The sequence below is a fragment of the Kurthia sp. YJT4 genome (assembly GCF_030219945.1).
Classification (GTDB): Bacteria; Bacillota; Bacilli; order Bacillales_A; family Planococcaceae; genus Kurthia; species Kurthia gibsonii.
Genome location: NZ_CP126689.1, coordinates 97501 through 328186 on the forward strand (window position 1 = coordinate 97501; position 230686 = coordinate 328186).

Consider the following 230686-nt stretch of genomic DNA (forward strand, 5'->3'; position numbering starts at 1 on the left):
AGTGTATCAAGAGAAAAAATAATAATATAGGACATATGTCCAGAAAAAGAGGTTTTGTATGAAATTAATTGAAGACCCTCAAATTTTAGAACAATACATTCGATTACATCGATTTGAACAAATATTTACGAACATTGAGAATGTACCATTTAAAATATTTGAAGTAGCAGAAGGAGAAAATTTAATGAGTGAAGGAGAGGAACTAACCTCTTTGTATTATCTTGTAGCAGGACGTGTAAAGGTCACTTCTAGTTTACATACGGGGAAGTTCCTTTTACTTCGTTTTAACCATCCTTTGACCGTTTTAGGTGACTTAGAATTAATTCGTCAGGTTCCAGTACAGTCACAAGTTACAGCTGTTATTGACAGTATTATTATGACATTGCCTTTTGACTATATAAAACAGTATGAAATGCAAAATCCTTTATTTTTACAACAGTTATTGCAGCATATTAGTTATAAGTTACAAACGAATACAGTTGCGACACGTGTGAATTTATTAGAGTCTGTCGAAAGTCGTTTTGCAAGCTTTCTATTGTCGACTGTTAGCTCAGATCCGGATAATAACTTCGGACAGGAACTACAGACCATGCGGATTGCAGAGATTGCAGATTTATTAGGTACTTCACACCGACATTTGAATCGAGTTGTTAAAAAATTGGTTGAAGAAGGTGTTATTAAACGTGAAAAACGACATCTTATTATTTTAGATGAGCGTCGATTAAGTGATTTATCACAAGGTATTCGATTTGAATAAATAAAAAGAGGAAACACATATCAGTGTCGCCTCTTTTAAAATTATTGAACTACTTTTACCATATGGTCGAACTCTTCACCAATAATCATCCAAGGTTCTGAATACACATAACCTATTTTTTCATATAAGTGACGTGCACGTTTTTTCTGTAACTCGACACTTAACGATAATTTTGGGTAACCCTGTTCTTTACATAACGTTTCCGCATATTTTAATAAGATTGTGCCAATTCCTTGACCTCTAAATTGAGGGTCGACACAAACAGTATCAATATAAAATTCATCTGGGTTTGCTTCTACTTCGATTGTCTGAACAGGTGCGTTTTTAGCAGCTAACCACTTTTCAAGTTGCGCATCGAGTGATACGGCTTGATCACCACCATACACGACCATCATACCTGCCACTTCACCATTACACTCGGCAACGTATGTGTTGAGGTAAGAGTTTCGGTTATCCTCACGCTCAAACAGTTCAATCAGCCCTTCAATGACTGCTTCAGGTGTCTCCTCTCCTGTGATACGATTAGCAATCTCGCCAATAGCATCTACAATAAGTGGCGCAACCTTTGAACCATCTTTTATCTGCGCTTGTCTAACTTTGATCTCCATTGTTATCAAACTCCTTTATACACTCGCCATTATAACAGATTTGTTTCATAAAGTATAAAAAAAGGGTATTTCGAAATAAATAAGTCTTAAAAGATACTTTTGTGTTGTCAGACTTCATGGTACGATAGAAGGAAGATATTTTATGAAGGAGCTTAATACATGTTACAACCAACTAGAGATTTCGTCTTGATTTACGGGGATGCTTTTGTAGATTACATTGCAGATGATGTAACGAATACAACGTTTACAAAATATTTAGGAGGCACAACGATTAATGTCGCAGCTGGAGTTAGTCGAATTGGTGCACCTTCTGCAATTATTACAGTAACAGGGGACGATGAAACTTCTCAATTTGTACGCAATGAGTTAAAAAATGAAGGGGTTAACACAGAGTATGCGCAAATTATTCCAGAAAAGCGTGTAACAGGTGTAGAAGTACATCTGACAGAAGATTATGATCGTATTTTTACGAATTATTCAGATGAGACACCAGACATTCAAGTCGATTCAACTCATTTAGATGATCGTGCTTTTGAACGTGCTTCAGTTTTTAGTTTTTGCTCAAATACGATGTTTCAAGAGACAGCGCTTGAAACGACACGTGCAGCAGTAAAAAAGGCAATCGAAAAAAATTGTTTAATTGCGATGGATGCGAATATTCGTCCATTACGTTGGGAAAGTCCTGAAAAGTGTTTACAAGCGATTAGTGAGTTTTTACCGTATGTAAATGTAATGAAATTAGCAGACGAAGAATTATTTTTCATTACACAAACTAAAACGATTGAAGACGGAATTAAAGCATTAGCAAAATATGATTTAAAGATGTTAATGATTACAGTTGGTGAAAAAGGAACATATGTTGTATTCAATGGAAATGTACAACATGTACCTTCAATTGAAATTAATTGTGTAGATACGACTGGTGCAGGTGATGCTTTCATGTCAGGTATTTTACGTTCGATTCACTTATACGGTTTACCGAAAACGGAAAAAGAAGCATATGATTATGTTTTCTTTTCAAATCAATTAGGTGCTTTAACTGCTACAAGAGCAGGTGCAATTACTGCAATTCCGCACTTACATGAAATTGATCGATTAATTAAGCCATAAATAATGAAGGAGGGAGCTCAATATGGGCTTCCTCCTTTATTACTTACATATTTAATTCTTTAATAATACGTTCATCATGTATATAACCATCATCTACTTCAATTTCATACGTTTTACCTTTGTACATAAATTTAAAGCGACCGTTATCAAAATCTGTACTTAGCTCTTTATAAAAAAGTCCTTCACAGATGAACTTATCAGGTAAATCGAAATAAATACGATAGACACCTTCATCATCCACTAGATAAGCGCGAATCGCTTTCTCATAAAGGTGATCTTCTACGTGGATTTGTCGATCAACAGATACAACATGGATGTCAACGAAAGGTAATGCTTTTAGCAATTGATTAATAAATGAGCCTTTCGTAATTTCTTCCCAGCGACTTTGTGCAGTTTGTCCGATAATTACTTGTGTAATATTCAGGTCATTACAAACTTCTGCAATGACTTGTTGAATGGGGCGATCTTCATTTGTTTTTAAAATTAAATCATCAATCTCAAATTCTACAGCTAGATTTTGCCAATGTAAAAGGTCAGCTTCTTGTGATGAGTCAAATTCTTCTCGAGATTGACGACTGATGTTCAGTACATATAAAGGGCAATCAAGCATTGTAGCAATTTTATGTCCACGACGAATTAAACGTTCGCCATTTGGTCCGTAATATACACATACTAGTATGCTTTCGTCCATACGTCCATGGAATTTCAAATAAAATCACCTGTCCTTTTAAGTCATAAATTTTCAGTAGTAGATAACGCTTCATACATGAAAGAAATGCTTATTTCATGTATAATTTACATATAAATGTGTTTAAAATAGAATTTTTCCTTACTATTTCATGTATAACACATTATACAGTTAATTCCAAAAAGACGAAACGTTTTTATTTGCTGATTCAACTCCTTATTATGGTGAATCTGCAACCAATAATCAAGTAATTCAAAAAAACAGCATAGCATTAGCGATGGAGGGATATTTATTTGATTACAAAATGGGCTATTTTATTACCCTTCTTCATGGCAATCCTCATTCCTATTTTCCACACAAGAATTCGTAAGTTTCATTTAGGGTGGGTTGCTTTAGCAGTACCTTTTATACTTTTTATTGCGTTACTACGCTTTCTTCCACAAATCGCATCAGGCGATACAATCTCTCATTCATGGCGATGGATTCCGTCTTACAATTTGACGTTTACTACATATTTAGACGGTTTGAGTATGCTTTTTGCATTACTCATCACAGGGATTGGTGCACTCGTTATTTTATACTCCATATTTTATCTTTCAAAAAAAGAAGCATTACACAAGTTTTATTGCTACTTACTATTATTTATGACCGCCATGTTAGGCGTTGTCTTTTCAGATCATCTTATTATGTTGTACTTCTTTTGGGAGCTTACAAGCATTGCCTCATTCTTACTAATCGCTTTTTGGCATCATCGAAAAGCTTCACGTCGTGGCGCACAAAAATCCATGTTGATTACAGTCACAGGCGGCATTATCATGCTGATGGGTTTTTTAATTCTCGCACATGAAATGGACAGCTATAGTATCCGCACAATCATCTCTACGATTTCAATCGAAAATTTAAATAGATCACTATACTTAGCCATGCTTTTTGTATTACTTGGCGCATTTACAAAATCTGCTCAGTTTCCATTCCACATTTGGTTACCTGATGCGATGGAAGCACCTACGCCTGTTAGTGCTTATCTACATTCAGCTACGATGGTGAAAGCCGGTATTTATATTGTGGCGCGCTTTACACCAATTTTTGCATACAATCTTTCATGGTTTTGGATTGTGAGTATTGTTGGACTTATTACATTATTCTGGGGTTCTTTTAATGCGGTTAAACAGAACGATTTAAAAGCACTTCTCGCTTTTTCAACGGTTAGCCAACTTGGGTTAATTATGAGTTTGCTTGGAATGGGTTCCGTTGTATATGCCACAACAGGAGAAATAACGGACGTTATTTATACACAAGCAACGTTTGCTGCACTCTTTCATCTAGTTAACCATTCCACATTTAAGGGTGCTTTATTTATGATGGTTGGTATTTTAGATCATGAGGTCGGAACACGTGATTTAAGACGATTAGGTGGTCTCATAACGATTATGCCCATTACGTTTTCAATTGCTTTAATTGGTGGGTTCTCAATGGCAGGTTTACCATTATTTAATGGTTTCCTCAGTAAAGAGATGTTTTTTGAAGCGACACTCGCTATTCAAGAGATGAATGTGCATAGTTGGATTGTTTTATTCCCTGTAATCGCTTGGGTTGCAAGTGTTTTCACATTTGTTTATTGCTTTATTTTAGTCTTTAAAACATTCTTCGGTTCAGCAGACAAGCTACCGACAGATCGTAAAATTCATGAAGCGCCGATTGGCATGCTGATTTCACCTATTATTTTAGCTGTATCGATTATCTTCATCTTCTTCTTCCCAAATATTCTTGGGAAATTCGTAATTGGTAGTGCGATGCAAAGTGTTTACCCAACAGTACAACCATTTGAGCAGATGACGCCTACAATTGCGGCATGGCATGGATTCAATACAGCGCTTTTTATGACAATAGGTGTTATTGTATTCGGGATTATCTTGTATCTGGCATGGCCAAAATGGAAGCGCCTATATAATCGTCTTCCTGAAAAATGGACACTTAATTATTTATATAATCAGTTGCTTGAAGAAGCTGAGATTGTCGGAAAATTCGTAACAGATTTATATATGACGGGGTCAGTTCGTCACTATTTAATGTATATTTATGTATTTTTTATTCTCATTGTAGGTGGTTACTTTATTCAAAGTCATATTTTCGCAATTGATTTAGAAGATCAAGCACCTGTGGAATGGTTTGAGATTTTATTGATGATTGTTATGGCAGGAGCAGCTATCTTCTTGCTATTCGCGAAATCAAGACTGACAGCAGTTGTATCAAATGGTGTTCTTGGTTTAGGTGTCGCGATGTTATTTGTTGTCTTTAGAGCACCTGATTTGGCACTTACACAACTCGTTGTTGAATCAGTGACAACGGTATTGTTTTTATTAAGTTTTGCTTATTTACCTGAATGGTCGAAGGAACAAAAGCCAAAAGCAACAAAGTCGATGAATTTGCTGATTTCTCTTGCAGCTGGTGCGCTTGTTATGGCCATCTCATTTACTGTATTGAATTATAGTGAGTTCAAAACCATTTCAGGATTTTTTGAAAATGCCTATGAATTAGCTGGTGGTGCAAATATTGTTAATACAATTTTAGGTGACTTCCGAGCTTTTGATACGATGTTAGAGGTTGTCGTGCTTCTCATTGCAGGCTTAGGTGTGTATACACTCATTAAGTTTAGAGCAAGAAAGGGGCAGAAGAAATATGAAGATTAATGATGTTATTTTAAAAACGGTTGTACAATTTGTTGTCTTTATTATTTTAACAATTGCTATCTATCTATTCTTTGCAGGTCACTATACACCAGGCGGCGGCTTTGTAGCAGGTTTAGTATTAGCTTCTGCTGCCATACTACTGTATATCACGTATGATACTGAAAAAGTTAAGAATGGGTTGCCGATTGATTTTAAAATCGTTGCAGCAATTGGTGTGGCGTTAGCGATAACAACTGGGATCGTGCCAACTTTATTTGGGAAACCCTTTTTGAATATGAGTTCGATGTCAGTACATTTCCCCTTAATTGGAGAAAAGGAAATTGCGACAGTCATGTTGTTTGAACTCGGTGTTGCACTAACAGTCGTAGGTGTTGTTATGACAATTATTTTAAGTATTAGTGAAGGGAGAGATGATTAATTTATGGAGACACTCATGGTTTGTTTAATCGGTATTTTTGTAGCAGTGGCCACTTATCTTCTCCTTTCAAAAAATCTAATCCGTATTATTTTAGGAACGGCCTTATTATCACACGCTGTTCATTTATTAATTTTAACAATTGGAGAAGTGAAGAAGGGGGACGTTCCTTTACTAAAAGAAAAGCCAGGACCCTATACAGATGCACTACCCCAAGCGTTAATTCTAACCGCAATTGTGATTAGCTTTGCTGTAACTGCATTCTTATTAGTACTAGCTTACCGTGTTTATGCGACGAATAAGACAGATAATGTAGAAAAGTTAAGGGGCGATGAATATGAATAATTTAGTTGTCATGCCCATGCTTATTCCGTTATGTGTAGCAGTCATTTTAATTTTTTTCCGTACGTATATTAAATTACAAAAAATTGGTGTCTTATTTGCGATGCTGCTGCTCATTGTTACGAATATTTTTCTTCTCGTGACGGTAAAAGAACAAGGTATTCAAACATTATACTTTGGTGGTTGGGAAGCACCCTTTGGTATCACATTCGTGGCGGATTCATTTGCGATGTTGCTCGTTTTAACCGCAAGTATTGTGGCATTATGTTGCTTTCTATACGCTTTTTCAACTTTAACAGAGGATTATGCGAAAAACTTTGCTTATCCATTAATGCTGTTCATGATTGCCGGAGTGAATGGTTCATTTTTAACAGGGGATTTATTTAACTTATTTGTCTGTTTTGAAGTAATGTTATTAGCTTCATATGTATTGATTACACTTGGTGGTGGGAAAGAGCGTTTAAGAGAGTCCTTAAAGTATGTCATCATTAATATTTTTGCTTCATGGCTCTTTTTAGTAGGACTTGCGATGATCTACGGTACGCTTGGTACATTGAATATGGCACATCTAGCTGAGCGTGTACATCAAATCCATCAAGGACCTGTTTTAACAACGGTTGCACTTATTTTCTTAATTGTATTTGCATTAAAAGCAGGGCTCTTTCTATTTTATTGGTTACCAGGTTCGTATCGCGTTCCTGAAACAGCCATTGCAGCATTGTTCGGTGCCTTATTAACTAAGGTAGGCATCTACGCATTATTCCGCACATTCACATTAATTTTTACTGTACAAGAAAATATTACGCACACATTAATCGGTATATTAGCTTGTGCAACCATCATACTTGGAAGCTTTGGTGCGATAGGTTACCGCGATTTACGTCAAATTGTTGGCTATAACGTGGTCATCGGTGTAGGTTTTGTCTTACTCGGTTTGTATGCAAATCAGACAGAGGTACTTGAGGGCGCTATTTATTATTTTATGCATGATTTTATTGTGAAAGCTCTCTTATTTTTAATGATTGGGACGATGATTTATATAACAGGACGTATTCGTTTTGATGAAATTAAAGGATTGATTCATCACTTTCCACTCTTTGGTTGGCTCTTCTTCCTGATGATGTTATCACTTGCTGGAATTCCTCCATTCAGTGGTTTTATCGGTAAGATGTTACTAGGTATTGGATTAGTGGATGAAGGTATGTATATTACATTGTTGCTTGGTTTTTTATCAAGTATTGTGGTGTTGTACTCACTACTACGCGTCTTTTTAAAATCAATTTTTGGTGAGTCTATGGCAAGTCATCAAATGAAAAAGCGTATCCCATTTAGTATGATGTTGGCGATGATGTTGCTGATGATTTGCACCATTGGTTTAGGGGTAGGTGCAGAAGTAGCAGCACCATTTGTGAAAGATGCTGCACATGTATTAACAAATCCATCGGTTTATATTCAAGCCGTCTTATATCCAGAGGGGGGCTAACATGTTATTTCAATTATTTTTAAACATGGTGATAGCGGTCCTATGGATGCTTTTAAAAGATGAGGATCGTGTGAATTTAACAACATTTTTTACAGGGTATTTGATTGGAATACTCGTGATGTATTTAATGCATCGATTTTTTGGACAGCCTTTTTACATAAAAAAAGTCTGGTCTATTATAAAATTATTATTCTTATTTTTAAAAGAACTGATTGTTTCAAGTGCGGTTGTTTTAAAGCAAATTTGTAGTCCTAAAATGAATATTACACCGGGGATTTTCACTTATGAAACAGCGCTTCAAAGCGATTTAGAGATTACAGCACTTGCTTTGTTGTTAACACTAACACCTGGCTCTGTCGTCATGGAAATTACAGAAGATGGACATACTTTTTATATTCATGCGATGGATATAGAACAATCAAAAGTAGATGTACTTCGTTCTATGAGTCGATTTGAACAGGCAATTATGGAGGTGACACGTACGTGATTACACTCATTTTGAAAGTGGCGCTCGTCTTTTTTGCGCTAACTATCGTTATTTCGTTTTATCGTGTAGTAAAAGGGCCTTCGATGCCAGACCGCATTGTTGCCTTAGATACTATTGGTGTTAATTTATTATCAATGGTAGCTATCGTCTCCATTGTATTTGAAACGAAAGCTTATTTAGAAGTAATCTTAATCTTAGGAATCCTTTCTTTCATTGGCACGATTGCTTTTAGTAAGTTTTTAGAGAGGGGAGTCATCATTGAACATAAATCAGATCGGTGAATGGATTGCTGCTGTCGTCCTTTTATTTGCTAGTATGATGAGCTTGGTGAGTGCTTTTGGTTTAATTCGAATGCCTGATGTTTATACACGTTCACATGCGGCAACAAAGAGTTCAACACTTGCCGTTATGTTAGCTCTTGTAGGAGCCTTCCTTTACTTTTTTGCACATGAAGGTGAAGTGAGCGTTCGTTTATTACTTGGAATTGTCTTTGTCTTTTTAACAGCGCCTGTAGCAGGACATCTCATTTGTCGTGCTGCTTATCGTTCAGGTGTACCGCTTGCAGAACAGTCAGGTGAAGATGCTTTAAAAAAATTCATACCAAAACAGCAGGAGGAGAAAAAATGAAAATAGCTATATTCGGTGCGACAGGGCGAGTAGGTTCTATTTTTATGCAACATGCCTTAGATGAAGGATATGAAATACAAGCGCTCATTCGTAAAGGGCGAGATGTAACACCTCATGAAAATTTAACAATTATACGTGGGGATGTAACAAATATAGAGGATGTAAATCAAACAATTGATGGTTGTGATGCGGTATTCTCGGGCTTAAATACAGACGGTACAACAACGCTTTCACAATCCATTGCACATATTATTGAGGTAATGGAGAACAAAAAGATTGATCGTATCGTCACTATAGGGACGGCTGGTATTGTAGAAAGTCGAGTGGAACCAGGGAAACTACGCTATTTATCAAGTGAATCACGCCAGCGAGTTAAGTTCGCTGCAGGTGAACATGAGAAAGTGTATCGTGCTTTGGCAGAAAGTGGGCTTGATTGGACGATTATTTGTCCGACTGCATTAGTGAGTGAGCCGCGTGTAGGTGTATATCGATATGAAAAAGATTATTTGCCGCTTGATGGACGTCGAATTTCTATTTATGACACAGCAGACTTAGCTTTTGAAGCTTTACGTGAACATTTATTCACACATAAACGAGTAGGAATTGCTTATTAGTAAGGGGGCGTGATGCAAATGGACAAGCAAGGATTTGTATCATTTATTAAACAGTCAATTAGCGGTGCTTTTATGAGTGCAAGTGCAAAAGAACCGCAGCCAGAAACAGAAAAAGAACGTTGGTTTCGTGCAGTACAAGAAAGTGACATCTATGCATTAAAGCACTTATTGAAATTAGAGTTCCCAATTAATCAAGTGAATGAACGTGGGCGTACAGCGCTCATGATTGCCACATACAATCGAGATGAAAAAACAGCTGCTTTTTTAATTGAACAAGGGGCAGATGTGAACAAGCGAGACGATCGTTTAAATTCACCTTTTCTTTACGCCGCGGCAGAAGGCTATTTAGAAATTTTAAAGCTGATGGGTTCAAAAGGCGATGTGAAAGTCGTGAATCGTTATGGTGGTATTGGGATTATTCCTGCGAGTGAGAGAGCACACTTGGAAACATTGGAATGGTTATTAAAAAATACAGCGAGCGATGTGAACCATGTGAATAATCTTGGTTGGACAGCTCTTTTAGAAGCAATTATTTTAGGGGATGGCACAGATAAATATGTCAAAACAGTACAATTACTTTTACGTTACGGTGCAAGTCCGGATATTGCAGATCGTGATGGTGTAACCCCGATTGAACATGCTGAAAAATTAGGTTACACGAAAATTTTAAAACTGTTAGAAGCATAAAAACACCCTATACAAGAGGAAAGGGTATACCTTTTGTATAGGGTGTTTTTTGCGTCATGCTATAATTTTAGACGAAGATGAAAAAGAAGGGTGATACGATGAAAAAAAGAAAATTTGGTTCATGCACAACGATGCTAGTTGGGAAAAAAGCGAGTATAGATGGTTCTACGATGATTGCACGTAATGAAGATAGTGGGACAGCTAATAAAAATCCACAACGATTTATTGTCATGAATCCAGAGGACCAACCGACGTACTATACATCGGTTCAAAGTGCATTTGAAATGCAATTACCAGAAAATCCGTTACGTTATACTGCAACACCTGATGCGATGGAAGGGTTCGGTATTTGGGGAGAGTCAGGTATTAATAGCGAGAATGTTGCGATGACAGCGACAGAAACCATTACAACGAATTCACGTGTATTAGGAGCCGACCCACTTGTTGAAGATGGAATTGGTGAAGAAGATATGCTGACAATTGTATTGCCTTATATTTATTCTGCAAGAGAAGGTGTCGAACGTTTAGGTGCTATTTTAGAAGAATATGGCACATATGAATCGAATGGGATTGCTTTTTCAGATGCAGATGAGATTTGGTATATGGAGACAATTGGAGGACATCACTGGGCAGCTATTCGTATTCCAGATGATGCCTATGTTATCGCTCCAAACCGTTTTAATATTACGCATTTTGACTTTGCGTCAGATGATACACTTTGTTCAACAGGATTGAAGGAATTCATTGAAAAACATCATTTGAATCCTGATTTTGAAGGAACGAATTTACGTCATATTTTTGGAAGTGCGACTGTAAAAGACACGCGCTACAATAATCCGCGTGCTTGGTATATTCAAAAACAATTTAATCCTGAACTAGAATATGAACCAATGGAACAAAATTTATCATTTATCTGTTATGCAAATCGTAAAATTTCAGTTGAAGATGTGAAGTGGGCGTTAAGTTCGCATTTTGAAAATACACCGTATGACCCGTATGGTGAGGGAGAAGCGAAAGACCGCGAATTATTCCGTACAATCGGTTTGAATCGTAATCAAGAGAGTCATATTCTGCAAATTCGTAATGATGTACCAGCGCATATCGCAGGAATTCACTGGCTGGCATTTGGTCCAAATACATTCAATGCGATGGTGCCATTCTATGCGAATGTGACGGATACACCTGCTTGCTATCGTGATACAGAGGAAGATTTTGATATTACGAAGATGCACTGGTTAAGTCATACAATCGCGTTACTAGGTGATACGAATTTCGGATTGTACCATGACATGCACAGTGCATATGAACAAAAAGTAGTCGCTGCTTGTCGTAATTTACAACAAAATGCAGATGAAGAAGTAAAATTACAAGATGATTTACACAGCTATTTAGAAGCAGTGAATGAGCGCTATGCAAAAATCGCTTTTGATGAGACGAATAAATTACTTGGTAATATGGTGCTGGCAGGAACGAAGAAGATGAAATTGAGCTATAGTTTATCTGATTAACACGAGCATAAAATAGAAAAGAGACTGAGACAAAAGTATTTTCAACATGGCAAATCCCTTATGATTTTTCAAAATCATAAGGGATTTGTTCATTCAGATCAATTTCCGCTTCGAAAAACGAATAGAAGTAGGCAAGAAAAGAACGCAACGTCCTATTGTAAATCTTGCTCCACTACTTAAAGTAATTTATGATTTAATCTTTGAATAAAAAATCGAGTCTTTTTAATAATAAGGCTGATGGGATGAATGGAAATACAAAATCACGACTTTTCGTAAGTAATGGATTCTCCCACTGAGCTGCCCAGCCAATCTTACGAGATAAAGTTGTTACTTTTTTTGTTTTAGCGTGTCGTTTTTGATTGTAGTACGTAGCGGCTTGTTGAAAATCTTTAAAGTCGTGTAGTGCTTGTGAGAATACGAGTGCATCTTCAATCGCCTGTCCAGCACCTTGTCCCATATTTGGCGTAGTCGCATGTGCAGCATCTCCAAGTAAAATACAGCGATTAAAGTGATAGGTCTGAATCGGTTTTAAATCATATAAATCATGCGTTAGAATGAGCTCTTGGTCCGTTTGACGAATGAGTTCAGCTACAGGCTGTGGAAAGTCTTTGAATAAATAAGCAATCTGTTCTTTTTCGAGATGGTGTAAAAAAGGATCTTGCTCACGCGCATTGACGCACGCAAACCAATATACCTGTCCATCTTTAATTGGCGCATAGCCAAATCGTCCGATTGAATCCCATATCTCCACAGATGTATGTGGTTGTACAAGATCACCTGCTTTTGCGACACCACGCCAGCACATATAACCGGCATAACGTGGTTTACTATTTGGTACATATTGTTGACGAATGGGCGAATGAAGTCCATCTGCTGCAATGACATAATCGCATGTAACAGTTGTTCCATCTTCAAAATGAACGATACAACCATCTTCTAACTGCTCTACTTGAATGCAACGTTTGTGCAGATGAAGTGTATGTGGAAGCAATTGATCATAGAGTGCTTGATGTAAGTCGGCACGTTGGATTGTGATATTCGATTGTCCAAAACGTTTTTGGAATGAACTAAAGTCGATGGAATTTAAAATGGTTCCTTTTTTATTTAAAAATAATTGTGTTTTTAAAATCGTTCCATTTTGTTGAATGGCTTCACCAATACCTAATTTAACAAGAGCTTGCATCGCATTTGAACCAATCCCAATTCCAGCACCAATCGGTTTAAAAGATGAAGCTGCATCATATACGTGAACATCTAAGCCTTGTTGTTGAAGTGCGTAGGCAGTACATAAACCACCAATTCCTCCACCAATAACGATGAGATTCATAGAAAAAGCCACCTTTTTAAAGTAATATAGTTAGTATAAAGGGAAAAATAGAAACTTGCTTGTACGATGCTTTAGTTTCTTTATGGGAGGAAGGACAATGATATGGAAGATCAACATGCACAAGTTTGTCAGATAAAAAGTGAAAAGATTGAACAGATGAAAGCGCACTACATACAAGATGCAAAGAATCGATTACCACAGTATTTCTCACCTGAAAAAAGAATGTCTACGAGTCAAGGTTCGATTGAACAGCTCCAACAAAATGGCTTACCAAAAGAAATATTTTGGAAGATGGTTGAATACAATGTGAGTGCAAAAGAAGGATTATCTTTATCAAATTTGGATGAAATTTCAGAATATATTGATTTTCTAGCTTCTGAATATGTTGTGTATCATGAACGTGTGAAGCGTGATTATGTAGGTGAAGAACGCACACAGCAAATTGAAGAACTAGAAACGATTTTTAGACGTTGTTTTGAGCGTATGGCAGCGGTTTATACGCGCTCAGTTGGTAAATTTTTTGAGCGTAATGATATACCGAATGAATCACAAGTTATGCAAAAATCGATTGCAGAATTATTTTTACGTAAAGTACATCAATATAATGAGTTTATTCAAATGGAACCAGATTACGCGGAAATTCAAGGTACGAATGAAGAATGGTTACTACGCGATTCCTATTTTATGGGGGATGTTCTTCGGTTAATGGTGTCTAAGCTCTATACACAATGTACAATCATGCCAGCTGATTTATATAGTGAAGCAGATTTGCGTGTAGCAGCGACGATTTATCAATCTGCTCAAAAATGGCTCATTCCACAAAAATCAACAGCTGTTAGTGAGGAACAGTTAGGAATAGAACTCGGTTTATTTGCGATTAAATTTCAAGTGGCACTGACAAAAGAAGATTTATCGCTCCATTTTAAAGAAAAGCTCGCAACAATTTTTGATTCTTTTTATGCGTACAAAATAGAAGATTTAAATCAACGACATAAAGAGGCACAAGAGCATCTATATAACCGTGAACAGGCACGGTATGCACCGTTAGATGAAGAAGTTGTGCGTTATTGGACGCGTACGATGTGTGAAACGCTCGATCATAAAGGCATTTCAGCTATTTTTGAAGAAGTGATTCCATATGCTTTTGAAGAATTTAAAAAGAAAGTTCAACAAGGAAGTAAATTAGAACGTTATCAAAAGAATAATGAATGGGATCATTTTTACGCAGGTTCAGAACAAGTAAACTACCGACAATCAGCCGCGTTCACTTATAAATTACGTTTAAATGACTGGCATTATTGTTTGGATAAAATGAATATGGATTCTAATTGGTATTACTTAAAATAATATGTAAATATAATGTCGAAAGAGGTTTAAAACATTATAATGTGGGTAATTGTATAAATGGCTGTTAATAAATGTAAAAAAGTTTATTACTGATATAGATGTCAAAAAGTAATGCATTTGTTAATGGGGAAATCACTGCTTATGTAACTCCAATGCTGTGTGCGGTGATCGCTCGACTATATTGAGAGCACCCTCCCATAATATTGGTCTTGTTCAGCCAATTGGTGCTTTCAAACTCTATATATTGTTTGTTAGAGTCATACCTAAAAAATGCTTGGCTATATATTAACTGAGCATTAGTAGGAATCGTTTCATTGAACGATTCCTACTTTTCTTTAGCGCGTGACTTTACTAATTGAAAAATTGCGCTATCATTAACATAGATGAAACATTGAAGGAGCGAACTAGATTGAATATTTTATCTTATATGATGGAAGAAATTTTAGACCCAACCAATATTATTGAAGGTGAACGTTACGAATTTCTATTAGAGTTAGATATTGATGAAGAAGATGAATTATTCCAAGAAGGCGGAATTGATGCACGCGTCATCGTTTCTAAAAAAGAGGATGCATATGCGATTGTGACGTACTTTTTAATTGCTAAACGTGATCAAAGCTACTTAGAGTTTGCGCTTGAAGAAGATGAAGAAGAAGAAATTTTAGCATTTTGTAAAGAGCATATTCTAGCAGGAGAATAATAAATTAGACTATATAAGAAACAGTAGAATTCAGCTGTTTCTTATTTTTATTCGAATAGATTTGATTTTTTCTAAATAAAAAAGGGAAAAGCAACTTCAGAGAAGAAGAAAGCGTTTGAAAGAAAGGGGAGGGATGTCAAATGATGGCGTATTCTATGCCCATCTTAACAGCAGCGATTGTTTTTGGAATTGTAGCAGTAGCAATCTGGATTCCGTGGTTAATCTATACATATCGAAAATATGGATATTTACCACTATCTGTTCTAGTTATTTCGTTCTCATTTATATTTTATAGTTTAGCTGCATTTTTTTTAGTGATTTTACCACTACCAGCAACACGCGATACTTGTGCGATGCAAGCACCTAATACACAACATTATTCATTGGTTCCTTTTAAATTTATAGAGGATACACTTAAGGGGAATTGGTTAGATATTAAAAATCCAGCAACGTATGTCTTATTATTTAAACAACCCGCATTTTATCAAACCTTCTTCAATTTCTTATTGTTGTTACCTTTAGGTGTGTATTTGCGTTATTACTTAGTTGAAAAAGCATACTGGTGGAAAGCAACAATCGTCTTATTTTGTACAACACTATTCTTTGAAATCACGCAATTAACAGGTATTTATGGTATTTATAATTGTGCGTATCGTTTATTTGATGTGGATGATTTAATGATGAATACATTTGGTGGTGTGATTGGTTACTTTATCGCGCCAGCTGTTCTTGCTGTATTCCCATCGAAGAAAACAATTGAGGAAAGAGCCGCTTATTTAGTTGAAAAAGATGAAGTGAAACCAATGTCTGTGCTACTTGCCATCTTGATTGATTTATTCTTAGTAGATTTATCACGTCAGTGGATTATGGTGTTCACAAAGCATAATGAAGTAACGAGCTTTATCGTGACGACACTATTACTCATTGTATTCCTCGTATTGATTCCAATTATTTGGAATGGTCGAACATTGGGAACGGCTGTTATGCGCTTCCGTTATTCAAGTAAGTTATCGAAAAAGACGACGATTTCACGCTTAATTAAGCGTTTTATTGCCATCTATGTTGCTTATTTTGTAGGCGTGATCGCAGGAACACTTGATAATATTCATGTGACGATGAACTCGCCATACTATGAGGCATCTGTGTTTTTAGCACTTGGTTCTACAATAATCTTCTTCATTTTGACGATTGTAATCTTCATTCATATCATGCTTGTGATTTTTGGAAAAGGAAAACGTCGTTTCTTCTTTGATGAAGCGGCAAATCTATTTACGACAAGAAAATAAGGAGGAAGCAGTTGGTTTTATACCAACTGTTTTTTTTATTGTAAGGATTTCGTAAGGTTGTGCTTCATTTATTGTAAGGATGGGAAGGTATAGTGAAAGTAAGAAAAAGAAAGAGGTGTAAGACATGAATCCAATCTTGCAAATTCAAGATGTACAAAAGACATTTGGAAAAGGAGCGAATCAGTTTACAGCACTACGGGATATTAATTTTACAATCCAACAAGGTGAAATGGTTGGTATTATGGGACCAAGTGGTGCTGGTAAATCAACCCTTTTAAATATATTAGCAACAATTGATACACCAACAAATGGAAAAATATTTATGAATAATCGAAAGCTGCATGAGTTAAAAGAGAAGCAGTTAGCTGATTTTCGTCGCGAAAATTTAGGCTTTATCTTTCAAGACTATAATTTACTTGATTCTCTAACAGTTCGTGAAAATATTTTATTACCTTTAGCGATTTCAAAAGTACCAGCCGCTGAGATTCGAAAGCGTGTGGATGAGATAGCACGTGTATTTGGTATTGAGACTCTATTTGAAAAGTACCCATATCAAATCTCAGGTGGGCAAAAACAACGTACAGCAGCAGCTCGTGCATTGATTACGCAACCAACGATGATTTTGGCAGATGAACCAACGGGTGCGCTTGATTCGAAATCAGCAATCGATTTACTTGAAAGTTTAAGTCGCCTTAATCAAGAGAAAAATTCAACCATTATGATGGTAACGCATGATGCATTCGCAGCTAGTTTTTGTCAGCGTATTCTATTTATTAAAGATGGTCGATTATCACATGAGTTACATCGTGATGAACAAACACGTAAACAATTTTTCCAGCAGATTTTAGCATCCGTTGGCAGTATGGGCGGTGAGATGGATGACATTATTTAGTCTCGCACGTAAAAATATTCGTCGTAATCTATCACAATATAGTTTATACATTGCTTCAATGGTTTTTAGTATTGCTATTTATTTTACATTTGTCACGATGAAGTATAACGAGACGATTACGGGGGAAGTAGAAGCTTCTAAAAAAATTGCATCCATCATGTCGAGTTCATCCGTCGTACTACTCGTGTTTGTGACAATTTTTATATTCTATTCAAATGCTTTTTTTATGAAAAAGAGAAAAAAAGAAGTAGGGTTATATGCACTCCTCGGTGTACGTAAAAGACAGATTGGCTTTTTACTCTTCTTCGAAAATTTATTATTAGGAATCATATCCCTTATTTTCGGTATTTTCTTTGGATTTTTAGCTTCTAAGTTATTTTTATGGGTGTTATTAAAAATGATGGATTATCAAGCTGTAGCGCATTTTACATTATCTATTGATGCAGTGATTAATACAGTTTGTGTTTTTCTTATCTTATTTTTAATTACATCTATTCAAGGCTATCGTGTGGTATATCTATTCCAATTGATTGAATTATTTCATGCAGAAAAACAGGGAGAAAAAGTACCTAAGCCGAATGTTTGGTTGGCATTACTTGGAGCTAGTTTAGTAGGTGTTGGTTATTATATCGCACTAGCTAATATGATGACATCACCAGTGTGGAAGTATCTGAGTGCTGCAGCACCGCTTATTATTTTAGCGTGTGTCATTATCGGAACATACTTAATTTTCCATTCATTCATTGGATATTGCTTAAAATTAATTAAAAAATCAGAAGGGCTCATCTGGCAAAATTTAAGGCTTTTAACAGTTTCACAATTACTTTATCGTATCCGAGGAAATGCCCAAACATTAACGATTATTGCGGTATTAAGTGCTACAACGATTACAGCAGGAGGAGCAGTTTTTGGATTATATTACAATACAAAATCAACAGTTCAACAAGCAGATCCCTTCACGTATATGTATGTTGAAACAAAAAATACACCAAAACTCAATCAAAAAGGTAAGTCATTTGACATTCTCTATACAGAATTCAATGCAAAAGAGCTATCAGATGCTTTTGGTCCTTATGGCAAAAGAAATTACACAGTGATGACGACGAACACGTACAATCAATTGGCGCGTTTAATAGATAAGCCAACTATTGAAGTGGCAGGAAAAGAAGCAGTTATCATTGATCCAAGTTATGATGAGCGTTATTCACCTGACTATAAAGGGAAAGAGTTAGATGTTGTAAAAGTGAAGAAATCACTACGTTTAAAAGATGTAACAAAAGAAAATGTATTAAATAGTTCCATTGCTTATACAACGTTAATTGTTACACCAGATGTATTTAAACAGTTAGAACGTACAAGTGAAAAAATGATAGTTCATGCAGTGAACAATACAAGTTTAACTGTAAACGAAGCGAAGAAAATTCAGCAAAAGATGCCAGAAGATGCACGCTTTTCAAGTTATCCAATTGATGTAAAACAAAGTATGGAGAATATTGGGATTGTTTTATTCGTAGGTAGTTTCTTAGGGTTTGTATTTTTACTCGCAACAGGAAGTATTATTTATTTTAAAATTTTAACAGAAGCAGAAGCAGATAAAGGGCAGTTTATGATTCTACACAAGATGGGTATCAGTATGAAGAATATGAAATATTCGATTGCCGCACAAGTTGGTGTGATTTTCAGTGTCCCATTAATTGTTGGTATGATTCATAGTGCAGTCGCTTTAAAAGCAATTTCAAGTGTGCTTAATATGAATATTTTTGTACCAGTATGTATTTGGATGGGGATTTATAGTGTAATTTATGCGATTTACTATATATTCACTGTAAGAGCCTATACAAATATTATAAAAAGAACAATTAGAAATGAGGGATAGATATGAAAAAAGGTTTATTTATCTTTTTAGGAATTATTGTTATATTAGCAGGTGCTAGTTATGCGGTGTTAACACTAGATTTCAATCGATTTAATAAAGAGAGTTACTATATTCAAATTACGCAAGATGGTGAGAAATTAGAAGATCGTCTCGATAATGGTGAAACGATGGTTCGTTATGGTTATAAGGTAGATGCTATAAATGAAGATGGAAAACATAAAGAACTAGAATTTTCAGCAAATAAACAACTACGAAAAGGTGCGTATTTAATGCTCTATGTAAATAAAGAGGGTGAAGTTACCTCTTACGATGAAGTGAGTAAAAAAGATATGCCAAAAGATGCTTCTTAATTTTAGCAACATCATTCCATAAGAAATGAGGGATAGCTATGTTAATTACAGCAGTAATTTTTATCACATCCGCCTTAATTTTTTATACAGTAGGTGTATGGTCCGAAAAAATTCAAAAGACTTTAAAACCTTGGCATGTAATTGTTTTTTGGCTTGGTTTAGTATGTGACACGGTAGGTACTACGTTAATGGGACGTATGGCATCAAGTGGCTTCATCTTTAGCTTCCATGGTATTACAGGTACAATTGCGATTTTGTTAATGTTATTCCATGCGATTTGGGCGACAGTCGTTCTTGTTAAGAAAAATGAAGACATGATGGCGAAATTCCATAAATTTAGTATCGTTGTGTGGGTTATTTGGTTAATCCCTTATATTTCAGGTATGATTTATGGAATGACAACAGAATTATAAGAAGAAGAGTGAGGATACCAATTCTCACTCTTTTTTATATGGAGGTATTTTTATGGATGAAGAAACATGGCTAGAAGTACAACAAGCAATTGATGAAGGACAGGAATTGAGTTTTGATTATAGAGGAGAGGAATGGTGGATTAGTCGAATAGATGATGAAAGAAGTTTTCTATTAACACGTTCTTCAGATGGTCTTACGCAATATTTTAAAACTGCAGAGGAACTATATGAAAAAGGAATGATTGATGGAAGACCATTCATTGAACGCATTGCAGAATTATAAAGAGGAATTAAAAAACACCGAAGCATAAGTTTCGGTGTTTTTTATGTTATTGAAGCGGGAGGATAATTGAAATCGTCGTACCTTCGCCTTCTTTACTCTTAATATAGACGACACCATCATGTGCTTGAATAATATCTTGAGCAATTGCCATGCCGAGACCAGAACCTTGTGTATCTTTTGTGTTCGTTCCGCGATAATAGCGATTGAATAAAAATGGCTGCTCATCTACAGGAATACCTTTTCCAAAATCAATAATCTGAATTGTTGCAAAATCTGTGGATAACTTTTCAGAAAAATAGTTTTCGTGTTCTTGTGGATAACCTGTGGATAAGTTGATTTGAATATCTGTATTTTCTGAATTGTGGATAAGTGCATTATAGATAAAATTTAATAATGCACGTTTAAATAAATTCGAATCCAAGGTTGCAGATAATGTTTCAGATTCAGCTTCAAATATAATAGAACGTGTTTGATAAATCGGATCGTTTAAGACATCAATTACACATTCACGAACGAAAGAAGAGAGTAAGACTTTTTCTTTCTGAAGTGGGAATGTACCGCTCTGTAGCTTAGTTGTGAGGTTTAAATCATTTAGTAAATCGCGCATGTAAAGTGATTTTTGCTCAATAATTTGTGTATAGGTCAGGCGTTCCTCATCTGTTACATCTTCTTGTAATAATTCTGCGTAACCTTGAATCGAAGCGAGCGGTGTTTTTAAATCATGTGATACATTTCCAATCCATTCATTTCGCATTTGATCGAGCTTTTTTCGTTCCGTTTCAACACTCTTTAGCGTTGTGGATAAATCATTCATATTCTCAAAAACTTCTCGATAAGGTCCGCCTTTAACGGAAATTTTTTCATAGTCTTGATGTTTTAAACGATGAATTCCTTCGATGAGTTTATACATTGGTTTTGTTAGTCGACTTCCGAATAAAAAACCGACTAGTGTAGCGATTAATAAATCGGCAACTAAGAATACTAAAAAGAGTTTGGTAAAAATATACGAGATTTGATCAAAATTAAAGTTGTAAACAACCCGCATTAATTTCGGATCTTCTATCCCAAAAAAATAACTCAAATTTTCGGCTTCGCCGACAAAAACAGTTGTTTTCCCATTCACTTCTTTATACTTATACATCTGAACAATTTCCACAGGACTATAACTAGTAGGTAAAGAAGCAGGTGTTTGATAGGCAGCGACCTCTTTTCCTTCCTTATTTAAAATTTGGACCCATGCATGATTTTCTTCTAATATTTTTTGCCCGCGATTCGTAATAGTCGGTTTCCCGTTCTTCACGATAATTTCATCTGAAAAACGTGTTGCAGTCACCTCTACAGCTTCAGGTGAAGTCGCAGTCTTTTTATAAGACTGAATAAATAAAAGTGCAATTAGTAAAAGTGTGTTCATTACAACAATCAAACCGACAATTAATACGATGGATACGAGAAAACGTCTAGTTAAGCGCCATTTCATGATTGCACCAACTTATAGCCTAAACCCTTAACTGTTATTAAGTAAGTTGGCTTGGAAGGTGTATCTTCAATTTTTTCACGCAGGCGACGAATATGAACCATAACGGTATTGTCTGAACCGTAAAAATCTTCACCCCAAACACGTTTAAAAAGTGTCTCTTTACTTAAGATTTGGTTCGGATGATGCATAAATTCACGCATTAACCCAACCTCTTTTGCAGTAAGCGGAAGCACTTCGCCATTTTTAACAATCTCAGATTCCTCAGATTGAAATGAAAAAGGACCCACTTGTATTTTAGGAAGTTGTTGCTCTGCATAACTTGATCTTCGAAGCTGTGCTTTGACGCGATAAGCGACTTCTTTTGGTGAAAAAGGTTTTGTAATATAGTCATCTCCACCAATTGCGAGCCCAAGTAATTTATCAATTTCTTCATCTTTTGCTGAAATAAATAAAATTGGAATGGTTGAAATCTCTCTGATTTTTTTACAAAAATCATATCCGTCACCGTCCGGTAACATGAGATCTAATAAAATTAAATCGGGCTGGAATTCCTGAAAAACCGTCCAAGCATCTTGTAAAGTATGTGCTTTTTGAATCGCTGAAAATCCCTCTTTTACGAGGACATGCTCTATTAATTGTGCTAAATCTTCTTCATCATCAATAATTAAAATTTTATCGTGTACCATTTGGACACCTCCACTCAATATAATAACAGTAAAAAAAGTATAAAAATAAAATTGTTTCAAAGGAAATTTTGCGTTAAAGTATTCAATAGTAAATTTAGGAGGAAGGAAATGAATTATTTTAAAAAAATGAAGGGCGACGCAAAAAGCCCACTACAAGTAAATGGAAAAGACTTATTTACAGCATTCGTCGGCAGCTTCTTGACTATTATTTTATTATTAGAATTAACAGAGATGACGGATACACCGTGGTTTATGGCATCATTCGGTTCAAGCTGTATTTTAGTATTTGCGAGTTGGAATGCACCACTTGCACAACCAAGAAATATCGTCGGTGGACATGTCATATCTGGTTTTGTCGGTTGGGCAGTAGCAGGATTAGTTGGCACAACACCTATGACGCTTGCACTAGCAGTAGCGGTTGCAGTTGTCTTTACAATGGCATTACGTGTAACACATCCACCAGCGATTGCGAATGCACTCATTGTTATGATTGGTGGTTATCACTTTGAATATCTCTTTACCCCCATTCTACTTGGTTCATCTCTTGTAGTAGTAATGGGTTTACTTATTAATAACATGCGTAGAACACGCAGATATCCTGTATTTTGGTAACTATTCTACAATCATTGCATTAATATCTGTAAAATGTAGTACCAGTATTTGATGTAGTGCATAGACTTGTTGTTTCATATTTTGAAGCGTAGAATCATCTAAACTTATAGGCTCCATTCTAAGTAAGTCATAGAGATAACGTTCATAAGCATGAAAAAAGCTATGTGCAAAATCATCTATTGGACAAGAAAAGATTAAATCTTGCTCATCTAAAATGATGAGTGTTTTTTGTATAATCATACAATGATAGGCTGTTTGTTCTGTAGATATGTCAAAGTGGTGTACATCATTTTTGTAATAATTTAATAAACCATCACCCAGTGATAGTAAAAGAGAATAGTCATCTTTTGCATGTAAAATAATTTTATGTTGACCATCTTGTAGATATGAAATCGCAAAATTATTGTGTAAATCATTAAATAAATGGAATTCTAATCGTAATTTCATCTAAAAACTCCTTTACTGAAATTTATTACGTATAACAATAACAGGTGTTGGTAAAAAATAACATCGTACTTTGTCACTAGATGACATGAATTTCGCATATGTTATGCTACGAAGTAAGAAACTTTTATGTAAGTCATACGTTTAAAAATAGACTTTAAAATTAAGGAGGGGAATATGAATTTAGTTAAGCAAAAAAAACCTGCCAAATCAATTCAAAAGGGAGCTTTGGCTGTATTACTTATATTGTCAGTAATCAGTTCGCTCTTTTTTGTGAATCATAATGCCTCATTCTATGACGAAACAATTGCAGAAGTGACACAGACGAAACTCCTTCAAAAAGAGCAAGTAACGGATGAGTTTCAAAATCGCGATACTATTTATCATCAAGAACTGACAGCGAAAATTTTAAATGGTAATGAAAAAGGAAGAATCATTCAGTTACAACATACATATACTGCTTCAGGTGGCTTCGATGATGCCTACCATGAAGGAAATAAGCTTTTCGTGAAGAAGAATGTAGAGAATCAATTTGATATTACAAGTATGAAACGCGACCATCTCCTTCTAGGAGTGGTCTGGTTACTCATCTTGATACTCATCTTTGTTGGACGAAAACAGGGTGTTCTTTCATTGCTTAGTTTAGTCATTAATATGGGGATCATCGCATGGATTATTCAAAGCTATACAAATTGGGACGATTATTTAATCCCACTTTGCATGCTTGGTTGTGTTCTATTTACAGTGATTTCATTAACGCTTGTCAATGGATGGAATGAGAAGACATTTACAGCGATTCTCGCTACGCTCGTCGGTACATTTATATCTTTTGGTATTGCCGTATTCGTATTATGGCTCACAAAAGAAAATGGCATGCGTTATGAGGAACTACAATTCATTACAAGACCTTATAAAACATTGTTCTTTGCAGGACTTCTTGTCGCATCACTCGGTGCAGTCATGGATATTGCGATTACGATGTCGTCTTCTTTATTTGGACTGTATGAAAAAAATCCGCATATCTCAATCAAACAGTTAGCAAAATCAGGAAGAGAGATTGGGAAAGATATTATGGGACCTATGACGAATATTCTATTCTTTGTCTATGTGAGCGGTTCTATTCCAATGATGATGTTGTTCTTTAAAAATCATGCAACATTTACCTATACACTTTCAACCAACCTCACATTGGAGATTGTTCGAGCACTTGTGGGCGGCCTCGGGATTGTTTTAACGATTCCCATCTCTTTATTCATCGTTCTATTCTTCATTAAGAGAAAGCAGGTGAAGCAATGAACAGTTTAGTCGTCCTCGCGATGTTACTCGCGATTCTAATGATTGGGCTTGGGGGTAAAAAAGGACTGCGCTCATTCATCACGCTGTTTATAAATTTTGCTTTGTTCATTGTCTTACTATTCTTTATGAATATTCCAGAAGTGAATCCAGTCATTTTAACGATGATTATCTGTATCATCATTAGTTTTATTAATTTATTTTATATTAACGGAACGAATACAATGACAAAAACAGCATTTGCTTCAACGGTTTTCACGACACTCCTTTTATCTGGGCTCATTCTTTACTTTGCCAATGCAACATTCATTCAAGGGTTTGGTAAAGAGGAGACGGAAGAGTTAAGCATGGCTTCTTTACGAATTGGTATTGATTTTTCAAAAGTAGCTGTCGCAGTTATTATGATGAGTACGATTGGAGCGATTACAGACGCTTCGATTGCCATTGCTTCACCAATGAAAGAGATGCATCAACTTAAGCCTGATATTGATCGTAAAAACCTCTTTATTTTTGGTTTATCCATCGGTAAAGATATTATTGGAACAAGTATGAATACATTATTTTTTGCTTTTGTTGGGAGCTACTTAGCACTACTTATCCTATTTAGTGATTTATCGTATTCATGGAGTGAGATGATTAATTCAAAAATATTTAGTGGGGAAGTTGTAACGATTGCTTGTTCAGCGATTGGTTTAATTGCGGTCATTCCAATCACTGCTTTTTGTACGTCGTATGTACTAACGAAAAAAACGCCACCTTCTCAGCAAGAGAATTAGCGTTTTAAAGCACCTTTGAGTTCACGAATGCCATAAAAAAGCATGAGAAGAGATGCAGGTATAAAGCCGATTAAAAAAATAACATCGGATAGCTGATTCATGACAAATAATATGAACCAAATGAATGTGAATAATACGATATAAGAAACGGTATTCATATTTTTCCTCCTGTATCATCATTTGCTCAAAAAGGACTTCGGCTTTTATGTCGAGGTCCTTTTAGTATGAGCAAAATCTAGTTAGTCATTTTTAGGTTCTTCAATAATCGTTGTTGTCGTCAGTGCAGATGTAATTAAGTAAATGACAGCGACGGTAATACCTGAACCGAGCCAAGTAAATTCAATTCGATTGAATAAGTTAACCAAAATTTGATGGAAAATAAATAAACAGATGCCGTATTGAATTAATGTACTAATAATACTAACGCCCATATTGTAATCCATATTCATCGATGCCATCGTAAATAAACCGAGCAAGTCGATGACGAAAACAACTGCTAAGACTAATAACAAAAACCAGCCGAAATATAGTGCGTTGCGATACCAATGATCATATAAATCTAAATGTGCAAGTTCGTATTTGGCAAGTAGAATCGATAAACCAAAGAATCCGAATAGTGGCACAGTTAGTAATAAGGCAATGATACATAAAAGCAATAAACCAAGAAAAATAAAACCTGAACAACCTGATACTTTAATTTTAAATTGACGATTTTTAAACATAGAATCCCTTCTCTACCACAAAGGTTTGTAAATGATATTACAGTGCGTATTGTCCCATTATAATGCACTTTTTCCCACAATGCACCTGAACTGCAAATTTGGAAAAAAAGCTTATTATTGGTTAAATATTAAAAAAGTGAGTAAAATATATGTATTCGGGTAACTAAATGGAACTTACAGAAGGAAGGAGAAGTTGTATTATGTTAAAACTAGAAAACCTTTCGAAAGTCTATCGAGGAGGAAAAAAAGCCGTAGATGATTTGAATATTGAAATCAAAAAAGGCGAATTTGTCGCATTTATCGGTACATCTGGTAGTGGTAAGACGACCGCTCTTCGCATGATTAATCGAATGATTGAACCAACTAGCGGTAAAATTCTTATTAATGACGAAGATGTCCGAAAGAAAAACCCTGTTACATTAAGACGTAGTATTGGTTATGTAATTCAACAAATTGGCTTAATGCCACATATGACCATTCGAGAAAATATCACTTTAGTACCTAGATTACTAAAGTGGGATAAAGAAAAAAAGGAAAAAGCAGCAGAAGAACTGATTAAACTTGTGAATCTGCCTGAAAGTTACTTAGATTTATATCCAACACAGTTATCTGGAGGTCAGCAACAACGTATCGGTGTATTACGTGCGTTAGCAGCGAACCAAGATTTAATTTTAATGGATGAACCATTTGGCGCGTTAGACCCGATTACGCGTGATACCTTACAAGATTTAATGAAAGATTTACAACAACGTTTAGGCAAAACCGTCGTTTTTGTAACACATGATATGGATGAAGCAATCAAACTAGCAGACCGAATCTGTATTATGCATGACGGAAAAGTCGTTCAATATGATACCCCAGATAATATTTTATCCAATCCCGCAAATCAATTCGTAAAAGATTTCATTGGCTCACACCGCCTTGTACAAGAAAAACCAAGTGCAAAAGTCGTGGATGATGTCATGATTACACCAATTACAATCTCACTAGAAAAAAGCTTAGACGACGCGATTCACAAGATGGTGAAAAGTCGTGTAGATACACTATTTGTCGTTGACGGCAATAACATTTTAAAAGGCTATTTAAGCGTTGAAAATATTACATCTGAAAGACACCGAACATCGAGTGTGGCAGATGCAATGGATAAGGACGTCTTTTTTGTATATAACAATTCCCGTTTACAAGATTCTGTACGTCGAATTTTACGTCGAAATTTAAAAAATATTCCTGTTGTAGATAGTGACCATCGATTAGTTGGTCTAATTACACGTGCGCATATTGTAGATATTGTATATGACACAATTTGGGGCGATGAGGCCGCTGAAGAAGTCCGTAATGAAGCATCAAATGAATGATGAAATAAAGGATGTGAAACAGATATGGGTGAATTTTTTACAGCAGCAGGAGATTTTTTAGTAAATAATAAGCAAGAAATTTTAGTTAAAACATGGGAACAATTTTATATCTCTATGTCAGCATTATTATTAGGTATTATCGTCGCTGTTCCAGTAGGCGTTCTATTATCTAAAACTGAAAAAGTCGCAAAAGTGGTCATGGGAATTACAAGTGTGCTTCAAACTTTACCATCTCTAGCGATTTTAGCACTGATGATTCCAATTTTAGGAGTTGGGAAAATTCCAGCGATTGTTGCGCTATTTATTTATACATTATTACCAATTTTAAATAACACATTTATTGGCATGCAGTCAGTCAATAAAGATTTACGTGGTGCTGGTATGAGTATGGGAATGACCAAGTTCCAAAGTATTTATTTAGTAGAGTTCCCTCTTGCAATTCCTGTTATTATGGCAGGTATTCGTCTATCTGCAGTTTATGCAGTATCATGGGCAACTTTAGCTTCGTACATAGGAGCTGGAGGTCTTGGGGATTTCATCTTTAACGGATTAAATTTATATCAACCTGAATTCATTATTGGCGGTGCTGTATTTGTAACGATTTTAGCATTATTAATTGATTTTATTTTATCGAAAGTAGAAAAAATAGCGACGCCAAAAGGCTTACGAGTAGAACGATAGGAGGGGTAATTTATGCGGAGACTGAAATGGATTGTTTTCATTTGTAGCATAATGCTCATCTTATCTGCTTGTTCATCTGGAAAAGATGAAACGATTAAGATTGCTACAGTGACTACAACAGAGAGTGCTATTATGGGGAATATGGTTAAACTCATGATTGAGCATTATACAGATGAAAATGTACAAATGATTAATAACTTAGGTTCGAGTGTTGTCGTACATCAAGCTATGTTAAATGGTGATGCAAATATTTCAGCGACACGTTATACAGGAACAGATTTAACAGGTGCTTTAGGGCAAGAAGCAATTAAAGACCCAGAAGAAGCAATGAAAAAAGTACAGGAATTATTCCAAAAAGATTATGATCAAACGTTTTTCGACTCATATGGCTTCGCAAATACCTATGCATTCATGGTAAGTAAGGAAACAGCGAAAAAATATAATTTGAAAAAAGTAAGTGACTTACGAAAAGTTGCAGACAAAATGCAAGCTGGTGTGGATACATCGTGGATGAATCGTCCAGGAGATGGTTATAAAGCATTCGTAAAGGAATATGGTTTTGACTTTAACAAAGTCTACCCAATGCAAATTGGTCTTGTATATGATGCGGTTGAAGCTGGAAAGATGGACGTTGTATTAGGTTATACGACAGATGGACGTATTTCGAGTTATGACCTTGTTGTATTAGAAGATGATTTAAAATTCTTCCCACCATATGATTGTAGTCCACTTGCAACGAATGAATTACTAAAAACACATCCAGAAGTGAAAAAAATTCTAGAAAAACTTGTCGACAAAGTATCTACAGAAGAAATGCAGAAATTAAATTATGAATCAGATAATAATTTATTAGAACCAGCTGTTGTCGCACAACGTTTTTTAGAAAAACATAATTACTTTGATGATAAAGGGGGAGAATAGGCATGGAAAATATGAATACCTTCCAGCAATTCTTTTACTACTTTGATGAAAATGGTAGTTATGTATTTATGCAATTTGTTCAACACTTTTTAATCTCAATCTATGGTGTATTAATTGCAGCCGTTGTCGGTATTCCTATCGGCATCCTGATTTCAAAATATGGTCGACTTTCAACATATGTCATTACCATTGCAAATATTATTCAAACGATTCCTGGTTTAGCGATGTTAGCCATTTTAATGTTAGCTATCGGTTTAGGTCAAACAACCGTTGTTGTAGCAGTATTCCTATACTCACTATTACCGATTATTAAAAATACCTATACAGGAATCAATAATATTAATAAAGATCTTACCGATTCAGGTAAAGGAATGGGTATGACAAAACTACAAGTCCTGTATATGATTGAGTTACCACTGTCGCTATCCGTTATTATTGCAGGTATTCGCATTGCGCTTGTTGTCGCAATTGGAATTACAGCGATTGGTGCATTCATCGGAGCAGGCGGTTTAGGAGATATTATTATTCGAGGTACGAATGCTACAGATGGTACAGCGATTATTTTAGCAGGTGCGATTCCAACAGCTCTAATGGCAGTTTTAGCAGACTTAATTTTAAGTTTTATTGAACGAAAGATTGACCCTGTGAAAAAGAATCGTAAATTAATTGAACCAAAAATTGAATCATTAGAAGAGTAACAAAAGGAGAAATCGTCAAATGGCGGTTTCTCTTTTTAAATACATTGAAATCTATGTAGAAAGGGGATAGCATACAAAAGAGAAGTTCAAAAGGAGAGACAGAGATGACGGAACATAAAGAAGAACGCATTCCAATTGTCGGTATGCGTAAAAAAATCTATAAAAATTTAGTGCAATCTGCTTTTACGATTCCACATGCAACAGGTATGGAAGAAGTGCAAGTAGATGCGCTCATTACGTATAAGAAACAGCTAGCTGAGCAATCAAATGTACATATCACCTATTTACCAATCATCATGAAAATAGTGGCACAAATGCTTCAAAAGTATCCAATTTTTAATGCGACCATTGATGAAAAAGCAAATGAGATTGTATTGAAAAAAGCGATTAATTTAGGTGTAGCAACTGCAACAGCTGAAGGGTTAATCGTTCCTGTTATTAAAGAAGTGGAAGAGAAAACAATAGAAGAAATCGCTATAGAACTGCAAGATGTGACAGAACGTGCGCGACAAGGTACGCTGAAAATTACCGATATTGCTGGCGGCACATTTACGATTTCAAATACAGGAGTAAAAGGTGGCACATATGCTACGCCGATTATTAATTTCCCCCAAGTTGCAATTTTAGGAGTTCATGCAATGAAAGAGCGCCCTGTGATTCTACCAGACCGCACGATTGGCATTGGTACGATGATGGGTATGAGTCTATCATTTGATCATCGAATCATAGATGGAGACCTTGTTGGGTTATTTATGAATGATTTAAAAGAAGCTATTGAGAATATACATTAGATAAAAAAACGCACCGACCCGTTAAGTCAGTGCGTTTTTATTAGTTTAATTTTTGAATGAAGCAAACTTTTAAGTAGTTGAATTCAGGGAAGTCGCGGTTTGCGCGGAAATCTTTTGGTAATCCGAATTGCTCTACAATTTTATATTTTGTATTTGTTTCTTTACATGCTTGGTCGATAAATGTTTTGAATTTTTTCATACCGAAGCTGGCATTGTTTGTTGAAGCAACGATGATTCCTTTTTTTGCTGTAATTGAAAGTGCATCAGCTAATAATTTTGGATAATCTTTGGCTGTTGAGAAAGTCATCTTCTTCGTACGTGCAAAACTTGGCGGGTCTAATACAACTAAATCAAATTTTAATTGATGGCGTTGTGCATATTTGAAGTAGTGGAATACATCCATTACTTTGATGTCCTGTGCCTCAAAATCAATACCATTCACACTGAATTGTTCAATTGTTTTTGAAAGTGAGCGTTTTGCTAAATCGACAGAAGTTGTTTCTCTAGCGCCACCAAGAGCAGCAGCTACAGAAAATGCACCTGTATAAGAGAAGGTATTTAACATATTTGTACCTTCTGCATATTGATCGCGAATTGTGCGACGTACATCACGTTGGTCAAGGAAGATACCTGTCATAGCACCGTCATTTAAATCAATCGCAAAGTTCATGCCATTCTCTTTAATGATAATCGGGAACTCACCCGGTGTACCTTTTACAAAGTCATCTTCTTGTTCAATATACATACCTTTTGTATCGAAGCGTTTTTTCTCATAAATAGCTTTGTAATTTGTTAATTCATCAAGTGCTTGAATAACAAAGTCTTGATAACGATAAATACCATCGCTATACCAATTGATTAAGAAGTAACCATCATAATAATCAATTGAGATTCCACCAATACCGTCACCTTCGCCATTAAAGACGCGGAAAGCAGTTGTGTCTGCATCATTGAAGAAGTTTTCACGTAGTTGTAGTGCGGCACTGATTTTCTTTGTAAAAAAAGCTTGGTCGATTTCTTCGTGTTCCTTCGTTGTTAACACCCAACCAATACCTTTATTTTGAATACCGTAATAAGCCTTTCCTAAAAAACGATTATGGACATCCACTAATTCAAAAAGTTCGCCTTCATTTTCTAAAAGGTCTTTATTCGATACAGCATCGCGATGGACAAGTGAGTAGCCTCTTTTTAAGTCAGCGATAAAATCGGGTTTTACGCGTAATGTTTTCATAAATAGTATAGTTCATCCTTTATTTTCATAGTTTCCTCTATTATCGCACTTTTCTCTCAGAAAAGCGAAACCGTTCTTTTGTTACATACCGTAATATTCTTTAATGTTTTTGTAATCGAAATGTCGTTGTTTATGTTTAAGTATTTCTATAGACTAGGTTACGTGGTAATGATAAAAAAATATGATTTGTGAAGAAAATACGTTTATATATATCAATTTAATGAAAAAACCGGGGGAACATATACAATGAAGAAGCAATTAATCGCAGTAACAACAGCAAGTGCCATCGCATTATCAGCAGGTTTAGCAGCGACACCAATGACAGAAGCATCAGCAAAAAGTAGTGTATCTGTTACTAAAAAAGCATCTGGAACATACGTTGTAAAAACAAAAAAGAATGTATATTATCAAGCGAATAAGAAAAAAATTGGTACTGTATCAAAAAATGCAGTTGTTACATTAACACATAAACGTGTAGTAAACGGTAAAACATGGTACAAAATTAAATATGGTAAGAAAACAGGTTGGGTATTATCAACAAACTTATCAAAATTAACACTTTCAAAAACATCAAAAGTATCAAAAAGCTTTAAAACATCTGCAACAAAAAATGTATACTCAGCAGCAGGTGGTCACAATAAAAAAGTTGGTACTGTGAAGAAAAATACAGTTGTAAAAGCAACGTATAAGCGTACAGTAAACGGAAAAACATGGTATAAAATTAGCTATGGTAAAAAAGCAGGTTGGGTTGTCGGCTCAAACCTAAAAAAATATGTAAAGAAAACTTCTACAAGCGGTAGTAAATTAATCTCAACAGGCGCACAATACTTAGGTGTACCTTATGTTTGGGGCGGAACTTCTCCAAGAGGATTTGACTGCTCTGGTTTTACACAATATGTTTATAAAAAAGCAAATGGTAAGTCAATTCCACGTACAAGTGGGGCACAATACGCAGCTTCTAAGAAAGTATCAAAATCACAATTAAAACAAGGTGATTTAGTATTCTTCTCAGTAGGAAGTAGCCGTATTACCCATGTTGCAATGTATGCAGGTAATGGTAAATTGTTACATGCTGCTGGAAATAAAGTTCAATATCAATCATTAGCAGGTTACTGGGATCGTTATGTAGTAGGTTATGGTACATTCCAATAAAATATATAAAAGATATGAATTCTGTAAGTGGGTTCATATCTTTTTTTATTTAATAAAATACAAAATTTTCTAAAATTTCAAATGAAATCACATGATTTTCATGTTTTTTTGAAAACTCCTTGTAAATACGACCTTATTAGTGGGAATTTTGCGTATTTATTTCTAAAATAAGAGTATAAAGTAAAAAGAGGAGAGTTTGATGAAAAGAGAAGCAAAGAAAAGAAAAATACAAAGAATTTTATGGCGAGTATTCGCTGTTATGTCTGGTGCGCTAATTGCGGCATATGGATTAGAAGCAATTTTAATTCCAAACAGTGTATCAGATGGAGGCGTAACAGGTATTAGTATCGTCTTATCAGAATTAATTGGCCTACCTTTAGGGGTATGGATTGCGATTTTAAATATTCCATTTGTTTGGCTAGGGTATAAACAGATTGGTAAAAGTTTTGCGATGTATTCGACGTTAGGGATTGCGACATTAGCTGCGGGTACTGTCGCAATGCATGATGTTCGAACAATTATTGAAGGTGACACATTACTGATTACCGTAGTAGGTGGGATTATTATCGGTTTTGGTATGGGTCTTGCACTTCGTAATGGTGGTGCCCTAGATGGAATCGATATGTTTGCCGTGTTACTATCACGTAAATTACCATTTGGTACAAGTGATTTGATTTTATTCTTGAATATGTTCGTTTTCATTTTAGTATCATTCGTGTTTGGATTCAAAGGAGCGATTTTATCGGGTCTTGCTTACTTTATCGCTTCAAAAGTAATTCATATTGTCGAAGAAGGCTTAAGTGGTGCGAAAACATTTAAAATTATTACGAAAGATCCGGATACATTGGTTGAAACAATTCGTGATCGTTTAGGCCGTAGTGCAACATTAACAGATGTGTATGGCGGCTATTCACATGAAAAATTTAAAGAAGTTACATGTGTGATTAACCGATTAGAAGACACAAAAATTAAATCAATTATTTTTGAAATTGACCCTGAAGCTTTTGTTACGGTGTATGACATGGCAGAAGTAAAAGGCGGAAACTTTAAGAAACGTAATATTCACTAATCTAGGTGGATACATATATGAAAATCCCGTATGATTTCCGAATCATACGGGATTTTCTATGCTTTAAATAGTACTATTTTTTTTAGCCTTTATTTAGGAAGGCTAAAAGAGATAAAGTAGCTTGTATTTTACGCTTCTGTTGATGTCACGATTTCTGAAATGACAATTTGGCTACCTAACATTGGTGATTCTTTCGGTGCTTCGCCTTCTTTTGGTTCAGGGCGTTTGTGAGATTCTTTAAATGCATCGCTATTACGCCATTCGTGGAATCCATCCAGTGATTCCCAAAACATATTGACACTCATTTCATCATAATCTTCAAAGTCGCGTGCAATCGCCACTTCTGTTTTGATGAAGCCAGGGAATTGTTTTAACGTGTCGCCACCTTTTGTAAAGTTTGGAGCCATTTTTTCAGCAAAGCCTTTTTTTACTTTAATACGGTTTGTTACGATAAACATATGCAAAACTCCTCTATTCGATAATGTGTAACTTACTAAAAGAGTACTCCACTTATTAAAAAAAATGCAAACGGTAAGAATATAAAAATAAAAAAGACTACCTCATGCAGATAGTCTTTTTCCATATATTAAGGAGAGTTCTACATAGTCGTGCGATATTTAGAAGGATTACAGCACTACTTGGGGAATAGTTCTGATCTAAATACGTAGAACATGCACTTGAAAACTAGCAACTAGATAATGCTAGTCTGTTGAATAGAATAAAAGGGGGACTAAATCCTAGTATTCTACTCCACATTTGAATTATAGGATGAAAAAGGAAATTCTTCAACATAAATTTACTAAAAATAGTAAAAAAGAACATAAATTACAATATAATAGTATAAATAAGTTTTAAATTGTTTTCAATTATAATTGGAATATTTTATAATTAAAGGAAATAGTAAAAAAGAAGTGAGACGATGAAATGAAAAATAATAAAATAAAACTACAGTATCTTATCATCGGTGTGGCTTTACTAGCATTTATTTTGACAAGTATCGTATCAATTTGGAGCGGTTATAAATTGAATAAAGCGAACTTGGGTGAAAGTGCGATGGTTACAAATCGAGTCTATGCTCAAAAAGTAGCAGAGACGGCTAATAATTATTTAGCAGAGCAACAGAAAATTTTAAAGGTTAATGCGAAGTATATTGCAGAACGTATAGATGACCAATCAGATTTAGAAAAACATGCAGATTTTATACGAAATCAGACGAGTGCATTCAACTCGATTGCAATTGTTAATAAGAAAGCAGTTGTTCTCGCAACGTCTCCACAATCGTTAGATTTAGTTGGTGTAAAATTAACAGCTGAAGCAACGAAAAAAGCGATTAAAGAACAAAAGCCCATGATCTCTCAACCTTATACGAGTGTGAGTGGTCGGTTGATCGTTTTTGTAACGACACCTATCTTTTCAGAGAAAAATGAATATCTTGGTTTAATTGGTGGCACGATTTATTTAAAAGAAAAAAATATTTTATATAAATTATTAGGTGCACATCCATATGATGGTCAATCAACTGTCTATGTTGTCGATCGAGATGGTACGATTATTTATGATGAGCGAAAGAAAAATATTGCGCGTGATTTACCTGATAATGACATTATAAATATGGCGATTCATAAAAAAACAACAGGTGTTGTTAAAGGAGAAAATACAGAGAATCAAATTGCTTTTGCAGGATATGCACATGTTAAAAATGCAGATTGGATGGTTATTGCACAACGACCTGCTTCCGCAGTTGAAGCGCCGGCTAAACAATTATTCAAGCAGATGTTTTTAATTGCACTACCGTTCTTAGCTATTTCTTTAATTATTGTTATTTTCCTATCATACCGAATTGCAAAACCGCTTCAACGGTTAGCTCAGTTGACAGAGAGCAGTAAATTGAATGATGAGGAAAATAATTTCCGTTCTGTTCAGGCTTGGTACTATGAAGTGATTCAATTGAAAGAAGCGCTTATTCAAAGTTTTAGTCATTTACATGAACAAGTATTGGAGTTAACAGGTAAGTCAGAACGCGATGGATTAACAGGTTTATATAATAGACGAACACTGGATGATCGTTTAATGTCTTGGACGAAGGAACAAAAAAGTTATGCAGTCATTATGTTTGATGTCGATCATTTTAAAAATGTAAATGACACATATGGACATGATGTGGGTGATGAAGTTCTTCGTTTTATCGCAGCAGCTATGTTACAACATGTAAGAACGACCGATTCATGCTATCGTTTCGGTGGTGAAGAATTTGTTATTTTATTACCGGGTGCTTCGGTTGATGTAGCCTATGAACGAGCAGAAGAATTGCGACAATACTTTGAACAAACAAATAGCCCAACATCACTACCAATTCATATTTCAGCAGGTGTGGCAGAATGTCCAAGTGATGGAGTAGAAGGAAATGGTGTTTTAAAGAAAGCAGATCAACTTTTATATGAAGCGAAACAAAATGGACGTAATCAAGTAAGAAAATCGAACTAAGACAATAGCAGTGAACAAAGGGTAAAAATTAGATGAAGTATATAAAATAGATGTCTTTTCTGCTTTTCCTATACGAATGATTGGACTTTCAAAAAAGAGTTCGATAAAATGATGTTTCAGTGTAAAGTTACACACTATAGAAAAGGTGAGAGTATGAAACGTGAAGAAATGATTACGATTGTTTCCCAAAAGATGAAATTAATTCGAACAGAATACAATTACACCCAAGAGCAGATGGCAGATATTTTAGGAATCTCTAAAAAAACACTGGTTCAAATTGAAAAACAACGCATTGAATGTGGTTGGACAGTAGCTGTCGCTGTATGTACACTTTTTCGAAACAGCATGATTTTACAAACAGCGCTAGGTGGCAACCCACTTATGTTTATTTCATTAATTGCGAATGAAGGATTGATTCACGTAGATAAAAATGAAGTGAATGATAAGTTATGGTGGCGTACAATTGAGAATAAGACGAATTGGCGCATCCAACAAAACCTTGTGCACACATGTTTTCGTATTTTAAATCCAGAGGGTCGTATTATTTTTTATACATTCTCTAAAGATATTGCATTAGAAGAATTCCAAAAGCATATTTTTTAAATTTAAGCCTTTCTTTTTCAAACATCCGTTGAAAAAGAGAGGTTTTTATTTATTTAATGGGTAAAGAATTGAAAGGGGGACAAATAAAATGAAGAAAAGGATCATCATAACGATTAGTGTGATATTAATAGTGGGTGTATCAATTTATTTTTTGGTCTCCTTTTTAGAACATAAAAATAAACAGCAACAACCAGTTCAAAAGGAAACAAAAGAAATCGACTATGAACACATGATAAAAAATCCAAAAAACTATGTCGGTCATTCAATTGAAGCTGAGGGTTTAGTAGATGATTCAAAATATATTAATGGAAAAGGTGTTTACTCAGTCATTTTATTAAAAAAGGGTGAATATACAACAAGTGTAGTTATTGTTGAGACAGATAAAAAAGAAGCATTAGCGCAACAGTCCTACATTCGTTTTGAAGGAGAAATTACAGGTATCTATAAAGGAAATTTGGACTTAGGTGTACAAGGGGATTTGGTAGAGATTCGGACGAAAGAAGTCATTATCGAAGAAAGTGAAAAGAGTCCGAATATGGTCAATGTTGAAATAAACGAACAAGGTAATTTTGGAAATGTACATGTTGAAGTAGATAAGGTGCGCATGTATCCAAAAAGTACACGCATTTATTTATTTTTATACAATAAAAATAATACTCGTATTTATTTGAATGATTCATCTATTAAACTCTATGCAGATGGGAAAGAAATACCATCCAAGTATGAAGTACTCGATCAATCTATTCGTCTTGCCCGTTCACTAGAACCAAATAAAGGAACGAGAGGCGTGATGTCATTTGAAGCAGCCCCGAAAGATACAAAAAAGCTCGATTTAACTTTTGAAATGACGATGGTCAATCAGAAAAAACCAATTCAGTTCTCACATGAGATGAATATGGAGGTCATAAAAAAATAATAAGCTAAAAGTCTATGTGATTTTTATCAGATAGGCTTTTTTTCTTTTCTTAAGAAAATCTTCATTTTTATCCTCCTTAATTATTAAGATTTATTTCCTATACTGAAGATAACAAAGAAAAGAAGGAGCTATGAACATGATTACATTAACGAATATATGCCATACATTTTCGATTGGTAAAAAAGGTCAAGAGCGACAAGTACCTGTTTTAAAAGATGTAAATCTTCAAGTCGAATCGGGTGAAATCGTCGCAATTGTCGGAAAGAGCGGTTCAGGGAAGTCGACTTTATTAAATACGATTGCTGGGTTTTTAAAACCAGATGAAGGCAAGATAGTTTTAAATCATAAAGATACAACGCATTTATCAGAAGCAGAGCATGCAAAATTTCGCCTGAAAAATGTAGGTTTCATCTTTCAAAATTTTCAATTGATGCCAGGGTTAACGGCTTTTGAAAATATTGAATTACCTCTTAAAATTCAAGGAATGGGAAAGAACGCTCGTTTTCAAACTGTACGAAAAATAATGGAGCGCGTGGGTTTGAATGAAGTACTTGATCACTACCCCAATGAATTATCTGGTGGACAGCAACAACGTATATGTATTGCGCGTGCACTCGTAACGAATCCATCGATTATTTTGGCAGATGAACCAACAGGGAGTTTAGATTCAGAAACAGAAAAAGAGATTCTAGAGCTTATTCAATCATTGAATCAATCACTCGATTTAACTTTTGTCATCATTACACATGATGAAGAAGTAGCGAATAGTGCACATAAAAAATACCGTATGCATGACGGGCAATTACAGGAGGCGATTTACAGTGCAGTTTAAAGATCAATTAGATTTTGTGAGACAACATGTAAAAAAGAATCGTATGCGTATTTTCACGACAATTTTAGCGACTACAATGGGCTGTGCGTTCTTAATCGTACTTGCTTCCGTCGCATTTGGTTTACAAAATTCATTGAAAAAAGAAGTATTATCAGATGATACACTAACACGCATCGAAGTATATAATGATGGCAATAAGGAAATTGAACCAACTGAAATTAAAAAGATGAAAAATGTGAATGCGGTGACGATGAACACGCTCATTCAAACGGGTAATTTAGAAGCAAATATTGATGCGTATAAAGGAAGTCCGGAAGTCATCTTAACGGATTTTAAAGAAAATGAAAAAGCCAATTTAAAATTATCAAAAGGTACATATCCAGAAAAAGCAAATGGTGTAGTCGTTGGTTATAATGTTGCACAAATCTTGCTGTCAAAAGAAGATGAGAAAAAGTTAGAGAAAGAGAAAGATGCATCAAAAATTAATATAGGGATTCAAGAAAGTATGATTGGAAAGAAAATCACACTTAATTGGAAAAATGAAGAAATGAAGAAAAAAGTAACACGCACATTTACAATTGAAGGTGTGGGACCGAAGCCTAAAAAAGAGTGGGAACAAGATGGAACAATTCGAATTAGTAAAGAAAACGAAGAAGCACTTGTACAAGATTTAAAAACACTTTATGGTAAAAAGCTTAAAGCGGAAGAGATGATTTATCGTACAACGGCTGTTTATGCGACGGATCTTGAAGCGGTGACGGCGATTAATAAAGCCTTGCAAGACGAAGGTTACGCAACTTATACAGTTTCACAACAATTAGAAGAAATGAACTTATTATTCTTAGCGCTAAAAGCAGGATTAATCTTTGTTGGAACGATTGCAATTTTGATTGCATCTATTGGGATTTTTAATACGATGACGATGGCTGTGACAGAACGAACACGTGAGATTGGTGTTATGAAGGCAATTGGTGCTAGTCCAAAGCTAATTCAGCGTCTGTTCGTGATGGAGAGTGCTTACATTGGTGTGATTGGAACAGTCATTGCGGTTATTATTTCATATATTGTTAGTTTTGCGGCGAACTATGCGATTCCGAAAATCTTGTATATGGCAACAAATGAAAAAGAATTCTTAACAACAGAGATTCAATTTTCAGCGATTCCATGGCAGTTAGTCGTGATTGCGGCTGCAATTAGTATTGGTGTAGCCATTCTATCTGGTTGGAGACCTGCAAGAAAAGCAACAAAAATTGATGTTATCCAAGCTTTACGTCAAGATTAAAAATGAAGAGACTTGACACATAAGTATAAGAAAAACCAGAATCGCACTGTAGCGTGGTTCTGGTTTTTTGTTGTGAACTTTAAAAAGGAAAATAAAGTATTTAGTCCTATCCTCGAGATGTTCTCTGTTGAAAATACTTCTGTCTCAATTGTTTACTTTCTTCATATGAAAACTATGGTTCTAAATTCAAACTTTTTTATTGCTAAAAGGGTAGAATATTTGTTATGAGGTAATCCATATGTTCAGGTCAAATTACTAGACAAATGATGACGACTTATTTAAATTAAATCACAGACACTGATTAAAAAATAAAATTGTAATGAGGTAATTCATATGACAATCAACAATAAAATTTTAAATAAAATCCAATTCACAGAACGTAATGAAAATGAAAAATTAAGCGTTGTAGGCCCTATTCGCTTACCAATCAAACAGGGTGATTTTGAAGCGACATTTCAGTGGTATTGTTGGAAAGATGTTCCAGCATCTGTATCAAAAGAAGAAATGATTGAACTACTACCATCTATGAATCTAGCTTTCGGACAACAGTCATCGGTACTGGTGTACGGTGATTTTGCGAACTCTGAAGATGCGATTATTCGTATGCATAGTATTTGTCATACTGGGGACATCTTTGGTAGTCAACGTTGTGACTGTGGCTATCAATTACATGAATCGATGAAAATGATTGTCGAACATGGTTGTGGTGCGATTTTCTATTTAGCTGACCATGAAGGGCGTGGAATCGGTCTATTCTCTAAATCCCTTGCTTATTTATTACAAGATGATGGTCTTGATACGGTAGAGGCGAATCATGAACTAGGTTTTGAAGATGATATACGTTCTTATGAGGATGCGATTAAAGTACTTGAAGTGTTACGCCAAAAACCTGTAACACTGATTACGAATAATCCGAAAAAATTAGAAGCGTTAAAATCACATGGTTTATCTGCGAAAGGGCATATTCCTTTATGGGGTGGAGTAACAGATAGCAACCGTTACTATTTAGAAACAAAAGTGAAAAAAGCAGGTCATATCTTAGGTGAGGGTGGTGTCGATAATGCAGAACGATCAGTATTACATGAATCTCGCGATTGAGCTGGCAGCGAGCGCAAAAGGTAACACAAACCCGAACCCACTTGTTGGGGCTGTTGTTGTAAAAGGTGGTGTCATCGTTGGTACAGGGTTACATCGAAAAGCAGGAGAACCACATGCAGAGGTGCATGCTTTTCGTATGGCAGGAGATCATGCGAAAGGCGCAACATTGTATGTAACACTTGAACCTTGTTCGCATTACGGTAAAACACCACCTTGTGCAAATTTAGTAAAAGAATCAGGCGTGAAACGTGTTGTTGTAGCGATGCAAGATCCGAATCCAGAAGTAGCTGGTCGCGGTATTCGCTTACTTCGTGATGCCGGAATCGAAGTAGAAGTCGGTTTACTAGAAGAAGAATCACGTCGTTTAAATGAACGCTTTATTCATAATATGCTGACAGGACTTCCTTTTGTGCGCTCAAAATTTGCGATGACATTAGATGGTAAAATCGCGACTTATAATGGACATTCACAGTGGATTACGGGTGAAGCAGCACGTGCTAATGTGCACGAATTGCGTCATGAAGTAGATGGAATTCTTGTTGGTAGTCAGACAGTTTTAAATGATAATCCAGCATTAACAACGCGTCTAGCAGACGGACGTGAAGGACGAAATCCTGTACGTGTTGTATTAGATGGTCAATTACGTACACCAACAGATGCACAAATTGTTGATACTACTGTTGCACGTACAATTATTGTGACATCTAAAGAACATGAAGCGCGTACGAAAGAATATCCAGGTGTAGAGTTCATCTATGTATCTATAAAGAATGACAAACTAAACTTACAAGAAGTTTTACCGGCACTTTATGAAAAAGGAATTACAGATTTACTTGTTGAAGGTGGAGGCACAATTAATGCGTCATTCTTACGTGAAGGCTTGATTGACCAAATGATTGTCTATATTGCACCGAAAGTATTGGGTGGTCGTCATTCGATTACACCATTTACAGGTGATGATGTTAAGACAATTGATGAAGCGATGCCATTATCATTTGACCAAGTGGAGCAAATTGGAGAAGATTTACGTATTATTGCGTATCCAAAGAAGGATTGAGCAACGAATGTATAAAGAAGTAGATATAAGTATTGTAGGCGGTGGCCCTGGTGGGATGTTACTCGCCTACTTACTTGCGAAAAAAGGGATTCATGTACTCTTATTAGAGCGTACAAATGAATTAGCGCGTGCCTTTCGTGGTGAACATATTAATGAAGATGGTGAAGCAATTTTAAAGTCATATGGACTTTATGAAGCTGTTGAAAAACGTGGTTTATTAAAGATGGAAGCGGTAGAGTATTGGCAAAAAGGTGAGAAAATTAAAACGATTTTACCTGATGCATCTGTAGGGCATTTAGGTATTCATGTGCCACAAGCACATCTACTTGAAGCGATTTTAGAGCAAGCAGAGGCGTATCCAACATTTGAATATCAGCTCAATACACGCGTAACAGAATTACTGCAAAATGAAGAAGGACGTTATATTGGTGTGAAAGCAAAACAAGGTGATATGGAACTGACGGTCATGAGTCATTTAGTAATTGGAGCGGATGGACGCTATTCAACTGTACGAAAAAAAGCACAGATTCATCCGACAATTCGTAAACATGGTTTTGATTTATTGTGGGCGCGTATTCCAGCACCAATAAATTATGAACCCGTTATAAAAATGGCTCTTGTTGACGGTATGCAAATTGCGTTATTTGCACAAACGAATGGTTATGTACAAATCGGATGGCATATCGAAGAAGGTAGTTACGGGGAACTAAGAAAACAACCGTTTGAACCATTTATTACGAAGTTAGTAGAGGCTTTTCCAGATTTGCGTGAAGCAGTACAGTCCCATATACAGTCTTGGCAGGATTTTGTCGTGCTTGACGTATTTAGTAGTCAAACAGAGTGTTGGGGAGCAGAAGGGCTCGCTCTAATGGGGGATGCTGCACATACGATGACACCAACAGGCGCATATGGTCTAAATGAAGCATTAAAGGACGCTGTGACATTAGCTGAGTTGATTGATGAACAAACAATTCAACGACTTGAGTTACTTACATGTGAGCGTCAACGCAAGGATGAAGTAACCAAATTACAGGCGCTACAAAGAGAGAAAGAACAACAATTTGCAGCGCAGTTTTTAGTACATGTATAAAGGGGGAAGTTCGATGCGATTTGGTTTTGATATTGACGATACATTAATTGATTTACGTCGACATGCCTTTTATTTATATGAAGAAAAGTTAGGGCGAAAAGCTTCGATTGAAGCGTTTGAGCAATTGAAAACCGTAGCGATTCATTCTTTATTTGATTTAACGAATGAAGAAGGTAAGAAGATGTGGCAAGCTACAATGGAAGACATCTATTTCACAAACTGTCCCTCTTTTGATATGGCAAAAGAAGTAGTGAATGGTTTAGTAGCTGCCGGGCATGAAGTATTTTATGTGACAGCACGTCCAAAACACTATTGTGAAAAAACACGTGAATGGATGAAGGCGCAAGGATTTCCGGTAGTAGATACCAGGTTCTTCTGTGGTATGGAAGACCACGAAAAGATTGATACAATTCGTAATCTACATCTCGACTACTATATTGATGATAAACCAGCTGTACTCGATACATTAGTTGGCATTGATACAATGTTATTAATTAAAGATCAATCATATAATCAAGATGCGACGCGTTATCCACGTTTATATCAGTGGAATGAATTTAAAGATTTGGTGAAATAGCAAAAAGTGCTTTAGCATAGGAAAATGCTAAAGCACTTTTTATTTATTAATAAATTGTACGGAACTCGATTTCATCGCTATGTTTTCTAAATAACTCCTCAATGGTTATACCATTAATTTTGGCTATTTGCACAAATTGATGGTTATCATGTGTATAATCGCATATTGCTTCTGAATCTACGATTAATGATCGGCCCTCTTGGAAATTTGAAATGAACTATTCTTTATTCTTATAAGTAAATTCAATTTCATGACCGATTTCAAGCAATTGCATGAGTGTCTCAAATGTGGCGTTTTCTAAATGATTATATGGTGTTTCGCTCAATTCATGTCACCCCGTAAAAATTTGTTTCCATTATTTTATCATTTAAAATAAATAATCCAATAGAAAAAGAGAGCTTGAACATTAATCCAAGCTCTCTTTTTAACTTTATTAGAAGTATTTAATCTCTTTATTCAAGTCGATTTTTGAAATATCCATACCCAATGCTTTGGCTACACCTTCACCATAAGCAGGGTCTGCTTTGTAGCAGTGGATAATATGGCGTTCTTTGATGAAATCTTCAACAGGAGCCATATCTTCAGCAGTATTATTGAATAATTGTTGTTTTTGATCGTCATTCATCAGACGGAATAACTTACCTGGTTGCTCGAAGTAGTTATCATCATCTTCACGGAAGTCATAAATATCTGCTGGTCCATCTAATTCAAGTGCAGGGTCTTTATATTCTGGTTGTGGATGTAACGCACCATAGCTGTTAGGGAAGTATGTGATTGCAGAACCACCGTTACCATCTGCACGACCTTGACCATCACGGTGATACACCATGAATGGGCATTTTGGTGTATTAACAGGGATTTGGTGATGGTTTACACCTAAACGATAACGTGCTGCATCTTGATACCCGAATAAACGAGCTTGTAACATACGGTCAGGTGAGAATGAGATACCTGGTACAACATTTGATGGTGCAAATGCTGCTTGTTCTACATCCGCAAAGTAGTTTTCAGGGTTACGATTTAATTCGAATTCTCCAACCTCAATTAATGGATAGTCTGCTTTATACCAAACTTTTGTTAAGTCGAATGGATTGTCAGGATGATTACGTGCTTGTTCTTCAGTCATCACTTGGATGTACATTTTCCATTTCGGGAAATCACCTTTTTCAATCGCGTTAAATAAGTCACGTTGAGATGATTCACGGTCTTGTCCTACTACTTCAGCAGCTTCTGCATTTGTGTAGTTTTCAATTCCTTGTTGTGTGCGGAAATGGAATTTTACATACACACGTTCATTATCTGCATTAATCATTGAATATGTGTGCGAACCGAAACCATGCATGTTACGGTAACCTTTTGGAATACCACGGTCAGACATAACAATTGTTACTTGGTGTAAAGCTTCAGGTAACATTGTCCAGAAATCCCAGTTAGAATTTGCATTATGCATATTCGTTTTAGGATCACGTTTTACAACGTGGTTTAAGTCTGGGAAGTGTAATGGGTCACGGAAGAAGAATACAGGCGTGTTGTTACCAACCATATCCCAGTTACCTTCTTCAGTGTAGAACTTTAATGCGAAACCGCGGATATCACGTTCAGCATCAGCAGCCCCACGTTCACCAGCTACTGTAGAGAAACGCGCGAACATCTCTGTTTGTTTACCTACTTCAGAGAAGATTTTTGCTTTTGTATATTTTGTAATATCATTTGTAACAGTAAATGTACCGAATGCACCAGAACCTTTTGCGTGCATTCGGCGCTCAGGAATTACTTCACGATTGAAGTTTGCTAATTTTTCAATTAAAAATACATCTTGTAAAAGAATGGGACCGCGTTTACCAGCAGTCATACTGTTTGAGTGACTTACAACAGGCGTACCTGTCGCAGTTGTTAAGCGTTGATGGTCTGTATTTTTGTTTTCTGTCATAAAATAATACCTCCTGAAAATTTATAAGATTTCTACAGCGAACTGTAGACAATAACAAGCTATAAATATACTGTAACATACATTATAATTAAAAGTAAATAATAATCATTCTATTTAAGGAATTCCTATAAATAAAACATCACTTCGAGTAGTATTCCCTATTTACAACATAAATAAACATTTATTTAAAAGAAAAATGTGTTTTTGCGAATTATAATATAAGTAGTTTTGTAAATGATTTATTTATCATTCTCAATTAAATGAGAAAAAAGATGTAATTGAAAATATGAACAAATGTTTACAAGTATTTAAAGTACATCTTTCGAATTAGTTAAATTAGTCTTTTATCTCACAGTAGATTATTTTATGATAGGTAAAGTATGAAATGAGGTGTTCTATATGTTGGAAAAAGCACGTGCTTTTATAAAACAATTCGGAAAAGAAATGAAGAAACCAATTGAGCAACGCTTAAAAGAGATAGAAGAAGAAATTATAAGCACAGGTACATATACTCATACAGAAGAAGAACTAGTTTATGGCGCAAAAGTTGCGTGGCGCAACAGCAATAAGTGTATTGGTCGCTTATTTTGGAATAGTCTACATGTGTTCGATCATAGACGTTTAGAAGATGAAGAAGAGATTTTTGAAGCACTAGTCGAGCATATTCGCTATGCAACAAATGGTGGGAAAATTCGTCCAACGATTTCTATTTTTGCACCTGGACGTGTGCGTATTTGGAACGATCAATTAATTCGATATGCAGGTTATGAAAAAGACGGACAGGTGATTGGTGATACGGTATCACTTGATGTAACTAAAAAATTTCATGAACTGGGCTTTCCTATGGGAGATCAGCCATATGATATTCTACCACTTGTTATTCAAGTGGACGATAGACCTCCTAAAATGTTCTCGATTCCGAAAGATGCTATTTTAGAAGTTCCAATCACACATAGTCAGTATCCTAAAGTAGAACAAATTGGTATGCGCTGGTATGCAGTTCCGATTATTTCAAATATGGGGTATGAAGTTGGTGGTATTACATATGAAGCGGCGCCATTTAATGGTTGGTATATGGGAACAGAGATTGGCGCGCGTAATTTAGCAGATGAAGATCGTTATAACTTTTTACCACAAGTAGCAGAAGCGATTGGTATTGAAGCCAAAAGAGCGCATACGCTATGGAAAGATCGCGCGCTAGTTGAGTTGAATTATGCAGTGCTAGAATCTTATAAACAAGCGGGTGTGAGCATTGTTGATCACCACACAGCAGCACAGCAGTTTCAATTATTTGAACAACAAGAAGAAAAAGAAGGGCGTGATGTGACAGGGAACTGGACATGGCTAATTCCACCTTTGTCACCTGCAACTACACACATCTTTCATCGTCCTTATAATAATACAAAAAAATCACCAAACTATATCTATCAACAGAAGCCATTTCACCTAGAAAAATAGTTTTCGAAAGGAACAGAAACATGATTTACAGTAAAGAACGAATTATTACTTTGATGCGTGGGAGTATTCAAAGAGTAATTCGTTATATTGATTTATCAGATAATCTACTACGCATACCGATGGAAGTAGATAAGTGGAGTATATTTGAAACAATAGGTCATCTAACTGCTTGGGACCAGTTTATTTTGAAAAAACGATTACCTCATTTAATTCAAGGTATTCCAGTCTCTCCTATTTATAATATTGATGTACACATTGAAAAGTATATGAAGGATATTTGTCAAATTCCAACATATGAAATATTACGTTATTTTATTCAAGTAAGAAAAATGTTAATTACACAGATTATGCAGATTTCTGATAAAAGCTGGTGCAGAGTTGTGAAAATCGGTCAAAAAGAACAAACGATGGCGCAATACTTTCAACAATTAATTGAGCATGATGAAAAACATTTTCGACAAATTGATGGATATTTAGAAAAGCATTGAGATAGAATGAAGAGCTTCCACATATTATAGGTGTGGAAGCTCTTTTGTATTTGAAATTATTTATTTTAGTTAGCCTTTTAAACTAGCATATCTTTTCTATTGAAAACGGTAAATGCAATACTAAGCGCAATTACCGTAGTCACAATCATGACGATAATTGAAAGAGAAAACGAAGTATTTTGAAGTGCAAACTCATTTGTTAAATGAGCAGCTGAGTCTAAATTAAGAATAAAAAAGTACTTCAATGCATCCACTTTGCCTTGTAAGTTAGCTAAAAGACCACCGATTACAATTAAAGAAATGGATAAAATAATTGAATTTGAAATAGATTCTAATAGCACAGATATTAAAATAAACACACTCACTAATGTTGCGATTGTTAAAATATTTAATATAAGACCATATATCATATATTCCCACATAGGAATCGCTCGGAAATCTTCTGTGCCAATCACAACCATGTCATGCCAACTTCCTAAACCATAAAAAGGAATGGCGGATAAATAGGTGAGCAAATCCGATAAAATCATCACACTAATTGATATGATGAGTGCAGCAAGAATTTTTGAAGATAGAATAATCGTTCGTCCAGCAGGGCTAACTAACATCGATTTCATCGTCCCATTTGAAGATTCTCCCGTAATCATATCTGCTGCAATTATTACAATTAAAATAGGAAGAATTATTTTAATAAACATACCGGATATGCTTGAAGTTGCAAGACTTGCAGCTCCTTTTGGTTCCGGATTAATATCATGTTTAAGTTGATATTGCATTTTGTCACGCTGTTCTTTTAGTTGTTGGTATTCACTAGACTGAGGTTTTACAAGTTCCATTTGACGATCTATTTGAATAATCTGTTGCTCATATTCTTTTTTCCAATCTACTTTTGTTAGATCTTCTTTGTCAAAGTAACTAATTGCCATCATCATGACTGTAAAAAATACAATTACACCTATTAATACATAAATTCTCTTTTTCCAATAGAGTTTTTCAAGCTCATTTTTAATTGCACCAAGCAACATTTTAGATGACCTCCTTTGTTACAGAAATGAAGTAATCTTCTAGAGAGTTTTCTGATTTAGTCATTTCATATACAAAAATTTGATATTCATATAAGTAATGAACAAGGTGTGGGATCTCATTTTTTGTTGTATGTAGAGTGATATGATCTTCGTGCTGAATCGTATGAATGTTTTTTTCTTTTAATAGTTTCTCTGCATAACTTATTTTTTCAGAATCTAGATATAGATTGAACTCAGGTTGATTTTGTTCGAGTAGAGAACGAACACTGCCACTTACGACTTGCATTCCTTTATTAATAATTAAGACATGATCACATAAATTCTCAATTTCGCTAAGAAGATGTGAAGAAATAAAAATTGTCATATCATGTTCTATTGCAAGTTTTTTAATTAAAGTTCGCATATCTTTAATTCCAGAAGGGTCCATGCCATTTGTTGGTTCATCTAGTATGAGTATTTGAGGTGAAGAAATAAGCGACTGAGCGATTGCTAAACGTTGTTTCATACCAAGTGAATAACTTTTCACTTTATCATGAATACGGTCAGAAAGTTCAACAGTCTCTACACACCAATTCAGATAATTTTCATCAATTTTTTACCTGTTAATCGTCTGCTTTGAATTAAGTTTTTCCATCCGGATAAATAATCAAAAAGTGCAGGGTGTTCAACAATAGCTCCCATATTTTTCATGGCATGATGAAAGTCTGTTTGAATATCATATCCCATGATTTTGACACTGCCAGATGTAGGTTTAATCATACCTGTCATCATACGTATAGTAGTAGTCTTACCAGAACCATTTGGACCAAGAAAACCAAAAATTTGACCTTTTTCTACTGAAAAAGATAAATTATTTATGATTTTTCTGCCTTTTATATCTTTACATAAATTTTTTACATCTAAAATACTCGGCTGTTTCACTATTTTCACTCCAATTTTAAAATTATACCTTCTATATATTACCATGTAAAATTATTAAATAATGTTATAAAATTACATTGTTTTCACGTAAAAATATTTTGTCAGTCGAAATAATGATAGATTTTCATTTTATTCCTTTATATACTATTGAAATAATAGAGGAGGGGATATTTTGAAAGTCATACAATATTTTCACCCCGTCGTTTGGAATATCTTATTAGGAACAATCTTCACCCGTATCGCAAGTTTTATGACAATTCCATTTCTTGCGCTTTACTTACATAGTGAGTTACATGCAGAACCTGTGACAATTGGTATAATCATCGGTCTTGCGCCATTACTTGCAACGGTTGGAGGTTTTTTGGGAGGTTATTTAACCGATCGATTTGGTCGAAAACTTATTATTTTATTATCTGTTTTTTGCTGGACACTTATTTTTTTAGGCTTTGCACTTTCAACATCTATCGTGATTTTTGGATTTTTGAGTGCATTGAATGGACTTTGTCGTTCATTTTTTGAACCTGCAACACAGGCATTGATGGTGGATTATACGACACCCGAAAAACGCCGTCGCTTATTTTCTGTTCGTTATACAGCGATTAATATCGCAGCAGTAATCGGACCATTAGTAGGTGTTTGGTTAGCAGCGCTATCCAATCCACAAATTCCATTCATTATTACAGCGATTATGTACGCGTTGTATGGTTTTGCACTAGTATTTATTTTGAAGAAATATGCGACACAAGCGACAATCAAAACAATGAAAAGTATTACGGCTGTATTTCAAGTGGTTTTCGCCGATCGAAAATTACTATTATTACTTGCAGGAGGTATTTTAGTTTCGGTGGGTTACTCACAGTTTGATTCGACACTCCCACAGTTTGTCAATGCGACATTAGATGATGGTGTAAAATTGTATTCGGTATTAATTGCAATAAATGCGATTGCTGTACTTATTCTCCAGTTACCACTGAGTATGATTAGCGAGCGAATTTCAACGATTCGAACATTAATTTTAGGGATTGTATTTTTTGCGATAGGTTTTGTACTATTTAATATTTCAGAAAGCTGGACGATGTTTATTATTGCGATGATTCTCTTTACAATAGGTGAGATTTTCGCATTCCCGATGATGAATGCCGTCATTGAGGAGATTGCATCAGAGGACCGGAAAGCGACGTATCTCGGTGCGTCACAGCTTAAAAATATTGGTGGCTTTGTAGGACCAATTCTCGGTGGATGGCTATTAATTCAATTTCAAATGGGTGTATTTCATATTATTGCGGCGATTACGCTATGTAGTATTCCATTCTATTACTGGACGTTTGTTAAAAAAGAAGCTTAAATATAAAAAGGCTAGGAGCAATGGTGTTACAAAGGCTGTGTATAATGCCGATGTTGAAGGCAATAATGCCGTAATGATTTGGTAATTGGAGTGGACTAATTGAAGAAAAAAATATTATTTCTAAGTATTATTGTATTACTAATTATTATTGTTATCTTTTTAACAATACTTTCAAAAGAAGAAAAAAATAAAACAAAACATATAACAAAAAACCCTACAAATTATTTAACTATACAAGATGAAGAAAAAAACAAAACAATCAAATTACCTTATACAGAACCAACAAGCTATGTTACAACAGAAGAATTTATTTACGCTACTGTAGATGATCCAAATTCAGATTCTATTTCTAATCAAGTTATTCAAATAAACCGAGAAAACGGAAAGTACAAAACAATCTTTCACTCGAAATATCCAGTTGCAGCTACACAAGGTCTAAAAGCTGATAAAGAATGGATTATTTGGGTAGATGGTGATGACTTTGGAGAAAACAATACATTATATGCCTTTAACGAATTAACACAACAAACAATTTCATTTGGCTCTACAGATGATAAAATCAGTAAAGAATTCCCTGAAATCTCAGGAAAATATGTTACGTGGACAGAACATATTAAAGATACTGAAAAAACTTCAATGATTTTATATGATTTAGAACAACAAAAAGAAATAAAAGTTCAAAATATCAAAAATTATGAGTGGTTAAATTCAGACTATTTCATTAAAAATGACAACATGGTATATGTTGAAAAAGAATCAAAAACAGCTGTCCTTAAAACATATGATATTAAGAAAAATAAACTGAAATCATATCCTATTCCAACAACAGCAGCCGGATGGCCAACTCTAGTTAATCAGAATTTTATTGCCTATGTAGAATATCTAGATGACGAAGATTTAGATTTAAATAAATTAATGATTTATGATTTAAAAAATAAAAAAAATATCAATGCTTTTCCAAATAAAAATAAAGTAAATATAGGTTATCTAAAATATTATGATGAAAATTCATTTATAACATTGGAAAATAATAAATTCTATATTTTCACACTAGACAATAATCAATTTAAGAAACAAATTCTAGAATCTAAATACAATGTAAATCCAGAAAAAGAAGATATAACATATTCAAATAATGAATTTTTCATTTTACAGCATGAAGTTGATTCTGAGCAGTATAAATTAATAATTGATAGTGGCTTATAAATAATTTAAAATGAAAAAACTAAAAATGGTGTTTAATATCATCATTTCTAGTTTTTTTCGTTTTTAGATAAATAATTAATTTAGGTCAGTTCCATGTATATTTCATACATAAATCCTAGCTTTTTTTAGTTAGTCATTTGTCACGTAACGATCTTTCGCTGCAATGAAGCTTGCAGTTAAAGAGATTGCAACAACGAAAATATACATAATATTTGCTGCATCGTAACTGTGGTAAATATCGTGAATGAAACCATAGAGTACAGGCCCAATAGCGGCGATTAGATAACCAAGTGATTGGGCGAAACCAGATAAGTCTGCTGCTTCGAATGAGTCGCGTGAACGAAGTGAGAAGAACATCATACACATACTAAATGAAGCACCGCCTGCAGCACCTAATAGAATCATCCAGATAACAGAATAATCTGTCCAGCCCATAATTAATCCAGCAAATCCAACGATGTAAAAGACTGCAAACATCGCAACAACAGGACGCTGGTCTTTTAGACGGCCCGCTAAAATCGGTGTAATGAATGTCATTGGAATTTGAGATACTTGCATAATGGAGAACATTAATCCAGCTTGAGCAGCTGTCATACCTTGTTCTTTAAACATCTCTGGGACCCATGCTGCAGTTGTATAGAAAATCATCGATTGGAAACCCATCGAAATCATAATGACCCATGCGAGCGGATAGCGCCACATTTGTTTCTTTTCTTTTTGAGCAGTAGTCGGTGCAATTTCTTCTTTAGAGATATTTCGTGTTTGCGGAAGCCAGATGAAAACAGCGGCAATCGCTAAAATAATCCACACACCTAAAGAACCTTGCCAACCGAATGACAATGTTGATAATGGATAACTTACACCAGCTGCAATACTGGCTGATGAGTTCATTGAGACTGTATAGATTGCTGTAAGTAAACCTACTTGGAATGGAAATTTAAGTTTGATTAGACTAGGTAATAGTACATTGCCAAATGCAATTCCGATTCCGATTAAGGTAGTACCGATAAATAATAACGATGTCACGCCACTTGAACGAAGTGCCATACCCACGACTAAGATAATCATAGATAAGAATAGAGAGCGTTCAACCGTAATTCTACGCGATATTTTCGGTACGATTGGTGACACGATAGCAAATGCAAGTAGAGGAATGGTTGTAATAAAGCCAGCTACTACATTTGAAATATGTAATGAGTTTCGAATATCCTCGATTACGGGACCAACAGATGTTAGGGGGGAACGAAGAGTTAATGCAATGAAGACGATTCCAAGTACAAGAAGCCACGTTGTCGAAGTCCATTTAAGTTTTTTTGAAGCAACATTTTCTGTAGGCGACATAACTTTCCTCCTATATGTAATATTTGATTTATCGTAACATTATGCCCCTACCTATTCAATAACAAATTCGTTTCACGAAAGTCTTAATTGTATAATAGTTGAGAGTTTTTATGTCTTGAATTCGTCTGTAGAATATATTAAGATAATAGTAGAAATAATATAAATATTGCAATGCCTCATCCGTTCGATGAGGTAGAGGTCGCAAAAAATAAAAGTAATATAGTCGAGATGTAAAAGCATTGGTGACATTATATGAAAGGATTTTTTGCCGAAGTGGTGGATTGCTTTTACAATCAACTGCTGGGGCTGTCGCTTAATAGGTGCAGAACTGTCACATCTGTGAGGGTGTGTTGAGCTATCTTTTTCAAGGTTGATGAGTGTCATTGTGTGATTACAACCATCCAAGATTGCTTGAGATGGTATTTTTATTTTCCAGGAAATAATCACTTACGAACACCTCAACTAACATATTCCCTGCAATAAAAGGAAAGAGGAAATGAAATGAGTCGTACAAAAGTAAGTCAAGAAGCGCCTACAACTCTAAAAAGAGGACTAAAAAGTCGTCATATTATGATGATTTCACTCGGCGGTACGATTGGGACAGGTTTACTACTTGCAAGTGGTAACTCAATCGCACAGGCTGGACCAGGTGGAGCGCTATTAGCATATGGTTTAATCGGTATTATGGTATTTTTCTTAATGACAAGTTTAGGAGAGATGGCAGCGTATATGCCTGTTTCAGGTTCATTCAGTACGTATGCAACGAAGTTTATCGATCCAGCACTTGGATTTGCATTAGGATGGAACTATTGGTATAACTGGGCAATTACAATTGCAGCTGAAATTGCAGCTGTTTCAATTGTTATGAAATATTGGTTCCCTGATACAGCTTCATGGATTTGGAGTGTATCATTCTTAGCTATTATTTTCTTATTAAACTACTTATCGGTGAAGAGTTTTGGTGAAAGTGAATATTGGTTCGCATTCATTAAAGTAGCTACAATTATCATCTTCCTAATCGTTAGTATTTTAATGATTTTTGGTATTTTAGGAGGTAAAGCACCTGTAGGTTTTACGAACTTCTTTGCAGGTGATGGTCCATTCCACGGTGGATTCTTTGCGACACTCGGTATTTTCTTAGCAGCAGGATTCTCATTCCAAGGAACAGAGTTAATCGGTATTACAGCTGGTGAAACAAAAGATCCTGGTAAATCGATTCCAAAAGCAGTGAAGCAAATCTTTTGGCGTATTTTATTATTCTATATCTTAGCCATTTTAGCGATTGGCTTATTAATTCCTTATACAGATAGTCGTCTAATCAATGATGGAGAGACGGTTACGACAAGTCCGTTTACGCTTGTATTCGAAAATGCAGGTATTGCTTTTGCAGCTTCGATTATGAATGCAGTTGTTTTAACAGCGATTTTATCTGCTGGTAACTCTGGTTTATATGCTTCATCACGTATGCTTTGGGATTTAGCGATGGAAGGTAAAGCACCAAAAATCTTTAAAAAGTTAAATCGTCGCGGTGTACCGTTTGCAGCTTTAATCGCAACGGTCATTGTCGCAAGTTTATCATTCTTAACATCTATTTTCGGTGAACAAGTATATATTTGGTTATTAAGTGCTTCGGGTATGTGTGGTTTTATCGCATGGTTAGGTATTGCAGCCAGTCACTATCGTTTCCGAAAAGCACTGATTGCGCAAGGGAAGAACTTAGATGAAGTATTACCATATAAATCGAGATTTTTCCCATTTGGTCCATTATTCGCATTCATCCTATGTGCATTAGTTGTCTTCGGACAAAGTTATTTTGCATTTGAAGATGGGCAGTTTAGTTGGTATGAACTACTTGTTTCTTATATTGGTTTACCAATTTTCTTCTTACTATGGTTCGGTTATAAAATCAAAAACAAAACGAAAATGGTTAAATTAACAGAGGCAGATGTGGAACCGACTAAAAATCTTTATACAGAAGAATAGCAAAAAGCACTCGGGATTTCCGAGTGCTTTTTTATGTAGAAATAATGGATTTTGAATTATTTCCTAAAAAGAAAATCATGAATGATAGAGAAAATTACGCAAAAAATATAAACAACATCAAAACGTTATTTATATTTATTTATTTCCTTTTTTATCCATTTTTACGTCTAATCACGAACGAAAAATTAAATAACTAATATAAATGTTCATAATAAGGCTCTATTTCCTTATTTTCAGCTTAAATATGCTCGATTCGTGTCAGAATATTTTTAATTTAAGAAATCTAGTTGTAAAAAGTATTTCCCGTGATATAATTTGTACATTCTTTAAAAAACATACACACGCATTCACTCATATAATAGTGGGAATATGGCCCACGAGTCTCTACCGATTTGCCGTAAACGAATTGACTATGAGGAAGCATGATTTATTGTCTATTTCGTATATATATGAAAAAGCTCAAAGTCATTGCTCCACTCGTAGAAGAATTGGGGCAATGACTTTGAGCTTTTCTTTATATGAGGAGATTGCATCTATTAAAAAAGGTAATTTGAATTTGAAGGGAGATCCTCATAGTGAAAGCACTTCAGGACAAAATCATTAAAGACGGTAAAGTATTATCAGCAGAAGTTTTAAAAGTAGATTCATTTTTAAACCACCAAATTGACCCAGAGTTAATGCAACAAATTGGTCAAGAATTTGCTGATTTATATAAAGATGCAGGTTTAACAAAAATCGTAACAATCGAATCTTCAGGTATTGCACCAGCAGTTATGGCTGGCTTAATCTTAGGAATCCCTGTTGTGTTTGCACGCAAACGTAAATCTGTCACATTAACAGACAATTTCTACTCAGCAGAAGTGTATTCATTCACGAAGCAAGTATCAAGCGACATTTCAGTTTCTAAAGACTTTTTAAATAAAGATGATGTGGTATTAATTATCGACGATTTCTTAGCAAACGGTGAAGCAGCAAAAGGTTTACTAAGTATCGTAGAACAAGCAGGCGCAACAACAAGCGGTATTGGAATTGTAATCGAAAAAGGATTCCAACCAGGTGGACAAGCACTTCGTGATCAAGGTCACCGTGTAGATTCATTAGCCATCATCTCTTCATTAGAAAACGGGAAAGTACAATTTGCTTAGGAGGCAACCTTTCAGATGAACAAGCTTAAACTAACGACTCTTGCGTTTCAACATCTATTAGCAATGTATGCAGGTGCAATCCTCGTACCATTAATTATTGGTGGTTCACTTGGTATGACACCTGAACAATTAACGTACTTAGTTTCAATCGATATTTTAATGTGTGGTATTGCAACATTACTTCAAGTAATGCGCGGTAAAGTATTCGGTATTGGTTTACCACTTGTATTAGGCTGTACATTCACAGCTGTGACACCAATCATTACAATCGGTAAAGAATACGGTTTAGGTTCAATTTACGGAGCAGTTATCGCTTCGGGTGCAATTGTTGTATTGATCGGTGGTATCTTCGGTTTATTAGTTAAGTTATTCCCACCAATCGTTACAGGTTCAGTTGTAACAATTATCGGTATTACACTAATTCCAGTAGCATTCAATAACGCAGCTGGTGGCGATGCAAATAGTCCAGACTACGCATCATCAGAAAATGTATTATTAGCATTTTTAACACTTGCGATTATTATTTTATTCTATCGTTTCTCAAAAGGTTTCATGCGCTCAATTGCGATTCTAATCGGTTTATTAGTTGGTACAGTTGTTGCATCATTCATGGGATTCGTAAGCTTTGATAATGTACGTAATGCAGATATGGTACACATGGTTAAACCATTCTTCTTTGCGACACCAGAATTCAATCTTGTACCGATTGTGACAATGACAATTGTTGCGATTGTATCGTTAGTTGAATCAACAGGTTCTTACTTTGCATTAGGTGAGATGACAAAAACACCTGTAAATAGTAAAAATTTAGCACGTGGTTATCGTTCAGAAGGTTTAGCATCTGTTATCGGTGGTATTTTCAATGCCTTCCCTTATACTGCATTCTCTCAAAATGTTGGTTTAATGCAATTAACAGGCGTTAAAAACCGCGCTGTAATCGGAATTATGGCTGTTATGTTAATCGCTCTTGGTTTCTTACCAAAAGTAGCTGCATTAACAACAATCATTCCAACACCAGTTCTTGGCGGTGCAATGATTGCGATGTTCGGTATGGTTATCTCTCAAGGTATTAAAATGTTAGGACGTGCAGTAGTAGAATCAGAAGGTAATGCGATGATTATTGCTTGTTCAGTTGGTATGGGTTTAGGTGTAACAGTTCAACCAGACATCTTTAATTTCTTACCAGGTTCACTAAGCATCTTAACAAGTAATGGGATTGTAGCAGGTTCATTAACAGCGATTGTTTTAAATATAATCTTCAATATGATTCCTTGGAGACGTGATGAAAAAGCACCAATCGAAGAGTCGGCTCCTGTTCAAATGAAAGAAGAAGTTGTTTCTACAACAGAAAAACATGCTTAAGCGATGAAATACCTTAAAGTGCTACTCGCATTTTAAGGTATTTTTTATTATCATTAAGAGAAGGTTAAAGAGATTTGGGGTGTTTTAAAAGTGGAGTTGGGGCAAGTATTAAAAGAGATTCGCTTGAATCGTGGACATAGCCAGTTAAATGTCGCGCATAAGATCATTTCACAGGGGGTTTATTCAAAAGTAGAAGCAGGTACAAGGGACTTAGACGCAGTTGGTTTTTTGAAAATTGCGAACCGTTTGAATGTCACACCAGATGAAATTGAATTTATAAGCAATGGCTATAATTATAATGAAAAACAACAAATTTTAAATGAGTTCTTTCAACTGAATTATAATGACCCAGAGAGATTAAAAAAGATTAAAACAAAAGCAATGGACTATTTAAAACAAGGTGATGACTTAGAATTACGTGAGATTCATCTTCTTTGTGATGCCTTATTAGTCGTATCAGATTCAGAAGATTTCGATCGTGCGCGCGAACTCATTGAACCAATTTGGAGAAGGTTAAAAAAGTATGATCAATGGTATTTATACGATATTCGTTTAATTAATACGATTCTCTTTATGTATCCTCTTGATACGACGATTGCGTTTTCGCAGCGTGTACTTGAAAGGCTAAAAGATTATGAGAAGCACGAAAAGGTAGATCAGTTAAAAGATATTTATAATATCAACTTATCACTATTATTAATTAAGGCTGAACGCTATGAAGAAGCGCTTGAAGTAGTGGAGGAACGTCTTGAAAATCGCAAACGTATGAATTATACAATGTTGGCATTGCATCTTGGAAGACGCGCACTGTGTAAGAAGCTACTGCATATCCCTGGATATGAAGAAGATCAAGTATTGATGCGCTATGTTTTAGAAGCATATGAAGCGCATGATTTATTAAAACGTTTAGAAGAAGAGTTTGAACAATACACAATAGAAGGAACACAGGTTTAATCAAAAGAGGCATTTCGCTATGATGAAATGCCTCTTTGTCTGTTTAAAAATCACGTTGATTGTCCCATTCCTTCATTTGAATTTCTTCAGCAATCATTTGCAAGTCGTAAGCATCAATTTTGATACATTCATAAGCGTGATTTTCCATATACTTTTGTGCGAGTTCATACATATATTTAGGAGAACCTTCATTTTCATCATCATACACAATTAATAGTGCGTCGGAATGTGTTAAAAACCATTTGTTTTTTTCAATGAATTGCCACGGTGCTTCATAAGGTCTATTTGTAATGCTGCTTGTAAAGTTGGCGTGTTGCATGATTTCTTGATATTTCTCTTTTTTAGCATCATTCCAATTTTTCTCTTGTTCTAAAAATGGTGTAACGATGGCGAAATGTAGTTGTGGAAATTCTTTTTGTAGCGAAATGACAACATCTGCTGCCCATGTTTCGACACCTAATTGGCCACTCAACAACACCCATTCTAAACCTTGTTCGATTAAAGAACGTAGCTTTTCCTCCAAGGCCTGTTGAATGACTCGAACGCCAGGGTGCTCTTCTTGAAAAATGCCGAGTTCCTGCGCTTTATATCCTGTAAGTGCGATTTTTTTAATGACCATATACAACACCTCTTTCTTTTATTGTGCCACAATTTAATTTAAAAAAAACATTTAAACAGCAAACATAATTCTAAATATTTGTTTTTTTTCTTCTTGTTGCTTTACAATAACAATGTAAGGCAATCATTTTGTAGGAGGTAGGATAGTATGAAAGCAGCAGTATGGTATGGTGTGAAAGATATTCGTGTAGAAGAAAAAGAACTAAGAGAATTACGTGACCATGAAGTAACGGTTCGCGTTGCATGGGCAGGTATTTGTGGTTCAGATTTACATGAGTATGAAGAAGGCCCTGTTTTTGTTCCTGTTGATGCACCAAATGATTTAACTGGTGAAGTCGCTCCAATTACGATGGGACATGAATTTTCAGGTGTAGTAGAAGCAGTCGGAAAACATGTAACGAAGTATAAAGTCGGTGATCGTGTTGTTGTGAATCCTACTTTAACATATGGTAAAAAACATGAAGAATTAGATATTTATGATGGTTTTAGCTTTATTGGATTAAGTGGTGATGGTGGATTTGCACATTTTGCAAATGTACCAGAAGCAAATGTATATGCCTTACCTGAGTCATTAACTTTACAAGATGGTGCATTGGTTGAACCGATGGCTGTTGCTGTACAAGCTGTAAAAGAAGCTGATATGCGTTTTGGTGATACAGTCGCTGTATTTGGTGTAGGTCCAATCGGTTTATTAACAATCATTGCAGCAAAAGCAGCTGGCGCAAGTAAAATTTTAGCTTTTGATTTATCAGATGAAAGACTAAATAAAGCAAAAGAATTAGGTGCAACCCATATCTTTAATTCAGGTAAAGTAAAGCCAGCTGAAGCTGTTCGAAAAGAAGTGCCAGATGGTGTTGATGTAACATTTGAAGTAGCAGGTGTAGGACCAACATTCCAGTCGGCTATTGAAGTAACAAGAGCGCGTGGTACGATGGTTATTGTATCGATTTTTGCTCGTCCAATTGAATGGAACCCAATGATGTTGACAAATACAGGTGTAAAAGTAACTTCTACAATTGCTTATTCACCAACTTCGTTCCAACAAACAATTGATTTAATGGGAACGGGACAAATTAAACCTCAAGGGATTATTACGTCACAAATTCATTTAGAAGAAATTGTTGCTTCTGGATTTGAAGCATTAACAAATGATAAAACGCAGGCTAAAATTCTTGTAGAATTAAGTGGAGAATTTTAAAATATTATTTGAGGAGAGAGCGTTTAGGCATCTATGTCTAAGCGCTCTTTTTTCTATTTTCTATGATTTTTTAGCAGTTTATTACCTGGGAAATAATGATATAATAATGAAAAAATACACTTTAATTTATGAGAATTTTAATAAATTTTTGAAAGAAGGGTGATGGAATATGCATGATGAAGAACCAGAATGAGAAATGGAAGAAAAACAAAAGAACGACATACAAGATGTAGCAGAAAAAGTTGAAAATTACTGTATAACACGCACAAAAAACTCAGAAGAAGCACTTGAAAGAGCTGTGTCTAATTTGATTGAAAAACACAGTCATTACAAGGAATGATCGTAGATGAATAAGCCAATACAAATAAAAGGATTAACCCGTAACTAGAACGGATTAATCCTTTTTTTATGCGAATGTATGAACTGCTTCTTCGACATACTTAGGTAGTTCACGATAAATACGGCGCTCTTTAAATGTGCATTTTTCACCATTAATAAATAGTGTAGGTACACTCTTTACACCACGCTTAATGGCTTCTGCTGTAACAGCTAAACTGATTTCTGTATTTTCTTCGATTTCTTCTTGTTCCAAATCATATTTAGAAACAAGTAAATCTTTTAATTCGTGCTGTGTTAAGTGTAGCCATTCTTCTTGTGTTTCAAATAAATCATCAATGATTCTAAGTGATTTTTCGGGCTGGTCGTATTGGAGACTAAGATGTACGAGGGTACCTAATAATAGTTCTTCACGCGGCTTATCATAAAAGTATAAAATGACTTTTGCTTTTCCCTCTTGTACTAAAGGTGGCAATAATTTTTTAGCACCTTTATAAAAGATCGCGCTTCCAGGGCAAGACATATTGTAGAAAATTTCAAATGTAACTGGTGCATCTTCTGGACCAATTAAAAAATAAGGTTGTGTCATGAATGTTTTACCTCCTGTCCTTCTTTTAATGCATTTTGTGCGAGTTTTGTAATCGTCATATCATCCATTGGTGGATTGTGTAGTCCAGCACGAACATCACGATAATAACGGTTTAATGGGTTTTGACTTTGTAAACTTTTTGCGCCAACAATACGCATCGCTAAGTCAACAATCTCAATTGCATTGTTTACGACAACATGTTTTGCTAGACCTAAATCTTGTGCAGCCGCATCATGTGTTGTAGGTTGTTCAAAATGGTCTGCAACGCTATAAAGAATGTGACGAGCTGTTTTTAACTTCACTTCGATTTGACCTAATTTATCTTGTACATGTGGTAATTCACCAATAACAGTTGGTAAGCTGTTCGGTTGATATGTGCGTGCAAAATGTAGTGCATAATCACGTGCAGCCTGTGCAATTCCTAAATAAACAGCAGGAATGTGAAGCGCCCAACCATTGATATTATTACTTCTAGGGCCATTATTCACTTCTACAAGTGCATCTGCTGGAACGATTACCTCTTCTAGAATTAAGTCATGACTTGCAGTGCCTCGCATCGCGACCATATCCCATGTTTCTTCAATTGTTAATCCGTCTAATGTACTTGGAATTAAGAAGAAACCAATTGCTTGTTTTTCTTCAATCCATGCTGATGTTAAAAAATGAGTTAAGGCATAAGAGAGAGTTGTAAAACTTTTTCTTCCTGAAATATGCCAATTTCCATCAATGAACACTGCATTTGTACCAGGACGTCCTCCGCGAGTAGGACTTCCTGTTACGGCTTCACTCGCAATACGATTTACAAGTGCGCGATGTTGTGTAATTTCTTGTGCAAAATGTTGTAGCTGTTCTTCAGACCATTTCTTCTTTTCATAAATTTCACCGACAACACCAAGTTGCCATCCAATCGCAAGAGCTGTTGCACCATCGAAACTAGCTAATGTTTCTTGAAAAGAAATCATTTCTGAAATACCGAATCCATCTCCACCATACTCTTTCGGTAATGTAAGTTTGTTATAACCAATTTTCAGTAGTTCTTGAAAACTTTCGGATGGAAAACTATTCTCACGATCAGCCTCTGCACCGCGTGCTTGAATTCCCTCTTTTAATGTGTGTAATTTTTCAATGACTTCTTTTTGTGCATCATTTTTTATAAACATCGTTAATGAATTCAATTCAATCGCTCCTTTAAATTTATTATTAAAACTATCATACTACAAAATGAAAATTAAAAACATACTTTACAGGTAGGATTAATTATGTTAAATTGTCGTTATATTCTAAAAAAAGCAGTTTTATTTTAAGGTAGGTGATTTGGTGATTAAGTTGAGTGGTATTTATAAAAAGTTCCAACAGCATGAAGTGTTAAAAGGAATTGATTTAGAAGTGAAAAAGGGTGATGTTTTAACAATCATCGGGCCTTCGGGATCAGGGAAGACGACTTTTTTACGCTGTATCAATTTCTTAGAGAAGCCAGATGAAGGAACAATTGAGATTGGTTCCACTTTAAAAGTGAATGCGATAAAACCAAGTAAGAAAGATATTTTAGCGTTACGACAAAAAACAGCGATGGTTTTCCAAAACTATAATCTGTTTCAAAATAAAACAGTACTTGAAAATATAATGGAAGGTTTGACTGTCGTACAGAAAAAGTCGAAACAAGAAGCACGTGAAGTTGCAGAGCGTTTATTACATAAAATTGGTCTTGAAGAAAAGCGAGATGCTTATCCTTCTAGCTTATCTGGAGGGCAGCAACAACGTGTCGGTATTGCGCGAGCTCTAGCACTTAATCCTGAGGTCATCTTATTTGATGAACCTACTTCAGCACTCGACCCCGAAATGGTAGGGGAAGTGCTTCAATTGATGAAACAAATTGCGGCAGAAGGTATTACGATGATTGTTGTGACACATGAGATTGACTTTGCACATGAAGTATCCAATCATGTGATATTTATGGATGGTGGTCACATTGTAGAAGAAGGAACACCAGAGGAAGTCATCGTACATCCACAAAAAGAACGAACACAACAATTTTTAAAACGATTACGAAAAAATCCAGAATACATTATTTAATAGAGGAGAATGAACATGAAATTTAAAAAATTAACAGCACTAGTGGCAACGATTGGTATTGCAGGTGGATTACTTGCTGCATGTGGTACATCAGATGAAAAAGCAAAGTCTGCAAATGGCGCGCAAATTGTAAAAGTAGCACTTAGTGATGATGTAAACCCACCATTCCTATATACAGACAAAGAAAACAATCCTGTAGGTTATGATATTGATTATTTAAACGCAGTAGAGAAGAAGTTGGATGGGAAATATGATTTTCAATATCGTTTTGGAGCAGAGGAAAGTAACTTAATCGGATTGAGTACAAAGAAATCAGATTTTGCGATTAACTGGTTTTTTAAAAATCCAGAACGTGAAGCGAAGTTCTTATATGGTAATCCAGAGTATGGCTATTCAATGACAGCATTAATCGTAAGAAAAGATGAAAAAAATATTGAGAAGTTAGAAGATTTAAAAGGAAAAAAACTAGCACCAATGGCTCCAAGTGGTGGCTTACGCACGATTTTAAATAACTATAACGAGCAAAATCCAAAAACAGCAGTTGAGATTGAAACAATCGATCAGCCATCTAATGCGGATAACTTAAAAGGATTAGCAGATGGCAAATATGATGCAGTATTTTTAAATGTTTCAACATTTAAGGCTGTACAAAAAGAATTAAAGTTAGAAGATTTAAAAGTGGGGGGCATTGTATCAAAAGAGCCAGTCTTTATCGTGTATAACAAACAAAATGAAGCAATTCAAAAAGATATTAATGAAGCGACAAAAGAATTAACAGAAGATGGTACATTATCGAAATTAGCTGAGAAATGGTTCGAAGTCGATTTCTTCAAAGATGTTGATTATATCAACCAAAAACAATACCAGTTTAACAAATAATAGAGACATCGTGACGGAAGTGTAGCGCATTTCCGTTTTTTTATTCGTATGATTGGAGGAGAAATCGAATGGGATCACAACAATGGGGAATACTATTTGCTCAAATTATGGAACGATTACCGATTACAATTGCGATGCTTATTGCCGCACTAATACTCGGTTTAATACTTGGAACAATAATCGCGATTATTCAAATTAAGCGTATTCCCTTCTTACATCAATGTATGACACTTTTCATCTCATTTTCAAGATGTACACCACTATTAGTCCAACTATTTTTAGTGTATTTTGGTGTGCCTCAACTATTGTCAGCTTTCGGTATTTATATTAATGACCTTACGCCATTTATTTTTGCAGTAGTCACATTTGCTTTACATATTTCAGCATATTTAGCCGAAGTAATTCGCTCTGCTTATTTAGCTGTCGGAGAAGCACAATTAGAAGCTTGTTATAGTATCGGTATGACGTATACACAAGCGTTACGTCGCGTTATTTTACCGCAAGCTTTCGTATTGGCACTTCCAAACCTCGGAAATACCATTATTGATTTATTCAAAGATACGTCACTCGCCTTCACAATTGGCGTAGTCGATATTATGGGACAAGCGCGTCTTATTATTGGGAATAATTATGGTTTAGGTATGTTTAAAGTGTACATTATCATTTCCCTTATTTATTGGGGCGTATGTATCATTATTGAAATTATCATCCATCAAATTGAACAGCGCTTTAAAAAAGGGCGCGTGAATGTAGCGAAAACGTAGAGGGGGGAGCATATGACAGTTTTTGATTGGGAGTTTGTCATTGATCACATACCAGAAGTATTAAAGGGTGTACCCATCACTTTATTAATTGCAGTAGTATCGATTGTGATTGGTTCATTCGTCGGTCTGTTTATGGCACTTATACGTGTATACCGTGTGCCTGTTTTAAATCAAATGACATTAGTATTTATCTCGTTCATTCGTGGAACACCATTATTAGTGCAATTATATGTATTTTTCTATGGTATTCCTGCTCTTGTAGAAGCACAGGAATGGCAAGTGAATCCAGATAAAATTTCACCTTTATGGTATGCATTCATCGTCTATTCAATGAACGCTGCTGCCTATACAGCGGAGATTTTTAGAGCTTCATTAAATTCCATTGCAGCAGGGCAACTAGAAGCGTGTCATAGTGTAGGTATGACAACATGGCAAGGATTAAGACGCGTTGTCTTCCCTCAGATGATGATTATGGCATTACCGAATATGGGGAATATTTTTGTAAATTTAATTAAATCGACTTCGCTAGCCTTCGCGGTAAAAGTAGTTGAGATTATGGCGATTGCGAAAATGTTAGCGAACCAAGGATATAACTTCTTAGAGATGTATCTTGTCGCGGCAGTAATCTACTGGGTGATTTGTTTATTACTAGAAGTAATTTTCCACTATACTGAAAAACGTCTAAGTATCTTTAAAAGAGCTGTGACAGTTTAAAAATACTTTTGAAGGTGTTGAAACCTTCAAAAGTATTTTCTTTTATAATAAAAGAAAAGGAGGAAGTAATATGAAATCAATTGCTGTTTTTTGCGGTTCACGCTTTGGTAATAACCCAGTTTATGAAGTATATGCGAAAGAGGTTGGCACCTATTTAGCAAATGCAGGTATTCAGCTCGTGTATGGTGGTGCAAAAGTAGGGATTATGGGAACAATTGCAGATGCCACACTAGCAGCTGGTGGAGAAGTCATTGGGGTCATGCCAAAATCATTAGAAGAAAAAGAAATTTCACATGAAGGATTGACCGAACTTCATATTGTGGAGAGTATGCATGAGCGTAAAAAGATGATGATGGATTTAGCAGATGGTTTTATTGTATTTCCAGGTGGGATTGGCACAATGGAAGAATTTTTCGAAGTGTTTACATGGAATATGATTGGTATTTTACATAAGCCATGTGCTTTGTTGAATGTAGCAGGTTATTATGAAGGACTCATTCAAATGCTAAAGCATATGGTGGACGAAGGATTTTTACAGCAGCAAACCAATCAAACGCTTATTGTAGAAGAAACAGTAGAAGCTGTGGTAGAAAAAATGGTCGAACAAAGTGCAACATTAAAATAATACAAAAAAAGACACATCGTTATATGAACGTGTGTCTGTTACTGTAATAAGTAACTATATTTATACCATAATGGTTTGACAACATATAAATAAACCGGAATGGCAATAATTAGATAAAGAAATAGTTTGAAAATCACTTTGAAAAAAATCTTGAAAAAGAGCACAAATAATAAAATCGCAACGATTACCGCGATCATAAATGACATAATGAAGACTCCTTTCTCTTCATTTACTAAGACTACATTGAGCAGTAGAAGTTGCGTCATTTTCACACATTAATTGTGAACAATTTATGTGTGTGGAAATCAAACAATATGAGAAAAGGAGAAATTCCATATGCAATGGCATTCCTCCTTTTTCTCTATAACTATACTTTAAATTGACGTACGTGATTTTGTAATTCTTCTGCCATACGTGATAAGTTTGAAGCAGAAGATGAGATTTCTTCCATTGAAGCAAGTTGTTCTTCAGAAGCAGAAGCCACATTTTGAATATTTGCTGCTGAAGCTTGTGCGATATGAGCGATTTCTTCGATTGAAGCATCGACTTCTTCCACACTTGCAGACATTTCTTCTGATACTGCTGATGCTTCTTGCGTTTGAACGGTTACTTCTTCAATTAATTGACGGATTTTTTCGAAGCCTTCTTTTGCTTCTAATACAACTGCTAAACCTTCTTTTACTTCATCTGTCCCTTTTTCCATTACGTTCACTGCATGATCAGTTGAGCTTTGAATACGTTGAATTAGTTTTATGATTTGGTCTGCGGACTCTTTTGATTGCTCAGCGAGTTTACGAACCTCTTCTGCTACAACGGCAAAACCTTTACCATGCTCACCTGCACGAGCTGCTTCAATCGCAGCATTTAATGCAAGTAAGTTCGTTTGATCTGCAATGGATGTAATCACTTCAATAATTTTGCCAATCTCTTTTGAATGTTCACCTAAATCTTTAATGACTGTTGCAGAATTATCTACAGCCGAACTAATTGAGTTCATTTGCGTATTCACTTTTTGAATCGATTGATTACCGCGTGACGCTTCATGACTTGTTTCAACAGCCAATTCGGATACAGCTGAAGTTGTTTCCGCCACACGTTGAATTCCGATTGCCATTTCGCGCATCGCAAGTGAGCTTTCGTTTGCGCTTTGACCTTGTTCTTCAGCACCATTTGCAACATCTTGGATGGATGCTGTAATTTGCTCTGTCGCACGTTTTGTTTGTTCTGCACCTGCAGTTAATTGTTCAGAAGCAGAAGCTACTTGTTGAGAATTCATGTTTACCTGCTCAATTAAACGACGTAAGTTGCCTTTCATCGTATTGAATGAAGTAGCTAGCTCACCAATCTCATCGTTATTTTTGATTTCAATATTTTGACCGTTTAAGTCACCTTCAGCAATACGTTTTGAAGCACTTGCGATATATGTAATTGGACGTGCAATTAGTCGACCGATGAATAGCGCAATACCAATGCCTAAAAGAATCGCAATAACACCTAAAATGATTAATTGTGTTGAGATTGTTTTTACTTTTGATGTAGTTGTTTTATTGTCCATTTGTAACAATTTATTTTGATGGTCCATTAATTTACTTACTTGATCATCAAATTTAAGTGCAATATCACGACCTGTAGTTGCGACAAGTTGTGTATATTCTTTTGTTTTGTTTTCTGCTTTTAATGCAAATGCATCAGCAGTAAAATCACGAAATTCTTTCTCAGTTGTACCTAAGTCTGTTAATAATTTTCTTCCTTCAGGATTTTTAAAGTTGCTTTCTAAATTATTATAAAGTGCTTGGAAGCTATCTTGTGCTTTTTGATTTGTATTTAATTGTTGTTGATCGCCAGTTAAAAGATAGCCACGCATAGATGTTATTTCTTGTTTTACGTTGATTTGTAAATCTTTAACGTCCATTGTTTTTTGAACTTTATCACTTAAAAGTTCCGTGTATTGTTTATTAATGTTATTTAGTTCGTAAAAGCTAAGCGTTGTGATAGCGACAAGGATGGCTAATACTACGATAAAGCCACCAAAAAGCTTCCTATTGATTGTCCACTTCATATGAAGTTCCTCCTAGTAAGTTGTAGTGTCATCGAATAACTTTAAAATTGTTCGTCATCTGTTTGCTATGTATCCTTAAATATCTAAAAAGAAAAATGTTTTTTTAATAGAAATTTAAGTAGTTTTAATAAATTCCCTTGATGTAATTTATTAAAGAAAACAAACGAATATTGGTTCACATCGTGTAAATAAAAGCTTGCATAGATAAATCATCTTCTAAAATAAACGCTATAGAAGTTATATGTAAGTTCAAAATTAATATTTATAAAACTTGTATATAACTTTATACCTAAAACAATAAGTGGAATTCATCCTATTTTTGCAATGCTTTTTTACCTTGAATATCATACAATATACTGTGACGTAAATCTATTTATAGTCACTGGAAAATGAAAAAAATTTGGTATTAAAGTCTTGGTGATAGATAAAGTCTAATAAAATACACAATTTACCATTACATTTAACCCTTAATTTGTTATTTGTGTGAAAATAATTAACTTGTAGTTATAGTTTTTTATTATAAAACTATTGAATGACAAAAAGTTACATAAAAAAGACACTGATAAAAAATTTAACTAAAGAAAACAGACTGAGACAAAAGTATTTTAGCAGAGCAAATCCCGTGTGATTTTTAGGGTGCACTTCAATCATACGGGATTCTTCATTTACATTCATTTTCGCTTCGAAAAACGCTTTCCGCGGGCACGGCTTCAAACTCCTCGTCACTTCATTCCTGCGGGGTTTTCAGCTCATGCTATTCCCGCAGGAGTCGTTTTCTGTGCGTTCAATGTGTTTAATTATTTTATTTCATATATTGTTATTTGTAAGTTTTTTCAATTGTGTTTTTGAGTTTCCAGAATTAATGCGGCTAGTTGTCCTATAATATTAGTTAATTCTATTTCGAACTCTATTGTTTTATCATCTGTATTAGTATATGCATGTATTAACTCATGAATAAGTGTACCAGTAAAAGATTCCATGTTTTTTAATTGGTCACGTCTTATAATAATTTGTTTACTAGATGGAATCCAAACGCCAAGTGTATCACCATGTGTAAACATATCGGGACGCATCGTATTTGAAATTAAAATATCATTAAATACATTAATATTTTTGGGGAACCAATTTAATATTTGATTTTTAGTTTGGAAAATTTTTTTTTCTTTATTTGTTAAGCTTTCAATGTCTACAAATTCAAATTTAAAGTTTTTATTCCATTCAACTATATAGCAATCTAGGTTTCTAAAATTATCTCCAGCTAAATCTTTATTATCGGCTAATTTATTTGCAAGAGAGTCGGGTACAGTAACTATTAGCATATCATCTTCTTTAGCGTAACTAAGGTATTTGTCACTATTCATTAAATCGTTCGAAGTTAAAAATAACACTTTTTCCTGACTATTAGGTATTTTACAAGCATGTAATTGAACATCAATCCATTGTAGCTCATCATGAGAAAGACCTGTTTGAATTTTTTGTAAGTCATTAACTAATTTTTTAGCAAATACGTTACTAGTACAGTTTAAAAGTATAGATTTTAATCGATCAGCATAAGCGCTTCTCCCTACGTTAGTACGTTCCCTATTTAAAGATTGTCTTAATTTCTTTGTTGTTGAAGTTATATTGTAAGAAAATAATAAATTATTTTCTTTTGCTACACAAATACCATTAACGTAAATTCTAGAATGTTCTTTTGAGTTTTCAATTAATTGTCCATATTTATTTTTTTCAATTATTTTTTCTTGAGAATAAAGTAAAAAATAATCTTTTGCTTCTTTAATATGATTGTCGTTAATATTTTTAAAAATAAATTCTGTACCTATCATATTAGGGTTACTAGGACTATTAACGATAGCATGAAGTGTTGAAATATCATCGAATCCATCTTTTGGCAATTTATCTATGCGTATATCACTATACTTAGATTTTATAAAAACATCGACATTGTTTCTATAAAAAGTAGCTAAAGCATCTTTTAAACCCACTCCAAATTTCCCGATTACTTTATCTGGATTATTAATTTTTTCAACATTTTCATTTTGTGTAAAATGTTCATAATTTAAACCTCTCCCGAAGTCTTTTATGCGCCAATTACCTTCTGTATCTTTAAAAATAATAGGATCTGCTGTATTAGTGAGAATGTGCTCATCCAGAGCATTTGAAATTACTTCTCTTAAAGCATGAGGAATACTCCAGTGTTCTAATACCTTTTCGATATTTAAATCAAATTTTTTCATATTTATAATCACCTTTCACTTCCACATTCAATATTACTATATTATGAATTTATAGTAAATATTACCTTTTATAATGAATATATATGCATTGAAAAAGTACGTTATAAGTATGATAATATTAATTCGTTTAAAATTCAGTAAGAATAGCTTAAAAGGGATAAAAGATCAAGAGTAGTAAGTTTATTAAATCTGCGAAGCATGATGGAGAAATATACACAAAAAAGCATCCACCTCTTAGTGGATGCTGAAACATTATAAACGTTGAAATGTAAAATAGAGAAGCCGCCTTTGCCGTAAGTTGATCATATTGAAAGTTTTAAACCACCACTCCTAAAAGTGGGTGTTCGCAGAGTCGCTCATGTATGTCCTCCTAGCTAAGAGGCTTGCCAGTCCTTACTCAATCTAAAACTCCCTATTACAGCTTAAAGGTTAAAACTTAATACTATTACGAACAATGCAGCTTGTATTAATAATATACGCTAGAATCACGATTCATGCAAACATCTTGTTCGAGTTAAGGTGCTTCTTGAATCGCTTGTTCTGTCAGCTTTATAATATCGATGGTTGTATCTTCTTTCATGACATCTTTTAGCATCGTATTTTTAAAATAGTCTACACTATTAGGTAATGGAAGATTTAAAATCTTCTTGAGTGCAATTTGATACATCTTCACAAATTCAATATCTTTATTCCCGCGTTTTAATTCCGCAAAAGATTCATAGAATTGATCGAGTTTATCGCTTAATTCAAGTAAGCGACCTTCAATGGTTTCGTCCTTACCTTCCTTCATGCGATGTTTAAATGTCGCTTGAAATTCTTCTGGAATTTCTTCCTCTATATAATGTTCCACCATTTTTTCTTCAACTAGTGCAATCATATTTTTTAATTCAGGTGAAGAATGTTTTACGGGTGTTTTAATATCACCGATGAAAATCTCACCATAGTCATGGTTGATCGTTTTTTCGTAAAGTGATTTCCAATCAATCGTTGCACCATGCATTTCTTCTAATGTAGCAAAGAACATCGCATATTGAGATACTTTCCAAGAGTGCGCCGCCACGTTATGTTCTTCAAATTTGAAGCGTCCAGGCGCGCGAATAATACGTTCTAAATCATTTAAGCTTGTAAAAAATTTATGAATACCCATTGTGACTTCGCTCCCTTCCTTTCATTTCACTATACCGTATTTTCTTCTAAAAGAATATTGATTTGCAGAACCTTTACACAAGCTTTAGAAATTGAGAAAATAAAGTGGAATGACAGAAGACAAGAGGAGGGCAGAATTGTTTCGGCAATTCTTCAGTGAATGCTCTATCTAACAATTATTTATATACATGTATTAAGCGCTATTTTATCGATTGGTCCATTCTTTGTGCTATTTCCTGTATTAAAAAAGATGGAGAAAACATCAAATATGGATATGTTTCGTGCCTATGCACACGCTTTTCAATCAGGAATCACTGTTGTGAAACATGCAGGTCACGTACTAATCGTTTTTGGCTTACTTGCGATGTGGTTAGGTCCTTATAATTGGGATACACCGTGGATTTTAACAACGATGATTTTATTAGTGGCATCAGTTGTTTATTTAGCGCGTGCTTTTAAGCCAACGATGCGTACGCTAGACACACCGCAATTTCAAAAAGAAAAGTTCGTACGCAATTTACGACGAGGCGCGATCAACTATACTATCTTACTCTGTATTATGCTGTGGTTAATGGTTACAAAGCCAATCTTATGGTAATAAAAAGAGGATGGGACATAAGTGTAAAAACACCATCCTACATGAGCATAAGAAAAACTGGAATCGCGCTATTGTGCGGTTCCAGTTTTTCGTTGTGAACTCTAAAAAAGGAAAATGAGATGTTCTGTCCCATCCTCTTTATAATTATTTTGTGTGAATTGCTAAAATCTGTTCTTTTGCTTCTTCAATTGTTGATAGAATAATTACTTCTTCTGGAAAATGCCCTGATGACGTTAAGTCATTTGGAACAACGATACAAGGAATTTTTGCAGCTACAGCTGATTTTGCACCATTCTCAGAGTCTTCAATCGCAATGCATTGTTCAGGCTCTAAATTGAGTGCAAAGAGTGCTTCTTCATAAATTTCTGGATGTGGTTTAACATGAACAACATCATCAGCACATCGAATCGCTTCAAAATAATGGGCAATGCTATGTTTATTAATAAATTCTGCAATAAACTTTAATTGGCTACCTGATGCAATTGCCATACGTACACCCTGTTCGTGAAGTGTGCGAAGTAAATCTGTAATACCATCTTTCACAGGTAAATCAACTAAACGTTCATTTACACGTTTTTCGGCAAAAGGTGATAATTCGTCACGTGTAATATGAGCATCTACATGTGTTGTTAAGTAATCATAAAGTGATGTATCTTGTGTACCAATACATGCTTGAAAAACTTCTAAAGGTACTTCATATTCATATCGTTCTTGAATAAGTTCTTGGTAAACGTCAATCCATAATGCTTCTGTATCGACAATTGTTCCATCAAAATCAAAAATGACTGCTTCCATTTTTAATTCCTCCTTTATAAAAAGTGAAAAAACTTTTCAAATAATACTTTTCGAAATATACTGTTAGAAATAGCATAACATAGAATAGTTTCGAACTGTAAAGGAAAGGGGTGCCATCTAATTGGAAAATAAAAAGAAAATGAAACGCTTATCAATCATGAGTATCGTATGTGTATCAATTGTAATGTGTTGTGAGATCGTATTCCACTTAGAGAAGGCACTGGATTTATCAACAACTAAGTATTTTTCATATTTACAAGTAGCTACATATTTCATTGCAGCAATTCCCTTTACATATGCGCTGTTCTTATATATACAAATAAAAAAGCAACAAAACGTGAAATAAAATTTTAGATTGAGTGGTTTTGTTTAGATAATACTACAAAAATCCCTATAAGATCGACCGTTGAAAAAGTCATCTTATAGGGATTTTTTATTATGGGTTCAAACCATAAATGCCTTGCAAATGTTTTAAAAGACCAAGTTCGTTATTCGTATATTCGGTTACTTCTGTTGCTTGCTCTTGTACCCAGAGAGGCGCATTTTTCATTGCTACAGAGCGACCTGCTTTATGGAATAGTGGTAAATCATTTCCGCCGTCTCCAAAAGCAATTACATCTGCGAAAGATAGGTGATTTTCTTCTAGAATTTTTGCAACACCAGTAGCTTTTGTAATATGGCGACCACTAATATCAATTAAATCAATTGCGGAAAAAGCCGCAGTAAAAGGTAGGATTTTTTCTAAAATACGTAGTTCACCTAAAAAGTCAGCTAATATATCATGATTTTCTTTAAAGAATAGAATCTTTTCAACATCTTTTGTATCAACATCTTTTGTCCATTCGGGTGATGTATAGCCATGTACGGTTAATTCATGTGCGCGATCACGCATAGGCGAAATTTTCGCGGTTGTACGTCCATCGTGATGGTGAATTTCATGATGGATTTCGTGTACGAGTGATAAATCAACGAGTGTTTCTACAGCTTTTGCTTCAATGGATTCGCGATAGATTTCTTTTCCACCAAAGTGTACGTTCATTCCATTTGAATTAATAATGCCGTCAACTTCAAAATCAATTGGAATTGCTAAGCGCATTTCATACATCGTTCTCCCTGTCGCAATACATACTAGAATGCCTTTTTTTCGAAGAGCTTGTAAGTAATCTGAGAGTTCAGGATCTACTTTACGGGCATTGTTCAATGTTGTGCCATCTAAATCAAGTACTATCATTTTAGGTTCCATGTTCATCGACTCCTTACTTTTTTGTTTCAATTGACTTTTCAACTTCAGGAACGAGGTCTTTAATCAATTGTGTCGCAGTTTTCCCACTTTTTTTATGATTTTCTACGAGTGATACAATTAAATAATTCTTTTTTTCGGCATTGAATACAAATACGAAACTATTCTCTATACCCTCTGTACCTTGTTCAAGCTTTAATTCAGCAGTTCCTGTTTTAGCTGCTAATGGTAATTTTAGTGAAGCTAGGTTATGAGCTGTACCATTCGGATCTTTCACTACTTGTAAAAGAGCTGCATTTACTTGGTCGACTGCTTTTTTGGATACTGCTTCAGAGGTTTTAGATTTTTCATTCACTCGAATATGTGGTTGTACAATTTTTCCGTCATTTGCAAAAGCACTGTATGCGACTGCCTGTTGGATAGGTGACATGAGTAGTTGTCCTTGTCCATAAGCTGTATCAGCTAATAAAATATCACTCTTGAATTGTTTATCCGTTGAAATTTGGGCAGGTGTCATAGCAAAAGGTAGATTGAAATCTTGTCCAAAACCAAATTTTTTTAAACCAGCACGTAATCGATCCTCTCCAAGCTCTAGACATTCTTGAGCAAAGAAAATATTATCGGAATAAATGAGCGCTTTTTTATAATCTACTTTTTGATTCTCTGTAACGCGTGTAATTTTATAATTCCCCCAAGAACCATCTTTTTGCCATTGTAGCCCATCAATTGTACGTACGCGATTAGCTTTTAATGTTCCCGCATCAAATCCAATTGCTGCTGTAATAGCTTTCATTGTTGAGCCAGGCGCATAACGCTGTGTAAATCGATTTGTGAACGGTCTTTCAGGGTCATTCGCATATTGGTCATACGTTTTTTGCGATAAGCCACGTACCATCTGATTCGGATCAAATGATGGCTTCGAAACTAGCGCCATTAACGCACCGTTTTGTGGCTCCATAATGACAGTAGAACCTGTAGCTTTTTCTAAATCTTCGTATGCACGTTTTTGCATTAAGGCATCGATTGTTAAACGAATTTTTTCACCATTCTTTACCTTACTCTCAAGTAATACCTCTTTTACTTTCCCATCTTTATTCACTAAAGAGATACTTCCTCCATCTGTACCACGAAGTTCCTTATCATAAGCTCGTTCTAGCCCTGTTTTTCCAATAATTGCGTCAGAAGAAAGAGCTGGATTCTTTTTAATATCCTCTGCTGTAACCGTTCCTGTGTAACCAATTAAATGAGCTGCCGCTGCACCAAGAGGGTAGTAGCGTGTAGTTGTTGCGGCATATTGTAATCCATCCATCTTTTGAACATCTTCATCAGCTACTATTTTAATAGGAACAAATAAATCATCTTTTACCCATCCTTGCGCTAATTTTTGTTCGACACTCTCTGTTGAAACATCTAAAAATTTCGCGATTTTTTCGATTCTTTTTGTGCGTGTCGAATCATTTCCTAATTCTTTTGGAATGATACCAGCGCGAAATGCTTTTTTATTTGTGGCTAAATCAAAACCATTTACATCTACTAAATCACCACGTATCGCAGTAGTTGTTTGAAATGAGATGCGATCAGTTGGCTTCATATTCGGAAAGATTAAAGATGTTTTCCAATCAATCTGATATGTACCATCTTGTTTGATTAGTTTTGTTGAATATGAAAAAGACGTTGTTTTTCCAATAGCCGTTTCAAATACAGCTTGATAACTCAACTTTTGATCAGATACTTTCATATTTGAAATTTGAATTTTACTTACACCAATTCCTCCAAAAACATTCGTATATTTCTTCACAAAGTCATCTTTTGTATAACCTTGTTGTTTTAAAGAGTCTGTTGTTACCTGTTTTACAAGCTCTGTATATTTCTTCTTTTCGAAGTTTTGAGTCCATTGTGTTGCTGCTTTTTCCTGTGCTTTTTGATCTTTTTGTTGTATGAAAACATAGATTCCGACAATTGCAAGAATTATAACAGCAAGTACGCTGATGATCATTACTATTTTTTTGTTCATTTTCCCGCCTCCTTCTATTTATTATGAAGGATTCATGCAAAGTTTGCAAAAAGAAAGACTACCGTTTTTTAACAAATTGTAAAAAAATAAAAAAATTTATCGAAAAATGCGTGATTTTCTCAAAAAATATATTATAATTCTATTTAAGGAAGAAAAATTGTTTAGTTTAAGAGAATTTCTGTTAAGGATAGATAGGGCAATCATTTTTTAAGTAAAGAGAGCGGACATTCATTATCAAATAATTGAAGTCGTAGCCTCTATTCTGCAACGTCTATTTCTAAAAATAGAAACTCTGGAAAGAGAGGGGAGTAATGATGTTTGATCAATATGCTTTTGGTGAGCAGCTAAAGTTACTAAGGGAGCTTAGCAATCACTCAATGTTGTCTTTGGCAAAAGAAATCGGCACGTCAGCGAGTCGTATTAAAAGTTGGGAGGTTGGTGAGAGCATTCCTTCAGCGAAATGGATTGTTCGATTGAGCCAAGCTTTAAAAATTTCTGCAGACGATTTATTATTAAATATTATGAGTGATGTACCAACACCGCAAAATGATATTGAATATAGCAGAAGAAAGAATGTGTTACTTCGTGATTTGAGTTCCATTTTACCAGAGCTGACGAAGCAGGATTTACTAGAACTTTATACGTTAGCTGAAATGAAAGTAACGGTAAAAAAAGAGATGCCAATTGAAGAAGCCATTCGTGCATAATGAATGATTAAAAAGAGAGGTTACGAGCAAGCGTAATGTCTCTTTTTCTTCGTTTCACGTCTTACATATAAAGGGTATGATATACATAATGTATGTTACCTCGAAAGAAATGGCTGAAAATACTTATAAAATAAAGCACTTTATATTAAAAGATTCGTTATAATTAATAGGATGATAAAAAATATGTAAATGGGGGAGACGGGTGAAAATAAATCGTTCAAAAATCTTTCAATGGATTAAAGTTATTTTACCGATTCTCTTAATGCTTTTTGCGATTCACGAATTGACCAAAATTGTAAGAGAAGCAAATGGAGCTCAAATTGCGCGGCAACTTGGTTCAATTGATGTTCGGACGCTAGCATTAATCGCAGTTGTGCCGCTTTTTTTAGCTTTTCCAATGTTTTTTTATGATTTTTTTATTATGAAAAAACTGAAGTTAAAAATGCCAATCAAAAGGCTTATGAAAGAATCTTTAATAATTAATTCATTTTCAAACTTAATCGGATTTGGTGGCTTAGTAGGTGTACTTTTGCGTACACATTACTTTAAAAAGCCAGACATGGATAATACGACATTCTTTAAAATGATTGCCTCTGTAACGCTCTTTTATTTAGCAGGGATTTCACTATTTGCGGATTTATTATTAATTTTCTTCCGTGATATTCGAATTTTTACAGAGCATCCTTTCTTACTATATGTAGCTGCATTTATCGGTTTATATACACCGTTTTTAATTGTGCGCGCGATTGTTCAGCTACTGCGTAAAAAAATGACGAGACATCAATTGCTAGGCGATGTTGCACTAACATTTGTATCTATTTGTGAGTGGCTAGGTGCTTTCACAATGCTCGTTATTTTAACAAAATTACTTAATATTGATGTGCCTTTAATCGATTTATGGCCGATGTTTGTTATTGCTTCAGCAGCCGGTATTGTCAGTATGATTCCTGGAGGATTAGGCTCTTTTGACTTAGTTTTCATTTGGGGAGCTACAAGTTTAAATATTCCTTCAGAATCTGTATTAGTATTATTACTATTCTATCGTGTTGGATATTATGCAATTCCGTTCTTAGCTGGGTTGGTTCTCTTTATTCGTGATATTTGGCGTTCATTCAATAGAGGTTATAATAGCATTCCAAACTTACTATTAGAACGTACGATGCATATTATTGCGACAGCACTCGTATTTTTAGCTGGTTTAAGTTTATTAATCTCAAGTGTTGCACCGGGTGCGATCGAAAAAATAAAGTATGTGAGAGAACTTACATCATTACCTTTTATTAATGTATCGCATCAAGTATCGGTTATGACAGGCTTTCTACTATTAGCCTTATCAAACGGAATCTCTTATAAGGATCGCCGCACATTTAAAGTAACACTGTTCGTCTTATTATTTGCGGCTGCGCTTTTCATTGTAAAAGGTATTCAATATCGACAAGCACTCTTTATGATTTTTGTAGCGCTATTACTGTACTTTGCACGCAATCGTTTCTATCGTACGAGTTATGTAGAGACATGGGGACGCAGTATTTTCAATACATTCGTTATTACGGTTGTATTACTAAGTTATTTAGTGATTGGTATTATTGTGAAGTCGGATTTACGTCACCACCTTTCCGAACATGTACAAGGGATTATTATTCGTAACCCTGATGACTTATTTAAAAGTGCATTAATTGGATTGATTGTTATTGGGGCAGTAGTTCTGTTTGAACGATGGCAGCGCAATCGAACCCAATTCAAGCGTGTCTATCTAGTTGAAAATCAAGATGAAGTAGCAAAGCATATCGCAAAATATGGTGTGACAGAAGCGCATCATTTTGAACAGCATATGCATCAATGTATTTTTTGGAATAAACAGCGTAATGTTCTGTTCTCTTACCGTATTACTGCAGATAAATTTATTGTGCAAGGCGATTTGATTGGTGATCAAAAGCACTTTAAATCATCGATTGAGGAATTTATTGCCTTTGCAGATTACTATGGTTATACACCTGTATTTTATGAAGTCAGTGATTCATTCATTCCGTATTTATACGGATACGGCTATAACTTTTTTAAACTAGGTGAAGAAGGAAATGTAGAGATTTCAGAAGTTGTTTTAACGCATGAAGAAAAAGAGCAATATAAACAGTTACAAAAAGAAATGCAAGAAGTTGGTTATACATTTGAATGGTTAGAACCGAAATTTTCTGAAACATTTATACGAGAGTTAGCAGAACTTTCAGCTATATGGCAAGGCGATAAAGAACAAATTGGTGAACATTATGTATTTAATGAGAGCTATTTAAATAATGGTCCAATCGTTTTATTACGAAACAAACAACAAGAAATTGTCGCATTTGCAAATTTAACAGAATTAGATGGTCCAAAGCATACGATTGCGATTAGTTTATTGCGTTCGACACAAACAGACATGCCAGCACATGCACTTGATTATTTGTTAGTCTGCTCGTTAATTGCAACGAAGGAAAAAGGTTATCGATATATTAATATTGGAATGGTTTATTTAAAACATGTTGGTGTATCTAAATATGCGGGAATTTCAGAGAAAATTGCAGCTCAGATTTTAGTGAATGCACAAGAATCTGGGAATAAAAAAGACTTACGTTATTTGAAAGAGCAATATGCGAATGAGTGGCGACCAAAATATATTGCCTATCGTAAACGACGCTCGTTACCATTTACGATGCTACAAATTTTAATGTTAATTGGTGATAATAAAATTGCGAGTAAGCGAAATCAACTTATCGCAATGCGAAATTTAAAGAAAAAACAACGAAATTAAGTTTAATGAGGTGCGGTTATGACAGAATTGACAGTAGAACAACAGATTTACGATTGGTTTCGTCATTTTCATGAACATCCAGAAGTAAGTTGGAAAGAGTATGAAACAACAAAAACATTAGCTTCGATTATGGAAGAACTACAAGTGGAGTATCGTTTATTCGGTGATATTCCAGGTTTAGTTGCAGAAATTGGTACAGGAGATGAAATTATCGCTGTTCGTGCAGATATCGATGCCTTGTGGCAAGAAGTAGATGGTGTATGGCGCGCGAATCATTCATGTGGGCACGATGCGAATATCACAATGGTGTTAGGAGCATTAATTCGTTTGCGAAATGAACCATTAACACATCGTGTTCGTTTCATTTTCCAACCTGCAGAGGAACTAGGAAATGGGGCTGTTGCAGCTTATGAACATGGGGCTGTTGACGGTGTATCTCATTTATTCGGTGTTCATCTACGTCCAATTGAAGAATTACCACTTGGTAAAATTGCGCCAGCGATTCACCATGGAGCAGCGTATTTCTTAGAGGGAAGCATCAAAGGTGTGGATGCACATGGTGCTAGACCGCATCAAGGCCAAAATGCACTGGATGTTGTCATGGCTGTTCATCAAATGCTAAATAGTTTGCACTTTTCACCGTTCGAACCACATTCAGTGAAATTAACCAAAGTAGTTGCTGATGGTGGAAGTACGAATATCATTCCAGGGAGTGCGACGTTTGCGATGGATCTGCGTGCGCAAAGTAATGCTTTATTAGATGATATGAAAACAGCTATCCATAAAGGACTACAAGCTATTCAACAACAGTTTGACATCGATTTAGAGTGGCGCTTTTATGATTATACGCCAGGAGCAGAAGTTTCTGAAGAAGCGGCACAGATGGCAAAAGAAGCAATTGTTGAAACGCTAGGTGAAGAATTTTGCACAGAAGCGATCCATACACCGGGAGCGGATGATTTTCATTTTTATACAGTGAAGAAGCCAGAGCTAAAGGCTGCGATGTTAGGTGTAGGAGCGGATTTAGCACCTGGTTTACATCACCCACATATGACATTTGACCAACAGGCTCTAGTAGATGCGTCAAAAGTATTGGCTACATTATTAAAGAAAACACCACGAAAATAAAATACATTTCGACCACTTAATCAAATTGATTAAGTGGTTTTTTATACATTTCAATAAATTTTTATTCGTTTTATTGTATTTGTATTGTTTAGCTATTACAAATAAAAATACTGTCTATGTAATCGTTTTCTTTCTGCTTTGGTGCAAAAATTTTGCATTGACCTCTTTCCACTCAACGGATATTCTTAATTCTAGTGAATGTTTTCATTTTTCAGACAGATAAAGGGGATGAGATGGATGAAAAGAGAAATTAAAGCAAGATGGACGATTTTAACGTTCTTTGTCATGATTACATCGATGGCTGTAGCGGTTGCTGTTTTGGGGACAAGCCCGCACGTACCACTTGTTATTGGTACAGTAACAGCAGCGATTGTGGCGATTGCTCATGGTTTTAAATGGTTAGAAGTAGAAGAAATGATGTATAAGGGGATTAAATTAGCACTTCCAGCGGTTGTCATCATCATGCTTGTTGGTTTTACAATTGGCGCATGGGTTGGTGGCGGTGTCGTTGCGACGATGATTTTTTACGGTTTGAAATTAATCTCACCTGCATGGTTCTTAGTAACAATTCTATTATTATGTGCGATTGTAGCATTAGCAATCGGTAGTTCATGGTCTACAATGGCAACTGTGGGGGTTGCTGGTATGGGTATTGGACTAAGTATGGGTATTCCTGCACCAATGATTGCAGGAGCAGTTATTTCAGGCGCTTATTTCGGTGATAAGATGTCACCATTATCAGATACAACAAATTTAGCTTCTGGTTTAACAGGTACACAATTATTCGATCATATTCGTCACATGCTCTATACGACGATTCCAGGATTAATTATTTCATTAATTGTTTTCGGTATTTTAGGTCGTAAGTTTGCAGATGTGAATATGAACTCTGAAAGTATTTTAACGACATTACGTGTCTTACAAGAGACGTTTTATATCTCACCATGGTTATTAATTGTGCCTGTAGCAGTTATTTTCATGGTAGCCAAGAAAATTCCGGCTATTCCGGCATTACTTGCAGGGATTGTGATGGGTTTCTTATTACAAATTACGGTTCAAGGCGGTTCAACAAAATTTGCACTTGAAACATTACAAAGTGGTTTTGTTTTAGAATCAGGTAATGAATTAGTTGATAAACTATTCAATCAAGGCGGATTAGATGGCATGATGGGTACGGTATCAATGACGATTATCGCGATGACATTTGGTGGTATTTTAGAGTACTCAGGTATGTTGAAATCATTAATTCAAGTCATTATGAAATGGGCAAAATCAACAGGTAGTCTAGTAGCATCTACGATTACAGCTTGTATTTTTACAAATGCGACTTGTTCTGAACAATATATCTCAATTGTCGTACCATCGCGTATGTTTGTAAAAGCTTACCGAGATCGAGGATTACATTCTAAAAACTTATCACGCGCGTTAGAAGATGGTGGTACTTTAACGTCTGTATTCTTCCCGTGGAATACATGTGGTGTATTCATTTTTGCAACGTTAGGTGTAAGTGCATTTGAATATGCGCCATATGCTATTTTAAACTTTGTTGTACCAATTATTTCGATTATTTATGCTTATGTAGGTTTTGCGATTGTTAAATTAACACCTGAAGAATTAGAAGAAGCAAAACAAAAAGAAATCGAAGAAGAAAAAGCATTAGAACCAAGTGCATTATAAATGTAAAAAAGCAAATCGTCTCTTATTGGCGATTTGCTTTTCCAGCATTAAGAGCCAATCCAAGTGTAAACTGCACGTGGCCTACCTTTTTTGTATGTCATTTCAGAAGAAATAATTGCTAAATAACCATGTTCTAATAGTTTTTTAATCATGCGCTCAGCGGTGCGTCTTGTTACATGTAGGTGATCTGCAACATCTTGTGCAGTAAAGTGCTTTGTATGGCGTTCCTCAATGAATGAACTCATTTTTGAAAGACTGAGTACACTTAATTTTGTACGTTCAGCCATTTCTTTTTGCTTCTCACTATCAAATTTGAGTGGCAAAATCGTTTGATGAGTTGGGTAAGGACCTAATAAACGACTATATTCATCAAGAATGTAGATTTCGTCGGTTTTTGTAAATTGAAGAGCATCTTGTGCATGTTGAAGTGCTTCTGAAATCGACTCACCATAGCCGAAACCCATTTGATACGGTTTTTTAAAATAGGCGAGACAGGCTTTTAACTGTTTTTCATTGTGTAGTAGTTGTTCTAAGTGACCAATTGTTGTGTATAATTCCATACGATGTGTATTTTGCCTTGTATAATTTGCATGGATGGCTTGCGTAAAATGAATGAAAGCAGCCTCATCTTCTGGATGAATTTTTAAGACACCTGCTGTCATACGGTTGGCATTTGATTTTTGCAAAAGAACAGAATCACGCATTTTTTCTAACTTTTGAATGGTTGCAGAAGTCGATTCTTGCATACGCATAACAGGATAACCATTTGCTTTTAACTTTTCATATAATTGGTGTACGCTAGTAATAATCAGTTGTATATGCCCTTCATCGTATAATGTTCGATGACGTTGTTCCACGTCTACTTGTGTTGCATCATGAATATATGGAGGAGTATCAAGCTGATGAATGTCTTGTAAAATAGACGTAACGAATGTTGGTTCAATCACATCAATGGAGATTTTATTGAGCGGAATATGATATTTGGTTATAGCAGCTAATAATGTAGTAGAGATGGTAGCCTCATCTTGTATAAAATGTGTATAAGGAATACGAAGTGAAGGCAACAAAGGTTTCACTTCTAAATACGGTAAAAAGCCACCAATAATAAGTGCATCACATGGTTGTAATTCATGTAGTAATTGTGTTGCTTGTTCCGGTTCTTCATACACATAAAAATCTAGTTGGATATCCGCTATTTTTTGTGCGATACTAGAAATGTATTTTTGATAAGCTTGTGAGCTGATTAATGCCATTCGAATGTGCATGGTCATCTTCCTTTGCTTTTTATTTTCGTTATTTAACGACAACTAAACGACATCTATTATAAAGGAGTTTTTTATCTATGAAAATTAAAGAAATTGAGCTATTTGCTATTAACTTACCATTAATCGATCCATTTATCATCAGCTATGCGACATATGATTCAATCCAATCGATTATCGTGAAAATGACGACAGATGATGGAATTGTTGGATATGGTGAAGCAGTTCCAGATGAACATATTACAGGGGAAACGTGGGAAAGTACATTCCAAGTTTTAAAAAATCATTTAGCACCAGCCGTAATTGGTTTAGATCCACGTCAATTTGAGAAGTTACATGATGTGATGAATCATGTTGTAAAACCAGCACTAGCAGCCAAAGCAGCAATTGATATCGCTTGTTTCGATATTGCAGGAAAGTCGATGAATGTACCTGTGTATCAATTATTAGGTGGCCGTTATCATGAGAAATTCCCGATTACACATGTATTATCAATCGGAGAACCAGAAAAAATGGCTGAAGAAGCAGCTCAGAAGATGGAACTTGGTTATACATCGTTTAAAATGAAGGTCGGAACAGAAGTAGCAAAAGATGTAGCACGTATCAAAGCAGTACGTGAACGCGTAGGACAAGATATCGCAATTCGTGTTGACGTTAACCAAGGATGGGGTAATGCAGCAACGACCTTAAAAGCGCTTCGTGGTATGAAGGATTTAAATATCGATTGGTTAGAACAGCCTGTAGAAGATAATGATATTGACGGTCTAGTTGAGATTAAGGCGAAATCAGATATTACATTGATGATTGATGAAGGTTTACGTAGCGAGCGTGATATGCGTGAAGTCATCGCAAAACGTGCAGCAGATAAAGCGAATATTAAACTAATGAAATGTGGTGGTATTTACCCAGCCATGAAGTTAGCTGTAATGGCTGAAATGGCGGGGATCGAATGTCAAATCGGTTCGATGGTTGAATCATCAGTTGGTTCAGCTGCTGGATTCCACGTAGCTTTCTCGAAAAAAATTATGGGTAGTGTTGAATTAACAGGACCAATTAAATTTTCAAAGGATATCGGAAACTTGAAGTATGATATTCCATTCATTCAATTGAATGAAAAACCTGGACTTGGTGTAGATGTTGACGAAGCAGTTCTTCACGAATTAACAGCATTTTCAGAGAAGATTACAGGGTAAGGGGTAACAGATATGACATATTTTTTAACAGGTCACTTAGGAGAAACACCTTTTGCTGTTCGTTATTTAACAATGGATGACTTACAGGCAATCGAAGCACTTCAGCAACGTGTATATGAAGCATTGCCTGTTCGAAGTGTCCTTCAACCATTAACGACAGAAGAATTTGAAGCGATTCTACAAGATGAAAAGATGATGATTGGTGTTTTCGTAGAGGAGGAAATGATTGGCTTCCGCGCACTATTAAATCCACCAATAGAAGAAGAACATCTAGGATATGATTGTGGTGTTCCAGAAGATCAATTCCATCGCGTACTTTATCAAGAGATTTCAAATGTAGCACCAGAATATAGAGGATATGGTCTACAAAAGAAAATGGCGCAATGGTCGATGGAACGAATCGATCAAACACGTTATGACTATGTATGTTCAACAGTTCAACCATACAATATTCCAAGTTTAAAAGATAAATTTTCTCAAGGTCTAGTTGTAAAAGCCTTGAAAATTAAATATGTAGATAAATTACGCTATGTATTTTTCAAAGATTTACGCACTCCAAATCCAACATATGTAAAAAAAGAGACCATTGTCATGCGTGATACAGAAGGTCAACAAAAATTATTGAAAAATGGCTTTGTAGGGACAAAAATGTACGAAGAAAATGATGAATGGTATGTAGTGTATGAGAAATAAAAAGTATATAATAAGATAACTATTATATAAGGAGTGTTATCTACACATGAACAAAATCCCTGTAATCATCGACTGTGACCCAGGTATCGACGACACAATGATGCTGACATTAGCATATGCGCGTCCAGAACTAGATATTAAATTAGTAACAGTTGAGGCTGGTAACTTAACAATTGATAAAACAACTTATAACACATTAAGTTTCCTAACATACATTCAAAAAGAAGTAGAAGTTGCAAAAGGAATCGAGCAACCAATGTTCCGTAAACAAGAGGTAGCAGAAGATATCCATGGTGAAGGTGGACTTGGTAATGTAAAATGGGCAGACCCTGTTTTACAAGCAAGTGACCGTACAGCGATTCAAGCGATGTGCGATGTTTTAATGAACGCTGAAGAGCCAATTACGATTGTTGCAACAGGCCCATTAACGAATGTGGCTGCTTTATTATTTGCACATCCAGAAGTGAAACCATTCATTAAACAGATTTCTTGGATGGGCGGAGCAGCAGTTGGTGGTAACATGTCAACAGTAGCTGAATTCAATGCATATGTTGATCCGCACGCAGTGGAATTAGTATTCCGTTCGGGTGTTCCAATTATTATGAGCGGTTTAGATGTAACGCATAAAGCCTACATTACACGCGATGAAATGACACGCTTACGCAATTTAGGTACACCATTCGCTGAAAAAGTAGCAGATATGATGAACTTCTATACATTCACACAATCTCAAACACCATTTAACCCACCTGGATTTGAAGAACAAATTCGTGTGCATGATGTGTGTGCAGTTGCGTGTCTAGTTGAACCAGAGTTATTTAAAGGTGATGATTACTTTGTCGAAGTTGAGTTGAATGGCTCACTAACACAAGGAGCAACATTGGTTGATTTCGCAAAGAAAACAGGAAAAGAACCAAATGTTCATGTATTACACACAGTAAATCGTGACGGCTTTATCGATTTATTCTTTAATGCAGTCACAACAGTAGGTAAAACACTTTAACAAATTGTTCCATGTGAAACAATTATAAAAAATAAAAAATGAGGACAGGTTATGTAATTCATAAACCTTGTCCTCATTCTATTTTGTGTGCTTTTCTTTTCATTTGAAATGCCACCTATTTTAATTTAATATTCTCAGCAATTGAATTAATGTAATAACTAAAGCAATCGTCACAACAATACCAAGTACGAATAATACGACTAAACGACGTGGTGCTTTTTCCATACGACGACGACCATAATGCACTAGCTCTCTCCAAGCGAAACCCCATACAATTAAATCGATGACTGCTAAAATAAGAATCCATATAATCATCTCATCACCTCTTACTATTAATTGTAACATAAAGTAAAAAAAATGAAGCATAAATTTTCAGATTTCTTTCGATTTATACCCATATTGATTCCCTAAAGTGATGAAGAATAATCAAATCATCTGTTTTAGGTATAAAATGACGGAATAATCTAGAATTTTGAAATGAAAAAGATCTTTCACTCTATTAGAGAAAAAGATCTTTTTTACATATTAAGATTGAATTAATTCAACAATCGAACTGTAAATTAAGAATAGATTAAGTGCAACCGTAATAGCCGCAATTACCCAACTTGTATAGGTCACCCATTTTCGATTCACTAAACCACCCATGATTTTAGGGTTACTCGTGAAAATAATGAGTGGTATTAAAGCGAATGCGATACCAAATGATAGGATTACCTGACTCCATACTAAAGCAACAGTGGCATTTAAACCGAGTGCGATAATGAGAATAGGTGGAGCCATCGTAATCGCACGACGTAAGTAGAGTGGAATTCGTCGATTAATAAACCCTTGCATAACGACATCACCAGACATCGTACCAACAGCTGAACTTGCTAAACCAGCAATTAATAATCCTAGACCGAATGATACTGCAGCTGTAGGACCGATTAATGAGCCGAGTTCATGGTAGGCAACATCTAAATCGCTGACATCCATTCCACGTTTATGGAATAAAGCAGCCGCAATGACTAACATCGATATATTAATTGCACCTGCAATAACCATTGCGATGACAATATCGAAAAACTCAAATTTGAAAATCTTTTTCTTTTCTGCTTCAGAACGTCCAATTACTCGACTTTGCGTTAGAGAAGAATGGAGGTAGATGGCATGTGGCATAACCGTCGCCCCTAAAATCCCTGTAGCAAGTAAGATGGAACCAACACCATCAAAAGAGGGGAACAGTCCAGATAATACTTCCGTTGGCTTAGGGTCAGCTAAAAATGTTTGGAAGGCAAAAGCCATCACAACCATCATAACCATACCGGATACAATGGCTTCAAATGTACGAACACCACGTCTTTGAAGCTCTAAAATACCAAAAGCAGCCACCGCGGTTATAAGAGCAGCTGGTAACATAGGGATTTTAAATACTAGGTAAAGTCCAAGAGCTGCACCGATAAATTCGGCTAAATCGGTTGCGATGATGACAATTTCTGCTTGAATCCAGAGCATAATCGATGTTTTTTTCGAAAAATTATCACGTGCGACTTCAGGTAGGTTACGCCCTGTCGCAATGCCAAGTTTAGCTGATAAAGATTGAATCAATACCGCCATTAAGTTAGAAACGACAATGACCCATAAGAGTAGATAGCCATATTCAGAACCTGCGGTAATATTCGTCGCAAAGTTACCAGGGTCAATATAGGCAACTGCTGCAATGAATGCAGGACCTAAAAAGGGAAGAATCTGTCTGAAACCTTTAATCTCACCGCGTAAGACAGCATTTGCGGATAAAGGTGTTTTTTGTTTGTTTTTCATAGTCTGCGCTCCTTAATCTGTGTGAACGACAAAAAGTTGTTTTAGGGAAACTTTATGTTGCAAGTGTATAATAGAATCTCATAATTTGTAAAGTATGAACTCACTGTAGTATTCCCGTTTTAAACTAAAATAAAAAAAGAAATCAATGGAATAAATGATTTCTTCTTTCGTGTATTATTTTAATGGACAAAAACCACAAGCTAGTAAACCCGGAACGTCTTTTGAAAAACAGCAACTCTTTCTAACAGGTAAGTGAATGAGTGTGGAAGGGGGTTGTCCGCCTGTATAAGTGTGAAAACGTGAATGTTCACTAATTCCTTCCCATACAACATCTCCTTCAAGAAAATCTAAATATATTCTGGCCTCTTCTTCTGTCGCATGACTTGAAAGAAGTGTATGGTAATGCCATAAAAGATAACCAAATACATTCTCCCAGTGCGTTAAGACGGATACGCCGCCTAGCTTTTTTAGTTGTGAGAAAATCTGATGACATTGCTCAAGTAGAATGGTATGTACAGCTTGTTCGCGCTCATCTTCATCAATCATGTCCCAATCTTCGCTACGTGTGAACATACAAATAGAAGGACGACCGAATTCTTCTCGTACGCCAAATTGTAAGTTTTCGAACTTCCCCATCCACATTTCGTCATAGACGGTGAGCATATAAAACTGCATGGAGATGAACATACCGTAGCGTCTTGTGAAGTACGAAATTGCAACTGCATCTTGGTCACTTTGACTAACTGCTTTCCATATATTTTTAGCATCTTCTAAAAAGTCATCCTCTAATAATTGTTGTAAATTAAATAAAAAAGGTTGTTCTACATCTACATAATTACTATATGCATGTAGCTGTTGTAATTGATCTTGTGATAAACGTGTCATATTTCTCCCCCTTATACCAACTATACACGAAAAAAGTTCAATAAATCTATTGACTATTTAATTGATAACGATTATCATTATCATATAAACAAATTACTTCTCCTCGAAAACAGAAATACAGAGGACATTAGCCACTTTTCTCCAAAAAGAGCTGATGAAGAATAACAGAGTATTCATAACCCCCCTCAAAACGTTATGGAATAGCTCGGTATAGCATAGAACCAACAGGGATTCGCCACTCTGTTGGTTTTTTTATTGTTCTCATAAAAAAAGAGGTCGCTAGGATGAGCAACCTCTTTGTATCGCTAAATAGCATTTTTGTTCATGAGCATCGTGTGATAACTGTGAAGTAGCATACCGAAAATAATAACGAGTAAACCAACAAGTGCAAGTGGAGCAGGAAGTGGGATACCGAGTAGAATCATTTCACCGATAATAACGAAAATAATTTCAGCAGATTGAGTTGCTTCAACTGCCGCAAGCTTTCCTTGATTATCTCGTACGCGGTCTGTTGCAACGAAGAATAGAATAGTCGCAATAATACCCGAACTAATCCCCACGATGAATGATTGGAATACTTGTGAGCTACTTGGTGCACCTACAGTGAAGCTGGCATAGATAGCGAGTATAATCCATGCAGGCATCGACATAATCGTCATACCGAGTACACGTTGAAATGTATCGAGTCGACCATCACAGACTTCCATCATTTTGCGATTACCAAGTGGATAGGCAAAGGCAGCGATAATGACAGGTAACGTACTAAGTAAGAGTGCCTTTTTTGAAACAGTTGCAGCACTTGGAATTTGAATTAAGATGATCCCAACTAATATAATGCATGAAATAAGGAGTGATTTAAACGGAATTTTCTGACGAATTTTTTTCTGTTCAATATGTATAAAAAACAGTGGAGCGAGTAATACGCCCGCAATAATAGTGAATTGCCATGTCCCTGATACAAGCCAACCTGGTCCATATGCAGCAGCATAAGTCAGTGGTGCATAAAATAGTACGAAACCTACAAAACTCCAAAGTAGCCAAGCACCTGTATTTTGTTTAATTTCTTTTGTCATCTTAGGCAGCCCACGACGAGCTGCCACGATGATCAAAAGAAAAGGGAGCATGAAGAAATAACGCAGAGACGAACTCCATAACCAACTACCACCCTCTAATTCCATCGCACGATTCAAAATGAATGTGACGGCGAAGAAGAGGGCAGCAAAAATACCGATTACAATTTCTTTCATACCCAAACCCCTTTCAAACGCGATTAACCGCGTTGTTCGTATAACTTCACGATTTCTAAAATAACCTCTGTTGCTTTTTCCATTGTTTCAGCTGAGACATATTCATATTTACCATGCATATTTTCGCCACCAGCAAAAATATTTGGCGTTGGTAAGCCCATGAATGATAGTTGAGAACCATCTGTACCGCCGCGAATCGCTTTTTTAATCGGTGTAATACCTAAATTTAACATTGCTTCTTCTGCAAGGTCAACGATGAATTTTACAGGCTCAATTTTTTCAGCCATATTGTAATATTGGTCATTCATCTCTAATTGAACGGCATCTTCACCATATTCTTTTTGAAGTGCTTCAAAAGCTTGTTGTACAAGTGCTTTTTTCGCTTCAAATTTTGCACGGTCATGGTCACGAACGATGTAGTGTAATGTTGTTTTTTCAATTGAACCGTTAAATTCCATTAAATGAATGAAGCCTTCACGACCTTCTGTTAATTCAGGTACTTCGTCTTTTGGCATCATCTCTTGGAATTTAATTGCGGCTGTCATTGAGTTAACCATTTTATTTTTGGCGCTACCTGGGTGTACGTTTGTACCGAAAGTTGTTAATTTGACACCAGCTGCATTAAAGCTTTCGTATTCTAATTCACCTAGTGGACCACCATCCATTGTATAAGCATAGTCTGCATTGAAGCGCTCAACGTCAAATGCGTGTGGACCGCGACCGATTTCTTCGTCTGGTGTGAATGCAACACGTAATTCACCATGTTTAATCTCTGGATGTTCGATTAAGTATTCCATTGCAGTCATAATTTCGGCAATCCCTGCTTTATCATCTGCACCTAGAAGTGTTGTACCATCTGTAGTAATCAATGTTTGACCTACATAATTCGCCAGTTCAGGTGAATTTTCTGGTGATAGAACGACTTCTTCATTTAATTGAATCGCTTTTCCATCATAGTTGTCATGACGGATCGGATTCACATTTGTCCCTGTGTAATCAGTTGTTGTATCAACATGTGCTAAAAAGCCGATTGTTGGAATTTTTTTATCTGTGTTGGCAGGTAGTGAAGCGAATAGGTAACCATTCTCATCCACCATTACATCTGACATACCAATTGCTTTTAGCTCTTCTTCTAATACATGAAGTAAATCCCATTGTTTAGATGTTGAAGGTGTTGTCTCACTTGTTTCACAAGATTGTGTATCAATTTTCGCATAGCGAATTAAGCGTTCGATTAATTTTTCTTTCATTTGTAGCATCCTCCTTAATTGTTGAAGCATTGCTACTATTCTAACACTTTCTTACGGATTTCGAAATGTTCAGGAAAATGAAAAATAAATAAAAATTGTGCAAATAAATAAGTCCCCAATATCCACTGTGTTGCACCGTCAATGGTTGTCACAAACATATTAATCATAAAAATAGAATCCGACACAATAAGAAGGAAGGCGCTGAATAATAGAATCCATTTGCGCGTTTGAATCGCCGCCCACCCAATTGTGAGCATAACGGCGATATAGAAAAGGACAACAAGACCTAAAAGAATAGCTCCACTTTTAAAAATATTCCCACCCACCCATGCAGCAAGCAGAATTCCATAAAATAATAAACAGAGCGTCGCAATTTTAGATGGTGCTGTTTGACGGAGTGTTAAGCATGCACGAATATAAAAAAGGTGACCGATCAAGAAGAAGAATAAACCGATGATAAACCAAGGGTGTGTGAGTTGACCGACAATGAAGAATAGCAAACCAAATAGGATAAAACGATCATAGGGAGCTGTTTCCAGCGTTTTTGAAGTGAAGACAATAAGTAAGAGGCAAATTGTTGGGATTGTTGGTATGAGGATATCGTAGAAGTATGAAACTTCTTTTGGTAAGAAGAATAAATAAAGAATACTAAATATGAATGCAGTAATCCAAAGTGTACGTTCTTTCATAGATCAACCTCCTCGTATGAAGTCATATTTGAATATACCCCGAATTTGTGAATTCAAGAGGTTTTGAAACTTTTTCCTTCGCTTCACGTAAATAATGCAAGAAGAAAGGGAGGTTTTTTACAAAATGACGATGACTTTTATCATTGCAGTCGCATTAGCCGCTGTAATCGGCATATTAATTGTTCCGATTTCTAGTCGAATGAAGGACGGTAGTTTCAATTTTAAATTTAAAGCATTATTTTTCATTGGTATTTTACTTGTAGCATCCATTGCGACCATGATTACGCTATACATAACGATGATGGATTTAAACTGGACAGCAGTATGGCCTGTTGTAGCGATTGTCGCATTTGCGGGTGCTTACCTATCAACAGGGTTCGAGCGAAAGATTAAAGGGTTAATTGGCTTAGCTGGTATTGGTGTCGCAGCTTATATGCTCTCTGCACCGATGATGAATGCAGATGAAAAATATGAATCAGCTAAGATGAAAACAGAGGTCGAGTTAAAAGCATTCGACGAAACAAAAACACCAGCGAGCGTACCGCCAAAATATGCACGCAACAAGATGAAAAAAGCATTTGGTCAAGTACCAAATACAAGTTACTATGAGCTTGGGAATTTACAAATTCAAAAAATTAACGACGACTACGTTTATGTTGCACCTGTTGAATTCTCAGATGCTTTCAAATGGTTTAAAGGGAAAACAACACCGGGTTACTTCGTATTAAGCGCGACGGATTCATCAGCGAATCCAAAATTTGTTGAAAAAGAGATGAAATATGTTCCGTCTGCTTATTTAAATAATCATGTTGCGCGTTATATGCGTCTACACAACCCGTTAACTATTTTCAACGGAGATGTTCAACTTGAAATCGACAATGATGGTACACCGTATTATATTCGTACGTATGGTGACTTCATTTCGGCACGTAACGGTTTTAAACCACAAGGGATTGTCATGGTGAATGCACAAAATGGTGACATCAAAAAATATAAATTAAAAGATGTTCCGAGCTTTGTAGATGGAGCAGTTTCACCAGAGGCTGTGAGCTTACAAAATAGTTATTTCGGTAATTATGTACATGGTTATTGGAACACGATTTTCGGTAAAAAAGACATTAAAATTCCTTCAGATGAAGGTGTAGAAGCAAATGTTAGCCCTGTATTTGATGAGAATGGCGAGATGTATTACTTCACTGACTTTACAAGTCCAAAAGAAGGCGTGGACTCCATGCTTGGTTATTCATTAACGAATGCACGTACAGGTCAAGGAACGTATTACACAGGTAATAGTGATGAATCGTATATGGATTCAGAAGGGGCACTGCAAGTAGTTGAAAAGAAATTCGTTGAGAAAAAATGGTCGGGTTCTATGCCATTACTTTATAACTTCTATGGTGAAACAAGTTGGCTAGTACCTGTATTAGATTCAAATGGTTTCTTACAAAATTACTACATCGTTTCAGCAGCCAATCCTGAAATTGCTGTGACAGCGACGACACCAAATGAAGCACTTCGCCAATATAAAAACGTTCTAAGTCGATCAGGTACGAGTACAGTAAACGGTAACTCGACGAAAGAAGAAAAACAGGGTGAAGGAACTGTACTACGCGTATATAAAGAAACAGCAGGAGACTTCACGAATGTTACATTCCTTTTAGATGATGAGACGAACTATACAGTGAGTTCGGAAGTAGCTCCACTTGCAGTCTATTTACAAGAAGGTGATAAAGTGAAATTCACGTACTTGGCGACATCGGAAGTATTCCAACAAGTAAAAGAATTAACAATCACGACATTAAAGCCAAAAGAAAAGAAAACGAAAGAGTAACGTAAAGTACTAAATGAACAGAGGAATCGCATACGATGTGGTTCCTCTCTTTTTAACTGAATGATGCTATACTAAAGCTATAGGTTAAAAAAGGAGTATTTAGTATGCAAAGTAAAAATAAAACAGTTGTACGCTCAATGGAAATACTTAATTTATTTATAAATCATGCGAAATTAACATTTAATGAAATTATCGAATTATCAGGAATACCGAAAACATCTGTCTATCGTATGCTGCAATCGTTAGAGGAGATGGGTCTGTTAGATAAAGATGCGAACGGGAAATATAGTTTAGGCATTCTTTTTTTACGCTTCGGTCATCTTGTTTCTGAACGAATTGATTTGCGCCAAGTGGCATTACTAGCGATGGAGAAGTTACATCAGGATTTAGGAGAGGCCATTAACCTCATTATTCGTGACGGTGATGAAGCAGTTTATATTGAAAAGTTACAGTCGATTCAACCGGTACGCCTATATACAACAATTGGTCGCCGTACACCGCTTTATGCAGGAGCGTGTGCAAGAGCCATTCTGTCGTTTTTACCACCAACGGAACGAGAAGACTATTTGAAGCGAGTAGAATTAACAGCTTATGCAAAGGGAACCATCACGTCAGAAGAAGCACTTCGTCATTCGATTTCTGAAACGAGAAATAAAGGATATACGGTGAGTTTTTCAGAGCTAGAAGATTTTACGGCAGCAGTTGGCGTTCCAATTTTTAATCATTTAGGAGAGGTTGTTGCAGCGATTAGTATTGCAGGAATTGAAACGAATTACACAGAAGAACATCTTGCAGTATTTATTCCAAAAGCAAAGGAAGCCGCACTCGACATCTCTTTAAAATTAGGTTATCGCCCAGAAGTGTAACGCGTTAGGAAGGTAGGTGATGTTCATGAAAAAACATTAATCTATGTAACACTATTCGTTTTAATCGTGCTGATTGGTTGGATGATTTATGATACGATGAAAATCCCTACGTAGGGAAAAATTTAAATAATTTAGGAGATATAAGATGATGGATCAACAAGGACAAGAAAAGTTTTTACAGTTCATTTTAGAACGAGTACAAGAAGGAAAAGAAGAGGAAGCACGCGCAATACTTCTAGAAAACTTTAAAAAGCAAGATGAAGGTACATTCTCACAACAAGACATTCAAGAATTCGTTCCTAAAATGCTCCTTTTATTAAAACCAGAAAAATTACAAGAAGTTCAAATGATTGCACAACAATTTGCTGGTAAGTTTGGCTACTAATAACATACGAGTTTGAAATAGAAGATGAGATATCAGTGTAGAAACACCATCTCATATGAGCATAAGAAAAATCGGAATCGCGCCATAATGCGGTTCCGATTTTTTGTTTAGAACCCTAAAGAAGGAAGAGGAGTGTTATGTCTCATTCTGCACTTTTTATATGTATCAAGTATAATAAATAGGAAAGGAGTGGAAATAGTGGATTTTAGAGAAAAGTTAGCAAAATATCTGACAATTTTTGCACAAGTGGGTTTCCTACTATCATTTGCTTGTAACGTATTCATTGGCGTACAAGGAATACAATCGACAGTTGTGACAAGTGAACGGACATCAATCGCATGCTTTTTATTTATTTTCTTGTACGTTATAACAAAATTCATTATTAAACCAAAAACTAAAAATGATGTATTTGATTCAATACATTAAACATATATTTTAATTAATAAGTAAAGGGTGATTAAGTGTTCCATTATATTTTGAGGTAGAATAATTTTTTTAAAAGTTTAGTTTCTAGTGGAACAAGAAATAATATGATAGGGAATGGATAGGAAGAATAATTCACTTATAGCTATGTTATCTATTTACTATATAGATGATAAAGTCATAAAAATATATAGAAAGGACGGTGTGCTAATGGATATTGTGATTAAAGTGTTAAGTACATTAGTAGCTATTGAGTTTCTATTTATTATGTACCTAGAAACATTAGCAACTAGTTCAGATCGAACATCTAAAACATTTAATTTTACGAAGAAAGAATTAAGCAGCGATAAAATTAAGCTACTTATGAAAAATCAAGGTATTTATAACGGTCTTATTGGTTTAGTTATTTTATATGCAGCTTTTATCTCAGATAATGGACAGGAATTACTTATAATTAATATGATTTACATTGTTTTAGTGGCGTTATATGGTGCATATTCTAGTTCAAATATAAGCATATTTTTTAAACAAGGAACCTTAGCTTTGATTACGTTACTGGTTTTAGTTTTTTCTTAAAGTTTTTGATTGAATTTCATTCTAAAAAAGGGCTTCGACATATACAATGTCGAAGCTCTTTGGCTTTTAAATTGAATTTTATAGAATCCCTAAATGCTCGTCACGAATATCCGTTACAAACATATGTCCAGGTGCATGTGTAATCATTAAATCGGGTTTTACGTGCATAGCAATTGCTTGAGGCGTAACACCACAAGCCCAAAATACAGGTACTTCGCCTTCTTTAATGGTTACTGCATCACCGAAGTCGGGTTTTGAAAGATCTTGAATACCGATTGTTTCAGGATTACCAATATGAAGCGGCGCACCATGAACAGAAGGGAAGCGTGAAGTTACTTGAACTGCACGTACTACGTCTGCTTCAGGAATTGGACGCATCGAGACAACGGTCGGACCTTCGAAAAGTCCAGCAGGTGTCGTAGCGATATTTGTTTTATACATCGGTACATTACAGCCCTCTGAAATATGACGTACATCAATCTCATTATTCAGTAGTGCATTTTCAAAAGAGAAACTACAACCGATTAAGAAGCAGACAAAATCATCTGACCAGTAATCATATAAATCCGTTACTTCTTCAACGAATACACCTTGTTTATAGACGCGATATTTTGGAATATCTGTACGAATATCTGCATCTTTAGCGATTCCTTTTGGTGCGACTTCACCAGGTTCGATTACATCTAAAATTGGACAGGCTTTTGGATTTCGTTGTGCAAATAAGAGAAAATCAAAAGCGTGTTCCTTTTTTAAAATAGCTAAATTTGCCTGTGCATAGCCAAGTGCATGACCAGCTGTTGGACCTGTAATTTGCTTTTCGCGAATTAACTTGCGAATTTCAGCAGGTGATAAATTTGCGTAATCCATTCTCGTTCACTCCTTATTTCATTAGTAATTGAATTTGTTCAACCAATGTCATGTAGCCAAGTGTCCCCATTGATACGACAACAAGAATTCCTGTAATCGTTAGCCATTTTGGATGTTTATAATTGCCCACGATTGATTTTTTATGAACAGCAATTAATAATGTGCCAAGTGCGATTGGTAAGATTAGACCGTTTAATGCACCAGCTAATACAAGTACATTGACAGGTTTACCAACTGAGATGAAGACAAGAGCTGAAATCGCAATAAACGCAATAATAATCCAGTTTTCATACTTAGCAATATTTTTATGGAATGTTTTAATGAATGATACAGATGTGTAAGCAGCGCCGACAACTGAAGTAACAGCTGCAGCCCACATAATCACACCGAAAATACGGAAACCAGCAGTACCTAAAGCACTTTCGAATACAGAAGCAGCAGGGTTATCTGCAGCTAATTTAACACCTTGTGATACAACACCTAATACAGCTAGGAATAGAAGAACACGCATAACACCTGTTACAGCAATCCCTGTAATCGAACTTTTATTCACTTCTGGAATTGCGCTTGTGCCTTTTAATCCAGCATCTAGTAAACGGTGCCCACCTGCGAATGTAATATAACCACCGACAGTACCACCAACTAATGTGACAATCGCAAAAATACTTAATTCCGTTGGTACGAATGTACGAATCACAGCCTCACCAACAGGCGGTGCTGTTGAAATCGCTACGTACATCATCAGAAGAATCATAATACCACCAGCTACTTGTGCAGCGCGGTCCATAATTTTACTTGCCTCTTTGAATAAGAAAATAACAATCGCAAAAATCGCACTTAGTGCAGCGCCAGTTGTTACATCAAGTCCAAGCATTGCGTTCAGACCAAGACCAGCACCGGCGACGTTCCCGATATTAAAAGCAAGTCCACCAAAAACAATTAAGATGGCTAGAACGAATCCTAGACCAGGCAGTACTTTATTCGCAATCTCTTGTCCACGTAAACCCGATACGACAATAATACGCCAAACGTTCATTTGTGCAAAAACATCGAGTAAGAGAGAGATTAAAATAACGAAACCAAAACTCGCGCGTAGTTGATCTGTGAAAATCGTTGTTTGTGTTAAAAATCCAGGACCGATTGATGATGTGGCCATTAAGAAGGCGGCACCTAATAGGACACTAGCGCCAGCTTTCTTCTTTGTCGATGACTGTGTATGTAAGTCGACTTTTTCCATATGAAACTCCCCTTTGTTCTAACGGAACGGTGTAACTTGAATCCCACTATCCGTTAATCGTTGATGAATGAATTGTGCAAATTGTAATGCGTGTACGCCATCCCCATGGATACAAACGGTATTTGCGACAATTGGATAACTTGTTTGTTGAACGGTTTGAACTGTTCCTTTTGTAATCATGTTCAATACTTGTTCAACAGCTTGATGGTCATCTGTAATAAGTGCATTTGGTAATGTACGAGATGTTAACGAGCCATCAGCTTGATAGGTACGGTCCGAAAATACTTCACTCGCTGTTTTGAGACCGATTTTTTCACCTGCTTTAATGAGTTCACTACCTGACAGTCCATATAAGACAAACTCAGGATTCACTGCATAAATCGCTTCTGCAATAGCAGTGGAAAGGCTTTCATCTTTTGCTGCTAAATTATACAGTGCGCCATGTGGTTTGACATGTTCTAATTTTCCACCGAAAGCAGTCGTCAAAGCTTGTAATGCCCCGATTTGGTACGTGACAATGTTGAAAACTTCGTGTGGTGATAGATGCATCGCATTGCGACCGAAACCTACTAAGTCTGGAAACCCAGGATGTGCCCCAATTTTGACGTTCTTTTCAAGTGCTAGCTCTACTGTTTTTCGCATGACATGTGGATCACCAGCGTGGAAACCACAGGCGATATTGGCTGACGTGACATAATCTAAGATTAATTCGTCATTGCCCATTTTGTATGCGCCAAAGCTTTCACCTAAATCGCAGTTCAAGTCGACTTGAAACATGAAATCAACTCCTTTATCCCCATTTTAGTCCGTAATTCAGTTTATTAGTTCCGTTTTAAGAAACTTATGTTTCGAATAATACCATAAAATAAAAAGTGTGTATAGCTTGAATAGTCCGATATTTTAAAAAATAATTGCGAAAATAATTGAATAATTCTATAATTATTCCTATATTCAGAATTAAAATTCCGAAATTCGGGAAAAGGGGTGGCGACATGCGATTTAGTGAATACACAACAATATCGCCAATGGGAGACGCTGCAATTCGTATTGAATTTAACGAAGCGATGAGCGTTCAACAGTATCATATGATGCAATTATTGATTCAACATATAGAGGATGCGGAGTTACCGTATGAAGAAATCGTACCATCATTTCAAGTGATTACGATTTTGTTTAACCCACTAGATGTGAAGAAGAAAATACACAATCGACAAAATCCATATCAGTGGTTAGAAGAAAAAATCTGTATTATTCTACAGCAAGAAATAATTGTTACAGAACAGATGGAAGAGGTAGTTGAAATTCCTGTTTGCTATGGTGGTGAATTTGGACCTGATTTAGAAGAAGTCGCAAACTATCATGGCATCACGCCAGGAGAAGTGATTCAAAAACATACAGGACGTGATTATTTTGTTTATATGTTAGGGTTCGCACCAGGGTTCCCGTATTTAGGCGGACTAGACGAATCATTAGCAACACCAAGAAAACAAACACCACGTTTGAAAATTGAAGCAGGATCTGTTGGGATTGCAGGTTCACAAACAGGGGTGTATTCAATTGAAACACCGGGTGGTTGGCAAATCATCGGACGTACACCAACAGCTTTATTTACACCAGAAGCAGAAAATCCTACCTTATTACGAGCAGGTGTCTGGATTCGATTCTATCCTATTTCAATTGAAGAATATCATGCGCTGAAAGGAGAAAGTCTATGTCAATCACTTGCTTAAAAGCTGGCACACTTGCAACAATCCAAGATATTGGACGAATCGGCTATCAAAATATTGGCGTTATTGTAAGCGGGGCGATGGATTCTTTTGCACTTAAAATTGCTAATCGTTTATTGGGAAATCATCAGCACGAAGCGTGTATCGAAGTAACGATGCGCGGTACGGCATTTCATTTTTCAGAAGATACGTATATTGCGATTACAGGTGGTGACTTAACACCGACAATTCAGGGGATGGATGTACCACAGTGGCGACCTGTACTCGTTCGCGCTAATCAGACACTCCGCTTTAAAGGTGCAAAAAAAGGGTTGAGAAGTTATCTTGCTGTGCAACATGGTTTTTTAATAGAAGAAAAGCTCGGAAGTAAAAGTACATACTTGCGCGCAAATATGGGGGGTCTAAATGGACGTGCGCTTCAAGAACAAGATGAAATACAATTAATGAATACAAATTGGGATACACCTGTATTACCGATTGAAAACGAACATTTTAGTACAGTTTCGTGGCATGTCCGACCTGATTTTTATAAAAAAGCACGTAAAAGACATCGTATTCGTTTCGTCGAAGGGAACGAATATCAATGGTTCACAACAGCTACACAACAAAATTTTGAACGTGTTCATTTTGATGTTGCTATGTCATCTGACCGTATGGGGTATCGTTTAAAAGGGTTTAAGCTTCAAAAAGATGTGCAACAAGAGATGGTTTCAGAAGCAGTAACGAATGGAACGATTCAAGTAGCGAATGATGGACAACCCATCATTTTATTAGCAGATCGTCAAACAACAGGTGGTTATCCTCGAATTGGGCAGGTGATTTCAGCTGACTTACATCGTTTCGGGCAAATGAAGCCAGGTGACCAAATTCGTTTTGAACGCGTGACACTTGATGAAGCATATGAAGCTTTATATGATTTAGAACAACAGCTAAATCATATTGAAGTATCGATTCAATTGAAAAAATAAAAAGAAAGAATCGCACAATCATAAGTGTGATTCTTTCTTGTATTTAGACTATTTCCACGTGAAACCTTGTGAAGCAAGGAAATCTTTAATGAACGGACGTTGTTGGTTTACTAAGTAATCCGCCATTTGTTTCGTCCAGTTCGTTACTTTTTGATTAGCATTACGGTTTAAGTAGTACTCGCCAAGTTCTTTATCATATTGTGTTAATAGTGCGTCATATTTTTCTACATCATAACCATTTTCATGTACAATTGCTTCCACTGGTAAACGTGGTTTTGTATCATTTGTTTTCGTTGGTTTGCCGATTGTCATCGCAAACATCGGGAAGACGTATTCAGGTAGGTTGAATAATTCGCTAATTTCTTTTGGATTATTACGTGCGCCGCCAATATAGCAAATACCGTAGCCTTCAGCTTCAGCTGCGATGACGAAGTTTTGAGCAAATAAGCTAACATCTGCTACACCGACTAAGACATTTTCAGCTGAATCAGCTGTAATATCAATATCGTATTTTTGACCAGCAATTTGAAGGCGCTTGAAGTCTACACAGAATAGGAAAGAAGCGCCAGCTGTTTTGAATTGGAAATCATTATTCGATAATTCGCCAAGTTTCGCTTTTTTCTCAGGATCTGTCACATGAATCACACTATATGCTTGTACAAAGTGTGATGTTGCAGCCATCTGTGCAGTTTCGATTAAATCATATACCACTTCTTTTGGAATTTCTTCGCCTGTATATTTACGGACAGAAGTATGACTACGTAATAATTCTTTTACTTGATTCATGATTCATTCAACTCCTATTGTCATTTGTATTCAAAGACTATGCTACCATAAATGCTCATCTTATTCGAAAACCTTTGATTCATTTTTTAATTTTTTTCTTCTATGTTACTTTTAAATAATTTTTGCATTTTAAAAGAATTAAATCAGTATAATAAAAATTTTCAGAAAAAAGATTGACGAATGAAAAATAGATGACTATACTAGATAGAAATTGATGGAAACATTATATGTTTAAAACCTTTATCAAGAGTGGCGGAGGGATAGGCCCTGCGATGCCCAGCAACCAGTTTCTTTTTTGAAACCAAGGTGCTAATTCCTACAGATTTTTTATCGGATCTGACAGATAAGGGGAGGACCATGTTCGATACAGCCCTCTTCTTACCTAAGAAGAGGGCTTTTTTATAAAATCCTTCTCCTATAATTCCTTATTCCGATGTCCATCATCATAATTCATTTTAGGAGGAATCATATATGACAGAATTCAAAAAAGAAACATTAGCCGTACATGGCGGACAATCACCAGACCCCGTAACAGGAGCGATTGCAGTACCTATTTACCGTACAACTGCATATCAATTTAATGATTCAGAACATGCTCGTAAATTATTCGCACTAGAAGAAGCAGGCAATATTTATTCACGCATTATGAATCCAACAGTGGATGTGTTTGAAAAACGTGTTGCCTTATTAGAGGGTGGAACAGCAGCAGTTGCCCTATCTTCAGGTATGGCTGCTATCTCATTTAGTATTTTAAATATTGCACGTGCAGGAGATCATATTGTAGCTGCGAATAGTCTATATGGTGGCACGTACAATTTATTTGCGAATACACTTCCACGTTACGGTATTACAACAACTTTCGTTGATGAGCGCGAACCTGAGAAGTTTGCAGAAGCGATTCAAGAGAACACAAAAGCGCTATATGTTGAAACAATCGGAAATCCAAGTTTATCAGTAGTTGACTTAGAAGCATTTGCAAAAATTGCACATGAACATCAAATTCCACTCATCGTCGATAATACATTTGCTTCACCAGTTGGATGTAACCCGATTGAACATGGTGCAGATATTGTGATTCACTCGGCAACAAAGTGGATTGGTGGACATGGTACAACAATAGGTGGAATCGTAGTGGATGCAGGGAAGTTCGACTGGACGCAGGGTAAATTCCCAGACTATACAGAACCAGATGCTTCTTATCATGGTATTCGCTATGGTGTGGATGCACCGAATGCAGCGTTTGCAACACGTTTACGCGTTCAATTATTACGTGACTTCGGTCCGACATTGAGTGCAGATGCAGCCTTTAACTTCTTACAAGGTTTAGAGACACTTCATTTACGTGTGCTACGTCATAATGAAAATGCACATAAAGTAGCGACATTCTTACGCAATCATGAACAAGTGGAATGGGTACACTATAATGGATTTGAAGATAGTGAGTATGCGCCACTCATAGAAAAATATTTAAAAAATGGTGCAGGTTCTGTTTTAACATTTGGCATTAAAGGTGGGCGTGAAGCAGGTCGCAAGTTTATTGATGCGATTGAACTATTCTCACATGTAGCCAATGTAGGCGATGCGCGTTCATTAATTATTCATCCAGCTTCAACAACACATCAACAATTAAATGAAGAAGAACTTATTCAATCAGGTGTGCCAGAAGAACTCATTCGTTTATCAATCGGCCTTGAAAATGCAGAAGATCTAACTCATGCGTTAGAGCAAGCATTCCAACAAGTAACAGTGGTCGCAAAATAGGTTCTAAAATCAGTTATATATAATAGAAGGAACTGACTCAATCCGTTGTAGGCAGTTCCTTTTATTTTCTAAAATTCAGTATTTAGTGACCTCTTAGAAAAAACAATTGTCCTTCTGAAAAAGAATTTTCTTGAAATATGTCTTTAAATACGTTAGAATTTTCATTAAGTTGTGAAATGAACGTTCAAAATAAACAAATTAAATTTAATCATTGGAGGCGAACAATATGACAGCAGTGAAGGTGGCAATCCTAGGGTTCGGAACGGTAGGAGAAGGCATTTTTAACATTTTGAAAGAAAAGCGAAAGCAATTGAAAGAAACACTGGGTGTGGACATCGAAGTAGCAAAAATTTTAGTCCATAATGTTTCAAAAGAGCGCGAAGGTGTAGATGCGTCTTTATTAACGAATCGTTTTGAAGATATTTTAGCATTGCCACAATTAGACGTTGTCTTTGAAGCAATTGTTGGAGAAGAACCAGCATATGGTTATTTAGATGCAGCAATTGAAAAAGGAGCGCACGTTATTACTGCAAATAAAGTCATGTTTGCTAAATTTGGTCAAGCGCTACAAGAGAAGGCGAAAAAATACGGTGTACAAGTAGGTTTTGAAGCAACTACTGCAGGTGGTGTACCGGTAATTAAAACAATGGAGACAATCTTACGTGTGAATGATGTATTACACATTCAAGGTATTTTAAATGGCACATCGAATTATATCTTAACGCAAATGCGTACAGAAGGTATTTCATTCGAAACAGCTTTAAAAAATGCACAAGATTTAGGATATGCAGAAGCAGATCCATATAATGATATTTCAGGACAAGATGCTTTCAAAAAGCTAATGATTTTAAGTGCGCTCGCATTCGGTAAACAACCGAACTGGGAAGATGTAAAAGTGGTAGGTATTTCTGAAATTACATTGGAACAAGTACAACAAGCAGATGCAAGTGGCCAACGCTATCGCCATATTGCAGAAGTTTCTATTGATGAAAACGGTAAAATTCATGCAGAAATTGGACCGCAACTTGTTGATGCAGCACATCCGTTATATGCAATTGATGGCGTCGATAATGCAGTCGCACTTGATACGAACTATATCGGTAAGATTACATTAGTAGGTCCTGGTGCAGGTATGTATCCAACTGCTTCTGTAATGGTAGAAGATTACGCGAGTATGCTCTCGAAACAATCGGTTGTTGTACCCGTTTGAAAGTCATAGCAAAATATAAGAAAAGCCAGAATTACGCTTTATCACGCGATTCTGGCTTTTTGTTGTGCACTTGATTTAGTTAGCAGTTACTTCATTTATTAATGCTCTCACAAATTTTTCAAGTAAAGTAAGAGCTTCTAATAATGTGCCATCTTCTTTAAATCCTTCAATAGCAGTAAGTGCAATATTAATCTCCCACAGTCCTTCATTACCTGAAAAGCTAGCTGAAGAAGCACCGAAAATCGAACGTAAATGAGTGTGTAAATATTCTTTAATCGCAGTAGCATATTTTTTCTGTAAACGTAAACCAAATAAAGCAGTATATGCATCGAACATCTCATCATATTCAAATACAACAGCATCCATCTTTAATTCTTCAAAAAGTGGTGATTCCATATATAAAAACTCTTGATCATGTTCTTTTAGAAAGTGAATAGGTGAAGATAAAAAATCTGCACCTTCTGTAGCAATTAAATCATCTGTTTGTTTATGACAGCGTTCAATTTGTGTAATTTCCATGTAAAACACTCCGTTTCTCTGTTTGTTCTTTTTGTATTATAGCATGAAAGAGAGTAGACCGTTTTTTTCTGAAAAGAAGAGAAGTTAAAATTTTTTGAAAAAAAGATTGTTTTTTCTGATATTTTGAATATATAATCTTAATTAGGTCATCTGATGACCTAATGTTATATTGAATTTTTTTAAAATATCAAAAATTCAATACGTAACGATGTACATAAGGGGGAGAAAAAATGACATTCACGCAAAATTTCACCGCTGTAGGGGACAGCTTATGGTGGACGGCGCTTGTAGCTATTATTCCAATACTTTATTTTTTCTGGGCACTTGCCATTAAAAAGATGAAGGGGCATATCGCAGGTCTTACCACGTTATTAATCGCACTTATTCTAGCCGTTGTGGCATTTGACATGCCTGTTAAAACAGCCGTTATGTCAGCAAGTCAAGGTGCAGTCTATGGACTTGTGCCAATCGCTTGGATTATTGTCACATCTGTATTTTTATATAACATCACAGTAAGAGTAGGACAATTTGATATTATTCGTTCATCTGTACTTTCAATTACAGAAGACCGTCGTATTCAAGCATTATTGGTAGCGTTTTCTTTTGGTGCGTTTTTAGAAGGAGCAGCAGGATTTGGTGCGCCCGTAGCAATATCAGCTGCATTACTAGTCGGTTTAGGGTTTAATCCATTATATGCAGCAGGTTTATGTTTAATCGCAAATACGGCACCCGTAGCATTCGGAGCAATTGGGATTCCAATTATTGCGATGGAAGGACCAACAGGTATTCCAGCATTAGAAATTTCAAAAATGGTTGGACGACAGTTACCAATCTTATCAATCTTCATTCCATTCTTCCTTGTATTTATTATGACGGGATGGAAAAAAACAATCGAAGTATTACCAGCAGTTCTTGTATCAGGTATTACATTCGCAGTAACGCAATTTTTATCTTCCAACTTCTTAGGACCTGAGTTACCAGACGTACTTTCTGCATTAGTGTCACTTGTAGCATTAGCAGTATTCATGAAGTTCTGGCAACCAAAAACAATTTATCGTTTTAAAAGTGAAGAGCAAACAGCAACATTACAAGTTGAAAAATATTCAGCAGGTAAAATCTTTAAAGCATGGTCACCATTTATCTTATTAACAGCTTTAATCTCGTTATGGGGTATTCCAACAATCAAAACGGCTTTAACAGGACATTATGAAGGAAGTAATGCGATTTTAAGCGCTGTTAATTCACTTGGTAAATTCCTAACATTCACACCTGAAGTACCTTTTGTGAATAATCAAATTATCGATGGGATGACGGAATTACCGATTGCAGCTGTTTATAAATTAGAGCTACTAGGAGCAGCAGGTACAGCCATCTTTATTGCGTGCTTCATTACAAAATTCATCTTTGGTATGAGCTTTAAAGCATGGGGGCAAACATTATTTTCAACATTAAATGAAATCAAGTTCCCAATCGTTACAATTTGTGCGGTAGTTGCTTATGCTTATGTAACGAATGCAGCAGGTATGATGACGACACTTGCACTTGTGTTAGCAAAAACAGGCGCATTATTCCCATTCTTCTCACCTGTACTTGGTTGGTTAGGCGTATTTATCACAGGTTCAGATACATCAGCGAACGTAATGTTTGCGAAGTTACAACAAGTAACAGCAGGTCATGTAGGAATGGATCCAGTATTAGCACTTGCAGCGAACTCATCTGGTGGTGTAACAGGTAAGATGATTTCACCACAATCCATTGCAGTTGCAGCAGCAGCTGTTGGATTAGTCGGACGTGAATCAGAGTTACTTCGTTTCACATTAAAATATAGTATTATTCTATTACTATGTATTTGTATCATTACGTTTTTACAAAGTAATGTATTAGGTTGGATGGTTCCTTAATAGTTAAACAATAAAAAAAGAGAAATCGTCGTGTGATTTGGCATGACGGTTTCTCTTTTTTGTATTAGTCTTCATCTTTTACATCGATATCTTCAGGAATCGGCGTATTTTTCCATACTTCAATCTCGTGTTTTACTTGTTCAAGTTGTTCAAAATATGTGTCAAATTGTTGTGTATTAATTAAAAAATCCTGTCCGTCATGAACCGAGTGAATGCGTCCTTCTAACACATAGCGCATGACTTGTGATTCGGGCATATTAATCTCTTTTGCAGTTTCGGCAATTGTTTTATACATTGAAACACCTACCTTCTATTGTAGTATAATGCAAAACATACCTTGCCTCAATAAAACTTCAATTGGTATATTTAAGTAGAATAGGGGATTGGAGGAATACATAATGAAGGCGATACCATACATACTCGTGTTGTGTGCAGCTGTTTTATGGGGAACAGTTGGTACAACACAGACTTATTTAACAGAGGGAATTCATCCTGTTCCGATTGCGATGATGCGTTCATTAATTGGTGGAGGAATCTTATTAATCATCGCGATTCTTTTGAAAAAGATAGCATTTCGAACGTGGTCTTGGAAACAAACTTTTTTCGCTGCATTGTCGATGGCTTTGTTCCAACCACTTTTTTTTACATCTGTACATTTAACAGGTGTCGCAGTAGGAACAGTTGTGACAATTGGTAGTTCACCGATTTTTGCGGGCTTAATTGAATGGCTCTTTTTAAAAACAAGACCAACTAGAACATGGGCATTTGCGACATGCTTTGCGATTATCGGTTGTGTACTGTTATTTACAAGTAAAGGCGAAACAACAATTGTCCCAAGTGGCATTCTATGCGCTCTTTGTGCAGGAGTTGCCTTTGCTACCTATACAAATTTTAGTAAAGTATTGTTAGAAAAAGAAGCAGCATTACCTTCTGTTGCGATGACATTTACGATGTGTGGCGTCATCTTGTTACCATTTTCACTCTTTTTAGGCGTCGAGTGGATTGGGATTCCGAGTAATTGGCTACCACTCTTTGTGATGGGTGTAGCAGGCACAAGTATTGCCTACTTATTATTTTTACGCGGGTTACATGCGATTTCATCTTCTGCAGCAGTTACACTATCACTGGGGGAACCATTAACTGCGGCATTATTAGGCGTCTTTTTAGTAGGTGAAAATTTAAGTCTTACCGCATGGGTTGGCGTAGCCTTTTTATTAGGTGGTATACTTGTTGTGACGTTAAAAGGAAAGCAGCCAGTGGAATCTTAAGAAAATCTTCATATATTTCCTAAGTAGATGTTAAGAAATAAACGATATAGTAAGAGTAAGCAAAAGAGCAGGAGGAATACAGATGGAATACACAATTTTAGTAGCAGATGATGATCAAGCCATTCGAGATGGTATTGAGATTTACTTAAAAAATGAAGGTTATCATGTACAAAAAGCAGCTGATGGTCAAGAAGCATTAGAGATTTTAAAACAACATGAAATTCATTTGATTATCATGGATGTGATGATGCCAAATTTAGATGGTATTGCTGCTACGTTTAAAATACGTGAAGACCAAAATATTCCGATTATTATGCTCAGTGCGAAAGTAGAGGAAACAGATAAAATACTTGGTTTATCTATGGGAGCAGACGACTATATCGGCAAGCCTTTTCATCCTTTAGAATTATTAGCACGTGTGAAGTCACAATTACGTCGTTACATGCGTTTTGGGTCATACGAACAAAAAGAGCAACGTTCAAACGAAATTGTTGTGGATGGTCTCGTATTAAATAATGACACTAAAACGATAACGGTCGATGGGGATGAGGTCAAACTCACACCAATCGAATTTAAAATTACACAACTATTAATGGAGCATGTAGGGCGTGTTTTTTCCATTGATGAAATTTATGAGCGAGTTTGGAAAGAAGCCGCTTATAATGCAGATAATATTGTGGCGGTACATATTCGAAAAATTCGAGAGAAAATAGAAGTCAATCCCAAAAACCCGAAATATGTGAAGGTGGTGTGGGGAGTTGGATACAAGATCGACAAGTCTTAAATCAGTGATTGCCTCTTTAGCGGCACTTAGTTTAGCGATTATTTGTTTGATTTATTGTTCTCAAATTTTCTTCCATGAATGGGGTAACCCGAATGTACTACTCGCGAAATTAAAAATGTTGGGAGAGAATGTGAATGGCTAAATGGATGAAACCGTTCATTTCATTAAGTATGGCACTTGCGATGGTTTCAATTTTCTTAATTGTCATCTTGCAGTCTACGTTATTTAAAAGTTATTTTGAATCGAATACATTCCAAGAGAAACTATCGAATTATAAGACGAGTCTGGCTTATTTTGAACTCGACTCGATGACAAAAGAACAGGCGATTAAAGATATTAATATTACGAATGAACAGATTGAAAATTATCGTACAGAGAACGGAACATTGAGCGATCAAATTCTGAGTATTCGTGATGAATATGTAGCGCGAATTCAAGAAGCAGAAGATATGGAGGCAACATCACTTTCTGATAAGTTGAAAAAAGAACGCGATGCAAAAATCAAAGAAGTGACGCGTGTATTTGAAGATCGTAATTATGTAAAAGAAAAATTAATTCAACAGCAGAAAAAAGAAATTACGCTTTATTATGAAAAACGTGACAAATATCGCGAATTACTTAAAAAACAATATCCTTACTTCTCATATGATTTAGAAAATGTTGATACAGGTGAAACATTTAAAAATGCAACAGAGGAAAAAAATCCACTATTTAAAATTGCTTTTCGCTCAACAGAATATGGTGCTTTTTACGATATTAAATCACTAGAAGATTTATCATATGTATCAGGATTTGAAGATCTACAAGAAACAAATGGTTTCATGATGACAGATATCCCAGTTTATACAGGGCAAATCTTTATTAATCAAGATGCGACAGGTGTTGCAGAATTACTGAAAGAAAAAGACAAATACGAAATCATGCAGTATGCCTTTTATATTTTCTTTGGTATTTCAGGACTTTTCTTCATCATTGCGTGTATTTTATTAATTAAAAAACGCCATATGTATCGTGTATATCAAGCGCCTGCTGAAATTCAAATGCTTGCAGCGATTGCTTTCTTTATCATTGCGATGGGTCTATCCATTGAGATTGCTAATAACGCTAATAACTATTTGAATTATCAAGGGTACACTTCTATATTCGAAATGCTTGTGATGTGTATCTTAATCGGTTTAGTAATTTGGGTGTTAATGGACGTAACGATTAAATTCATTCTATCCGTATTCTATGCTTTTGCGGATAAGAAAAAATTATGGGAAACATCTGCGACGAAATGGGTCATTCATATTTTTAAGAATGGATTATTAAAGAGTCCCATCTTTATTAAAGTAACGCTGTATCTCATTATCATTTTTTTAGCTGGATTCGGCTTTATGGTTATGATTTCAAACTTTAATAGTGGATTTATTGTCTTGTTTTATGTTTTCCTCTATATTTTATTTGTTGTTCCGACTACGATTTACTTCTATAAGCAGATTGGGGATTTAAACAAAGTCATTACAACGACGGAGCGAATTGTAGAGCGTGGCAGTGATGAAAAAATTGAGCTAACACGCTACTCAGACTTCAAGGAACTTGCGGAATTGATTAATCAAATGCAAGTAGGTGTAGAAACATCACAGCAACAACAATATAAGAGTGAACGCTTAAAAACGGAGTTAATCACGAATGTTAGTCACGATTTACGAACACCACTAACATCGATTATTACGTACACAGAGTTATTGAAAAAAGAAAATCTTTCAACAGAAGAACGACTACAATATATTGATGTCGTCGACAAAAAATCACAACGTTTAAAAACATTAATTGATGACTTATTTGAAGTATCGAAGATGAGTTCAGGCAATATCGAATTGCATAAACAAGACGTTGATTTAGCACAGCTTGTCCAACAAGCGATTGGTGAACATGAAACGGACATTGAACAGTCTGGCTTACGTTTCCAAGTACAAATTCCAGACCATGCAGTGACGACACATATTGATGGTCAGCGTTACTGGCGTGTCATTGATAATTTAGTCGGGAATGCGATTAAGTACTCAATGGATGGAACGCGTGTATTTGTGACATTAGAAGACAATGACAAACAAACGGTACTAACTGTGAAGAACATCTCGAAATATGAAATTAGCGAAGATGTCGAAGAACTGTATGAACGCTTCAAACGAGCAGATGCTTCTCGACATACAGAAGGATCAGGTCTTGGATTAGCCATTGCACAATCCATTGTTGATTTACATGAAGGACGTATGGAGATTACGATTGACGGCGACTTATTCAAAGTAACCGTTACGCAACCGAAGAATGTATAAAAAATTAGCCAGTATGACAACTTGTCATACTGGCTTTTTCATTATAAGTCTTGCCAATAGTTTCTTCTTTGAATCGTGAGAGCAACTTCATTAGCTTTTTTATAGAGTTTAGCAGCGTCTTCAAACGACTGTTGTTCATAAAAGATATGACCGAAAGCAATGGCGTATTTTTGGACGAGAATTAATTCCTCACATTCTTCAAAGTATGTAATTGCTTCTTCAATGACATCAGGCTTTAGTGATTCGATATGATGCAACATTTGATAGAACCTAAATTGGAAATAGAAGGTTCGATAAAAAGGTGCGTTTAGATGTTCAGATACGAGTTGAATGCCTTTTTTACACCAATATTGAATGAATGTCGGTTGTTGGAGTTTGGAGTACTCTTTCACCATGTTATGAATTGCGGCTAATTTTGGCTCTACCGAAACTGTATGTTCCAAACTTTCACGATAATATTGAATGGCTTCTTTTGATTCACCTGTCAGAGCAGCGTGCTGACCTAATTGTTGAAGAATGGTACCATACAATTCTTTCTTTTCTAATTGAACAGCAAGGTGATAAGCTGTTTGAAGTGCTTTTTTTGCATATTCAAATAAGCCGCTCCGATTATTACAAATGCCAATTTGGATATAACAATTAATAATAGGTGTTTGTAAATTTAGTTTTTCAAAAATCGTGAGCGCGAGATGTGCATGAGAGAAGGCAGCTGAATAGTGATGAATCGTGTACGTTAATTGACTTGAAATAAAATGAAAATTACCAATGAGCCACTCTGGAATCTCAGGTTCATAATCCTGGATGACTTTTTCAGCTTTACTCATAAACTTCATTGCATCCTTATATAATCGATTCTCTAAGCAATAATGGCATGAATTTACGTAGAAAATAAAAAGTTGTTCAGGATTTAAATTATTTAAAACAGAGGCGAATGCTGCTGAAATTTCATCTAAATCGAGAATGGGTTGTTTCGCAATAATGGCGATGCGTTGTAAATATAAATTACATTGATAAAAATTTTCACGTGTTGAAAACTCAATGTTGAATTCATTAAAGTGGTTCCAAACGATTTGTGCGTGTTCAGCGCTATTTAAATGGATAGCATATTGAAATGCACGATGTAGTTCACGAAGGAATTCTTCTTCTTGTGACATTTTTAAATAATGCGTATTTAGATTTAGTTTTTTTAAGAGTGCTTCACGAATGTGATCGCGTGGAATAACATGTTCTTTTTCGATTTTGCTTAAATAAGAAGTAGAGCAAATCCCTTTTGCCAAAGCCTGTTGCGTCATGTTCTGTTTAATACGTTCATTTTTAATAATTTGACTATAATTTAGCATGATGACCTTTCTAAAATAAAATTCTTATATTTATTATAGTATAAAATAAATGAAAAACGTCGAACAATTGTGAGCAATTGTTCGACATTTGTTTATTTTGGTACAAGATTATGTGAAAAGGCATAAACGACTGCTTGTGTACGGTCTTGAACATCTAACTTGGAAAGAATATTACTAACATGTGTTTTCACTGTCTTTAAGGCAATGAATAATGTGTCCGCAATTTGCTGGTTGGTCATCCCTTTTGCCATTAATAGTAATACTTCTTGTTCGCGTTCTGTTAAATCTTCATGTAAGGCACGATCTTGATTTGAACGCATGCGTTGCATCATTTTGTTTGTGACTTCAGGCTCTAAAACGGATGTTCCGCTGTATGTTTTACGAATTGCATCGGCAATTTGCTTCGCATTCGTCGTTTTTAAAAGGTAGCTAATCGCACCAGCCTCTAGCGCAGGATATACTTTATCATCTTCTAAAAAACTCGTCACAATCATAATTTTCGCTTCGGGCCATTGTTTTATAATTTCTGCTGTTGCTTCTGCACCTGTCATAATCGGCATAACCATGTCCATTAAAATAATATCAGGGCGATATTCTAAACTGCGCTCAACGGCTTGTTGACCATTCTCAGCTTCAGCTACGACTTCCATATCGGGTTGTGCCTGTAAGTATGCAGAGACACCGATTCGCACCATCTCATGGTCATCTGCTAATAATATACGAATCACTTTGTTTCCTCCTGTTCTACAGGGATTTGTACTTCGATAATTGTTCCTTGCTCTGGAATCGATACGACTTTACATGTTCCACCAATTTCAACAGCGCGTTCTTCTACATTGCGTAAACCATAAGAGCCAGCATGATCATCATCTTGAATAGAGAAACCAACACCGTTATCTTGAAGACGGAATATGACAAGACCATTGCGTTCTACTAGAAGTAGTTGGACTTCAGTTGCTTTTGCATGGCGCAATGTATTCGATAATGTTTCCTGTGCAATTCTAAAGACATGATCTTCAGCACCTTTTGGGAGCGATACTTCTTCTAGTCTCTCTTGAATGTTAAAGTAAACTTTTTGACGTAGCTCATCGAGTAAATCTTGTAAACCTTGTGCTAGTGATTTATTTTTCAGTGCAATTGGTCGTAAATGAAGCAGTAATGCGCGCATCTCTAATTGTGCTTGTTGGACAATTTTTTCAGTTTGTTGAAGTTGTTTTTGATTTGCCTCAGGCAGTGTTTCACCAATTGTTTCATTCGTAGCCGATAGAAGCATAGACGCTGCGAATAATTGTTGTGATACGGAATCATGTAATTCGCGTGCGAGACGTTGGCGTTCCTGAATGAGACGCTCTTGTACTTCTTTTTCTTGAATATTTGCATGGTCATTCGTTAGACGTTGCAAGCTTTTCTTTTGTGTTTGAACTAAGTCATCAATCGCCTGTAACTTTTTGAAATTCTTTTTAGAGACAGGACGCTTTTTCGTTGTTTGAAATTGACCTTCTAAAATAAGATTTAATTGTTTGGTTAGTTGATTCTCTTTTTGAATGGTTAGGGAATTTGACCACATGGCGATTAATAGACTAAATCCACCGAAGAAAATTAACATCCAAGCGCCATAGGGTAAGTTTGCATAGTTTTTTTCATAGAGCATTTCCCATTGTGTCGAATTTTCGCCCCACAACATATATAAAATCATCGCGAGTAAGGCGAAGGAGATGGTCGCTAAAAAAAGCGTTCGTAAAATTACTTTTGTCATTTTCTAAGCACCTCCAAATCGCCTGAGAAAGAAGAGGCAGCGATAATTAATTCACGTTCAGGGAGTTCATGTTCACGATAACCATCTTTGACAGCGAGTGATTCGTTCCAGAGGCGTGGGTATTTATGTTGCATGATAGTTGCCTCGCCCATTAAAGCATTGTAGTAAATACGTACAGGTATTTCATAAGGAACGACGACGGTTATTTTACCAATCCCTTGACGAATCGAGATAAGAGAAGCCCCTTTCGGTAAGATGGTATCGGTTGTATCAATCGTAATTTGTCCAACGAAATTTTGAACGTGGACATCTTCCCAAACATAAGAAGTGTTAAGTGTATCGTCAAATTGGAAGAAATTATTTTTCTTTTTTCGTTCAAGCGGACGTTCTTCTGTAGAAGAAGTATTCACATGAACAGTAGCGGGTGTGTCTTCACGCATTTTAAGGAGTATATAAATAATGGTTACAAACAATAGAATGCGTAAACTCCACATGGAGAGAACGGAAAGAATGAGTAAACCCAAACCGAGCCAAAAGAATAATTTTCGTTGTTTTTTCATGGATACATAAATGAGTCCAATACCAATCAGTGCAAAAATCATCATGTCACTTCCAAAAAGTATTCCCTCAGCAACGATGCAAAGTAGTGCAGCAAATAGCAAAGTTGTCATCGTATTTGTTTGAATGTGTTTCATCGCCGCTACCTCCATTTCTCGTCGTTCTTTTTTAATACAAAAGAACTGTCCTTCACATCATTTATTATACAGGAAGGACAGTCTATTTTCTTAATTGTACAATAAGCTACAAAGTTTTTTAAGCTTGTTTCTTTTCAAGTGCTTGTAAACGTTGTTCCATTGAAGTAACTTCATGCTCTTGTTCAATTTTTTGACCTAAACGTTCGATATATTGTTCCATTGTTTCGAATTTATCTAGACGTTGATTTTGTTGCCCAGTTGATTCAGGGTCTAATACGCGGTCCATTTGATGATGCGCACGTACAACATTTTCTTTGCCCATTAGTTGTAATTGACGTACACGCATGTCTTTGATTTTGTGTTTCATTTCTTCGAATTTACGCTCTAAGCCGAATAATTCGTTTGTTACTTGTTCAATACTTTGATCAAGTGCTGCGATACGATTTGCGTATGCATTTTTTTCTTGTTCAGCGAATTCAATTAAATCAACTTCGCCACTTGCTTGTGCTAATTCTAGTTGTGCTTGACGTTTTTCGAACATTTCAATTGCTTGAACACGTTCTTTCTCAAGCTTTTCTTTTAATTGACCTTGTCTTTCTAAATACTTACCTGTTTGTTCTGTTTGCTTTTCAGCTTCGCGAATATATTGATTTAACATCGCGATTGGATTTTTTTCCTCTTTTTTATCGAAAAATTGATGTAAGTCTGCCTCGATTGAATATTTTAAACGTTGTAGTAAACCCATTGTTCACTACCTCCTTTTGTCATTATTATTTTTGTAATTCGTTCCACTGTTTTTCAAAGTTTGTGAATGGATCATCTGATTTTTGTGTAAATACAGGTTGAGCTTCTTTTTGATTCCACTTCTTGTAGATGAAGTAACCGCCTGCTACTGCAACAAGTGCCACTAAACCAGGAATATTTGAGATACCTGATGTTAAACCGATGATTCCAACGATTACCCAGACAACTTTTGCAAATGTTGAGCGAGCCTTCAAATAGAAGTGAATACCTGCGTATAAAACAGCAGCAGATATTAATAAACCTGTTAGTGGTCCGAATAAACTCACCACTGTAATACCGATTACGATTCCTAAAAGTGTTAGCCATACTTTTCTCATGTGAAAAGCGCCTCCCTTCTGTTGATACCTTTATGATACGTGGATTTTTAAAGCTTTTTAACCGTCCTCAAAAGGATTTTCGACTAGGACTAGAGACCGAGAACCTATGCGACTTATAGATAGGAATTGTATTTCGCTGTTTAATTATGGCAAAATATAGACACTGAGGAGGAACAACATGAAAAAATATAGTGTATCTATTTTAGCTTTTCTACTATATAGTGCTGTCGTGTTTTATTTAGGTTGGAATGTTTATACATTCTTATATGATTGGTTTGGAGTTACATGGAAAATACCGTTCTATGTAATTTGGTATGTGATTGGATTTAGTATGTTAATCGGACGACTATCACATAAGTTAGATGTTTTCACAATTATTGGCTATTATTGGTTAGCATTTTTTCAATATGGTATATTGCTTTTCCCAATTACGAATCTCATTATTTGGTTAGCGCCAAATAGCTCGAGAGATCTTATTGAATTTTTTGTATGTCAGCTATTCATTCTTATTTTCTTATTTGGTAGTTATTATGCTTATACGCCTGTTACACGTATTAAAGAAATTATCATTAAGAATGACTTATTAGCAGATCAAACACTTCGTATTGTTTTAGGAAGTGATTTTCATTTAGGTCTTGTGATGCCAAAACGTCAATTGAAAAAATTTGTTCGTTTATCAAATGCAGAAGAACCGGACCTTGTTTTTTTAGCAGGAGATTTAGTAGATGATTTACCGTATTGGTATGAAAAGAATAATATGATGGAAGAAATGAAGAAATTAGAAGCAACACATGGAGTGTACGGCATTTTAGGAAACCATGAGTATTATGGTAATCAAATTGAAAAAACCGTTCAGTTAATGGAAGAATCACAAGTGAAAATGTTACTAGACGAGACGATTGAAATACAAGATGTCTGTGTTTTAACAGGACGAGAAGATGTAACGAATAAAAATCGTAAACCACTTGAATCGTTGAAAATGGATTCACCACTCCCATGGTTCATTATGGAACACACACCAAAAGACATCGAAACACCCGCAAAGCTAGGTGCGGACTTACAAGTTTCTGGACATACACATCGCGGTCAAATGTGGCCTAATCAATTACTTACGCGTTTATCATTTCCGTTAGATTATGGCTATAAAAAGGTCGAGCAGTTGCACGCAATTACTACATCTGGATTTGGCTTTTGGGGACCACCTATCCGTACAAATAGTCGAGCAGAATTATGGAGAATCGATATAAAATTTACAAAGTCGTAAAAAAAATAAAGGGTATGTCTGTGCTATCATTTGGGTAATAGTGCAAAGGATACCAAACTTTGCGGTAAAAGGAGCATACGCATGTGAGTGAAATTTTAAAAGCCATTATACTAGGCCTTGTAGAAGGTCTAACGGAGTTTGCACCCGTATCATCTACAGGGCATATGATTATTGTCGATGATATGTGGCTCAAGACAAAAGATTTTTTAGGTAGTTCTTCAGCGAATACATTTAAAATTGTGATTCAATTAGGATCCATACTTGCTGTTGTTGTCGTCATGTGGAAGAGACTACTAAGTTTGATTGGTCTTTATCATATTGAAGGACAAACGAAACACCATCGTTTTAACTTATTACATGTTATTGTAGGGATTATTCCTGCTGGTGTACTAGGTGTGCTTGTTGAGGATTACATAGATGCGCATCTATTTAGTATTAAGACGGTTATTATCGGCTTATTCATTGGAGCCATCTTTATGATGATTGCTGACCGTTTTGCATGGAAGAAACCGCGTGTCATGTCGCTTGATGATTTAACGTATAAACAAGCTTTCCAAGTTGGCTTAGTCCAATGTCTCTCACTATGGCCAGGATTTTCTCGTTCAGGCGCTACCATATCAGGTGGTGTACTTCTAGGGCTAGATTATCGTGTAGCAGCTGATTTTACGTTTATTATGGCTGTACCAATCATGGCGGGTGCAAGTGGTCTATCACTTATCAAGCACTGGAACGAAATTAATCCAGCTGATATGGGCTTTTATGCAGTCGGTTTTATTAGTGCCTTCATATTTGCATTATTATCAATCAAATTCTTCCTGAAATTGATTGACCGCGTTAAACTTGTGCCGTTTGCCATCTACCGTATTGTGGTGGCGATTATTTTAGCGATTATTGTTTTCTTATAATAGAAGAAACTATAAAGAGGTTCGGATGTCCGAACCTCTTTTTTTATGCTTTTTCTCATCGTGTTCTAAGAAATACCTGTTAAAATGAAGAAAAAACACAAGGGGTCGTGAGTCGATGGGTGAGCGTATTTTAATTATTGAGGACGAACAAAAAATTGCACGTGTACTTGAGCTAGAGCTTCAATTTGAAGGCTATGAAACGGGTGTCGCGCATACAGGAACGGATGGCTTAATTTTGTATCGCGAGCAGTCATGGGATTTAATTTTATTAGATATTATGCTGCCAGAGATGAATGGCTTAGATGTATTAAAGCGTATTCGTGCAACGGAATATGACACGCCGGTGTTACTATTGACCGCAAAGGATGCAGTGAGCGATAAAGTGGCAGGGCTTGACCTCGGTGCTAACGATTATATTACAAAGCCCTTTGAAATGGAGGAGCTCCTTGCGAGAATTCGTGTGACGTTACGTTTTCGTAAAAAGGAGGCGCTTGAAGAAGCCGACCCGTATTTATTCACGGCTGGCCAGTTGCGTCTACATACACAAATGCGTGAGGTGACGTGGCAAGGGGAGCCAGTTGAGCTGACAAAGCGTGAATTTGAACTACTAGCCTATTTTATTGCACATCCGAAGCAGGTTTTAACGCGTGAGCAAATTTTAGATGCGGTATGGGGCTATGATTATTACGGGGATACGAATGTGGTCGATGTCTATGTGCGTTATTTACGCCAGAAACTAGAATCCCAACTAATTCAGACCGTACGTGGTGTCGGCTATGTATTGAAGGAGGGGTAGCTTGAAGCTAAGAACAAAAATTCATACGTATACAACAGCCCTCATGCTACTCATGCTCATTTGTACGGATTTAGCTGTTTACTACGTTTATGAAAAGATGACCTATGACAGCGAGGCATCACATGTAATTAAGCGTGGCGAGGATTTGATTACGCTTTTACAAGGAACGGATAATCGCGATGAGGCGACGGAAATGCTACGGGCATATGTGCCGTCAGATGGTGTCGTATCGATTGTACAGCCAGGTAAAAAAAGCTTAACAGTGCAGACAACCTCTGATTTAGAAGATTTTAAACCTACATTTGAAAAAGGTGCTACCTATGCGATTCATTTGGCGGATGATACGCCGTTTATGAGTACGAGCACACCATTTATTTGGGAGAACGGAGAAATTGCGGAGCTTCAAATGTCACAATCATTAGAGGAGACGGAGCGTAATTTATATATGCTGCGACTTGTGTTAACAATTGTGACCGTACTTGCAATGTTGCCAATTTTATTATCGAATATGGCGCTTGCTCGCGTTATTACACAGCCGATTGAGCGTTTGATTCAGACGATGCGCCGAAACAAGCAAACAGGTGAGTTTGAAACATTACCAATCACTTCTAAAGGGCGTGATGAACTATATGAAATGGGTCATACATTCAATGGCATGATTGCACAAATTGAAGAGAATTATCGCAAGCAGGAGCAATTTTTATCTAATGCATCGCATGAACTACGCACGCCGCTGACGATTATAGAAAGCTATGCAAGCCTATTAAAACGACGTGGTACAGCGAATGAGGAAATTACACAGGAAGCCATTGAGGCCATTGCTGGCGAATCAAAACGCATGAAGGCGATGATGGAACAAATGCTTGCGCTCGCAAAAAATAATGAGCAATCAATTGTCTTTGAAGACGTTGATATAAAGAAAATGCTTGAGGAGATGGCAGATCAGCTGACGCAGGTATATGGTGCGCGCTATAGCGTAAGTGCGGACGAGGCATCATGCATTACAGATGAGACGAAGCTCAAGCAACTCGTATTTATTTTCTTAGATAATGCAAGGCGCTATAGCGAAGGCATGATTGAATTGACGGCGACGCGTGAGCCTACGCATGTGCATATTCAAGTACGTGATTACGGCGAAGGGATTCCGGAAGATAAATTGAAGCAAGTTTTTGAGCGCTTTTATCGTGTGAGCGAGGACCGTAATCGCAAGTCTGGTGGTACAGGACTTGGGCTTGCGATTGCGAAAGAATTAGCAACGCGATTACATGTGAAGCTTGAAATTGAGAGCACAGTAGGACAAGGAACAACATTACATTGCTATGTGCCATATGAGTAGGAGGGATTGAATGCGTAAAACACTTATGCTAGTTATTTTAGTGTTAGTTGTGGTGAGTGGGAGCGCTTATTTCGTGTGGGCAGAGACCATTAAGCCAGAGCCTTTATCCCATGAGGAGCTAATTGAGCGTATTCAATTAACATATGATGTGAAGCCGAAGTATGTCGCGCAGGAGGATGACCAGGTTATTTTCCGTTTTAAGAAAGATGGCGTGACCTATAACATGACCGTTGATGAGCTTGATGGACATGTGAATAAGCTAGTGAAAATTGCAGGAAGCTATAGCGCCCCTGAAAAAGAACAGAAGACACCGACAACAAAAGTACTAACAGATGAAGAGGCAATTGCGATTGCAAACAAAGAGTTAAAAGGAGAAGTAGATGCATTATCGTATCGTAGCACATCAGATGGCGGCTATTATTTAATTGAAATTGATGGCGACGAAGCGGAAGCAGTATTCCAAATTCATGCATTATCGGGTGAAATTTTATCGATTACATGGGATGAATGATTTTCTCATCAAATTCTAATGTTTCTCACCAAGCACTCTCATTTTTAACCTTTATAGTAAAAAGTAGCAAGAGGCACAACAAACTAGGAGGATGAAAAATGAAAAAAATATTCACAACGACTGTTTTAGCAACAACAATTGGATTATCAGGTATTGTCGGCTATGCCGCAGCAGGACAAGGTGATGCAACGCCAACGACTGCATCAGCGAAAAGTGTTAGCTTTGCAGAAGCAAAGAAAATTGCACTAAAAAAAGTGAATGGTAAAATCATCGAAGCAGACCGTGACGCAGATGATGGTGAATATGAGTTTGATATCCGAAAAGGGAATTATGTCTATGAGGTCGAAGTAAAAAAACGTACCGGCAAAGCCTATATCACTGATAAAGACTATGAGCCAGTGAAAAAAGCGAACATTTCACGTGCAGAAGCGAAAAAAATTGCGCTGAAAAAAGTACCAAATGCGAAAGTCGTAAAAATCGAATTAGATGATGGCAAATATGAAGTAGAACTTGTAAAAGGAAACTACGAGTATGAGCTAGAAATTAGCGCAAAAACAGGAAAAATTTTAGATTATGAGCGTGACGATCGCGATTAATTGCAACCTTCAAAAACAAGCAAAAAAGCTGTGCCGACGAGGTGCGGCTTTTTTTGTGCAATGTATGTCATTTTCTCATGAATGGAAGAATCACAAGTGAAAATGTTACTAGACGAGACGATTGTAATACAAGATGTCTGTGTTTTAACAGGACGAGAAGATGTAACGAAACAAAAGATTTTTTAGGTAGTTCTTCAGCGAATACATTTAAAATTGTGATTCAATTAGGATCCATACTTGCTGTTGTTGTCGTCATGTGGAAGAGACTACTAAGTTTGATTGGTCTTTATCATATTGAAGGACAAACGAAACACCATCGTTTTAACTTATTACATGTTATTGTAGGGATTATTCCTGCTGGTGTACTAGGTGTGCTTGTTGAGGATTACATAGATGCGCATCTATTTAGTATTAAGACGGTTATTATCGGCTTATTCATTGGAGCCATCTTTATGATGATTGCTGACCGTTTTGCATGGAAGAAACCGCGTGTCATGTCGCTTGATGATTTAACGTATAAACAAGCTTTCCAAGTTGGCTTAGTCCAATGTCTCTCACTATGGCCAGGATTTTCTCGTTCAGGCGCTACTATATCAGGTGGTGTACTTCTAGGGCTAGATTATCGTGTAGCAGCTGACTTTACGTTTATTATGGCTGTGCCGATTATGGCGGGTGCAAGTGGTCTGTCTCTATTTAAACATTATCAAGATATTAATCCGGATGATTTGAATTTCTATATTGTTGGTTTTATTAGCGCATTCATCTTTGCATTGCTATCGATTAAATTCTTCTTAAAGCTAATCTCACGCATCAAGTTAATGCCATTTGCAATCTATCGTATTGTATTAGCAGCAGTATTAGCTTGGATTGTTTTCTTTTAGGAGAAGTGGCTTCGACATATGTTATATGTCGAGGCTTTTTTATATGAAAAAGGCTTGAATACAAAAAGTATCCAAGCCTTATTATAAATAAAGATTAGCCTTGTTCAGAGGCTTTTTTCGCTTCAAGTACTTTTTTTCTTTGCACGAAAGATAAAATAATGAGTGTGAAGGCGATCAATGAACCAATTAAAACAACGTATAATTTTCCAACAATCAAAGATGTGACGAATGTGATTAAAAAAATCATAATCGCAACAAATTGTATTCCGTAAAACGATGGCATTCTTTTTCACCTCAATTAGTTATATAGGATTAATAATAGTACAGCTTTTCCTCATGTGCAATTGAATGAACCAATTTATCGAAAAATGTTCACGATTATCGAAGCTTTCTTAAAAAGATAAAAAAGACGTAAAATGTATATTTTATAAGGAATGATAAAGATATGAGAAGAAGAAAAGTCAAGTAACTTTTCATTGTCGAATCCGTAACAAAAATGAAATTTCATCGATTCCTAAATGTATAGACTAGTTTAGCACGCTTAAATACTCTATAATAAGAAAGTTAGTCTTTGAATCAAATTTATTTTTTTGAAATAAATTTATTTCATATAAAAAAATAGTATAAATAACAAATAAAGTGTTTTTTTACAATAAAACGCTTTAAACAATTGAAAATATAGGTGAAATAAAAAAAGATTATTTTTTTAACAAAATAGTTCAAAATGCAAGTGTTTTTTATAGTGGATTTTCGACATATCAAAAAAGCGATATGAAAAAAAATGAAAATCCGTCTAAAGAATTTGTTTCTTTTGAGGGGACGAATTTTTGTAGGCCTTTTGCTATGATTTTCTTCAATTTCGACTTTAATCTTGAATCAACCTTTTCGATTATGTTAGATTAGATAAAGAAGAAAACACAAGATATTTGAAAAAAAAGTTGAGGGAACACAATATATTGTGTTGACAACGTTTTGGGCACATATTCACTAATAATCGCTCATTTATATTATTTTTTTTTGTTTAACTTCGTAAATTACAGGATAAAAAGAATTTTAATCATACATGTAATCAACACAACATGACGATTTTTCAGATGAAGAATGGATGCATGTCAAAATGGAACAGTGAATCATATTCTGCTGGATATGTCGTTTACTGTTATTTTATTTGCAGCTGTTTTGAGGAGTTCAATGGGAAAATAGTCAAAAAATAGAAGGAGTCGTGGTCTTATGGTACAAATGATGACACAAGGTAGAGAAGCTTTATTAAAAAAATTAGAAGAACAATATGGTCGTGAAGAAATTAGTCCACTACTACGCAAGCATGAGCGTTTCATGTCAAAACATCCAGATGCAGATGATGCAGAATGGACAAAAGCGTTAAGCTTAGATGCTTTAGGTATGTTGGATGAAGACGAGTCATTTTGGACATTTGTAGCTGCACGTCTCCTATTAGTAGAAACGTATAAAGAAGCGGCGGATAAACGTGGTGTTGCGAATATTGATGAGGTTTATACAGCATTCCCAGAACAAATCGAAAAATTAGTAGAACGTGGTTTATATCATTCGTTCCTAATCGAAAAATACACAGCAGAAGAGCGCCAAGCAATTGCGAACTTACTTAACCCAGAAAAAGATGAATTATTCACATATATTGGTTTAAAAACATTATTAGATCGTTATGTTGCACGTGATTTCGATAAAACACCTTTAGAACTTCCACAAGAGCGTTGGTTAGTCATTGCAATGACATTAATGCAAGATGAGAAAGTAGACCGTTTAAAGAAGATTGAAGAAGCTTACTGGGCTATGAGTAGCCTATACATGACAACTGCAACACCTACATTATCAAATGCGGGTAAAACACATGGTCAACTATCTTCTTGTTTCATTGATACAGTAGACGATTCGCTACAAGGTATCTACGATTCAAACACAGATGTTGCAACACTTTCTAAATTTGGTGGTGGTATTGGTATTTACATGGGTAAAGTACGTAGCCGTGGGTCATCAATTCGTGGATTCAAAGGGGCATCATCAGGTGTTATTCCTTGGATCAAACAATTAAACAACACAGCAGTATCAGTTGATCAATTAGGTCAACGTCAAGGTGCAATCGCTGTTTACTTAGATGTATGGCATAAAGATATCTTCCCATTCTTAGATTTAAAACTAAACAATGGTGACGAGCGTATGCGTGCACACGATATTTTCACTGGCGTATGTTTACCAGATATCTTCATGGAAGCTGTAGAAGCGCGTGAAGAATGGTACTTATTCGATCCACATGAAGTACGTACAGTAATGGGCTTTGATTTAGAAGATTCATACGATGAAAAACGTGGCGAAGGTTCATTCCGCGAAAAATACTTACAATGTGTAAACAACCCAATTCTTTCACGTGATACAGTGCAAGCAATTGATATTATGAAACGTATTATGCGTTCACAACTAGAGACAGGTGTACCATTCATGTTCTACCGTGATGAAGTAAACCGTCAAAATGCAAACAACCATGAAGGTATGATTTACTCGTCTAACTTATGTACAGAAATCATGCAAAACATGAGTGCAACAACATTTGAATCTGTAACATTAGAAGACGATGTGATTGTGACACGTCGTAAACCTGGAGATTTCGTTGTATGTAACTTATCTTCAATCAACTTAGGTCGTGCTGTACCAGAGGATGTTTTAGAGCGTCTGATTCCAATCCAAGTACGTATGCTAGATAACGTAATTGAGTTAAATACAATCCCTGTAGCACAAGCAGAGCGTACAAACTCTCGCTACCGTGGTATTGGCTTAGGAACATTCGGTTGGCATCACCTATTAGCGAAAAAAGGTATCGCTTGGGAGTCAGATGAATCAGTTGAATATGCGGATTCACTATATGAGCAAATTGCTTACTTAACAATTAAAGCATCACATGAATTAGCAAAAGAAAAAGGTTCATATCCTTTATTTGAAGGTTCTGACTGGGCAACAGGTGCTTACTTCGATAAGCATGGTTATGATAGCGAACAATGGAACGAATTACGTACGAATATCGGTGAATTCGGTATGCGTAATGGTTATGTGATGGCAGTTGCACCAAACTCATCAACATCAATCATTGCAGGTTCAACAGCAAGTATCGATCCAATCTTCCAAAAGTCATACTCTGAAGAGAAGAAAGATTATAAGATTCCTGTAACGGTTCCGGATTTAGATGAAAAAACAACTTGGTACTACAAATCAGCATACTTCATCGACCAAAACTGGACGATTAAACAAAATGCTGCACGTGCGCGCCACATTGATCAAGGTATTTCACTAAACCTTTATGTTCAAAACACAGTAAAAGCAAAAGATTTATTAGCATTACACTTAAATGCTTGGAATAGCGGCATCAAAACAACCTACTATGTACGTTCTACTTCTGTAGAATTACTTGAATGTGAGTCATGCGCAAGCTAATGTAACGAAAATAGGGAGGAAGATTTGAATGACTGAGATTAAACGAAGAGCACTAATGGATAAGGAAGCACCAAACCGTTCTACAGCAATCGTGAACGGTCGATCTTCCAACATTTTAAACTGGGATGACGTGCGTTTTAGCTGGGCATACCCAAAATATAAAAAAATGCTTGGTAACTTCTGGACACCATTTGAAATTAATATGGGTACAGATGTAAAGCAATTTTTAGATTTAACAGATGAAGAGAAGAATACATTCAAAAAGATTATTGGTTTATTAGCGCTACTTGATAGTATTCAAACAGACTATGCTGGTAAAGTAGCCGACTACTTAACAGACTCTAGTTTGAATGCGTTAATGATTATTTTAGCGCAACAAGAAGTAATCCATAATCACTCGTATTCGTACATCTTATCAAGTCTTGTATCAAAAGATGAGCAAGATCGTATCTTTGATTTCTGGCGTACAGAGCCAGTTCTTGAGAAGCGTAATGACTTCGTATTAAAAGGTTATAAAAATTTCGCAGAGAATCCAACAATTGATAATATGTTAGATTCAATCGTGTACGATGTGATTTTAGAAGGCTTATTCTTCTACTCAGGATTTAGCTTCTTCTACCACTTAGCACGTAATCAAAAGATGGTTGCGACAAGTACAATGATTAACTACATTAATCGCGATGAGCAATTACACGTAGACTTATTCGTTAAAATTTATAAAGAGTTACTAACAGAGTATCCAGAATACGATACACCTGAACGCGCAGAACGTGTACAAAACATCTTCCGCGAAGCAGCAGCTCTTGAAATCGAATGGGCGAATGAAGTAATTGGTACGAAAATCGATGGTTTAGACGTAGAAGATGTAGAAGACTACATCTACTTCTATGCGAATGTTCGTTGTAACCAACTTGGTTATGAGCGTCCGTTTGAAGGCTACCGTAAAAACCCATTAAAATGGATCAAAGCGTACGAAGATGTTGACTTAGGTAAAACAGACTTCTTTGAACAAAAATCACGCCAATACGTGAAAGTAAACGTACAAGATAACGGTTTCGATGATTTATAAGATTTAAGTAAAAACCTCAGCATTTTCATGTGCTGAGGTCTTTTTTTGTGAAATAAACCTTATATTATATCAATATAAAATATGGGAAATACTTAAAAATTTGGGAAGGTATCTGAATTGTGATACAATTTAAAAAAAGAAAGAAATAAAGGGGTTTTGAGATTGAAGCCAATTCTTTGGATTACATGTAAATTACCAGAAGAGATCGTTGAGCCATTAAAATCATGGGCAGATGTACGTGAGTGGCCTACTGTTGAAGTCAATATGCCACACGAAAAACTAGAAGAAATTATTCAAGAGGCTGATATTTTATGGACAATTATGGATAATCGAGTTTCACGCGAGTTATTACAAACAGCTAAAAATTTAAAATTAATTTGCAACTTAGCTGTCGGTTATAACAACATCGATGTTGAAGCTGCAAAAGAATTGGGGATTGCTGTGACAAATACACCAGGTGTTTTAACGGAGACAACAGCAGATTTAGCATTTACACTAATGTTAATCACAGCTAGAAGAATAATCGAAGCAGCGGATGAGGTACGAAACGGTGATTGGACGTATTGGGGTGTAAATCATCTAGCAGGTCGCGATGTTCATGGTGCTACGCTCGGTATTATTGGAATGGGACGAATTGGTGAAGCCTTAGCACAACGCGCAAAGGGCTTTAACATGGAAGTGCTTTATCATAATCGTCGTCGTAAACCACAAGCGGAAGAAGCCTATGGTTTTAGCTATCGTGAATTAGATGCTTTACTACAAGAGTCAGATTATGTAGTTGTTTTAACACCGATGACACCTGAAACAAAGGGACTAATCGGTAAACGTGAACTACAGTTAATGAAAAATACGTCGATTTTAATTAATGTGGCACGAGGTGGAATCGTTCAAGAAGATGCACTATATGATGCATTAAAGAATGGCGAAATCTGGGCAGCAGGAACAGATGTGTTCGTTCAAGAGCCTGTACCAACATCACATCCACTCCTTACACTGAAAAATTTCGTTGCACTTCCGCATATCGGTAGTGCAACACTACGCACGCGTAAGGAAATGATGGAGATGAATATTGAATCCATGCACGATTATTTAGAAGGGAATCCGATTCGACACCGCGTTGTTTAGGGGGAGTCAATAATGAAGTTACCACCAGGTATTACAGGATTCTTTGATGGAAGTGCATCATTTCAAATGGTGGACTCAAAAAAGTTCCGTTCGATTTGCTATGAAGTTTCGATGCATCCAGCGATTAAATTATTAACCATTCAAGAAGCAACATATCCTGTCAATTATATGTGTGCCAAATTTGTTTTTTATAATGAACCCATTCAAGTTGTAATGAATGCTTATTATCCTTTATTCACAACAACGGTCATTGCAGAAGACGGACATTTTGTATTTTGTGATTTACCAGAGGAGTTTTGTCTATTTGAACAGCACTATCAATGTATTACGGTAGAAGATTTGGAACGAATGATTGAAGAACATTACTTGGAGCAACTATCCGAAGTAGAACGCGAGCAAGTCGCATTTTGGAAGCCTGAACGATTAGGTGAAGTTATATTTAATGCGTGGGATTAGCCCATAAAAAAAGGTCGATTCATCAATAAGATGGATGGACCTTTTTCTATGGATAATATTTTTCTAGGTTCATTAGAATTTCGTTTCTTAGCTGCGCTAACTCAGGATATTGATAGAAGAATAATACTTTTTCATCTGCGCGAGTATGGCTAGAGGGTTTAGTGGAAAGAATAAAATACATAAAAGATTCTGCAAAATCTTCAGTAGGATGACTTGTCGCATATTCTGTAACGAATTCATCAGCGTGGAGTGTGTAGAAGTGGGTTTGAACGGTAGGATCGGTTTCGATATTTTTTAATTGCTTCCAATGTTGCATGACATCATATTGCCAAAATTGCTGATAGAAATGATAGAGGTAGGCATCTTGTTTTAAACAACCTTCGCCGGGATCATAGGTTTTACACACATTATCATGCGAGTATTCAAAAGAATTAAGCGAAAATAGATGACCATATTCGTGAAGAATTGTTGCGTAAAGTCCATTTAAATTTTTAACATCACGATAATCAAGAGCCAGTGTCCATTTGTCTGGATAATCCATTTGCTGCACATAACCGAGGGTATTGTCTTCACCATCTGTGAAAATTTTAAAATAGGCGACCATTTTTCGATTTTCTGATGGAATTAAATTTGCAAAACGTTTCCAAAGCTCATGTTGTTTTTGTTTATTCTCAATAATATTTTGATGCGCTCTTTTTTTTGAAGACTTTATCATATGAATTTGTTCGTCTTTAATTTCATACGTTAAAATATCTACTTCTTTTTGAGAGAAAGGTGCAGTCAAACTATCAATCTCTTCATAGAGTAAGTCGCCATGCTTTTGTTCGAGTTTTTTAACGATTTTGTCACCAAGCTTTGTATCAACTTGTCTCTGATGAATTTTTTTAATAGGAGGTGTGGCAGTATCTTGGAGTGTTTGAATAGCTTTTTGTGTGGGATGATTGATTAAACTAAAAATAATGACGATGAGCATGAGGCTCAGTAAGAGAGGCAAACCGAACTTTATATGCCGATTCACTAACGTACCTCCTTTCTATTTATAAGGTTCTTTTATCTAATTACCCGATTTAAAAATGTTTAGTATATTTTGATAAAGGAAAAACATTTTGTAGAAAAAACTTTCTTCAAGAAGGATATTTTTGCTTTTTATAGAATTTGTTGATTAAGAGCGAAAATAGAAGATGGGGGTGTTTCGTTGGATATTAAACACTATGTAAACGGTCAATGGATCAAAGAAGAGTCAATGCATTGTATTCCAGTTTCAAACCCTGCCAATGGAGAAGTAATAACGAACGTACCGATGGCTTCAAAAGAATTAGTTCATGAAGCGATTCAACATGCAAAACATGCACAAAAAGAATGGGCAAAAGTACCAGCACCCAAAAGAGCCGACTATTTATATGCAATTGGTGAACGGTTGCGAGATGAAAAAGAACGACTAGCTAGAATTTTAACGATGGAAATGGGAAAAGTAATTGAAGAAGCACGTGGTGAAGTACAAGAAGCCATCGATATGGCATTTTATATGGCAGGTGAAGGAAGACGGTTATTTGGTCAAACGACGCCTTCTGAATTACCAAACAAATTTGCAATGAGCGTACGTGCTCCAATCGGTGTAGTGGGTCTCATTACACCATGGAATTTTCCAATTGCGATTGCGACGTGGAAGTCATTCCCAGCGATTGTCGCAGGTAATACCGTTGTTTGGAAGCCATCTACCGAAACACCACTTATGGCATATGAGTTAGCAAAAATTATCGAAGAAGTGGAATTACCAGATGGCGTCATCAATATTGTATTTGGAGGAGGTAGTGACGTAGGCTCTCTACTCGTAGAACACCCAGATGTACATGTTATTTCATTTACGGGTTCTACTGAGACAGGGCGAAAGATTGCGGAGCTTGGAGGCAAACACTTAAAAAGGGTCTCACTCGAAATGGGTGGGAAAAATGCCATTATCGTGATGGAAGATGCCGATTTAGATTTAGCTGTAGAAGGCATCATTTGGAGCGGATTTGGAACATCAGGTCAGCGCTGTACAGCTTGTAGTCGTGTCATCGTACATGAAGCTATAAAAGAAGAATTAGCTGACCGGTTAATCACTGCAATGGAGTCATTAAAGCTTGGTAATGGATTAGATGAAGGTGTGCAGATTGGCCCAGTTATTCATAAATCAGCCCTTCATAAAATTCATAGTTATATCCAATTAGGATTACAAGAAGGTGCAACTTTATTGAAAGGAGGTCGCATAGCTGATTTTGAATCAGGTCATTTTTACGAACCTACTTTATTTACAGATGTAAAGCCGCAATCGCGTCTCGCACAAGAAGAAATTTTTGGTCCAGTCATTTCAATGATTGCAGTTCAAAATTTAGAAGAGGCGATTGAAGTGAATAATTCAGTGAAATATGGTTTATCAAGTTCAATCTTTACACAAGATGTAACAAAGGTATTTCAAGCACAACGCGATTTAGATACAGGTATTGTTTATGTGAATGCAGGAACAACTGGAGCAGAAATTCATTTACCCTTTGGCGGAACAAAAGGAACAGGTAACGGACATCGTGATTCTGGCATCCAATCCTTAGATGTTTATACGGAATGGAAAAGTATTTATGTAGATTATAGTGGCACACTTCAACGTGCTCAAATCGACAATTAAGGGGGCATTCAAATGAAAGTGACAATTCTAGGCGCAGGTTTAATGGGAAAAGAAGTCGCACGTGATCTAGTGAATAGTTCGAATGTAGATAAAGTTTATTTAACTGATATTGATATCGAAAAGGTCCGTACGTTTGTGGAACAATTAAATAGCGATAAAATTGAACTTTTAACAGTTGATGCTTATGATGACGAACAGTTATGTGAAGTGATGGGAAAAGCAGATGTTGTGGTGAACGCACTATTCTATAAATTTAATGTACGCGTTGCAAAGTTAGCGATTGAACTTGGCGTTCATTTAGTTGATTTAGGTGGTCATATTGGCGGTATAACAGATGAAGTTTTAAAACTAGACGAGGAAGCGAAGAAAAAAGGCGTGACGATTATTCCAGATTTAGGTTTAGCACCTGGTATGACAAATATTTTAGCTGGATATGGTGCTTCTAAACTAGATCGTGTGAATGCAATTAAAATTTATGTAGGTGGCATCCCAGCTTCTCCAAAACCACCACTTGATTATAGCGTAGTGTATTCTTTAGACGGTGTATTCGATCATTATACAAAACCCTCTTTGATTGTACGAGATGGGATGATTCGTGAATTACCTTCTTTATCTGAAGTAGAAAATCTCTATTTCCCAGGCTTTATTGGTTTAGAGGCGTTCCATACGAGTGGCGGTCTTTCAACACTTGCGCGAACATTTTCTAAATTACACACATTAGAATATAAAACGATTCGTTACGCAGGACATGCCGAACGCTTTAAATTACTTGTCGATTTAGGACTTACACAAAAAGGTAATGAAGTGGAAGTAGACAATGGTATTACCGTAGATATGCGTGAAGTGATGAAACAATATTTAGAGAATAAATTAAGTTTAGGCGACCAAGAGGATGTTGTATTACTTCGTGTAGAAGTACATGGTGAAGCAAATGAAGAGAGAGTTTCATTCGAATACGATATGGTAACCTACCGTGATAAAAATAGTGGTGAAACAGCGATGGCACGAACGACTGCTAACACAATTTCAGTTGTAGCGAAGTTAATTGGGGATGGTACGATTACAGAACGCGGTGTTATTCCACCAGAATTAGCAGTACCAGGAGAAAAGTATATGACGGAGATGAATCATCATGGCGTAACCATCACAGAAACCATGCTCATGTCGACAAATATTATTAAAGGATAGGGGAGATCGTCATGAATTTTCAATTCTCGGATGAACAAAATATGTTACGCCAGACAGTACGTCAATTTGTAGATGCAGAGATTATGCCTTATATTGCGGAGTGGGATGCGACAGGTGGATTTGATCCAGCTATTTGGAAAAAGCTAGCTGACCTAGGTTTACTCGGTATATGCATACCCGAAGCATACGGTGGAAGTGGCATGGATTATAATGCATTGGCGATTGCCTGTGAAGAACTGGAGAGAGGGGATACAGCTTTTCGGACAGCTGTATCTGTTCACGTAGGATTGAATAGCATGACTTTATTACAGTGGGGAACGGAAGAACAAAAACAAAAATATTTAGTTCCTCAAGCAAAAGGTGAAAAGATTGGTGCATTTGGTTTAACAGAACCGGGTGCAGGATCAGATGTAGCGAGCATGCAATCACATGCAACATTAGAAGGAGATGTGTATCGCTTAAATGGTCAAAAAACATGGATTTCACTTTGTGATATTGCTGATCACTTTATTGTATTTGCCTATACGAATCCAGCGTTAAAACATAAAGGAATTTCAGCATTTATTGTAGAGCGTGGTATGGTTGGTTTTTCTTCAAAAGCTATTAAAGGAAAGTATGGGATTCGTGCTGGTAATACAGGAGAATTATTCTTTGATGATGTTCTTATCCCAAAAGAGAATCTTCTTGGCCAAGAAGGAGAAGGTTTTAAAATTGCGATGGCAGCACTTGATAATGGACGTTTTACAGTAGCAGCCGGAGCAGTCGGGTTAATTGATGCGTGTATTGAAGCGAGCGTAAGTTATTGCCATGAACGTGAAACATTTGGACAAAAGATTGGTGAGCATCAATTAGTTAAACAGATGATTGCACGTATGGAAGCAGGCTATCAAATGAGTCGTTTACTTGTATATCGTGTAGGCGAGATGAAAAATAGCGGTGTACGTAACACGCGTGAAACGTCTCTTGCGAAGTGGCAAGCATGTGACTTTGCGAATCGTGCGGCAGATGATGCAGTTCAGATTCATGGCGCATATGGTTATTCAGATGAATATCCTGTTGCACGCTATTTACGTAATTCAAAAGCGCCTGTTATTTATGAAGGAACACGCGAAATTCATACACTCATGCAGGCAGACTATGTACTTGGTTATCGTGAAGACCATCCATTATCACATATGTTACCGAAGTGGGCAGGTACTAAAGAATAATGTAGAAAAGGATTGCACGATTGTGTAGTCCTTTTTTAATTTGTAAACAAACAAAAAAGAGAGAAGTCGGTTGAATGACCTGACTTCTCTCTTTCAGTTATTACTTTTTATAAACTCTTTTTTCAATGCTTAGCATTTCAGAAGCTGTTACAAATGTATAACCTTGTTGTTTTAAGTAACGAATCACTTGTGGCAATGCTTGAGCTGAACTTGCATGAATGTCATGCATTAAAACAGTTGTATATTGTGATTTTTGACTTTTCACATTCGCTAATGTTTGTTGTGGATTATGATGTTTCCAATCAAGTGTATCGACATTCCATAAAACAACTGGCATTTTTGCGATTTTTGAAACATTCGCATTGTAAGAGCCATAAGGTGGACGGAATACGGTTGGGTTTTTACCTGTTGCTTTTTTAATGGCCTGATTGGTTGTTTCAATTTCTTTTTTCACGTTTGCATTCGATAGTAATACTAGATTTGCATGTGTTAAGGAGTGATTACCAAGCTCATGTCCTTCATCTGCAATTTGTTTCACCATTTTAGGATTTGCGCGTGCTTGTGTACCTACCATGAAGAATGTTGCTTTAACCTTTTCGCGTTTTAAAGTAGCTAAAATACTCTTTGTAGATGTCGTATTTGGCCCATCATCAAATGTAAGAGCAACCGCTTTTTTCGGAATAGGTTTCTTTTTCTTTTGAATAATTTTCTTAACAGGTATTTGGAATTCTTTTGCTAAAGAAGAATTAATATTCTGAAGTGGTAAAGTAATTGTTATTGGCTGGTTAAATGAAGATGTAAAACTATCGGGATTTAAATAGAAGTATAAATTTTGATCATCGAGTGCAAAGTTTTCAAAATGACTAGCTTCTTGGTTGATTGCTAAGTCTTTTTGTTGACTTTTATTGAAATTTTGTACTTCTTTATGTTTTGCCAGTTCTTTTTGTGATAAATTCATAATATGTGTTAACTGCTCACCAGAAGGTATAACTTCCTTAATATCAATTAACTCATTCGCTGGCTGATCCACTGTAAACGTAATGAATTTTTGATCTTTTTTCTGTTTATCCTCTTGTAAACTTTGAGTTAAAACAAATGAATAAAGATCCTTATGTTTCAATGTCATGTACGTCACATGCATCTGTGCATCTTTTGCGTATTTCCCTTTGAAAAAGTCTGTTTTCATCTCTTTAACGGCATCACTGATAGCTGTATTCAGTTCAGAAGATCCTGTTTTTGGGTACTGAATTGTATAGCTACCTTGTTCTGTTTCATTTGTGACCGTCACCGTTTTAATAAATGGGTTGTCTGTTTCAGCTGTAGAGGTGTTTTCAGTTGAAGCGGCTAAACCCTTTTCAGAAGGACTTTTCAAGTTTAGCATGTATACTACAGCGAAAATAATAAGAGATAATAGTATACAAACAAGTAGTGAGTCAATTAATAATCTGTTTTTGAATGGTGAAGATTTCATTTTTTTTGTATACTCCTTTTCATAGTATTAGGTTAATATTACCATTATTTTACGGTGTATGGTCATATAAAGTGAGTAAATTTTATAACTTATAGAAAAATATATTTAATAGAGAGGACGTTTGAAAATATGCCTCATAATAAAGAGGAAGAATTAGCAATTAACTGCTTTTTACTTGCAGGACGTTTGCTAGTTCAATGTGGTGCGGAAACTTATCGTGCAGAGGATACAATGTTGCGCATGGCACAATCACAAGGTTATCCAGATGCACAAAGTTTTGTGACACCTACAGGAATCATTTTTTCTGCAGGACATGAACGACCTACAAGGATTGCTCAAATTCCTAGTAGAACAACTGATTTAGAAAAAATTGCACAAGTTAATAATGTTTCGCGAAATTTAACTGCACGAAATTATTCAATTGAAAAAGCTTATGAAGAATTACAGCGAATTGAAAAGACAAATTTCTTTTTTCCTACCTGGGTCCAAATTCTTGCGGCAGCCATTGCTAGTGCATGCTTTTTAATCTTATTTAGAGGTATATGGTCGGATATGCCGATTGCCTTCATTGCTGGCGGTGCAGGTTTTATCGTATTTATGGCGATTCACTCCTTAACCAAAGTTAAATTTTTTGCAGAGTTCACAGGTGCTCTTTTTGTAGGTGTTATTGCTTTCTATGCTGTGGAGTTCGGATATGGATCGCAACTCGATAAAATTATTATAGGGTCTGTTATGCCACTTGTACCAGGTGTACCAATTGCAAATGCAGTACGTGATTTAATGGCTGGACACTTCGTATCAGGTGTAGCAAAAGGTGTCGAAGCATTTTTAACAGCTACAGCAATTGGTGCTGGTGTAGCACTTGTACTATTAACATTTTAAGGAGGCAAATCGATTGGAATATGTGATTCATATCATACTGAGCTTTATTGCAACTGCAACATTCGCAATTATTTTTAATGCACCAAAAAATACACTGTTTCACTGCGGTCTTGTTGGGGCCATTGGCTGGGGGATCTATTTAGTCTTCACCAATCATGGTGTAGATATTGTACCTGCATCATTTGCAGGAGCATTTGTTATTGCCATTGTAGCACACATTTATGCAAAACGTTTTAAAACCCCAATGTTAATTTTCAGTGTAGCAGGAATTATCCCACTTGTACCTGGTGGGATGGCTTATAATACAATGCGTCATGTAGTGGAAAAAGATTATACACAGAGTATTGAATTTGCAGTGAAGACGAGTTTAATAACAGGTGCGATTGTGATGGGATTAGTTTTTGCGGAAGTATTTATGCAATTAATTTTTACAGCACTACGACGTCGAAAAATACCTACGAAATAAAACGCATAGTGACTATTTTTATACGTACCCTTTTTTCTTCTATTGAGTATGTGTTTATTAAAAAGAAAAGAGGATGAGACATAAGTATGAAAATATCATCTTATATGAGCATAAGAAAAACCGGAATCGCGCCACAGCGCGATTCCGGTTTTTTGTTGCGAACTCTAAAAGGAAAATGAAATGTTTTGTCTCATCCTCGTCTTTTGTTTTAACTACATGAAGTAGTTATAGGCTCTTTTGATAGTGGTTCTAAATCAACTTCAAAACCTAAATCTTCAAGCATTTGTAAGTCGGATGATTCCTCTTGTCCACTCGTTGTTAAATAATCCCCGATAAAAATTGAGTTTGCTGCGTAAAGGCTAAATGGTTGTAAACTTCTTAAATTTACTTCACGCCCACCAGAAACACGAATTTCTTTTGTTGGATTAATCATACGGAAAAGTGCAAGGACACGTAGAGCATAAAGTGGTGTGACTTCTTTTGTTCCCTCTAAAGGTGTACCGTCTACTGCGTTTAAAAAGTTTACTGGAATTGAATCAGCATCTAATATACGTAAGCTTTTCGCCATCTGTACGACATCTTCTTTAGACTCTTTCATACCAATAATAACACCTGAACAAGGAGAAATACCCGCATTTTTCACTTTTTCAACAGTCCCCACACGATCTTCATATGTGTGCGATGTTGTAATATGTTCATGATGATTTTCTGATGTATTTAAGTTGTGATTGTAACGATCGACACCGGCTTCTTTTAATCGTTCTGCTTGCTCTGGTTTTAGAATACCAAGACATGCACAAACCGTCATGTTTGGATTTTCAGCTTTAATTTCTTTTACAGCATCTACTACAATATCCAATTCACGATTTGCAGGACCGCGACCACTAGCTACAATACAGTATGTTCCGGCTTGAACAACACTTGCTCGTCTCGCACCTTCTACAATTTCTTCTTGTTTCATCATGGCATACTTTTCAATCGGTGCTTTTGAAATAATAGACTGCGAGCAATAGCCACAGTTTTCTGGGCACAGACCTGATTTTGTATTAATAATCATATTTAATTTCACTTTATTACCGTAGTAGTGATAGCGAATTTGATAACTCGCTTGTAATAATTTAAGTAAGTCTTGTTGTGGTGTTTCTAAAATAGCTAGGGCTTCTGCATCCGATAATAAATAATTTTCCTCAATGATCTGTGTAGCTAATTGTTCATAATTCATGATTTACGAACTCCTTTCAAGACGAATTGCATGCGATAGGCAAAGAAGCCAGATAGTACAGATAGAATGATATCTTTTGGTAGCGGAGGCATCATCCACAACCAAGCAATTTGATATGTAAAGTTCTCAGGAGCTGCTGCCCATAGTTTATAAGCGAAGTACATCCAATTTGTTCCGAATACATAGTTGATGACCATAGCTACAAGTGCTGCAGCAACATACATCATTTTTGTATTTTTCATTTCAATCATTTTTCCTGCTACATAAGCTGCAAAAATGAATGACACGATGAAACCGAATGTTGGACTTAATACTTGGCTAAAACCACCGCTGAATCGTGCGAATACGGGTGCGCCGGCTAAACCGATTAGCATGTAGACTGTAACAGCAATAGCTCCTCGCTTACTTCCTAAAATTAATCCAGCTAAAATTGCGAAAAATGTTTGGAGTGTAATTGGAACACCACCAACGACCATGAACGGTGCAAATGATGTGATGTTCGCCCCAATCATCATCAATGTAGCAAACATAGCACAATAGACTAAATCTACAACGCGTAATTTTGTTTTCGACTTTGTCATCGTTGTTTGACTTGTTGTCATTTCTAAATCCCCCTCAAATGAGTAAAAATTGAACATGTAAGTTGTTCAATATCCAATTTAATACTTTTTTATAATTTGTGTCAACTTATTTTTATTTTAAGTTTACTCAAATTATGAAAAAGACCTCAACTAATCTGCGAAGAAAAGTTGAGGTGGCTATTTTATAATAATTCGTTATGAGTGAATAAAGTTTCGATATCTTGTGGAACTTTAGGGCGACTTAATTGATAACCTTGAATTGCATCGCAACCAGCTTCTCGTAAAATTGAAACTTGTTCTTCTGATTCAACACCTTCTGCAACAACGCGCATGTGTAAAGAACGTCCAAATTGAATCATACCTTGAACTAAAGCACGCGTTTTCTCTTGGTAGACAATTGGAGCTATAAACGAGCGGTCAATTTTAAACTCTTCTAAAGGTAATAGTTGCATATAACGGAATGAAGCATAACCTGTTCCAAAATCATCTAATGAGAATTTAATCCCTTTAGCTTGTAATTTACGCATTTGGCTAACAATCGATTCTTCTGCTTCTGCTTCAAGCGCAAATTTTTCTGTAATCTCAATTTGCAGTAAATGTGGTGGACATTGTGTACGTTCTAATACTTTTAAAATCGTATCAACCATATTTTTATCGCGGAATTCACGAATCGATGTGTTAATACTAATGCGAATTGGTGTCCCTGCATTCGCCCATTCAACAGCTTGTTCACAAGCTTTTTCAAGCATGAAGCTGCCGATTTGATTAATTAAACCAGTTTCTTCTGCAATCGGAATTAAAATATCTGGCGGTACAATCCCAATTTCAGAGTCTTCCCAACGTACGAGCGCTTCAACAGTTGTGATTTCATCTGTTGTTAAATCTTGTTGTGGTTGATAAAGCACGCGTAAATCTTTTTGATTTAGTGCAATCAATAATCGTTTTTCAATAATTGAACGGGTACTTAAAGATTCATGGTCAGCCTTAGATAAGCTCATAATAAGATTTCCGCCCTCAGCTTGTACCTTTTGGATTACTGAGTTGGAAGCTTTGAATAAGTTACTAAATGTACTTTGGTCTTCAGGGAATTTTGTAATACCACCACTTACAGTTAAAGGAGTTGAAGTATGATCCAAGTAAATCGGGTGTTGTGTTAAGTAAGATAAGAACCCTTGGATAAACCATTCACCAAGTGGCGTTAATACAACAAACTCGTTGACACTAATACGGGCCATCGTACTATCTTGGAAATACATTTTCATTCGATTTGTGAACTCTGTTACGAGTACAGCTTCTGTTTGTTCATCATAGATTTCTTTTAAAGAATAGAACTTGTCGATGCTTAAGAAGACGAACGTGAAGTGGTGACCTTCTTCAATCATCTCATTGACGATTTGTTCTAGACGGTAACGATTCATCAGTCCAGTCTCTTGATCGATGTAGGCGATTTGTTCTAAACGATTTTGTAACATCTTTTTATCAGTAATATCATTTTCTAAAAATAGATAAGAAGGTCGATTCTCTTTATTTTTAGCAATTGGAATAGCGGATAATTCTACCCAATAAGGTTGTCCATCTTTTGTGATTTGTTCAACCTCGCCATGCCATGTGCGATTATTTTTCAATGTTGACCAAATTTTATCCGCCTGTTTTGAGCCTTCATCTGTTTGTGGGAACATTTGCCATAATGTCTTTCCGATAATACGCTTTGGCGTCCATTTACTATATTTTAAAAAGTTCGAATTGGCTGCTTCAATTAAACCATTTTCGTCAACCGACAACATCATGAACGAATCTTCTAAACCAGAGCGTAAATAAGATAACTGTTCTTCAAAATTCGTATCAGAAGTGTTACGATCGGAAGGTGTCAAACTAATGACTAAACAAGGTTGGTCTTGAATTGTCCAAACGGTAAAGAATGTTTTACATAGGATGCGCGTCTGATCTTTCGTTATATATGCAAGGTAGCCCATATCACGTACTTCTGGCTCCTCAATTAGTTGTTCAAAGATTAGTTCGTTTGTAGCGAGTTGACTTTGTTCAGCGAAAGGTACTGGATAACCAAGTATGTCATTCGTATCGTAACCTAAATATTTCTCCGCTGTATGGTTCCATAGAATTATTTCTCCGTCTTTATTGACAAGGAGAAAAGGCTGGGGTAACTGGTTAATTAATTCTTGTGAAGATGGTAATAAGATTTCACTTTCTTTCATTTTATGCAACGACTCCTTGAATTTACGGTATAGTTCCTATTATAGAGAAAAAAAGTATATAAGTCATTAGTAACAGATGATGAAATAAAAATAATTTATTTTACCTAATTTTGATTTGCGTTTAAGAAAATATTATTCAAAGGGATAAAAATACAAAAAAAATCGAAAAAAATAAGCAAAAAGATGTAAAGAAGGGGGCCTACAAATGAATCATACGACTAAGAGATTAAAAGGAATCATCATGATTATAATTGGTTCAATGCTTTGGGGAGCGACAGGACCTATGATGGAATGGGTATTATCGTCTAGCCATATGAGTGTATCATTTATGCTAACAATACGCCTTTTATTGGCAGGTTTTCTCATATTATTCTTTTTAATCGTGACTAAAAGAGATATATATGCTATTTGGAAACAACCTTATTGGTGGATTAAACTTGTGATTTTTAGTGTGTTTGGGATGCTCGGCGTACAATATACGTTTGTTGCTGCGATTCATGCAAGTAATGCAGTTTTAGCAACATTATTGCAATTTTTAGCACCTATTTTTGTTGTGCTATATGTGTCATTCTCACAAAAGATGTTTCCACCGAGATATCAAATATTCGGTATCTTAGGGACATTAATCGGCTTGTTCCTATTGCTAACAAATGGTTCTATATCAAACCTATTAGTAAGTCCTGTAGCGCTTCTTTGGGGATTAGGTGTAGGTTTGACATTTGCTTTTTATACACTATACCCCACTTCTGTCATGAATGAATGGGGTGTACTCGTTGTCATTGGATGGAGCATGTTAATAGGTGGTTTGCTTCTTGGCTTCTCAAAAGGTTTTTGGGAATTTAATCAATATGCGCTACTCGTGGAGAGTAGCACCAATTTTATGTTATTAGCGATTATTTTCTTTGGTACAATCGCTTTTATCCTATTTTTAAGTAGTATGAAATATATTTCACCTGTTGAAACGAGTATCTTATCGAGTTTCGAACCATTAACTGCAATGTTTATATCGGTTATTTGGTTGGGAAGTGTACTTGCGGGCGTTCAAATCATCGGAATTATTCTTATGATTTTATGTGTTGTCTGGTTATCAATTGAAGGAAATCGACAATCGGTGAAGATGAAGGAAGAATAGAGAGGGAGTGGGTGAACCATTCCTTCTTTTTGTATATAAAGACATAAATCGTTTAGTTTAAAGTAATTTTTAAATCATGATTATAGCTATTTTTGAAGGCGAAACATTTATCTAGAGAAATGAAGTGGGAATATGTCATAATAAACAAATCAATGAAGTCGGGAAGGTGTCTTATGCGAAAAGTTTTTTCTTATATAGGCCCTTATAAATGGGCAGCCTTAGTGGCCTTCATGCTGATGTTAGTCGAGTTAGCAGTTGAATTAGTACAACCACTCATCATGGCAAAAATTATCGATGAGGGTGTAGTCGCAGGGAATTTACATACGGTTATTTTATGGGGAAGTATCATGCTAGGGCTCGGTGTACTTGCTTTTATAGCAGGGCTTTCAAATGGTTTCTTCTCAGGACATGCAGCACAAAGTTTTGCGTATGACTTACGAGTTGCACTATTTAAAAAAGTGCAATCTTATTCAATGCATAGCTTTTTAAAGATTCCTACATCGAGCATGATCACGCGTATTACGAATGACGTGACGCAAGTACAAAATATTTTCTTCATGTCATTACGTTTTATGATGCGTGCGCCTCTTGTTGTGATCGGTAGTCTAGTTATGGCCTTTTTAGTAAATGCTAAGTTGGCAATTTTTTTAGTGATAGGGATTCCGTTTTTACTTATTTTCTTATGGTTCATGGTGCGAAAAGGTGCTAGAAACTTTGGGAAAGTTCAAAGACGTGTCGACCAAGTGAACCGTAACATTCAAGAGAACTTACAAGCGACACGTTTAATCAAAGCGTATATGCGCGGTGTTTATGAATCGACTAAATTTAATCAATTAGCAGTCGCTTTAAAAACAGATACGATGAAGGCACTTCGTTTAATGGAACGTATCCAACCTGTTTTATTAATTGTCATGAATGTTGCTTTACTCGTTATTTTATGGCTTGGTGCAAAAGAGATTCAAGCAGATCGCATGCCTGTCGGTGATTTAGTCGCAATCTTCAACTACACGATGCGCATCACAGGAAACTTTAGCATGTTTGCGATGATTATTACGTTCTTCTCTCGCGCTTCTGCTTCAGCCAATCGCATGAATGAAATTTTATCGATGGATGAAGTGCAAACCGTTCAAGAAAATAAAGAACATAGTCCATATTATGTCGAAGCACGTCATATTACATTTAAGTATGATGAAGAAGGAAAGTTTATTTTACATGATGTATCGTTCGCAGCGAATCGTGGTGATACGATTGCAGTTATGGGTGCTACAGGTTCAGGTAAGTCCTCGTTACTCCAATTATTACCTCGTCTGTATGATGCAACGGAAGGTACGATATTTGTAGAAGGAAAAGACGTGAAAAGTTATGATCCGCATGATTTACGTCAAAAAATCGGTTATGTACCACAACGTTCTCTATTATTTACAGGAACGATTTTTGAAAATATTACATGGGGGAATGAACATGCGACGCTAGAAGAAGTAGAGCATGTATGTAAGATTGCACAAATCCACGAGACCATTATGCGTTTTCCAGATGGTTATGAAACACGCGTAGGACAAAAAGGTGTGAATTTATCGGGCGGGCAGAAACAACGTATTGCGATTGCGCGTGCCTTGATTCGTCAACCAGAACTCTTTATTTTCGATGATAGTATGAGTGCGCTCGATTTAACGACTGAAGCGAAGTTATGGCAGGCATTAAATGAATATGAAGACGCAACACGTTTTGTAGTGACACAAAAGATCGCAACAGCGAAAAGTGCCACATGTATTTTATTAATGGATCAAGGTGAGGTAGTTGCACAAGGAACGCATGAGGAGCTTCTTGAAAATAGTGCACTTTACCGAGAGATTGTCGCTTCACAGCAGGAGGTGAATACGAATGTTTAAAGCATTTCAATATAAACCGATTTTAACAAAAGAAGATATTCAGTCACATCAAAAGAAAAAACGAGCGAAGACATCGAATATGAAAGGGACGATTGGTCGTATTTGGCAGCTTGTAGACGAACAGCGTATTCTACTACTTGTTGTATTAGCGATGGTCTTCTTAAGCTCTGTCGGAATGTTGCTAGGACCTTTATTAATTGGTCGTATGATTGATGAACAAATTTTACCGAAGAATTTAATTGGTATTGGTCCAACACTCATACTATTGGCGGGAATTTATATTATGGTGTCAATTACGTTATTTTTACAAAACTACTGGATGATTGGCATTGCCCAACAAACTGTTTACCGATTACGTACACAATTGTTTGAAAAGTATCAGCGCCTGCCGATTTCATTCTTTGACCGTAAACAACATGGTGATTTAATGAGTCGTATGACGAATGATTTAGATAATGTGAGTTCTACATTAAATAGTACATTCATTGAAGTATTTTCAAGTGCACTCATTTTAACAGGAACATTCACCTTTATGATGATTTTGAGCCCACTTTTAACCATTGTGACGATGATTATTATTCCGATGATGTTTTTAGCGACGAAGTGGATTACACGTCGCACAGGTCCATTATTTAAAAAGCAACAAGCGACACTTGGTGCATTGAACGGTATGGTAGAAGAAACAATCTCAGGACAATATGTTGTTAAAGCTTATTCGCAAGAAGAACGCATGATTCGCCAATTCGAGGAGAATGGTCAACGTTTACGTCGCACAGGTTACTGGGCGAATGTCTACTCAGGTGGTATTCCGAAAGTGATGAACTTCTTAAATAACGTCAGCTTTGCGATTGTTGCAGGATTTGGCGGTTACTTAGCTTACAAAGGGCATGTCACAATTGGGATTGTCGTGATTTTCGTTGAGTATGCTCGTCAATTTACACGTCCACTCAATGAATTAGCGAATCAATTTAATAACGTGTTATCTGCCATCGCAGGTGCAGAACGTATTTTTGAGATATTGGATGAGCCAGAGGAAGTAGAAGAAGGAACGAAGTCTTTAACGAAAAGACTGGCGGGGAATATTACGTTTGATCACGTTGATTTTAAATATGATCCACAAAAAGAACCGTACATTTTACAAAATGTGAACTTTAATATTCACTCAGGTGAAACAGTGGCGCTCGTCGGTGCGACAGGAGCAGGGAAGACAACCATTATGCAATTAATGGCTCGCTTTTATGAAACAACTTCAGGACAAATTCGAATCGATAACCAACCGATTGAACAGATTTCGCGAGAAGATTTACGCAATCAGATGGCATTTGTTCTTCAAGATCCGTTCCTGTTTGAAGCATCTATTTTAGAAAATATTCGTTATGGTCGATTAAATGCCACAGATGAAGAAATCATTGAAGCATGTAAACAGGCGAATGCCCATGCTTTTATCGAACAATTAGAAGATGGTTATCATCATGTGTTAAAACCTGAAGCGAGTGATTTAAGTCAGGGGCAGAAGCAGTTATTATCCATTGCGCGAGCGCTTATTGCAGACCCTGCGATTCTGTTATTAGATGAGGCAACTTCAAGTATTGATACCGTAACGGAACTGCATATTCAACGTGCATTAAATCATTTAATGAAGGGCCGTACAAGCGTTGTTATTGCGCATCGTCTCAATACAGTGAAAAATGCAGATCGAATTTTTGTTATGGAACAAGGACAATTAGTCGAACAAGGTACGCCGAAAGAGTTAATCGAGAAGCAGGGAATTTATTACGGTATGTTACAACAAGGGAAAGCAATTGAATAAAAGATATGAGGAGAATCGAAAATTATCCGATTCTCCTTTTCCATTTTCTTGAAAGTTGAACGAAAGGCGAATAGGACTTACAATAGGAGATATTCTATAAGGTAACGGTGATAAAATGAATGTATTTGCGATGAAGGCAACGTATCCACTCGATACATTGACACAACAAGAGCTAACTCAATTATGTGAAGATGCAGCGCTAACTGATGGTGTAAATTATTTGGAATGGATGCATGAACAAGATTGGAATGAGTGGGATACACGTGGTTTTTTTGTTTTTATCTATGACGAGGACCATGACCGCTTAGTAGCAGCATTGAGCGCTTTTGATGCATTTGGTTTACATGCATACGAATGGTCGATGGTCATTGAACCTTTATATCGTTCAATTGGTTTAGAAGAAGTATTAATTGATGGATTAAAACATGGACTAGAAGAAAGACAAGCGACAGGTGAAATGGCAGTTGTCGATCAGCGTCAAGAGATGAAACAAGTTCTTGAACAACAAGGATATGTATATAGTTCATCAAAGCTTCAAATGATGACTACCGCGCAACAAGAAAATGACGTGGAATTCAATGTACGTCCGTATCAACCAGATGATTTGCAAGTTGTTCAACAAATGATGTCAGATGGTTTTGGTGACTTACCTGAAGAAACAGAAGAATTTATTGCGCTCATGGATGAGGAATCGAGTAGTCACGTTTTTGTGGCAACACAACAAGATGAAGTCGTTGCGATGGTTACAACAGCAGTGTTGGAACGACAATTATGGATTACATCTTTTACAACACTAGCTTCCAAACGTCGTCAGGGCATCGCTTCAAATTTAGTGAAGTGGGTAAAGAATGAAGCATATAGACAACAACTTGAAAGTGTTAGATTAGAAGTAGAAACTGAAAATATCGAAGCACTTACTTTTTATAAACAAGCTGGTTTTGAAGTAGTGGAACAAGTCGATTATTACATTGTGAAATAAGCAGCAAAGAAGGGTGACATATGAAAATAGTTTGTTTTGGCGATAGTTTAACTGCTCGAAAAGAAGGTTATCCTAAGCCAATGTTGACGATGATGTTATCGGAAAAGGTAAAAGGGCATATATATGTGAATATCGGACTTCCTGGGAATACGACGGTGTCTGCGCGAGAGCATTTAAAGTCAGAAGTTTTGGAAGAGCATCCAGATGTCGTAACGATTCTTTTTGGGTCGAATGATTGTTCTGAAACGAAACAAATCCCTTTATCCATTTATGAAGAAAATCTCGCATTTTTTGTGAAAAAAATCGGTCCTAAAAAAGTCATTTTGATTACGCCACCTCCTGTAGACGAGCATAAACAAAAATATCGTACGAATGCACGCATTCACGAATATGCAGATGCGGTACAACGCGTAGCCGCACAGTATCAATGTACATGTATTGATTTTTTTGAACATGTTTATACACAACCGGATTATGAAAAATTACTCGTTGGAAAAAGTGACGATGGCTTACACTTCGGTGAAAAACTCTATGATCAACTCAGTGACTTAATTGCAGATGAGCTGAGAAAACGTGAACGTGAAGCAGAAAAATCACTTTGGCGAAAAATGATGGATAAGTTGTAAAAATAGATTACTAAAAGTAAAAGGAATCGTGCCACAAATAGCGCGATTCCTTCTTTTAATTTAATCCAATAAAAAATATTGTTTCGTCGGTGCTACAAGATGTAATTCGTGCATGGCACGTGTTAACGCAACATAGAGTAATTTACGTTCTAGTGGTGTATCTTCAAAAGGTTCTTCACTCGCTACGAGAATTACTGCATCGAATTCAAGTCCTTTTGCGAGATGACTTGGTACGACAAGTATAGCATCTTGGTCAATTTCCGATGTTTCATCTAATAGTAATGCAGGAACCTCAGCTTGTTGTAACTTCTGTGTTAGTATTTTTGCTTCTTTTGTCGATTTACAAATACATGCGATTGAGCGATGTCCATTGGCGCGAATTTGTTCATTTATTGTATGAATCAACTGTGGATCAATTCCATGCATTTCATGGAATTCAGGAATAAGTCCATGACGTACAACCGGTTCGACAAGTGGTAAATCTTCCTTCATTCCTTCTAGAATTGTATTCGCAACGTCCATAATTTCAATTGTTGTACGATAGCTTTTTTGAAGTGTCTTATAAGAGGCACGAGGGAATAGTTCACGGACAGGTCCCCAATTTGTGAGCGAACGGTAACTATGAATCCCTTGCGCTAAATCACCAACCATCGTGAATAAATCTGTATCGAGTCCATCTCTTAAAGCTGCTAATTGGAAAAGACTATAATCTTGTACTTCATCAATGAAGATAGCGCGCATTTTCCATTCATCTGAAATTCCTTTAATTTTCGCATGCAAGTAATAAAGTGCTGCTAAATCTTCTGTCGCATAACGCTCTTTTTGATGGAATGTTAAAAATGTATGACGTTCTTCTTCTGACCAATTGGGTGTTAATTTAGCTAGAAGTATGTCATCAGTTAAAAGTTGGCGATAGATTTTTTTAATATTTTGTTTTGAGAAAGGCTTCATGTAACGTGTAACAAGTGTTTTTGCTTCTTTTTCAATTGCGGGGATACGCATATCACGTTCATCAATCCAGCGCGTTACTTCTGCTTTTCGCTTTACTGGGTCAATGATGTTTAGCGCACGTCCTAAAATATCATCGTATTTACGATTCAAATCGTACAAAATCTTCTTCTTTTTCATCTGTACGGTACGTTGTACAACAGCTTTAATCTTTTGAATTCGTTTTTCAATTGGCAAGTAAGCATACTCCGTACGGAATAGTTTTAATAATTTTGTACCACGTAGTAGACGGTATTTTTCAAGAACGACATCTGTAAAGTGTTGTTCATATTGCGCATTCATTTCAGCAATTAATCCGTCCATTAAATCACGATATTCGAGTGAACCTTTTAACTTGGTAATCCAGAGTACATCATCTTTTGCTTTTTGTTCGATAAGAGATTCAAGTAATTCATTCGGAGCAGTTAGTTTTAAAGAGAGTCCAATTGCTTTTTGTACATATTCTTCATATGTTGTTTGACAAATTGCGCCGACACCGAGTTCTGGAAGTACATCCGAGATATAATCGATAAAAAGTTTATTCGGTGCTAAAATCATTAATTTTTCTGCTTCGAAATGTTCACCCATTGTGTAAAGGAAGTAGGAGATTCTGTGAAGGGCAATCGTCGTCTTCCCAGATCCAGCCGCTCCTTGTACGATAATCGGTTGTTTTAAATGCGCACGAATAATTTCATTTTGTTCAGCTTGAATGGTTGAAACAATTTCAGTTAATCGAACGTCAGCTTTCCCAGCAAGTGCATCTTGTAGTAGCGCATCATTCGTCGTTAAGTCAATGTCTCGTACATCAAGTAATTCACCATCTTCAATTTTATATTGGCGTTTAGAATAGAGGTGACCTTTGTTTTCGACATCATTCACCATATACGTTAAGTTGCCTAAACGCCCATCATAATAAACATTTGCGACTGGTGAGCGCCAATCGACAATGACGGGTTCTTGCGTTTCTTTATCGAATAGTGAGGTTTTCCCGATATAGAGTTTTTCATCGGGCTCGCCTTCTTTTTCAAAGTGAATACGCGCAAAATAAGGCTTCGATTTAATTGCTTCGAGCCCTTCTTGTTGATTACTCGCCATATCAAAAAAGCGAGTATTCGTTAAAATATTTAAGTATCCTAAGCTGGAATCTAAGTAGTCGAGGTCTGCAATGGAGTTTCGAATGATTTCTTGTGCATTAGCTAAATCTTCTTCTGATTCATGCAGTAATTTTTCCATAAAGTTTTTCACATAGGTGAGATGTTGTGCTTCCTGTTGAAAATCAGGATGTTGTTCAGACATAAAAAAATCCTCCCATCGAAATATCGTTTTTGAAACGTAATGGAATGCTTGACACGGCCCTTCATACTGCTTCAATCCCTTTAATAAAAGGACAAAAACGGCTTTCTTTGGTAGAGTGACAAATACTATCATACGTTTTTTAAAAAAGATTTGCAAAAACGAGGAATACCTTTCATGATGTAATGGAAGATAGGAGAGAAAAGACATGAAAATTTTTGCCCATCGAGGTTTCTCAGGTGACTATCCTGAAAATACATTACCTGCTTTTGAAGCAGCATCAAAACTTCCGGTAGAAGGAATCGAATTTGACGTACAGCGTACAAAAGATGGTGTACTTGTTGTTCATCATGATGAAAAAATTCATCGTACATCGAATGGTAAAGGACATTTGAAAGACTATACATTTTCAGAGCTTCGTGAGCTTGATTTTGGTAGTTGGAAAGATAAAAAATTTAAAGGGATACAAATTCCGACACTTGGAGAAGTATTACGTGTATTCAAAGATACACATCATCTCTTAAATATTGAGATTAAAACAGATGTGGTGGATTATCCTGAAATTGAACAAGCGATTATGGAACAAGTCGATTACTTAGATATGACAGATCGTGTCATCTATTCATCATTTGACCATGTGATGGTCGAAAAATTATTGCGTGTGGCACCGAATAATACAACAGCTGCGCTATTTGAAAAAATTTTAGTGAACCTACATGAATATGGTGAAAAAATTGGCACGAAGCATTTACACATTTCATTGAATGCGGCTAAAAGAGGTGTAATTCGTGAAGATATTCAAAAGGGAAGTATATTCCGCGTATATACAGTGAATAAAATAGAAGACTACGATGCAATGGAGAAATTAGGGGTGGAGGCTGTATTTACAGATGTCCCAGATGTGTTATTAAAGCATCGGAAAAATAAATCATAATAAAAGAGTCACACTGTTTTTAAAATTCAGTGTGGCTCTTCATATATATTACCATTTCGCTTTATGCACTTCTGAAGCACCGAGCATTTGTCGAATCGGAAGAATTTGTCCGTTTTCAAACTTAACGAAGCCTTCAAAGTATCCGAATAGTTGGTGGACAGTTGATTGGACAAGTTTTGCATCGGATTTTGCAACACGTTCAAAAAACGGTTTGAACGTTAAGCGTACGTCATTTGAAAACTTGGTTTGAATCGTCCACGGCTTCATCAAGTCTTGCTCATCATATTTGAAAATGACATCTTCATGTATTTTAGTCATTTTTCCGTCAAAGAAAAAAGCATTCTCTGTCATACCTGTGCCATCTGTCCATTGTCCACCAAAGTTTAGCCCAACACGATGATTACGACAGCGCTGTGATGCCATCGCCCAGTTCCAAGTCGATTCTCTCGGCCATACACCGCGACCGTAGTCGAGTACAGCATAAGAATCGCGACGATCGAACGCATAGCGACGATCACCAATTTTCACATAACCTTCTGTTGGTAATGTATGATGTTTTGCGGTGAATTGGAATGTTTGGCGATTCCAAGGAATGACAACATTGAGTGATTCATCTTCCTCTAAATGGTGAATGGTCAAATCAGCATGCAGTAGCTCACCATCAAAATCAGGAATTGTAACGGTTACTTGTGTTTCTTGATAGCCATCATAGAGAAACTGAATTTTCATTTCACTATGATTGCAAATCGTTGTATCGAGTACGTGTTCAGACATCTTTGGTTTTTTACCGAGTGGTGACATCGTAATTGTTTTTTCGAAAAAACGTTGCGTTTCATAATCTAATACATAAACAAAGCAAACGGTTGCATAATCAAGATGACTAATAGCTGCTGAGAACATTAAATCATCCCCATACACACACCAATAATTCCACTTTTTCTTACGCATGAAGTGGCCCTTTAAATTACTTTGAATTAAAGGTTTTCGTGCATAACCAATCGCAGCAGGATTTAAATTTCCTTTTGCGTCACATAATTTAATTGTGTCTAAAATTTCATTCTCTGCATGCTGAACCACTTCATAACATCCTTTCCTAAAAAATTATTCCGTACAATTTAGTTGTTACTTGTATTGTATCAAAAATTAATTAAAAAAAATGATTTCGTGAAAAAAATAAAGGAATTTTTTTCAATTATTTGCTACTATGAACGCCATTCCAGAAAAATGTTGTAATTTCATGTGCAGTTTCTTCAAGAGAGTTGAAAAAACCTTGCCCATTTGAATCGGTAAACTTACTTAAATTAAGAAGTGATAAAAATAAATGTGCCATAAATTTCGTACTCTTATTCGGGAGAACACCATTTTCTACTTCTTTTGCAAAACAAGCTTCAATTGCGTCATGCATGGCATCTTCAGAGGCTTGAATTCTTTTTAATTGGTCTTCTGATAGGCTAGATGATGCTTCGCGAATAAATGTGTGAATATCGATATCGACAGTTGCGCGTGTAAAAACAATAATTAGTTGTTCAAGTCGCTCTTGAAAGGGTATATGTTGAGATAGAATCTTTACTGAACTTTGACGTACCGTCGTCATTAAAGATTCAACAGAAGCTGTAAATAATTCAGCTTTTGTTTTGAAATAATAATAAACAGTGGCTTTTGTGACATTACATTTGAGCGCTACTTCGTCCATAGCTGTATTTTTATAACTATATTGTAAAAAAAGTTGGATTGCCGTATTTAAAATATGCGTTTTTGTAGGGATTACACGATCTTCTTGCTTAGGGCGACCTAAATTTTTAGGTGAAACTGACATAGTGAAGCCCTCACTTTCTAATAGAATTTAGAGGTTATTATATCATATTTTAAAATTTTATTTGATTAATTAACTCTAGAGTATATATAATGAGAGGGAATAAAAAAGGAGTGAGAAAATATGCGAAAGCATCCATTAGAACAATGGGGCGCGTTAGTAGCAGGTAAAAAAGGACGCTGGATTACATTAGCTTTTTGGGTTCTACTCGTAGCGGTATTATCATTTACACTTCCTCAAATTAATAGCGTAGAAAGCAACAACGCAGAAAATTTACCTTCAAACGCAGCTTCAAAAGAAGCGGAAAAAGTTATTAAAGAACAATTTCCAAATGATTCAGGTATTCCATTATTACTTGTTTGGCACCGCGAAGGTGGTTTAAATCAAGAGGATTACGCAAAGATTCAAAAATTATATAAAGATTTGGAGAGCAACCCTGTACCTCATCAGGCAACAATTCCTCCATTTGGTAAATTACCACCACAAGCTTTAATGAAATCAGCTTCAGAGAATGGGTCTACACTTGTTACACCTGTATTCTTTGATCAAAAATCAACAACGGAGCAATTACAAGTTGGCTTAGATGACATTAAAAAGCAAGTAAAAGATTTAGATGTTAAAACAACAGGTAGTTATGACAATAAAGACGAACTAAACCTTCGTTACTCAGGTCCTGTTGGAATTGCTATTGACGCAACAGGTCTATTCAAAAATGCAGACTTTAAATTATTAGCAGCAACTGTATTACTTGTATTAGTATTATTAATTTTAATTTATCGTTCACCATTATTAGCGATTATTCCATTAATTGCAGTAGGTCTAGCATATGGTGTGATTTCACCATTACTTGGACTGATGGCGGAGCAGGGATGGATTGATAAGGACGACCAAGCAGTGTCCATCATGACCGTTCTATTATTCGGGGCAGGAACCGATTACTGTTTATTCCTGATTTCAAAATATCGTGAAGTATTATTAAAAGTAGAAAATCGTTTTGAAGCGATGAAGATTTCGATGAAGGAATCGGGCGGCGCGATTATGATGAGTGCTTTAACAGTTGTAATCGGTCTTGCAACATTAGGTTTAGCACACTATGGTTCATTCCATCGATTCGCTGTACCATTTAGTTTCGGCGTTCTAATCATGGGAATTACAGCACTAGTTGTACTACCAGCCATCTTAGTAATCATTGGTCGTGTGGCATTCTTCCCATTCATTCCGCGTACAGAGAAAATGGCGCAGGAAGTAGCAGCGAAAAAAGGCAAAGCACCAAAGCAACATGCACCACAACACCGTATTGGTAAGAAGATTGCACATCTTGTAACAGGTAAACCATGGGCAATCATTATTATCACAGTTGTATTCTTAGGTGGTCTCTCAGCATTCACACCAAAGATTAACTATACGTTTGATTTACTATCATCATTCCCAGATGATACAAACTCACGTGAAGGCTTTAAATTAATTGAGGATAACTTCTCAGCTGGTGAACTTGCACCAATGAAAGTCGTTGTCGATACAAAAGGCAAAGATGTTAACTTAAAAGAGGATCTTGAAAAATTAAGTTACGTTGGTGAAGTAGCAGCACCACAACAAAGTGAAAAAGATAAAAACATTCAATTATATGAGGTAAGTTTAAAAGATAATCCTTACTCAGCAGAAGCTCTAGAAACTGTACCGAAGATTACAAAAGCAACAGAAGGTTTCTTGAAAGATGCAAAAGTAGAAGACGGTAAAGTATGGGTAGGCGGCGAAACAGCTTCACAATATGATGAGAAAGAAACAATCTCTCGCGATGAATCTGTGATTCTACCAACGATGATTGCATTAATCGCATTACTATTACTTGTATATCTTCGTTCGATTACAGCAACAATCTACCTTGTCGGAACCGTTGTATTATCATTCGTTGCAGCGCTTGGTGCAGGTTGGATTGTTCTACACTATGTTTTAGGTTTCGATGCAATCTCTGGTTCAATTCCGTTATATGCATTCGTATTCTTAGTAGCACTCGGGGAAGACTATAATATCTTTATGATTTCTGAAATTTGGAAGAATCGTAAAGAGGGTAAACCACATAAGTTGGCCATCCAAGAAGGTGTTATTCATACAGGAAGCGTTATTACATCAGCAGGTTTAATCTTAGCTGGTACGTTTGCGGTATTAGGGACACTACCAATTCAAGTACTTGTACAGTTTGGTATTGTAACAGCTATCGGTATTTTAATGGATACATTCATCATTCGTCCGTTACTTGTACCAGCACTAACAACAGTTATGGGACGTTACGCTTACTGGCCAGGAAAGTTATTTAAGAAACAATAAATAGTAGGGTAGCTAGGGGAAATATTATATTTGAACCTAGCTGCTTTTCTAATTTACAACGATTTTACATAATGGTTATCATATGCAACTTCTTATTTTTTTCAGCATATGATACAGTTAAATTACATGAAAGTGAAGGAGTTGGACATTATTCTTACTGTTAAAGAAGTTATTCGCAATCGTCGTTCAATTAAATTATTCAATGGTAAACCTGTTTCAAAAGAAGCACTATTAACCATTTTTGATGATGCTAAATGGGCTCCAAACCATGGTAACCGTCAACCGTGGCGTATTGTATTAGCTACAGAAGATGGATTACAACGATTAAATACGGTTATTCGTGATGTTGTTGTACCAAACTGGGAAGAACTATCTGTAGAAGAATTAGCGAAAAAGATGGTGAAGTTTACAACACCAGGTGCTGTCGCTTTTGTCATCATGCCAGAAGATTTGCGTCAAAAAGAACGCCTAGAGGATTTTGCGGCAGCAAGTAGCTTTATTCAAAACATTCAATTGCTTGCGTGGGATGAAGGAATTGGTTGTTGCTGGAAAACACCAGGTTGGTTAGAGAAACCGGAGTTCTTGAATAAATTAGGTGTAGAAGCAGGCGAAAGACCGATTGCGATGTTGCAATTTGGTTACTTTGATACAATTCCTGCTGAAAAACCAAAAAAATCTATTGAGGAATTTGTGACATTCTTTTAATAAAAATCTTGTGAATTTGAAGTTATTTCTAAAGTAGAACGAATATTTTCCGAATGTATAAGTAGGAAGATACAACGTCTATGGAGGAAATAGCTTCCTTTTTTTATATCTATATACTCGTTTTCTACTTGTAAAAGAACATTTGTTCGTATAGTATAAAAATAAGGAGATGAGAAGGATGATTCAATTGAAGTCAATTTGCGAGATTCGTACGAATAATTTCCATGATCCGGATATGGCGATGAAGTTCGACCAATTATGGAATGAGGCTACACCTTACAAGCTAGATGGCACTGTTCTTTATGGTGTATATAGTCAATATGAGAGTAATTATAAAGGTGATTATACAGTAGGTGTATATCGCGAAAGCCAAATTGGTGACTTGAATATTGATGTCAATACAGCCTATAAAAGCTATGTAGTGGATCATCATGATCCGATGGGTGTATTCAAAACATGGCAAAAGATTTGGCAAGAAGAAGATGATGGCGTCATTAATCGTGCTTATACATACGACTTTGAAAAATACGAAGCAGATGGTACGATTACAATCCATATTGCGATTGATACATGTTTATAATGATAAAAAAGAAACAGCCCGTTAGAATCGAGCTGTTTCTTTTTTTATTTATTTTTTGTAATCTTTGATTTCGTGGAAGTAATCACTTACGACACGTAGACCTTTATCAAAGTTTTCTAAGTGGAAGTGTTCGTTAGGTGCGTGAATGTTTTCTGTTGATAGTGCGAAGCCCATCATAACAACAGGTGCGCCTAAAATTTCATCAAATGTTGAGACGATTGGAATCGAACCACCTTCACGTACATAAGCTGTTTTTGCGTCATATTGCGTTTCATATGAACGACCAGCTGCTTGAATGAGTGGGTGATCCATCGGTGTGATGAACGGTTTACCTTTATCAAATTCAGCTACTTCAACGTCTACACCAGCAGGTTTGTTCGCTTCAATATGTTTACGAAGAAGACGAACGATTTCGTCTGGATCTTGGTCTGGAACAAGACGACATGTAATTTTTGCGCCAGCTTGAGCAGGAAGAACTGTCTTAATTCCTTCACCTGAGAAGCCACCGAATACACCGTTTACTTCAAGTGTTGGACGTGCAGAAGTTTGTTCTAAATAGGAGAAGCCTTCCTCACCGAATAATTCTTTTACGCCTGTTTCTTCTTTAATATCTTCTTCAGAGAAGTCTAGTTCTGCATAAGTTGCGCGTTCTTCATCTGTTAATGGACGAACAGAATCGTAGAAACCTTCTACAGAAATCGTACCATGCTCATCATGGAATGAAGATAATAAATCAGCTAATGCATGGATTGGGTTTTGTACACCGCCACCATAAACACCAGAGTGTAAGTCGCGTTTTGAACCTTTTACTGTAATTTCGATACCTGCTAAACCACGAAGTGCATAACATACAGCTGGTTTACCAGGACCGTATAGTGCTGTATCTGAAATTAATACAACATCTGTTGCTAATTCTTCTTTATGGTCAGCGATGAATTGATCTAAATGAACGCTACCGATTTCTTCTTCACCTTCGAAGATGACTTTCACATTAACAGGTAATTTTCCTTCTGTTTGTAATAAAGCTTCAAGTACTTTGACATGCATGAATACTTGACCTTTATCATCACTTGAACCACGTGCATATATCTTGTTGTCACGAATTTCAGGCTTAAATGGTTCTGTATCCCATAGTTCAATTGGGTCAACAGGTTGTACGTCATAGTGACCGTAAACAAGAACGGTTGGACGACCTTCAGCGTGTAACCATTCAGCAGTTACAACAGGATGTCCTGGTGTTGGTTGTACTTGTACATTTTCCATACCTGCTTTTTCAAGCAAGTTTGCTAAATAATCAGCAGCTGTTTGCATATCTGGCTTATGCTCAGACAGTGAACTAATACTTGGAATGGCTAAAAATTCTTTCATTTCTTCTAAATGCTTTTCACGATGATTTGTAAAATATTGATCGACTTGTTGTAATTGATCCATTTAAAATCCCTCATTTCTAACGTAATTAGCTCTAGTATAGCATATGTTTCGATAGACGGAATATTTTGAACGTTCATAGATATAATTGGAATACTGTTTAAGTTAAAAAGTATAATAAAAAAGGGAAAAGTTAGTTGGGGGTGGAAGAAATGGTCATGACCGTTCAGAATTTTTTAGAATTACCGATTACAAAGGATTTTGAGGTTGTAGCAGGGGAAGATTTTCTACACAAAAAGATGAAGAACGTTGAAATTTTAGACTTTGAGTTTATTAAGGGTTTTGAAGGAACGCGTGAAAAGATGTTCACAGAAAATAGTCTTGTGTTAACAAGTTTGCTATTTGCACAACATGAACCGGAACTACTGATGGATATGGTAGAACGATTTGCGGACCTACATATTAGTGCATTCGCTTATAAGCCAGTGATTTATAAAGATTTACCATCTGAAGTTTTAGAATTAGCAATGGAAAAAGAGATTCCTGTTTTAAAATTCGGCGGGGATGAGTTTTTTGAAGATATTATTTTTCAGGCGATGAATTATCGTACACGTGCTTCACAAGTCGAATTTTTAGAGACAACGGTTGCTCGTTTAATTGAAGATGATTTAGACCGCGAAACACAATCTACACTTATGCGCCAATTGAACCGACCTTTTGAGACATATGCATATGTAGTGAGTATTTCAAGTCCGCACATTGCTTCATATAATTTATTTCGTTTAGAACCTTTTTTACGTACAGGATTAATTACCCGTTATAAACAGCAAATGATTATGGTCATGACGAATCATAGTTCATCAGCGCCTTTTCATGAACGGATGATGGAGATCTTACAAATTTGTAAAAAGGAATTAGCACCAATCCAAATTGGTATGAGTAATGTTCATGAAACAGAGCAAGATTTAGCGAAGGCATTACAAGAAGCGTGTTACGCTAATATTTTTGCGAATCTTTATAACCAAGCAATTTTTTCATACGATACATTGAAAACAGAGAAATTATTAATTGAATTAATGAAAAAACAGCCTTCTTTCGTCAAAAGATATATAGATGAATGGATTGAACCGTTAGAGGAATGGGATCACTTTTTAGAAACAGCTATCTCATATGTTTTACAAGAGGGGAATATTAAAGCTGTTGCGGAGTTACACTATTGCCACCCGAATACGATTCGTTATCGCATTACAAAGATGAAGACGATTTTATCGCCAGAAGTAAATGAAATGCAGTTTTTTGAGCAATTATCGGTTGCAATTAAGTTATATCTGTTAAAAAAACATTTAGATTTGTAAAAAATACAAAAATAATTTAATTTTTTTAGAAAATACATGAAACATTTTGTTCTCTTTACATGATATGCTTACAAAAGCTAAAAGGAGGAGAACGAATGAAACAACATATAGGTGTACTTATGTTGATGGTAACAGCAGTTGTTTGGGGCAGTGGATTTGTTGTCACAGATATCGGTTTGGATTACCTCAACGCCTATCAATTAATGGCTGGGCGATTCATATTAGCCGCTATTCTACTAATTATTTTATTTGGTTATAAATTTAAAAAAATAACGAAACGTGTCATTTGGAAGGGAGCGATTTTAGGCGCTATTCTTTATACAGGTTTCGTGTTACAAACAGTGGGTCTTGAATATACAACACCATCTAAAAATGCTTTTTTAACAGCTGTGAACGTATTAGTTGTTCCGTTAATTGCCTATGCAGTGTACAAGCGTAAAGTTGATCGTTTCGAAGTGATTGGGGCAGTTACAGCATTAATCGGGATTGCGCTACTCTCATTGCAAAGTTCATTCACAATGAATATTGGCGATATTTTAACGCTATTATGTGCGGTTGCTTTCGCGTTTGATATTTTTTATACGAATAAATTTGTTCAAAATGAAGATGCTATTTTATTAACGATTATTCAATTTATTTCAGCAGCAGTAATTAGTGCTTTATTCGTTCTAGTAAGAGGTGATATCCCAACAAGTATAGAAAGTATCGGAACAGGCGGTTTATTCTCGATTGTTTATCTCGCTGTATTCTCTACAATCGTGGCATACTTATTCCAAAACATTGCTTTCAAATATACGTCTGCAACACAGGGAGCCATCATTTTATCGATGGAATCATTCTTTGGTATGGTTTTCTCAGTCGTATTTTTACATGAAGTATTAACAGGACGTATGGTAATCGGCGCTGCGCTTATTTTAGCAGCTATTATTTTCTCAGAAGTAAAACCGACATTCGGTAAAAGACAGCCAAAATTATTAAAGCCAGATTAGTTATGAAGAAATCTCGTTATACGGGATTTCTTTTTTTATTGTAAAAATAAGGGGCTTTGCATGGTGTAGTTCGTCACAATCTACTAAACTAAAAAGAGAGGAAAAGATAAGGGGCGATTGTATGCGTGATTTAGTCACACATTTAAAGCAAAAAGTAGCGCAACATGAACCGATTATTGCAGCGGCAGTTGGTGGTGGACTTGTTGCTAAAAGTGCAGTAAAAGGTGGCATTGACTTTTTATTAGCACTAAGTGCAGGGAAGTATCGGCAAATGGGTGTAGGTTCTCTTGGCAGTTTTTTAGCCTATGATAATAGCAATGAACTTGTCATGGAATTTGCGACGCGTGAGCTACAAAAAGTAGCGCAGAATATTCCGGTCGTTTTAGGTGTTCAAGCAACCGATCCTACAATTAATTTACATGCGTATATAGATAAAGTAGCGGCACGAGGCTTTCAAGGAATTAATAACTTTCCAAGTGTTGGCTTAATTGATGGGCAGTTTGCGGAAGCTTTAGAAGAAGCAGGTATGAGTTATGAACAAGAAGTTGAAGCGATTCGTTACGCACATGAGAAGGGGTTATTCACAGTCGCGTTCGTTTTTAATGAACAGCAAGCGATGGAGATGTTGGCTGTCGGTGCAGATATTATTTGTGTTCATCTTGGTTTAACGGTCGGTGGACATCTCGGCGCAAAACGTATTCAAAATTTACAAAGCGCTAAACAGATGGCACAGCGTATTTTTGAACGTGTAATCGAACAAAAACCACATGTGATTCGCATGATTTATGGAGGGATCATTAATAAGCCCATCGACGCGCAGTTTATGATGACAGACCACTTAATTCAAGGCTATATTGGCGGCTCTACATTTGAACGTATTCCAACCGAATACATTGTAGAGGAAATTACAACTTCTTTTAAACAGTTACAAGACTTCCAATATGATGATGTCACACAGAAAGTAATTGATGGTATTAATCATGCGCATGACTATGTAAATACAGCGAAGAAGTATATTGCACTCTACTATGCACAACCCATTACGCTCGAAAGAATGGCACAGCAATTGAACATTAGTAGCACGCATTTAAGTAAACAATTTAAAAAAGTGGTCGGCATCTCCTTTCAGCGATATTTAATCGAATACCGTATGAATCGTGCAGTTGATTTAATGAAAGACCCACAACTTCCGTTATTCTTAATTGCCGAAATGGTTGGTTATACGGATTATGCTCAATTTAGTAAAATGTTTAAAAAAGTAAAAGGAATAGCACCAAAGGAATATATAAAGACAACTTTGTGATTGATAAACACATGTAGTTGTCTTTTTTCTTTCGATATAATCAAGATAACAACAATGAAAGTGCTTACATCTCAAAGGGGGATATCCAAATGAAAACAATTGCTTTAATTGGAACATTTGATACAAAGGGAAAAGAATTTTTATTTGTCAAAGAGTTAATCGAGTCACTGGGTTTTAACACATATACGATTCATACAGGTGTTTTTGAACCTACATTTACACCGGATTGCTCCAATTGTACAGTGATGGAATATGCAGGAGAACAATTGGAAAAGGTTCAACAAAAGAATGACCGCGCATTTGCAACAGAGGTTTTAGCGAATGGAATGGAAAAGCTCTTACCACAATTATTTAAAGAAGGAAAATTCGATGGTGTTTTATCATTTGGTGGATCGGGTGGCACATCGATTGCAACACCAGGTATGCGTCAACTACCAATCGGTGTACCTAAAGTGATGGTATCAACCGTTGCATCAGGCAATACAGAGCCTTATGTCGGTACAAGCGATATTATGATGCTACCTTCTATTGTCGACGTAGCTGGATTAAATTCCATCTCAACAAAAATTTTCACGAATGCTGTTTTTGCGATTGCAGGTATGTTGCAATTTGAAAATAAAGTGGAATTAGAACAAAAACCATTAGTCGCGACAACGATGTTCGGTGTTACAACACCATGTGTACAATTTGCAACAAGTTACTTAGAGGAACGTGGCTATGAAGTATTAATTTTCCACGCAACAGGTGTCGGTGGTCGCACGATGGAACAATTAATTGAAGATGGTTACATTGAAGGGGTATTGGATTTCACAACGACAGAGTGGGCAGACGAACTCGTTGGTGGTGTACTGAATGCTGGACCGAACCGACTTGAGGCAGCAGGTAGAAAGGGGATTCCACAAGTTGTTTCTCTAGGTGCGCTTGATATGGTGAACTTTGGACCAGTCGATCAAGTGCCAGCGAAATTTGAAGGACGCAAATTTTATCGCCATAATCCAACGGTGACATTAATGCGTACAACAATTGAAGAAAATGAGCAGTTAGGTAAAATCATCGCAGAAAAATTGAATCTTGCAACAGGTCCAACAACTTTAATGATTCCGCTACAGGGAGTTTCGGCACTCGACGCAGTCGGACAAGACTTCCATGGACCTTGTGAAGACCGCACATTATTTGAGGCAGTAAAGCAGGGAGTCAATCCACAGCGAGTGACCATTTATGAAGAAAATCTTCATATTAATGAACAAGCATTTGCAGAAAAAGCTGCAGAACAATTAATTCAAATCATGAAAAAATAAAAGGAGTGTTTCAAATGAATCAACAATCACGTCAAGAAATTATGGAACAATTCAAGCAAGAACTAGCAAACGGGAATGTGTTACTGGGGGGTAGGTGCAGGCACAGGGATTACAGCGAAAAGTAGTGAAGCAGGCGGAGCAGATATGCTAATTGTCTACAATTCAGGTCGTTACCGCATGGCAGGTCGCGGTTCTTTAGCAGGCTTACTTTCTTACGGTGACGCGAATCAAATCGTTGTTGAGATGGGGCAAGAAGTGTTACCTGTCGTTAAAGACATTCCAGTATTAGCAGGTGTGAACGGTACAGATCCATTCCGCGTAATGGATATATTTTTAAAACAATTAAAAGATCAAGGCTTCAAAGGTGTGCAAAACTTCCCAACAGTAGGTCTAATTGATGGCGTCTTCCGTCAAAATTTAGAAGAGACAGGTATGGGGTATGATTTAGAAGTTGAGATGATTAAAAAAGCACACGAATTAGATTTACTCACAACACCCTATGTATTTAATGAAGAACAAGCGGCTGCGATGGCAAAAGCAGGGGCAGATATATTAGTAGCGCATATGGGACTTACAACAAAAGGTGCAATTGGCGCAAAGACAGCTTTAACATTAGACGACTGTGTTGAGCGTATTGAAAAAATTGTTCAAGCAGGTCGAAGTGTGAACCCGGACATTTTAGTTATTTGTCATGGTGGTCCAATTGCAGAACCTGAAGACGCAGCGTATGTTATTGAGCGTGTAGAAGGCGTATGTGGCTTCTTCGGAGCATCAAGTATCGAACGCTTTGCTGCTGAAGTAGGCATTCGTGAACAAGCGAAAGCATTTAAGTCAATTTAAAAATCGAATCGATTCTATAAAAATAAACGAACCTCTGATGTAAAATCGGGGGTTCGTTTTTTGGTTATACAAGGAGTAAGTTCTTATTCTTACATAAATTGCACAAAAACCTTACACGTTTGTAATGAAAGTGAAAGCAAAACCGATAGAGCGTAAGGTTGTTTTCACAGATAATAAGAGTATAACAAAGAAAGCAATATTTGGAGGTTTTAAAAATGACAATTCAACTTGAAGAAGTTTATGAAGAATATAATCGCTACATATATCATTTATGTTTAAAATTAACACGTAATAAAGCAGAAGCAGAAGACTTAATGCAGGAAGTATGGGTGAAAGTTGTCCGCTATGAATCATACGTTGCACAAGTCGACCACTTAAAAGCATGGCTAACAACAATTTGCATGAATACATTCCGCGACCGCTATCGCAAAAATGTACGTCGTAGCAAATACATGATGAACCAACCTGATACATTAGACGTACCTGTTTTAGATTTGGTTCCCAACAATGAACCAACAACAGAAGAATTAATTGAGCAAGAAGATGTAGCGCAATTAGTACAAGCAAAAATCAATCAACTAGACGGTATTTACCGCAATACACTACTTTACTTCTATGTAAAACAATACTCATTAGTTGAGATTGCAGAATTAATGAAAGTATCAATCGGTACAGTAAAATCACGTCTTTTCCGTGCAAAACAACGTCTAAAAGAAATGATGTTACAAGATGATACAACAGCTACAGCAATCCTACCAGCATAATTAATATAAAATATTGTATAAAACTGTCCCCCTAATCTCACAATCGTCATTGTGAGTTCATATAGATTGGAATCGTATATAAACAGATATACGATTCCTCTACATATAAAAAAAAAGCCATCTTAAACATGTAAAAACCCACATCTTAAAATGTGGAAGGCATGTAAAAGATGGCTTTTGAACATGACTGTGTTCAATTAACCAAGTAAGAGTTTAGAGAATATTTTGCGAAGTGTATCCACTTCATCTTCTGTAAGCATACCGAACATACGCTGAACCATTAACTCAATATGCGCATAGGCATTATCGAGCAACTCGATTCCTTCATCAGTAATTTCAATCTGATAAGCGCGTCGGTCGGCTGCATTCTTTGTTTTTTTGATATAACCTGCGTTGATGAGCTTCGTAGTTAGAACGGTTACACCGCCAGTCGTGACATGTAGCTTTTCAGCTAAATCAGATGGGCGAACAGGGCCATTCGATTCTAAAAGATCGAGTAATAAAATATGGGTTTTTGAAAGGCCCATATTATTATGGCTATTCCATTCGTTTGCCCATTTTCTTTCAAGAGCTGCAGCAATCTCGAAAAGAGACGAGATGCTGTGCTCTTTTTCTTTATTATTCATCATAGGGTAACTCATCTCCAACGTGATTCATTTAGAAATCATTTGATAAGCGTTGCATTTCAAATAATTCATATGCACGTACTTTGCGCGGAATAAAACGACGAATATCCATCTCGTTATATCCAACTTGTAGGCGCTTGTCGTCAATTAAAATCGGGCTACGCAACATTTTTGGGTGGTCTTTAATAATACTATAAAGTTCTTGAATTGATAACTGATTAATATCGCAATTTAAGTTTTTATAGTCTTTTGAATTCGTTGAAATAATTTCATCTGTACCGTCTTCAGTCATACTTAGAACTTGTTTGAACTCAGCAAGTGTTAACGGATCGGATGTAATACGTTTTTCTACATATGGAATTTCGTTCTCCTCTAACCATTGTAGAGCCTTCTTAGATGATGTACAGCTAGTTTGTGTATAAATTGTAACAGTCATGTTCATTACCTCTTTCTCTCTTGTTAATATATTTATATCTTACCAATAAGATATTTATAAGTCAATTACATTTTCGTGACAAAAAGATGAAAAAACGAGCATTAAATAGAAATATTACACGATTGTAAGGTTTATTTACGAAACCATTAACTGTATTAATGCGTAATGCAATCTGTTTCATTTCTATTACAATGTATGACGAGAATGTAACGGGAAAGTTCGTTAATCAAGCAAGAAAAATATAAATTCGAACTATTTGTAAAACAATTTAAGTGTTTGTATGGAGAATAAGCTGGGTAAATGATTTAGGTAAGTCAATTTTTAAAGAATAAGTTTTAAATACCTTGGTTATAGGCTGGAGGTTAAAAAATGAATATGGGCTTGAGATGGATTTTTGGTATCTATGCTTTATTAACATTTTTACTATCACTTGGCATCATTCTTATGCTGACAGAAGTATATGATTCAGTAGCATATGTACTTGAATTCCCAAAGAATGACTCTTTCTTCATTGTAGTCATTTCACTTGTATCATTTCTTGCATTAGTGTCGCTTATTTTATTCTTTAGTAGTTTTAAGTCGTCACCTAGTACACGAAAAGATTTAAATATTGATACAAGTTTAGGTGAAATCAGTATCTCTAAAAAGTCAATTGAATCCATGGCGTATAATATTGCGAAAAAATTTGATGGCATTCGCTCACTTGAAGTTGAGGCTGATATTTTTTCAAAAGCTGAAAAAATTAAACTTATTGTTACATTTTCAGTTTTTAAAAATAGTGCCGTACAACAAACAGCGAAAGAGATGCAGCAGAGGTTGAAAGATGATTTAGAGAGAATGTTAGAAGTACAAGTAAGTGAAGTGCAGATTTATGTAATTGATTTAGAAGGCAAAACAAGCAAAAAACAACGCGTCGTATAAGGAGGAGCGTCATGAATAATAAAGAAGTATTCATACGCTATCGTGGGCGTATAGTAGGCTTAATTGCAGCAATCATTTTTAGTGTGTTATTTTTAACAGTTGGTTTTGGATATGCAGTCATGGTTTTAGTATTTCTACTTATTGGGTATCTCATTGGTAAGTGGGCAGACCATGACTTGGATATTGCATCTTACATTGATGCACTATTTAATAGAAGATCATAAAAAATGGGAGTGATTTCATGTCAAATCAAAATGTACGTTCAACAGAAAAAACACCAGAGGAAGTAGAATTAGAAAAAAAAGAACAGGAAGAACAACATAAAAGTCATCTAACATATGATGATGAAGTAATTAAAAAAATTGCAGCACTTGCAACAACCGATGTAAAAGGGATTTTAGGAATGAGTGGTAACCTATTCCAAGGTCTACAAAAAACATTAACAGGCAATGAAAATTTAACAGCAGGTATTCAAGCCGATATTGGTGAGAAACAAGTTGCAATTGATGTTTCAGTCTATGTTGAATATGGATTGAGCGTACCAGAAATTTATCGCACTGCTTATCAAAATGTAAAAGCGAATATTTCGCAAATGACAGGACTTGATGTAGTAGAATTCAACATGCATGTAGACGATGTTTACACACGTGAGGAATTTGTTGAGTCTAACAAATCAAAAGCTAAAACAAGTTCATCAAATAGTCGTGTAGAGTAAATCGAAAAAAGAATCACGCCAACCGGCGTGATTCTTTTTTGTATTATTGTTGTCCTTTAGAGAACCATTCTGCAACGTCCCAAACTTTTGTTACAAGACCTTCGTAGAATTCAGGTTCGTGGCTGACAAGAACGATTGTGCCTTTATATTCTTTCATTGCACGTTTTAATTCTTCTTTTGCATCCACGTCTAAGTGGTTAGTCGGTTCATCGAATAGCATCCAGTTCGATTCATCCATCATTAGACGACATAGACGTACTTTTGCTTGTTCGCCACCTGATAAATGAGCCATTGGACGTGAAATATGTTCATTCTTTAAGCCTGTTTTCGCTAGTAATGCACGAACAGTTGCTTGTTCTAATGAAGGGAACGCATTCCAAATGACATCGATTGGTGTTTCATTACCGCCTTTTACTTCTTGTTCGAAGTAAGAAGGGAATAGGAAGTCACCACGTTGTACATCGCCGCCAAGTGCAGGGATTTTACCAAGCATGGTTTTTAGAAGTGTTGATTTACCAACACCGTTCATTCCAACTAAAGCAATCTTTTCACCGCGTTCAATTTCGAAAGTAAGCGGTGGTAGAAGTGGTTTGTCATAACCAATTAATAAATCTTTTGCTTCTACTACATAGCGACTTGAACTACGTGATTCTTTAAAGCTGAATTGTGGTTTCGCCGCTGTTTCAGGACGGTCAATTCGCTCCATACGATCCAATTGTTTTTGACGTGATTTCGCACGACCCGTTGTCGAGAAACGCGCCTTATTTTTTTGGATGAATGTCTCTTGTTTTTTAATGAACTCTTGTTGCTTTTCATACGCATCAATATGTTGGCGCTTATTAATTTCAGCTAACTCTAAAAACTTCTCATATGTTGCTGTATAGCGAGATAGTTTTGAGAATTCTAAGTGGAAGATAACGCCGACTACATCATTCATAAACTCTACATCATGTGAGATCAGAAGGAATGCATGCGGGTAGTCTTTTAAATAGTTTTTCAACCATGTGATATGTTCTTCATCTAAATAGTTAGTCGGCTCATCTAGTAATAATACTTTTGGCTTTTCAAGTAATAGTTTTGCTAGTAAAAGCTTCGTACGTTGACCACCTGAAAGAGCGGTTACATCACGATCTAAACCAATTGCATCTAGTCCAAGACCACGTGCTACTTCATCGATTTTCATATCGAGTGTATAGAAATCACCTGCATCAAGCGCATCTTGAATTTCAGCCATTTCCTCAAGTAATTCTTCTAATTCTTCAGGTGACGCTTCCGCCATTTTCCCTGTAATTTCATTTAATTGTTCTTCTTTTTTATAAAGTGGAAGGAACGCATCACTTAATGTTTCACGCATTGAACGACCAGGTGTCAATACAGCGTGTTGATCTAAATAACCGTAATGTGTGTTTGGTAACCACTCTACGCGACCTTCATCATGGATGAGTTGACCTGTTAAAATGCTCATCATCGTTGATTTACCAACACCATTTGCACCTACAAGCCCTACGTGTTCTCCCTCTACAATACGAAACGACACATCTTTGAAAAGTATACGGTCTCCGAAAGAATGACCGAGCTTTTCGACTGTTAAAATTGCCATAAAAATAGTTTCCTCCTGCTTAAAAATAAAAGGTTCTCAAAATAACCTTTTGCCAGATGATTAAAATTTCGCTAATTCTGCGTTCAATTGGGCAAGTTGTGTTTCCATATCTTTTAGACGCTGTTCAGCCTGTTCAATCTTTTGTGGATAGCCAGTTGCCTCTAACTTTTCGATATCACCTTGTTGACGGATATAGTCGCTTTTCAGCTCAAGAATTTGATACTCAATTTCTGCTTTTGTCGCCATTATATATACGCTCCTTTATTGAAAAATGCATTAGCATTTCATTTTAATACTCATAGAGAATATTGTAACATAGGAAGTCACTCCTAGAAAGAAAGCAAATTCCGCTTTCCGTCGAAAGACTGATTTGTCTAAAAATGAAGTAGAGTTGCTATTGAAAGGGTATGGTGTTTGTTACAATGAGTTTGTAGAAGTAGATAAATGGAGGTCACGTGAGATGAAGATTTTATTAGTAGATGGAACAGTTTTAGGTCGAAAAACAGGTGCGATTTTAGAAGAAATTCAAGGATACATTGAGCAGTTCGATGGTACGCTTGATTTAGAGCTTGTACGTTTTTCAGATTATGAACATCAAATTGTAGATGGTCGTCCATTCGATCAATATAATACAGGCATGCAAGAGTTAGTTCGCAAATTAGAATCTGCAGATGGCTATATTTTTGCAACACCTATTTTCCAAGGTTCGATTCCAGGCGTCTTAAAAAATGCGCTCGACTTTTTAAATCCGAAAGCATTACGTTATAAACCCGTATCAATTGTTGCAAACGGTGGAACACATCAACATCACTTAGTAGTAGAAAATCAATTCAAACCAATTTTAGATTATTTCCGTGCATTAGTGACACCAAACTATGTGTATACACATACAAGCCACTTTGACGACCAAAATAACATTATCGACGAAAATGTGCATGAACGCTTACAAGAATTAGCACGCGTCTTCGTAAAATATTGCGAGTTAAGCGCAAACTTACCGAAACAACCATTAGATTAAACACAAAAAAGCAAACGACTTTGGAGTTTATTTAAAAATCCAATATCGTTTGCTTTTATTTATTTTGGTATATGAATTTCAGAAATTAATCTGACCAACTAATCCAGTGGGCATGTTTTTGTAATAAAGGATAGATGGTCTGTTTACCAGCTTTAAAAATAACATTCTCGTTTTCATCTTCTATGATGGAGAGGAGTGGTGCGTCATTTAAATAACATTTTGTTTTCAATTATAACAATGGAAATGTTATAATTGAAAACAAATGTTATAAAAAACTATTAAATATTATTAAATCAATTTTTGGAGTTGATTATATGAATGATTTATTTAATTATATTGAGGTTGTAACTGGAAAAAAGCCAGAGATTTTACCTGAAGAACCTTTAAAAATTCCTAGACACCTATCTATGAGCTATAGAATGAAGTAATTAAAGGACACATTAATGAATTTTTAATAAAAATAGAACAAGAAGATAAAGATATCTCAAGTCTTGTTCCTGATATTTCATTATCTGAAATTATTGCTGATTTAAAATAAATGAATAAATCACGTCCCATATAATGAAATCTTTTTAGAAATATATCGAGGATGAATATCAATGTTTTTTGCGAAAAAACTGATAATTTGCTATAATAGTTATTAACTAATTTGAACGGAGGTGAAGGAAATGAAAAAATCAGTAACGGCGACAGGTGTACAACTTGATACAGTGATGTATTTAACACGTGTCATTACTTTCGATTTACAAGCTAACGGGACAGATCTGTCTATTTTTAAGTCAATCGAAAATATGAACCGTAGCTGATTAACCATTCCTTCACAGAAGAATTTGTAGGGGACTGCTCGTTAATGAGTAGTCCTTTTTGTTTTCTCAGCTACTTAAATGGAGGAAACAACAATGTATATTAAAGCAGAAAAAATCACGAAAAATTTTGGTGGGCATCCACTATTTCAAGAGTTAACAGTCGATATTCACGCAGGCGAACATGTCGCAATTGTTGGAAATAATGGTTGTGGTAAGACGACATTATTAAAAATTATGGCGGAAGAAGAAGCAGTAGATACGGGAAGAATTATTAAGGCGAAGGGGAGCCGCGTTGGTTTTCTTCATCAGATTCCGAATTATCCCGACATGACAGTATATGATGTGATGTATGAAGCATTCGACAAGCTCAATCACATTCAAAAGAACATGAAGCAGCTGGAACAACAGATGGCGACAAGTGATGATTTGGAGTCACTGTTAAAAAAATACGGCACGCTACAAGAACAATTCGAAGCGAATGATGGCTATATTTTAGATTCGAAAATTTCGTACGTATCAACAGGACTAGGTATTACCCATCTTGTAGAAGAAAATTTTGAACAACTGAGTGGTGGCGAAAAAACGAAGGTCACACTGTGCAAAATTCTCTTACAAGATCCTGATATTTTACTACTAGATGAACCAACGAACCACCTCGATTTACATGCAATTGAGTGGCTCGAAAAATATTTACAGCAGTTTAAAGGAACGGTCATTGTTGTATCACATGATCGTCAGTTTATGAATCATGTCGTAACGAAAGTTATTGAAATTGAGGATGGACAAGCTTGGGTATCGCATGGAAATTACGATGCTTTCTTACAAGCAAAAGAAGATAAATATGCACGCGAGTTCTCACAATATCAAGAACAACAAAAGAAAATTAAAAAGATTCGAGATGCGATTCGTCGATTACGTCAATGGGCGAATGAGGCAAGTCCACCGAACCCTGATTTATACCGAAAAGCAAAAGTCATGGAGCGTATGTTAGAGCGCATGGAGAAAGTGAAAAAACCACGTGTTCAAAAGAAAATGAAGTTACAACTAACAGCTTCAGAGCGCAGCGGAAAAGAAGTCGCACAATTTTATGATGTGGCAAAGAGTTATGACCGTTTATTATTTAAAGAAGTAACATTTGATGTGTATTGGCAAGATACGCTTGCGATTATTGGCGAAAATGGAGCGGGTAAGTCAACATTATTGAAGATGTTATTAGGTGAGGAACAGCCAGACGAAGGCATTGTGGAGTTAGGGAGTTCTGTGAAAATCGGTTATTTAGCACAACATTTAATTGAAGCAGACCCAGAAGTCCGTTTAATTGATGTCTTTCGTTCAGAGTTGATGATGACAGAGCCAGAAGCACGCCATATTTTAGCGCAATTCTTATTTTACGGTGCAGATGTCTTTAAAAAATTTAAAAATATGAGTGGTGGCGAGCGTATGCGATTAAAACTCGCACAGCTCATGCAGCAAGAAATTAATCTGCTTATTTTAGATGAACCGACGAACCATTTAGACATAGAATCACGTGAAGTGTTAGAAGAAAACTTAGAACAGTTTGAAGGAACGATTATTGCGATTAGCCATGACCGTTATTTCTTACAAAAGTTATTTGACCGTATTGTATGGATTGAAAAACAGCGCGCGATTGTCCATGAAGGAGATTATGCTTTTGCAAAAGAGAAGCAGGCGATGATGATGGAGTTGTCACAATAGCGTATTTGTATGTCTGTTCATCTATCCCTTATAATAGAAGGAGATTGAGAGGAGCGGAATTATGTCAAAATCATTAGTTATTGCTGAAAAACCATCCGTTGCACGCGATATTGCGCGCGTTCTAAAATGTACGAAAAAAGGTAACGGATCTTTGGAAGGCGACAAATATATCGTGACGTGGGCGTTAGGTCATTTAGTCACACATGCAGATCCAGAACAATATGATGTGAAATATAAAGAATGGAAGATGGAAGATTTACCGATTATTCCAGAACCATTCAAGTTAGTACCAATTCGTCAAACGACGAAACAATTCAATGCGGTCAAAACATTATTGAATCGTCAAGATGTGAATGAAGTCATTATCGCGACAGATGCTGGGCGTGAGGGAGAACTTGTAGCACGTTGGATTTTAGCGAAAGCGAAGTCTCGTAAACCAATCAAACGTTTATGGATTTCTTCTGTAACAGACCAAGCGATTCGTGAGGGATTCAATAATTTAAAAGACGGTCGTAAATATGATCATTTATATGAAGCAGCAGTTGCACGTGCAGAAGCGGATTGGGTTGTCGGGATCAATGCGACGCGTGCATTAACAGTTAAATATAATGCGCAGTTATCGACAGGTCGTGTACAAACACCGACGCTTGCGATGATTGCGAATCGTGAACAACAAATTAAAAACTTCAAACCGAAGACGTATTATGGTTTGCAAGCTTTAACGAATACAGTGACCTTCACATGGCATGAAAAAGGAACGAATCAAACACAATCGTTCCAAAAAGAGAAGATGGAACAGTTATTAAAATCACTCGATTCGGTGAAAACAGGTGAAGTTATAGACGTGAAAACAACACCGAAACGTACGCCAGCACCACATCTATTCGATTTAACAGAACTACAAAAAGAGGCGCATAAACGCTATGGTTGGTCAGCGAAAGAAACACTTTCTACGCTGCAAAATCTATATGAACGCCATAAAATTGTGACGTACCCACGTACGGATTCAAAACATTTAACATCGGATATGAAGAGTACATTCACAGACCGTATTAAAGCATCGGCTGTTGGTGATTATCGTGTAGCTGCTAATAAAATTTTAAGTAAGGGAACACCGCAAGCTCAAAAAGGTGTTGTCAATGATGCGCTTGTATCGGATCACCATGCGATTATCCCAACAGAAGAAGTTGTAAATTTACGTGCATTATCGGATAAAGAATATAAATTGTATGATTTAATCGTTAAACGATTTTTAGCTGTATTTTACGGTGCATATGAGTATGACCAAACGGTTGTCACATTAAAAGTAGGGAATGAAACATTCACTGCAAAGGGAAATACAGTACGCGATGAAGGTTGGAAAGCTGTTTATTTACAAGAAGACGAGCAGTCGAATGAGCGTACACTGCCTGTATTTAAAAAAGGTGAACAAGTCAGTCTACGTGGCATTGCCTTAACAGAAGGTCAAACAAAACCACCAGCTCGTTTTAATGAAGGAACATTACTTGCAGCAATGGAAAATCCATCGCAATTTATGGGTGACGAGTCGAAAGAATTAGTTAAAACATTAAAAGAAACAGGCGGTATCGGTACAGTTGCGACACGCGCAGATATTATTGAAAAGCTATTCAAGTCATTTGTAATTGAGAAAAAAGGTAATGATTTATATACAACGTCAAAAGGTCGCCAATTATTAGATTTAGCACCAGCCGATTTAAAGTCACCAGCTCTAACAGCTGAATGGGAGACACAATTGACAAAGATTGCAAAAGGACAGGCGAAAAAAGCTGACTTCATGCATCAAATGATTGATTTTACACAAAAATCAATTTCAGATATTAAGAAAAGTGACCAGAAATTCAAACATGATAATATTTCTGGGAAAGTATGTAGCGAATGTGGCAAGCCAATGCTTGAAGTAAATGGTAAACGCGGCAAAATGCTCGTATGTTCAGATCGTACATGCGGCAACAAGAAAAAAGTATCTACAATTACAAATGCGCGCTGTCCAGTATGCCATAAAAAATTAGAATTACGCGGCGAAGGAGAAGGACGTATTTTCGCATGTAAATGTGGGCATCGTGAAAAACTCTCGGCTTTTGAAAAGCGTAAAAAACAATCAGGTAATCAAAAAGTTTCAAAACGTGACGTTCAAAAATATATGAAAACACAACAAAAAGAAGAACCTGAAAACACAGCGATGGCAGACGCTCTTGCGAAGTTATTTGGGAATAAAGAAGAATAAAGTGAAATGATAGGATATGAACCAATAGACTAGAACAAGTGTGATTTTGTTCTAGTCTATTCTTTTTGTCTTACTTTTATCATCTTTTTTTGAAAGACACCCATATCGAAAGACCTTTATAAGAAATATACTCTTTTACATCTTTTGATTCTTTCGTATGAATATTCTGATTATAAGAGCTATTTTCTAAATATAGGTAGATATTTACCGAAATAAAGGGTAAATAGTTCGAGGGAAAGTGTGTCAAAAAAGTAGTATTTCGAACAGTGATTCTAGTTAATTCAGCGTTTATATGATAGGTTTTTTAGTCACAAAGAAGTGCTGAAATCCGAATTTTAAGATGTGTATTTAGTTGGTTTTGACTGAATTGGATACATGATACACTAAATATAACAATATCATGTGGAGAGGAGGAAGGAATATGAGATTAGCATCCTTATTAAATAATCGTTTTACAGAGTTTGAAGCACGCAAAAAATTAGTGACATTGAAAAATGTAGATGATGCGTATAAAAAACAAGCTAAATATTTCACACCAACGGCAAACCCGAGTTTGGAAGAGTTGGTGAATTTATTAACAGGTAAAAAGGAAAAAGAGGATCATTCGAATTTACAGGAATCTTTACAGCATCTTCAACAACGTGCGACAATAGAAGAAAATCAAGGTACGACACAATCACCAACAGAGATGATGTTGCAAGATGATGTTACGGTTCACCTTCTTCCTGAAACAGGATTACCAAAACCGTTACCTGTCCAGTTAAAAGATGCAAGACAGATGACGAAAGAGCGTTTAACCGAAAAAGCACTTGCGACGTATCAGTTCCAAATGTCGATGGCACGCGGTGGCTTCAAAGTATTGGAACCGATGATTTATTGTACCGCATAAGGAAGTGGCGAAATGGCGAAGAAAGTTCAAAAGACGAATGCAGTTCGTTTGTTGGATCAACAAAAAATTCCGTACACATTAAAAGAGTATGATGTACATGAAGAACATTTAGATGGTGTTACAGCAGCACAAGAAATTGGCGAGCCTGTTGAGAAAGTCTTTAAAACGTTAGTTGCGACAACAGCGAAAAAGCAGCTCTATGTGTTTGTGATTCCTGTAGCAGAAGAGCTTGATTTAAAGGCAGCAGCGAAATTCGTAGGCGAGAAGAAAATCGACCTTTTACCTGTCAAAGAACTACTAGCACATACAGGATATATTCGTGGTGGTTGTTCACCGATCGGCATGAAAAAGCTATATCCAACAGTGATTGATGAAGCCGCAACAGTACAATCGGAAATTTTCGTAAGTGCAGGAAAACGCGGTATGCAAATTTGCATTCAACCACAATTATTAGCACAAGTCGTACAAGCAAAGTTTGGCACAATCACTTGTTAATAACTTAAATTGTTTGTTACAATGAATTTTGTCTGAACTCGGAAATATGCAATCATTTTAAATTCAAGCATATGGAAAAAAGAACCTGAACAGACGGGTTCTTTTTTGCGTTGTGCTGATAGACGGAGGCAACAATGAAAAATCATTACACATTACGCTGGATGTTTTTTATCGGTGGACTTGCGATTTTAGCTTGTGGTGTCGCGCTAACGATTAAAGGACAGAGTTATGGTGTCGGTTCATGGGATGTTTTACATGTCGGATTATATCAAAGTCTCGGCTTAACAATTGGTACATGGTCAATTCTTTTAGGTTTACTCATTATTATTCTAAGCGCAATCGTATTAAAAGAGTTACCGAAGATTGGTACGATTATGAATATGGCATTAACAGGATTATTCATCGATTTTTTCAATGCGATTATTCCAGATGTACATACAGCAGTTGGTCAATTGATCTGCTTCGTATCGGGTGTCATTATTTTAGGGATTGGAGATGCGATTTATATTACTGCGAACTTAGGCGCTGGTCCTCGTGATAGCCTCATGCTCATTGCGGTAGAACGCCTGAAATTAAGTATTACTGTCGCAAGAACAGCGATGGAATTCTTAGTGGCAGTGACAGGTTATTTAATCGGCGGTCCAATTGGTCTTGGAACAGTCATCATGGTATTTGTACTCGGTCCTGTTATTCAAATTTCTTTCAAATATACAGAGCGCTTGTATCAATATCTTACAAAAGAAAAAGTAGTAGTCGTTGTAGAAGAAGAAGTGAAGCAGAATGTGTAAATCACATTCTGTTTTTTTATTGCATACAAACAAATGTGTTTTTGAGTTGTACAGTATGTTTGAAATACTTCTAAATCCTTTTAAATCAACGGTTTGCGTTCTTTTCCAATGCACAATATGAAACGACTTATGGTACAATGACAGTAACATCAATAGAGGGGATGATTCAATTGTCTAAAGTTTTAAATGCATTTGTAGATGAGAATTTACAACAACTTCGTACACAAGGTTTATATAATGAAATCGACTCAGTAGAAGGTCCTAATGGTCCAATCATTACAATCAGAGGACAACAACTGATTAATTTATCATCAAATAACTATTTAGGTTTAGCAACGAACGATACATTAAAAGAAGTAGCCAAAAAAGCAATCGACAAATACGGTGTTGGCGCAGGGGCTGTGCGTACAATTAACGGTACACTGGATTTGCATGTGAAGTTAGAAGAGAAATTAGCTGAGTTCAAAGGGACGGAAGCTGCTATTTCATATCAATCTGGCTTTAACTGTAATATGGCGGCGATTTCAGCTGTTATGGATAAAAATGATGCGATTCTTTCAGATCAACTGAATCATGCATCAATTATCGACGGTTGTCGCTTATCGAAAGCAAAAATTATCGCTTACAACCATTCAGATATGAATGATTTACGTGAAAAAGCAAAAGCCGCAAAAGAATCAGGCTTATATAATAAAATTATGGTCATTACAGACGGCGTATTTTCAATGGATGGTGATATTGCAAAATTACCTGAAATTGTGGAAATCGCAAAAGAATTTGATTTAATTACGTATGTAGATGACGCGCATGGTTCAGGCGTTACAGGTAAAGGGAAGGGAACGGTAAAACATTTTGGACTTCAAAATGAAATCGACTTCCAAATCGGTACATTATCAAAAGCAATCGGTGTTGTCGGTGGTTATGTAGCTGGTAAACAAAATGTCATTGACTGGTTAAAAGTGCGTTCACGTCCATTCTTATTCTCAACAGCGTTACCACCAGCAGATGTAGCAGCAATTACGGAAGCAGTACAAATGATTATGGATTCAACAGAATTACATGATCGCCTATGGGAAAACGGGGACTACTTAAAAGCAGGATTACAAAAGTTAGGCTTCAACATCGGTCATTCCGAAACACCAATTACACCATGTATTATTGGGGATGAAACATTAACACAACAATTCTCAAAACGCTTAATTGAAGAAGGCGTCTATGCAAAATCAATCGTCTTCCCAACCGTTCCTAAAGGTACAGGTCGCGTACGTAATATGCCAACTGCCGCACATACAAAAGAAATGTTAGATGATGCACTCGCAATCTACGAAAAAGTAGGAAAAGAGCTAGGCATTATTAAATAATAAATTGATTCATGAAGGCTTCGGATTTTTCGAAGCCTTTTTTGTTTGAGTGGGCGAGTGCCTCATTTTCGCCTTCGAATGTCCTGTTTGGACGGTTGAATGGCCCAAATCGAGCAGCGAGTGACCCAACACCTTCAGCGAATGTCCTAAATCGACACCCGAATGTCCCAAACTTCACTTTCTATCTTCGTCTCAAAACATACAAAAAGCCGAAATCAATTGATTTCGGCTTTGAACCCTTTGTAAAAATGAAGCGCTAATCTCTTTTTAAATGGGCTGACCATTTATTCCCGATAGTTTGTAATACTTGAACGAGTAAGATTAACAAGATAACGACAACATACATTAATGGTGTTTCATATTGTTGGAAACCATAGCGATAAGCGATGTCGCCTAAACCGCCGCCACCAACAAGACCAGCCATAGCTGTTGCGCCAATTAAGCTCACTGTCGCAAGTGTTAAACCTAAAATAATCGATGGACGTGCTTCACGTAGTAATACGTGCCAAATAATTTGTCCACGTTTCATACCCATAGCCTTATAAGCTTCAATGACACCATGATCCACCTCTAATAAAGCTGTTTCCATTAGACGTGCAATGTAAGGAGCTGTATAAAGAACAAGTGGTACGATAATTCCTTCTACACCAATCGTTGTACCAACAATGAATTTTGTAAATGGAATGATGAAGAATAATAAAATGATAAATGGAATTGAACGTACAATATTAATGATAATATTTAAAACTTGATAGAAAAAACGATTTGCCAGAAGTTGTCCAGGACGTGTTAACACAACTGCTACACCGAGTGGAATACCAATTAAGATAGCAATAATGAGTGAGATACTTGTCATTTGGAAGGTTTGAATCGCACCTTCCCATAAAATATCGCCCCATTGATCAATAAATTCACGCATAGACAAGACCTCCTAACTGTTCCACTTGAATTCCTGATTGCTCAAGGTATTGTAACGCCTGTTCTCGTGCTGCATCATCGCCTTCTAAATGCACTGTAATGTTACCGACAATGCCATTTTTAAGTTCGATAATATTTGCAGCTAAAATGTTTGGTGTGACGGCAAAACGTTTACTAATCTCAGCAAGTGCAGGTTGCCCTGTGCTTGCACCAACGAATGTAAGACGTGTTACATCACCTGTTACATGAAGGGAATCAATAAGTGAATCACTTAATTGACGTTGTGAAATTGTATTTAAAAATTTACGTGTTGTCGCATGTTGTGGATTTGTGAACAATTCAATTGTCGAGCCTTGTTCCACAACTGAACCGTTCTCCATCACATAGACATGGTCGCAAATTTTTTGAATAACATTCATTTCATGTGTAATTAATAAAATCGTAATGCCAAGCTCACGATTGATTTTTAGGAGTAAATCTAAAATTGAATCCGTCGTTTCTGGGTCAAGTGCTGAAGTCGCTTCATCGCTTAATAAAATAGTCGGTTCAAGTGATAGGGCGCGTGCAATCGCGACACGTTGTTTCTGCCCGCCAGAAAGTTGAGCAGGATAGTTCGTTGCGCGGTCTTCTAAACCAACAATTTGTAGGTATTTTTGTACACGTGCATCTAATTCTTTTTTCGGTACACCCGCTAGCTTTAATGGAATCGCGATATTTTCATACACTGTGACTGTTTTTAATAAGTTAAAGTGTTGGAAAATCATACCGACTTTACTGCGTACTTTACGCAAACCAGATGCCGATAACTTCGTTAAATCTTTCCCATCGATTAGAACTTGTCCTTTTGATGGTTGTTCAAGTAGATTCACACAACGAATTAATGTACTTTTACCAGCACCACTATAGCCAATAACACCATGAATTTCTCCAGCAGGTACTGTAAGATTGACATCTCTTACAGCAGTTACGACTTTTTTATTTGAAACGAAATTTTTCTCAATATTTTTCAGCTCAATCATAGATGACTCCTCCTTTTCAATCTAACCGTTTACTTATCGAATACAGGGATTACTGCACCGTCAAATTCATCTTCAATGAATTTTTTCACTGTCTCTGAGTGATAAGCTTTAACGAATTTTTTTACATCTGCGTCATTTTTATGTGATTCTTCTACAACAATTGCGTTGATATGTGGTGAATCTGTATTTTCACGTAGTAGCGCTGTTTTTGGATCAATGCCTGCTTCTAAAACGAAGTTCGTATTAATCATTGCTGCATCTACTTCGTCTAATTGACGTGGTAATTGTGAAGCTTCTAGTTCTACAAATTTAAATTTATTTTTGTTTTCTGCAATATCTTTCGGTGTTGCCAATTTATCGCCAGTATCTTTTAGAGAAATAACTTTTTTGCTTGCTAGTACTTGTAAGGCACGATCACCATTCGCCGCATCATTTGGAATTGCGATTGTTGAACCCGCTTTTAAATCTTCTAATTTCTTCACCTTTTTCGAATATAGACCCATTGGCGTTAAAATTGTTGTACCAACTGATACAAGGTTTTCATTTTTCTCTTTATTGAAGTTCGCTAAGAAAGTTAGTGTTTGGAAACTGTTTGCATCCAAGTCGCCTTCTACAAGAGAAGTATTCGGTAATACATAATCAGAGAATGCTTTAATCTCAACATCTAAACCATCTTTTTTCGCTACTTCCGCTGCTTTTTTTGCGATTTCTTCGTGTGGTCCGCCCGTTACACCTAATACTAATTTGTTATCTTCGGCTGCTGCTTGGCTATCTTCTGTTTTCTTCCCACATGCTGCTAATACTGATGCTGATAATACAAGTGATAATACGATTCCTGTTGCTTTTTTCATAAATAAAACGCTCCTTTTTGTATGTAGCATATAAAAAAACCTCTCTTAACAAAAAGAGAGGTGAAAGTGTTGGTTTTACCTCTCTTATCTATCAAGATTTTGTCATCTTGCTGGAATTAGCACCTTTCACAATACCGATGTATTGGAAGGTTGCCGAGCTTCATAGGGCCAGTCCCTCAGCTACTCTTGATAAGAGATTTTATATTTTTATATAACTATTTGATATATTCAATCTATAGTTAATTTTCAGTAAAGTCAAACATTATTTTCTTGAGAAAACAAAATTAATGCACTTTCGAGCGAAAAACAGTCGAAAATTCAGGTAGATGTGCAATACGTTCTACAGCTTCAACTAATCGTTCAGGCGATACGAGTAAACCAACGCGAACGTAACCCTCACCATGTAGACCGAATCCATTACCTGCTGCAACTGCAACAGAAGCGTTCTCTAAGAGAAGATCTGCAAAAGTTTCACTCGTATAACCCTCAGGCACTTTTAACCAAGCAAAAAAGCTACCCGCAGGTGCAGTGACAGACCATCCAACCTTTGAACATGCTTGAATCAATGCTTCACGACGAGCTTCATATACAGTTAATTGTTCTTCTACACAATCTTGTGGACCTGTTAATGCATGTGCTGCGGCAACTTGAATCGCTGGGAAAATGCTGCAATAAAGGTGATCTTGTAGCAAATTAAGTCCTGCAATCACTTCTTTATTGCCAACAGCAAAGCCAACACGCCATCCTGCCATATTATACGTTTTCGATAAGGTATAAAATTCAACACCGATCTCTTTTGCACCTTCTGTTTGTAAAAAGCTAGGTGGTTTTACATCATCAAAACCAAGCGCTCCATAAGCGAAGTCATGCATAACAACGAAGTCATGTTGTTTTGCAAGCTGTACCGTTTCTTCAAAAAATGCAGGTGTCGCTGTAGCACCTGTAGGATTATTCGGGTAATTCAAATACATCAATTTTGCACGTTCTAAAATATCAGGTGCAATTTCCGCATAATCAGGTAAAAACTGATTTTCAGCAAGAAGTGGCATCGTTTCAAAGTTTACATGACTAAGTGCGACACCTGATAAATAGTCGGGATAGCCAGGGTCAGGAAGTAACATGGTATCGCCAGCATTTAAGAGTGTCATCGGCAGTTCTACTAGACCAGCTTTCGCACCGAATAGCACAGCGACTTCTGTTTCAGCATCGAGTGTTACATCATATTCACGTTTATAAAATGTCACAATCGCCTCTTTTAATTCATCAATTCCACGAAACGGTGAATATTTATGATTCGCGACATCGGCTGTTGCCTCTTGCATCGCCTTGACGATATGAGGAGGTGTCGGGCGGTCTGGATTTCCCTGACCTAAATTAATAATATCGTGACCTTCTGCAACTTTTTCGGCTACACGTTTTGCGAGTTTCGCGAAAAATTGTTCAGGTAATTTTTTGAGTAAATCAGAATAAGGCATTTGGTTGCCTCCTTTGGCTTTTTTGTTATGATAGAGAAAGAAATATTCTGAATAGTAGAAGTTTTATCGTGAATCATAATACTTTTCAGAAAAAAAGTCTAGGTGGTGGAGAGATGAAATTAGGTTGTATTCAGCTACAAGTTGCTTTTGGCGATGTTGAAAAAAATTTTTCTCGTGTGGAAGAATTAATTCGAGAAGCTGCAAATAAAGGGGCGGAAATTGTCATTCTACCAGAGATGTGGAATACGAGTTACGCACTTGAAAAACTTGAAGGTCTTGCGGATGTTGACGGAGAAAGAACAAAAGCCTTTTTATCACAATTAGCAAAAGAATTGCATGTTCATATTGTGGGCGGTTCAGTCGCAACGAAAAAGGGCGACAAATTCTATAATACGATGCTCGTCTACAATAATGAGGGTGAGCTAGTAGGCGAATACGATAAAGCACACTTATTCCGCTTGATGGATGAACACTTGCATTTATCTTCTGGTAACACACAAAATAATTTCAAACTGGGTGATTTAGATGCGGCAGGTGTGATTTGCTACGATATTCGTTTTCCAGAATGGTTACGTCTACACGCATTAAACGGCGCAAAAGTATTATTCGTTTCAGCGCAGTGGCCAACTGCACGAATTGATCATTGGAAAACATTATTACAAGCACGTGCAATTGAAAATCAATGTTTTGTGGTAGCAGTCAATCGCATTAGTCGCAATAAAGATAACTTTAACGGACAGTCGATGGTAATCGAACCATGGGGTGAAATTTTATGGACTGGTGGAGAAGATGAGGAATTAGCGATTGTCGACGTTGATTTTTCAAAAGTTGATGAAGTGCGCACACGTATTCCAGTCTATGATGATCGCAGACCAGAATTGTATCAAGATGTATTGAAATAAAAAATGAAGCTAGGGCTGATACGTCCTAGCTTTTTCTTTTGAAAGAGGGAGATATGAACATGAAAGAAGCAAAGCTTTTAAAGGCGATTGAACTAAGGAAGTTAGGACAGAAAGAGGAGTCAAATCAGATTTTGCAAAAATTAGCTGATGAATACCCAGCAGATGCAATCATTCAATACCAGTGTGCATGGAGTTTTGATGTTCTGGGACAAGAAATAGCAGCAGTTCCTTTTTATGAAAAAGCGATTGCACTTGGATTACCCGAGGAAGATTTACAAGGTGCTTACATCGGTCTAGGTAGTACGTATCGTACACTCGGGGAATATGAAAAATCACATCATACTTTTTTAAAAGGATTACAGTTATTTCCACGAAATCAAGCAATTCATGTATTCCATGCGATGACTTTATATAATTTAGAACGCCATGAAGAAGCAATGAATCGCTTATTAACAAGTTTAGTAGAGACAACGAATGATGAAGAAATAAAAAGTTATGAAAAAGCGATTCGATTTTATAGCCAACAATTGAATCGCATATGGTCATAACGCGCTACTTAGAGATTCGATTTTGTTTATTTTCTTGTATTTTGTTCGTTACATCGAGTAGTCTTTTCGCTAGTTTTGGCTCGATAATCTCATAAACTGTATCAGTATCTTGTGTTGGGATTGTTATGTAGTTATTTTCATAAATGAAAAGTTGAAAAGAGCCACTAGCACCTGAGAATGAAATACTTGTGTAGTTTTTAGGGTCTTTGATTTTTGCTTTTTTTACAGACATTGATTCTACTAAAGAAAGTAGCGCGGAAGAATCATTTGAAGTAATTTGATAAATTTGATCTTCAGGTGAAATGAGTGTATTTGCTTTTACTTTAGAGAGTTGAATCTTAGTTAGAACATCGTGCTGTAAAGATTGTTCTTTCGGTGTTTTGGCTACGACCACATAGGCAGTTAAGCTAACACATAAAAGAATTAGGATGAAAAATATTTTTTTCATATTTTGACACCTCCTATTATAAAATACCATAAAAAGGAATCTCGCTGAAATTTCAGCGAGATTCCTTTTTTATACACTCAAACAAAATGGTAAATTAAATGTTTTGCTTGGCTTTAATTTTTCAAAGAGATGATAGAGCATATAGTATTCAATACCGCGCGTTCTTTTCAGTGCATTGGAAGAGCGACGTGTAAATTCATCGAGTTGTTGTTTAGAGAATGCTTGCAATGCGAGAAGTGTATCTCTGCGCCATTTACTTTGAAGGCGATGGATATAATCACTCGCTTTCGCGTGATTCCCACGTTCGATTTCAATTTGTGCCAAAGTATAATAACGAATTTCTGCTTTTTGAATTTTCTCTGCTTCAAAAAAAGCTGCATCATAGCGTTTTTCTAACAGTAATAACAGTGATTTGAAATAAGGATATTCTTGTTCATACACAGGGTTTTGTAATAATTGTTCGAGGATTTTTTTCTGTTGAGGAGCGCCATCGTGAATAGCGATATAAAAATGTGAGTAGAGAGAAGAAGTTTGTTTTTGTGATAAAAAACGATCGATTTTTCGTATATTTCGCGTACCGAAAATAGTATATATTTGCGGTAGCATTGTAAATAAAAAAAGATAAAACATCATAATCAAGACGAGAACAAATGGATGTAATCCGAAATCATTTAAAAAACTACACAGTAAGAAAGCGCCTAAAAAAATAAAAATAAGGTGTAAACGTTGCATCGCTTTTTCCTCCTTTAATGTAGTAACTATAAAATACCCCTTCATGTAGAATGCAAACTGTTCTCTTGAAAAAAACAATTTGTTGAATTTTAGAAATAGAACGCTTATAATGATTTTACTAAGAAATATTGATTTTAAAGGGTTTTGGGAACGTGTTAAATGTCCTTTCTGAAAATTCAAATGTATGCTCAGAAAAGATGTCCTTTGGAAAAACACAAATGTAAACGCAACGAGGAGGAAAAAAGATGAAGAAAATAATGATTACAGGCGCGTGCGGTCAAATCGGCTCAGAGTTAGTGGAGAAATTACGAAAAGAATACGGACGTGATAATGTTTTAGCGACAGATATTCGTAAACCTGCACACTCGACAGGTCCTTTTGAAATATTAGATGTGATGGATGCGGAAAAGATGTTACAATTAGCAACTGATTTCCAAGCAGACACATTGATGCACATGGCAGCTTTATTATCAGCTACAGCTGAAAACAACCCCGTATTTGCATGGAACTTAAATATGGGTGGGCTAATGAATGCACTTGAAGTAGCACGTAAATTAGATCTTCAATTCTTTACTCCAAGTTCAATTGGTGCATTTGGTCCAACAACACAAAAAGAAAATACACCACAAGATACATTACAACGTCCAACAACGATGTATGGCGTAAATAAAGTAGCTGGGGAATTACTATGTGACTACTACTATACAAAGTTTGGTGTTGATACACGTGGTGTTCGTTTCCCAGGATTAATTTCAAATGTGACGCCTCCTGGTGGTGGTACGACAGATTACGCAGTGGATATTTACTATAAAGCAGTTACAGAAGGCAAGTACACATCATATATTGCAGAAGGAACATACATGGATATGATGTATATGCCAGATGCGCTTGATGCCATTGTTCAATTGATGGAAGCAGATGCAGACAAATTAGTACATCGTAATGCATTCAATATTACAGCGATGAGTTTTGAACCAAGCGAGATTGCGGCATCGATTAAAAAGTACATTCCTTCATTTGAAATGGACTATGATGTAGATCCTGCACGCCAAGCGATTGCAGATAGCTGGCCAGATTCACTCGATTGTTCAGCTGCAAAAGAAGAATGGAGTTTCCAAGCAAAATATGATTTAGACCGTATGACACAAGACATGCTGGAAAAACTAACGAAAAAATTACAAAATGAAGCTTCGTAAATAGAGAAAGAGATTGCTACTCAAGCAGTCTCTTTTTATTTATTATAAAAAATTACTATTTTTCTTTATAAATATTGCTCATAAGGTTGTTTCGTTAGTACATATTGCTTAAAATAAAACTTAATGGCTAAAATTTGGAGGAGAAATATGAAAAACAAATGGAAATTTTTCATTGCAAGTGGCGCATTTGCTTTATTGTTAGCTGGTTGTGGTAAAGAAAGTACAAATCAAAAAACACAAGTATCTGAAACAGCGGAACAAACATTTATGATGTACAAACAACAACATATGAATGAGGATAGTTTAGGTAGCGGAGATTTATATATACATAAAATAGGACAAAAAGAAGATGAAAAAATTGCAAGTGACGTATTAGAACAGAACTTCCACTATAACGTAGAAAAAGACTATGTTTTATACCTATCTGATGATTATGACTTATATAAGGTTGCTTCAGGAACGTCAAAAGAAAAATTAGCAAAAAATGTTGTGACATTTGAACAGCTAAATAATAGTGATATTATTTTTTACCGTGATCAAGACGAGAATCTATATAGTATCGATTTAGGTCAAAAAGAAGTAGTTACTGAAAAAATTGGGAACGGTGTGTCGCAGTATACACTAAAAGACAAACAAATTTATTATGTAAGTAAAGATCAGGACCTTCTTGTTTATAATTTAGAAACACGTGAAGAAAAAACTATAGCAGAACAAGTGAATGCTTTTAAATTTAATGGAGAAGAACTATTTTATACAAATGAAGATAACATGTTATTTTACAAAGAAAATGAAGATAAAGAGGGCGTAAAAATAACTGGTGACAGTGTCGGGCTGTATATGGTTGAAAAGGATGCAAATGATATTTATTTTGTTTCAAATGAAAATGAAGATAATAGTCTTAAAGTAAGCGATATGAAGGATCAAAATCGTACATCAAAAATTGCAGATGATGTAATTGATTATCAAGTGGTAGACCACGAGACAATTTATTTAACAGGTGATGGTGATTTATTCACAACAGCTAAGGATCGTGACACATCGAAAAAGTTAGCAACAGATATTTCGAATTTCTCTGTACACAATGGTGAAGTATATATGCAAGATGAAGACGAAACATTGTATGTGCTAAAAGATGAAAAACAGCAAAAAATTGCTTCAAATGTAGAAGAATCATATATTTCAAAAACAGGTGAAGTTGCTTATTTAACTAAAGATCATGATTTAATGGTAGACCATCAAAAAATTGAATCAGATGTGCAGAGTATGGCGAATATGAATGGTACAGTTGCGTATGCAACGGATGAGAATAAATTATATTATATGAACTTGGGTAATGTTGACGAAGTGAAATTGGTCTCAGATGAACTTAATCATTATTCAACAGTTAGTTATTTGAATAAAGAAATCTATCGTAATACACTTTCTTTTAAAGACATCGCAGGATATTGGAAAGCAACAGATAGTGAAGAACCAAGTTATGTTGTCATTAAAGAAAATGGTGATTTTTCAACGATGTATAGTGAAAAGCCAATTCGTTTGAAAATCGAAAAAGATAGTGCTTCATTTATGAACTTTGTAGCAGTTGGTAAGACAAGTGGTGAAGATTTGGCTGCAGATTTTACATTAGAAGACGATAAATTGACAATTCATTATTCATCATCAGAAGATGGACAGAAATTTGAACGTGTAGCAGAAGCTTCTGCTAAAGCAGCTATGAAACAATATCAACAAGAACAAACAGCGCAAGAAAAACGTGAGCAAGAACACGAATTAGCAATTGAAGAAGAAGAGATTACAAATGAGATGGATCAAACGGTTAGAAGTTATCTATCAGAATTTAGTTATGCAATGAATTCTGGTGATACAAGTAGTTTATCAAGCTATATTTCACCAAGTTCTAGTTTTTATAAAAGCCAAAAACAATATATTGAAAATAGCTTCGATAAAGGTAATGGTGTAAATGAAAATAATACAACAATTGTGAATCATGAGAAAATAAATGACAGTAAGTATCATGTAAGTGTTGATGAAGATTACACAATTTATAAAGAAGATGGTTCTTCGAAAGATGCTGTATATACAAATGTTTATACGGTAGAACGATTTGATAATGGTTGGTATATTACAGGGTTAAATGAATAAAAATAAAAACGAGGGTGGACGAAAATCCATACCTCGTTTTTAAAGTTGTTAAAACTGAATTACCATTCATAAAAATACAATTCAATTCTTTAAAAGGTTAAAATATAATATTTTCTATAATAATCAATTATTTTCTCTTAAAAAGCTATTTTTTGTTAGATTTTTCTTTCCCTTTTTTGTACAATGACATGTAGTAATACAAAAAATGGAATTCGACGAAGGGGAGAATGATTCGTATGATGGATACACCTTTAGTATTGACGAGTTTTTTCAAAAGGGCAGAAACGTATTTTAAGCACAAACCGATTATTTCGCGCACATCGGATACAATGATACACCGATTAACGTACGCTGATTTTGCAGTTCGTACAAAAAAGTTAGCTGCTGTACTCGAAGATTTTGGTTTACAGAGAGGAATGAAAATCGGTTCATTCGCTTGGAATCATCATCGTCATTTAGAAGCATATTTTGCAGTTCCTTGTTCAGGTGCAGTGCTTCATATGGTGAATATTCGTTTAGCGCCAGAGCATCTCATCTATATTATCAATCATGCAAAAGACGAGATTCTATTGGTGGATGACGATTTATTACCGATTATTGAAGAAATCTATACAGAGTTGAAAACAGTTCGTGCTGTCATCGTCATGGGGGATGATGTTGATGTGTCACAGTCTACGATTCCAAATATTTTTGTGTATGAAGATTTATTAAAAGAAGCGCGTATAGACTTTGAATTTCCAGAAGATTTAGACGAAAAGATGCCAGCAGGTATGTGCTATACGAGTGCGACAACGGGATTCCCAAAAGGTGTCGTGTATACGCATCGTAGTCTTGTTTTACATGCGCTATCGCTTGGTCTTGTGGAAACATTTGGATTACAAGAGAGAGATGTCGTTATGCCTGTTGTTCCAATGTTCCACGTAAATGCATGGGGCTTACCGTTCGCAGGTGTGAACTTTGGTGCGACACAGGTGTTACCGGGACCACATTTTACACCGAAGATTTTGCTTGATTTAATCGAATCAGAGCGCGTTACATTATCGGCAGGTGTTCCGACTATTTGGCTTGGCATGATGCAAGAGTTAGAAAAATCAGAAGTGCCAAGAGATATTGCGTCGCTAACACGTCTTGTAAGCGGTGGTTCATCATCGCCAAAAGGATTGATTAAGGCGTTTGAACAAAAGTATGGTGTGAATTTCTTAGTCGGTTATGGTATGACCGAGACGAGTCCGATTGTATCCGTTTCGAATTATAGTTCTGAAATGGACGACTGGGATTACGAAGATAAATTAGAAGCGCGTAGTACACAGGGCATGACGGTCTCTCTAATCGAAACGCGTATTATTAATGAAAATGGTGAAGTTCCGTGGGACGGTAAAACAATGGGTGAACTTATGATACGTGGTCCATGGGTGGCAGATGAATATTACGAAGATGAGCGTACAGCAGATGCCTTTCGAGATGGCTGGTTGTACACAGGTGATATCGCAGTTCGTACACCACAAGGCTATATTAAAATTACGGATCGTACAAAAGATTTAATTAAGAGTGGCGGGGAATGGATTTCTTCTGTTGATTTAGAGAATGCGCTCATGACACATGATGCCGTATTTGAAGCAGCAGTGATAGCAGTCCCTCATCCGAAATGGCAAGAACGACCACTTGCTTGTGTTGTAACGCATGAAAAACCAGCAGATGAAGCAGTTTTAAAAGCCCAGTTGTTGGCTTATTTAGAACAAGATTTTGCGAAATGGTGGCTTCCAGATGATGTTTTATTCTTAGATGAAATTCCAAAAACATCGGTAGGTAAATTCCTAAAAGCAAAATTACGTGACGAAATTAACGAATATATTTAAGCATGAAAAAATACCACGCTGTCTTATAGACACTGTGGTATTTTTTCATTTACGCATCCATTAACTTTTTAAAATAAACGCGTTTGTTTATAAGTAACATGATTGGAATCGCGATCAGCATAACGATAGCTTCACCAATTGCGACTGTTAACCAAGTATAGCCGAATGGTAAATCGAAAATGATGTTTAATTCCCATGCGATGAGCCACATCATGAATGAGAAGACAACCGTATTAAAAATCATACGTGCCACAATTGATTTGATGAATTTTGCGGATAGGATTGTAATACCTAATGATAAAGCAGTCTGCCCTACGCCGAATAATAAATCAATCGGTCCATTCGGTGAAAAGAGGTTAGTAATAAACACACCAATCACGATGGCATAAAAATATTTTTTATTAAACACAATTAATTGATTTAAAATCTCACTAAAGCGTAATTGAATCGCTCCAAATGAGAGTGGTGCAAGAAGAAGTGATACCGCAATGTAGACAGCTGCGATAATACCACTTGTCGCAAAAAATTTCGTTTTCATATTCATTTCTCCTTAGTTTTTTTTCGTGGGATGGTTACGAACCACGTTGAACATACTTCATCATAAACACATCAAAAAACAATGTAAAGAATTATTTCATAGGCAAATAATTCAGAAAAATTAATTTTGGACAAATTCTTTAAAACATTGATGCACCAACGCTTTAACGCATTAAACCTCAACGATTTAGTGTATAAAATTTTCGAAACATTCATAATCTTATTGACTATTCAATTTTACGACTGTAATATAACAATAATTAAGGTAGAAAGCTACATATATTAGGAGGGTTTATAGATGAAGAAAAAGAGTATGTTGTTGTTACTCGTAACAGCAGCCATCATGCTAGTCTTAGCTGCTTGCGGTAAAAAGGACGAAACGCAAGACGAAAAGGCAAATGCAGATGAGAAAACGTATAAAGTTGGTATTTTACAATATGTAGAACATCCATCTTTGAATGAAGCAACAAAGGGTTTCAAAGCGGCACTGAAAGAATCAGGGTTAAAGGTAGAATATGACGAACAAAATGCACAAGGTGATCCAGCGAACAATACAACAGCTGCGAATAATTTAGTTGGTGCAGGAAATGACCTAATTTTCGCTAATGCGACACCTTCAGCACAAGCAGTTCAAACAGCAACAGCTGATATTCCTGTGCTATTTACATCTGTAACAGATGCAGTGGGTGCAGAATTGATTCAATCAATGGAAAAACCAGGAGCGAACGTAACAGGAACAGTAGATACACATCCTGAAGCGATTCCGAACACAGTGAAGTTCATTGCAAATGAATTAAAAGCAAAAAAATTAGGTATGGTGTATAACGCAGGTGAGCAAAACTCACGCGCACAAGTTGATATCGTGAAAAAAGAAGCGAAAAAATATGGTGTAGAAGTAGTAGAAGCTTCTGCGAATACATCAGCAGACGTAAAACAAGCAACAGAATCATTAGTAAGTAAAGTAGATGCTTATTACATCATTACAGATAACACAGTGGTTTCAGCACTTGATTCTGTATTAGATGTAGCAACAGATAAAAAGATTCCAGTTATGGTTGGGGAACTTGATTCAGTGAAACGTGGCGGTTTTGGCGCATACGGTTTCAGCTATTATGATATCGGTTATGAAGCAGGTCAAATGGCTGTTCAAATCTTAAAAGATGGTAAGAAGCCAGCTGATATTCCAGCAGCATACCCAGCTAACTTAAAATTCGAAGTAAATAAAGAAACTGCTGATAAATTAGGCATTAAAATCAACAAAGAGTGGAACGCAGAAGAAGTAAAATAAGAGGAGATGATTCTACATGTTTGTAGCGGTATTTGGCTCTGTAGAGCAGGGAATCATCTATGCAATTATGGCGCTCGGAGTGTATCTTACATTCCGAGTTTTAGATTTTCCTGACTTAACAATAGACGGTAGCTTTGTAACAGGGGGCGCGACAGCTGCGACGATGATTACACTTGGATATGATCCAATCATCGCAACACTGTGTGCAATTTTAGCAGGTTTTATTGCAGGAAGTATTACAGGTATTTTGCATACAAAAGCAAAAATCAATGCACTATTAGCAGGGATTTTAATGATGATTGCATTGTATTCGATTAACTTGCGTATTATGGGTTCGACACTTGAAAATGGAATTGGGCGACCAAATATTCCATTATCAAATGCGACAACACTTTTCACAGAGATTAGTGCATTTTGGAAGAGCTTAGGTATTGATGATGCCATTAATAATATGTTACGTGGAATTGGATTTGAACAAACACCGAATACATGGGGGACAGTATTCTTCATGGTGATTGTGACCTTTGCGATTAAATTTGCGGCAGACTGGTTCTTGAAAACTGAAAGTGGTCTCGCATTACGTGCTACAGGTGATAATAAGAAGATGATTCGTAGTTTTTCAGCGAATACAGATACATTGATTATTTTAGGTTTAGGGCTATCAAATGCTTTAGTTGCGCTATCAGGTGCATTAATTGCACAGTATAGTCGTTTTGCAGACGTACAAGCAGGTGTTGGGATGATTGTGAGTGGTCTCGCTTCTGTTATTATCGGTGAAGCAATTTTTGGTACAAAGAGTGTTATGCGTACAACATTAGCTGTTGTATGTGGTGCAGTCATTTACCGTATTGTGATTGCACTTGCCATGCAAATCAAAATCTTCGATACAGGAGATTTAAAATTATTAACAGCTGTCATTGTAATTATCGCACTTGTATTACCACGCGTAATTGATAAGCGTAAAGAACAGAAACGAAAAGCAAAACGAAAAGCCGAGAAGTTGGCGATGCTAGCGCAGGCAAAAAAGGAAGGTGAGACCATTGCTTAAATTAGAGCACATTAATAAGATTTTTAATGAAGGTACACCAGATGAAAAAGTAGCACTACAAGATATTCAATTAAGTTTAGAACCAGGTGATTTCGTAACGATTATAGGGAGTAATGGGGCAGGTAAGTCGACAATGATGAACATGATTTCAGGGGCATTAACACCCGATTTAGGTTCGATTCATATTAATCATCAAGATGTGACGCGTTTACCTGAGTATAAGCGTTCACGTTACATTGGACGTGTCTTCCAAGATCCAATGGCGGGTACTGCACCGAATATGACGATTGAAGAAAACTTGGCGATTGCCTATTCACGTAATAAATCGCGTGGTTTACGCATTGGCGTAAATCGTAAAAGAAAACAACTGTTTAAAGAAGCACTTGCTTCACTTGGACTTAATTTAGAAAATCGTCTATCTGCAAAAGTAGGTTTATTATCAGGTGGGGAGCGACAGGCATTGTCATTATTAATGGCGACCTTTACAAAACCAGATATTCTCTTGTTAGATGAACATACAGCGGCACTTGATCCATCACGTGCGGCACTTATTACGAACTTAACAAAAGAACTAGTTCATAAAGATAACTTAACGACATTGATGATTACACATGATATGCAGCAAGCCATTGATTTAGGGAATCGACTTATTATGATGGATAAGGGACAAATTATTTTAGAAGTGAGTCCAGAAGATAAAGTGAATTTAACGATTCCAGATTTAATGGAACAATTCCAAAAGATTCGCGGCGAAAAGATGGTATCAGACCGCGTACTGTTGGCGACTTAAATCCATATATAAAAGGAGGATGGGACAGAACATCTCATTTTCCTTTTTTAGAGTTCACAACGAAAAACTGGAACCGCACAATAGCGCGATTCCAGTTTTTTTATATTTATATTCCAGCTTGTACTTTTGTCTAGCGTTAAACCAACAACGAGAATAATGTGCTATCGTTATTGACTTCCATATATTCAAAACCGTTCGATTGGAAGCGTTCAATGAGTGATGCGTAATCGTTCGGACGTTTTAGTTCGATGCCGACAAGTGCAGGCCCACTCTCTTTATTGTTCTTCTTCGTATATTCAAAGGTCGTGATGTCATCTTCAGGCCCTAATACTTCTGTTAGGAATTGACGTAATGCCCCTGCTCGTTGAGGGAAGCTGACAATAAAGTAGTAGAGTAATCCTTCATGAATTAACGACTTTTCTTTAATTTCTTGCATACGACTAATATCATTATTTCCGCCACTAATAATGCATACAACTGATTTTCCTTTGATTTCATCTTTATAGAAATCAAGCGCAGCAACCGATAATGCGCCAGCAGGTTCAGCGACAACTGCTAATTTATTATATAGTTCTAAAATATGTGTACATACTTTTCCTTCAGGCACTGCTACGATATCATCCATGAATTGTTGGCAGATTTGATAAGTGAACTGACCCACGCACTGAACAGCCGCACCGTCTACAAACTTATCAATTTTCGGCAAGTGAACAGGATTCGCCTCTTTGAAAGCAGCCTTCATGCTCGCAGCTCCAGCAGGTTCAACACCGATGACTTTTGTATTCGGCGATAAGTTTTTAATGTAAGTAGATACGCCAGCCATTAAGCCACCGCCACCAATACTCCCGAAAATATAATCAATTGGACGTTCAATATCATTCATAATCTCAACGGCAACGGTGCCTTGTCCAGCGATAATGTCAACATCATCGAATGGGTGAATGAAGATATGGTTCTCTGTTTCTGAAAAAGCTTGTGCGCTTTTCGCAGAGTCGTCAAATGTATCGCCAGATAAAATAACCTCGACAAATTCGCGGCCAAACATTTTCACCTGGTTAATTTTCTGTTTTGGAGTCGTTGTCGGCATGAAAATATGCCCGAAGATGCCTAATTGCGCACAGGCGTAAGCAACACCTTGTGCATGATTCCCTGCACTCGCACAGACCACACCGAATTCGCGTGCTTCTTCTTCGATGGATTTAATCTTATAGTACGCACCGCGTAATTTGAACGAGCGAACATGTTGTAAGTCTTCTCGTTTTAAATAGACGGTAGCTCCATATTTTTCGGATAGATAATCATTTTTTTGTAGTGGTGTGTGTGCGACGACATCCTTTAAAAATTGATGGGCGATCAACACATTTTCCACTGTGACGGTTTTTGCTTCTGATACAGTCATATTATTTTTCCTCCTAATGTCTAAAATATATTGTTTCATTGTAACATAAGAAAGTCTAAAATAATCAGTCAATTCAAAAGATTTAGCTTATTCCGAAAATGTAAGCGTTTTTATTTTAAACAAAGAAAAAACAAGAAATGTTACAATAGAAGAAGTGAATAAAAAAGGAGAATGACGAATGAACTTTTTCGAACGTATGAAGCAGCTGACAGGCGTCAGTCTCAATAATGTACAAAAACAAGCAGTGCGCTTTCATGAAGGGCCACTATTATTATTAGCATCACCTGGATCCGGTAAAACGACTACTTTGAATATGAAAATTGGTTATTTAATGCTCGTTAAAAAAGTGCCAGCCAAGCGTATTTTAGCGATTACGTTTAGTAAAGCATCAGCACGTGATATGGAAGAACGTTTTGAGCAATTTTTCGGACGTTTGACGAATGAGCGCGTAGCTTTTTCAACGATTCATAGTTTTGCTTATAAGGTTGTACGCGAATATTTTTATAAAAATCAAATAGACTATACATTAATTGAAGGAAATGTGAGTGAAAACTTGCATAAGAAAGTCATCTTGCGGAATCTATTTTCAGAACAGATCAAACAAGCACCGACTGAAGATGAGATGGATGAATTAGTGACATATATTAGTTTTGTGAAAAATCGTATGGTGGCGACAGATGAGGCACTTAAAAAAGTAAACTGCTCCATCGGTAGCGCCGCGAAAATCTTTCGAGCATATGAAGATTTTAAAAAGCAAAACGCTAAGCATGTCTTACTCGATTTTGATGATATGCTAACGTATTGCCTCGATATTTTACAGCGAGATGAAGAAATTCGCACGAAGTATCAACATTTATATGAATATGTTCTAACAGATGAATCACAAGATAATTCCGTCGTCCAACATGAGATTGTAACGATTCTAGCCGCTCCACAAAATAATTTATGTGTTGTCGCAGATGATGACCAATCGATTTTCATGTGGCGTGGTGCAGATGTAACGAAGCTCTTATCTTTCCAACAAACATATCCGAACGGGAAAGTTTTAACGATGGCTCAAAATTATCGTTCGACACCTGAAATTGTAGATACAGCGAATACATTCATAAAACGAAATCGCAATCGCTATGATAAGAAGATGTTTACGGAGAATCCAAAAGGTGAACCGATTACAATTCATAATATGCGACGTTATGATTTACAACTCAACTATGTCGTACAGGAAATTCAAAAATCACCAAATCCAAAAGAAGTTGTTGTCCTCTACCGTAATAATGCATCTGCCATTCGTCTCATTGATTTACTTGAGAAAAAAGACATTCCATTTTATATGAAAGATGTCGACGTAAAATTCTTTAAGCATTGGATTGTAGAAGATATTTTAAACTTTATGCGCCTTTCGTATAATGATCGTCGCGCAGATATTTTAGAGAAAATTTATACAAAAATGAATGCATATATTAAAAAAGCACAGATGCAAGTATTACTAAGAGATGGCGAAGATACTTCTTGTTTTGACCGCTTACAAAAAAATACTCATGCGCCGTATCAAGAACAAGCTTTAAGAAAAGCTAAAAAGAATATTCAGAAGATGAATACACTCCCGCCAGATGAAGCGATTCAGCTTATTAGACGCGATTTAGGATATGATAAAACGCTGAAAAATCGTGCAGAGCATTTAGGTTTTAATGAAGAAAATCTATTGAGTATCGTTAGTCAGCTAGAGCATATTGCTGAAGGACTGCCAACACTTGAAGCATTCGCAAAACGATTAAAAGAGTTAGAAGAAATTATGAAAACATCTCGTTTTAATAAAAATGAAAATGTCGCTACGCTATCAACGATGCATAGCTCAAAAGGACTCGAATTTGATACTGTCTACATGCTAGATTTAGTAGATGGTGTCATTCCGTCGAAAGATGATGTGAAGGCTTATAAAGCAGGCGACGTTGAAAAGATGGAAGAAGCTGTTCGATTATTCTATGTAGGTATGACACGTGCTAGAAAACATTTGGAATTACTTACGTATAATCAGAAAGACGAAGAAACAACACGTCCTTCAGCTTTCTTAGAAGATGTTAAAAAAATTCTTCTTGGTGAAGAAGTAGGCGAATTACAATTGAGTGATGTTGTGGAGAAAAGTGAGAATAAACGTCCAAAAGAAATCATCACGAATAAAAAGTTTCAAAAGAAAGTGGTACGTGAACTACCAAAAGATGCGATTCAACAACAGCAAGATTTACAACGTGGCTTAAAAGTTTTGCATCAAGTCTACGATTTAGGTTATATAAAAAAAGTGACTGACGATGAAATCGAGATTGTATTCGATCATTATGGTTCTAAAAAGTTCATGGTGGACTATTGTTTAACGAATGGTATGCTACGTTTCGCAGAAGGTATATCACAAACATAAATAAAAAGCCGAAATTACGCTCTCTGGCGCAATTTCGGCTTTTTTATTTTTCAGTTCATCGCATCGTAAATGTTTTTCTAATTCTTGTTCTTTTTTCGATTTGGAACGAATTTGGATGCGAAAGAAGATGCTAACGTTGGTGAGTTCAATTAATGTGGTTGACCAGACAATAGGATCTCCAACCTTTACTTCCAGCGCTACTAAATCCAAAGAGTAATAAGGCAAAACCAGTTGTTGAGAGTAACATACGACCAATATCTAAAAGTGAGGCAATGCGACATTTAATAACGTCTGATTGAGTGTAGAGAAAAAACAGCCGACAATCATCACGAACACAATCAGACGCTTTGTTTTTTCAGGGATTTCTTGTTGTATAAGCGCCTCCTTTTCTTAGAGAGTTCCTTTACTTATATACCCAGAGTAGGAGGAAGTTACTTCAAATAAAAAAGAACTCTAACAAAAAAATGTCAAAGTTCCTTTAAATCAATTAAAATGTTTCTTCAAAATCTTTATTCCAGCGATAATTGTAGAATGATTCATCTGTGAACCAATTACTCTCCTCTGTATCGCCTTCTTCTTGGCGTTTTGCTTCTTCTTGAAGCATCCAGCCTGTTTGCGAATTATGTGCTTTCATCGCGTTCATTTTTTGTTCTTTTACATCACGAATATCATTGACGATATCAGGTTCACCTAATTCATCTAATGTATTATTCGCAAATGCTACACCATATAATCGTGGACGCTGTTCTTCATCTATACGACGAACAGCACGTACAACTGCACGAGCAGTAGCTTCGTGGTCAGGGTGTACCGCATAGTTCGGATAGAACGTAATGATAAGTGATGGATTGACTTCGTTAATTAAAGAAGTCATCATTTGTACCATTTTTTCATCATCTTCAAATTCAACAGTTTTATCACGTAACCCCATCATACGTAAATCTTGAATACCAATCGCTTCCGCTGCTTTTTTCAATTCTTCACGACGAATCTCGGGTAGACTCTCACGTGTTGCAAAAGGTGGGTTCCCTAAATTACGACCCATTTCACCTAATGTTAAACAAGCATACGTAATCGGTACACCTGCATTAGCATATTGAGCTAATGTACCTGAAACACCGAATGCTTCATCATCAGGATGTGGGAATACAACTAAAATATGACGTTCTTCTTGTGCTAACATGTATTCTTCCTCCTTAATAAGTAAACGGTGTTTCACTAATTTCAAGTGCAACCGCTAATTTTCCATCATAGTCATGACCAGCCATTAATAAGCGACCTTTGTCATCTAATTCAAAATGTGTAATCCCTTGTGCGTAAATCCAACCGCCGTTTGCAAGTTTTAAACCAACGCGATGTGGCACATCAGGTGTGATTTTTCCAAGTTCATATTGAACGAGTACATTACGAATGAATGCACCTGCATTGAATACTTTCTCATCAAAATGGTTTGCATAAGCGCCATTTGTCGTTTCTAGGTGGATGTAAACGTCTTTATGCGCAAATGAATCAATCAGTTGCTGCAGGCGTTCTAAGTTTACTGTTTCCATTATTTTTTCGCTTCCTCTCAAAAAAACATCTACTACCCATTATAATGTTGTTTTTCGAGAAATGCGATTCGTTTGCTTACTTAAATTGAACGTGAACGACGTAAGCTGATGAAATTTAAAATATAGAAAATGAATGCAAAGAGTAGTAAAACGAGTAAATCAATATAAATCGCTTTAAAACCAAGTCCTTTATACATAATGCTATTCAGTGCATCAGCAGCATAGTAGAGTGGCATCACTTTCCCGACGTTTTGTAACCAAGTCGCCATCGTTTCTAGTGGGAAGATACCTGAGAAGAAAATTTGCGGCACAATGACAAGTGGAATGAACTGCACCATCTGAAATTCAGAATTCGCAAAACTAGACAAGAATGTCCCAAGCGACAGTGCAACAAGCGCAACAATCATACAAGTAAGAACAACGAGTAAGATGGAACCGTTCGATACGATACCGAGTACGTAAATTGAAAAAAGGACAATTAAAATCGTTTGGATCATCGCGAAAATTCCATAGCCAATTAAGTAACCACTAATAATTTCTCCATGTGTAATGGGTGTTGCAAGTAATCGGTCAAGCGTGCCTGTTGTACGTTCTTTTAATAAAGCAATTCCAGCGATGAGGAATACGAAGAAGAAGACGAAGAAGCCAATTAACAGCGGACTGAATGTATCAAATAAACTCGTTTTTGAATCACCATATACATAGACTGCTTTAAATTCATTCGTCGGCTTTCCACCGCTTAATATCATACGAACCTGTTTCGCAATGGTTGGGTCGTCATTGAGTAAATGAAGTTTTTTTGTTTTCATATCTAGCCAAGCTGCATCGCCTGACTTTTTCAATTTATGAACAGAGTAATGCTTCTTTTCTACAACGTGAAGTTTTGCTTTTTTAAATTGTTCTACCATTTGAGTAGGTGCATCTGTTACAACGAGCGTCGGATCTTTGTCATCGCCATTAAAAATAAAATACATCAGTGTTAGTACAAGAAGTGGCGCTAAAAATAGTAAGGCGAGTGTACGCTTATCGCGTCGCAATTGTTGTATAATTCGATGAATCAGTGCGCGTACTCTCATGTATTAACACCTCCAGCTTGTAAAAACACATCATCTAAAGAGTTTGTATGGAATCGTTCTTTTAACTCTGTTGGCGTTCCTGTTGCGATGATTTTTCCTGAACGTAACATGGCAAGTTCATCACACTTTTCAGCTTCATCCATTGCATGTGTTGTAACGAGTATGGTTTTTCCGGCATTTTTTAATACGACCAGCTCTTGCCAAATTTGCTTTTTCAAAGCAGGATCAATGCCAACAGTTGGCTCATCTAAAATAATGAGTGGAGGGTCTTGAACGAGTGCAATCGCAAGTGACAAACGTCGACGCATTCCACCTGAATAGTTTGCGACGCGTTTATGCAGTGCATCTGTTAAATCGACAAGCTTAGAAGCATATTCAACTCGTTCTTGTAATTTATTCTTATGCATGTTGTACATGCTACCGAAAAAGCGTAAATTCTCAAGACCTGTTAAGTCCGTATAAAGTGCATCTGCCTGAGCCATATAACCAATATCGAATAGTAAGGGCTTATTGGGTACTTTCTTATGAAGAACGGTAATCGTTCCTGTGTCTGCAGTAATCATTCCAATCATCATTTTAATAATGGTCGTCTTCCCGCCACCAGAAGGTCCAATTAAGCCAAAAATCACGCCATCTTCTACTTCTAAATGTAAATCTGAAATGACCGATTGTTTTTGAAAGGATTTTGATACATTTTTCATTGAAATCGCCATGTAGCACACCTCCATAATTTATATAGTCCATACCCAAAATGACAAAGTATCATAACAACTCTCTGTTTTTTCCAATAATTAGAAGTTATAATGAAAGAAAGGAGATGAGGATTTGAAAAAAATAGTAATATGGTGCTTCATATATATTCTTTGCTTCATAACAGTTTCACCACAACAAACGTCGGCTAAAACATTCACGTATACGATTAAAAAGACAGACATCAATGCAATGAAGAAAGGGAAGTTTGCATACATTTCAGGATCAATAGGAATGAAAAATGAAGTATTGCGTAAAAAGAAAAATATGAAAAAAGCATCGGAATCTTTTAATTATAGAGAAAAAATTAAAAAGAAATATGAAATTTCGTATTATTCACCAACCAAAAATAAAAAAGGAAAGACAACGGTCATTATGTGGCATTATCAAGGCGTGATTGATCCGACACTACTTTATCGCACATTTCCAAGAGATTACAAAAGTGATGTGTATATTATGGATTATTTAACAATTCCCGTTTTTAAAGTAGGTAAAAAAAGATTAGGCGTTTATTTAGAGGGCAATAGCGTATCACTTTATTTAGCAGAAAATAAGAAGGCTTGGGATTATTTTGTTGATAGGACATCAAGTTAAAAAGTTCAAGCAAAAAAGGAATTGCATGTTAGAGCAATTCCTCTTTGTTTTAAAATCTATTAATTTGATGAAATAGGTGCTAACTCTTTAATTGTAACTGTTGGCGCACCGTAAATATTTTTCGCTGCGTGAAGTACAGGCCCTACGAATTGGTTTAATTTCCAACCATGTTGAATACCTGCTGCAACGAATTCTTTCGCTTCAAGAACAGCTTCTTTTACAGTAAGTCCTTTTGCAAGGTTCGCTGTAACGGAAGCAGCAAATGTACAACCAGCACCGTGGTTATAGTTTGTATCTACTTTCGCTGTTTCAAGTAGGTAGTGTGTTGAACCATCATAGAATAAGTCGAATGCTTGTTCATGGTCAATACCGCGACCACCTTTAATCACAACGTTCTTTGCACCAAGCGCATGAATTTTTTCAGCAGCCACTTGCATTTCTTCAATTGATTTTGGCGTTTTCACACCAGCTAATTGACCGGCTTCAAATAAGTTTGGTGTCGTTACTTTTGCTAACGGTAATAAATATTGAATCATTGCATCTACGTTCCCAGGATTCAATACTTCATCTTCACCTTTACACACCATAACTGGATCGATGACTACATTTTCAACACCTGAAGCTTTAATCGCTTCACCTGAAACTTGAATCACTTCTTCAGTCGATAACATACCTGTTTTTAATGCATCCACACCTGTTGAAAAAGTTGTTTTTAATTGTGCTTGTAACACATCTGTTGGTAAAGTGTACACCCCATGTGACCAATTATTATCTGGATCCATTGTAGCGATGACTGTTACAGCCGCTAAACCATATGTGCCATGTGCTTCAAAAGCTTTTAAATCTGCTTCTAAACCTGCGCCACCTGAAGCGTCCGAACCAGCAATTGTTAATGTTTTGCGTAAAGACATGAAAATCTCTCCCTTTGTATAAATGTCATAGTTTCATTGTAAAATGGGACTGGCTCGAATAAAATAGTCAAAAATGAAGTTTTTTATAAGGTCAGTTTTGTAAAAAGGAGGAAAATACATGAAAAAAAAGCTAAATTGGTCACTTTTCGTTATACTACTACTCGTTATTGTCATAATCGCAACCGTTCTCATCACAAAATATGTATCGAATCATACGAATAAGCAGACTGAAGAAGCTGTAGTAGAAAAAATTACAGAATTGAATGAGTTAGCAACAGCAGAAGCTTATTTAAAAGTCATTGTAGAACGTGAAAATAATGCCTTATTCGGTGAAGAAATTGGTTTAGATATCCCCGGAACAAAGCAAAAATTATTAGTGGTCATGCCAGGAACTGTACGTGCAGGTGTTGATTTGAGTAAAATAACAAAAGAAGATGTACAAGTAGATGAGGAGAAAAAGACAATTCAAGTTACGGCGCCAGAACCGCAGATTCAGGGGAAAGCAACGTTAGATTTAGAAAAAGTACAAGTTTTCTCAACGAATGGTCTATTTCGAGATGAAGCAACGGTGAAAGATGGTTATAGTCTAGCGAATGATGCGCAAAAATTAATGATCAAAGAAGCAGAAACAGCTGGATTACTGAAACATGCAAAAACAAATGCAGAGCAAGCCATTCGTAATCTTTTCTCAGCACTCAATTATAATACAACAGTTGAATTTAAGGAGTAGAGCATATATGAACTTACCAAATGATTGGCAACCTATTATGCAAGCAGAAATTGTAAAACCGTATTTTACGAATCTAATGCAATTTGTAGAACAAGCTTATGAAACAACACAAGTTTTCCCGCCAAAAGATGAGATTTGGACAGCGTTTGAAAAAACACCCTTTCACGATGTAAAAGTCGTCATCTTAGGACAAGATCCGTATCACGATGATGGACAGGCACATGGATTAAGTTTTTCAGTTAAATCAGGTGTGAAAATTCCACCAAGTTTACGTAATATGTATAAAGAATTAGCAGACGATTTAGATGTTTCAGAGCCAACAACAGGTAATTTGAATTGTTGGGCAGAACAAGGTATTTTATTATTAAACACGGTATTAACAGTAGAAGCTCATAAGGCACATTCGCATAAAAATAAAGGGTGGGAGCAGTTTACAGATGCAGTCATTCAACGATTAAATGAGCGCGCAGAACCGATGATTTTTGTACTTTGGGGCAAACCAGCGCAACAAAAGAAAAAATTCATTGATACAACAAAACATATTGTAATTGAAGGAGCGCATCCAAGCCCATTGAGTGCCTATCGTGGATTTTTTGGTAGTAAGCCATTTTCACAAATTAACCATCAATTAATTGCGTGGGGGCATGTTCCAATTCAATTTAATTGTCAAAATGATGAACAACTACAATTTGAGCTTGAAAATGAACACACATGAAAATGAATATGATAAAGTGAAAGAGAAAGGTGGTCATACGGAGTGAAACCTAACTGCTTTTCTTGTCGCCATTTCATCGTGACATGGGACCCAGCAAATCCACGTGGTTGTCGTGCATACGGATTTAAGACACGTGAGCTACCCATCGCAGTCGTTAAAAGATCATCAGGCATGGACTGTCTGAAATTTGAAGAGAAACAGCGAGGAACAAACAGATGATTTCATATGATGCCATTATTAAAGAATTACAAAAGCAAATCGCACAAGCACAACAGGCTGCTTCAACAGCAGAAAAAAGAGAAGCCTTTTCGGCAATGCGTGCTTTATGTGATGTCGCATTGCAAACGAATGAACCGTCAGTTCAACCATCGTCATTTACAGCGCCATCACAACCAACACAAGTGGTTCCAACACCACCTGTTCCGACACAAGCGAATAAATTACACGAACCCGATGCCAATGGGGATTCGCTTTTTGATTTTTAAAAGGAGAGACAAACTGTGAAAAAATTTATTATTACAGGTGCTATTATGGCATTCTTATCAGTCGCACTTGGTGCATTCGGTGCTCATGCACTTGAAGATTTCTTAGAAGCAAAAGACTATACAAGTGTATGGGAAAAAGCCATAACGTATCAAATGTCGCATGCACTCGGATTAATTGCCATTGGTATTCTAATGGCTCCAAGTATTTTAGGACCTGTTAAAGAGCTAAAATGGGCAGGTAACTTACTAACAATCGGTATTATTCTATTCTCTGGTAGTTTATATGTACTCGCACTATCAGGAATTAAAGTCATTGGTGCAATTACACCAATTGGTGGCGTAAGCTTCTTAGCAGGCTGGATTTTTGTAATCCTTGCCGCTAAAAAATTCGCAAAATAAATATTTGAAATCTCGCCATCTATTAGATGGTGGGATTTTTTGTTGAAAGGGACAAATGGTCGGTCGAAAGGGAATCGCTGCGATTGAAAGGGACAAACTCGCGCGCGAAAGGGAATCTTGGCATTTGAAAGGGAATCTTGGCATTTGAAAGGGACAAACCCGCGCGCGAAAGGGAATCGCTGCATTTGAAAGGGACAAATCCGCGCGCGAAAGGGAATCCCCGCCGTTGAAAGGGACAAAACCGCGCGCGAAAGGGAATCGCTGCATTTGAAAGGGACAAATCCGCGCGCGAAAGGGAATCTTGGCATTTGAAAGGGACAAATCCGCGCACGAAAGGGAATCGCTGCATTTGAAAGGGACAAATCCGCGCGCGAAAGGGAATCGCTGCATTTGAAAGGGACAAATCCGCGCGCGAAAGGGAATCGCTGCATTTGAAAGGGACAAATTCGCGCGCGAAAGGGAATCGCTGCATTTGAAAGGGACAAATCCGCGCGCGAAAGGGAATCGCTGCGATTGAAAGGGACAAATCCGCGCGCGAAAGGGAATCGCTGCATTTGAAAGGGACAAATGGTCGGTCGAAAGGGAATCGATGCGATTGAAAGGGACAAATGGTCGGTCGAAAGGGAATCGATGCGATTGAAAGGGACAAACTCGCGCGCGAAAGGGAATCGCTGCGATTGAAAGGGACAAATGAGTGGTCGAAAGGAAATCGCTGCGTTTGAAAGGAAATTATAAACTCTAAAATAAATCCACTATTTTACTTGAAAATGACCTTAGATAGAGTGTTAGGAGTGGAAATTTAAGGGTATAATGAACAAAAGAAACTCGTTGAGAGTGAAGAAAGAAGTGATTTTGTGCGATTTGTTTTTGATTTGGAGGGAACCATTTCTTTTCATGATGAAAAAGTGAGTGATTATTTAACGGATATGCTAGCTTTTTTATGTGAAAGAGGGCATGAGCCGATTTTTGTTTCATCTAAATCGATTCGTCATATGCTGACCTTACTCGACAAACAATTTCACAATAGTAAAATGGTGGGTGGCAATGGAGCTGTCATATGCTATCGTGGAAACATTGAGCAAATTGTTGCATTCTCAACATCCATGTTCTCCAAATTAAAAGAGTTAATTCAATTATTTGATGCGACTTATCTGGTTGAGAGTGATTGGGACTATGCATATACAGGTGGCGTATATCATCGCGTTGTGAACGATGTAGACCCTTATAAATTAGCGGAAAATCATCATTTGGAAGATTTATCAACTATATGGAAAATTACGATTCTCAGTGCATCAAATCGAAAAGAGATAATTGAAAAACTGCGCAAATTAAATGTGGCAGTACATTTGATTGATGATGGGGAAATGATTGAAATTACACCCCTTGGATTGAGCAAATGGAATGCACTCCGCACATTAGGAATTCAAAAGCGAAATTACATTGCTTTTGGAAAAGATGAAGAAGATGTGAACGTCTTTGATTTTGCGCAATATACAATTTTAATCGGAAATAATCCTGCTCTTGTAGCTTTTGCAGATGAGCAATTAATTGTAGACGATCGAATTGAAATGAAAATCGTCGAATCGTGCAAGCGATTGAGTGAACGATTTAAATTAACGTAAACAAAAAATCGCGCTGTGGCGCGATTTTTTTATGTTACGAACTAAACTGCTAACATTTTGCGTAATTTATCTGCATCTAAAATATTACCAACGAAGAATGAGCCGAAGTCAGCGTAACGTGCTGATACTTCATCAAAACGCATTTCGTAAATTAATTTTTTGAATTGTAGTACGTCATCTGCGAATAGTGTAACGCCCCATTCATGATCATCGAAACCGATTGAACCTGAGATGATTTGTTTTACTTTTCCAGCATAGCTACGTCCGATTAAACCATGAGAACGCATCATTTCTTGACGTTCATTCATTTCAAGCATGTACCAGTTTGCGCCTTTTTGACGACGTTTATCCATTGGATAGAAACAAACATGATCCATACGAGGTAGCTCAGGGTATAGACGAGCACGTACATGTGGATTTTGGTATGGATCTTCAGCAGGAGCATCGCTATCTGCATTCTTTTTACCAGCTAGGTAATTTGATAATTCCACAACCGATACATATGAATATGTAGGAACTGTAAAATCAGCAATCGCTAATTTATTGAAATCTGTTTCGATTTCGTTTAGTTCTTCCATTGTTTCACGTAATGTCATAATCATGAAGTCGGCTTTTTGACCAACAATCGAGTAGAAAGCATGTGCGCCTGTTTTTGCGACATCTGCTTCATTTAATTTTTCTAAATACGCGATGAATTCTTCAACTGCTTCTGTGCGCTCTTTCTCAGAAACTAATTTCCAAGAAGCCCAGTCCATTGAACGGAATTCGTGTAATACGTACCAACCATCAAGCGTTTGTGCTGCTTCAATCATGTTAAAACACTCCTTCTAAGGCTTATTCAAACGTATTATACCATTTTTAAACTGAATATTCGTCCTACTTTACTTGCGTTCACCAATTCGCCACGCAGAAAAATGAAAAACTAGATTTTTGCGAAAACCACTTTTCACTCCTTTTTCGTCGTTTTTCAATCTATGTTAAACTGTAAGAAAAAAAGATGTAGGAGTTACGTATATGAAAGATTATTTAACGCAACCTGTTTGGCGTTTATGGGATCAATCAACAAGTGGCTTAACACAATCACCACTTGAATCATTTGCGGCGGATGATACGCTCTGTCACCTAGTTGGGCAAGGAATGAGTGCTCCGACGATTCGTACATGGGTACATGATGCTTCCGTTGTTCTCGGTATTCAAGATCATCGACTTCCGTTTGTACAAGCTGGAATGGATTTGTTAGAGGAAAAAGGATATAAACCGATTGTGCGAAATTCTGGTGGACTGGCAGTTGTACTTGATCCAGGTGTTCTTAATATTTCGATTGTGCTATCAGAAGAAAACGAAAAAATCGATATTAATACAGCTTACGAAGTGATGGTGTCGCTTATTCGGGCGTTATTCCCACAAGCAGCCGAACGTATCGAAGCATATGAAATTGTCGGTTCATATTGTCCGGGTACATATGATTTGAGTATTGACGGTAAAAAGTTTGCAGGTATTTCACAACGTCGTTTACGTCAAGGAATTGCGGTGCAAATTTATTTATCAATTGAAGGAAGTGGCTCAGAGCGCGCAAAACTTATTCGTTCATTTTACGAAGTCGCTTTACAACATGAACCAACAAAATTTCAATATCCAGAAGTGAAACCAGAAGTCATGGCTTCCTTATCTGAATTATTAGAGGAAGAATTAACAGTTTCACAAACTGTTCAAAATCTACAGCAACTACTTTATGAAAAGTCGGAACAACTGTTAATGGGTGGCTTACAAGCCGAAGAATTAGAACATTATCAATTCTATTTACAGCGCGTATTTGAGCGTAATCAGAAGATGTTGGCAAGAAATGACGGTTGATTCTTTTGTGAAAAGTCGATACACTTAGCGATAGTGAAATTTTGAAATAAGAAGGGACTGTCGGCACTATGGCAAACGAATTTCGAGTTTGTGACGAATGTCAAGCAGTGAATCTCAAGACATTAATTCCGAAGTTGAAAGCAATCGATCCTGATGCAGAAATCGATATCAAATGCCATTCTTATTGTGGTCCTGGTTTACGAAAAACTTTTACCTTTGTTAATAATCGTCCATGCGCTGCGCATACGGAAGATGAGTTAATTCCAAAGGTAATCAAAAAGTTAAAATCACAAAAAAGATTACCAGAAGGTTTTGTAGAACCAGAAGACATGAAAGAATCATAAATTGCGTGTTTAATGCACGAAGGATAGAAAAAGGAGAAATCGCGCTTCATGTGATTTCTCCTTTTCTCTCGAAATAGTTGGTGTTCGTTTTCAAATTCGATACAATAAAGGAAAGAAATGTTGGAGGTGTAAAATGGCATACGCAACACAAAAGTTAGCAGAAGAAAAAGTATTTAAAGACCCTGTTCATCGCTACATACATGTGCAAGACCAAGTGATTTGGGATTTAATCGCAACGAAAGAATTTCAACGCTTACGCCGTATTCGACAACTCGGTACGACGTATTTAGTATTCCACGGGGCAGAACATAGTCGCTTTAGCCATTCGCTCGGTGTTTACGAAATCATTCGTCGCATGGTCGATGATGTTTTTGCTAATCGTCCTGAGTGGAATAAACGGGAACGTCTTGTAGCTCTTTGTGCAGGTTTACTACACGATTTAGGCCATGGTCCTTTTTCGCATGCTTTTGAACATGTTTTCGATTTAGATCATGAATATTTTACACGTGCCATCATTTTAGGGAATACAGAAGTTAATGAAGTGCTTCGTCGCGTCTCAAAAGACTTTCCAAAGAAAGTATCTGAAGTGATTGAAAAAACCTATCACAATAAACAAGTGGTAAGTCTTATTTCAAGTCAAATTGATGCTGATCGAATGGATTACTTACAGCGCGATGCGTACTTTACAGGTGTGAGTTACGGTCATTTTGATATGGAACGCATTTTACGTGTCATGCGACCTCAACCCGATCAAATTGTGATCAAATCAACAGGTATGCATGCAATTGAAGACTATATTATGAGTCGTTATCAGATGTATTGGCAAGTGTACTTCCATCCAGTATCACGCAGTGCAGAAGTCATTTTGAGAAAGACATTGGAACGTGCAAAAGAGTTATATCATGCAGGCTATACATTTAAGCATGACATCGCGCACTTCCATAGCTTTTTTGAAAATGATGTCCAATTAGATGCCTATATTGCGATGGATGAAAGTATTATTTTAGCTTACTTCCAGTTTTGGATGAGTGAAGAAGATGCAATTTTAAGCGACTTAAGTCAACGCTTTTTAAATCGAAAATTATTTAAATTCGTAGAAGTCGATCCATCAAAAGATTGGGAAAAGCTCATTCGCTTGGAAAAGCTATTTGACCAAGCAGGAATTGATCCAAACTATTATTTAGTGATGGACTCGTCATCTGACTTACCTTACGACTTCTATCGTCCGGGTGAAGAAGGAGAACGACTACCGATTTATCTTCAAATGCCAAACAAAGAATTAAGTGAATTATCACGTTCATCGGATATTGTCGATGCAATCTCAGGTAAACGTCGAACAGATCATAAATTATATTATCCAAAAGATTTACTACACGAAGAACATCCATTACATGAAAAAATTATTGAAATCATGCACGCTTAGAAAGGAGACTCCTATTGCTACAAGATCACGCGAAAATCGTACAGTTTGTGTCGCTTGCTGGAGAAGTTACGGGGAGAAAGAAGTTACAAAAGATGATTTTTATTGCGAAGAAGATGGATTTCGCATTTCAAGAAAAGTATAACTTCCATATTTATGGACCGTATTCAGAAGAATTAACGGTGCGTATGGAGGAATTATGTAACTTAGGTTTTATGACGGAGAGAAAAGAAGATAAGGGGTCATATGTGCAGTATTGTTATGCACCGACAGAAAAAGGTCGTGAGTTTGCAACGATTGTAGAAACACATGATACACGCCTAAGCGAAATCGTTCAGCAAATGAATGGTAAAAGTTCGCGCTTTTTAGAGTTGGTTGCGACACTACTTTATTTTGATGATTTACAACCAGAAGAACAAATTGAAAAGGTGAATGTGGTTAAAGCAAAGTTGCATTTTACAACAGAAGAATTTGAGGCTGCCTTCCAGTTTATTCAACAACTGCAATCATAAATAATTGATTTTAATAAATTGAATATGCTATATTTTAGATAGATTCTTGAACGAAAGGAATGAGGATGGCCGATGAAGTAATCTTATTTTTTACACGCGAAGTGAAAGAAACTTTGTATAAAAAATAGGATTAGTCTGTCCACATTCCATTTATTTTATAAAAATAACCCGTTTTTTCGGTATGTTTTTTAGACTAATCCTTCCAAAAATTTTTGGAGGGATTTTTTAATAGAAGAATATAAAAGGTCCCTCTGTAGTAGGAGGAATTTAGCATGACTGAATTATGTAAATGTCACAATCTTTCATATGAAGAAATTTTGACGGATATGAATGTATCTGTAAAAGTAGGCGCTCGTATAGGAATTACAGGAATTAATGGAGCAGGAAAGTCTACATTGTTAAAGTTATTAGCCAACCAAATTCAGCCAACAACTGGACACATTGAGTGGTTTCGAAAAGCGTCTACTTTTTTGGTAGAGCAAGAAAAGGAAGATTTCAATCGAGAGATTCCAAGAGGGTTAACATCTATATGGCAAGTCCCAGAACGTCCCTACGCATTATTAAGTGGTGGTGAAAAATTAAAAATCCGTTTAGCAGAAGCTTTTGCTGAAAAACCACAATTATTACTACTAGATGAACCGACAAATCATTTAGATCAAGAAGCACTCCAATTTTTAAAGAAACAATTAAAAAAATATCGAGGAACGGTTATTTTTGTATCACATAACCGTACTTTTTTAAATGAAGTAGCTACAGAAATTTGGCATATTGAAGACAAAAAAGTAACAGCTTATAAGGGGAATTACGAGGCTTATCGTACACAATATGAAGCGAATCGACTACATCAACAAAGAGAATACGAAAAACAGCAACAAGAAATCGTACGCATCGAACAACAGATGTCGAAGATTACATCATGGAGTGAACAGGCACATGCTGATTCGACGAAACACGAATTCGCTAAAGAATTTTACCGAGTAAAAGCGAAAAGAATGGATGCGCAAGTAAAGTCCAAACAAAAAAGATTAGAAAAAGAATTACGTAAACATCAATTAGACCAACCTAAAAAAGAACATCAAGTTCATTTCGAATTTCAAAGTACACATTCAACAGGTAAACATTTAATCGAATTAAAACATGTTTCTAAAACATTTGATAAGAAGGTTGTTTTAGAGGATGTGAATTTAACGATTAATTACGGAGAACGTATTGCGTTGAGTGGTAAAAATGGTGCTGGAAAAACAACATTTTTACAAATGTTACTTGGAAAAGAGCATTATGAAGGTGAAATCTGGCTTTCACCTGCTGCCAAGATTGGCTATCTCACACAACAAGTATTCGACCTTCCTGAAGAAAGTACGCCAAGTGAACTATTTGAGCAAACGACATTTGAACAACGTGGTTTAGTCCAAACATTAATGATTCATCTTGGATTTACAAATGAACAATGGAATGAACCAATTGCGTTGATGAGCATGGGCGAACGAGTGAAATGCAAACTGATGCAACTCATTCTAGATGAAAACAATGTACTCATCTTGGATGAACCGACGAACCATCTTGATTTAGAATCGCGTGAACAACTGGAAAAAGTACTAGAGGAGTACGATGGAACGTTAATCGTTGTTTCGCATGATTCGTATTTTGTTGAAAAAATAACAACACGCAAGTTAATCATCGAAAATCAACGGATGGTGACACCAACAGTTGTCATAGAAACACCTATAGAAAAAGAACGTATGCAGCTGGAGACACGACTACAAGAAGTGCTTGGTAAGTTAAGCTTTCTAACACCAAAAGATGCACAATATGAGGTGTTAGATGAAGAATTTAATGAAATAACAAAACGATTGCAACAATTGAGGTAAATAAAAAGAGCCTCTAGTAAGGATACTAAAGTCTCTTTCCGATTATTCACACTATTTATCAGATGCGCGTACGCCGCCTGTTGCATAATGTTCTTTCTTCATTTCTTCGATGATGATTGATACGTTCTCTTTTGGTGCATTCACTGTTTCTGAAACAGCTGTTGTTACTTGTTCTACTAGGTTACGCTTTTGCTCGTCTGTGCGACCTTCAATCATTTTAATTGTTACGATAGGCATAAATCATTCTCCTTCGGTATAATATAGTGTATATTCGTAATGATAACAGAACGGAGGCAGATAGCGAATGGAAAATGAAAAAAAAGAAACGAAAAAAATGGAATTTACGATTATTAAAAATAATCCAACGGACGGTCATAAAGGATTTGGCATCGGTTCGCTTTCATTAGAGAATGTATCACCACTATTTATTGATGTACAAGAAAAGACAGCAGAAGTGGATATCGGTGGTATGCACGCACGAAGCGCAGTAGAGCGTGGTGTGAAATTTACAACGAATCGTGAAGATTCAGAGGGTGGTAAACCATACTGGCTTGTATGGGTAACAATTGACCAAAAACCAGAAGGTGGCTACTATGCAGGTGTAACAGCTTGTGAAATGGTTGTAAACAAAGAAAAACGTCGCGGTTATAAAATTTTAGCTGACCACGTAAATAAAATGGATAAGTCGATGAAACGTCATATTATTGTCGATCATATGGACGAAGAATCAAAACGTGTTTTACATGATTATTTAAAAGGTTTTGATGAAGGTATGTGGAGTCGTTCAGAGCCTGCATTACATGAAGCATTACCATTTGAAAACTAATTAAATGAACAATATGTGAATAATCGCATATGGCAAAATAACATGGTTGTATATCCATTCGAAAGGAAGTACACTTGATGTAAGGCTTGTTTTTGCAAGCTAAGACATTGAATGAGATTGCAGTGAGCAGGATGAGGCAGATGAACCCAAAACCCAAGCCATTTGCTTCATCATACTTAAGCGATTTCAAATGAATAGGGCTTTCGTGATTATGGAACTAACGGACTCCGTATGAACGAAGCCCTTTTCTTTTATTGAGGGGGATTTTATGGCAGCACCTAAAAAAGGGAAAATTCCGAATCCGATTACAGGAGCCATCTTTTTTATTGTGGTTCTCGTTGTTTTATTTAAAACGCAAGGAGAACTTGAACTATGGCAAGGCATTTTATTAATCATTGGGCTAACGGTTGTATATGTATTGCTAACGATGCTATTTCCTAAAAAAGAACAAAAGTAAAACAACCCGTATGATGAGTTAAGCATCATACGGGTTGTTTCGTTAAAGATTTTGTTTTTTAAAAGCACTTTGTTTTTCATGACAAACTTGATTCAAGTGAACAACATGCGAGCGGCCGAGTACACTTGCTGCATTCATCGCCTCATCTACTGCATTTGTTAATTCTTTCACTGTTTCGCCATTATCGGGGTAAGAAGCTACACCAATAGATACGGACAGTTGAACACTTTCACCATTTGATATCATAAAAGGCTCATCTCGAATCATAAGCATAAGTTCTGTAGCGTAATGAACACCAACAGCAGGAGCAGCATCGTAACACAGAAGTGAAAATTCTTCTCCACTAATACGTGCAGGAAAGGCAAGGTGTGTTTTTGAAAAACTTTTAAGTCGTTCTGCTAGTTCACGTAATAATTCATCCCCTGCTTCATGACCGTAGCGTAAGTTTAGCATTTTAAATTGATCGATATCAATGAGTAATAGTGAAAAAGGTTGTTGAGTTTTAATTGCACGTTCAAGCATATTATCAAACTTACGATTATTCGGTAAATTTGTTGTGTAATCTGTTTCAGATAATTTTTCAATGACACGAATTCGTTCAAATTGGCGTTTAAATAATTTTAAAACAAAGTAAATTAAATAAAATCCTGTTACATTCATAATTACAAAAATAATTGAAATGAATAATGGGTTTTTATAACCTTCTAAGAAAAACAATAAAATCGCTGTGACAATCGTTTGAATCGCTAAATAAAAATGGCTATTTTTATAATTAATTGGTTTTTTAAATGATAAAAAGAAGAAAATAAAACCAAGTACAATCGTTGTTCCACCAGCCATAAAGCTTGTTGGATTGACTTCAAAAAAGAACATACGAAAGAAGCCAACGAGTATAGAAGATAGCAGAATAGCAGCAGGTCCACCCAATAATCCAGAAATTAAAATACTAATATTACGTGTATCAACAAAAATATTTTTTTCAAAATTAATGGCTGTTTGCATTAATACTAATGAAATTCCTGTCGCGACAACGCCGATAATGAAAGGGCGTAAATCTGAAAAGTCTGGTCGTTTCTCATGATAATATTCCAAGACAAAATACGAGAAAATGATGAAGGTAAACATTACGGAAAGATTGATAATTATATCTAAAGTCATTGTCGTACCCCTATTATATAATAATTAGTATCCATTATAGCATTACTTCGAACCAAAAAATAAAATCGATTTGATAAATATTTGGAAATTCGTATATTCATAATGAAATCAACGATTCATACCTTGAAATCTAGTGAGAAAATAACCTATAATAAAAAGGTTATAGAATAAAAAGCGGAGGTGTGGATGTATGGCACAACCACCAACTGCACCAGTCAAGCTGAAACTGATTACAACGATCACGCATAAAGGTCAAAAACCCGAAAAGATTGAACTGTGGTCAACCGGTACAATCATGCGAAAGCGTGACCAGGTGTATTTACGATACGAAGAAATTCTTGAAGACAAGAAGATGAAAACGACATTACGCTTTGGCGAAAACGATGCCATTATTATGCGCAATGGCGATATAAAGATGCGTTTACCATTTACGTTACACGCATTTCAACGAGGTCACTATGAAGCAGCATTTGGAACAATGCCTATCATGACTTTAACCAAGAAAATGGCATTCGACGAAGCGGAAGATGGCTCAAATAGTGGACGATTTTTTGTACATTATGAGCTATTGGCAGGCGATGAATCTGTCGGTGATTATGTATTAGAACTTACGTATACGGAGGGAACAGAATGAACGCAGTAGAACAAGCACAACAAGCGGTCAAAGAGGCTTTTTTAAACGCTATTAAAAAAGCAGAATTAGTAGAAGAACCAGAGGCATTAAATATTCACTTAGAAACACCTAAAAATAAAGAAAACGGTGACTACGCAACAAACATTGCGATGCAATTAACAAAAATCGCACGTAAAGCACCACGCGCAATCGCTGAAGCTATCGTAGAAAACTTAGATCAAGCATCAGCAAACATTGAAAAAGTTGAAATCGCAGGTCCTGGTTTCATCAACATCACATTAGCAAAAGACTACTTAACAAAAGTCGTACCAACTGTTTTAGAGCAAGGAGATGCATACGGTCGCTCAAACGCTGGTAATGCACAGAAAGTACAAGTAGAGTTCGTATCAGCAAACCCAACAGGTGACTTACACTTAGGTCACGCACGCGGTGCATCAGTTGGTGACGCATTATGTAACGTATTTGATTTTGCAGGTTATGATGTATCACGTGAATACTACATCAACGATGCAGGTAATCAAATTACAAAATTAGCGTCATCTCTTGAAGCACGTTACCGCCAAGCATTAGGTCTTGAAGCAGAGATGCCTGCAGATGGTTATCACGGTAAAGACATCATTATCATTGCAGAAGAATTATCAAAAGAATTCGGCCCAGAGATTTTAGAAAAATCACCAGAAGAACGCTATGAATTCTTCCGTACACATGGTTTAAAGCATGAGTTTGGTAAACTACAAAAAGACTTAAAAGATTTCCGCGTTGATTTCGACGTATGGTTCTCTGAAACGTCACTTTATCAAGATGGCAAAGTAGAAGTAGCAATCGATAAATTAAAAGAAAATGGTCACGTATTTGAAGAAGACGGTGCAACTTGGTTCCGTTCAACAACATTCGGTGATGATAAAGACCGCGTTCTTGTAAAATCAGACGGTTCTTACACATATTTAACACCAGATATCGCATACCATGAAGATAAATTACAACGTGGTTTCGATCAGTTAATCAATATTTGGGGCGCTGACCACCACGGTTACATTCCACGTATGAAAGCTGCAATCGAAGCGCTTGGATATGACCGCGATAAATTAGAAGTAGAAGTCATCCAAATGGTCAACTTACTACGTAACGGTGAAAAAGTAAAAATGTCAAAACGTACAGGTAACGCTGTGACATTACGCGAATTAGTAGAAGAAGTAGGCTTAGATGCTGTACGTTACAACTTTGCGATGCGTGCTGGCGATACACACTTAGACTTCGATTTAGATTTAGCAATTAAACAATCGAATGAAAACCCTGTGTACTATGCACAATATGCACACGCACGTATTTGCTCAATCTTACGTCAAGCTGAAGAAAAAGGCTTTAAACCTTCTACAGATGGTTTAGATACTTTATCAACTGAAAAAGATATCGAAGTACTGAAAAAAGTGGGCGATTTCCCACAAGTAGTAGCAGATGCAGCAAAAGCACGCGCGCCACACCGTATTACAAACTACATTCAAGAGTTAGCAGCAACATTCCACAGCTTCTACAATGCTGAAAAGGTATTAGATGCTGACCAACCAGAACGCTCAGCAGCACGTCTTGCATTAATTACAGCTGTTGCACAAACACTGAAAAACGCATTAAAATTAGTAGGCGTAGCAGCACCAGAAAAAATGTAATCTTTGATATGAAGTTAAAAAGAACCGCGATGATGCGGTTCTTTTTTTGTATTTGAAAGGGAAAAAAGCACGCGCGAAAGGGAAACGCCGCCATCGAAAGGAAAAAATCCACGCGCGAAAGGGAATCGCCGCCATCGAAAGGGACAAATCCACGCGCGAAAGGGAATCACTGCCATCGAAAGGGACAAATCCGCGCGCGAAAGGGAATCGCCGCCATCGGAAGGGACAAATCCGCGCGCGAAAGGGAATCATCGCCATCGAAAGGGACAAATCCACGCGCGAAAGGGAATCGCCGGCGTTGAAAGGGAAAAAACCGCGCGCGAAAGGGAATCTTGGTATTTGAAAGGGACAAACTCGCACGCGAAAGGGAATCGCCGCCATCGAAAGGGACAAAATGCCGCGCGAAAGGGAATCATCGCCATCGAAAGGGACAAACTCGCGCGCGAAAGGGAATCGCCGCCATCGAAAGGGACAAATCCGCGCGCGAAAGGGAAACATCGCCATCGAAAGGGACAAATCCGCGCGCGAAAGGGAAACGCCGCCATCGGAAGGGACAAATCCGCGCGCGAAAGGGAAAAGCCGCCATCGAAAGGGACAAATCCACGCGCGAAAGGGAAACATCATCATTCGAAAATCCGAATATAAAACTTCTTTTTATATAAAAGTGAAAAAGGTCTTTTGTTTTGCACACTTTTTTAGCATATAATTTAAAAGAGATTTAAAATTATTTGATTTTTCAAGCAATATATTGAGAGAGGAACGACTTATTTTATGACCATTTCAAAAGAACAGATTCAGATTCGCCCCTCTTATGTTGTGTTCGAATCGAATCGCCCGTTGAAAATTCTCTCATCCGCTTTACATAATGCAGGATTCGGTTGGTATAACACATGTATCAATCGTGCAGTAGACGCAACTTATATGTGTGAAGATGCCCATACAGAAATGAAAGAATACATTGAAAAACAGGGGTTTCAACCCAATCAAACAGTTGCGATGATGACAGCAGTAGCAGCTAGATATGCCATCATTCGAGAATTTGAAGCAGATGGTATTCATGTGGTTATTATGGTGACAGCTGGTGTCGGTAATGCAGTAGATGTGTCAAAATCCTATTTAAGAAAACCTTTTTACGAAGTAGGGACGATTAATATTTGGGCGTTCATTGATGCGACATTGACAGAGGAAGCTTTTGTACAAGCGATGATGACCGCTACAGAAGCAAAGGTAAAAGCACTCGCAGATGAAAAAATTGCAGACCGTATATCGAATACCATTGCAACAGGTACATCAACAGATAGCATTCTAATTGGGGCAACACAACAAGGAACAACTCAAAACTATGCAGGGACCGTTACGCCAGTTGGTCGTATTTTAGGAAGAGGCGTATATGAAACGGTTGTAGATGCTTTACACGATTACAAGCGTGCAAAGGGGATGATGGAATGATAATCGTTTTACATATAATTTCGTGTACACTAGCATTCTGGTTGGATCGTCTAATTGGCGACCCACCTAAACTTCCCCATCCGATTATCTGGATTGGGAATTGGATTTCCTTTGCGACGAAAAAGTGGAATCATGGGAAACAGCGCATCGCAGAAGGCTTCATGCTAACACTCTCCACACTCTTATTAACCGGAAGTATTGTATTTGCTCTTAGCTATGTAGCGTATCAAATTCACTGGGGTGTCTATCTAATCGTTCAAACCGTATTCATGACAATTGCATTAGCGCAAAAGTCATTAAAACAAGCAGCACTCGATGTTTATACCCCACTTGTTTCAGGTGATTTACAAGAAGCACGTAAAAAGTTATCGTGGATTGTTGGTCGTGATACAGAACATTTAGATGAAGCGAATATTACGCGTGGTGTGATTGAAACGGTATCTGAAAATACGAGTGACGGGATTACAGCCCCGCTGTTTTATGGATTTTTATTTGGAGCGACAGGAATGTGGGTGTATAAAGCGATTAATACACTCGACTCAATGGTAGGCTATCAAAATGAACGATTTGCGCAGTTTGGCTATTGTTCTGCGAAGTTAGATGACATTGTCAATTGGCTACCAAGCCGGATCACAGGATTTCTCATCGTCACTTGTACAAATAATGAAACGAGTTATACATATCGCGAGCGACTACAAGCATGGCTACAAGATGCGAAAAAGCACCCAAGTCCGAATAGTGGTTATTTAGAGGCGGCAACTGCATATCAATTTGGTATTCAACTAGGTGGCCTAAACTACTATGAAGGTGTTGCCTCACATCGTGCAGAGATGGGGCAACCAACGAAATCATTACAAGCACAAGATATTCAAAAAACGATTCGACAAATGCAGCAAGCGAGTATCTACTTTTGGCTACTTTGTTCGATTTTAGGAGGTGTCATCTACTATGCTACCCAGTCATGGAGCTAATCCACATAAACTATTTCAACAACTTGGGATCCCACAACCTGAACACATGATTGATTTAAGTGAAAATGTGAATGTAGCGGGGATCCCACAATCTATCCGAAATTCATGGACTAAATATGTCCAAGGAATAGAGAAGTATCCGGATCCACAGGGAGAACCTTTTTTAAGTGCGATAGCGAACAAGCATCACATATCAAAAGAATGTGTACTTGTAGGTAATGGTGCAGCTGAGCTATTTACTTTTTTAGCAATGTTTTTAGCGAAACAACGTGTCATTCTTGTTCATCCAACCTTTTCAGAGTATGAAGCAACTTTATCCGTTCATGAAGCACAATTGATTCATGTAGAGGTTGAAGATGTATGTACATGGTCTTTACCAATGGAACAAATTCAACAAGAGATGAAGCAGGCGAAGGCAATCTATCTCTGTACACCGAATAATCCAACAGGTGTATTACCACCACAAGAACAGCTTCAGACGATTATGGAATGGGGAGAACAATTCAACTGCTACGTCATTTTAGACGAAGCATTTATGGATTGGTTAGAACCAGAGCCAACGATGATTCCATGCAGCGAGCAATTTTTGCATACCATCATTGTGCGTTCGATGACGAAAATGTACGGATTAGCAGGTATTCGATTGGGCTATCTGATTGCGCAGCCACAATTGATTCAAAAATTAGCCTCTTATGCAGCACATTGGCATGTGAATAGCTTAGCCGCAACGATTGGAACACAGTGTTTGCAAGAGGAAGAATATCGTAAGCAGACAATCGACACTACAATTGAACAGCGTGAAAATTGGCGTCAATACTTAAGAAATCAAGGTTGTGTCGTTGCTAATAGTCAGACGAACTATCTCTGTTTTCAATTACCAAATCCACAGCACACCAAGCAGTTTTATCGCTACTTTTTAGAAAAGGGCATCGTATTCCGTCATACTGAAAATTATCGCGTACTACAAGGTGAGTGGCTTCGCATGGGTTTGAAAACAGCTGAGGAAATGAAAATCGTAGAACAGGAGATGACGTGGTGGTTTCAACAAACAGCCATTTTATAACAGGTGGCGTTCGAAGTGGTAAAAGTGCATTTGCAGAACAACTTGTTCGACAAACTGCACAACAGACGAATCGCAAGATGTATTATATTGCTTCGGGTGTTGCATTCGATGATGAGATGAAGCAGCGCATTGCATGGCATCAAGCAGACCGAACATCACTAAAGTGGACGACCATTGAACAGCCGACGCATTTTGCGACACTCGTAAATCGAATTCCAAAAGATGCAGTTGTGCTATGGGATTGTGTCACGACATGGCTGACGAATGAGATGTATGTACAGTTGGACGACAAATCTATGCAGTGGCAACATGCAGAGCGTTTTCAACAGCGAGTAGAAGAAGCGAAAGCATGGTGTCGTCATTTGAACGAACAGCACATTCCATTTTTCATTGTATCGAATGAAGTGCTTGATGAGAGTAAATATGAGAGTGAAGAAGTGGAATTTTATCGAAAGCAAATCGGTCTGTTTCATCAATGGCTTGTCTCTTTTTGTGCCGTAGCAATCGAGATGGATTATGGTATTCCTCACTACTGGAAAGGAGGAAAGTAAATGACAGGTTTTTTACTCGCAGTTCAGTTCTTTTCGGTCATTCCCGTCAATAAGGAACTTCCGATGACAAAACGTCATGTGACAATGATGTTTAGTATGCTTCCTTTTGTCGGCGCATGTATGGGTGCAATCATGTACGGTGTCTATCAACTGCTGATGCATTATACGAATTGGTCGTCTCTATTAATCGCGTTTTTAGTCATTTTAACGGGTTTGATTTTAACAGGGGGACTACATTTAGATGGTTTTGTGGATATGAGTGATGCGTATTTTTCATATCGTGACCGAGAAAAACGTCATGCGATTTTAGACGATCCACGTATCGGTGCTTTTGGTGCGATGTCACTCGTGATTTTCTTAGCAGCTAAAGTTTTATTTTTTGCACAACTCGTTGCGACAGATGCCATCTCTATCTATTGGTTTTTATTTATTCCCTTTTTAGCACGCTTAGGAATGGCATACTACCTCGTTCAAACACCGACAAATAAAGAAACAGGACTGGGCGCCTTTTTTAAGTCACATATTTTAATGAAGCCGTTTATTTATACGATTTTTGGTAGTTTATTAGTCGTAGCAATTCTTGTCGGAATATTTACACAGGCATGGTTAATTATCGCTGTGTTTGTCCTTTTTGTATTAGGCATGTCACGTCTCTATCGTAGTTGGACAATCAAACATTTTGGCGGTAGTTCAGGTGACTTATACGGTGCTTTCATCGAAGGAATGGAGTTGATGTTATGGATTCTACTTTTACTCTTACATTAGTGCGCCATGCGAAAACACAGGGGAATGTAGAGAGAAAATATGTGGGGTGGACGGATGAAGGGATTATAGAGAGTGAGCTTCCAATCATTGATTCAACTGTACAAATCGTCTACGGTAGTGATTTAAAGCGCTGTGAACAAACAGCCAAGCAGTATTATCCACATGCCACTTTTCATAGGATTCCTGCTTTTCGCGAAACGAATTTCGGTGATTTTGAAATGAAAACGTATGAAGATTTAAAAGAAGATGAAGTATATCGCGCATGGATTGATGACCCGCTTCAAGTCGCACCGCCGAATGGAGAGAGCTTTCAGCAATTTCAACAGCGTGTAGAAATGGGCATCTCTGAAATAACTGAAGCAGAGAAATGTGCGATGGTGTTACATGGTGGCACGATTCGTATTCTCCTTATGAAATATGCGCCGACACCGACCGTATTTTGGGATTGGTCGATTTCACATGATGAAATGTACGAACTCACTTTTACGTCATTTCAAGATTTTAAGGAGGGAAAGCGATGCATATCATTATCGGTGGCGCATATAACGGAAAAAGAAAATATGTAACGGAACAATTAAAAACGCAAACAGTTGAATGGTGTAATGATTTACAACACAGTAATATAGAAAATGAACATGCTGAAATACTTGTTATTACTGACTTAGAGAAGCAAATTGAACCTTTTCTAAATGAACCTGAAAAAGAAGTAGCGGAAACTTTTTTTAACAAAATTGTAAAAAATGGTTTTAAATACAAATCAATCTATGTCATTATAGAAGACATTGGTAGAGGTATCGTTCCAATTGTTTCTGAAAAAAGAAAATTACGCGATGTTTTAGGTAGATTGTATCAACTTTTATTTGCAGAAAGTCAAACAATTACACGGATTTGGTATGGAATTCCACAAAAGATTAAATAGAAAGAAGGATGGCACAATGAATTTATATACACGTACAGGTGATAAAGGTAAAACAAGCTTAATTGGAGGACGCGTTGATAAAGATGATGCGCGCGTAGAAGTTTATGGAACGATTGATGAATTAAATTCATTTATTGGTAAGGCTGTATCAGAATTAGATCCAGCATTATTTGAAGATGTATTACAAGATTTAGAAAATATTCAAAATGAATTATTTGATTGCGGTGGTGATTTAGCAAACGTAATGAAAGAACGTCATTACAAAATGACAGATGAACCAATCGAAGTAATGGAACAGCGAATTGATATTTTAATGGACGAACCTCCATTATTAGAGAAATTCATCTTACCAGGGGGCGCACCAGCAGCAGCGACTTTACACATCGCACGTACGATTACACGACGTGCAGAACGTCAAATGGTGACATTATTAAAACAATCAGAAGAAGGAGATGTACCTCTTGTTGTACAGCGTTATTTAAATCGTTTATCAGATTACTTATTCGCTGTAGCGCGCGTTGTCAATTCACGTCTAAATGTACCAGATGTTGAATACGCAAGAAGTGCGAAAGTATTTAAGGACGGAGGTCGCGCCAAGAAGGGAAGTGACAAACGTGAAAAAGACTAGATTTTTAGTTTTAACTGCAATGTTTGTCGCACTTTCCGTAATTGGTTCTTTTATTAAAATTCCTGTACCGCCGGGGACACCAGCATTGGATTCAGTTCCAGCGTTCATTAGTATTGCATTTATTCCAGCACCACTTGCAGCAGCAGCGGGAGCACTTGGACATATGGCTACAGCTTTATCTTCAGGTTTCCCGTTAACATTACCATTTCATATCTTCATTGCCCTTGAGATGGCAGTTGTTGTGGGTGTAGCAGCCATTATTTATCGTAAAGGAATGAAGAAGTTAGCATGGGCATGGATTATTTTATCAAATGGTGTACTCTCACCACTCCCATTCTACTTCTTATTATCACCAGCGATGTATTTTGCAGTAGCACCAGGCATTTTAGTCGCGACATTAATTAATGTTGTAGTTGGTTTAATACTCTTGCCACTACTTAAAAAAGCATTCGTTCGAACAGGTGTGGAAGTTTCATGAGGAATGCAAGACAGATTGGGAATTTAGTAATTACAAGTGATAATTCTGGCGCAATCGGCGAAAAAGAATTAGATGTCGTTCATGTGCCAGATGATGTTACGAGTTACTACTCTACACGCGTTACATTACTTGAACAATTAGCGAATCAGGCTATTCCAAAAGAAATCATCTTGTTAAACTTTACGAGTGAAGAAGCATGGGGCAAGTATATTACGGGAATCAATCGCGTTTTTGAAGAAGTGCAAATACCTGTTCCAGCGATTAGTGGAAGTACCGAAACGAACATGCCAACTCTACAGTCTGGATTTGGCATTACGATGCTTGGTGAAAAGCAGCGACCACTTCCCAATCTATCTGAACTCCATTGGTTTACATACGGTCGACCACTTGTTGGCGAACAGCTATTACAAAACGTTCATCAAGTTGCCAATCTCCAAGTTATTGTAGAAGCGCTGAAAAATCAGCACATTACACAAGTGATTCCTCTTGGTTCGAAAGGCTTGCAAAAAGAGCTAGAGCAACTGGAGTTAATCGATGTGGTAGATGTAGAAAATGTACCCTACGACTCCACTGCGTCAGCAGGACCTTCAACGATGGTTTTGATTGGCGTAACAGCCGAACAAGTAGCAAATATTTCAAAAATTTTACAACATGACTTACATAGACTGAAATAATATAAGTATAGAAAAGGTATTAGAAGTGAGAATTCTAATGTCTTTTCTTATTTTTATTTTTAAATAAAATCAGCATTTACGAGCATATTTGCGATTAAAAACAGCATAATGCATGAAATTTGTTGACTGAATATCCATTCATAACCTACAATAGAAGTATATATATCGTTTCAAATATATGAAAAAGGTGGTAACAAAGGGGAAATAATAGGTTATCACAGGGGGGGAAGTACAATGAATGGTCTACTCGTTTTAAACTGGGTACTCTTTTTAGTAGTTGTTCTTTATGCAGTGTACCTATTTAGCTATCTTTTAAAAACAAGATACGATTTCATTAAGCTCGGTAAGAAAACAGAATTTGATCAGAACGTAAAAGCTCGATTACATAAAATCTGGGTGATGGTTTTTGGTCAAAAAAAGTTATTGAAGGATAAGAAAAGCGGTATTATGCACGTCATGTTCTTCTATGGCTTCATCTTAGTACAACTTGGCGCAATCGACTTCATTTGGAAGGGATTAAAACCAGGCTCACATTTGCCGCTTGGACCACTCTATCCATATTTCACATTCTTCCAAGAAATTGTAGCGCTTTTAATTTTAGTTGCAGTCGTTTGGGCATTCTATCGTCGTTATGTTGAGAAGCTTGTCCGTTTAAAACGTAACTTCAAATCAGGCTTAGTATTAATCTTCATCGGTGGCCTAATGATTTCTGTATTAGTGGGTAATGGTATGGGGTTAATTTGGAACGGAGAAGACACAACATGGTCAGAGCCAGTCGCATCTGGAGTCGCTACAATCTTTAGTTTCTTCTCACCTGTTGCAGCAGCAGCTGGTTTCTATGCGATGTGGTGGGTTCACTTACTATTCTTACTCATTTTCTTAGTGTATATTCCACAATCAAAACATGCGCATCTAATTGTTGGTCCAGTCAACGTATATCTCAACCGTCTAGGTCCTGTTGGTAAATTAACACCAATTGACTTCAATATGGATGAGGAATCAGAAGATGAAGAAGAGATGCCTACATTCGGTGTAGGAAAAATTGAAGATTTTACACAACTACAATTAGTTGATTTATATGCTTGTGTAGAATGTGGTCGTTGTACAAATATGTGTCCTGCAAGTGGTACAGGAAAAATGCTGTCACCAATGGACTTAATGTTGAAACTACGTGACCACTTAACGAATAAAGGTGCTGTTCAAACATCTCAAAGACCGTGGGTTCCAAGCTTCCTATTCAACCAGTCAAAAGGAAATCAATTGGCGATGGCAGGTGGAGTAGAAGGAGCAGTAGTAGAAGATATTTATAACCCATCATTAATTGGGGATGTCATCACAGAAGAAGAAATTTGGGCATGTACAACATGTCGTAACTGTGAAGATCAATGCCCTGTAATGAATGAACACGTAGAAAAAATTATCGACCTTCGTCGTTATTTAACGATGACAGAAGGGAAGGTCAACCCAGATGCACAACGCGCGATGTCAAATATCGAACGTCAAGGAAATCCATGGGGGCTAAATCGTAAAGAGAAAGAAAACTGGCGCGACCAACGCCCAGAATTACACATTCCAACCGTAAAAGAAGCACAAAAAGCAGGCGAAGAATTCGAATATTTATTATGGGTTGGTTCAATGGGTTCATTCGATAGTCGCTCACAAAAAATTGCATTATCTTTTGCTCACTTATTAAATGAAGCAAGCATTCCATTTGCGATTCTTGGTAATAAAGAGAAAAACTCAGGTGACACACCGCGTCGTCTAGGAAATGAATTCTTATTCCAAGAATTAGCAGAAGCAAATATTAAAGAATTTGAAAAAGCAGGCGTTACAAAAATCATTACGATTGATCCGCATGCTTATAATATCTTCAAAAATGAATACAGTGATTTCGGTTGGTCAGGTGAAGTGTATCACCATACAGAGCTACTAGCGAAATTAGTGAAAGAGAAGAAAATTGTTCCACAATATGAAGTGAATGAAAAAATCACCTTCCATGATTCATGTTATTTAGGGCGTTACAACGAAGTGTACGATGCACCACGTGACATTTTAAAAGCCATTCCAGGTGTGACATTACTGGAGATGGAACGTAATCGTGAAAACGCGATGTGCTGTGGCGCAGGTGGCGGTCTCATGTGGATGGAAGAACATGTAGGAAATCGCATCAATGTTGCGAGAACAGAACAAGCATTGGCAGTTGGACCTTCGATGATTTCAGCAGGCTGTCCATATTGCTTAACGATGTTATCGGATGGTACGAAAGCGAAAGAAGTGGAAGAATCAGTTGGCACATATGATGTAGCAGAAATTCTTGAGCGTTCTGTTTTCGGTGAACATACACCACCTCCGACAGAAAAAGAGGATGAAATAGAAGAAACTGTGTAAATCGCACAAAAAACTTTCCTTAAAAATACATTTATTATATAATAAGGAAAAATAAACCTATTTTATTCGTAGGTTTTACAAGAGAGTGCGGAAATTCCCACTCTCTTTCTTTTGACAAGAACTTGAAAGCGCATACTTACAAAGAGAGAGGTTATGAACATGAATCAATCAGTTATTGTTAGCGGTGCTCGAACAGCTTTTGGCAAGTTTGGAGGCTCTTTAAGTTCATTATCCGCAAGTGATTTAGGCGGTATTGCGATTAAAGGCGCTTTAGAGGAAATTCACTTAGCTCCCGAAGAAATCGATCAAGTCATCATGGGGAATGTTTTGCAGGCTGGACAGGGGCAAATCCCTTCAAGACAAGCAGCAGCAAAAGCAGGTATTCCTTGGTCAGTAAAAACAGAAACAATTAACAAAGTATGTGCCTCTGGTTTACGCAGTATTACATTGGCAGACCAGCTCATTCGTTTAGGTGATGAGAACATCATCGTAGCAGGTGGTATGGAATCTATGTCGAATGCACCGTACTATGTACCGAATGCACGCTTTGGCTTACGTATGAATAATGCAACATTAGTGGATGGTATGGTTTATGACGGTCTATCTTGCGCATTTGACCCAGCACATGTTCACATGGGTACTTACGGAAATAAGACAGCGAAAGAATTAAACATCTCAAGAGAAGAACAAGATCGCTTTGCGGCACGCAGTCAAGAACGTGCAGTGGCTTCAATTGAAAATGGTGTATTTGAACAAGAAATTGTCGACGTCGTTGTACCGCAACGAAAAGGTGAAGACCTTGTCATTCGTGTGGACGAAGCGCCGCGTAAAGGAACTACAGTAGAAGTATTAGCGAACTTAAAGCCAGCATTCGGTAAAGACGGAACGGTGACAGCAGGGAATGCACCAGGTATTAATGACGGTGCATGTGCAGTCGTTGTGATGAATGAAGAAGAAGCAAACAAGCGTGGTTTAACACCACTTGCGAAAATTATTGGTCACGCTGAAGTTGGCGTAGAACCAGCAGATTTCCCGCAAACACCAGGGTTAGTTATTGAAAAATTACTCGAAAAAACAGGGGAATCCGTAGATGAAATTGATTTATTCGAAATCAATGAAGCTTTTGCAGTTGTAGCTTTAGCGAGTAAGCAAATTGCAGGTTTAGATGAAGAAAAAATTAATGTAAATGGTGGAGCAGTAGCTCTTGGACATCCAATCGGTGCATCAGGTGCTCGAATTGTTCTTACATTAGCACATGAGCTAAAACGTCGTGGCGGTGGCATTGGAATTGCGGCAATTTGTTCAGGTGGCGGTCAAGGCGACGCGATTATGATTGAAGTATAAGGGGGAAGCGAGAGATGGAAATCAACAAAATTATGGTCATTGGTGCAGGGCAAATGGGTGCAGGGATTGCTGAAGTTTGTGCAACAGCAGGGTATGAAGTTCTTCTTTGTGATACATCAGAACAATCGTTACAAGCAGGTATTGCACGCATTGCAAAAAACTTAGAAAAGAACGTATTAAAAGAGCGCATTACTATTGAAGAAAAAGATGCAATCTTAGCTCGTTTTTCACTTGAAACAACAATGGAACGCGCAAAGGAAATTGATTTAGCCATTGAAGCTGCAACAGAAAATATGGCGATTAAGCAATTAATTTTCAAAGACTTAGATGCGTTAGCACCAGAACATGCGATTCTCGCAACAAATACGTCGTCATTACCAATTACAGAGCTTGCAGCTGTAACTAAGCGACCAGAGCAAGTGATTGGCATGCACTTTATGAACCCAGTTCCAGTGATGAAGTTAGTTGAAATCATTCGTGGGCTTGCTACAAAAGATGAAGTGTATGAAGCGATTGAAACATTAACGCATGCACTAAAAAAGACACCTGTAGAAGTAAATGACTATCCTGGTTTCGTTGCCAATCGTATCTTAATGCCGATGATTAACGAAGCGATTTACACACTGTATGAAGGAGTTGCTAGTGTAGAGGCCATTGATGATGTGATGAAGATGGGGATGAATCACCCAATGGGGCCATTAACACTTGCTGATTTCATCGGTTTAGATACATGTCTTTATATTATGGAAACATTGTATGAAGGGTTTGGAGATAGTAAATACCGTCCATGTCCGCTACTGCGTAAATATGTAGCAGCAGGTTGGTATGGTAAGAAGAGCGGTCGCGGCTTCTATGTGTACGAATAAGAAACCATCATCATCTAGAGATGTTTGGGGAACCAGATTCAAGCCATGAACAGCACGACTTGAAAAATTATGGAGGGAGAGTTCCATTATGGCGATCCAATTAACAGAAGAACAAGCAATGCTACAAAAAATGGTCCGCAATTTTGCACAAACGGAGGTTGCGGCATTCGTACCGAATATGGAAAAAGATGAATTTCCAACAGCCGTTTTAACGAAGATGGGCAAATTAGGACTAATGGGGATGACGACACCTGAAAAATACGGTGGTTCGGATATGGACTTTATCTCTTATATTTTGGCAATTCATGAATTATCTAAAGTAAGTGGAACAGTAGGCGTTATTTTATCAGTGCATACATCGGTTGCAACGAATCCAATTTTAAAATTTGGTACAGACACACAAATTGAAAAGTACGTTCCAAAATTAGCGAGTGGTGAATATTTAGGTTCGTTTTGTTTAACAGAGCCAGCAGCAGGTTCAGATGCGGCTTCTATTAAAACTTCTGCAAAAAAAGTAGAGG

231 protein-coding genes, 1 other RNA gene, 2 pseudogenes and 5 riboswitches (1 of these 239 cut by a window edge) are annotated in these 230686 nt (G+C 36.4%); of the genes and pseudogenes, 159 read left to right on the plus strand and 75 right to left on the minus strand.

What is annotated here, in order from left to right; translation table 11 throughout:
- Nucleotides 1-58: 58 nt before the first annotated feature.
- On the plus strand, nt 59-757 hold the full coding sequence (locus QN089_RS00505) for a Crp/Fnr family transcriptional regulator (RefSeq protein ID WP_068456661.1): 699 nt from the start codon (nt 59-61) through the stop codon (nt 755-757).
- Nucleotides 758-798: 41 nt separating this feature from the next.
- Here QN089_RS00505 and QN089_RS00510 read toward each other — a convergent pair whose 3' ends face one another.
- Nucleotides 799-1365 (minus strand): GNAT family N-acetyltransferase, encoded by a 567-nt coding sequence (locus QN089_RS00510; protein WP_068456658.1) that lies wholly within the window; start codon nt 1363-1365, stop codon nt 799-801.
- Between the two features lie 159 nt (nt 1366-1524).
- Here QN089_RS00510 and QN089_RS00515 point away from each other — a divergent pair, with 159 nt between their 5' ends.
- Nucleotides 1525-2475: a carbohydrate kinase family protein gene (locus QN089_RS00515; RefSeq protein WP_285215700.1), complete on the plus strand. Its 951-nt coding sequence runs from the start codon at nt 1525-1527 to the stop codon at nt 2473-2475.
- A 43-nt stretch (nt 2476-2518) separates the two neighbouring features.
- Here the strand turns inward: QN089_RS00515 and QN089_RS00520 are convergent, their stop codons facing one another.
- Nucleotides 2519-3184 (minus strand): adenine nucleotide alpha hydrolase family protein, encoded by a 666-nt coding sequence (locus QN089_RS00520; RefSeq protein WP_231726961.1) that lies wholly within the window; start codon nt 3182-3184, stop codon nt 2519-2521.
- 272 nt (nt 3185-3456) lie between these two features.
- On the opposite strand from QN089_RS00520, the gene QN089_RS00525 reads away from it, so the two are divergent.
- From QN089_RS00525 to QN089_RS00570, 10 genes are all read left to right on the plus strand, one after another.
- Entirely contained in the window at nt 3457-5853 is a 2397-nt protein-coding gene (locus tag QN089_RS00525; protein WP_068456652.1) for a Na+/H+ antiporter subunit A, read from the plus strand.
- On the plus strand, nt 5843-6271 hold the full coding sequence (locus QN089_RS00530) for a Na(+)/H(+) antiporter subunit B (protein WP_068456647.1): 429 nt from the start codon (nt 5843-5845) through the stop codon (nt 6269-6271). The genes QN089_RS00525 and QN089_RS00530 overlap by 11 nt, the downstream gene beginning before the upstream one ends.
- Before the next feature lie 3 nt (nt 6272-6274).
- Nucleotides 6275-6613 (plus strand): Na(+)/H(+) antiporter subunit C, encoded by a 339-nt coding sequence (locus QN089_RS00535; protein ID WP_068456644.1) that lies wholly within the window; start codon nt 6275-6277, stop codon nt 6611-6613.
- Nucleotides 6606-8093: a Na+/H+ antiporter subunit D gene (locus QN089_RS00540; protein ID WP_087680986.1), complete on the plus strand. Its 1488-nt coding sequence runs from the start codon at nt 6606-6608 to the stop codon at nt 8091-8093. The genes QN089_RS00535 and QN089_RS00540 overlap by 8 nt, the downstream gene beginning before the upstream one ends.
- 1 nt (nt 8094) lies before the next feature.
- A complete protein-coding gene (locus QN089_RS00545; protein WP_087680985.1) occupies nt 8095-8580 on the plus strand; it encodes a Na+/H+ antiporter subunit E in 486 nt (161 codons plus the stop codon).
- Complete coding sequence (locus QN089_RS00550; protein ID WP_068456636.1) at nt 8577-8861, plus strand: Na(+)/H(+) antiporter subunit F1; 285 nt, start codon at nt 8577-8579, stop codon at nt 8859-8861. The genes QN089_RS00545 and QN089_RS00550 overlap by 4 nt, the downstream gene beginning before the upstream one ends.
- A complete protein-coding gene (locus QN089_RS00555) occupies nt 8839-9207 on the plus strand; it encodes a Na+/H+ antiporter subunit G (protein ID WP_285215701.1) in 369 nt (122 codons plus the stop codon). The genes QN089_RS00550 and QN089_RS00555 overlap by 23 nt, the downstream gene beginning before the upstream one ends.
- Nucleotides 9204-9821: an NAD(P)-dependent oxidoreductase gene (locus QN089_RS00560; RefSeq protein ID WP_068456629.1), complete on the plus strand. Its 618-nt coding sequence runs from the start codon at nt 9204-9206 to the stop codon at nt 9819-9821. The genes QN089_RS00555 and QN089_RS00560 overlap by 4 nt, the downstream gene beginning before the upstream one ends.
- A gap of 18 nt (nt 9822-9839) precedes the next feature.
- The gene (locus QN089_RS00565; protein ID WP_082701491.1) at nt 9840-10508 is read left to right on the plus strand and encodes an ankyrin repeat domain-containing protein; all 669 of its coding nucleotides are present in this window, start codon (nt 9840-9842) and stop codon (nt 10506-10508) included.
- Nucleotides 10509-10606: 98 nt separating this feature from the next.
- Nucleotides 10607-12016 carry a C69 family dipeptidase gene (locus QN089_RS00570; RefSeq protein ID WP_285215702.1) on the plus strand — a complete coding sequence of 470 codons (1410 nt, stop codon included), beginning with the start codon at nt 10607-10609 and terminating at the stop codon, nt 12014-12016.
- Nucleotides 12017-12209: 193 nt separating this feature from the next.
- Here the strand turns inward: QN089_RS00570 and QN089_RS00575 are convergent, their stop codons facing one another.
- Nucleotides 12210-13343, minus strand: coding sequence for an FAD-dependent oxidoreductase (locus tag QN089_RS00575; protein ID WP_285215703.1), 1134 nt, complete (start codon nt 13341-13343; stop codon nt 12210-12212).
- 102 nt (nt 13344-13445) lie between these two features.
- Between QN089_RS00575 and QN089_RS00580 the strand changes: the two genes are divergently transcribed.
- From QN089_RS00580 to QN089_RS00615, 8 genes are all read left to right on the plus strand, one after another.
- Nucleotides 13446-14690 carry a hypothetical protein gene (locus QN089_RS00580; RefSeq protein WP_285215704.1) on the plus strand — a complete coding sequence of 415 codons (1245 nt, stop codon included), beginning with the start codon at nt 13446-13448 and terminating at the stop codon, nt 14688-14690.
- A 409-nt stretch (nt 14691-15099) separates the two neighbouring features.
- Nucleotides 15100-15390 (plus strand): DUF6509 family protein, encoded by a 291-nt coding sequence (locus tag QN089_RS00585; RefSeq protein ID WP_068456613.1) that lies wholly within the window; start codon nt 15100-15102, stop codon nt 15388-15390.
- Between the two features lie 140 nt (nt 15391-15530).
- Complete coding sequence (locus QN089_RS00590) at nt 15531-16676, plus strand: VanZ family protein (protein ID WP_285215705.1); 1146 nt, start codon at nt 15531-15533, stop codon at nt 16674-16676.
- A gap of 124 nt (nt 16677-16800) precedes the next feature.
- The gene (locus QN089_RS00595; protein ID WP_285215706.1) at nt 16801-17568 is read left to right on the plus strand and encodes an ABC transporter ATP-binding protein; all 768 of its coding nucleotides are present in this window, start codon (nt 16801-16803) and stop codon (nt 17566-17568) included.
- Nucleotides 17555-19444 (plus strand): ABC transporter permease, encoded by a 1890-nt coding sequence (locus tag QN089_RS00600; protein ID WP_285215707.1) that lies wholly within the window; start codon nt 17555-17557, stop codon nt 19442-19444. Before QN089_RS00595 ends, QN089_RS00600 begins: the two co-directional genes overlap by 14 nt.
- A gap of 2 nt (nt 19445-19446) precedes the next feature.
- The gene (locus QN089_RS00605) at nt 19447-19794 is read left to right on the plus strand and encodes a YxeA family protein (RefSeq protein WP_087680977.1); all 348 of its coding nucleotides are present in this window, start codon (nt 19447-19449) and stop codon (nt 19792-19794) included.
- A 38-nt stretch (nt 19795-19832) separates the two neighbouring features.
- The gene (locus QN089_RS00610; RefSeq protein WP_068456596.1) at nt 19833-20207 is read left to right on the plus strand and encodes an HsmA family protein; all 375 of its coding nucleotides are present in this window, start codon (nt 19833-19835) and stop codon (nt 20205-20207) included.
- Nucleotides 20208-20259: 52 nt separating this feature from the next.
- Nucleotides 20260-20490, plus strand: a complete 231-nt coding sequence (locus tag QN089_RS00615; RefSeq protein ID WP_068456593.1) for a hypothetical protein — start codon at nt 20260-20262, stop codon at nt 20488-20490.
- A gap of 46 nt (nt 20491-20536) precedes the next feature.
- Here the strand turns inward: QN089_RS00615 and QN089_RS00620 are convergent, their stop codons facing one another.
- Both QN089_RS00620 and QN089_RS00625 read right to left on the minus strand, forming a co-directional pair.
- A complete protein-coding gene (locus tag QN089_RS00620) occupies nt 20537-21967 on the minus strand; it encodes a HAMP domain-containing sensor histidine kinase (RefSeq protein ID WP_285215708.1) in 1431 nt (476 codons plus the stop codon).
- Nucleotides 21964-22653 carry a response regulator transcription factor gene (locus QN089_RS00625; RefSeq protein ID WP_068456587.1) on the minus strand — a complete coding sequence of 230 codons (690 nt, stop codon included), beginning with the start codon at nt 22651-22653 and terminating at the stop codon, nt 21964-21966. Before QN089_RS00625 ends, QN089_RS00620 begins: the two co-directional genes overlap by 4 nt.
- Before the next feature lie 108 nt (nt 22654-22761).
- Between QN089_RS00625 and QN089_RS00630 the strand changes: the two genes are divergently transcribed.
- Entirely contained in the window at nt 22762-23265 is a 504-nt protein-coding gene (locus QN089_RS00630) for an HPP family protein (RefSeq protein ID WP_068456584.1), read from the plus strand.
- Here QN089_RS00630 and QN089_RS00635 read toward each other — a convergent pair whose 3' ends face one another.
- Nucleotides 23266-23712, minus strand: coding sequence for a hypothetical protein (locus QN089_RS00635; protein ID WP_285215709.1), 447 nt, complete (start codon nt 23710-23712; stop codon nt 23266-23268). It lies immediately after the preceding gene.
- A gap of 174 nt (nt 23713-23886) precedes the next feature.
- On the opposite strand from QN089_RS00635, the gene QN089_RS00640 reads away from it, so the two are divergent.
- Both QN089_RS00640 and QN089_RS00645 read left to right on the plus strand, forming a co-directional pair.
- The gene (locus tag QN089_RS00640) at nt 23887-25005 is read left to right on the plus strand and encodes a YibE/F family protein (protein WP_068456578.1); all 1119 of its coding nucleotides are present in this window, start codon (nt 23887-23889) and stop codon (nt 25003-25005) included.
- On the plus strand, nt 25002-25778 hold the full coding sequence (locus QN089_RS00645) for a YibE/F family protein (protein ID WP_068456575.1): 777 nt from the start codon (nt 25002-25004) through the stop codon (nt 25776-25778). Before QN089_RS00640 ends, QN089_RS00645 begins: the two co-directional genes overlap by 4 nt.
- Here the strand turns inward: QN089_RS00645 and QN089_RS00650 are convergent.
- Both QN089_RS00650 and QN089_RS00655 read right to left on the minus strand, forming a co-directional pair.
- On the minus strand, nt 25775-25936 hold the full coding sequence (locus QN089_RS00650; RefSeq protein WP_156422384.1) for a hypothetical protein: 162 nt from the start codon (nt 25934-25936) through the stop codon (nt 25775-25777). The two genes, QN089_RS00645 and QN089_RS00650, sit on opposite strands and share 4 nt — an antisense overlap.
- Nucleotides 25937-26017: 81 nt before the next feature.
- Nucleotides 26018-26500, minus strand: coding sequence for a hypothetical protein (locus QN089_RS00655; protein WP_068456572.1), 483 nt, complete (start codon nt 26498-26500; stop codon nt 26018-26020).
- Nucleotides 26501-26700: 200 nt separating this feature from the next.
- Between QN089_RS00655 and QN089_RS00660 the strand changes: the two genes are divergently transcribed.
- The 5 genes from QN089_RS00660 (at nt 26701) to QN089_RS00680 (ending at nt 30946) form a co-directional block, all read left to right on the plus strand.
- Nucleotides 26701-27855 (plus strand): betaine/proline/choline family ABC transporter ATP-binding protein, encoded by a 1155-nt coding sequence (locus QN089_RS00660; RefSeq protein ID WP_068456569.1) that lies wholly within the window; start codon nt 26701-26703, stop codon nt 27853-27855.
- Between the two features lie 24 nt (nt 27856-27879).
- On the plus strand, nt 27880-28536 hold the full coding sequence (locus QN089_RS00665) for an ABC transporter permease (protein WP_068456566.1): 657 nt from the start codon (nt 27880-27882) through the stop codon (nt 28534-28536).
- 12 nt (nt 28537-28548) lie between these two features.
- Nucleotides 28549-29457: an osmoprotectant ABC transporter substrate-binding protein gene (locus QN089_RS00670; protein WP_087680971.1), complete on the plus strand. Its 909-nt coding sequence runs from the start codon at nt 28549-28551 to the stop codon at nt 29455-29457.
- A 2-nt stretch (nt 29458-29459) separates the two neighbouring features.
- Nucleotides 29460-30155: an ABC transporter permease gene (locus QN089_RS00675; protein ID WP_068456563.1), complete on the plus strand. Its 696-nt coding sequence runs from the start codon at nt 29460-29462 to the stop codon at nt 30153-30155.
- Between the two features lie 104 nt (nt 30156-30259).
- Entirely contained in the window at nt 30260-30946 is a 687-nt protein-coding gene (locus tag QN089_RS00680) for a dihydrolipoamide acetyltransferase family protein (RefSeq protein WP_068456561.1), read from the plus strand.
- A 40-nt stretch (nt 30947-30986) separates the two neighbouring features.
- Here QN089_RS00680 and QN089_RS00685 read toward each other — a convergent pair whose 3' ends face one another.
- Complete coding sequence (locus QN089_RS00685; protein ID WP_121176529.1) at nt 30987-32177, minus strand: class I SAM-dependent rRNA methyltransferase; 1191 nt, start codon at nt 32175-32177, stop codon at nt 30987-30989.
- A gap of 246 nt (nt 32178-32423) precedes the next feature.
- On the opposite strand from QN089_RS00685, the gene QN089_RS00690 reads away from it, so the two are divergent.
- The gene (locus tag QN089_RS00690; protein WP_285215710.1) at nt 32424-33329 is read left to right on the plus strand and encodes a C40 family peptidase; all 906 of its coding nucleotides are present in this window, start codon (nt 32424-32426) and stop codon (nt 33327-33329) included.
- Between the two features lie 259 nt (nt 33330-33588).
- Nucleotides 33589-34398 (plus strand): YitT family protein, encoded by an 810-nt coding sequence (locus tag QN089_RS00695; protein ID WP_409136326.1) that lies wholly within the window; start codon nt 33589-33591, stop codon nt 34396-34398.
- 128 nt (nt 34399-34526) lie between these two features.
- On the opposite strand, the gene QN089_RS00700 is transcribed toward QN089_RS00695, so the two are convergent.
- Nucleotides 34527-34856, minus strand: coding sequence for a heme oxygenase (locus QN089_RS00700; protein WP_068456545.1), 330 nt, complete (start codon nt 34854-34856; stop codon nt 34527-34529).
- Between the two features lie 466 nt (nt 34857-35322).
- Between QN089_RS00700 and QN089_RS00705 the strand changes: the two genes are divergently transcribed.
- The 9 genes from QN089_RS00705 (at nt 35323) to QN089_RS00745 (ending at nt 44337) form a co-directional block, all read left to right on the plus strand.
- Nucleotides 35323-36882, plus strand: a complete 1560-nt coding sequence (locus QN089_RS00705) for a sensor domain-containing diguanylate cyclase (protein WP_068456542.1) — start codon at nt 35323-35325, stop codon at nt 36880-36882.
- A 153-nt stretch (nt 36883-37035) separates the two neighbouring features.
- Nucleotides 37036-37485, plus strand: coding sequence for a helix-turn-helix transcriptional regulator (locus QN089_RS00710; RefSeq protein ID WP_068457578.1), 450 nt, complete (start codon nt 37036-37038; stop codon nt 37483-37485).
- An 88-nt stretch (nt 37486-37573) separates the two neighbouring features.
- Nucleotides 37574-38401, plus strand: a complete 828-nt coding sequence (locus tag QN089_RS00715; RefSeq protein ID WP_068456538.1) for a hypothetical protein — start codon at nt 37574-37576, stop codon at nt 38399-38401.
- Between the two features lie 136 nt (nt 38402-38537).
- Nucleotides 38538-39233: an ABC transporter ATP-binding protein gene (locus tag QN089_RS00720; RefSeq protein WP_285215711.1), complete on the plus strand. Its 696-nt coding sequence runs from the start codon at nt 38538-38540 to the stop codon at nt 39231-39233.
- Complete coding sequence (locus tag QN089_RS00725; protein ID WP_285215712.1) at nt 39223-40515, plus strand: ABC transporter permease; 1293 nt, start codon at nt 39223-39225, stop codon at nt 40513-40515. The genes QN089_RS00720 and QN089_RS00725 overlap by 11 nt, the downstream gene beginning before the upstream one ends.
- Nucleotides 40516-40848: 333 nt before the next feature.
- On the plus strand, nt 40849-41613 hold the full coding sequence (locus QN089_RS00730; RefSeq protein ID WP_068456526.1) for a GTP cyclohydrolase II: 765 nt from the start codon (nt 40849-40851) through the stop codon (nt 41611-41613).
- Entirely contained in the window at nt 41576-42670 is a 1095-nt protein-coding gene (ribD, locus tag QN089_RS00735; protein WP_285215713.1) for a bifunctional diaminohydroxyphosphoribosylaminopyrimidine deaminase/5-amino-6-(5-phosphoribosylamino)uracil reductase RibD, read from the plus strand. The genes QN089_RS00730 and ribD overlap by 38 nt, the downstream gene beginning before the upstream one ends.
- Nucleotides 42671-42677: 7 nt before the next feature.
- Nucleotides 42678-43760 (plus strand): FAD-dependent monooxygenase, encoded by a 1083-nt coding sequence (locus QN089_RS00740; protein WP_285215714.1) that lies wholly within the window; start codon nt 42678-42680, stop codon nt 43758-43760.
- A 13-nt stretch (nt 43761-43773) separates the two neighbouring features.
- A complete protein-coding gene (locus QN089_RS00745; RefSeq protein ID WP_285215715.1) occupies nt 43774-44337 on the plus strand; it encodes a 5' nucleotidase, NT5C type in 564 nt (187 codons plus the stop codon).
- A 433-nt stretch (nt 44338-44770) separates the two neighbouring features.
- On the opposite strand, the gene QN089_RS00750 is transcribed toward QN089_RS00745, so the two are convergent.
- A complete protein-coding gene (locus QN089_RS00750) occupies nt 44771-46267 on the minus strand; it encodes a catalase (protein ID WP_285215716.1) in 1497 nt (498 codons plus the stop codon).
- A 399-nt stretch (nt 46268-46666) separates the two neighbouring features.
- Between QN089_RS00750 and QN089_RS00755 the strand changes: the two genes are divergently transcribed.
- Nucleotides 46667-47725, plus strand: a complete 1059-nt coding sequence (locus QN089_RS00755; RefSeq protein ID WP_068456508.1) for a nitric oxide synthase oxygenase — start codon at nt 46667-46669, stop codon at nt 47723-47725.
- Between the two features lie 20 nt (nt 47726-47745).
- A complete protein-coding gene (locus tag QN089_RS00760) occupies nt 47746-48213 on the plus strand; it encodes a DinB family protein (RefSeq protein ID WP_285215717.1) in 468 nt (155 codons plus the stop codon).
- A 77-nt stretch (nt 48214-48290) separates the two neighbouring features.
- Here the strand turns inward: QN089_RS00760 and QN089_RS00765 are convergent, their stop codons facing one another.
- The 3 genes from QN089_RS00765 to QN089_RS00775 form a co-directional block, all read right to left on the minus strand.
- On the minus strand, nt 48291-49238 hold the full coding sequence (locus QN089_RS00765; RefSeq protein WP_285215718.1) for an ABC transporter permease subunit: 948 nt from the start codon (nt 49236-49238) through the stop codon (nt 48291-48293).
- Nucleotide 49239: 1 nt separating this feature from the next.
- The gene (locus tag QN089_RS00770; RefSeq protein WP_285215719.1) at nt 49240-49743 is read right to left on the minus strand and encodes an ATP-binding cassette domain-containing protein; all 504 of its coding nucleotides are present in this window, start codon (nt 49741-49743) and stop codon (nt 49240-49242) included.
- Nucleotides 49744-49811: 68 nt separating this feature from the next.
- Nucleotides 49812-50159: an ATP-binding cassette domain-containing protein gene (locus QN089_RS00775; protein WP_285215720.1), complete on the minus strand. Its 348-nt coding sequence runs from the start codon at nt 50157-50159 to the stop codon at nt 49812-49814.
- A 172-nt stretch (nt 50160-50331) separates the two neighbouring features.
- Between QN089_RS00775 and QN089_RS00780 the strand changes: the two genes are divergently transcribed.
- Nucleotides 50332-51504, plus strand: a complete 1173-nt coding sequence (locus QN089_RS00780) for an MDR family MFS transporter (RefSeq protein ID WP_285215721.1) — start codon at nt 50332-50334, stop codon at nt 51502-51504.
- A 99-nt stretch (nt 51505-51603) separates the two neighbouring features.
- On the plus strand, nt 51604-52710 hold the full coding sequence (locus tag QN089_RS00785) for a hypothetical protein (protein WP_141273833.1): 1107 nt from the start codon (nt 51604-51606) through the stop codon (nt 52708-52710).
- 129 nt (nt 52711-52839) lie between these two features.
- Here QN089_RS00785 and QN089_RS00790 read toward each other — a convergent pair whose 3' ends face one another.
- Entirely contained in the window at nt 52840-54051 is a 1212-nt protein-coding gene (locus QN089_RS00790; RefSeq protein WP_285215722.1) for a CynX/NimT family MFS transporter, read from the minus strand.
- A 185-nt stretch (nt 54052-54236) separates the two neighbouring features.
- Nucleotides 54237-54417, plus strand: a riboswitch (Lysine riboswitch).
- A gap of 135 nt (nt 54418-54552) precedes the next feature.
- Between QN089_RS00790 and QN089_RS00795 the strand changes: the two genes are divergently transcribed.
- The 4 genes from QN089_RS00795 to QN089_RS00810 all read left to right on the plus strand — a co-directional run bounded on the left by QN089_RS00795 (nt 54553) and on the right by QN089_RS00810 (nt 59495).
- Nucleotides 54553-56034 (plus strand): amino acid permease, encoded by a 1482-nt coding sequence (locus QN089_RS00795; protein WP_285215723.1) that lies wholly within the window; start codon nt 54553-54555, stop codon nt 56032-56034.
- Between the two features lie 331 nt (nt 56035-56365).
- A riboswitch (purine riboswitch) is annotated at nt 56366-56467 on the plus strand.
- A 142-nt stretch (nt 56468-56609) separates the two neighbouring features.
- Nucleotides 56610-57179, plus strand: a complete 570-nt coding sequence (locus tag QN089_RS00800; RefSeq protein WP_068456457.1) for a xanthine phosphoribosyltransferase — start codon at nt 56610-56612, stop codon at nt 57177-57179.
- Between the two features lie 15 nt (nt 57180-57194).
- The gene (locus QN089_RS00805; RefSeq protein ID WP_068456453.1) at nt 57195-58541 is read left to right on the plus strand and encodes a nucleobase:cation symporter-2 family protein; all 1347 of its coding nucleotides are present in this window, start codon (nt 57195-57197) and stop codon (nt 58539-58541) included.
- Between the two features lie 90 nt (nt 58542-58631).
- Complete coding sequence (locus QN089_RS00810; RefSeq protein ID WP_068456450.1) at nt 58632-59495, plus strand: helix-turn-helix domain-containing protein; 864 nt, start codon at nt 58632-58634, stop codon at nt 59493-59495.
- A gap of 43 nt (nt 59496-59538) precedes the next feature.
- On the opposite strand, the gene QN089_RS00815 is transcribed toward QN089_RS00810, so the two are convergent.
- On the minus strand, nt 59539-60114 hold the full coding sequence (locus tag QN089_RS00815; RefSeq protein WP_285215724.1) for an SLOG family protein: 576 nt from the start codon (nt 60112-60114) through the stop codon (nt 59539-59541).
- A 147-nt stretch (nt 60115-60261) separates the two neighbouring features.
- Here QN089_RS00815 and QN089_RS00820 point away from each other — a divergent pair, with 147 nt between their 5' ends.
- Together QN089_RS00820 and QN089_RS00825 are read left to right on the plus strand one after the other, a co-directional pair.
- Nucleotides 60262-61311: a 2,3-butanediol dehydrogenase gene (locus QN089_RS00820; RefSeq protein ID WP_087680950.1), complete on the plus strand. Its 1050-nt coding sequence runs from the start codon at nt 60262-60264 to the stop codon at nt 61309-61311.
- 196 nt (nt 61312-61507) lie between these two features.
- Nucleotides 61508-61651, plus strand: a complete 144-nt coding sequence (locus QN089_RS00825) for a hypothetical protein (protein ID WP_285215725.1) — start codon at nt 61508-61510, stop codon at nt 61649-61651.
- Between the two features lie 66 nt (nt 61652-61717).
- On the opposite strand, the gene QN089_RS00830 is transcribed toward QN089_RS00825, so the two are convergent.
- Together QN089_RS00830 and QN089_RS00835 are read right to left on the minus strand one after the other, a co-directional pair.
- Complete coding sequence (locus tag QN089_RS00830) at nt 61718-62236, minus strand: thioredoxin domain-containing protein (protein ID WP_285215727.1); 519 nt, start codon at nt 62234-62236, stop codon at nt 61718-61720.
- Nucleotides 62233-63396: an acyl-CoA dehydrogenase family protein gene (locus tag QN089_RS00835; RefSeq protein ID WP_285216399.1), complete on the minus strand. Its 1164-nt coding sequence runs from the start codon at nt 63394-63396 to the stop codon at nt 62233-62235. Before QN089_RS00835 ends, QN089_RS00830 begins: the two co-directional genes overlap by 4 nt.
- A gap of 157 nt (nt 63397-63553) precedes the next feature.
- Between QN089_RS00835 and QN089_RS00840 the strand changes: the two genes are divergently transcribed.
- The 5 genes from QN089_RS00840 (at nt 63554) to QN089_RS00860 (ending at nt 67291) form a co-directional block, all read left to right on the plus strand.
- On the plus strand, nt 63554-64309 hold the full coding sequence (locus QN089_RS00840) for an amino acid ABC transporter ATP-binding protein (protein ID WP_285215728.1): 756 nt from the start codon (nt 63554-63556) through the stop codon (nt 64307-64309).
- Between the two features lie 15 nt (nt 64310-64324).
- On the plus strand, nt 64325-65188 hold the full coding sequence (locus QN089_RS00845; protein WP_087680949.1) for a transporter substrate-binding domain-containing protein: 864 nt from the start codon (nt 64325-64327) through the stop codon (nt 65186-65188).
- A 68-nt stretch (nt 65189-65256) separates the two neighbouring features.
- A complete protein-coding gene (locus tag QN089_RS00850; RefSeq protein ID WP_068456425.1) occupies nt 65257-65952 on the plus strand; it encodes an amino acid ABC transporter permease in 696 nt (231 codons plus the stop codon).
- A 12-nt stretch (nt 65953-65964) separates the two neighbouring features.
- Complete coding sequence (locus tag QN089_RS00855) at nt 65965-66666, plus strand: amino acid ABC transporter permease (protein WP_285215729.1); 702 nt, start codon at nt 65965-65967, stop codon at nt 66664-66666.
- A gap of 70 nt (nt 66667-66736) precedes the next feature.
- Complete coding sequence (locus QN089_RS00860) at nt 66737-67291, plus strand: LOG family protein (RefSeq protein ID WP_121176501.1); 555 nt, start codon at nt 66737-66739, stop codon at nt 67289-67291.
- A 38-nt stretch (nt 67292-67329) separates the two neighbouring features.
- Here the strand turns inward: QN089_RS00860 and QN089_RS00865 are convergent, their stop codons facing one another.
- The 5 genes from QN089_RS00865 to QN089_RS00885 all read right to left on the minus strand — a co-directional run bounded on the left by QN089_RS00865 (nt 67330) and on the right by QN089_RS00885 (nt 72734).
- Nucleotides 67330-67497 (minus strand): hypothetical protein, encoded by a 168-nt coding sequence (locus QN089_RS00865; protein WP_156422380.1) that lies wholly within the window; start codon nt 67495-67497, stop codon nt 67330-67332.
- Nucleotides 67498-67658: 161 nt separating this feature from the next.
- Nucleotides 67659-69350 carry a methyl-accepting chemotaxis protein gene (locus QN089_RS00870; protein ID WP_285215730.1) on the minus strand — a complete coding sequence of 564 codons (1692 nt, stop codon included), beginning with the start codon at nt 69348-69350 and terminating at the stop codon, nt 67659-67661.
- An 833-nt stretch (nt 69351-70183) separates the two neighbouring features.
- The gene (locus QN089_RS00875) at nt 70184-71587 is read right to left on the minus strand and encodes an ATP-binding protein (protein ID WP_285215731.1); all 1404 of its coding nucleotides are present in this window, start codon (nt 71585-71587) and stop codon (nt 70184-70186) included.
- 275 nt (nt 71588-71862) lie between these two features.
- Nucleotides 71863-72053, minus strand: a non-coding RNA gene (ssrS, locus tag QN089_RS00880) — 6S RNA.
- 48 nt (nt 72054-72101) lie between these two features.
- The gene (locus QN089_RS00885) at nt 72102-72734 is read right to left on the minus strand and encodes an HD domain-containing protein (protein WP_285215732.1); all 633 of its coding nucleotides are present in this window, start codon (nt 72732-72734) and stop codon (nt 72102-72104) included.
- Nucleotides 72735-73001: 267 nt separating this feature from the next.
- Between QN089_RS00885 and QN089_RS00890 the strand changes: the two genes are divergently transcribed.
- Nucleotides 73002-73331 carry a hypothetical protein gene (locus tag QN089_RS00890; protein ID WP_285215733.1) on the plus strand — a complete coding sequence of 110 codons (330 nt, stop codon included), beginning with the start codon at nt 73002-73004 and terminating at the stop codon, nt 73329-73331.
- 144 nt (nt 73332-73475) lie between these two features.
- Here QN089_RS00890 and QN089_RS00895 read toward each other — a convergent pair whose 3' ends face one another.
- A complete protein-coding gene (locus QN089_RS00895; protein WP_285215734.1) occupies nt 73476-74126 on the minus strand; it encodes an HAD family hydrolase in 651 nt (216 codons plus the stop codon).
- Between the two features lie 121 nt (nt 74127-74247).
- On the opposite strand from QN089_RS00895, the gene QN089_RS00900 reads away from it, so the two are divergent.
- Complete coding sequence (locus tag QN089_RS00900) at nt 74248-74472, plus strand: hypothetical protein (protein ID WP_285215735.1); 225 nt, start codon at nt 74248-74250, stop codon at nt 74470-74472.
- Between the two features lie 90 nt (nt 74473-74562).
- On the opposite strand, the gene QN089_RS00905 is transcribed toward QN089_RS00900, so the two are convergent.
- Both QN089_RS00905 and pbp4 read right to left on the minus strand, forming a co-directional pair.
- Nucleotides 74563-75369 carry a Cof-type HAD-IIB family hydrolase gene (locus QN089_RS00905; RefSeq protein ID WP_068456402.1) on the minus strand — a complete coding sequence of 269 codons (807 nt, stop codon included), beginning with the start codon at nt 75367-75369 and terminating at the stop codon, nt 74563-74565.
- 13 nt (nt 75370-75382) lie between these two features.
- A complete protein-coding gene (gene pbp4, locus QN089_RS00910; RefSeq protein ID WP_285215736.1) occupies nt 75383-77380 on the minus strand; it encodes a penicillin-binding protein PBP4(5) in 1998 nt (665 codons plus the stop codon).
- 311 nt (nt 77381-77691) lie between these two features.
- On the opposite strand from pbp4, the gene QN089_RS00915 reads away from it, so the two are divergent.
- From QN089_RS00915 to nhaC, 4 genes are all read left to right on the plus strand, one after another.
- Nucleotides 77692-78087 (plus strand): helix-turn-helix domain-containing protein, encoded by a 396-nt coding sequence (locus tag QN089_RS00915; protein ID WP_231726958.1) that lies wholly within the window; start codon nt 77692-77694, stop codon nt 78085-78087.
- Nucleotides 78088-78289: 202 nt separating this feature from the next.
- Entirely contained in the window at nt 78290-80875 is a 2586-nt protein-coding gene (gene mprF / locus QN089_RS00920; protein ID WP_285215737.1) for a bifunctional lysylphosphatidylglycerol flippase/synthetase MprF, read from the plus strand.
- A gap of 18 nt (nt 80876-80893) precedes the next feature.
- Nucleotides 80894-82003, plus strand: a complete 1110-nt coding sequence (locus QN089_RS00925) for an amidohydrolase (protein WP_285215738.1) — start codon at nt 80894-80896, stop codon at nt 82001-82003.
- Nucleotides 82004-82240: 237 nt separating this feature from the next.
- Entirely contained in the window at nt 82241-83680 is a 1440-nt protein-coding gene (gene nhaC / locus QN089_RS00930; protein ID WP_068456388.1) for a Na+/H+ antiporter NhaC, read from the plus strand.
- Nucleotides 83681-83727: 47 nt separating this feature from the next.
- Here the strand turns inward: nhaC and QN089_RS00935 are convergent, their stop codons facing one another.
- A complete protein-coding gene (locus QN089_RS00935; RefSeq protein WP_285215739.1) occupies nt 83728-84945 on the minus strand; it encodes an HTH domain-containing protein in 1218 nt (405 codons plus the stop codon).
- Between the two features lie 77 nt (nt 84946-85022).
- Here QN089_RS00935 and QN089_RS00940 point away from each other — a divergent pair, with 77 nt between their 5' ends.
- The 3 genes from QN089_RS00940 to QN089_RS00950 are packed head-to-tail and all read left to right on the plus strand — an operon-like array spanning nt 85023 to nt 87831.
- Nucleotides 85023-86135: a mandelate racemase/muconate lactonizing enzyme family protein gene (locus QN089_RS00940; protein ID WP_285215740.1), complete on the plus strand. Its 1113-nt coding sequence runs from the start codon at nt 85023-85025 to the stop codon at nt 86133-86135.
- Between the two features lie 12 nt (nt 86136-86147).
- Nucleotides 86148-86828 (plus strand): GNAT family N-acetyltransferase, encoded by a 681-nt coding sequence (locus QN089_RS00945; RefSeq protein ID WP_068456378.1) that lies wholly within the window; start codon nt 86148-86150, stop codon nt 86826-86828.
- Nucleotides 86829-86874: 46 nt separating this feature from the next.
- The gene (locus QN089_RS00950) at nt 86875-87831 is read left to right on the plus strand and encodes a nucleoside hydrolase (protein ID WP_068456375.1); all 957 of its coding nucleotides are present in this window, start codon (nt 86875-86877) and stop codon (nt 87829-87831) included.
- Between the two features lie 120 nt (nt 87832-87951).
- Here the strand turns inward: QN089_RS00950 and QN089_RS00955 are convergent, their stop codons facing one another.
- The 6 genes from QN089_RS00955 to QN089_RS00980 all read right to left on the minus strand — a co-directional run bounded on the left by QN089_RS00955 (nt 87952) and on the right by QN089_RS00980 (nt 93702).
- Nucleotides 87952-88146 carry a hypothetical protein gene (locus QN089_RS00955; protein WP_285215741.1) on the minus strand — a complete coding sequence of 65 codons (195 nt, stop codon included), beginning with the start codon at nt 88144-88146 and terminating at the stop codon, nt 87952-87954.
- Between the two features lie 210 nt (nt 88147-88356).
- Nucleotides 88357-89631 carry an Nramp family divalent metal transporter gene (locus QN089_RS00960; protein WP_087680938.1) on the minus strand — a complete coding sequence of 425 codons (1275 nt, stop codon included), beginning with the start codon at nt 89629-89631 and terminating at the stop codon, nt 88357-88359.
- A gap of 174 nt (nt 89632-89805) precedes the next feature.
- Nucleotides 89806-90516, minus strand: a complete 711-nt coding sequence (locus QN089_RS00965; protein WP_285215742.1) for a siderophore-iron reductase FhuF — start codon at nt 90514-90516, stop codon at nt 89806-89808.
- A 305-nt stretch (nt 90517-90821) separates the two neighbouring features.
- Nucleotides 90822-91763 (minus strand): DMT family transporter, encoded by a 942-nt coding sequence (locus tag QN089_RS00970; RefSeq protein ID WP_285215743.1) that lies wholly within the window; start codon nt 91761-91763, stop codon nt 90822-90824.
- Between the two features lie 23 nt (nt 91764-91786).
- The gene (gene pepT / locus QN089_RS00975) at nt 91787-93013 is read right to left on the minus strand and encodes a peptidase T (RefSeq protein ID WP_285215745.1); all 1227 of its coding nucleotides are present in this window, start codon (nt 93011-93013) and stop codon (nt 91787-91789) included.
- Between the two features lie 35 nt (nt 93014-93048).
- A complete protein-coding gene (locus tag QN089_RS00980; RefSeq protein ID WP_285215746.1) occupies nt 93049-93702 on the minus strand; it encodes a lysoplasmalogenase family protein in 654 nt (217 codons plus the stop codon).
- A 124-nt stretch (nt 93703-93826) separates the two neighbouring features.
- Between QN089_RS00980 and QN089_RS00985 the strand changes: the two genes are divergently transcribed.
- The 5 genes from QN089_RS00985 to QN089_RS01005 all read left to right on the plus strand — a co-directional run bounded on the left by QN089_RS00985 (nt 93827) and on the right by QN089_RS01005 (nt 97783).
- The gene (locus tag QN089_RS00985; RefSeq protein ID WP_068456354.1) at nt 93827-95533 is read left to right on the plus strand and encodes a sulfite exporter TauE/SafE family protein; all 1707 of its coding nucleotides are present in this window, start codon (nt 93827-93829) and stop codon (nt 95531-95533) included.
- A gap of 104 nt (nt 95534-95637) precedes the next feature.
- Complete coding sequence (locus QN089_RS00990) at nt 95638-96399, plus strand: IclR family transcriptional regulator (RefSeq protein ID WP_285215747.1); 762 nt, start codon at nt 95638-95640, stop codon at nt 96397-96399.
- Nucleotides 96400-96544: 145 nt separating this feature from the next.
- Complete coding sequence (locus QN089_RS00995) at nt 96545-96784, plus strand: hypothetical protein (protein WP_231726957.1); 240 nt, start codon at nt 96545-96547, stop codon at nt 96782-96784.
- A gap of 198 nt (nt 96785-96982) precedes the next feature.
- Nucleotides 96983-97210, plus strand: a complete 228-nt coding sequence (locus tag QN089_RS01000; RefSeq protein WP_068456348.1) for a hypothetical protein — start codon at nt 96983-96985, stop codon at nt 97208-97210.
- Between the two features lie 207 nt (nt 97211-97417).
- Entirely contained in the window at nt 97418-97783 is a 366-nt protein-coding gene (locus tag QN089_RS01005) for a DUF1304 domain-containing protein (RefSeq protein ID WP_285215748.1), read from the plus strand.
- A gap of 78 nt (nt 97784-97861) precedes the next feature.
- Here QN089_RS01005 and QN089_RS01010 read toward each other — a convergent pair whose 3' ends face one another.
- Genes QN089_RS01010 through QN089_RS01020 form a run of 3 tightly spaced genes read right to left on the minus strand, consistent with a single transcriptional unit; the run spans nt 97862 to nt 100664 of the window.
- Nucleotides 97862-98650, minus strand: coding sequence for a putative hydro-lyase (locus QN089_RS01010; protein ID WP_087680928.1), 789 nt, complete (start codon nt 98648-98650; stop codon nt 97862-97864).
- 13 nt (nt 98651-98663) lie between these two features.
- A complete protein-coding gene (locus QN089_RS01015) occupies nt 98664-99887 on the minus strand; it encodes an NRAMP family divalent metal transporter (protein ID WP_121176468.1) in 1224 nt (407 codons plus the stop codon).
- 18 nt (nt 99888-99905) lie between these two features.
- Nucleotides 99906-100664 (minus strand): LamB/YcsF family protein, encoded by a 759-nt coding sequence (locus tag QN089_RS01020; RefSeq protein WP_285215749.1) that lies wholly within the window; start codon nt 100662-100664, stop codon nt 99906-99908.
- A 215-nt stretch (nt 100665-100879) separates the two neighbouring features.
- Between QN089_RS01020 and pxpB the strand changes: the two genes are divergently transcribed.
- Nucleotides 100880-101617: a 5-oxoprolinase subunit PxpB gene (pxpB, locus tag QN089_RS01025; RefSeq protein WP_068456331.1), complete on the plus strand. Its 738-nt coding sequence runs from the start codon at nt 100880-100882 to the stop codon at nt 101615-101617.
- Nucleotides 101599-102582 carry a 5-oxoprolinase subunit C family protein gene (locus QN089_RS01030; RefSeq protein ID WP_285215750.1) on the plus strand — a complete coding sequence of 328 codons (984 nt, stop codon included), beginning with the start codon at nt 101599-101601 and terminating at the stop codon, nt 102580-102582. Before pxpB ends, QN089_RS01030 begins: the two co-directional genes overlap by 19 nt.
- A 48-nt stretch (nt 102583-102630) precedes the next feature.
- Here the strand turns inward: QN089_RS01030 and nfsA are convergent, their stop codons facing one another.
- Nucleotides 102631-103368 carry an oxygen-insensitive NADPH nitroreductase gene (nfsA, locus tag QN089_RS01035; RefSeq protein ID WP_068456325.1) on the minus strand — a complete coding sequence of 246 codons (738 nt, stop codon included), beginning with the start codon at nt 103366-103368 and terminating at the stop codon, nt 102631-102633.
- Nucleotides 103369-103605: 237 nt separating this feature from the next.
- Nucleotides 103606-103718, plus strand: a riboswitch (SAM riboswitch).
- A 121-nt stretch (nt 103719-103839) separates the two neighbouring features.
- Between nfsA and QN089_RS01040 the strand changes: the two genes are divergently transcribed.
- Both QN089_RS01040 and QN089_RS01045 read left to right on the plus strand, forming a co-directional pair.
- Nucleotides 103840-105129 carry an O-acetylhomoserine aminocarboxypropyltransferase/cysteine synthase family protein gene (locus QN089_RS01040; protein WP_285215751.1) on the plus strand — a complete coding sequence of 430 codons (1290 nt, stop codon included), beginning with the start codon at nt 103840-103842 and terminating at the stop codon, nt 105127-105129.
- 226 nt (nt 105130-105355) lie between these two features.
- On the plus strand, nt 105356-106339 hold the full coding sequence (locus QN089_RS01045; RefSeq protein ID WP_285215752.1) for a homoserine dehydrogenase: 984 nt from the start codon (nt 105356-105358) through the stop codon (nt 106337-106339).
- 75 nt (nt 106340-106414) lie between these two features.
- On the opposite strand, the gene QN089_RS01050 is transcribed toward QN089_RS01045, so the two are convergent.
- Entirely contained in the window at nt 106415-106858 is a 444-nt protein-coding gene (locus QN089_RS01050; RefSeq protein WP_285215753.1) for a protoporphyrinogen oxidase, read from the minus strand.
- Nucleotides 106859-107088: 230 nt separating this feature from the next.
- On the opposite strand from QN089_RS01050, the gene QN089_RS01055 reads away from it, so the two are divergent.
- Nucleotides 107089-108759, plus strand: a complete 1671-nt coding sequence (locus QN089_RS01055; RefSeq protein WP_068456313.1) for an L-lactate permease — start codon at nt 107089-107091, stop codon at nt 108757-108759.
- Between the two features lie 64 nt (nt 108760-108823).
- On the opposite strand, the gene QN089_RS01060 is transcribed toward QN089_RS01055, so the two are convergent.
- Complete coding sequence (locus tag QN089_RS01060; protein ID WP_068456310.1) at nt 108824-109054, minus strand: MerR family transcriptional regulator; 231 nt, start codon at nt 109052-109054, stop codon at nt 108824-108826.
- Between the two features lie 103 nt (nt 109055-109157).
- Between QN089_RS01060 and QN089_RS01065 the strand changes: the two genes are divergently transcribed.
- The 4 genes from QN089_RS01065 (at nt 109158) to QN089_RS01080 (ending at nt 113129) form a co-directional block, all read left to right on the plus strand.
- Nucleotides 109158-110027 carry an EamA family transporter gene (locus tag QN089_RS01065; protein ID WP_285215754.1) on the plus strand — a complete coding sequence of 290 codons (870 nt, stop codon included), beginning with the start codon at nt 109158-109160 and terminating at the stop codon, nt 110025-110027.
- A gap of 82 nt (nt 110028-110109) precedes the next feature.
- Nucleotides 110110-110811, plus strand: coding sequence for a response regulator transcription factor (locus QN089_RS01070; RefSeq protein ID WP_068456305.1), 702 nt, complete (start codon nt 110110-110112; stop codon nt 110809-110811).
- The gene (locus tag QN089_RS01075) at nt 110786-110953 is read left to right on the plus strand and encodes a hypothetical protein (protein WP_156422379.1); all 168 of its coding nucleotides are present in this window, start codon (nt 110786-110788) and stop codon (nt 110951-110953) included. The genes QN089_RS01070 and QN089_RS01075 overlap by 26 nt, the downstream gene beginning before the upstream one ends.
- A complete protein-coding gene (locus QN089_RS01080; protein ID WP_285215755.1) occupies nt 110946-113129 on the plus strand; it encodes a HAMP domain-containing sensor histidine kinase in 2184 nt (727 codons plus the stop codon). The genes QN089_RS01075 and QN089_RS01080 overlap by 8 nt, the downstream gene beginning before the upstream one ends.
- 41 nt (nt 113130-113170) lie before the next feature.
- Here QN089_RS01080 and QN089_RS01085 read toward each other — a convergent pair whose 3' ends face one another.
- The 6 genes from QN089_RS01085 to QN089_RS01110 all read right to left on the minus strand — a co-directional run bounded on the left by QN089_RS01085 (nt 113171) and on the right by QN089_RS01110 (nt 118041).
- Entirely contained in the window at nt 113171-114469 is a 1299-nt protein-coding gene (locus QN089_RS01085) for a helix-turn-helix domain-containing protein (RefSeq protein WP_068456297.1), read from the minus strand.
- A 92-nt stretch (nt 114470-114561) separates the two neighbouring features.
- Complete coding sequence (locus QN089_RS01090; protein WP_068456295.1) at nt 114562-115197, minus strand: response regulator transcription factor; 636 nt, start codon at nt 115195-115197, stop codon at nt 114562-114564.
- The gene (locus QN089_RS01095; protein WP_285215756.1) at nt 115194-116225 is read right to left on the minus strand and encodes a sensor histidine kinase; all 1032 of its coding nucleotides are present in this window, start codon (nt 116223-116225) and stop codon (nt 115194-115196) included. Before QN089_RS01095 ends, QN089_RS01090 begins: the two co-directional genes overlap by 4 nt.
- Nucleotides 116222-116920 carry a cell wall-active antibiotics response protein LiaF gene (gene liaF / locus QN089_RS01100; protein WP_285215757.1) on the minus strand — a complete coding sequence of 233 codons (699 nt, stop codon included), beginning with the start codon at nt 116918-116920 and terminating at the stop codon, nt 116222-116224. Before liaF ends, QN089_RS01095 begins: the two co-directional genes overlap by 4 nt.
- A gap of 118 nt (nt 116921-117038) precedes the next feature.
- Nucleotides 117039-117665, minus strand: coding sequence for a PspA/IM30 family protein (locus QN089_RS01105; protein WP_068456286.1), 627 nt, complete (start codon nt 117663-117665; stop codon nt 117039-117041).
- A 25-nt stretch (nt 117666-117690) separates the two neighbouring features.
- A complete protein-coding gene (locus QN089_RS01110; RefSeq protein ID WP_068456284.1) occupies nt 117691-118041 on the minus strand; it encodes a lmo0954 family membrane protein in 351 nt (116 codons plus the stop codon).
- Between the two features lie 178 nt (nt 118042-118219).
- Between QN089_RS01110 and QN089_RS01115 the strand changes: the two genes are divergently transcribed.
- The 7 genes and pseudogenes from QN089_RS01115 to QN089_RS01145 form a co-directional block, all read left to right on the plus strand.
- Entirely contained in the window at nt 118220-119305 is a 1086-nt protein-coding gene (locus QN089_RS01115; protein WP_285215758.1) for a metallophosphoesterase, read from the plus strand.
- Nucleotides 119306-119388: 83 nt separating this feature from the next.
- The gene (locus QN089_RS01120; protein WP_285215759.1) at nt 119389-120210 is read left to right on the plus strand and encodes an undecaprenyl-diphosphate phosphatase; all 822 of its coding nucleotides are present in this window, start codon (nt 119389-119391) and stop codon (nt 120208-120210) included.
- Between the two features lie 115 nt (nt 120211-120325).
- A complete protein-coding gene (locus QN089_RS01125) occupies nt 120326-121006 on the plus strand; it encodes a response regulator transcription factor (protein ID WP_020188981.1) in 681 nt (226 codons plus the stop codon).
- 1 nt (nt 121007) lies between these two features.
- Nucleotides 121008-122342, plus strand: a complete 1335-nt coding sequence (locus QN089_RS01130) for a sensor histidine kinase (RefSeq protein ID WP_285215760.1) — start codon at nt 121008-121010, stop codon at nt 122340-122342.
- Nucleotides 122343-122352: 10 nt separating this feature from the next.
- Entirely contained in the window at nt 122353-122853 is a 501-nt protein-coding gene (locus QN089_RS01135; RefSeq protein ID WP_285215761.1) for a PepSY domain-containing protein, read from the plus strand.
- A 98-nt stretch (nt 122854-122951) separates the two neighbouring features.
- Nucleotides 122952-123449 (plus strand): PepSY domain-containing protein, encoded by a 498-nt coding sequence (locus QN089_RS01140; RefSeq protein WP_126991003.1) that lies wholly within the window; start codon nt 122952-122954, stop codon nt 123447-123449.
- A 167-nt stretch (nt 123450-123616) separates the two neighbouring features.
- A pseudogene (locus QN089_RS01145) lies at nt 123617-124330 on the plus strand (undecaprenyl-diphosphate phosphatase); the annotation flags it as partial.
- A gap of 94 nt (nt 124331-124424) precedes the next feature.
- On the opposite strand, the gene QN089_RS01150 reads toward QN089_RS01145, so the two are convergent.
- On the minus strand, nt 124425-124613 hold the full coding sequence (locus tag QN089_RS01150; RefSeq protein ID WP_068456277.1) for a hypothetical protein: 189 nt from the start codon (nt 124611-124613) through the stop codon (nt 124425-124427).
- A 947-nt stretch (nt 124614-125560) separates the two neighbouring features.
- On the opposite strand from QN089_RS01150, the gene QN089_RS01155 reads away from it, so the two are divergent.
- From QN089_RS01155 to QN089_RS01170, 4 genes are all read left to right on the plus strand, one after another.
- Complete coding sequence (locus QN089_RS01155) at nt 125561-127789, plus strand: ribonucleoside-diphosphate reductase subunit alpha (protein ID WP_285215762.1); 2229 nt, start codon at nt 125561-125563, stop codon at nt 127787-127789.
- 28 nt (nt 127790-127817) lie between these two features.
- Nucleotides 127818-128858 carry a ribonucleotide-diphosphate reductase subunit beta gene (locus QN089_RS01160; RefSeq protein WP_068456272.1) on the plus strand — a complete coding sequence of 347 codons (1041 nt, stop codon included), beginning with the start codon at nt 127818-127820 and terminating at the stop codon, nt 128856-128858.
- Nucleotides 128859-129020: 162 nt separating this feature from the next.
- Nucleotides 129021-129983: a 2-hydroxyacid dehydrogenase gene (locus QN089_RS01165; RefSeq protein ID WP_068456269.1), complete on the plus strand. Its 963-nt coding sequence runs from the start codon at nt 129021-129023 to the stop codon at nt 129981-129983.
- A gap of 12 nt (nt 129984-129995) precedes the next feature.
- Nucleotides 129996-130439 carry a hypothetical protein gene (locus tag QN089_RS01170; RefSeq protein ID WP_068456266.1) on the plus strand — a complete coding sequence of 148 codons (444 nt, stop codon included), beginning with the start codon at nt 129996-129998 and terminating at the stop codon, nt 130437-130439.
- Nucleotides 130440-130485: 46 nt separating this feature from the next.
- Here QN089_RS01170 and QN089_RS01175 read toward each other — a convergent pair whose 3' ends face one another.
- Nucleotides 130486-131457, minus strand: coding sequence for a hypothetical protein (locus tag QN089_RS01175; RefSeq protein ID WP_285215763.1), 972 nt, complete (start codon nt 131455-131457; stop codon nt 130486-130488).
- A gap of 177 nt (nt 131458-131634) precedes the next feature.
- On the opposite strand from QN089_RS01175, the gene QN089_RS01180 reads away from it, so the two are divergent.
- From QN089_RS01180 to QN089_RS01190, 3 genes are read left to right on the plus strand one after another with little or no spacing between them, the layout of a single operon-like run.
- Nucleotides 131635-133101, plus strand: coding sequence for an aldehyde dehydrogenase family protein (locus QN089_RS01180; RefSeq protein ID WP_285215764.1), 1467 nt, complete (start codon nt 131635-131637; stop codon nt 133099-133101).
- Between the two features lie 12 nt (nt 133102-133113).
- Nucleotides 133114-134289 (plus strand): saccharopine dehydrogenase family protein, encoded by a 1176-nt coding sequence (locus tag QN089_RS01185; protein WP_068456257.1) that lies wholly within the window; start codon nt 133114-133116, stop codon nt 134287-134289.
- A gap of 11 nt (nt 134290-134300) precedes the next feature.
- Nucleotides 134301-135497, plus strand: coding sequence for an acyl-CoA dehydrogenase family protein (locus tag QN089_RS01190; protein WP_285215765.1), 1197 nt, complete (start codon nt 134301-134303; stop codon nt 135495-135497).
- Nucleotides 135498-135597: 100 nt separating this feature from the next.
- On the opposite strand, the gene QN089_RS01195 is transcribed toward QN089_RS01190, so the two are convergent.
- The gene (locus QN089_RS01195; RefSeq protein ID WP_068456251.1) at nt 135598-136968 is read right to left on the minus strand and encodes a polysaccharide deacetylase family protein; all 1371 of its coding nucleotides are present in this window, start codon (nt 136966-136968) and stop codon (nt 135598-135600) included.
- 129 nt (nt 136969-137097) lie between these two features.
- Here QN089_RS01195 and QN089_RS01200 point away from each other — a divergent pair, with 129 nt between their 5' ends.
- Entirely contained in the window at nt 137098-137850 is a 753-nt protein-coding gene (locus QN089_RS01200) for a threonine/serine exporter family protein (RefSeq protein ID WP_068456248.1), read from the plus strand.
- A 13-nt stretch (nt 137851-137863) separates the two neighbouring features.
- The gene (locus tag QN089_RS01205; protein ID WP_068456244.1) at nt 137864-138316 is read left to right on the plus strand and encodes a threonine/serine exporter family protein; all 453 of its coding nucleotides are present in this window, start codon (nt 137864-137866) and stop codon (nt 138314-138316) included.
- 208 nt (nt 138317-138524) lie between these two features.
- On the opposite strand, the gene bioB is transcribed toward QN089_RS01205, so the two are convergent.
- The 3 genes from bioB to QN089_RS01220 form a co-directional block, all read right to left on the minus strand.
- Nucleotides 138525-139538 carry a biotin synthase BioB gene (bioB, locus tag QN089_RS01210; protein ID WP_285215766.1) on the minus strand — a complete coding sequence of 338 codons (1014 nt, stop codon included), beginning with the start codon at nt 139536-139538 and terminating at the stop codon, nt 138525-138527.
- Nucleotides 139535-140140 carry a biotin transporter BioY gene (locus QN089_RS01215; protein WP_068456239.1) on the minus strand — a complete coding sequence of 202 codons (606 nt, stop codon included), beginning with the start codon at nt 140138-140140 and terminating at the stop codon, nt 139535-139537. Before QN089_RS01215 ends, bioB begins: the two co-directional genes overlap by 4 nt.
- A gap of 161 nt (nt 140141-140301) precedes the next feature.
- Entirely contained in the window at nt 140302-142332 is a 2031-nt protein-coding gene (locus QN089_RS01220; RefSeq protein WP_285215767.1) for a bifunctional diguanylate cyclase/phosphodiesterase, read from the minus strand.
- A 205-nt stretch (nt 142333-142537) separates the two neighbouring features.
- On the opposite strand from QN089_RS01220, the gene QN089_RS01225 reads away from it, so the two are divergent.
- The 5 genes from QN089_RS01225 (at nt 142538) to QN089_RS01245 (ending at nt 148768) form a co-directional block, all read left to right on the plus strand.
- A complete protein-coding gene (locus QN089_RS01225; RefSeq protein WP_141273939.1) occupies nt 142538-143464 on the plus strand; it encodes a DMT family transporter in 927 nt (308 codons plus the stop codon).
- A gap of 173 nt (nt 143465-143637) precedes the next feature.
- Complete coding sequence (locus tag QN089_RS01230) at nt 143638-145353, plus strand: ABC transporter ATP-binding protein (RefSeq protein WP_285215768.1); 1716 nt, start codon at nt 143638-143640, stop codon at nt 145351-145353.
- Nucleotides 145346-147163 carry an ABC transporter ATP-binding protein gene (locus QN089_RS01235; protein ID WP_174795794.1) on the plus strand — a complete coding sequence of 606 codons (1818 nt, stop codon included), beginning with the start codon at nt 145346-145348 and terminating at the stop codon, nt 147161-147163. Before QN089_RS01230 ends, QN089_RS01235 begins: the two co-directional genes overlap by 8 nt.
- A gap of 115 nt (nt 147164-147278) precedes the next feature.
- Complete coding sequence (locus QN089_RS01240) at nt 147279-148142, plus strand: GNAT family N-acetyltransferase (RefSeq protein ID WP_087680897.1); 864 nt, start codon at nt 147279-147281, stop codon at nt 148140-148142.
- A 20-nt stretch (nt 148143-148162) separates the two neighbouring features.
- A complete protein-coding gene (locus QN089_RS01245) occupies nt 148163-148768 on the plus strand; it encodes a GDSL-type esterase/lipase family protein (protein ID WP_068456222.1) in 606 nt (201 codons plus the stop codon).
- Nucleotides 148769-148828: 60 nt separating this feature from the next.
- Here the strand turns inward: QN089_RS01245 and helD are convergent, their stop codons facing one another.
- Nucleotides 148829-151051, minus strand: a complete 2223-nt coding sequence (gene helD / locus QN089_RS01250) for an RNA polymerase recycling motor HelD (RefSeq protein WP_285215769.1) — start codon at nt 151049-151051, stop codon at nt 148829-148831.
- A gap of 205 nt (nt 151052-151256) precedes the next feature.
- Between helD and QN089_RS01255 the strand changes: the two genes are divergently transcribed.
- Nucleotides 151257-151982, plus strand: coding sequence for a glycerophosphodiester phosphodiesterase family protein (locus QN089_RS01255; RefSeq protein WP_068456216.1), 726 nt, complete (start codon nt 151257-151259; stop codon nt 151980-151982).
- Nucleotides 151983-152030: 48 nt separating this feature from the next.
- Here the strand turns inward: QN089_RS01255 and QN089_RS01260 are convergent, their stop codons facing one another.
- Nucleotides 152031-153059, minus strand: a complete 1029-nt coding sequence (locus QN089_RS01260) for a DUF2804 domain-containing protein (protein ID WP_068456213.1) — start codon at nt 153057-153059, stop codon at nt 152031-152033.
- A 115-nt stretch (nt 153060-153174) separates the two neighbouring features.
- Nucleotides 153175-153798: a TetR/AcrR family transcriptional regulator gene (locus QN089_RS01265; RefSeq protein WP_285215770.1), complete on the minus strand. Its 624-nt coding sequence runs from the start codon at nt 153796-153798 to the stop codon at nt 153175-153177.
- Nucleotides 153799-153918: 120 nt separating this feature from the next.
- Here QN089_RS01265 and QN089_RS01270 point away from each other — a divergent pair, with 120 nt between their 5' ends.
- The 3 genes from QN089_RS01270 to QN089_RS01280 all read left to right on the plus strand — a co-directional run bounded on the left by QN089_RS01270 (nt 153919) and on the right by QN089_RS01280 (nt 157405).
- Nucleotides 153919-156120: an MMPL family transporter gene (locus QN089_RS01270; RefSeq protein WP_285215771.1), complete on the plus strand. Its 2202-nt coding sequence runs from the start codon at nt 153919-153921 to the stop codon at nt 156118-156120.
- Between the two features lie 147 nt (nt 156121-156267).
- Nucleotides 156268-156825, plus strand: a complete 558-nt coding sequence (locus tag QN089_RS01275) for a nitroreductase family protein (protein ID WP_240626038.1) — start codon at nt 156268-156270, stop codon at nt 156823-156825.
- Between the two features lie 178 nt (nt 156826-157003).
- Nucleotides 157004-157405 (plus strand): hypothetical protein, encoded by a 402-nt coding sequence (locus QN089_RS01280; protein WP_068456199.1) that lies wholly within the window; start codon nt 157004-157006, stop codon nt 157403-157405.
- Nucleotides 157406-157453: 48 nt separating this feature from the next.
- On the opposite strand, the gene QN089_RS01285 is transcribed toward QN089_RS01280, so the two are convergent.
- Nucleotides 157454-158836 carry a dipeptidase gene (locus QN089_RS01285; RefSeq protein ID WP_068456196.1) on the minus strand — a complete coding sequence of 461 codons (1383 nt, stop codon included), beginning with the start codon at nt 158834-158836 and terminating at the stop codon, nt 157454-157456.
- Between the two features lie 155 nt (nt 158837-158991).
- On the opposite strand from QN089_RS01285, the gene QN089_RS01290 reads away from it, so the two are divergent.
- The 6 genes and pseudogenes from QN089_RS01290 (at nt 158992) to QN089_RS01315 (ending at nt 165322) form a co-directional block, all read left to right on the plus strand.
- A complete protein-coding gene (locus QN089_RS01290; protein WP_285215772.1) occupies nt 158992-160128 on the plus strand; it encodes a PucR family transcriptional regulator in 1137 nt (378 codons plus the stop codon).
- A gap of 95 nt (nt 160129-160223) precedes the next feature.
- On the plus strand, nt 160224-161117 hold the full coding sequence (locus QN089_RS01295) for a DMT family transporter (RefSeq protein ID WP_087680889.1): 894 nt from the start codon (nt 160224-160226) through the stop codon (nt 161115-161117).
- A 121-nt stretch (nt 161118-161238) separates the two neighbouring features.
- On the plus strand, nt 161239-162420 hold the full coding sequence (locus tag QN089_RS01300; protein ID WP_285215773.1) for a phosphoenolpyruvate hydrolase family protein: 1182 nt from the start codon (nt 161239-161241) through the stop codon (nt 162418-162420).
- 89 nt (nt 162421-162509) lie between these two features.
- Nucleotides 162510-163718, plus strand: coding sequence for a Tm-1-like ATP-binding domain-containing protein (locus QN089_RS01305; protein WP_285215774.1), 1209 nt, complete (start codon nt 162510-162512; stop codon nt 163716-163718).
- Nucleotides 163719-163732: 14 nt separating this feature from the next.
- A pseudogene (locus QN089_RS01310) lies at nt 163733-164558 on the plus strand (phosphoenolpyruvate hydrolase family protein).
- Between the two features lie 215 nt (nt 164559-164773).
- Entirely contained in the window at nt 164774-165322 is a 549-nt protein-coding gene (locus QN089_RS01315; RefSeq protein WP_068456179.1) for an RNA polymerase sigma factor, read from the plus strand.
- Between the two features lie 197 nt (nt 165323-165519).
- Here QN089_RS01315 and QN089_RS01320 read toward each other — a convergent pair whose 3' ends face one another.
- Together QN089_RS01320 and spx are read right to left on the minus strand one after the other, a co-directional pair.
- Complete coding sequence (locus tag QN089_RS01320) at nt 165520-165948, minus strand: MarR family winged helix-turn-helix transcriptional regulator (protein WP_068457568.1); 429 nt, start codon at nt 165946-165948, stop codon at nt 165520-165522.
- A 31-nt stretch (nt 165949-165979) separates the two neighbouring features.
- Complete coding sequence (gene spx / locus QN089_RS01325) at nt 165980-166384, minus strand: transcriptional regulator Spx (RefSeq protein ID WP_068456177.1); 405 nt, start codon at nt 166382-166384, stop codon at nt 165980-165982.
- 369 nt (nt 166385-166753) lie between these two features.
- Between spx and amaP the strand changes: the two genes are divergently transcribed.
- The 3 genes from amaP to QN089_RS01340 are packed head-to-tail and all read left to right on the plus strand — an operon-like array spanning nt 166754 to nt 168020.
- Entirely contained in the window at nt 166754-167305 is a 552-nt protein-coding gene (gene amaP, locus QN089_RS01330; protein ID WP_285215775.1) for an alkaline shock response membrane anchor protein AmaP, read from the plus strand.
- Nucleotides 167306-167316: 11 nt separating this feature from the next.
- Nucleotides 167317-167529, plus strand: coding sequence for a DUF2273 domain-containing protein (locus tag QN089_RS01335; RefSeq protein ID WP_068456172.1), 213 nt, complete (start codon nt 167317-167319; stop codon nt 167527-167529).
- A gap of 17 nt (nt 167530-167546) precedes the next feature.
- Nucleotides 167547-168020, plus strand: coding sequence for an Asp23/Gls24 family envelope stress response protein (locus QN089_RS01340; protein WP_068456169.1), 474 nt, complete (start codon nt 167547-167549; stop codon nt 168018-168020).
- 43 nt (nt 168021-168063) lie between these two features.
- Here QN089_RS01340 and QN089_RS01345 read toward each other — a convergent pair whose 3' ends face one another.
- Both QN089_RS01345 and QN089_RS01350 read right to left on the minus strand, forming a co-directional pair.
- Complete coding sequence (locus QN089_RS01345; protein ID WP_068456164.1) at nt 168064-169620, minus strand: ABC-F family ATP-binding cassette domain-containing protein; 1557 nt, start codon at nt 169618-169620, stop codon at nt 168064-168066.
- 60 nt (nt 169621-169680) lie between these two features.
- Complete coding sequence (locus QN089_RS01350; protein WP_068456161.1) at nt 169681-169866, minus strand: SE1832 family protein; 186 nt, start codon at nt 169864-169866, stop codon at nt 169681-169683.
- Nucleotides 169867-170080: 214 nt separating this feature from the next.
- On the opposite strand from QN089_RS01350, the gene QN089_RS01355 reads away from it, so the two are divergent.
- From QN089_RS01355 to QN089_RS01390, 8 genes are all read left to right on the plus strand, one after another.
- Nucleotides 170081-170638, plus strand: a complete 558-nt coding sequence (locus QN089_RS01355; protein ID WP_068456156.1) for an NADPH-dependent FMN reductase — start codon at nt 170081-170083, stop codon at nt 170636-170638.
- 668 nt (nt 170639-171306) lie between these two features.
- Nucleotides 171307-171444, plus strand: a complete 138-nt coding sequence (locus tag QN089_RS01360; protein WP_285215776.1) for an RAxF-45 family protein — start codon at nt 171307-171309, stop codon at nt 171442-171444.
- Nucleotides 171445-171537: 93 nt separating this feature from the next.
- The gene (abc-f, locus tag QN089_RS01365) at nt 171538-173160 is read left to right on the plus strand and encodes a ribosomal protection-like ABC-F family protein (RefSeq protein ID WP_285215777.1); all 1623 of its coding nucleotides are present in this window, start codon (nt 171538-171540) and stop codon (nt 173158-173160) included.
- Nucleotides 173161-173221: 61 nt separating this feature from the next.
- Complete coding sequence (locus QN089_RS01370) at nt 173222-175405, plus strand: DNA topoisomerase III (protein WP_068456144.1); 2184 nt, start codon at nt 173222-173224, stop codon at nt 175403-175405.
- Between the two features lie 421 nt (nt 175406-175826).
- Nucleotides 175827-176294 carry a hypothetical protein gene (locus tag QN089_RS01375; protein WP_285215778.1) on the plus strand — a complete coding sequence of 156 codons (468 nt, stop codon included), beginning with the start codon at nt 175827-175829 and terminating at the stop codon, nt 176292-176294.
- A gap of 12 nt (nt 176295-176306) precedes the next feature.
- Nucleotides 176307-176789 carry a Cys-tRNA(Pro) deacylase gene (gene ybaK / locus QN089_RS01380; RefSeq protein WP_068456139.1) on the plus strand — a complete coding sequence of 161 codons (483 nt, stop codon included), beginning with the start codon at nt 176307-176309 and terminating at the stop codon, nt 176787-176789.
- A gap of 134 nt (nt 176790-176923) precedes the next feature.
- On the plus strand, nt 176924-177577 hold the full coding sequence (locus QN089_RS01385; RefSeq protein WP_068456136.1) for a YczE/YyaS/YitT family protein: 654 nt from the start codon (nt 176924-176926) through the stop codon (nt 177575-177577).
- 161 nt (nt 177578-177738) lie between these two features.
- The gene (locus QN089_RS01390) at nt 177739-178938 is read left to right on the plus strand and encodes a glycine C-acetyltransferase (RefSeq protein ID WP_197409961.1); all 1200 of its coding nucleotides are present in this window, start codon (nt 177739-177741) and stop codon (nt 178936-178938) included.
- A gap of 256 nt (nt 178939-179194) precedes the next feature.
- On the opposite strand, the gene QN089_RS01395 is transcribed toward QN089_RS01390, so the two are convergent.
- The 4 genes from QN089_RS01395 to QN089_RS01410 all read right to left on the minus strand — a co-directional run bounded on the left by QN089_RS01395 (nt 179195) and on the right by QN089_RS01410 (nt 183201).
- Nucleotides 179195-179863: a methionine ABC transporter permease gene (locus QN089_RS01395; RefSeq protein ID WP_197409922.1), complete on the minus strand. Its 669-nt coding sequence runs from the start codon at nt 179861-179863 to the stop codon at nt 179195-179197.
- A complete protein-coding gene (locus QN089_RS01400) occupies nt 179850-180875 on the minus strand; it encodes a methionine ABC transporter ATP-binding protein (RefSeq protein WP_285215779.1) in 1026 nt (341 codons plus the stop codon). The genes QN089_RS01395 and QN089_RS01400 overlap by 14 nt, the downstream gene beginning before the upstream one ends.
- Before the next feature lie 29 nt (nt 180876-180904).
- Nucleotides 180905-181726 (minus strand): MetQ/NlpA family ABC transporter substrate-binding protein, encoded by an 822-nt coding sequence (locus QN089_RS01405; RefSeq protein WP_068456119.1) that lies wholly within the window; start codon nt 181724-181726, stop codon nt 180905-180907.
- 81 nt (nt 181727-181807) lie between these two features.
- Nucleotides 181808-181922: riboswitch (SAM riboswitch) on the minus strand.
- 88 nt (nt 181923-182010) lie between these two features.
- Nucleotides 182011-183201, minus strand: a complete 1191-nt coding sequence (locus QN089_RS01410; RefSeq protein WP_068456116.1) for a pyridoxal phosphate-dependent aminotransferase — start codon at nt 183199-183201, stop codon at nt 182011-182013.
- Nucleotides 183202-183314: 113 nt separating this feature from the next.
- On the opposite strand from QN089_RS01410, the gene QN089_RS01415 reads away from it, so the two are divergent.
- Together QN089_RS01415 and QN089_RS01420 are read left to right on the plus strand one after the other, a co-directional pair.
- A complete protein-coding gene (locus QN089_RS01415; RefSeq protein WP_285215780.1) occupies nt 183315-184103 on the plus strand; it encodes a carbon-nitrogen family hydrolase in 789 nt (262 codons plus the stop codon).
- Nucleotides 184104-184162: 59 nt separating this feature from the next.
- A complete protein-coding gene (locus QN089_RS01420; protein ID WP_068456110.1) occupies nt 184163-184651 on the plus strand; it encodes a tetratricopeptide repeat protein in 489 nt (162 codons plus the stop codon).
- A gap of 4 nt (nt 184652-184655) precedes the next feature.
- On the opposite strand, the gene QN089_RS01425 is transcribed toward QN089_RS01420, so the two are convergent.
- Together QN089_RS01425 and QN089_RS01430 are read right to left on the minus strand one after the other, a co-directional pair.
- The gene (locus QN089_RS01425; protein ID WP_285215781.1) at nt 184656-185099 is read right to left on the minus strand and encodes a hypothetical protein; all 444 of its coding nucleotides are present in this window, start codon (nt 185097-185099) and stop codon (nt 184656-184658) included.
- 69 nt (nt 185100-185168) lie between these two features.
- Entirely contained in the window at nt 185169-185831 is a 663-nt protein-coding gene (locus QN089_RS01430) for a hypothetical protein (protein WP_285215782.1), read from the minus strand.
- A 245-nt stretch (nt 185832-186076) separates the two neighbouring features.
- On the opposite strand from QN089_RS01430, the gene QN089_RS01435 reads away from it, so the two are divergent.
- From QN089_RS01435 to QN089_RS01445, 3 genes are all read left to right on the plus strand, one after another.
- Nucleotides 186077-187027 (plus strand): L-threonine 3-dehydrogenase, encoded by a 951-nt coding sequence (locus tag QN089_RS01435; protein WP_068456101.1) that lies wholly within the window; start codon nt 186077-186079, stop codon nt 187025-187027.
- 147 nt (nt 187028-187174) lie between these two features.
- Complete coding sequence (locus QN089_RS01440; protein ID WP_285215783.1) at nt 187175-189169, plus strand: TcaA NTF2-like domain-containing protein; 1995 nt, start codon at nt 187175-187177, stop codon at nt 189167-189169.
- A 236-nt stretch (nt 189170-189405) separates the two neighbouring features.
- The gene (locus QN089_RS01445) at nt 189406-191025 is read left to right on the plus strand and encodes a long-chain fatty acid--CoA ligase (RefSeq protein ID WP_285216400.1); all 1620 of its coding nucleotides are present in this window, start codon (nt 189406-189408) and stop codon (nt 191023-191025) included.
- 49 nt (nt 191026-191074) lie between these two features.
- Here QN089_RS01445 and QN089_RS01450 read toward each other — a convergent pair whose 3' ends face one another.
- Nucleotides 191075-191563 (minus strand): QueT transporter family protein, encoded by a 489-nt coding sequence (locus QN089_RS01450; RefSeq protein WP_409136321.1) that lies wholly within the window; start codon nt 191561-191563, stop codon nt 191075-191077.
- Nucleotides 191564-191569: 6 nt separating this feature from the next.
- Nucleotides 191570-191614, minus strand: a riboswitch (PreQ1 riboswitch).
- 246 nt (nt 191615-191860) lie between these two features.
- Between QN089_RS01450 and QN089_RS01455 the strand changes: the two genes are divergently transcribed.
- The 3 genes from QN089_RS01455 to QN089_RS01465 are packed head-to-tail and all read left to right on the plus strand — an operon-like array spanning nt 191861 to nt 194688.
- Complete coding sequence (locus tag QN089_RS01455) at nt 191861-192850, plus strand: ABC transporter substrate-binding protein (protein ID WP_068456086.1); 990 nt, start codon at nt 191861-191863, stop codon at nt 192848-192850.
- Nucleotides 192851-192866: 16 nt separating this feature from the next.
- A complete protein-coding gene (locus tag QN089_RS01460) occupies nt 192867-193898 on the plus strand; it encodes an ABC transporter permease (RefSeq protein ID WP_285215785.1) in 1032 nt (343 codons plus the stop codon).
- On the plus strand, nt 193891-194688 hold the full coding sequence (locus tag QN089_RS01465; protein WP_068456081.1) for an ABC transporter ATP-binding protein: 798 nt from the start codon (nt 193891-193893) through the stop codon (nt 194686-194688). Before QN089_RS01460 ends, QN089_RS01465 begins: the two co-directional genes overlap by 8 nt.
- Nucleotides 194689-194824: 136 nt before the next feature.
- Here the strand turns inward: QN089_RS01465 and ilvA are convergent, their stop codons facing one another.
- On the minus strand, nt 194825-196087 hold the full coding sequence (ilvA, locus tag QN089_RS01470) for a threonine ammonia-lyase IlvA (RefSeq protein WP_285215786.1): 1263 nt from the start codon (nt 196085-196087) through the stop codon (nt 194825-194827).
- Between the two features lie 178 nt (nt 196088-196265).
- On the opposite strand from ilvA, the gene QN089_RS01475 reads away from it, so the two are divergent.
- Nucleotides 196266-198500, plus strand: coding sequence for an ATP-dependent helicase (locus QN089_RS01475; protein WP_285215787.1), 2235 nt, complete (start codon nt 196266-196268; stop codon nt 198498-198500).
- A 487-nt stretch (nt 198501-198987) separates the two neighbouring features.
- On the opposite strand, the gene bshB2 is transcribed toward QN089_RS01475, so the two are convergent.
- From bshB2 to QN089_RS01495, 4 genes are all read right to left on the minus strand, one after another.
- Nucleotides 198988-199683, minus strand: a complete 696-nt coding sequence (gene bshB2 / locus QN089_RS01480; protein ID WP_068456072.1) for a bacillithiol biosynthesis deacetylase BshB2 — start codon at nt 199681-199683, stop codon at nt 198988-198990.
- 13 nt (nt 199684-199696) lie between these two features.
- Nucleotides 199697-200050, minus strand: a complete 354-nt coding sequence (locus tag QN089_RS01485) for a YojF family protein (protein ID WP_068456069.1) — start codon at nt 200048-200050, stop codon at nt 199697-199699.
- 80 nt (nt 200051-200130) lie between these two features.
- Nucleotides 200131-201126 carry an ABC transporter permease gene (locus tag QN089_RS01490; RefSeq protein ID WP_285215788.1) on the minus strand — a complete coding sequence of 332 codons (996 nt, stop codon included), beginning with the start codon at nt 201124-201126 and terminating at the stop codon, nt 200131-200133.
- The gene (locus tag QN089_RS01495) at nt 201123-201839 is read right to left on the minus strand and encodes an ABC transporter ATP-binding protein (protein WP_419720642.1); all 717 of its coding nucleotides are present in this window, start codon (nt 201837-201839) and stop codon (nt 201123-201125) included. The genes QN089_RS01490 and QN089_RS01495 overlap by 4 nt, the downstream gene beginning before the upstream one ends.
- Nucleotides 201840-201951: 112 nt before the next feature.
- On the opposite strand from QN089_RS01495, the gene QN089_RS01500 reads away from it, so the two are divergent.
- Nucleotides 201952-202470, plus strand: a complete 519-nt coding sequence (locus tag QN089_RS01500; protein ID WP_285215789.1) for a hypothetical protein — start codon at nt 201952-201954, stop codon at nt 202468-202470.
- Between the two features lie 59 nt (nt 202471-202529).
- Here the strand turns inward: QN089_RS01500 and thiD are convergent, their stop codons facing one another.
- On the minus strand, nt 202530-203381 hold the full coding sequence (thiD, locus tag QN089_RS01505; RefSeq protein ID WP_285215790.1) for a bifunctional hydroxymethylpyrimidine kinase/phosphomethylpyrimidine kinase: 852 nt from the start codon (nt 203379-203381) through the stop codon (nt 202530-202532).
- 118 nt (nt 203382-203499) lie between these two features.
- Between thiD and QN089_RS01510 the strand changes: the two genes are divergently transcribed.
- The 6 genes from QN089_RS01510 to QN089_RS01535 all read left to right on the plus strand — a co-directional run bounded on the left by QN089_RS01510 (nt 203500) and on the right by QN089_RS01535 (nt 207332).
- A complete protein-coding gene (locus tag QN089_RS01510) occupies nt 203500-204111 on the plus strand; it encodes a DUF4230 domain-containing protein (protein ID WP_285215791.1) in 612 nt (203 codons plus the stop codon).
- Nucleotides 204112-204118: 7 nt separating this feature from the next.
- Nucleotides 204119-204826 carry a uracil-DNA glycosylase gene (locus QN089_RS01515; protein ID WP_068456056.1) on the plus strand — a complete coding sequence of 236 codons (708 nt, stop codon included), beginning with the start codon at nt 204119-204121 and terminating at the stop codon, nt 204824-204826.
- Nucleotides 204827-204868: 42 nt separating this feature from the next.
- Nucleotides 204869-205045 (plus strand): uracil-DNA glycosylase, encoded by a 177-nt coding sequence (locus QN089_RS01520; protein ID WP_082701485.1) that lies wholly within the window; start codon nt 204869-204871, stop codon nt 205043-205045.
- A complete protein-coding gene (locus tag QN089_RS01525; RefSeq protein ID WP_068456052.1) occupies nt 205042-205311 on the plus strand; it encodes a DUF5327 family protein in 270 nt (89 codons plus the stop codon). Before QN089_RS01520 ends, QN089_RS01525 begins: the two co-directional genes overlap by 4 nt.
- 15 nt (nt 205312-205326) lie before the next feature.
- Nucleotides 205327-205710: a DUF423 domain-containing protein gene (locus QN089_RS01530; RefSeq protein WP_285215792.1), complete on the plus strand. Its 384-nt coding sequence runs from the start codon at nt 205327-205329 to the stop codon at nt 205708-205710.
- 854 nt (nt 205711-206564) lie between these two features.
- Complete coding sequence (locus QN089_RS01535) at nt 206565-207332, plus strand: HAD hydrolase family protein (protein WP_068456049.1); 768 nt, start codon at nt 206565-206567, stop codon at nt 207330-207332.
- A gap of 41 nt (nt 207333-207373) precedes the next feature.
- On the opposite strand, the gene hemQ is transcribed toward QN089_RS01535, so the two are convergent.
- Complete coding sequence (hemQ, locus tag QN089_RS01540) at nt 207374-208144, minus strand: hydrogen peroxide-dependent heme synthase (protein WP_068456045.1); 771 nt, start codon at nt 208142-208144, stop codon at nt 207374-207376.
- A gap of 202 nt (nt 208145-208346) precedes the next feature.
- Here hemQ and lipL point away from each other — a divergent pair, with 202 nt between their 5' ends.
- The 5 genes from lipL to abc-f (QN089_RS01565) all read left to right on the plus strand — a co-directional run bounded on the left by lipL (nt 208347) and on the right by abc-f (QN089_RS01565) (nt 213330).
- On the plus strand, nt 208347-209186 hold the full coding sequence (gene lipL / locus QN089_RS01545) for an octanoyl-[GcvH]:protein N-octanoyltransferase (RefSeq protein WP_068456042.1): 840 nt from the start codon (nt 208347-208349) through the stop codon (nt 209184-209186).
- 68 nt (nt 209187-209254) lie between these two features.
- Nucleotides 209255-209530 carry a YuzB family protein gene (locus QN089_RS01550; protein WP_068456039.1) on the plus strand — a complete coding sequence of 92 codons (276 nt, stop codon included), beginning with the start codon at nt 209255-209257 and terminating at the stop codon, nt 209528-209530.
- Nucleotides 209531-209663: 133 nt separating this feature from the next.
- Entirely contained in the window at nt 209664-210953 is a 1290-nt protein-coding gene (locus QN089_RS01555; RefSeq protein WP_285215793.1) for an HD domain-containing protein, read from the plus strand.
- A gap of 14 nt (nt 210954-210967) precedes the next feature.
- Nucleotides 210968-211462 carry a YwgA family protein gene (locus QN089_RS01560; protein ID WP_068456033.1) on the plus strand — a complete coding sequence of 165 codons (495 nt, stop codon included), beginning with the start codon at nt 210968-210970 and terminating at the stop codon, nt 211460-211462.
- 272 nt (nt 211463-211734) lie between these two features.
- Nucleotides 211735-213330, plus strand: coding sequence for a ribosomal protection-like ABC-F family protein (gene abc-f, locus QN089_RS01565; RefSeq protein WP_285215794.1), 1596 nt, complete (start codon nt 211735-211737; stop codon nt 213328-213330).
- A gap of 51 nt (nt 213331-213381) precedes the next feature.
- Here abc-f (QN089_RS01565) and QN089_RS01570 read toward each other — a convergent pair whose 3' ends face one another.
- Entirely contained in the window at nt 213382-213567 is a 186-nt protein-coding gene (locus tag QN089_RS01570; RefSeq protein WP_068456025.1) for a 2-hydroxymuconate tautomerase, read from the minus strand.
- A 67-nt stretch (nt 213568-213634) separates the two neighbouring features.
- Here QN089_RS01570 and QN089_RS01575 point away from each other — a divergent pair, with 67 nt between their 5' ends.
- Both QN089_RS01575 and QN089_RS01580 read left to right on the plus strand, forming a co-directional pair.
- Nucleotides 213635-214156, plus strand: coding sequence for a YwhD family protein (locus QN089_RS01575; RefSeq protein ID WP_141274925.1), 522 nt, complete (start codon nt 213635-213637; stop codon nt 214154-214156).
- Between the two features lie 268 nt (nt 214157-214424).
- On the plus strand, nt 214425-214613 hold the full coding sequence (locus QN089_RS01580; RefSeq protein ID WP_068456022.1) for a hypothetical protein: 189 nt from the start codon (nt 214425-214427) through the stop codon (nt 214611-214613).
- 42 nt (nt 214614-214655) lie between these two features.
- On the opposite strand, the gene QN089_RS01585 is transcribed toward QN089_RS01580, so the two are convergent.
- Nucleotides 214656-215771: a diguanylate cyclase gene (locus tag QN089_RS01585; protein WP_285215795.1), complete on the minus strand. Its 1116-nt coding sequence runs from the start codon at nt 215769-215771 to the stop codon at nt 214656-214658.
- Nucleotides 215772-215961: 190 nt separating this feature from the next.
- Here QN089_RS01585 and QN089_RS01590 point away from each other — a divergent pair, with 190 nt between their 5' ends.
- From QN089_RS01590 to QN089_RS01670, 17 genes are all read left to right on the plus strand, one after another.
- The gene (locus QN089_RS01590) at nt 215962-216405 is read left to right on the plus strand and encodes a YwiB family protein (RefSeq protein ID WP_285215796.1); all 444 of its coding nucleotides are present in this window, start codon (nt 215962-215964) and stop codon (nt 216403-216405) included.
- A complete protein-coding gene (argS, locus tag QN089_RS01595) occupies nt 216402-218069 on the plus strand; it encodes an arginine--tRNA ligase (protein WP_068456016.1) in 1668 nt (555 codons plus the stop codon). The genes QN089_RS01590 and argS overlap by 4 nt, the downstream gene beginning before the upstream one ends.
- Nucleotides 218070-218115: 46 nt before the next feature.
- Nucleotides 218116-218412, plus strand: coding sequence for a hypothetical protein (locus QN089_RS01600; RefSeq protein ID WP_285215797.1), 297 nt, complete (start codon nt 218116-218118; stop codon nt 218410-218412).
- Nucleotides 218413-218840: 428 nt separating this feature from the next.
- The gene (locus QN089_RS01605; protein WP_285215798.1) at nt 218841-219518 is read left to right on the plus strand and encodes an adenosylcobinamide amidohydrolase; all 678 of its coding nucleotides are present in this window, start codon (nt 218841-218843) and stop codon (nt 219516-219518) included.
- Entirely contained in the window at nt 219515-220489 is a 975-nt protein-coding gene (gene cbiB / locus QN089_RS01610; protein WP_350310901.1) for an adenosylcobinamide-phosphate synthase CbiB, read from the plus strand. Before QN089_RS01605 ends, cbiB begins: the two co-directional genes overlap by 4 nt.
- Nucleotides 220467-221552 (plus strand): pyridoxal phosphate-dependent aminotransferase, encoded by a 1086-nt coding sequence (locus tag QN089_RS01615; RefSeq protein ID WP_285215799.1) that lies wholly within the window; start codon nt 220467-220469, stop codon nt 221550-221552. The genes cbiB and QN089_RS01615 overlap by 23 nt, the downstream gene beginning before the upstream one ends.
- Nucleotides 221525-222103 (plus strand): bifunctional adenosylcobinamide kinase/adenosylcobinamide-phosphate guanylyltransferase, encoded by a 579-nt coding sequence (locus tag QN089_RS01620; RefSeq protein ID WP_285215800.1) that lies wholly within the window; start codon nt 221525-221527, stop codon nt 222101-222103. The genes QN089_RS01615 and QN089_RS01620 overlap by 28 nt, the downstream gene beginning before the upstream one ends.
- Nucleotides 222104-222868 (plus strand): adenosylcobinamide-GDP ribazoletransferase, encoded by a 765-nt coding sequence (gene cobS, locus QN089_RS01625; protein ID WP_285215801.1) that lies wholly within the window; start codon nt 222104-222106, stop codon nt 222866-222868.
- A complete protein-coding gene (locus QN089_RS01630) occupies nt 222841-223434 on the plus strand; it encodes a histidine phosphatase family protein (protein WP_285215802.1) in 594 nt (197 codons plus the stop codon). Before cobS ends, QN089_RS01630 begins: the two co-directional genes overlap by 28 nt.
- A complete protein-coding gene (locus QN089_RS01635; RefSeq protein WP_285215803.1) occupies nt 223386-223787 on the plus strand; it encodes a bifunctional adenosylcobinamide kinase/adenosylcobinamide-phosphate guanylyltransferase in 402 nt (133 codons plus the stop codon). Before QN089_RS01630 ends, QN089_RS01635 begins: the two co-directional genes overlap by 49 nt.
- 16 nt (nt 223788-223803) lie before the next feature.
- On the plus strand, nt 223804-224415 hold the full coding sequence (locus QN089_RS01640; RefSeq protein WP_285215804.1) for a cob(I)yrinic acid a,c-diamide adenosyltransferase: 612 nt from the start codon (nt 223804-223806) through the stop codon (nt 224413-224415).
- Nucleotides 224402-224893, plus strand: a complete 492-nt coding sequence (locus tag QN089_RS01645) for an ECF transporter S component (RefSeq protein ID WP_285215805.1) — start codon at nt 224402-224404, stop codon at nt 224891-224893. Before QN089_RS01640 ends, QN089_RS01645 begins: the two co-directional genes overlap by 14 nt.
- The gene (locus QN089_RS01650; RefSeq protein WP_285215806.1) at nt 224890-225567 is read left to right on the plus strand and encodes a hypothetical protein; all 678 of its coding nucleotides are present in this window, start codon (nt 224890-224892) and stop codon (nt 225565-225567) included. Before QN089_RS01645 ends, QN089_RS01650 begins: the two co-directional genes overlap by 4 nt.
- Nucleotides 225568-225801: 234 nt before the next feature.
- The gene (locus QN089_RS01655; protein ID WP_285215807.1) at nt 225802-227955 is read left to right on the plus strand and encodes a heterodisulfide reductase-related iron-sulfur binding cluster; all 2154 of its coding nucleotides are present in this window, start codon (nt 225802-225804) and stop codon (nt 227953-227955) included.
- Nucleotides 227956-228114: 159 nt separating this feature from the next.
- The gene (locus tag QN089_RS01660) at nt 228115-229299 is read left to right on the plus strand and encodes an acetyl-CoA C-acetyltransferase (protein WP_285215808.1); all 1185 of its coding nucleotides are present in this window, start codon (nt 228115-228117) and stop codon (nt 229297-229299) included.
- A gap of 14 nt (nt 229300-229313) precedes the next feature.
- Complete coding sequence (locus QN089_RS01665) at nt 229314-230165, plus strand: 3-hydroxybutyryl-CoA dehydrogenase (protein ID WP_285215809.1); 852 nt, start codon at nt 229314-229316, stop codon at nt 230163-230165.
- Nucleotides 230166-230253: 88 nt separating this feature from the next.
- Nucleotides 230254-230686 carry the beginning of an acyl-CoA dehydrogenase family protein gene (locus QN089_RS01670; RefSeq protein WP_285215810.1) on the plus strand. 698 nt of this gene lie beyond the right edge of the window, so 433 of the gene's 1131 nt are visible here — the first part of the coding sequence; the start codon lies at nt 230254-230256; the stop codon falls past the right edge of the window.

Bases quoted from the DNA above. Each gene is read 5' to 3' on its own strand.
- bshB2 (WP_068456072.1), bottom strand. From the start codon at position 199,683: ATGTTAGCACAAGAAGAACGTCATATTTTAGTTGTATTCCCACATCCT.
- QN089_RS01290 (WP_285215772.1), top strand. From the start codon at position 158,992: ATGACCGTTCAGAATTTTTTAGAATTACCGATTACAAAGGATTTTGAG.
- QN089_RS01300 (WP_285215773.1), top strand. From the start codon at position 161,239: ATGCGTGATTTAGTCACACATTTAAAGCAAAAAGTAGCGCAACATGAA.
- QN089_RS01400 (WP_285215779.1), bottom strand. From the start codon at position 180,875: ATGATTGAGCTGAAAAATATTGAGAAAAATTTCGTTTCAAATAAAAAA.
- QN089_RS00925 (WP_285215738.1), top strand. From the start codon at position 80,894: ATGACAGAATTGACAGTAGAACAACAGATTTACGATTGGTTTCGTCAT.
- QN089_RS00565 (WP_082701491.1), top strand. From the start codon at position 9,840: ATGGACAAGCAAGGATTTGTATCATTTATTAAACAGTCAATTAGCGGT.
- QN089_RS00875 (WP_285215731.1), bottom strand. From the start codon at position 71,587: ATGAAAAAATTTGATTTAAATATCGAAAAGGTATTAGAACACTGGAGT.
- QN089_RS01655 (WP_285215807.1), top strand. From the start codon at position 225,802: ATGAATGGTCTACTCGTTTTAAACTGGGTACTCTTTTTAGTAGTTGTT.
- QN089_RS00805 (WP_068456453.1), top strand. From the start codon at position 57,195: ATGAACAAGCTTAAACTAACGACTCTTGCGTTTCAACATCTATTAGCA.
- QN089_RS01485 (WP_068456069.1), bottom strand. From the start codon at position 200,050: ATGGAAACAGTAAACTTAGAACGCCTGCAGCAACTGATTGATTCATTT.
- QN089_RS00535 (WP_068456644.1), top strand. From the start codon at position 6,275: ATGGAGACACTCATGGTTTGTTTAATCGGTATTTTTGTAGCAGTGGCC.
- QN089_RS01225 (WP_141273939.1), top strand. From the start codon at position 142,538: ATGAATCATACGACTAAGAGATTAAAAGGAATCATCATGATTATAATT.
- QN089_RS01125 (WP_020188981.1), top strand. From the start codon at position 120,326: ATGGGTGAGCGTATTTTAATTATTGAGGACGAACAAAAAATTGCACGT.
- QN089_RS00795 (WP_285215723.1), top strand. From the start codon at position 54,553: ATGAGTCGTACAAAAGTAAGTCAAGAAGCGCCTACAACTCTAAAAAGA.
- QN089_RS00985 (WP_068456354.1), top strand. From the start codon at position 93,827: ATGACGATGACTTTTATCATTGCAGTCGCATTAGCCGCTGTAATCGGC.
- QN089_RS01370 (WP_068456144.1), top strand. From the start codon at position 173,222: ATGTCAAAATCATTAGTTATTGCTGAAAAACCATCCGTTGCACGCGAT.
- QN089_RS00615 (WP_068456593.1), top strand. From the start codon at position 20,260: ATGGATGAAGAAACATGGCTAGAAGTACAACAAGCAATTGATGAAGGA.
- QN089_RS00820 (WP_087680950.1), top strand. From the start codon at position 60,262: ATGAAAGCAGCAGTATGGTATGGTGTGAAAGATATTCGTGTAGAAGAA.
- QN089_RS00640 (WP_068456578.1), top strand. From the start codon at position 23,887: ATGAATTTAGTTAAGCAAAAAAAACCTGCCAAATCAATTCAAAAGGGA.
- ybaK (WP_068456139.1), top strand. From the start codon at position 176,307: ATGGCGAAGAAAGTTCAAAAGACGAATGCAGTTCGTTTGTTGGATCAA.
- QN089_RS00745 (WP_285215715.1), top strand. From the start codon at position 43,774: ATGCGATTTGGTTTTGATATTGACGATACATTAATTGATTTACGTCGA.
- QN089_RS01005 (WP_285215748.1), top strand. From the start codon at position 97,418: ATGGATATTGTGATTAAAGTGTTAAGTACATTAGTAGCTATTGAGTTT.
- QN089_RS00855 (WP_285215729.1), top strand. From the start codon at position 65,965: ATGACAGTTTTTGATTGGGAGTTTGTCATTGATCACATACCAGAAGTA.
- thiD (WP_285215790.1), bottom strand. From the start codon at position 203,381: ATGTCTTTACGCAAAACATTAACAATTGCTGGTTCGGACGCTTCAGGT.
- QN089_RS00815 (WP_285215724.1), bottom strand. From the start codon at position 60,114: ATGGTCATTAAAAAAATCGCACTTACAGGATATAAAGCGCAGGAACTC.
- QN089_RS01605 (WP_285215798.1), top strand. From the start codon at position 218,841: ATGACCATTTCAAAAGAACAGATTCAGATTCGCCCCTCTTATGTTGTG.
- QN089_RS01335 (WP_068456172.1), top strand. From the start codon at position 167,317: ATGAATAATAAAGAAGTATTCATACGCTATCGTGGGCGTATAGTAGGC.
- QN089_RS01420 (WP_068456110.1), top strand. From the start codon at position 184,163: ATGAAAGAAGCAAAGCTTTTAAAGGCGATTGAACTAAGGAAGTTAGGA.
- QN089_RS01170 (WP_068456266.1), top strand. From the start codon at position 129,996: ATGAAGTTACCACCAGGTATTACAGGATTCTTTGATGGAAGTGCATCA.
- QN089_RS01630 (WP_285215802.1), top strand. From the start codon at position 222,841: ATGGATTCTACTTTTACTCTTACATTAGTGCGCCATGCGAAAACACAG.
- QN089_RS01230 (WP_285215768.1), top strand. From the start codon at position 143,638: ATGCGAAAAGTTTTTTCTTATATAGGCCCTTATAAATGGGCAGCCTTA.
- QN089_RS00695 (WP_409136326.1), top strand. From the start codon at position 33,589: ATGTCTGGTGCGCTAATTGCGGCATATGGATTAGAAGCAATTTTAATT.
- QN089_RS01155 (WP_285215762.1), top strand. From the start codon at position 125,561: ATGGTACAAATGATGACACAAGGTAGAGAAGCTTTATTAAAAAAATTA.
- QN089_RS00660 (WP_068456569.1), top strand. From the start codon at position 26,701: ATGTTAAAACTAGAAAACCTTTCGAAAGTCTATCGAGGAGGAAAAAAA.
- QN089_RS00765 (WP_285215718.1), bottom strand. From the start codon at position 49,238: ATGTTGCTTGGTGCAATTAAAAATGAGCTTGAAAAACTCTATTGGAAA.
- lipL (WP_068456042.1), top strand. From the start codon at position 208,347: ATGAAAGATTATTTAACGCAACCTGTTTGGCGTTTATGGGATCAATCA.
- QN089_RS01405 (WP_068456119.1), bottom strand. From the start codon at position 181,726: ATGAAAAAAGCAACAGGAATCGTATTATCACTTGTATTATCAGCATCA.
- QN089_RS00945 (WP_068456378.1), top strand. From the start codon at position 86,148: ATGACATATTTTTTAACAGGTCACTTAGGAGAAACACCTTTTGCTGTT.
- cbiB (WP_350310901.1), top strand. From the start codon at position 219,515: ATGATAATCGTTTTACATATAATTTCGTGTACACTAGCATTCTGGTTG.
- QN089_RS00905 (WP_068456402.1), bottom strand. From the start codon at position 75,369: ATGGAACCTAAAATGATAGTACTTGATTTAGATGGCACAACATTGAAC.
- QN089_RS01475 (WP_285215787.1), top strand. From the start codon at position 196,266: ATGAACTTTTTCGAACGTATGAAGCAGCTGACAGGCGTCAGTCTCAAT.
- QN089_RS00790 (WP_285215722.1), bottom strand. From the start codon at position 54,051: ATGTCGCCTACAGAAAATGTTGCTTCAAAAAAACTTAAATGGACTTCG.
- QN089_RS00595 (WP_285215706.1), top strand. From the start codon at position 16,801: ATGAATCCAATCTTGCAAATTCAAGATGTACAAAAGACATTTGGAAAA.
- QN089_RS00730 (WP_068456526.1), top strand. From the start codon at position 40,849: ATGACAATCAACAATAAAATTTTAAATAAAATCCAATTCACAGAACGT.
- QN089_RS00645 (WP_068456575.1), top strand. From the start codon at position 25,002: ATGAACAGTTTAGTCGTCCTCGCGATGTTACTCGCGATTCTAATGATT.
- QN089_RS00580 (WP_285215704.1), top strand. From the start codon at position 13,446: ATGGAAGATCAACATGCACAAGTTTGTCAGATAAAAAGTGAAAAGATT.
- QN089_RS00545 (WP_087680985.1), top strand. From the start codon at position 8,095: ATGTTATTTCAATTATTTTTAAACATGGTGATAGCGGTCCTATGGATG.
- QN089_RS01085 (WP_068456297.1), bottom strand. From the start codon at position 114,469: ATGCTAAATTATAGTCAAATTATTAAAAATGAACGTATTAAACAGAAC.
- QN089_RS00575 (WP_285215703.1), bottom strand. From the start codon at position 13,343: ATGAATCTCATCGTTATTGGTGGAGGAATTGGTGGTTTATGTACTGCC.
- pepT (WP_285215745.1), bottom strand. From the start codon at position 93,013: ATGAAAGAAAAATTAATCGAACGCTTAATTCGCTATGCGAAAATTGAT.
- QN089_RS01450 (WP_409136321.1), bottom strand. From the start codon at position 191,563: ATGAAAACGAAATTTTTTGCGACAAGTGGTATTATCGCAGCTGTCTAC.
- QN089_RS01185 (WP_068456257.1), top strand. From the start codon at position 133,114: ATGAAAGTGACAATTCTAGGCGCAGGTTTAATGGGAAAAGAAGTCGCA.
- QN089_RS00505 (WP_068456661.1), top strand. From the start codon at position 59: ATGAAATTAATTGAAGACCCTCAAATTTTAGAACAATACATTCGATTA.
- nfsA (WP_068456325.1), bottom strand. From the start codon at position 103,368: ATGAATCAAGTAAAAGAATTATTACGTAGTCATACTTCTGTCCGTAAA.
- QN089_RS01295 (WP_087680889.1), top strand. From the start codon at position 160,224: ATGAAACAACATATAGGTGTACTTATGTTGATGGTAACAGCAGTTGTT.
- QN089_RS00885 (WP_285215732.1), bottom strand. From the start codon at position 72,734: ATGGGTATTCATAAATTTTTTACAAGCTTAAATGATTTAGAACGTATT.
- QN089_RS00705 (WP_068456542.1), top strand. From the start codon at position 35,323: ATGAAAAATAATAAAATAAAACTACAGTATCTTATCATCGGTGTGGCT.
- QN089_RS00960 (WP_087680938.1), bottom strand. From the start codon at position 89,631: ATGAAAAACAAACAAAAAACACCTTTATCCGCAAATGCTGTCTTACGC.
- QN089_RS00590 (WP_285215705.1), top strand. From the start codon at position 15,531: ATGATGGCGTATTCTATGCCCATCTTAACAGCAGCGATTGTTTTTGGA.
- QN089_RS00915 (WP_231726958.1), top strand. From the start codon at position 77,692: ATGATGTTTGATCAATATGCTTTTGGTGAGCAGCTAAAGTTACTAAGG.
- QN089_RS01585 (WP_285215795.1), bottom strand. From the start codon at position 215,771: ATGACTTTAGATATAATTATCAATCTTTCCGTAATGTTTACCTTCATC.
- QN089_RS00935 (WP_285215739.1), bottom strand. From the start codon at position 84,945: ATGCACATTCGAATGGCATTAATCAGCTCACAAGCTTATCAAAAATAC.
- QN089_RS00700 (WP_068456545.1), bottom strand. From the start codon at position 34,856: ATGTTTATCGTAACAAACCGTATTAAAGTAAAAAAAGGCTTTGCTGAA.
- QN089_RS01245 (WP_068456222.1), top strand. From the start codon at position 148,163: ATGAAAATAGTTTGTTTTGGCGATAGTTTAACTGCTCGAAAAGAAGGT.
- QN089_RS01525 (WP_068456052.1), top strand. From the start codon at position 205,042: ATGATTTCATATGATGCCATTATTAAAGAATTACAAAAGCAAATCGCA.
- QN089_RS01105 (WP_068456286.1), bottom strand. From the start codon at position 117,665: ATGGGTTTACTACAACGTTTAAAATATTCAATCGAGGCAGACTTACAT.
- QN089_RS01015 (WP_121176468.1), bottom strand. From the start codon at position 99,887: ATGGAAAAAGTCGACTTACATACACAGTCATCGACAAAGAAGAAAGCT.
- QN089_RS00955 (WP_285215741.1), bottom strand. From the start codon at position 88,146: ATGATTATATGGATTCTTATTTTAGCAGTCATCGATTTAATTGTATGG.
- QN089_RS00850 (WP_068456425.1), top strand. From the start codon at position 65,257: ATGGGATCACAACAATGGGGAATACTATTTGCTCAAATTATGGAACGA.
- amaP (WP_285215775.1), top strand. From the start codon at position 166,754: ATGAATATGGGCTTGAGATGGATTTTTGGTATCTATGCTTTATTAACA.
- QN089_RS00560 (WP_068456629.1), top strand. From the start codon at position 9,204: ATGAAAATAGCTATATTCGGTGCGACAGGGCGAGTAGGTTCTATTTTT.
- QN089_RS01040 (WP_285215751.1), top strand. From the start codon at position 103,840: ATGACAGAATTCAAAAAAGAAACATTAGCCGTACATGGCGGACAATCA.
- QN089_RS01220 (WP_285215767.1), bottom strand. From the start codon at position 142,332: ATGAAAGAAAGTGAAATCTTATTACCATCTTCACAAGAATTAATTAAC.
- QN089_RS01360 (WP_285215776.1), top strand. From the start codon at position 171,307: ATGAAAAAATCAGTAACGGCGACAGGTGTACAACTTGATACAGTGATG.
- QN089_RS01010 (WP_087680928.1), bottom strand. From the start codon at position 98,650: ATGGATTACGCAAATTTATCACCTGCTGAAATTCGCAAGTTAATTCGC.
- QN089_RS01635 (WP_285215803.1), top strand. From the start codon at position 223,386: ATGCATATCATTATCGGTGGCGCATATAACGGAAAAAGAAAATATGTA.
- QN089_RS00860 (WP_121176501.1), top strand. From the start codon at position 66,737: ATGAAATCAATTGCTGTTTTTTGCGGTTCACGCTTTGGTAATAACCCA.
- QN089_RS01200 (WP_068456248.1), top strand. From the start codon at position 137,098: ATGCCTCATAATAAAGAGGAAGAATTAGCAATTAACTGCTTTTTACTT.
- QN089_RS01355 (WP_068456156.1), top strand. From the start codon at position 170,081: ATGAAGATTTTATTAGTAGATGGAACAGTTTTAGGTCGAAAAACAGGT.
- QN089_RS00995 (WP_231726957.1), top strand. From the start codon at position 96,545: ATGATGGATCAACAAGGACAAGAAAAGTTTTTACAGTTCATTTTAGAA.
- ribD (WP_285215713.1), top strand. From the start codon at position 41,576: ATGCAGAACGATCAGTATTACATGAATCTCGCGATTGAGCTGGCAGCG.
- QN089_RS00845 (WP_087680949.1), top strand. From the start codon at position 64,325: ATGAAATTTAAAAAATTAACAGCACTAGTGGCAACGATTGGTATTGCA.
- QN089_RS00620 (WP_285215708.1), bottom strand. From the start codon at position 21,967: ATGAAATGGCGCTTAACTAGACGTTTTCTCGTATCCATCGTATTAATT.
- ilvA (WP_285215786.1), bottom strand. From the start codon at position 196,087: ATGACTGTATCAGAAGCAAAAACCGTCACAGTGGAAAATGTGTTGATC.
- QN089_RS01115 (WP_285215758.1), top strand. From the start codon at position 118,220: ATGAAAAAATATAGTGTATCTATTTTAGCTTTTCTACTATATAGTGCT.
- QN089_RS01150 (WP_068456277.1), bottom strand. From the start codon at position 124,613: ATGCCATCGTTTTACGGAATACAATTTGTTGCGATTATGATTTTTTTA.
- QN089_RS00890 (WP_285215733.1), top strand. From the start codon at position 73,002: ATGGATATGTTTCGTGCCTATGCACACGCTTTTCAATCAGGAATCACT.
- QN089_RS00670 (WP_087680971.1), top strand. From the start codon at position 28,549: ATGCGGAGACTGAAATGGATTGTTTTCATTTGTAGCATAATGCTCATC.
- QN089_RS01575 (WP_141274925.1), top strand. From the start codon at position 213,635: ATGGAAAATGAAAAAAAAGAAACGAAAAAAATGGAATTTACGATTATT.
- QN089_RS01215 (WP_068456239.1), bottom strand. From the start codon at position 140,140: ATGACAACAAGTCAAACAACGATGACAAAGTCGAAAACAAAATTACGC.
- QN089_RS00830 (WP_285215727.1), bottom strand. From the start codon at position 62,236: ATGACACAACCTTATTTTTTAATTGGTCCAGAAGATGCACCAGTTACA.
- QN089_RS01555 (WP_285215793.1), top strand. From the start codon at position 209,664: ATGGCATACGCAACACAAAAGTTAGCAGAAGAAAAAGTATTTAAAGAC.
- QN089_RS01495 (WP_419720642.1), bottom strand. From the start codon at position 201,839: ATGGCGATTTCAATGAAAAATGTATCAAAATCCTTTCAAAAACAATCG.
- QN089_RS01030 (WP_285215750.1), top strand. From the start codon at position 101,599: ATGTCAATCACTTGCTTAAAAGCTGGCACACTTGCAACAATCCAAGAT.
- QN089_RS00690 (WP_285215710.1), top strand. From the start codon at position 32,424: ATGAAGAAGCAATTAATCGCAGTAACAACAGCAAGTGCCATCGCATTA.
- QN089_RS01265 (WP_285215770.1), bottom strand. From the start codon at position 153,798: ATGTCAGTTTCACCTAAAAATTTAGGTCGCCCTAAGCAAGAAGATCGT.
- QN089_RS00530 (WP_068456647.1), top strand. From the start codon at position 5,843: ATGAAGATTAATGATGTTATTTTAAAAACGGTTGTACAATTTGTTGTC.
- QN089_RS00760 (WP_285215717.1), top strand. From the start codon at position 47,746: ATGATTTACAGTAAAGAACGAATTATTACTTTGATGCGTGGGAGTATT.
- liaF (WP_285215757.1), bottom strand. From the start codon at position 116,920: ATGAAACACATTCAAACAAATACGATGACAACTTTGCTATTTGCTGCA.
- QN089_RS00895 (WP_285215734.1), bottom strand. From the start codon at position 74,126: ATGGAAGCAGTCATTTTTGATTTTGATGGAACAATTGTCGATACAGAA.
- QN089_RS00750 (WP_285215716.1), bottom strand. From the start codon at position 46,267: ATGACAGAAAACAAAAATACAGACCATCAACGCTTAACAACTGCGACA.
- QN089_RS00770 (WP_285215719.1), bottom strand. From the start codon at position 49,743: ATGAAACAACGTTTAGCAATCGCTCAGTCGCTTATTTCTTCACCTCAA.
- QN089_RS01445 (WP_285216400.1), top strand. From the start codon at position 189,406: ATGATGGATACACCTTTAGTATTGACGAGTTTTTTCAAAAGGGCAGAA.
- QN089_RS00990 (WP_285215747.1), top strand. From the start codon at position 95,638: ATGCAAAGTAAAAATAAAACAGTTGTACGCTCAATGGAAATACTTAAT.
- QN089_RS01375 (WP_285215778.1), top strand. From the start codon at position 175,827: ATGAGATTAGCATCCTTATTAAATAATCGTTTTACAGAGTTTGAAGCA.
- QN089_RS01550 (WP_068456039.1), top strand. From the start codon at position 209,255: ATGGCAAACGAATTTCGAGTTTGTGACGAATGTCAAGCAGTGAATCTC.
- QN089_RS01060 (WP_068456310.1), bottom strand. From the start codon at position 109,054: ATGTATAAAACAATTGCCGAAACTGCAAAAGAGATTAATATGCCCGAA.
- QN089_RS01270 (WP_285215771.1), top strand. From the start codon at position 153,919: ATGCGAAAGCATCCATTAGAACAATGGGGCGCGTTAGTAGCAGGTAAA.
- QN089_RS00865 (WP_156422380.1), bottom strand. From the start codon at position 67,497: ATGTCATTTATGATCGCGGTAATCGTTGCGATTTTATTATTTGTGCTC.
- QN089_RS01045 (WP_285215752.1), top strand. From the start codon at position 105,356: ATGACAGCAGTGAAGGTGGCAATCCTAGGGTTCGGAACGGTAGGAGAA.
- QN089_RS01020 (WP_285215749.1), bottom strand. From the start codon at position 100,664: ATGTTTCAAGTCGACTTGAACTGCGATTTAGGTGAAAGCTTTGGCGCA.
- QN089_RS01460 (WP_285215785.1), top strand. From the start codon at position 192,867: ATGTTTGTAGCGGTATTTGGCTCTGTAGAGCAGGGAATCATCTATGCA.
- QN089_RS00630 (WP_068456584.1), top strand. From the start codon at position 22,762: ATGAATTATTTTAAAAAAATGAAGGGCGACGCAAAAAGCCCACTACAA.
- QN089_RS00605 (WP_087680977.1), top strand. From the start codon at position 19,447: ATGAAAAAAGGTTTATTTATCTTTTTAGGAATTATTGTTATATTAGCA.
- QN089_RS01095 (WP_285215756.1), bottom strand. From the start codon at position 116,225: ATGACAAAAGTAATTTTACGAACGCTTTTTTTAGCGACCATCTCCTTC.
- QN089_RS01255 (WP_068456216.1), top strand. From the start codon at position 151,257: ATGAAAATTTTTGCCCATCGAGGTTTCTCAGGTGACTATCCTGAAAAT.
- QN089_RS01390 (WP_197409961.1), top strand. From the start codon at position 177,739: ATGATTCAATTGTCTAAAGTTTTAAATGCATTTGTAGATGAGAATTTA.
- QN089_RS00715 (WP_068456538.1), top strand. From the start codon at position 37,574: ATGAAGAAAAGGATCATCATAACGATTAGTGTGATATTAATAGTGGGT.
- QN089_RS00710 (WP_068457578.1), top strand. From the start codon at position 37,036: ATGAAACGTGAAGAAATGATTACGATTGTTTCCCAAAAGATGAAATTA.
- QN089_RS00825 (WP_285215725.1), top strand. From the start codon at position 61,508: ATGGAAGAAAAACAAAAGAACGACATACAAGATGTAGCAGAAAAAGTT.
- QN089_RS01160 (WP_068456272.1), top strand. From the start codon at position 127,818: ATGACTGAGATTAAACGAAGAGCACTAATGGATAAGGAAGCACCAAAC.
- QN089_RS01190 (WP_285215765.1), top strand. From the start codon at position 134,301: ATGAATTTTCAATTCTCGGATGAACAAAATATGTTACGCCAGACAGTA.
- QN089_RS00675 (WP_068456563.1), top strand. From the start codon at position 29,460: ATGGAAAATATGAATACCTTCCAGCAATTCTTTTACTACTTTGATGAA.
- bioB (WP_285215766.1), bottom strand. From the start codon at position 139,538: ATGAATTATGAACAATTAGCTACACAGATCATTGAGGAAAATTATTTA.
- QN089_RS01590 (WP_285215796.1), top strand. From the start codon at position 215,962: ATGGCACAACCACCAACTGCACCAGTCAAGCTGAAACTGATTACAACG.
- QN089_RS01280 (WP_068456199.1), top strand. From the start codon at position 157,004: ATGATTCAATTGAAGTCAATTTGCGAGATTCGTACGAATAATTTCCAT.
- abc-f (WP_285215794.1), top strand. From the start codon at position 211,735: ATGACTGAATTATGTAAATGTCACAATCTTTCATATGAAGAAATTTTG.
- QN089_RS00965 (WP_285215742.1), bottom strand. From the start codon at position 90,516: ATGACACGTTTATCACAAGATCAATTACAACAGCTACATGCATATAGT.
- QN089_RS00870 (WP_285215730.1), bottom strand. From the start codon at position 69,350: ATGAAGTGGACAATCAATAGGAAGCTTTTTGGTGGCTTTATCGTAGTA.
- QN089_RS01615 (WP_285215799.1), top strand. From the start codon at position 220,467: ATGCTACCCAGTCATGGAGCTAATCCACATAAACTATTTCAACAACTT.
- QN089_RS01425 (WP_285215781.1), bottom strand. From the start codon at position 185,099: ATGAAAAAAATATTTTTCATCCTAATTCTTTTATGTGTTAGCTTAACT.
- spx (WP_068456177.1), bottom strand. From the start codon at position 166,384: ATGACTGTTACAATTTATACACAAACTAGCTGTACATCATCTAAGAAG.
- QN089_RS01320 (WP_068457568.1), bottom strand. From the start codon at position 165,948: ATGAATAATAAAGAAAAAGAGCACAGCATCTCGTCTCTTTTCGAGATT.
- argS (WP_068456016.1), top strand. From the start codon at position 216,402: ATGAACGCAGTAGAACAAGCACAACAAGCGGTCAAAGAGGCTTTTTTA.
- QN089_RS01285 (WP_068456196.1), bottom strand. From the start codon at position 158,836: ATGGATCAATTACAACAAGTCGATCAATATTTTACAAATCATCGTGAA.
- QN089_RS01455 (WP_068456086.1), top strand. From the start codon at position 191,861: ATGAAGAAAAAGAGTATGTTGTTGTTACTCGTAACAGCAGCCATCATG.
- abc-f (WP_285215777.1), top strand. From the start codon at position 171,538: ATGTATATTAAAGCAGAAAAAATCACGAAAAATTTTGGTGGGCATCCA.
- QN089_RS00940 (WP_285215740.1), top strand. From the start codon at position 85,023: ATGAAAATTAAAGAAATTGAGCTATTTGCTATTAACTTACCATTAATC.
- QN089_RS00570 (WP_285215702.1), top strand. From the start codon at position 10,607: ATGAAAAAAAGAAAATTTGGTTCATGCACAACGATGCTAGTTGGGAAA.
- pxpB (WP_068456331.1), top strand. From the start codon at position 100,880: ATGCGATTTAGTGAATACACAACAATATCGCCAATGGGAGACGCTGCA.
- QN089_RS01070 (WP_068456305.1), top strand. From the start codon at position 110,110: ATGGAATACACAATTTTAGTAGCAGATGATGATCAAGCCATTCGAGAT.
- QN089_RS01640 (WP_285215804.1), top strand. From the start codon at position 223,804: ATGAATTTATATACACGTACAGGTGATAAAGGTAAAACAAGCTTAATT.
- QN089_RS00755 (WP_068456508.1), top strand. From the start codon at position 46,667: ATGTTGGAAAAAGCACGTGCTTTTATAAAACAATTCGGAAAAGAAATG.
- QN089_RS00635 (WP_285215709.1), bottom strand. From the start codon at position 23,712: ATGAAATTACGATTAGAATTCCATTTATTTAATGATTTACACAATAAT.
- QN089_RS00685 (WP_121176529.1), bottom strand. From the start codon at position 32,177: ATGAAAACATTACGCGTAAAACCCGATTTTATCGCTGACTTAAAAAGA.
- QN089_RS01510 (WP_285215791.1), top strand. From the start codon at position 203,500: ATGAAAAAAAAGCTAAATTGGTCACTTTTCGTTATACTACTACTCGTT.
- QN089_RS00680 (WP_068456561.1), top strand. From the start codon at position 30,260: ATGACGGAACATAAAGAAGAACGCATTCCAATTGTCGGTATGCGTAAA.
- QN089_RS00540 (WP_087680986.1), top strand. From the start codon at position 6,606: ATGAATAATTTAGTTGTCATGCCCATGCTTATTCCGTTATGTGTAGCA.
- QN089_RS00720 (WP_285215711.1), top strand. From the start codon at position 38,538: ATGATTACATTAACGAATATATGCCATACATTTTCGATTGGTAAAAAA.
- QN089_RS00650 (WP_156422384.1), bottom strand. From the start codon at position 25,936: ATGAATACCGTTTCTTATATCGTATTATTCACATTCATTTGGTTCATA.
- QN089_RS00510 (WP_068456658.1), bottom strand. From the start codon at position 1,365: ATGGAGATCAAAGTTAGACAAGCGCAGATAAAAGATGGTTCAAAGGTT.
- QN089_RS01410 (WP_068456116.1), bottom strand. From the start codon at position 183,201: ATGCCTTATTCTGATTTACTCAAAAAATTACCTGAACAATTTTTCGCG.
- QN089_RS01140 (WP_126991003.1), top strand. From the start codon at position 122,952: ATGAAAAAAATATTCACAACGACTGTTTTAGCAACAACAATTGGATTA.
- QN089_RS00970 (WP_285215743.1), bottom strand. From the start codon at position 91,763: ATGAAAGAAATTGTAATCGGTATTTTTGCTGCCCTCTTCTTCGCCGTC.
- QN089_RS01665 (WP_285215809.1), top strand. From the start codon at position 229,314: ATGGAAATCAACAAAATTATGGTCATTGGTGCAGGGCAAATGGGTGCA.
- QN089_RS01580 (WP_068456022.1), top strand. From the start codon at position 214,425: ATGGCAGCACCTAAAAAAGGGAAAATTCCGAATCCGATTACAGGAGCC.
- cobS (WP_285215801.1), top strand. From the start codon at position 222,104: ATGACAGGTTTTTTACTCGCAGTTCAGTTCTTTTCGGTCATTCCCGTC.
- QN089_RS00835 (WP_285216399.1), bottom strand. From the start codon at position 63,396: ATGTTTATAAAAAATGATGCACAAAAAGAAGTCATTGAAAAATTACAC.
- QN089_RS01050 (WP_285215753.1), bottom strand. From the start codon at position 106,858: ATGGAAATTACACAAATTGAACGCTGTCATAAACAAACAGATGATTTA.
- QN089_RS00515 (WP_285215700.1), top strand. From the start codon at position 1,525: ATGTTACAACCAACTAGAGATTTCGTCTTGATTTACGGGGATGCTTTT.
- pbp4 (WP_285215736.1), bottom strand. From the start codon at position 77,380: ATGAACAAAAAAATAGTAATGATCATCAGCGTACTTGCTGTTATAATT.
- QN089_RS01430 (WP_285215782.1), bottom strand. From the start codon at position 185,831: ATGCAACGTTTACACCTTATTTTTATTTTTTTAGGCGCTTTCTTACTG.
- QN089_RS01350 (WP_068456161.1), bottom strand. From the start codon at position 169,866: ATGGCGACAAAAGCAGAAATTGAGTATCAAATTCTTGAGCTGAAAAGC.
- QN089_RS01385 (WP_068456136.1), top strand. From the start codon at position 176,924: ATGAAAAATCATTACACATTACGCTGGATGTTTTTTATCGGTGGACTT.
- QN089_RS01315 (WP_068456179.1), top strand. From the start codon at position 164,774: ATGACAATTCAACTTGAAGAAGTTTATGAAGAATATAATCGCTACATA.
- QN089_RS00980 (WP_285215746.1), bottom strand. From the start codon at position 93,702: ATGAAAGAACGTACACTTTGGATTACTGCATTCATATTTAGTATTCTT.
- QN089_RS01135 (WP_285215761.1), top strand. From the start codon at position 122,353: ATGCGTAAAACACTTATGCTAGTTATTTTAGTGTTAGTTGTGGTGAGT.
- QN089_RS01080 (WP_285215755.1), top strand. From the start codon at position 110,946: ATGGCTAAATGGATGAAACCGTTCATTTCATTAAGTATGGCACTTGCG.
- QN089_RS01195 (WP_068456251.1), bottom strand. From the start codon at position 136,968: ATGAAATCTTCACCATTCAAAAACAGATTATTAATTGACTCACTACTT.
- hemQ (WP_068456045.1), bottom strand. From the start codon at position 208,144: ATGATTGAAGCAGCACAAACGCTTGATGGTTGGTACGTATTACACGAA.
- QN089_RS01515 (WP_068456056.1), top strand. From the start codon at position 204,119: ATGAACTTACCAAATGATTGGCAACCTATTATGCAAGCAGAAATTGTA.
- QN089_RS01110 (WP_068456284.1), bottom strand. From the start codon at position 118,041: ATGAGAAAAGTATGGCTAACACTTTTAGGAATCGTAATCGGTATTACA.
- QN089_RS01660 (WP_285215808.1), top strand. From the start codon at position 228,115: ATGAATCAATCAGTTATTGTTAGCGGTGCTCGAACAGCTTTTGGCAAG.
- QN089_RS00950 (WP_068456375.1), top strand. From the start codon at position 86,875: ATGAACAAAATCCCTGTAATCATCGACTGTGACCCAGGTATCGACGAC.
- QN089_RS01490 (WP_285215788.1), bottom strand. From the start codon at position 201,126: ATGAGAGTACGCGCACTGATTCATCGAATTATACAACAATTGCGACGC.
- QN089_RS01435 (WP_068456101.1), top strand. From the start codon at position 186,077: ATGAAGAAAATAATGATTACAGGCGCGTGCGGTCAAATCGGCTCAGAG.
- QN089_RS01305 (WP_285215774.1), top strand. From the start codon at position 162,510: ATGAAAACAATTGCTTTAATTGGAACATTTGATACAAAGGGAAAAGAA.
- QN089_RS01240 (WP_087680897.1), top strand. From the start codon at position 147,279: ATGAATGTATTTGCGATGAAGGCAACGTATCCACTCGATACATTGACA.
- QN089_RS01340 (WP_068456169.1), top strand. From the start codon at position 167,547: ATGTCAAATCAAAATGTACGTTCAACAGAAAAAACACCAGAGGAAGTA.
- QN089_RS01055 (WP_068456313.1), top strand. From the start codon at position 107,089: ATGACATTCACGCAAAATTTCACCGCTGTAGGGGACAGCTTATGGTGG.
- QN089_RS00610 (WP_068456596.1), top strand. From the start codon at position 19,833: ATGTTAATTACAGCAGTAATTTTTATCACATCCGCCTTAATTTTTTAT.
- QN089_RS01345 (WP_068456164.1), bottom strand. From the start codon at position 169,620: ATGGCAATTTTAACAGTCGAAAAGCTCGGTCATTCTTTCGGAGACCGT.
- nhaC (WP_068456388.1), top strand. From the start codon at position 82,241: ATGAAAAGAGAAATTAAAGCAAGATGGACGATTTTAACGTTCTTTGTC.
- helD (WP_285215769.1), bottom strand. From the start codon at position 151,051: ATGTCTGAACAACATCCTGATTTTCAACAGGAAGCACAACATCTCACC.
- QN089_RS00740 (WP_285215714.1), top strand. From the start codon at position 42,678: ATGTATAAAGAAGTAGATATAAGTATTGTAGGCGGTGGCCCTGGTGGG.
- QN089_RS00655 (WP_068456572.1), bottom strand. From the start codon at position 26,500: ATGTTTAAAAATCGTCAATTTAAAATTAAAGTATCAGGTTGTTCAGGT.
- QN089_RS01440 (WP_285215783.1), top strand. From the start codon at position 187,175: ATGAAAAACAAATGGAAATTTTTCATTGCAAGTGGCGCATTTGCTTTA.
- QN089_RS00665 (WP_068456566.1), top strand. From the start codon at position 27,880: ATGGGTGAATTTTTTACAGCAGCAGGAGATTTTTTAGTAAATAATAAG.
- QN089_RS01065 (WP_285215754.1), top strand. From the start codon at position 109,158: ATGAAGGCGATACCATACATACTCGTGTTGTGTGCAGCTGTTTTATGG.
- QN089_RS01415 (WP_285215780.1), top strand. From the start codon at position 183,315: ATGAAATTAGGTTGTATTCAGCTACAAGTTGCTTTTGGCGATGTTGAA.
- QN089_RS00625 (WP_068456587.1), bottom strand. From the start codon at position 22,653: ATGGTACACGATAAAATTTTAATTATTGATGATGAAGAAGATTTAGCA.
- QN089_RS01235 (WP_174795794.1), top strand. From the start codon at position 145,346: ATGTTTAAAGCATTTCAATATAAACCGATTTTAACAAAAGAAGATATT.
- QN089_RS01570 (WP_068456025.1), bottom strand. From the start codon at position 213,567: ATGCCTATCGTAACAATTAAAATGATTGAAGGTCGCACAGACGAGCAA.
- QN089_RS00600 (WP_285215707.1), top strand. From the start codon at position 17,555: ATGACATTATTTAGTCTCGCACGTAAAAATATTCGTCGTAATCTATCA.
- QN089_RS01650 (WP_285215806.1), top strand. From the start codon at position 224,890: ATGAGGAATGCAAGACAGATTGGGAATTTAGTAATTACAAGTGATAAT.